We start from the raw sequence: 230686 nt of genomic DNA, 5'->3' as shown, positions 1-230686 counted from the left end.
TGACTATGGCCTGTGTGGCCTGATGGTTTTTCGTGCGATCGCAGATTGTCTTAAAATCGATGCCTTTCTATTGAGCTGTCGTGTGCTAGGCAGGGGCGTGGAATATGCCATGATGGCAGCCCTGGGTAGGGAGGCAGAAAAACGGGACCTTGGGACTGTGGAAGTGGCCTTTATCCGAACGCCCAAGAATCACCCTGCTGAACAGTTTTTGCAAGAACTGGGCAATCCCCTGCGGCACTCAGAGAACAATGTTGAAGTCTTCTCGTTTTCTGCCTCCGAATTGTCTCGTTTGCAGTTTGTCCCGCCCGAGCAGGTCCCGGACGATATGGAGGCATCCGTCACGGCGGTGATGCCTGCCACGGGGGCATCACCTGCGGCCTTTATGCAGCGTCTGGCGGAGCATGGCGGCTTCCTTGAACCTGATGAGAGTTTGCCCGTTACTCCCAACCCCATTATCCCCAACATTAAACCCGGCGGCGGCGATACCGATGCAGCTTTGCAGCGCATTGAGGACATGGTGACAGCGAGCGTGAGGAGTTGTTTAGACTCACCAGCCGTCGCCATTGACCGCGTCAAGCCATTTTCCGAATACGGTGTTGACTCCATGGCCAACATCAAGTTGGTGGTGACGCTCAATCAAACCTTTGAGATTGTGCTGCCTCCTACGACGCTGTTCGACTATGTCTGTGTCAGGGATTTGAGCGCCTACATTTATCACGATTACCCCGAGGTGGTTGAACGTTTGCGAGCGGCTGAGTCAGCCAAGGCTGAGCCCACTAAGCCCCTAACTGTTTCCCCATCGGGGGCATCGATGGATTCTGGAGGTCATCAAAGAGAGAGTTCAGCGGATACCGAACAGGACACCCAGTCAATTGCCGTCATTGGCATGGCCGGACGCTTCCCGGGGGGGCGAGACGTTCGTGCTTTCTGGCAGATGCTGCGTAACGGTGAAACTTGTATCACCGAGGTTCCCACCACTCGCTGGGATATTAATGACTACTACGATCCAGATCCGACCAAGCCTGATAAGACCTACGGCAGGTACGGTGGTTTTCTAGAAGAGATTGACTGCTTCGATGCCACATTTTTTGGCATTTCGGGCCGCGAAGCGCGGCAAATGGACCCCCAGCAGCGGGTGTTTCTAGAGGAAAGCTGGCATGCTCTAGAGGATGCCGGATATGCGGTTCGGAGTCTTGAGGGCAGCAGCAATTGGGGCGTCTTTGTCGGTGCCGATGCGGGTGATTATCAGGCCTACCTGAGAAAGGCAGGATTACCTCTGGATGCGTCTGCTTTTATGGGCAATGACGCCTCTATTCTGGCGGCGCGAATCGCCTATTTTATGAATCTCAAGGGGCCGGCTTTGACCGTGGACACGGCGTCATCCTCATCGCTCACCGCTGTTCACTTAGCCTGTGACAGTTTGCGTAAAGGCGACGTGTCGCTAGCGTTGGCAGGCGGTGTTTCTATCCATGTGATGCCTGACTTTCACATTCTGTGCAGCAAGGCCGGGATGCTTTCCGTGGATGGGAAATGTAAGGTTTTTGATGATGGGGCCGATGGTTTTGTCCCTGGCGAGTCGGCTGGGGTGGTGGTGTTGAAACGGCTGGCGGATGCCATTCGGGATGGCGACCATGTCTATGGTGTGGTTAAGGGTTCGGGCATGAACCAGGACGGTCGCACCAACGGCATTACAGCCCCCAGCAGTTTGTCTCAGACCCAATTGATCCAAACGGTGTATCGGAAGCTAGGGATTGACCCTGCGGACATTGGCTATGTGGAAGCCCACGGCACTGGTACCAAACTGGGGGATCCGGTGGAGATCAAAGCATTAACCGATGCCTTTCGGCAGTTCACCGATCAACAACAGTGCTGTGCCATTGGTTCAGTGAAAAGCAATATCGGTCACTGTGTCCATGCCTCTGGTGTCTGCGGGTTAATTAAGCTGCTGCTGTCCATTCACCATGGTCAGATTCCACCCAGTATCAACTTTTCGAAGCCGAACCAGCACATTGCTTTCGACCAAAGCCCCTTCTTTGTAAATACCCAATTACGGGACTGGGAACCCAATGCCCAAGGTCGTCGTATCGGTGTGCTGAGTTCGTTTGGGTTCAGCGGGACCAATGTGCATATGGTTGTGGAGGGGGCGGCGGCAGAACTGTCAGTGCCGCCTCAACCGTCGTCGGTTGAGGCGGCGGCGCTCTTTGTGTTCTCGGCAAAAAGTGCTGAACGGTTGCAAACTTTGATGGAGTCCTGGCGAGATTATTTATCTGATGGCCAGACTCTCAACCCCGATCAGTTTCAAGATTTGGCCTTTACCCTACAAACTGGCCGGGAATCGATGGCCCATCGACTGGCCATTGTGGCTGACGATCATGGGGAATTACGGCAGCGCATAGCAGACTTTTTGCGCAATCCGGCGACTCCGGGCTGTTTTGTTGGGGTGATGCAAGGGGGACAACATTCAGACCAAACACCAGGTGAGACAACGATTCGGGAATGGTTTGGCAGACAACAATTTGATGAAATTGCTGCAGCCTGGGTGGGTGGGTCCGTTATAGACTGGAGTGCTTTACATGTAGCAGGGCGGCGGCGGCGGCTCCATGGGCTGCCGGGGTATCCGTTTGAAAAGGATCGTTACTGGTTACCTGAAACGTCTCACCAGGGGCAAGAACAGACCTCTGAAAAGTCTTCTTTAAACCATGGCCAGGTGCCATCCCATGGGATTTCGCTGGAGCTACCGACCGCATCTCGTTTTCAACCCGCTGCGACCACCATGGGTCAGCATCGACTGACGCCGTTGGAGAGCTTTGCACAACCGCGAGAGGCGCAGCTCTCCTCATCTGCTGAGGTCCCTTCCCGTGGGTTCTTCCCATGGCACCAGGACGGCGATGGCGTCTATCACATCGTGGTGGGTGATGCGACGCCATCGTGGGCCAGCTTGGCCCAAAGTCTCGAAATGGTTGCTTCCCAGACCGATGCCAGGGTCGTAATTCTGTCGGCAGACTCGGGGTTCGCTGGGCCGAAGGACCGGAGGGGACCAGATTTGTTCCAGCTGCTTACGGAGTTCGAGCTGCCAATCATTGCCGCTGTTAAAGGTCGTTGTCGCGGAGCCAGTTGTTTATTGGTGAGCCTGTGCGATTTTATGGTGTGCGCAGAGGAGGCTGAATTCCAGTTTCAACCCCCTGGGGAGTGGCGACTGTCTCAGCGAGAGCAGGCTTTCTTGCAGGAGCGATTTGGCCCCAAAGGGGATGGGCTCTTGAGCGACCAGCGCTCGTTCACGGGCATCCAATTGAAAGCGATGGGCCTGTTGTTGCCAGTGGTTTCGGCAGATCGCGTCAATGCCCATGCTGCCAGCCTGGCATCGGAACTGGCCCAGGCACCTAAGGAAGCTTTGGTGCAATTGAGACGGCATCTGGCTCGGATGGTAATCTCCCGAGCGGCGGTGCCCCAGTCAGCCTCCGGCAGAATTGCTGGGGCTCATCCAATTCTGTCGGCGGATCTGGGCAGATCGGCACCACTGTTGTTGCAATCTGACGTTGTCCGTGCCGAGGCCTATGGAGGGGGCGTCCTGTTGGTGACTTTGTGCGATCGCAACAGCCGCAATACGTTTTCCAAAGCCTTTATCGCCGGTATCAATGAAGTCTTTGCCCTGGTACGCGACAATCCGCGTTACAAGGTGCTGGTGTTAACCGGATACGACAGCTACTTTGCCTGCGGTGGCACCCAAGAAACCCTGTTATCGATCCAGGGGGGACCGCCCGGTTCACCGACGACAAAATTTTTAGTCTTCCCCTGGAGTGCGAGATTCCAGTGATCGCGGCCATGCAGGGCCATGGCATCGGCCCTGGGTGGGCGCTGGGCATGTTTTGTGATCAGGCCATCTTCAGCGAAGAGAGCCTTTATTTCAGCCCCTACATGCAGTACGGATTCACGCCAGGAGCGGGGGCCACGTTGATTTTTCCGGACCGGTTTGGCTGGGATTTAGGTCGGGAGATTCTGTTCACAGCTAGGGAATATAAGGGCCACGAGCTGCGGTCTCGGGGAATTAACATGGATGTCCTGCCACGGGCTCAGGTGCTTGGGCAGGCCCTACAACGGGCCGGTGAACTGGCGCGACAACCCCGACATGAGCTAGTCAGGCGTAAGGCCGAACGGTCCCGTCTGCTGCGCACCCTGCTGGAGCCGAACTATGCCCAGGAACTGGCCATGCATGACAAAACCTTTGTCGGCAATCAAGAAGTGCAGGAGCGGATTCGCAAATACTACAACTCGGGCATGGCGGTGGCACCCAGCGAAGAGAAAATAGCGGTGTCATCAGCGGCATCTACCCACCCTCGCCGTGGCCAGGTCCTCGATTTTCTGCGCCGTACCCTCGCCGATGAATTGCAACTCAAGTTGGAACGGGTGGATAGCCATGGGGCATTTGTCGATCTGGGCCTGGATTCCATCACCGGGGTGACCTGGGTCCGCCGGGTCAATCAACATTACGGTCTTAGCCTGCTGGCAGCCGAGGTGTATAACCACTTTACGCTGAATAAATTTGCCGATCTGGTCCTGGCCAGGACGACGGTCCTTGACCAGGACGGTGAAGCACCCGCACCCGCCAAGGCACCGCCGCCAGCAGCTAGTCCACCGCTGCCGGTTGCTACGGCAGATGCAGACGCCGTGAAGGCCATCCTCAAAACGCTGCAGATCACCCTGGCTGAAGAGCTGTTGATCAAGCCCGAGCGCGTAAACCCTGAAACACCATTTGTGGATATGGGGCTGGATTCCATTAGCGGTGTTACCTGGGTGCGCAAGATCAACCAGCGCTATGGGGTCAAAATAACGGCGGTCGAGATCTATAGTCACCCCACCCTGCGCCAGTTTGCGGAATTTATGGCCCGGATCACCCAGGCCCCGTCGCCTGAGACGCCGCAGGCTCCATTGCTGCCGCAGGCCGAAACACCAGTCACGACTCAGGCCCCTGACCCCCTGCCCAAACCACCGCCCAAACCCCCTGTAGTCACCCCTCAGCCAAGGGCAGGCATCGCCATCATCGGCATGGCCGGGCAATTTCCCAAGGCCCCTGACCTCAATGCCTTTTGGCAGAACATCGCCCAGGGCCTAGACTGCGTTACCGAGATTCCTCAGGAGCGATGGTCCCCAGCAGACTTTTATAACAGTCGCGACCATGCTCCGAACCACCCCCCCCATAAGTGGATGGGGGTATTGGAGGATGTTGATAAGTTCGATCCGTTGTTTTTCAACATTTCTCCCCGTGAAGCGGAACTCATGGACCCGCAACAACGGCTATTTCTAGAAGCCAGTTGGGCCTGTATTGAGGATGCAGGGTACGACCCATCCTCCTTGTCCGGCAAAAAGTGTGGCGTGTTTGCGGGGTGTGGTGCCGGGGATTACGGCCTGTCCCTGGAGGCAGACGGGTTAAATGCCCAGGCCTTAATGGGGGGAGCCGCATCTATTTTGCCCGCCCGCATTGCCTACACGTTGAATCTGCATGGACCCTGCCTGGCTTTAGATACGGCTTGCTCCTCCTCCCTGGTGGCCATGGCCATGGCCTGCGATAGTTTGGTGGCTGGTAACAGTGACATGACCCTGGCGGGCGGGGTGACCGTGCTGGCGGGACCGGCCATGCATCTGATGACGGGCAATGCTGGCATGCTGTCCGCCAACGGGCGCTGCCACACCTTTGACCAGCGCGCCAATGGTTTTGTGCCTGGGGAAGGCGTAGGCGTTTTGTTAATGAAGCGGCTGGAGGACGCAGAACGGGACGGTGACCGGATCCTGGGGGTGATTCGCGGCTGGGGCGTGAATCAGGATGGTCGTACTAACGGCATTACTGCCCCCAATGGAGATTCCCAAACCCGGCTACAGCGACAGGTTTACGATCGGTTCAACATTGATCCGGCCACCATTCAATATGTGGAGGCCCACGGTACTGGCACCAAACTGGGTGATCCCATTGAGGTAGAGGGGTTAAAGCAGTCGTTTCGGCAGTACACAGACAGGCGTGGGTATTGTGCCCTGGGGGCGGTTAAGAGCAATATCGGCCATTCCCTGATGGCGGCGGGAGTGGCGGGAGTGATTAAAATTCTGCAGGCGATCCGGCATCGACATATTCCGCCCACCCTTCATTTTGAAACCCTCAATGACCAAATTGATCTGGAGGGTTCACCGTTTTATGTGAACAGTGCTGGGCAAGCATGGGTTGCGCCCCCAGGGCAAACGCGCTGTGCGGCGATCAATTCCTTTGGGTTTAGTGGCACCAATGCCCATCTGGTGATTGAGGAATATGGAGCCCTGACCGGAGACCTTGGTGTCAGTCAAGAGCGGCTGGAGTCGCCTGCCATGGTCGTTCTTTCCGCCCGCACTGAGGAACAGTTGCAGGTGTCTGGCCAAAATCTACTGACCTATTTGGAACAGCAACTGGACTGCCCGGACACCGTTGTCCCCGATCTGCTGAGTATTGCTTACACCCTGCAAACCGGTCGGCAGGCCATGGATGAGCGGGTTGGCTGGGTGGTGTCATCCCTTGACGAACTGATGCAAGCACTGCGCTCTTATCTGGCTGGTGAAACCAACGAACGGGCGCGTGGCCATGCCAAGCACGGCCAGGAGGTCCTCGGATGCCTCAATACTGACGGGGATGCCGCTGAGATGCTCAGGGCCTGGGCCAGAAAGCGCAAGTTCTCCCATATTCTGAGCCTTTGGGTGAGGGGGCTGGATGTTGACTGGCACCTGTTCTATGACCAGGGTCAGCCGCGCCGGGTGTCCTTGCCCACCTATCCATTCGCCCGACAACGATATTGGATGCATAAGGCCCGTCTGCTCTCGTCCGACGCCGGGTCAAAATCGGTAAATCTGCCGCCGCCGCTAGCTGCATCGCCACCCTCATCGTTGTCTTCACTTTTGATCTTCGAACCCGGTTGGACTGCGCATCCCGTTGCGGACCATGGATTATCAGAACCGCCATCGTTTCATGAACGTCATGTTTTGTTCTGTGGTCTTGACCAGAGCCTTGGCAGAGAGTGTGCGGCTCGTTTGGAGGGGGTGATGGTCCATCACATCCCTTCCCCAGTTCTTGCCTCAGATCAGGGGACCCTGGAAGCACAGCTAGGCCATGCCGCTCTCCAGGTCTTTAAACTCATCCAAAAACTTATCCAAGGCTTGAATTCGCCTGAGAAACTTCTTTTGCAAGTGGTGGTTCCCCATCATGGGGGAATCTGTCTGCATGGTGGCCTGATCGGCATGTTGAAGACGGCGCGGGCGGAATATAAATGGCTGGTACCGCAACTGATTGAACTGGATGGGCAGGCATTATTCTCGGAGACGGTCGCCAGGGTTAATGACTGCGCCTGCCATCCTGACGATCTACATATTCGTTATCACGGCCATGATCGCTACATCAGATCCTGGCAGGAAACCGTACCAGCCTCCACTGAAAAATCCTTTGATTGGAGGCAGAACGGCGTTTACTTGATTGTGGGCGGTGGCGGTGGTTTGGGGAGCATTTTTGCGGAGGAAATTGCCCGTAACACCCGCAGTGCCACTTTGATCCTGGTGGGGCGTTCGCCACTGGATGGTGACAAACTTGCGGTGATTGAACGAGTGCGATCGCTCGGTGTCCAGGTCGAATACAGGCAAGCCAATATCGCCGACCGAGCCGACACCGACACCCTGATTCAATCCGTTCAGCATGCCTATGGAGGCCTTGATGGCATCCTCCATTGTGCCGGTATAACCCGTGACCAGATCATTCGCGAAAAGAAAGTCGAGGACTTTGCAGCGGTGTTGGCCCCGAAGCTGACAGGCACCTTTTATCTGGATCAGGCCTCACGTCACCTTGACCTGGATATTTTTCTCCTGTGCTCTTCCAATGCGGCGGTGCTGGGTAATCCGGGGCAGGTGGACTACGCCACCGCCAATGCCTTTCAGGATGTCTTTGCCGAGTACCGCTCCCAACTTGTGATCAAGGGCCAGAGGACGGGCCGAACGGTGGCCATCGGTTGGCCCCTGTGGAAAGATGGCGGTATTCAAACCCATGGGGCGGTCCAGGCCGCATTTAAACAGCGTTATGGATTAACGCCGATGCCCACCCCTTGGGGACTACAGGCGCTATCCCAGGCATTGGCAGCGGAACAACCGCGTCTATTGGTGATGTGTGGTGATCCAGACGCGATGAGAACCAGCCTTCAGATGGCTGAACGGGGTGATGGGCAAGGTCTCGACCTGACCAGCGGTGCGCCCAACCCGGAGGCGAGTCAGATCCGCCCACAGGTGGAAACGATTTTGACCCAGATCGTTTCCGATTTGCTCAAAATCCCCACCGGAGATCTCGATCCATCGGCTCACCTAAATGTTTATGGGTTCGATTCCACCCTGTTGATCGAACTGGCAGTTCGTTTGAATACTCGACTGGGACTCGATCTGACGCCAGCAGTCTTTTTTGAGCGCCTGACCATTGCCCGCATTGCCGACTATATCGCCTCTGACTATCGGCATGCCCTGGCCAGCTTAATCCAAAGCCGTTCTAACGGCGATCAGGGCAATAATACTCAGGCCAATAATACTCAGGTCAACAATACTCAGGCCAACAGTACTCAGGCCAATGGGGTTCAGGCCAATGGGGCTCAGGCCAATGGGGCTCAGGCCAATGGGGCTCAGGCTCAACCGCAGTGCTCTGCTACGGTCAGGCAGGATTTTGTTGCTCCGGCTGAGCCCATCGCCATTATCGGTATATCGGGCAGCTTTCCCATGGCCCCTGATCTAGAGGCCTTCTGGCATAACTTAAACACAGGCCAGGACTGCATCACAGAAATTCCCAAATCAAGATGGGATTGGGCTGCCTGGTACGGCGATCCGGATCATGAGGACAACAAAACCAATATCAAATGGGGCGGCTTTATTGCTGGCGTAGACGAGTTTGACCCGCTCTTTTTTGGCATTTCTCGGGGAGAAGCGGAGTTGATGGACCCCCAACAGCGGCTGTTGATGACCCACGTTTGGAAAGTGTTCGAGGATGCTGGCTATGCCGCTGAATCTTTGTCGGGCAGTGCTACTGGTATCTTTGTCGGCACCGCCAGCAGTGGTTACCACACCCTGGTCGAAAAGACAGGAATGCCGATCGAAGGCCATACCGCCATTGGTAACCTGCCGTCGGTTGGACCCAACCGCATCAGCCATTACCTCAACTTACATGGTCCCAGCGAACCGATCGAAACCGCCTGTTCGTCTTCCCTGGTGGCAGTGCACCATGGCGTGACGGCGATTCAAAACGGTCACTGCGAGATGGCCGTGGTGGGCGGCGTGAATACGCTGGTGACACCGGACGTGCACATCAGCATGAACAAGGCCGGAGCCCTGGCTGTGGACGGTCGATGCAAACCCTTTTCAGAGCAAGCCAATGGCTATGTTCGCAGCGAAGGTGTCGGCATGCTGTTGCTCAAACCCCTGTCAGCTGCCGAGAACGATGGCGATCATATCTATGGGGTGATTCGCGGCTCCGCTGAAAATCACGGCGGTCGAGCCGGTTCGCTGACCTCGCCCAATCCCAGGTCCCAGGCTGACTTACTAAAAACCACCTACACCCGAGCAGGCATCGATCCAAGCACCGTCAGCTATATCGAAACCCATGGCACCGGCACAAAGCTGGGGGACCCCGTGGAGATCAACGGTCTGATCACGGCATTTAACGAATTACGTGAAACCTATCCGTTGCTTGCAGATGGGCTGGATGTGGGGCGTCAGGGCTGTGGTTTGGGCTCCGTCAAGTCCAATATTGGTCATACGGAATTGGCCGCCGGTGTCGCCAGCGTGCTCAAAGTGCTGCTGCAATTCAAACATCGCACCCTGGTAAAGAGTCTCCATGCTGAACGGCTAAATCCTTATATTCGACTGCAGGACAGTCCTTTCTATGTGGTCCAGGAAAATCAGCCATGGGTGGCTCTACGGGACCCCCAGGGCAAGGAGTTGCCTCGCAGAGCAGGGGTGAGTTCGTTTGGCATTGGCGGTGTGAATGCCCATGTGATTCTCGAAGCATACGATGGCACTGTTCGGCCATCGTCCCCGAGGGTCGCCTGGCCTACCCCGATGATTGTGCTGTCGGCTCGCAATGGCGATCGCCTGCGGGACCTGGTCCAAAACCTGCTGGCATGGGTTGATCGATCTGCTGTTGCGTCAGGGAGGGCCGCCCCTAGCCTGCATGGAGTGGCCTACTCGCTGCAGGTGGGGCGCACGGCGATGGCAAGCCGATTGGCGTTTGTGGCCGAATCCTTCCAGATGATGCGGCATAAACTGCGGCATTACCTCCAGGGTGCCGGTGATCCGGGGGGGCTGTTCTGCGGCGAAGTAAACGGCCAGACTTACCCTGATGTGCCTGGCCCAGATGCCAGCCAGCCACTGGTGGAACAATGCAGACAGTCCGGTGACTACAGCCGCTTGTTGGCGCATTGGGTGAATGGGGGGACCGTCGATTGGCAGCAATGTTACGGTGACATCCATCCGGTTCGGGTCAGCCTGCCCACCTATCCCTTTGCCCGCGACCGTTGTTGGGTTGGTGTCATGCCCCAGAACGGGCATCTGCCCCTTGCGATGGAGCCAACGCCGCCAGTAGCGCCCCATGATGGGAATTTACAGGCTTTTTATCCTGGTTGGGAGGCTCTCCCGGTGCCAAATGCGTCCGGATCGCGCCGCATTACGACCACCTCCCCCCTCATTGTCGGCGGCACACCGGAGCAGATCGCTGCCATCCGTAAGCAGGCGGCGGCAACCGTTTTGACCCTACCGGTGGCGGCCAGTCCTGCCGTGGTGGCGGATAGCATCCGGCAGCAGGGTGATGTGGAGCATCTGGTTTGGATTGCGCCGTCCTCTGACTTGGGGCGGGAGCTGGGGCAAGCCATGATTGAGGCCCAGGAAACAGGGCTTTTTCAACTGTTTAATTTGGTCAAAGGGTTGCTGCTGTTGGGCTATGGCGATCGGTCCCTACGGTTGACGGTGATCACCACCCAGACCCAGGCCGTCTACCGTAGCGATCGCATTCAACCCGCCCATGCCGGTGTCCATGGCTTGGCTGGTACCCTGGCCCAGGAATACCCCCAGTGGCAGATTCAGGCCCTGGACCTGCCAGCAGCCTGGCCGGTTCAGGACATTTTCCCACCGACCCCACCGACCTTGGACGCCCTGGGCACCCCGCTGGCCTATCGGGATGGGACGTGGTTTAAGTCGGTGCTGTTACCAATCAGGGGGCTGGATGCAGACGGCAATGGCTATCGGCGTGGGGGTGTCTATGTTGTGGTCGGTGGCGGCGGCGGATTGGGCCAGGTGTGGACTCGCTGGATGCAGGAGCATTATCAGGCCCAGGTGATCTGGCTTGGTCGACGACCCGCGGCGGCCCTGGAACAACAGCTGAACGCCCTCGCCAAAGATGGTTTAAAACCCGCTTACTTCCAGGCGGATGCGGCTGAGCCCGGTGTTCTGGAGGGGGTGCTCCAACGAATTCGCCAGCGCTACGGCAGGATTCACGGCATCGTCCATGCCGCCATGGATGTGTTTGATCTGGCCCTGGCCGATATGACCCCAGAGCGATTTCGCCAGGTGTTGGCGAGCCGGATCAATATCAGCGTGCGGATCGCCGAGGCCGTTCGCCATCAATCCTTAGATTTTATTTTGTTCTTTTCCTCCATGGCATCGTTTGCCAAGGCAGGCGGTTATGGGGGATATGCGTCGGGATGTGTGTTTATGGATGCCTACGCGCGAGCCTTAAACACTGAGCTACCCCATGCGGTGAAGGTGGTCAATTGGGGCTACTGGGGGGTGGGTTCGGGCGAGCGAGTGTCGGCTCAGGTCAAACGCCGCTATCAGCAGCTGGGTATCGAGCCAATTCAGCCCCCCATGGGCATGCAGGGCTTACAGACCCTGATGCAGGGGTCGTTGGAACAAATGGCATTGGTAAATACATCCAGGCCCGATGCCATCGACGGAGTTGCTAGTGCGGCATTGATCTCTCGCCAAACCGATGATCTCCCGCCATCGTTAATCCGAAACATTTTGTTACAGATGGAGACCCATGGAGCAGATGAGTTCGTTTCGCTTGGACATAACTCAAGAATTTGAGACCATCGAGCGCCGAATTGCCGAATTGCTGGCTGGCATATTCGATGCCTATGGGTTCTTCCGGGAACAGAGGTTCACCCTGGAGGAGTTGAAAGCACGGGTATTGTTTAAGCCAGCCTACGATCGCTGGCTGGCGGAGAGCCTGGCCGCGCTCCATCAGTGGGGGCTATTGGGCTGTCGAGATGGGGGGCACTATACCGTGCCCGATACGGAGTGCCCCCCGCTCCATCAGCTGTGGGACCAGTGGCGTCACGCCCGCGCCCAGGCTGGTAGGGACAATCAGGCCCGATGGCAACTGGCGGAAATCTGCCTGCGCGCCCTGCCCGATATGCTGGCAGGCAGGCAACGGGCAACCGACGTAATGTTTCCCGATGCCTCCATGGCCCTGGTTGAGCATCTATACCAGGGGAATGCCGTGGCCGATCTGTTCAACGGTCTGATGGCAGACGCCCTGGTGCAGATCTTAGGGGCGCGGTTGACGACAGATGAAACCCAGACGGTACGCATTCTCGAAATTGGTGCTGGCACGGGCGGAACCACCGTAGAGGTGTTGAAAAAGCTCCAGCCTTTCAAGCATGGGATTGCGGAATATTTGTATACCGATATTTCTCAGTTCTTTCTGCTCCATGCCAGGGAACGGTATGCCCCTGACCATCCATACCTGCGCACGGCTTTGTTCGATGTGGAGTCGCCCCCTGAGTCCCAGGGGATTGAACCTGGACGTTACGACTTTGTGATTGCGACCAACATCTTACATGCTACAAAAAATATTCGTCACACCCTACGCCACGTGAAAACGGCGATGCGGTGCAATGGCATCCTGCTGATCAATGAGGTCAAGGATAAAACCCTGTGGGGCCATGTCACCTTTGGTTTATTGGAGGGGTGGTGGCGTCCTGAGGACAAGGCTCTGCGCATCCCTGGGTCGCCCCTGCTGGCGTCAGAAACTTGGCGGCGGGTACTGGCAGACGAGGGGTTTGATCCGGTGGTGTTCCCCGGTCAGTGGGCCCATGGTCTAGGGCAACAGGTTATTTTAGCGGCCAGTGACGGCTGGGTGCGCCAGAGCATTCCGGAGACCGCTAACCATCAGCCGCCGGTGCCGATAAATAGCAATGGCAGGGGGGGCGGGGCTGAGGTGTCCTTGCGATCGCAAGCAGTCGCTTACTTCAAACAGCTGATGGCCGCCACCCTAAAGCTGCGGGTCGACGAAATCGCAGCTACAGAACCGTTAGAAAGCTATGGTATCGACTCGATTTTAATCAATCGTGTTAACGCCAAACTCAGGGCAAATTTTGGAGATGTGCGCAGTACCCTGTTGTTCGAGGCCCAGACCATTGACGCCCTGGCTGACCATTTTATTCACCATCAACGGCCAGCTCTGGAACGTGTGCTGAGGGCCAAGAGTTCCCCTAGTCAGGCGGTTATGCCAGTGGTGTCTGCCCCAGGTCTGGCAGGCACCGAAACCACGGTATCTGCTGAACGCCATCGCCCCCAGAGTGAGAGTCAGAGTGAGGGGCAGAGTGACGGGCAGAGTGGCGGTCCGGCTCTGGCCTCCGAAATCGCCATTATCGGTATTAGCGGTCACTATGCTCAGGCGGACAACCTGGATACATTCTGGAAAAATCTGGAAGCTGGCCACCATTGCGTCACAGAAATTCCGGCGGACCGATGGTCCCTGGATGGCTTCTTTGAAGCAGATATGGAAAAGGCGGTCAAGCAGACTAAAAGCTATAGCAAGTGGGGCAGTTTTCTCCCAGGCTTTGCCGATTTTGATCCGTTGTTTTTTGGTATACCCCCCAGCGAGGCCATGAAAATGGACCCCCAGGAACGGCTGTTTTTGCAGGCCACCTGGGAGGCCCTGGAAGACGCCGGTCACACACGCACCATGCTGGCAGACCAGTACGGTGGCAGAGTTGGGGTTTTTGTCGGCATCTCGCGCACGGGGTTCGAGCTGTTTGGTGCTGATTTTCAAGCCCGTGGCGGCCGCTTCCAACCCCGTACTTCCTTTGGTTCAGCGGCCAATCGAGTTTCCTATTTTTTAAATATCCACGGACCGAGCATGCCCATCGATACCATGTGCTCCTCCTCGTTGGTTGCCATCCATGAGGCCTGTGAGCATTTGCGTCGGGGCACCTGTGATCTGGTGATCGCCGGGGGCGTGAATCTCTTCTTGCATCCGTCGAGCTATGTCGAACTGTGTGCCAGTGGCATGTTGTCCCAGGATGGCAAGTGCAAATCCTTCGGGGCGGGCGGCGACGGCTTTGTGCCTGGGGAAGGGGTGGGGGCAGTGGTTCTGAAACCGCTACAGCGGGCGATCGCAGATGGGGACAACATCCACGCTGTCATTCGGGGCTCCAGCGTCAACCATGGCGGCAAGACCAATGGCTACACGGTGCCCAATCCCTTAGCCCAACGGGATCTGATCCAGGTGGCTTTAGCGCAGGCGGGGGTCCATGCGCGGTCGATGAGTTATATCGAAGCCCATGGCACGGGTACGGAATTGGGCGACCCGATTGAGATCACCGGCCTCTCCCTAGCCTTCGAATCGGACACGGATGACACGGGCTTTTGCGCCATTGGCTCCGTCAAATCCAATCTGGGTCATCTAGAGGCGGCGGCGGGTATCGCCGGTCTCACCAAAGTTGTCCTGCAGCTCAAACATGGACGGCTGACCCCCAGTTTGCATGCGACAGCGTTGAATCCAAATATCAGCTTTGAGAAAACACCATTTTACGTCCAGCGCCAGGCCGGTCCCTGGCCAAGACCTGAATTGGCACTGCAGGGCGAATCGCGTCAGTATCCAAGGTTGGCTGGTGTATCGTCCTTTGGGGCCGGTGGCACCAATGCCCATGTCGTGCTGGAGGAGTTTCAGCAGGTTCAACGTCCCCAGACTGCTGGGTTAGCTGATGCGGGGCAACCGGCAGTGATTGTGCTGTCGGCGAAAAATGAGGCGGGCTTGCAACGCTCAGCCCGTCAGCTCCTGGCTTATTTGGAAAAAATGCCGGAGATAGACGCTCAATGGTTGCACGATGCCGCCTTCTCGCTGCAAGTTGGGCGCGAAGCGATGGCGGAACGCCTGGGCTGCGTGGTCTCTTCCGGGGATGAGCTGATCGATCAGCTACGACGGTTTGTCCGTAATGGCAGCGATGAGCATAGGCTGCATCGGGGCCAGATGGGGGGGCACCGTGATGCCCTGGCCTTCAGTGGTGATGACGATCTGCGCGATGTTGTGGCGGCCTGGATACAGCACCGCAAGTACGACAAACTGCTAAGCCTTTGGGTTTGGGGTGGGGAATTTGATTGGCACCGTCTGCATGCCCCGGGTACCCGGCGTCGAGTCAGCCTGCCCACCTATCCTTTTGATTGCGATCGCTACTGGTTTGACAGAGATATAACCTCTCCTAGCCCGACGCCGTCAGCCTCTACCTTAATGATGGTGCCGCAATGGCAGCCCAGGCCCTTGATGGCCAGCCAGGGCCAATGGACACAGCATTACATCCTGCTGTGCGATCTGGGTGAATGTAGCCCTGACGCTTGGGCTGGGTTTCAGGCCAGGGGCATCACCTGCCACCTTATGGAGAGCCAGGCTGATCAAATCCATGGGCGATTCGCGGATTACGCGGCCCAGCTCCTTGATCTGCTCCGCACCCTACTCCGGGACCGGTCTGCGACCACATTAATTCAATTGGTGGTGCCAACCGGGGGTGAAGCGCAGCTGCATAGCGGTCTTAGCGGGATGCTAAAAACTGCATACCAGGAAAATCCCAACCTCCACGGTCAGGTGATTGAAGTGGATCCATCCGAGGGGATGGCGGCGATTGGGGAGCGTCTGATACAGGACAGTCATTCTCCGGGGGACACTCACATCCGCTATGGCCATGGGGAGCGTCTGGTGCAAACGTGGCAAGAATTGGCCATGACGGACGCCGTGACTCCCCCCTGGCGGGACAACGGCGTCTATTTGATATCCGGGGGGGCCGGGGGGCTGGGGTTGCTGTTTGCCCGAGAGATTGCCACCCAGGCCCAGGATGTCATCTTGATTCTCACGGGGCGTTCCGACCTCAGCGATGGCCAACGGGAAAGCCTGCGGCAGCTTGAGGCCGATGTGGCAGTGCGGGGGGCTCGCCTGGACTATTGCCAGACCGATGTTTGCGATCGCGCCTCCGTCGATCGCCTGGCCCACCATATTCAAACCCAGTTTGGCCGACTGGATGGCATCCTCCATGCCGCCGGTCTGGTGCGGGATAGCTTTATTCTCAAAAAGAATCCAGCCGATCTAAGAGACGTCCTGGCCCCCAAGGTATCCGGCACCGTTAATTTGGCAGCGGCCTTTGCCGCCCTGGCCCCCGAGGTATTTATTTTATTTTCATCGGTGTCTGGGGTGATGGGTAACCCAGGGCAAGCAGATTACGCCGCCGCCAATGGCTTTATGAACGCCTGGGCCGAGCATTGCCGTCAGGCGCTGTCAGCCGAGCTGGCTAGGCAATTGCCCCAGCTAGCTGGGAAATTGCCCCAGAGAACCGTCGCCCTATGCTGGCCCCTCTGGCAGCAAGGGGGAATGGGGCTGGATGTCGCCACAGCGGATGCTTTGGAACAAAACACAGGCATGATGGCCATGCCCGTAGCGGCAGGCATGGACGCCTGCTACCGAGCCTTGGCGGCCAATCAAGCCCAGGTGATGATCGCCTACGGTGATGCTGCCCAGCTGCGCAGGACATTCCTTAGGCAGGAACCGGTAGGTGAGAGTGAATCCCGACGGTCTCGCCTGCCCCATCTCGCCCGCCATGCTCGGGAAAGACTCTGGCAGCGGACCCTGGGGCGGCTGGTGCAGCTGTTTGGCGAGGTCATTCAATTACATCCAGACCGGATCGATGTCCAGGCGTCCATGGAGGACTTCGGCGTGGACTCGATCATCGTCACCCAGATGAACCAAAAGCTGGCACCAGTCTTTCAGAAGTTCCCTAAGACCTTATTTTTTGAATATCCCACCCTGGCCTCCCTATGCAGTTATTTTGTCGACACCTTTCCGGCGGAATGCGCCAGCTGGACGGGGCTGTCGTTGGCGTCCCCACTGTCGTCCCAGCCGATGGCCACGGGGCTGACTGGGCGACCGGATCCGAGCTCCGCTCAAGATAGTAATGATAGCCATAACAGCCGCCCCCCTGAGGCTCGAGGGCAGCAAGTCAGTAGGGGCTCAGGGAGGAAACCCAGCCCCACCGCCCAGGAGCCGATTGCCATTATCGGGCTGAGTGCTCGGTTTCCCCAGGCCGAAACCCTGGATGCGTTTTGGTCAATGTTGAGATCGGGGACCCATGTAGTGACAGAAATTCCATCCGAACGCTGGCCCTTAGCCGGTTTCTATGAGCCAGACCCAAAGCAGGCGGTGGCCCAGGGTAAAAGCTATGGCAAATGGGGGGCATTTCTGGAGGGATTTGCCGACTTCGATCCGCTCTTTTTCAATCTTTCTCCCCAGGAAGCATTGAGAATGGACCCCCAGGAACGGTTGTTTCTGCAAACGTCATGGTCGGCCCTGGAAGATGCGGGGTACACCCCCGCTCGCTTGGCGCAGTGCTGCGATCGCAACGTGGGAGTGTTCGCGGGCATCACCAAGACCGGTTATGACCTGTACGGACCGGAACTGTGGCAGACGGGGGATACCCTGCAACCCCGGACGTCTTTTGCGTCCGTGGCGAATCGGGTGTCTTTTCTGCTGAATCTCAAAGGCCCCAGCATGCCGGTGGACACCATGTGTTCCTCATCGCTGACTGCTATCCATGAAGCTTGCCAGCGGTTACGCTTGGGTGACTGCGCCATGGCCCTGGCGGGCGGGGTAAACCTGTACCTGCATCCTGCCAACTACGTTGAATTATCAACTCTCCAGATGCTCTCAAAGGATGGGCGCTGTCGTAGCTTTGGGAACGGGGGCGACGGTTTTGTACCCGGAGAGGGTGTCGCCGTTGTCTTACTGAAGCCCCTGGTCAACGCCGTGGCCGATGGCGATCAGATCCACGCCGTCATTCGGGGCAGTCGGGTCAACCATGGCGGCAGAACCAATGGGTATACGGTGCCCAATCCCAAGGCTCAAGCAGACCTGATTCGTCGGACTCTGGATCAAGCCGGGGTTGATGCCAGGACGGTCAGTTATGTGGAGGCCCATGGCACTGGCACCTCCCTGGGCGACCCGATTGAAGTGGAGGGACTGACCCAAGCATTTCGGGCGGATACAAGCGCCACGGGGTTCTGTGCTCTGGGCTCGGTCAAGTCCAACCTGGGCCATCTGGAGGCGGCAGCTGGCATTGCTGGTCTGGTCAAGATTTTGCTACAGATGCGCCATCGACAGCTGGTGCCCAGTCTGCATGCAGCGGAGTTAAATCCCCATATTGAGTTTGACGATACTCCGTTCCAGCTGCAACAGACATTGGCAGATTGGCCGCGACCCACCGTGGGCGTCAACGATGCCATCCAGGAAGCCCCTCGCATCGCTTGCCTTTCATCCTTTGGTGCGGGTGGGTCTAACGCCCATGTGGTGGTGGAAGAGTATCCCGGTGGACTGGCCGCTACAGATGCCCCCTCCCCAATCAGGGCCACTCCCCAGCCGGTGGGCCCTGTGGGCATCGTTCTATCGGCGAAAACCCAGGAGCGGTTGCAGGTGTATGCCAAACGCCTCAAGGATTTTCTGGTGGACCATCGATCAGTGCTGGACGGGCGACTGCAAGACATTGCCTATACGCTTCAACTGGGTCGCGTCGCTATGGATGAACGGTTGGCCATGGCGGTGTCGACCCTGGATGAACTCTTGGACAACCTGGATGGGTTTTTGCAGGGGCGGAACCGGGGGGCGAATTGTTTTCAGGGGCGTAGGGGGCGCGATCGCACCCCCCTAGCTTTAATTAGCAACGACGAGGACTTCGGCGAGACGGTTGACCGCTGGATACAACGGGGCAAGCTGAGCAAATTGCTGGAACTCTGGACCCAAGGTCTGAGCATCGACTGGACGCGGCTATACCAGGCCACCCAACCCGGTATCGTCAGTTTGCCCACCTATCCCTTTGCCAGGGAGCGCTATTGGCTGCCAGAACTAAAACGGTCGAAGCCAGCTGTCCATGACATCGCCGTGCATGACACCGCCATTCATAAAACCGTTGCTAAGGAGCTAGATACCCAGGCGGTGACCGAGTGGACGTTGCACCCGGTGTGGGATGGGGTTTGCCCCAAAGCAGTGGAGCGATTTCCCGATGGCAATGCCGCCATTGCAATCATTGGCGGCACTCCGGATCAGCTGAGGGCCGTACGCCAGGACTATCCGTCGGCACAGCCATTGGAACTGCCCAATACCGCCGGTTTGGACCCGTGGTCTGCCATCTTGGATCGCCTACCAGGGTTGGCTCATATCCTTTGGATTGCGCCTGAAACTGAGCCATTATCGCTAGTGGACGACCGGGTGATTGAGGCCCAGGACATCGGTGTCATTCAAATTTTTCGGTTAGTCAAAGCGTTGCTTTCCCTGGGCTATGGTCAAAAACCGTTGGGTTGGACCGTAATTACTGACCAGGCCCAGGCCGTGCTTCCGACGGAGCCCATTCATCCCATCCATGCCGGTATCCATGGATTTGTCGGCAGTATGGCGAAGGAATTTCCCCAATGGCAGGTGCGGCTGCTGGATCTAGACGCCCAGCCCTGGCCGGATGACCTGTGGACCATCCCCCCCAACCCTCAAGGGGAAGCCCTGGCCTACCGGGGAAACCAGTGGTTCCAGCAAGCGCTAATACCGGTGCAGGATCTGGCGGTCAACCCAGAACCGTTCCGGACCCAGGGTACGTACATCATCATTGGTGGCGCGGGAGGGCTGGGGGAGGTGCTGTCTCGACATCTGATCCAGCATTGGCAGGCCCAGGTGATTTGGGTGGGACGGCGGCCCTTGAATCCGGATATTCAAACCAAAATCGACGCCCTGGCAGCGCTGGGGGCGGCTCCCTGGTATCTTTCGGCGGATGCCGCCAACGTCAGTGACCTGGAGAGGGTTCGCAACGCCGTTCAACAAAAGTACGGCTCGATTCACGGGGTGGTCCATTCGGCCCTGGGCAGCTATGACCAGAGTTTAATGGCCATGGATGAGGCCCAATTCCGCTCCGTCCTTTCCGCCAAGGTTGATATCACAGTGCGGGTTGCCCAGGTGTTTGCAGACGCGCCGTTGGATGTCATCCTTTTCTTCTCGTCCCTGGCCTCCTTTGGCAAGGTGCGGGGCATGAGCAGCTATGCGGCTGGCTGTGTCTTCCAAGATGCCTTTGCCCTGGGGCTCTCCCAGATCTGCTCTATCCCTGTCAAGGTGATCAACTGGGGCTTTTGGAGCATCGGCGGCGGTGCCAGAATCTCGGATACCCTCAGGCGGCATCTCCAAGAGACCGAGGGAGTACAGCCGATCAATGCTGACGTGGGCATGGGGGTATTAGAACAGTGCATCAGTAGCAACCTCTCCCCATGGGCCTTTATCAAATCCGATGCCTCAAGGCCCCCTCGGGGTGTGGTGTTGGATCAGACCATAGCCCAGGCACCCAGAGTTGTGCCGTCATGCTTGCCGACCCTGGCGGAATTCTCACCCGCCATTGCAGTTCCAGCCGTGCATCCGCTTCTGGCTGAGCTGGATGTCTGGATGGTGAAATTATTGTTGGCCCAGTTTTTGCAAATGGGTGTATTGCAGAACGGCGTCATCGAAAACAGTGCCACCCTGCGACAGCGCATGGGGGTGCTGGCCAAGTATCAGATTTGGTGGGATGAGGTGATGTCGGCCTTTGGCCAACAGGGATGGGTCCACCTCAACAACGGCACCATCACCGTTGAGGATGCCGCATTGCTTGAAAACCCTGATCTGATCTGGCGGCAATGGCAGGCGTTTTGTCAACAAACCGATCAGGATGATGAGATGCGGCCACTGACCGCCATCATTGATGAATGCTTTCGGGCACTGCCTGCCATTGTGCGCGGCCACACATTAATTACGGACATTCTATTTCCGGCAGGTGCCGTGAACAAAATGGAAGTCCTCTATAAGGACAACTCCATCGCCCATTTCTTTAATACGGCCCTGGCGGAAGTTGCCGCTGCCTGGTTACAGCAGCGCCTGGACGTCGATCCTCAAGCCCAAATTCGCATCCTCGAAATTGGTGCGGGGACCGGTGGGACCACATCCACAGTGCTGCCCCACCTGGCCCCGTTCAAACAGGCGATCGCAACCTATTGCTACACGGACATTTCCAATTCGTTTTTGATGGATGCCGCCCAGCGGTATGGTGCGACCCATCCCTACCTGGAATACAAAATTTGTGACATCGAGCAGCCCTTGGCGGCACAGGGTTTGGAGGTGGGGACCTATGACCTGGTGATTGCCACCAATGTATTGCATGCCACTCACTCCATGGGTAATACGGTGCGCAATGCCAAGGCCGCCCTGGCGGAAAATGGGGTGCTACTGCTCAATGAGATGACCGCCAAAACGGTATTTGCCACCTTAATTTTTGGCTTAATCGACGGTTGGTCCCTGGCCCAAGATACTCACCTGCGGATTCCCGGTAGTCCCGGTCTGACCCCCGCTGCTTGGCGGCAGCTATTGGCGGAAACTGGCTTTAAGCACATCCAACTGCCGGTGCCCTCGGCCCAACCCCTGGCCCAGCAAATTATTGTGGCGGAGAGCGACGGCGTGATCAGACAGAAGCGATCTCAAGTTGCCCCTGAACCGATCGCCTTGCCCGTGGCGGAGCGTCACCAGCCACTAGAGAGCCACACGGAGCCAACCATAGACAAATCGGCCTATGTGCAACAGCAGATCGTCGCTTGCCTGTCTCGGACCCTGCGGCTGGATGACAGTCGGTTCGAACTGGATGTGTCATTTTCCGATTACGGTGTGGACTCCATCTTAGGGGCGCAGTTTATCACCTTAGTCAGTGCAGCGTTAGATATTGACCTGAATACGACGATTATTTTCAATTACCCCACCGTGGAGCGACTCAGTGCCCATGTTCTGGAAGCCTATGGCGATCGCATTACCCCGCCTGCGCCCGATCGAGCCCCCGAGTTAGAGACACCGGGTGCCCAGGAACCCCTGGGTGCCCAGGAACCCCTGGGGGGCCAGACTACCCCCGCCTCCAGCCCTGGGCAGGCACCCAGATCAAGGCCGCAGACAACACCGACCGTTTCCCAATCCCCTAGCACCTCCCCAGCTGCCACCGACATTGCCGTTATCGGACTTTCCCTACAGGTCCCTGGTGCCCAAACCCCCCCCGACTTTTGGCAACACCTGCTCAGCGGTCAGAACGCGGTGAGCGAATTGCCGGCCCATTATCTGGACCGTGAAACGTACTACAGCCCACAGCGGCAAAAGGGTAAAACCTACTGCCACCAGGGCGGTGTGCTAAAGGATCGAGATTGTTTTGATCCTTTGTTCTTCAATCTTTCCCCCCGCGATGCGGAATCCATGAATCCGCATCAGCGCTTGATTATGCAGGAGGGCTGGAAGGCCCTTGAGGACGCAGGATACAATCCAAAATCTTTGGCTGGTGTTCCGACTGGCATCTTTGTGGGCTCCGAACCAAACGGCTATTTCCATGAGACCTTTACGGGGGCATCGGAGGCCATTATTGCCTCCAGGCTATCCTACTTCCTGAATCTGCGGGGACCGGCCCTGGTGGTTAATACAGGGTGTTCTTCTGCGGCGACGGCCCTGCATCTGGCCTGTGAAAGCCTCAGAAATGGCGAGTGCTCCATGGCCCTGGCGGGGGGCGTCTATGCGTCGATGAACCAGGCCCATCTAATTTCACTATCGGAAATTGAAATGCTGTCGCCGTCGGGTTGCTGCCGCACCTTTGATGCCGAGGGTGATGGCATGGTGTTGTCGGAAGGCGTCGGTATGGTCACACTGAAACGCCTGGCAGACGCCGAAAGGGACGGCGATCCCATCTACGGTGTGATTGCGGCCTCCGGGCTGAATCAGGACGGAGCCAGCAACGGCATCACAGCCCCCAGCGGTGTGGCCCAGGAAGAATTGATCACCGATGTTTATCAGCGTTATGGCATCAACCCAGAGGATATCAGCTATGTCGAGGCCCATGGCACGGGCACCCGTCTGGGGGACCCGGTGGAAGCCAATGCCCTGACCCAGGCATTTCGCAGATTTACAAATCGGCAGCACTATTGCGCCCTGGGCAGTGCCAAAGCCCACATTGGTCACACGGCTGCCGGGGCCGGGATAATTGGCTTGATCAAGGTATTGCTATCGTTGCAACACCGCAAACTGCCGGGGTTACCCCATTTTGAAACCCTCAACCCCCGGATTGAATTTGACCATGCCCCCTTCTTTATTCCTGCTCAGACAACGGATTGGTCGAGGGATGATGGCAAGCCCCTAATGGCGGCTTTGAGTTCCTTTGGCCACAGTGGCACCAATGTCCATTTTGTGATTCGTGAATATCAGCCGCCGCTATGGGCACCCACGGATGAGTCGGTTCAAATGCCATCGAATCCTGCGATCGTGCCGCTTTCCGCCAAAGATGAGCGGCGGCTCAGACAGGTGGTGCAACAGTTGCGGGGGTATTTGCGTGACACTCCGCGGGCTGCCGGGCCAGGGACCCTCAGGAATCTTGCCTATACGCTGCAAACGGGCCGCGAAGCGATGAATTGCCGTATGGCATTGGTCGTCCATAACCTGGCTGAACTACAGCAAGCGCTGACTGACTGGTTAGCGGATGGGGCCTCGGGGAGAACTGATGGCAGCCTGGCAGCTAACTCTCCTGACCAACTGTCTCAATGGCTGGCAGAGGAGAGGTTTGAAGCCATTGCTGATTATTGGTCCCAGGGAGGGTCAGTGGATTGGCAGCGGCTGTATGGCGATCGCAAACCGGTCCGCATCCATTTGCCCACGTACCCCTTTGCCAAGGAACGCTATTGGGCAAACGGAGCCACCCAAACAGGCATGGGGGCTGCACCTGTCTTGGCGGCTACAGCGCCTACGCCCCTTGATGGTGCTGACACCAGCGACTACCTGCTCGCATCTCCCGCCTGGCAAACGGTCCCAGTTACCTCCAGTGTATCTATGCCTGAAGGGATGCAGCGACTGATTATCCTTTGTGCTGAAACCACTACTGCCATAGAACGGATCTGCGAACGGCTGGCGACAGCCAATGCCTCAGTCATCCGTTTAGACCGACACTCAACCCCGCTGGATACCGCCTATACCGACTTTTCCTTGCAGGTCTTTCAGCACGTCCGCAATAGACTGCAATCCCATGGCAGAACAAAAACCCTGGTGCAGGTGGTGATTCCTGACGATGCAGAGGCCTCGGTGTTGCTGGGCATTACCGGGTTATTGCACACTGCCCAGCAGGAGAATCCAAAACTACAGGGGCAGGTGATCGCCCTGGATGTCAGTGACACCGACCAGGGACTGCTGACTAAAATCGAAGCTAATGCCCGCTGCGCCCAGGACACTCTGATCCGCTACGAAAATGGGGTTCGACAGGTCATCCGATGGCATGAATTGAGTCCTGGTGACCTGTCTGCCTCTGGCCTGCCCTGGAAGGACCAAGGCATTTATTTGATTACCGGTGGGGCCGGTGGTATTGGTTTGATTTTTGCCAGTGAAATTGCCAGTCGGGTTAATCAGGCCACCCTTGTGCTCATTGGCCGATCACCCCTCACATCAGAAAAAGAAGCCCGCCTTAATGCGATCGCACAGAACGGCACCCGCATCGACTATCGCCAGGTCGATATCAGTCAACCGCAGCAGGTGCAGGCCCTGATCCTGGATATTCAGGCTAACCACGGTCCCTTGAACGGCGTAATCCATGCAGCAGGGATTCACCGGGATAATTACCTTATCCACAAGCCAGATGACGAGTTTAGAGCTGTTCTAGCCCCTAAGGTCCAGGGCACCGTTAACCTTGACCAAAGTCTGGCCGCTACTCCTTTAGACTTTTTTGCCCTGTTTTCCTCCGGGGCGGCGGTGACCGGCAATTTGGGCCAGGCCGACTATGCCGCTGCCAATGGGTTTATGGATCAGTTCGCCACCCAGCGACAAAGACTCGTGGCCGCAGGGCAACGATTTGGCCAAACCCTGTCCATCAATTGGCCCCTTTGGCAGCAGGGGGGCATGCAGGTGGATGCGGCCACGGTGGCGCTGATGCACCAGCGGACCGGCATGAAGGCGATGCAGACCACCATCGGCATCCAGGCCTTTTACCAGGCACTGATGGCCAAACACCCCCAGGTGGGTGTGGTTACTGGAGATCTTGCCACCATTCGGCAGCGGTTGTTTGGGACGCCGCATAAGGCTGAAACAGTCCGCCAGACTGGGCCGATTGATCAGCAGGACCTGAGGGCCGCAACGCTACAGCAACTCAAACAGTTGTTGGGCGCACGCCTTAAACTGTCACCGGAACGGATTGCCTCCCAGGAGCCCTTTGAGCGCTATGGCATTGATTCGATCCTGATCACAGATCTCAATCAGGATCTTGAAGCCGTCTTTGGGGAAATTTCCAAGACCCTATTTTTCGAATATCAAACCTTGAGTGCCCTGACGGATTATTTCGTGGCAGACCATCCAGAGGATTGCCAGCGCTGGTGTGGTTTGGGGGGTAAGTCTAGTGGTAATCCCACACCAGCTGTCAGTGCAGCGGTCCCGACCGCTTTGGCCGCCGGGGCTATCAAGGCAACCGGCGGACCCCGCCAGGAACCGATTGCCATCATTGGCATTAGCGGTCATTATCCCCAAGCAGATTCGCTAGCGGCCTTCTGGTCCAATCTGTCTGTGGGCCAGGATGGTGTAACGGAAATCCCGCCCGAGCGTTGGTCCCTGGAGGGATTTTATCTGGAGCAACCGGAGGAAGCGGTGGCCCAGGCCATGAGCTATGGCAAGTGGGGCAGCTTCCTTGACGGGTTCGCGGAGTTTGACCCCCAGTTCTTTAACATTTCGGGGCGCGAAGCCATGAGTATGGACCCCCAGGAACGGCTGTTCTTGCAATCGGCCTGGGCCGCGCTGGAGGATGCTGGCTACACTCGGGAAACCCTGCAATCTCGGTTTGATGGCAATGTCGGTGTGTTTGCTGGCATCACCAAGACCGGTTATGACCTGCACGGGGCGGAGTGGCGTCAGCATGGAAAACTGTTTTATCCCCACACGTCCTTTGGATCCGTGGCTAATCGGGTCTCCTATCTGCTGAACCTGCATGGCCCCAGCATGCCCATTGATACCATGTGCTCCTCCTCGTTGGTTGCCATCCATGAGGCCTGTGAGCGATTACGTCAGGGTGTTTGTCCAATGGCGATCGCAGGTGGGGTCAATCTTTACCTGCACCCCACCAACTATGTTGAGCTATCGGCCCTGAAAATGCTTTCTAAGGGCGGGAAATGCCGCAGTTTTGGGGAGGGGGGCGACGGTTTTGTCCCCGGCGAGGGCGTCGGCGTTGTGATCTTAAAACCCCTGACCCAGGCCTTGCAGGATCGGGACCATATCCACGGTGTGATTCGGGCGACGGCGGTCAACCATGGGGGTAAGACCAACGGCTATACCGTTCCTAACCCCAAGGCCCAGGCCGAGTTGATCCGCAAAACATTAGATCTAGCAGGCATCCACGCACGCACCGTCAGTTATGTGGAGGCCCACGGCACCGGGACGGCGCTGGGGGACCCGATTGAGGTCACTGGCCTCACCCAGGCCTTTCACCATGACACCACGGACGTGGGCTTCTGCGCATTGGGGTCGGTCAAGTCCAATATCGGTCACCTGGAGGCCGCTGCCGGGATGGCAGGGCTGACCAAAATTCTCTTGCAGATGAAGCACGGAAAACTGGCACCCAGCCTGCATGCCGATCGATTGAATCCGAACATTTCTTTCGAGAACACCCCCTTCCAGGTACAGCGCTCACTGGCGGACTGGCACCGTCCCCAGGTCAACGTTGATGGCACCCCCAGGGAATATCCCCGCATCGCCGGGTTGTCATCATTTGGGGCAGGAGGAGCCAACGCCCATGTGATTCTCGAAGAGTACATGGACGAAACTATCCATCCCCCGCAAGCCGATGCCGACAACCCGCCAGCGGTATTTGTGCTGTCCGCTAAAAATGAAGACCGTCTCAGGGATTACGCGAGGGCGATGCGGGACCACCTGCAAAACCATATATCAGCCAACCAGCTACCTGATTTCCTCTACACCTTACAAGTTGGCCGAGAGGCCATGGATCAGCGGCTGGCCATGGTGGTTCATTCCCAATCTGAGCTGGTGGCCAACCTTAGCCTTTTCATTGATGGCCAACCCCTGGGTAAAGACTGTTGTCGGGGACAAGTGGATCACGAACAGGAAATCTCGACCGGGGCAGCGACCACTATCAATCCCAGCAGTCTAGACCCGACCAGGCTGGCCCAGGCCTGGGTGCAGGGGCATCCGGTCAACTGGCATCAACGTTATCGGACCCGACCACCGCGCCGTCTGGCCGCCCCCACTTATCCGTTTGCCCGAGAACGGTATTGGATTGCACCGGGGGAACTGTCCGGTGATGGTGATCGGCCAATCCTGACCCATGCCGTTTCCAGGCCAACGCCCACAGAGTTCTCGACGCCGCCATTGCAGAAGATCCAGAGAGTGCTTGCTCAAGCCCCAGATAACCAGATGAATTTTGTCAGCCCTGCTGCCAAACCCAAGGATCTCTTACTGCGTAATCTGAGCGTTCCGGTGGCCCCGGATCTACAGGATATGGCCACATCGCCCTTGTCCAATAGCCCTGAGCCGCAACTCTCCGAAGGAACGCTAATCCGTAGCTTAAAGAGGAGTTTGGCCAAGGCCCTGTTTATTGATGAAGGGGCGATCGCAATCAATCAACCCTATATCGACATGGGCCTGGATTCCATCGTTGGCGTTGAATGGGTCCATGCCATCAACAAGGAGTTCGGACTGAGCCTATCGGCCACCCGAGTGTACGATTTTCCCACCATCCGTCAATTGGCCACATATTTACGGCAGGCCTTAGCCGACACAACCCAGGCAACAGAACCTGCCACCCCCAGGGTCGCCAACTCCGATGGGGCAACCGCCAACTCCGATGGACCCGTATCCGAGGCACCCATATCCAATGGGTCAGCACCCACACCGACACCCACACCGACACCCACATCGACCGTGCAAGAGCCCGCCTATGGATTCACAACGGCCCAATTAGAGACCTTCTTAGTCACCAGTTTAGCCAAGGCGCTGTTCATTGAACCCAAGGCCATCGGCACCAAGAAGCCTTTTGTCGATTTTGGCCTAGATTCCATTGTCGGTGTGGAATGGGTGCACGCTATCAATACGGAATTTGGCGTGAATTTATCGGCAACTCGGGTTTACGATTACCCGACTATCCAGGCGCTGGCGCAGCACCTCAAGAACATCCTGCCTGTCCCACCCACCGTGCCGCCACCGGCCCCCGCTTCCCTCTCTTCTCCGTCTCCCCCAGCACACCCATTAGAGACGTCCGTTGCTAGTCGCGATCGCCAGCCGTCATCCACCCCACCCCCCGAACCCATCGCCGTCGTCGGCATGTCAGGCCGATATCCGCAGGCTAAGGATCTGGAGCAGTTCTGGCAGAACCTGGCTGTCGGTCAGAATTCCATTCGTGAAGTTCCTCGCGATCGCTGGAATGTGGATGCCTATTTTGATCCTAATCCTTCCACACCGGGCAAGATCTACTGCAAATGGTTGGGTGCCCTGGATGAGGTCGACTGCTTCGACCCATTGTTTTTCGGCATTTCCCCTGCCGAAGCCGAAGGCATGGACCCGCAGCATCGGTTGTTTCTAGAAGAAGGCTACCGAGCCTTTGAGGATGCGGGCTACGGTTCCCGCCTGCTGAGCAATGTCAACTGTGGCGTCTACATGGGGGTGATGAGCTATGAGTACGCCTTTTTGCTCCAGCAGCGTCAGGCCGAGTTAACCAACACTGGCAATAGTTTTGCCATCGGCGCGGCCCGCATTCCCTATTTCCTCAATCTAAAGGGACCGGCAATCCCCGTTGATACCGCCTGTTCTTCCTCTTTGGTGGCCATTCATCTCGCCTGTCAGGCCCTCAGGCAGCGGGAGATTGACATGGCCCTGGCGGGAGGTGTCAGCCTGTATCTGATTCCAGAATCCTATGTGGGCATGTGCGCCGCTGGTATGGTGTCGCCTGATGGTCAATGCAAAGCCTTTGATGATGATGCCAATGGGTTTGTCCCTGGAGAAGGGGCTGGCAGTGTGGTTTTAAAACGTCTTGCCGATGCAGAAAGGGACGGTGATCATATTTATGGACTGATCATCGCTTCTGGCATCAACCAGGATGGCAAAACCAATGGCATCACCGCCCCCAGTGCCCAGCGCCAGATCGATCTATTGCAGAGCATCTACACTACCTATGGCATCGACCCCAGCACCATCAGTTATGTCGAAACCCATGGCACCGGCACCAGGCTGGGCGACCCAATCGAGCTAGAGGCCTTAACTACGGCCTTCCGTCAGTCAACCGATGGTCAGCAATTCTGCGCCCTGGGCTCGGTGAAGAGCAACATTGGTCACACCTCGGCGGCGGCTGGTGTGGCAGGCGTACAAAAGACACTGCTGGCCATGCAGCACCAACAACTGCCCGCCAGTTTGCACTTTAAAAAGCCAAATCGCCACTTCAAGTTTGCCGAGTCGCCGTTCTATGTAAATACCGAACTCAAGGCCTGGCCAACGGAGCCGTCTTCCCCTCGTCGGGCTGCCGTGAGCGCCTTCGGATTCAGTGGCACCAATGCCCATCTGGTGTTGGAAGACTATGTGGGACCACCCTCTGCGTCGCCAGCACCGAGTGGGCCATCCCCCGTGGTCATCGTGCTTTCCGCCAGACGAGTAGACCAATTACAAACAGTAGTCCGTCAGTTACATGATCATTTAATTGCCACCGAGACCCCAGATGCCATCGAGTTACCGTCATTGGCCTACACCCTCCAGGTAGGCAGGGCTGAACTGGAGGAACGGCTGGCTTTTATTGTGGATTCGATGGATGAACTGATTCAAGCGCTACAGGGATTTCTGGCGGATGCGCCCGGTCATGCCCGGTACTTTCGGGGGCAGGTCAACCCCCATGATGAAACGGTCCAGGCCCTCGTGGATGATGATGCCTTTATAGAAACTGTTGACCAGTGGATGCAACAGGGCAATCTCGATAGCGTTTTGCAATTGTGGGTAAAAGGCCTGGATGTGGATTGGCACCGTTTGTATGGCAGTGCCAGGCCAAGGCGCATCAGTTTGCCCACCTACCCGTTTGCCCGCCATCGCTGCTGGGTAGATGCAGTGGCAGAAAACCCAGGGGGCAGTAGTACCCTGCCTCAATCCTCAGCCACGCAACGTCCACTACTCTCCCCCCTGCAACTGCCAACGCTGACTCTAAAGGACCTTGATCCCCTCGGAGTTGCCAGGGACTTTGTGCCAGCTGCTTTAGAAGACTTGTTGGCCCAATTGCTATGGGGCATATTGCAAGCCATGGGGCTGTTTCAACGAGGCTCTTTTGACTTGTCTGCAGCCATGGCCGCTGGCAAGATTCGTCAGGGATACGAACGTTGGCTACAGGCAGCTCTCCAAGACTTTGTCCGGCGGGGGCAGCTGGATTATTCTGCTGGCAAGTTTGTCACCCCCGATGCTCATCCACCCAGCCTTACATCCCTCTGGACTCTGTGGGACTTGCAGCAGCAGATTGAAAGCCGTGATCCACTCAAGCAGGCCCAGTTTCCCTTGATTGAGGCTTGCCTGCGCTCCTTGCCAGAGATTCTACAAGGCGATCGCACCGCCGTGGAAGTGATGTTCCCAGATGCTTCACTAGAGCTGGTGGAACCGTTTTATCAAGGCAATCCGGTGTCAGACCTGTTCAACGAGATCCTCAGTCGCACACTGACGAGTTGCATCGAACAGCGTATTGCCGCCGATCCTGAGGCTCGCATTCGCATCCTTGAGATCGGTGCCGGTACCGGTGGCATGACCGCTGCTGTATTGCCATGCCTCAAAGCCTTTGGTCAGCATGTGGTCGAATATTGTCACACGGATATTTCCAAATCGTTTCAGTTCCATGCCGAAGAGCAATTTGTTCCAGACTATCCCTTTGTTCGTGCTCAACTGTTCGATGTGGAACGACCGCCTACAGAACAGGGTGTGGCCCAGGGACAATACGACTTTGTTATTGCTAGCAATGTGTTGCATGCCACGCGCAACATCCGGCGTACCGTGGGTCATGCCCGTTCGGTGCTACGGTCCAATGGGCTCTTGTTAATTAACGAAATCAGCCGCAAGTCTTTGCTCGGGCATCTCACCTTTGGGCTGCTAGATGGCTGGTGGCTGAATGAAGACAACGAATTACGCATCCCTGGTTCACCGGCTCTATATCCCGAGACTTGGGAAAAGGTGCTAAGAGAGGAGGGCTTCGCATCGGTGGTTTTCCCCTGTGGGGAATCCCATGAACTGGGGCAACAGATTCTGGCGGCTTCCCTGGGCACACCCCAAAATATTTCTGGGAAAAAAGAGTTTCTGGCTTGTCAGGAAGACTGGGGTGCGGCCCCGCTTGAGAAAGAGTTTTTGACTTGCCAGGAAGACTGGTATGCGGCCCCGATTGAGGTGGCTGATTGGACGCCAAGAATCGATGCGGTCAAGACGAACGAAGTGCTGGTTATCAGTGCAAAATTAGAAGATGCAGACGCCATCACGAAGGTTTGCGAGACCGTCGCCAGGCTGGCTGAATATCCAGCCAATACCTGGACGGTGAGGCATTTATCCCTTGACACCCATGGGTTGGATGAAACCCTGTTGGCTGCCATTGTTCGGGGGGATGTCACTCACCCCCTCACCATTTTTCTGTGTGTGCCACCGATAGTCGATGACGGCATCGATCAGCTTGCTCAGGTGTTTGCCACTGTTCAGTCTGTGATGCGGGTGATGCATGCCAGGTCGACACGTTTCTATTGTTGTTATACGGAACCCACCGCTGCACACTGGTTGTACGGTGAGGCCTTGACGGGATTATTTAAGTCCGCGATGGCAGAGTCGGTGAACCATCGCTATCGGGTGGTGTCCCATGACGCCGCATCAGCTACAGACGGACGCACAGCTTTGAGAATAGTCCAGGAATGGCTGTGCGATGAAACCCAGGAACTGCCAGTGGCGATGGTGCCCATGGTCCGTTACGAACAGGGACAACGTTACGAATTGCGGGCGGCTGAATCAATGCCGCCTGCGGATGAGCTTAATGTATTTCGTCAGGGGGCCACATACCTGATGGTGGGTGCCCTTGGCCCTGCTGGATTGCAGGTTTGCGAAGAATTGGGCCGTCGGTATCAAGCGCGGTTGGTGCTCTTTTCTCGGCGCGGGGAACATCAGGCGGAGGCCGCGTTGAATCGGATCAGGGCCGCTGGTGCCACGGTGCTCTATCGCTCCGTCGATATTGTGGACCAAACTGCCTTGGGGCAGGCGATGGCGTCCGTCAAGGCCGAGGGGGTGACACTCAACGGGGTGATCCACATGGCGCGACGGGTGGCCGATGCCCCGATTGTTCAGAAGAATTTCCATGATTTTGTCGAGGTGATGGCGGCCAAGGTCATGGGTGGGTTAAACCTTGATGCCGTGACCGCCGATGAACCGTTGGACTTTTTTCTGATGTATTCCTCAATGGCGGCATTTGGTATCCAGGGCTCGCCGGATTATGCCTTCTCCGCAGCGTATCAAAATACCCTGGCTCGGTTTCGCGACCAACAAGTCTCCCAGGGACGACGTTCAGGGCGGACCCGGTCCATCTGTTGGGGACAGTGGGATGTGGATGGTGTGGTCTCCTCAGAACAGTTGCCTAAACGACTGGAACGCCTGCGCGGCATGGGTATGGATGCCATTGATGCGGCCTCTGCCATGGCCCTGATGCAGGCCTCTGTCAGGTATGACACCAGTGTGGTGGGCTTTATGGCCGTTTTTGATCGCGAGCGGGTGCGGCGCACGCTGGGGCTGGGGGCGGATAGCCATGTCAGTGAAGAGGCGATCGCAAACGGAATCAAAGCTTATGAGCACCAGCAATGGACGGATTTGGATCTGGCTCGATTCTTGGATTCAGTTCCCGACCAGGATCTGACTGACTCCATCCAAGCTGAAATCATTCGGGTGATCCGTGCTGCTGATTCGTTTTCACGACCTGCTGAACGGCCTGCTGGAAAGAAACGCAACAGCAACGGTGCTCGTATTGATACTGGGCAACAGCCCTCTAACAGCCCAATCCAAGTCGCAATTAGCCCTAAGCCAGCGTCTAAAGACTCAGATCCATTACGAGCGGCCATTTTGGCCAGTATCAAGAAGACCCTGAAGATTCCGGAAAGCGAACTGGATTGGAACCATCCACTCCAGGATTACGGATTGGATTCGATTATTGCCATGCAACTGGCCACCACATTAGAAAAGCATTTAAATTGTCCAGTGCAACCCCGATGGCTGATTGAGTATCCGACGCTAAATTTACTGATGGAAAAACTAAATAAGGAAGTGAAAGACAATCCATCAAATTAATCCCGTGGCAGCGGCACAACCGGCTCCAAAAGAGAGGACGCGAATCGACTGGTTCGAAAGATGATGACAATCATGACAGAACCAAGCAGATACCAAGCATATGGGTGAATAGGGGGAATTGAATCGAGCCAATGGGTGAACCAGTTGCTCGTCAGGTGAAGATTTTCCACAATAGAGTAGTGGTATTGATAGAGATAGATTCCAAAGCAAAGGATCAGAACAAGCCACATGGCGAGGGTAATACTTTGCAATACCATGGCCGCCAAGCGAGATTCGAGCGAGACTTCTCCTTCAAACTCAAACGCTCGTCTGGTGAGTGCAGGTGTCAGTAGTTCATACAAGTCATTGATGCGTTGCATCATGTCCGGTGGCTGTTGTATTTGCTTACATTTCATCCGGCGAAATTTTCCTTCCAGATACATCTGTATTTCCGCTACAAAATCAAACCCTGGATTCAGAATGCTGATGTTTTGGTCTAATGTGTCAAAAGTACGTCTCATCCTCAGGTACTGCCAATTCACACCAATTTTGAACTCGGCCATGATTTGACCGAGTTCGGCTGAAGAGCTGCCAATGGACTTTTCGTAGTAAGGCAGATTCTTGATCATGCTGCGGGCTGCCTGTTTGTTGAGTACTCGGACAATTCGCCTTTTCACTTTCACGAGGTCTATCGGTGGCAGTTGGCCCATGGTGAGCAATAATAGCTCGGCTGCCTTGTCAAATGCCCCTTCGGCCATAGCTCGGAAATATTGATCGTACTGGGCAGCAAACTTCGGATCGAGTCTGCCAACACTGCCAAAATCAATCAACGCCAGCTTGCTGTTTCTCAGAAGAATAATATTGCCCGAATGTAAATCACCATGAAAAAGTAAATCTTCATACAGTTGTCTGAAAGCACTTTGTAAGAGTTCCTGGGCAACTTTACAGGGATCAATGTTATTTTCTGCAAGCCAGTGCTTGACTCTTTTAGGATCGTCCCTTAATACACTGTTGAAATCACTAACAAATACACCGTCAATGAATTCCATGACAAGAACACGGTCGGTGTTGAACTCCAGATAGACATCAGGCACATAGATTCCATGATCAGTAAGTGTTTGCTTGAGCCTGAGCATGTTGCTGGCCTCCAACCGATAGTCCAACTCCTCTTCCATGCTCGCCTGAATTTCCTGAAGCATTTCATCTAACCTTAAATACTGTAGGGCCTTGAATTGACCCAGAAGATTGAATGCCAGGTTCAACAAGTTAAAGTCATATCGAAAATATTCGGCTGCGTAGGGACGTTGAACTTTAATGACCACCCAGTTACCTGCCTGTTTGCGCCTCGCCTTGTGCACCTGAGAGAGAGAGGCGGCGGCAAACGGTTCCAGCTCGAAATCATCAAATACTTCATCGATAGAAGTTCCCAACTGCGCCTCAATGATCTCCATAGAAAGTTGGGGTGAAAATATCATGGCGCGATCCTGAAGTTTTGCAAGTTCCCTACAAAACTCTAGTGAAAACAAATCGGTTCGCATGGCGAATATCTGCCCCACTTTGATCCACATGCCGCCTAAGAGTTCTAGAAACTCACGCACCTTGGCTGCTCTGCCCTCTTCAGAACCTTGCAGAACGATGTCACGCAAAAAATTGAGCACCAACAGCAACAGTCGCCCTAAGATAAAGAAGATCCGCCAAAATTGCGGTTTACTGACCGGCACTTCTTGCAACGCCTTTTTCTCCGATGGTTGTAGTAATGGCGTTGTACATTGGCTTTTCTTTAGCATGGTGGCATTTTGGGGCTCGACGCAAGATAACATTTACCATTTGACGGAGCATCAGCGATGGTTGATCGGCTACAGCGATTCATTCCACTCTGAAATCTGTTGGTGCGATTCGGATGACCAAGCACATGCGGAGAGCGACTATTTCTTTTTAAGAAATAGTTTCTTTCTCTTGTCTAATTACATTGGATAAACCGTGATAAGAAAAATTTACACTCGATTGTGAAAGGCATTCTACTAGCTTCCCAGGAAATCGGTTGCAATCTCCCTGTATTATTTTGTATTATTTAGCACGTTCTGAATTTAGAATGTCTGATAGACGTAATAAATCAAATTTAGCGTCTCAAATCTCACGTCTCAAATACACCCATGGGTAGCTATGCTCAAATGTCGAGAGTCTGAGGGGTGAGGTCGTAACGTTTAAAGTTGTCATCGAAACGGTTCAGAAGTACGATAGAAATTGTGGCCATGATCTTTTTGATCTAACCTTCAGATATCTTCATAGTTGTAGTTGGCTCATATTTCGAACAATTCACGCTGCTTGGCTCACGCTCCTATTAGACAAGCGATCGCGAGTTGAGATTTGATACAGAACCTGCAGAATTGAAGGGTGATCGATGAGCACGGTTAATCAGCGATTAACAGATTTGTTCTCTAAGAACATTGTTGTGGAGCCATCCAGGTCTTCAACGTCAATGTTGTCCCAGGACGCTGGTGGTGGCTTAACCAACGTGACCTTCAGTTGCATATTTTTCTCTGATGTCCGTAAGACCATTTCCAATCGCAGCAAGTATGCATTTGTGAGAGAGCTGGTTGAATTTGCCGACCATGCAGGATTTGAAGCCGTCTGTTTTCCTGAGAGGCATTTTCATGAGTTTGGCGCGATCTATGCCAATAATGCGGTTGTGGCGGCATACTTCGCCCCATTGACGAACCATGTGCGGTTGCGGGCGGCTGCGGTTTCTGTCACGTTGCATCACCCTGCTGAAATTGTTGAGAATTGGGCCATGGTCGATATCTTGTCGAATGGTCGAGTGGATTTGGGATTCGGTAGCGGCTGGAATAAACCCGATTTTGTCCTTTCCCCTGAAACCTACGAGAATCGTTTCAAACTGCGTGATCAGCGGATTCCCATTATTCAAAAACTCTGGCGTGGAGAAACGGTTGACTTTCCGGGACCCGGTGGAGAGATGTTCCCCATATCAGTGTATCCGCGCCCCATTCAGCCGGAACTAAATGTTTGGTATTCCACATTCTCTGAACAGGGATTTGAGCGTGCTGGTAGTATGGGCTACAACATTTTTACGATGCTGCTGCCCGACAATGTGAATGCGTTAGCCAAAAAGATTGGCCGCTATCGCCAGGCGCGTGCTGCTGCAGGTTTTGATCCAGAAACCGGAATTGTCTCATTGCTGATGCACACCTTTGTGCACCCGGACATGGACTGGGTGCAACATGTCGTTTCCGGACCATTTAAGGAGTATATTGCTAGCAGTGTTTTGCCTCAGATGAAAGCGGTAGGCAAGCATTTTAACGATTCAGAAGTTGATCGGATTGTTGATTATTCTTATGCCCGGTATTTACAAACGGGCGGTATTTTTGGACCGTTGACAGATTGTCAGCGACAGATCGATCAGGTGATCGCTGCCGGGGTGAATGACATCGCATTGCTGCAGGACTTCGGTGTTGAATACAGTGCGGTGCAGCAATCACTCGAATATGTGGGGGAACTGGTTAACCGTAACCGAGAATCTAGACATCTAGCGGGCTAAGTCATGCAGGCTGAAACAGAAAGATTGGAATGGATTCGGACATGGATAAAGGCCAGGAAAGCGGCCACTCAGCCGCCAGCTTCTGTCACGGCTACTGATGACGCTGTTGTTGTAACGGGGGTCTCTGGCTATTTCCCTGGCTGTATGAATGTGGCTTCATTCTTCAATCATATTGATCATGATCAGCCTCTGATTACGGCTATTTCTGATCACCGCTTGGACCTGATGATTCATCAAGGGGGTGATCAGCTGGGGTTTATGCGGCGGCAACAGGGTGGATTTATCCCAGATATTGTTTCTTTCGATGCTGAATTATTTGGGATCCTGCCCATTGAAGCTGACGAGATGGATCCTCGGCAACGGTTGTTGTTGATGTCCACGTGGCGCACCTTGGAAGATGCCAGTATAAACACTGAATCTCTCAAGAAAAGTGCTACAGGTGTGTTTGTTGGCTGTGAATCCAACGAATACGCGCAGTTAATGGCCCAGCATGGTTTTGTTCCGACCATGGGGTTGAGCCAGGCCGACAGCATGATGGCCAACCGGATCTCCTATCATTTTGATTTTGCCGGTCCCAGTGAGATGGTCAACGCCACCTGTGCTGGGTTCGCGGTGGCACTGCATCGGGCGTTTACCGCCGTTAGGCTAGGGCTGATTGAGCGGGCCATTGTGGGAGCGGCGAATCTCATTCTGTTGCCTGATCCATTTAGGATCTTATCCGAGGCCGGTCAGTTGACTGCTGGTTCATCGGTCAAGTCTTTTGGCCATGGTGCAGACGGGTTTCTCCGGGCCGAAGGTGTGGGGACAATCTTGATTGAACGATTGTCAGATGCTGAAGCGGCGGGTCGCTCTGTGTATGCGGTGATCAAAAACGCTTCGGTCAATTTCAACGGCCAGGGTGGTTTTTCCATGGCTGCCCCCAACATTGAAGCCCATACGGAGTTAATTAAGGCGTGTTACCGAGAGGCGGACATCGATCCGAGGAGAGTTGCCTATGTGGAGGCCCAAGGTATGGGGCTGCCAGTGGCGGATATCGCGGAATGGAACGCCATTAATCGGGCATTGACGCAGCTGTGTGATGAAAAAGGGCTGGCGTACGAGCCTGGATTTTGCCGGGTGAGTACGCTCAAGCCTCTGGTGGGCCATATGCATGCCGCGTCCTCCCTGGGGGCGTTGTTAAAGATTATTCGGAGCTTTCAGACCAATAAGATTCATAAAATCCCAGGCTTCGAGCAAGCCAACGAGTTCTGCGACAAGGAGGCGATGCCATGTCGCTTTACTCGGGAAACCGAATTGTGGGAACAGTCCTCAGAGCCAAGGTTGGCAGCCTTACATTCCTACGGATCTGGTGGTAACAATGCCCATGTACTTTTAGAAGACTATCAAGGTGCATGGCAAACAACGGCGGATCGTCAACAAAATTTCAAGGGCAGACCCTTTGAACTTAAACGTCATTGGTTCCCTGCGATCGCGAAGCCATTGTTGACAGACATCGCCCCAGGCGACCTGAAAGAAAAGATATTGGCCGTAATGCTGGAGGCTTTGGGGCAGAAGAATAAAGCCTCCACTATTGATTTACCGTTTGCCGAACTTGGTGTCGATTCACTCTCCATCGGTTCATTGGTCTCTAAATTGGAAACCACGTTTGATGTTTCCATTCGCAAATCCGACCTGTTCAGCTACTCAACACCCGATCGCTTAGCCACCCATGTCGCCACATTGAGGCGTGCGTCCAACGGAGGGGTGAGCGTAAAATCTCGCCCTGCTAAGACGTTGCCTGGCCTCAAGGACAAGGCCGCCACGGACGGGCAGGCCGATGATGATATCGCAGTTATTGGCATGCATTTGCGCGTTGCCGGGGCTGAGGATCATGCAGACTTCTGGCAGCTGCTGAAGGAGGGCCAATGCGCCATTACACAGTTGCCCGTGGCCCGAGCTAACGGTGCGACGGATGGCCCAGATATCCGGGGGGGGTTCTTGCCGTCCATCGATACCTTTGACCCGCTCTTTTTCAACATTGCTCCTCGGGAATGCGAGGCCATGGACCCGCGACACCGCCTGCTGTTGGAGGCGGCCTGGTCCGCCATTGAGGATGCTGGCTACAACCCGGAGGACTGGAAAGGCAAGAATCATGGCATTTTCATCGGTATCGAAGAATCGGATTATCCAGTGTCGACGGCATCCCAGATCACGGCCATCCATGGCGGTACGGCACCGGCACGCATTGGCTATTTCCTCGATACTAAGGGGCCATTATTGGCCATCAGTACGGCCTGTTCCTCTTCCCTGGTGGCTGTTCATTATGCCTGTAAAAGCATTCTCGATGGAGAGAGTGACTGTGCGTTGGTGGGAGGATGCAATATTATCTGCCAGCCGGAGCGCACCCATGCTGCCCTGTCCCAAATGGGCAACATGCTGTCACCGGATGGAACCTGCTATGCCTTTGACCACCGGGCCAATGGCATGGTGATCGGCGAGGGCCTCGGGTTGGTGGTGCTCAAGCGCCTATCCCAGGCCAGGCGGGATGGCGACTCTATTTATGCGGTGATTAAAGGCAGTGGCATTAATTATGATGGCCGTACCAATGGCTTGACCGCCCCCAGTGGCGAACGTCAGCGCGAACTGTATGAACGGGTACAGCGTCAGAGTGGTGTCCGCCCGGAGCAGATTGCCTACGTCGTTACCCATGGCACTGGCACGACTCTGGGGGATCCCATTGAATACCATGCCCTATTGGATGCCTTTGGAGCCAATGGAGAGCATCCGCCTTACTGCGCCCTCACTTCCCCCAAGACGAATATTGGCCATACCCAGGCCGCCTCGGGCATTGTCAATTTGATCACGGCCACCCTCGCCTTGCATCATCGGGCGATTCCGCCGTCCTTGAATTTCGAAGCAGTCAATCCGGACATCGATCTTGACCATGGTCCGTTTTATGTAAACACGGCTTTGCAGGCTTGGGACGCTGAGCACCGTTTTGCTGCCGTTAGTTCCTTCGGCCATACCGGTACCAATGCCCATGTGGTGTTAGGCGACAGTGGTGAGCCGTTGGTTCAGTCCGCTGACGACGAGCAACAACCGTTGATGATCGTGTTGTCCGCCCAGGGGGAAGACCAGCTCAGGCAAGCGGCAGAAAGGTTGCTGCACTATCCGGTTGGACGCTTACAGGACCTGGCATACACACTGCAAGTGGGCCGCCAGGCGATGGCCGTGAGGCTGGGTTTTCTGGCGCGATCGCAAGCCGAACTAAGATCGCAACTAACCGCCTTTTTGAACGGCACCATGGACAAAACGCAGGTCTTTTACGGCGAAGCATCAGAGTCAGAAGCGGTGCTTGGTGCGTTAGTGGATGATGAAGACATCGGCCAATGGGTGCGCCATTGTCTGGAAGCGGGCCAGTATTCAAAACTGTTAAAAATGTGGGTCGGCGGGTTGGCGGTTGATTGGCACAGTCTTTACAGCCAGGAAAAACCCAGGCGTGTGCATTTGCCCACCTATCCGTTTGAGAAAGAGCATTTTTGGCTGGACGTAACTGCACCAGATTCGACCCCAGATTCGACCATGGCCGCTCAGGTTGTGTCTGCTCCAGCTCCCACCGCACCCAGTTCATCAGCTGTCGACGAGCAGGCACCCCATGAAATCCTGATCTTTGAGGAGACCTGGCAACCTGCGGCACTGATTCGAGAAACTGTTTCTAAACCTGCTAAACCCAAGCAACCAAAGACCGCAGTATGCGTGCTGGGCGATGCGCCCGAACAACGGGCCGTGGCGGATGCTTTGCAATCCCTAGCACCAGATAGCCACTGGCAGCTGGTTCAGGATAATGGCGCAGATGCCCTGGAAAAGGCCTTTAAACAAATCCGCGAGGAAGTTGGACCTTTCGATGCTCTGTTCGATCTGCGAACCATCGGTAACCCCGCCGGGCTTTATAATCCCGCCCACATCGTCCCGCTGATCCAGGCCCTGGCAAAAGCTGCGCTCAACCCCGCTCGCGTGCTGATTATGTGTCCGTTCCATAGCGACCTGCAGCGGTGCTATGCGGATGCTTGGGTGGGGTGCGAAAAGTCCCTGGGAATGATTTTGCCAAAAACCCTGGTCGTGGTTGTCGGCATGCGCATTGCCGAGCCATCCCTTGCGGTTGAGCAATGTGCCCAGGCGCTACATGATGAATGGCACGCCACCGTAGCTGAGAGTGTTCTATATGAAGGAGAGCAGCGCCTGGCGGCGCGCCTACAGCCTGTAAATTTGCCAGAGCACACGGTGCCTCCACAGGAGCCTACAGTGCCCCCACAGGAGCCTACAGTGCCCCCACAGGAGGCTGCGCTGTCCCTGAAACCAGGGGGTACCTATTTAATTACCGGCGGCGGCGGCGGCTTAGGTTTGCAGTTGGCCACACATCTGGCCCACAAACACCGGGCAAATCTCGTGTTGACCGGGCGTTCGGAGCTGACACCGGAGAAGCGATCGCAACTGTATGCCTTGATCAAACAGGGCGGCGGCGTCATGTATTTGCAAGCAGACGTGAGCGATGCTAACGCCATGACGTTAGCCGTGGCCCAAGCTAAAGAACGCTTCGGCACCATCAATGGCGTCATCCATGCGGCAGGGGTGGAATCGACCCACACCATTCTGGACATGGAGATGACTGATTTTCAGCGCGTGACCGCACCAAAAATCAATGGCACCCGGGTGCTCGATCAGGTGCTCCAGCATGAGCCCCTGGATTTCATGGTGTATTTCAGCTCCAGTGCCGCCATCCTGGGGGACTTTGGTGCTGGCAACTATGCCATGGGCAATCGATTTCAGATGGCCTTTGCCCGGCATCGCCATCAGCTGGTGGCCCAGGGGCAGCGCCAGGGCAAGACCGTAGCGATCAACTGGCCGGTTTGGGCCCAAGGAGGCATGGGGGCAGGCAACCGTGAACAGATGGACTTTTATCTGAAAACTAGCGGTCAGCGGGCGCTCGAAACCCAAGAGGGGTTTGACCTATTTGAACAGTTGCTGGCCCAGCCTGGCCCGCAGCATCTAGTGCTGGTGGGCAAGCGTCACCGGGTATGGCGGTTTTTAAACCTGGCGGGCACGGCATCTGATACAGCCTCGGAGCGTCCCGCAGAGCCCGCTCTTGGTCGGGGGCGTAAGCCTGAAATGAAGGGATTCAGCGTTGAGGATTGTGTGCTGTGGGATCTGCGCGAGCTGGTGGGAGCCCTATTGAAAATCAAGCGAGAGCGCCTCAAGGCAACTGCAAACTTTGCAGATCTCGGGTTTGATTCCATCAGTCTGGCCGAATTCGCCGAGGCTCTGACCAGGCATTTTGACATCGAAATCACACCTGCGTTGTTTTTTGGGCATTCCACCCTAAACAAGCTCTGTCAGTATTTTATGGACGAACATCATCAGGCGGTTCATGGGTTTTATGCCCAGGCACCCCAGACCGAGGTGAAACCCCATACCCCTGCTCACCGTCAGACCCCAGACCGCCAGACCCCAGCCGCCGTGCAGGCATCAGCGCCCCAGGCACCGGATCGATACCCTGGGGAACCGATTGCCATTATCGGCATGAGCGGTCGATTTCCCCAGGCCCGGAATATAGACACCCTGTGGGAAATCCTAGCCACCGGCAGGGATGCGATTGAGGAAGTGCCGACAGAGCGGTTTGACTGGCGTCAGTATTACGGTGACCCCCAGGCGGACAGCCGCAAGACCAATGGTAAATGGGGCGGCTTTATTCCTGGCGTTGCCGAATTTGATCCCTTGTTTTTTGAAATTTCGCCCCGCGAGGCGGCAGCCATGGACCCCCGCCAGCGTTTGCTACTGCAAGAGGCCTGGAATGCCCTGGAGGATGCTGGCTGTGGCCCACGACATCTGCAAAATCACAAGGTGGGGCTGTTTGTCGGGGCAGAGGAGGGTGACTATGTGTTTTTGGCTGGAGACGGGCAAATCACCGCCAACCATAACGGTATCCTGGCCTCGCGGTTAGCCTATTTTCTGGACCTACGGGGGCCAGCCATGGCCATCAACACCGCCTGTTCGTCAGGATTGGTCGCGGCCCATCAGGCCTGTGTGAGTCTGCGCGGTGGGGAGTGTGACATGGCGTTGGTGGCGGGGGTGAACCTGCTGCTTACTCCCGCCGGTCTGGTGGCCATGGGCCAGTCGGGCATGTTGTCAGACGATGGCAAGTGCTTTGTTTTCGACCGGCGGGCCAATGGCATGACCCCCGGTGAGGCGGTGGTGGCGATGGTGTTGAAACCGCTGGCCAAGGCTGAAGCTGACGGGGATCCGATCTATGGGACGATTCGGGCTAGCGGTGTAAATTATGACGGCAAAACCAATGGTATTACGGCCCCCAGTGGCGTTGCCCAGACCGAGCTGCTAAGGGACGTTTACTCAAAGGCCCACATCCGCCCTGGGGATGTGGACTACATCGTCACCCATGGCACTGGCACCAAGCTGGGTGATCCGGTGGAAATCAACGCGCTTTACGATGCGTTTAAGGGCACCAGCGAGAACCATGGTCATTGCGCCCTAACCTCAACGAAAAGTAATTTTGGCCATACCTTTGCTGCCTCCGGTTTGCTCAGTGCCGTCAGCCTGGTCAAGGCGTTTCAAAACGACCTGATTCCTGCCAGTCTGCATTGCCACACTGAAAATGACTATATCCATTGGGATCAAAGTCCTTTTTTCGTCAACAAGACTGCCCGACCCTGGCCGCGCCATAACACTAGAGAACGCCTGGGCGGGGTGAGTGCTTTTGGCATGAGCGGCACCAATGCCCATATGGTCTTTGCAGAGTACTGTGAGACAACCTATTCCCCATCACAGGTATCCCCTTACCATTTATTAGTTTTATCGGCCAAAACATCCGTCGCACTCAAAGCCAGGGTGCGTAGCCTGATCCAGGTGTTGCAGATGGAGGCGACTGCCGAGGCCGGTCTGGACAGGATCAGTTGCACCCTATGGGAGGGACGCCATCATTTTCGTTACCGATTGGCGGTGGTGGTGGCGGATTATGATGACGCCGTCGCTGCCTGGACCGCTGCCCTGAATGAGGAACCTCATCCCCAGGTGTTTCAGGGGTTGGTGCCGCCGGATTTCAAAGGGCAGACGGTGATCCGGAAGCATGCGGAAGACTTAATGGGCCAATGTCGCGATCGCACGATCGAAGACTATGGCGACGCCTTGCGGGCATTGGCTGATTATTACTGTCAGGGATACCAGCTGGACGGTGCTCTTTTGTGGGGGATGCCCCTGCCGCCACGCCTGCATCTGCCCACCTATCCGTTTGAGCGCAATCACTACTGGGTCAGTGACGGTAGTACGTCCTCGGTCAGGCTAGCTGACAGGCCAGTGGTCAGGCCAGCAATCAGGCCAGCGGTTCATCAACTGCATCCCCTGGTGCATCGCAACACCTCTAATTTTTCCCAGCAACAGTTCAGGTCTATGTTCACGGGGCAGGAGCCATTTCTGGCCGACCATGTGGTCCATGGCCAAACGGTCTTGCCAGGGGTTGGCATTTTAGAAATGGCCCGTTCCGCGTTCGAGCAGTCAGTCGCTCACCGAGACCCTCAATCTGGCTATCAATCCGGCTATCAACTGCAAAACGTTGTATGGCTAAGGCCTTTGGTGATACCGACAGGGGGGCTGGAGGTGGAGCTGGGTCTTACAGAACAAGATGACGGCATTAACTTTGAGTGCCGCACCGACGGGGCGATGCCCGTGATTCACGCCACGGGACGGGTATCTATGCTAGCCACATTGCCGCCGTCGCCCTTGGACATTCCAGCCATCAAACAACGCATGCAGAGGGGACAACTCTCAGCCCAGCAGTGTTACCAAACGTTTGCCTCCAGTGGTTTGAACTATGGTCCCTTCTACCAGGGCTTGCAGGAACTGCTGATCGGTGATGAAGAAACCTTTGGGCGCATTGACCTGCCCGAGGTGGCGACCGTCGGAGCTGATGCCTTTGTGCTGCATCCAAGTTTAATGGATACCGCCTTCCAGTCCATGCTCGGCTTGCAGTCTTTTGTCCATGGGCAAGGGAGCCATGGCTCGTCGCCGCCGTTGGTACCCTTTGCCATAGAGCGCCTCAGCGTTTTTGCGGTCTGTCCCGTCCCGTCCTGGGTTTGGACACGTCGCTCTCCGGAGAATATGACCAACAGCGGCGTGATCAAACTGGATATTGATGTGTGCGATGGGGATGGCCATGTGGCGGTACGCATTGAGGGGTTCTCTGTCCGGGCATTTGCCAGGGCAGTTGGAGATCGTTACGTGCGCAGATTAACGGGGAAAGAGTTTTTCCTGAAAGATCATGGTGGACTGTTGCCTGGGGTGGTTTCCTTAGAATGGGCCCAGGTGGCTGGCACGTTGATGGGTCCAGTGACCGGATTAAAGCAGATAGTCTGGAGCGATCTAATTCGTCTGGACGGTAGCCCTCGTGATGTTTGTACCTCGCTAGAACACCAGGATGGCACTGTTCTTTATCGGGTGAGCGCCGACGATCGGGTGCATGCCCAGGGCAAGATCGCCACCGAAGAATTTGCTGGCCCCATTCCCCACATTACCCTTGATGAAATTCGGGAACGGTGCGGTGAGAGGCTTGTGCCATCAGAGTGCGATCGCAGGCTAGCCACAGACCTGGGTCCGAGTTTTCGCAGTCTGGTAGATTTCCGCCACAATCAGGTAGAAGCGCTGGCAACCCTGGAACTGCCAGCCTGCGTGCGGGATGATTTTCAGGACTACCGTCTCCATCCCAGCATGATGAATGGGGCGGTACAAGCGGCCAATCTGTTGTCCCTGATTCGTCGTCCGGGTGGGCCGCCAGTGCCCTTCAGTGTGGATGCCTTATGGATCCATGGGGACCTGCCTGAGCAGGCATTCGCCCATGTGACCCAGGTTGTGGAAGATGATGCTAATGGGCACAGCGATCGGGCCATGAAGTATGACATTGCGATCGCCGATGGCCAGGGCCAGGTGGTGGTTTCGATGCAGGGGTACTGTGCCATCCCAGCGACTCAGCCAAGTAACGCAGCCCCAATAGATATTCCAGCAGATATCCCAGCAGACATTCTTTATGGGGTACTGGACTGGAGGCCCCAGGCGATGGCCGCCAGCGACGGCCCTGAGCCTCAGCGGCCATCGGCGGCCCCAGTGTTTCTGCTCAATGGGGATACCGCCCATTGGCAATCTTCTCTACAGGCCCAATGGCCTGGGGCGCGTTTCATCCAGCTCTCATCCATTAGCGACCCGGCAGAGGCAGCACAATCCAGTGTTCTGGAGGTCCTGCAGCTGATCCAGGCCGCCCTCGGACAGGCCTCGGACAGGATTCAGCCAGTTATGTTGGCGGTGCCAGACGGTGCTTTCTCCCCCATGCATGCTGCCCTCGCCGGGCTATTTAGGACAGTGCGGCTAGAGCAGGGGAGTGTGGACGCCAGGATTTGCCACTTGCCGGCTGCTGTGCAAGGCCCATTGGATGAACGTTGGATCCGCATCTTGGCCACCGAACTCAGTCATCCGTTTGGCGATGTTGAGACATTCTATGACGCTGAAGCAACTCGGTTTGTGGCCTCGCTGGCCGAAATTGTGCCTGCCACATTGGCACCAGCGTATGAAATTTCGCCCGGTGATGTGATTTGGATTACCGGGGGTCTTGGCGGTGTCGGCCTGCAACTGGCCCGACATCTGGCGGTGACTCGTCAGGCCCGTGTCGTCTTGAGCGGGCGGTCGCCCTTGTCTCAGCATAAGCGCCAGGTCTTGGATTCCCTAACCCAGGCAGGGGCTACTGTGCGCTATCTGCAATGCAATGTGGCGGATCGTGCCGACGTCGAAAAAAGCTTGGCTTCGATCCTGGAAACTGAGTCAGTCTTAAATGGCATTGTCCATTGTGCAGGGGTAATTGAGGACGCCCATTTACTTAAGAAATCCACCCAGGAAGCAGTGCGGGTAATGCAGCCCAAGATTGCTGGCACCCTGGCCTTGGATGAAGTCACCCGGGATATCCCCTTAGATTTCATGGTGCTGTTCTCGTCACTCACCGGCACCTTTGGCAACCCAGGGCAGGCCGATTACGCTGCGGCCAATGGGTTCATGGACCTGTTTGCCAGGGAACGTAATCTCAGCGTTCAGGAAGGGCACCGTTGCGGTCGCACTGTTTCCATTGGCTGGCCCCTCTGGCGTGACGGCGGTATGCAGCTCGATGCAGAACATACCACCCTGCTGCAACAAAACTCTGGTCTCACCCCCATGGATACGGCCAGGGGAATAACAGTATTTGAGCGTTGTTTGCAAAGCGATCGCGACCATCTGCTGGTCCTCCATGGTGAGGGGGCAGCCATCCGAGCAAAGTTGTTTACCTCAACGGACAACACTGTGAGTGAAGGGTCTGCGGCAGGCACCGACACTGTTTCCTTTGAACAAACGCTCCAGGCCCTAACTGCCATGGTGGCGGATCAGCAAAAGGTGCCCTTAGACAGAATTGAACCGGATGTGGAACTGCCCCAATATGGTTTCGATTCCCTGGCCTTCACTGAGTTTGCAAATCGGCTCAATCGCCGCTTTCAGCTCGACCTGATGCCCACATTATTTTTCGAAAAATCTTCCCTGAGATCCCTGGCCAAACACCTGCTGGAACGTTATCCGGAGACCCTATCGGCGCAGCTGGTTACACCACCAGTACCAGATATGCCAGCCAGGGTTTTGGCAAAGCCGCCTGAATCCACCAGTCGTTTTCGCAGTGCGCCAAAGGAGACCGTCGCTGCCCCCATTAATAGGGCAAATGGGAGAACCCATGGGGATATGGCAGACCTTCCTACGGCTCCCCCCAACCCTGGGGTTGATAGTTCGCAGGCGATCACCACCATGAATAGTCAACCGTCCCCTGAGCAACCGTCCCCTGAGCAACCGTCCCCTGAGCAACCGTCCCCTGAGCAGCCGTCGCCCATTGCCATCATTGGCATCAGTGGTCGTTTCCCTGGTGCCGCCGACGTGGACGAGTTGTGGCGTCATCTAGAGGCCAAGCACGACCTGATTTCAGACGTGCCAGTGGAGCGCTGGGACTGGCAGAAATACTACGGCGATCCACTGGAACAGCGAGGCAAAACCAAAGTCAAATGCGCCGGTTTTATGGAGGATGTGGACCAATTTGATCCGTCCTTTTTTGGTATTTCCCCCAGGGAGGCGATCGGCATGGACCCGCAGCTGCGCCTGCTGATGGAGACCGTTTGGTCCGCTGTCGAAGATGCTGGCTATCGGGCCAGTGAGTTTTCCGGTCGTCCGGTCGGTGTTTTTATGGGGGTATCCACCTCTGACTATAAGGACGCCTGGCTCCAACATGCGGCCTCTGATCAGGAACTGGACGGCCCTTTACTCGTTTCCCATTTTGTAGTTGCTAATCGCATCTCCTATGCGTTGGATTTACACGGTCCCAGTGAGCCCATCGATACCGCCTGTTCGTCCTCTTTAATTGCTATTCATCGCGCCATTGGGGCCATGCGGATGGGCCATTGTGAGTCCGCCTTAGTGGGCGGCGTCAATCTGATCTTGACCCCAAATATCACCATCGCCGCCAGTCGAGCCGGTGTGCTTAGTGAGGACGGTCGCTGCAAGACCTTTGATAAAAGCGCCGATGGCTATGGACGGGGTGAAGGGGTGGCCGCGCTATGGCTAAAGCCCCTCGATCAGGCCTTGGCAGACGGTGACCATATTTATTGTTTAATTCGCAGCAGTGCCGAAAACCATGGCGGCAAAGCGGCCTCTCCCACAGCCCCCAATCCGGTGGCTCAACAGGCGTTGCTCGTCGATGCCTACACCCGGGCGGGGATTGATCCAAGCACCGTGGGATACATCGAAGCCCATGGCACCGGGACGGCCATGGGCGATGCCGTTGAGATCGACGGATTAAAAGCGGCCTTTGCCGAGTTGTATCAACGACAGGGCATTAACGTCGGTGAACCCCATTGCGGATTAGGGTCGGTCAAGGCCAATATTGGCCATTTAGAGGCGGCGGCGGGGATGGCCGGGGTGATTAAGGTGATCCAAATGCTGCGACATCAAAAGATCCCGGGTAACCCCCACTTGAAAGAGCCCAATCCCTATCTGGGACTTCAGAAAACGCCCTTTTATCTGGCTGATGAAACCCAGAATTGGCCAGCACCGCGCGATGCCCATGGGCAGGAACTGCCCCGTCGGGCGGGTGTGAGCAGCTTCGGCATTGGGGGGGCCAATGCCCACGTAGTCTTAGAAGCCTATGGCCTAGAAGCCTATGGCCAAGGACAACCAGCGACCGCTGGCCCGGAACCACCTGCGGATCATCCCCAGGTGATGGTTTTATCTGCCAGGAATATGAGCTGTCTTAAGGGATACGCCGAGAAACTGCTGGCCTTTTTGACGCAGACCGCTGGCAGTAAGTCTTCCAGACTGAGAAATTTTGCCTGGACGCTACAAACTGGGCGGGAGGCGATGGCAGAGCGGTTGGGTTTCGTGGCCGCTGACCTGAACGAGACCGTTGAGAAGCTCACATCATTTTTGGCAGGTGAAAAGGCAGAGACCTATTACCATAGTCGGGTTCATCGGGGGGGCGCAAACCGGCAGCCTGGTCCCAAGGACACCCCTGAAAGCTGGCTGGCAGCCTGGATGGAGGGGGCTGACCCCGACTGGTCACAACTCCACGGAGACATTACGCCGGAACGCATCAGCTTACCCACCTATCCATTCGATCGGAAACGATTCTGGTTCGCTAAGAAAAATGAGGGCGGAAATAAATCAGCAGCTGACAACGGTGTGCAGCTACTAACGCAGCTGCAGGACATTACCCTCTCCCCACCATCATCTGAAACGGTCTTTAGTCAGAATCTGCCATCGATTGTCAAAACTGAGCTATCTGAAGTGGCCCAACCCAGTGTGAACCCTCAGCTCAAATTAGCCTCGCCGTCAGGCTTAATCGAGTCAATTGTTGATGTGCTGGTGGATATGTTAGCCGAGATTCTCTACATGGGTGTGAGCGATGTTTCGACCGATGAGTCGTTTACAAATATGGGCCTGGATTCGGTGATCGGTGTCGAGTGGATTCAGGCAGTCAATCGACGTTTTGACGTTAAGATTCCGGCTACTAAAGTCTACGACTATCCCAATATTCTTGCTTTCGCTAACTTTCTTGCCGACACCCTGGAGCAGCAGTCCCCTCCGCAAAATCAAGACAAGGAGTCTGCACCTGCAAAATCAACTTCTTTGGACGACGTTCTCCAGCACGTTCAGCGTGGTGAATTGGAGGTCTCAGAAGCTGAACGCCTGATTGAAAAACTTGACCTGGCCGCATTAGAACTTGTTAAACCATGAGCTTGAAACACATCCTACAGTCCCTGCAAGATGGTGATCTCAGCCTGGAAGAGGCTCGACGTGACATACGCGCCAACAGCAACACTGAGGAATCGAATGGCCACCTAAAGGGTAATCAATCAGAGACATTGGGTTCCCCGGATGTGTTACGGGAAAGCCTGCGAGAAAGTCTCGCTGCTGCCCTCTACATGGACAAGGAGGATGTGGACCTTGATGAGCCCTTTAGTGAAATGGGGCTTGACTCAATTATCAATGTGGAATGGATTCAAACGGTCAATCAACAATATGGGCTCAAGATTCCAGCAACTCGGACCTACGATTACCCAACCATTGTTCAATTCGCAGATTACCTGGGCACGGAACTTCAAGGAAAGCTCCCGACCCAGTTGCACACTTTCACCTCTGAGATCGCATCATCAGCTGATACTGTTGTTACTTCGCAGGCAATACAACCGGCGCAACACCCCGATGGGCAGACTCAACAGCCCCTCACTCAGGCCGAAAGCCACCCCCCTGCAGCTGAAGGTATTGCCATTGTTGGGATGTCCGGAAGGTATCCAGGTGCCGCCGATCTTCAACAGTTTTGGGACAATCTGAAACAGGGTCGAAATTCTGTGGGAGAGATCCCGAAGGATCGCTGGGACGTAAACGAGTATTACGATCCCGATCCCGCCAAACCTGGCAAGATTTATTGCAAATGGCTGGGTGTTTTAGAGGATATTGATTGCTTTGACACGTCGTTTTTCATGATTCCGCCCGCCGAGGCAGAACTGATGGACCCACAGCATCGGATTTTTCTTGAGGAGGCCTACAGGGCGTTCGAAGATGCTGGCTACAGTCCTCAGGTGCTGGATGGCAAAAAGTGCGGTGTCTATATGGGAATCATGAACAGCGAGTACGTCCACTTGCTGTCTCAGCAACAGGTTGGAGGGCTGAACACGGGCAACAGTTATTCCATTGCCGCTGCCCGGATACCGTATCATTTGAATCTAAAAGGACCGGCGATCCCTATTGACACCGCCTGTTCGTCATCTCTGGTGGCCGTCCATTTGGCTTGTCAGGCGTTGCGTAGCGGTGAGATTGACATGGCCCTGGTAGGTGGTGTCACCCTTTACCTGACACCGGCGTCCTACGTTGGCATGTGCGCGGCGGGAATGCTGTCTCCGGATGGTCAGTGCAAGTCGTTTGATACTTCGGCCAACGGTTTTGTTCCCGGTGAAGGGGCGGGGCTTGTGGTATTAAAGCGGCTTGAAGACGCAGAGCGCGATGGCGATGGTATCCATGGCGTGATCATTGGTTCAGGTATTAATCAGGATGGCCGCACCAACGGCATTACTGCCCCCAGTGTTCAGAGCCAGATCGAACTGGAACGCACTGTTTATGATAGGTTTCAAATCGATCCAGCCACAATTAGCTATGTAGAGACCCATGGCACCGGTACCCAATTGGGGGATCCGATCGAATTTGAAGCCCTAACCAAAGTGTTTCATGAAAAGACTGATCAACAACATTATTGCGCTCTAGGATCGGTCAAAAGCAACATAGGTCATACCTCGGCGGCGGCGGGCATGGCCGGTATTCACAAGGTGTTATTGTCGCTGAAACACCAGCAACTGGTGCCTAGTTTGCACTTCAAGCATGCCAATGCGCACTGTGATTTTGAGAATTCTCCCTTCTACGTAAACACAGAGTTGAAAGATTGGAGCGCGCTTGCAGATCATCCCAGACGGGTTGCGGTGAGTTCATTCGGCTTCAGCGGCACCAACGCCCACGTTGTGATCGAAGAATATGTTCAGGCTAATCCCTCTCCTAAATCATCAGATATTAGCTTGCCAACTCCCGTGGTCCTGTCGGCGAGGGATGAAGATCGTCTGCGTGATGTGGTGGAAAATCTCCGCGCTTTTTTGACGTCGGGCTCGCAAACGCTACCTTCTTTAAAAGATTTTGCCCATACCCTGCAAGTTGGGCGTGAAGCCATGCAAGAGCGTTTGGCATGGGTGGTGTCATCCCTTGACGAGTTGATTGAGAAGCTGACCCAGTTTCTTGAAAATGAGGCTGCAGGGTCGAGGACATTTCGCGGTCGAGTTCAGCGCCAGCGTGGTCGACTGGCATTGTTTCAACCTGACCAGGAGACGCTCCAGCGCATTGAGGCCCAATCAAACGTTGGTGATTATTCGTTGTTGCTGGAACTTTGGGTGACGGGGCTCGTATTTGATTGGGACCTCATTTGGCCGCAACCCAAACAGTGTCGACATGTCAGTTTACCGACCTATCCATTTGCCAAGGAAAGGTATTGGGTGCCAGCATCTCCAGCGCCAACTGCAAGCGTTCATGCTGGGAGCCGTCCATTGATAGGTGATGGGACACCCCCGCCTGCAACGATTTTGGCTAAGCCACCTCGCCTGGTGGCCTTGGGCGATCCAACCATCATGCCTAGTGCGTTTCCTGCCCCGGCTGTGGCCAAGGTACCAAGGCTGTTGCATCCACCCATGAACTGGTGGATGCAGCAGCAGTCGTTCAAGCAGCCGTCGCTATTCAGTGTGAATACAGAGGAGCACGGAGACGGTGTGGTGTCGGTTCTAATCGATAGCCACGACGGTTGTAATCAATTGACCCAGGCATTGCTCGATGAATTGTCACAAGCATTAGAGATCGCATGTGACCGGGCAGATGTAAATGTGGTATTGCTGCGGGGCAATGACGATGGCTTCTTGACCAGTGCCCCCTCGGCGGCAGTTTCGCCCTTTGACCAACAACTTGGCCGGTTGACGCTCGATCAGCAGGTACCGATCATCGCGGTCATGAAGGGCTCAGCCTCTGGGGCAGGATTAATGGTAGGAGCACTTTGCGACTTGATGATCTGCGGTGAAGAGAGCGGATTGCAATTGTTTGAGCCCGGTACCGAAGCATCCGTCTCCCAAGCAGCTATGGATTTTCTAACAGAGCGCTTCGGCCCTGCGATCGCTAAGGCCCTGATTCAACCCAGCAATCGTTCCACAGGTGGCGAACTGTACGACCTTGGTATTGGTTGCCTGGTATTGCCTCGTCATGACATTGATGAGTTTGCCTTGGATCTTGCCCATCGAATGGCAGGTGCCCCGCGCCAATCTCTAACCTTGTTGAAGCGGCATCTCTCCCGCCCCATTGCAGCTACATTTGATCGAACGGTCACTGCCATAACGAGGGTAGAAGATGCTGATTTACCCTTAGACTCTGAAGCGTCCGAAGCACTGTTGCAGTCGGCATTCAAGGCAACCGCAACACCCGAGATGGCAGCCCCTGAAATCGTGAATCTTCAGTCCAAGGTTGTCAAATTAGAGATTTTTTCTGACGGCGTGGCTGTCCTGACGATGGATGACAGAGACAGCAAGAATACATTTACTGAAGCCCTTGCCCAAGGTCTTACTGAGGCCTTTGCATGGGTTGAAAAGACTTTCTCAATCAAGGTGGTTGTGCTGACCGGGTATGGCCATTACTTTGCTTGTGGTGGCACGCGTGAGGCACTGCTGGCGATTCAGGCAGGACGGGCGCGTTTCACTGACTCACGGGTTACCAGTCTACCGCTGGAATGCAACATTCCGGTGATTGCTGCGATGCAAGGCCATGGTATCGGTGCTGGATGGGCGCTGGGGATGTTCTGCGATGGGGCCGTGTTTAGCGCTGAAAGTGTTTATCACAGTCCCTACATGCAATATGGATTTACGCCCGGTGCCGGTTCAACCCTGATTATCCCGCATCAGTTCGGGCATGATCTCGGGGGGAAATACTGTTTGGTGCTAGGGAATTTAAAGGCCATGAGTTGAAGCGTCGCGGTATTACCATGCCTGTGCTTCCACGTTCAGACGTGTTGGCGGGTGCTATGGCGGCGGCGCATCATCTAGCGTCTGCTTCCCGCCAAACATTGATGGACTGGAAGCAGACGCGCGTTCGTGTATTGAGGCAACGCCTGGAATCGATCTACGCCGCAGAACTTGCCATGCATGAGCAAACCTTTGTGGGGAGCCAGGAGGTGCGTGCAAGAATTGAGACCTTGTATGGTGGTCCATCCACCCCCATGGCAACCCAAATGGAGCAGACTGAGGCACAGTCCGACTACCAGGCTGCCGAAACCTCTGCAATGGGTGACGAGGTCTTACGCAGCGAAATCTTACGCACCATTGTTCATACCCTACGCGAAACCCTGGCCGCCGAATTGCACATGGCATTAGGCAAGATAAAAAATGACGTAGCGTTCATTGAAATGGGGCTTGACTCTATCAACAGTGTGACCTGGATGCGCGAAGTCAATCAGCGTTATGGACTGTCCATCCCCGCCACGGAGATTTACAACCACCCCACAATCAATGAACTGGCAAGATATGTGCGGCATGAGGGTAACAAGCTCGGGCTCTTCTTGCCGGATAACAGATTGCCGGATAACAGATTGCCGGATAACAGATTGCCGGATAACAGGCATCTGCCCCATCCCCAGCCCTCTGCGGTTAGCACTGCCACTGTTGAAACTCCTCGGGTATCTGCGGATACCGAACAAATGGGTGGGTTCGAAACAACGACGCGATCTCAAACAGTGTCCCGAGACCGTGAGCTAACGCGTCACGACATCGCGGTGATTGGCATGGCCGGTCAGTTTCCAATGGCCCGCGACATCACTACATTTTGGAATAACTTGCTCGAAGGTAAAGACTGTATCTCGGAGGTGCCGCCGCCTCGTTGGCCGCTTGAGTCGTATTACGACCTCAACCCAGAGGTACCCGGAAAAACCTATTCCAAATGGATGGGCATGTTGGAAGATGTGGACAAGTTTGATCCACTTTTCTTTAACATTTCTCCCATGGAAGCGGAGGCAATGGATCCACAGCAACGTCTCTTCCTGCAAAGCTGTTGGAGTTGCATCGAAGATGCCGGTTACGATCCGTTAAAGTTGGCGGGCAGCAAGTGTGGAGTCTTTGCGGGGTGTGGACCTGGCGACTATGGTCTGGGTTTCGAGGGCGCAGAAAGGGACGCGTCTACTCTGATGGGTGGATCCATGTCGATTCTGGCGGCCCGCATTTCCTATGTGTTGAATTTGCAGGGGCCTTGCGTGGCCATGGATACGGCCTGTTCATCATCGCTGGTTGCCATTGCATCAGCCTGCGATAGTCTGACCCTTGGAAACAGCGATCTTGCCTTTGCGGGCGGTGTTTCCATCATGGCTGGACCTATGATGCACATTATGACCAGCAAGGCTGGCATGCTCTCGCCGGACGGGCGCTGTTTCACCTTTGATCAGCGGGCCAACGGCTTTGTGCCGGGTGAAGGAGTCGGCGTTATTCTGTTGAAACGTCTGGAGGACGCCGAAAGGGACGGGGACCGCATCGACGGTGTGATCCGGGGTTGGGGTGTGAACCAGGACGGAAAAACTAATGGAATCACTGCGCCCAATGGCGATGCCCAAACCAGGTTGGAAAAGTACGTTTACGATCGCTTTGGACTCAATCCCGACAGTATTCAAATGGTCGAAGCCCATGGTACCGGGACGAAACTGGGCGACCCGATTGAAGTGGCGGGTTTGAAAAAGTCTTTCCAAGACTACACGAGTCGCAAGCGTTATTGTGCTCTCGGCTCGGTTAAAAGCAACGTTGGTCATCTACTTGCAGCCGCGGGTATTGCTGGTGCGATCAAATCGATACTGGCTTTGAAATACCGAAAACTCCCTCCGACCATACATTTCGAAGCACTTAATGAGCACATCGATCTGGAAAATTCTCCGTTTTACGTGAATACCTACTGTCGGAACTGGGAGATTAAGGACGGTGAAGTGCGTCGCGCTGCGGTGAGCGGGTTTGGATTCAGCGGCACGAATGCCCATGTAGTATTCGAAGAGTATGTGCCGTCTTTCCAAAAGGACACGACCAACGCACCCCTGGTACCTGCTGTCATTCTGCTATCAGCCAAGAATCGCGATCGGCTCAGGGCCATTTGCGAGAATTTACTTCACTACATAGACAGCCAATTCAAGGCGTCCGGGTGCAGTTTGCACGACCTGGCTTATACGCTCCAAATCGGTCGTGCCGCGATGACTGAACGTTTAGCCTTCGTTGCCAAATCAGAGGCGGCGCTGAAGACAATGCTTCAACGCTACCTTTCCGGAGACGATGTGGTTGGGCTTTTCCGAGGCCATTTGCAACGTGATCAGGATGCGTTGTCCCGGCTTGCTGCCGACGGTGCCATGCAAGAATTGGTCGCAAAATGGATGGCACAGGAGGATTATGCCAAACTGATGGAACTCTGGGTCGATGGCCTTGACATCGATTGGCAATGCCTCCATGCAGGGAAACAGCGACGCCGTGTTTCCCTGCCGACTTATCCCTTTGCACGGGAGCATTATTGGCGGCAGCCTACTGTTGCCATGCCAGGGGATGAAACCGTTAGCACCTCAAGGGTGCTCCCTATACTTGCAAGCTCAGGGCTGACTCCTTCTCTGGCCTCTTCGACGTTGTTGTGTCGGCCAGTGTGGAAAGCGGCGGCGGTTTCTGTCGATGAGCATACTACTGAAAACACTACTGAAAACTTTATCCGCCATGTGATTCTGCTGTGTGGCAGTTTTGAGTCCCAGGCGGCGGCTATTGAGTCTGGTTTACCGGGGGCGCGCTGTACTGTTTTACACTGTGATGCTACCGACATTGCGGTCCGCTTTGGGGATGTCAGTTGCCAGGTGTTTGAAACCATCAAGTCCCTACTGCTTGAAAAAGCTGAGGGTAAAACCTTGGTCCAGGTGCTGATTGACAGCCAGGGTGAGGGGCAGATTTTGGCCGGTCTTGCAGGACTGCTGCAAACGGCGACCCTTGAAAATCCTGCCATGTTTGGTCAGGTGATCGAATTACAGCCAGATGGCGATCCGGTGACCACCTTGTTGGAAAATCATGCGCAAGCAGAGGATGTACGGATCCGCTATGTCGATGGCAACCGCATGGTGCTCACCTTCGAAGAGCTGACTGATGCGTCTGAGGAGCCATCACGATGCTGGCAGGATAAGGGCGTTTACCTAATTACTGGCGGTGCTGGAGAACTGGCCGCGTTGTTTGCTGAGGAAATTGTTTCCAGGGTTGCGACTCCCAATATCATTCTGGTCGGTCGGTCGGTGCTCAATGATCCAATGCAAGCTCGGTTGGACCGGCTGGCAACTGCAGGTGCCCGTGTGGACTATCGGCAGGTTGATGTGGCAGACGAGACTGCCGTAACAGACTTAATGAAAAGCATTCGACGTGATTTTGGACGGTTGGATGGCGTGTTGCATGCCGCTGGCATGATTCGTGACAACTTTTTAACGAAAAAAACAACTGCCGAATTCAAAACTGTTTTGGCAGCCAAAGTGGAGGGGACCGTGCTGTTGGAGCGTGCTTCCCGAGAGTTAGCTCCCAAGCTGATTGTTCTTTTCTCGTCTTGCTCTGGGGTAACCGGTAACCTGGGTCAGGCAGACTATGCTGCTGCTAATGCCTTTATGGATGCGTTTGCCCATGGGCATGGGCTCCAGCATGGAGCGAATGCTCGCTCGACCCGGATCGTTTCTGTCAATTGGCCCCTCTGGAATTCCGGGGGGATGAGGGTGGATGATGCCACTTTGGCAGCCATGCATGAAAGGACGGGATCTATCCCTTTGGAGAGCGACGCGGGTCTGAAAGCCTTTTATCAAATAATTGCCAGTGGACTTACCCAGGTCATGATTCTGTCCGGAGAAACAAAGCGTCTCCGTCAGGTCATCTTGTCAGGGAGTTCAAAACAGTCCGCCAATGATGTCCTGGAATCAGCGGCGGCTGTGGACGAACAGGAACTTTGCGATCGCACGCTAGATCAGGTGAAATCACTGCTGGGCGACACTATCAATCTTGCTAAAGACCGGATTGATGAGTATGAACCGCTTGAAAGTTACGGCATCGATTCAATTCTGGTGACCCAACTCAACCTGAAACTGGGGCGTGTTTTCCCAGAGGTTTCCCAGACCCTACTCTTTGAGATCCGTAATCTGCGGGATCTTACCGATCATTTAGTTGATACGTTTCGCCTGGACTGTATCCGCTGGACAGGTTTGGACACGGTAATGGCACCTGTGACTCGACCAACCACAACCCGTAATGCCAAGGACGTCGGACCTTCGGCTGAGGATGTGAACCGAGTCGGCAACAACGCAGATTCCTCACTTGTAGGCAATGGCCCCCGTCAGTCGATTCAGGAGCCGATCGCCATCATTGGCATCAGCGGTCGTTATCCCCAAGCTGATTCCCTTGACACTTATTGGGAGAACTTGAAAACCGGCAAAGACTGTATCACTGAAATTCCCGAGGAACGCTGGTCCCTGGACGGGTTTTACCATCCGGATCCACAGCAGGCGGTGGCCCAGGGCCTGAGCTACAGCAAATGGGGGGACTTTTAAACGGGTTCGCCGACTTCGATCCGCTGTTCTTCAACATCTCGCCCCTCGAAGCAATGGGCATAGATCCCCAGGAACGTCTATTTTTGCAGGCTGCCTGGGAGGCGGTCGAATCGGCAGGGTACTCACGAGCAAGACTGGCCCAGACCGTGGATGGCAATGTTGGTGTGTTTGCTGGCATTACCAAGACAGGATTTGATCGATATGCACGGGATTGGGCAAACCAGGGGGAAACCGCAGTGCCCAATACATCGTTCGGTTCAGTTGCCAATCGCGTCTCGTATTTGCTGAATCTCCACGGCCCCAGTATGCCGATCGACACGATGTGTTCCTCCTCTCTGACTGCCATCCATGAGGCCTGTCAGCACTTGCGTCAGGGGGATTGTGCCATGGCTCTGGCAGGGGGCGTTAATCTGTATCTCCATCCGTCCTCCTACGTGGGTCTATGTGCCCAATATATGCTGTCTAAAACTGGGCAATGTCGAAGTTTTGGAGACGGCAGCAATGGTTTTGTTCCAGGAGAAGGCGTCGGCGTAGTATTGTTGAAACCCTTGTCTGATGCTCTAGCGGACGGCGATCCTATTCATGCCGTCATTCGGGCCACCCAGGTTAATCATGGCGGTAAGACCAATGGCTATACCGTCCCCAACCCCAAAGCCCAAAGCGAGCTGATCAGACAGGCGCTGGACAATGCTGGTATTGATGCTCGCAGCGTCAGTTATGTGGAGGCCCATGGCACGGGTACGGAGTTGGGCGATCCCATTGAGGTGAGCGGCCTGACCCAGGCGTTTCAAACGGATACTACAGACACCGGTTACTGTGCCTTGGGTTCGGTTAAGTCAAACATCGGTCACTTGGAGGCCGCTGCCGGGATTGCAGCGTTAACCAAGGTGGTTCTGCAGATGCGGCACGGCGAACTGACGCCCAGTTTGCATGCAGAAACCTTGAATCCTAAGATCCCATTTCCAAAGACCCCGTTTAAGGTGCAGGTGCAGCCGGAGCCATGGGAACGGCACCGGTTAAGGCTCGATGGTCCATTGAAAGAATATCCCTATGTGGCTGGCATCTCGTCGTTTGGAGCTGGTGGTTCTAATGCCCACGTGATCCTGGCTGAGCCCCCCAACAGAGTTGCGATCGCTAACGACGACAACAACAACGATCCTGTGATCATCGTCCTTTCTGCCAAAACGGAGGACAGTCTCTCCGCCTATGTCGAAAAGTTGTTGCACTTTTTGAGTCGGGCTGATGCTTCTGAGTTTCCGGCGTTACGCGATATCGCCTTCACGCTGCAAACGGGACGTGATCCGATGGAGGAGCGGGTTGGTTTTATTGCCCGCACCAGGCACGAGCTGATCGAAAAGCTCCAGGGCTTTCTTGCCGTCGGGCCAGATCAGGTAAAGGACTGCGTGCGTGACTGTGTCGCTCGCGGCCACGATAGTTTGACACGACTGGCCCATGACGAGGACGCCCAGGCGATGATCCGAGCTTGGCACAGCAAGCGAAAGCTGTCTAAACTTCTGGATTTGTGGGTCAAGGGGATGCCCATAGACTGGGAGCAGCTCTATGGGCATCCCCGTCCAAACCGGGTCGTATTGCCCACCTATCCATTTCAGCAGGAACCCTATTGGATTCGCGTGGGTGTCTCCAAAGCTAATGAACGACAGAGTGTGCAGCCCCTGCATCCCCTGCTTCATCAGAACACGTCGGACCTGGATGGATTACGCTTCAGTTCAGTGTTCTTAGCCGACGCGCCCTATGTCGCAGACCATGTTGTGGGCGGTCAAAAGCTTCTGCCGGGCGTAGCCTGTTTGGAAATGGCACGGGCGGCGGTGGAGCAGATCAGCGGCCCATGTGAAGGTTTGTCAGTTCGGTCGATCAACCATGTTGTTTGGGCTCGACCAATTGTTGTGGCGGAGCGTCCACAAACTTTTCATGTCGGCCTTTTGGACGAAGGGGAGGGCAAGGTACGGTTCGAAATCTATTCGTCATTGGCGGATGATTCTCCTGTGCTGCATGGCCAGGGGGTTGCCATGCTCCAGGCTGTGAAGATGGAATCTGAGACGCCTGTGCTGGACTTGGATAGGCTCAAGGCGGCAGTTGTTAACGCGCCGCGATTCGATGCCGCCCAGTGCTATGCCACATTCCAATCCATGGGGGTGAATTACGGACCATCCCATCAAAGCCTGGTGGAACTGTTTGCTGACAGCAAGCACGTGTTGGCACGGCTGCAACTGCCTGATGCGGCATTAGCAACCAGCGACGCCTACCTACTGCATCCCAGTCTCTTAGACGGCGCGCTCCAGGCGGCGATTGGCTTGGCACTACAGGGGGGGCAGACGGTTGTCGCTGACAACCTGGCGGCAACCGTACCGTTTGCCCTGGATGAATTGCAGATCTTCGCCCCATGGGTGAACGACATGTGGGTCTGGATTCAGGTGAGTGAAGCGACATCCCCGTCAGCAGGAGGGCAGAAACTTGATTTCGAGCTGTGCGATGCCCATGGGCAGGTGTGCATTCGCATGAAAGGATTCACATTTCGCCCATTACCATCCGGTTCTTCTCACCCAGACGCAGCGAGTAACCTGCTGCTTGCCTATCCTGAATGGCGCGAGCAATCCGTTATGGCTGCGGATCCCTCACCTAATTTTGAGCACCGTCATCTCCTGGTCTATGGCGTTGATGGGCTATCCGACGACGTTGTTCACGCTAAGTTACCAGGGGTTACATGGCAACAGTTGCCGTTTGACCAAGACGATGTCGCAGCTGCTTTTGCAGGGGTCTCTACGCAAGTCTTTCGTTTAACGCAGGAGTTGTTGGCTAAGAAACCCACCCGTAGGGTGCTAGTGCAAATCTTGATTCCGTCCAAAGGGACAGGCAATCTGTTCAGTGGACTCGCGGGCTTGCTGCACACGGCTCGGTTAGAGAATCCCCTGTTTGCGGGTCAAGTGATTGAGGTCGATGTTCGAACATCGGCAGACACGTTGGTGCAGATTTTGGCTGAGAATGCCACTGGTCTGGAGGATGTCAGGATCCAATATGAGAGGGGTGTCCGGCGGACGATACATTGGTGCGAATTTGCATCGCCGATGCCGACAAAACTATCGACTGTACCCTGGAAATCTGGAGGTGTTTATTGGATCACGGGGGGCATGGGCGGTCTGGGACGCCTCTTTGCCAAATATATTGCCACCGAAACGCAGGATGTCACGCTGATATTGACAGGCCGATCAGCCTTGGCTGCCGAGCAACGAGAATGGCTTGAAACCTTGAATGCCAATGGTGCCCGTGTGGACTATCGGCAGGCCGACATCAGCCTGGAAGCAGACGTTGAACGCTTGGCCCAGGAGATCGTCAGGGATTATGTGAAAATCGACGGTATTCTTCACGCGGCAGGGGTTTTACAGGACGCGTTCATACTTCAGAAACCGGTTGATGAGTTTCAGGAAGTCCTGTCCCCTAAGGTTGCCGGAGCCTGGAACCTGGATCGGGCAACGAGGCAACTGGATCTGGATTTCTTTGCTCTGTTTGCAGCGGGTGCGGGATTACTCGGCAATCCGGGCCAAAGTGATTACGCAACGGCCAACGCATTTTTAGACACCTTTGCCCATTTCCGCAACGGGCGTGTTGAGCGCGGTGAGCGGAGTGGACGTACCGTCAGCATCGATTGGCCACTTTGGCAGGACGGTGGCATGAAGATGGCCGCCGCTGCCCAAGCGACGATGACAGATAAGCTGGGATTAACTTCCATGGCATCTGTGGTCGGGCTAGAGGCGTTTGAATGCATATTGGCATCGGGCAAAGGCCAGATGATGCCATTAACAGGCGACCTGTCACGGTTGCGATCGCTGCTTAAAGTTTCTGTTGAACCCGACAGGACCTTGGTTGAGGTTGACCATGGGTCGACAGCCAGGGTCGATGAATATTCTGAGCCAGAAGCGGTAGCCATCGATTACTTAAGACAATTGATTACCTCCGCACTCCATATACCGCCCCATCGCTTACGTCCGGATGAGTCATTTTCACAATTTGGCATTGATTCGATTGTGGTGATGAACCTGACCAATCAACTGGAGGAAACCTTCGGATCATTACCAAAGACACTCTTTTTCGAATATGACAACATTGGTTCGCTGGCACGATATTTTGTTGAAACCCATAGGGCAAAACTGACATCGGTCATTCGCGGAGACCGAATGGCAAAGGGCAGGACACAGGCGGCAACTACCGAGCCGTTGACAGCACTGACAACAACCGTCCCCATAGCGAACAGTATGTTGCGAACTCGACGGCATCGCTCCGCTGTGCAGGACACTAAACCTCAGGAAGCTCTTTCAAGCCGTGCCCTTGACATCGCTATTATTGGGTTGTCCGGGCGTTATCCCATGGCAGCCGATTTGAAAGCGTTCTGGGCCAATCTGCGGGACGGTCGCGATTGCATCACAGAAGTACCGCCTGACCGTTGGAACTGGAGGGACTATTACTCTGACGAATCCGGTAATGGTGCTGGCCACAGCAGTAAATGGGGAGGGTTCATCGACGATGTGGACAAGTTTGATCCCCAGTTTTTCAACATCTCGCCCAGGGTTGCTCCATTCATCGATCCGCAGGAACGGCTGATTCTAGAGGAGACCTGGAAGGCACTAGAGGATGCTGGATATCGTCCCCAGGATCTTCAAGCGAAGCTTGGTGAGGATACGGTTTCACCGGTCGGTGTCTATATCGGTTCGATGTATGGCGAATATCAGTTGCTGGGTGCAGAGTCGACGATGGTCGGTAAACCCGCAGCTTTTGCGGGCAATTTGGCCAGTATTGCCAATCGAGTCTCCTACGTCCTTAATCTCAACGGCCCCAGCATGATGGTGGACACGATGTGTTCCAGTTCACTCACTTGTGTGCACCTGGCTTGTCAGGATCTAAAGTCAGGTCGGACTGACCTGGGCATTGCTGGCGGGGTCAATCTCACCGTCCATCCCAATAAGTATCTGATGCTCAGTGGCGGTCAGTTTATTTCCACCCAGGGTCGATGCGAAAGCTTTGGCGAGGGCGGTGACGGTTATATTCCCAGTGAGGGTGTTGGCGTCGTATTGTTGAAACGTTTGGCTGATGCCCAGCGCGACGGAGACCACATTTACGGCGTGATCAAGGGCAGCGCTTTGAATCATGGTGGTCGCACCAACGGCTATAGCGTGCCGAATCCTAACGCGCAAAAGCGAGTGATTGTTCAAGCCCTAAACGAAGCGGGCATTGACCCCAGAGCCGTTAGCTACATTGAGGCCCATGGCACCGGAACCAAGCTTGGAGATCCAATTGAAATTGCAGGGTTGACCAAGGCATTTGGTCTGGAGCCTAACCATAGGCAATGTTGGATCGGGTCGGCAAAATCTAACATTGGCCATTGCGAGGCGGCGGCGGGTATTGCTGGCCTGACCAAGGTGTTATTGCAAATGCAGCATCAACAAATTGTGCCGTCGATTCATTCCAGTGTCCTGAATCCCCATATCGATTTTGCATCCACGCCCTTTGTCGTTAATCAGGACTTGCGCGATTGGCAGCCTGCCAGTATTGACGGCAGGCCGATGAAGCGCATTGCTGGCATCTCATCTTTTGGTGCTGGCGGGTCTAATGCCCACCTGGTAATCGAAGAAGCCCCCAACGTATCCATTTCGCAACCGCTGGAAGATGCCCCGAACGCGAATTTCAAGGCCGGTCAGCCTCCACGCGCCCTCATCTTGCTCTCGGCCAGAAGCGAGGAACAACTGCGCCAAGCGGCTCGCAACCTACGCGATTTTGTGACTGATCCATCACGCGCCTCCGATACTCAATTACATGACATCGCCTACACGCTGCAGGTAGGACGGGAACCTATGACGGAGCGTTTAGGTTTCGTGGTGGATTCCATGGGGGAGTTACGGGACCAACTTGAGATGTTTCTCAATAGTGCTTCGCCCGTGGAGGGACAGCTTCGTGGCCGCGACGATCAGCAATTGTCGGATGGCTTCAAATCCTTGTCATCAAATTCGGCTAGTAACGCCATGGTTGATCGCTTCACTGGGGGGGGCGATGGGCAAGAAATCCTTCAACTTTGGGTTTGCGGACATGAATTTGACTGGACTAGACTCTACCGTGCCATCAGCCCAAGCCCCCGACGTATCAGCCTGCCGACAAGACCTTTTACCCACCGTCGATATTGGGTTGAAAGACCCGGCACTCCATCTGGTGGTCCATGGCCAATGGCCGCCCAAGTCGCTATTCCACCGCAGACGGCACCATCACCAATGGCCGAGTTGACTGGACTTTCCCAACCATTGGCCACCCTTGATGGTATGGAGTCCCGCTTCATGACGGCGATGCCGAACAAGCCTAATCAACTCGTCGAATTGACGCCGTTATCGACTAATCAACAATTCTCCAGGAACGTTGTGTCCAGCGAGCAGTTGGCGACCGATGATGCCGAACCTATTAGACCGGCTGAATCTACCAGTGAGCCGGTCGCGGCACCACGTTCAGTGGCACCTCCATCGGAGCGTTCAGTGACTGAGCTTGAATCCCTCCAGAAAAAGCTGCTGACCAGTCTGGCTGAAACACTCTTTATGGGAGTGGATGAAATCGGGCTAGACAAGCCATTCATGGACTTGGGGCTTGATTCGATTGTGGCGGCGGAATGGATTCGGTATATCAACCAAGAGTTTGGTTTGGACATAGCGGCGGCAATCGTCTATGAGCATGGAACCCTTCGAAAGTTTACGGCATTCCTTGATAATGAAATAAGCGACCTGAGCCCTTCGGTGTCCCCGTTACCCGTACCGTTGGCTGAACCATTGCCAGTTACCAGCCGCGAGACAGAGCCTATCGATGCAGCTGTTTTGGGGCAGCCCAGCGTGGTTCAGTCCCATGAATCGGAGACAGCGGCACCAGATTCTTTTACGGTCAACTCAGCGCATCATCGTTTGGAAACCTCCCATAAGCAGACGAGCGATATTGCCATTGTCGGCATGTCAGGGCGGTTTCCCGGTGGACCGGATCTGGATGCGTTCTGGCACCTGATTGAAAGGGGAGAAACTGCATTTTCTCCCCTTCCACGGGATCGAGATTGGGATTTGGAGGGGATTTATCACTCGACTCCGCACCCCAACAAAACCTATGTGCGCCGTGGAGGATTTCTGCAGGGTATCGACTGCTTCGATCCATTATTTTTTGAGATTTCGCCCAAAGAGGCGATGGCGATGGATCCATGTGAACGTTTGTTTCTGGAGGAATCATGGCGGGCGATTGAGGATGCCGGCATTGACCCCAAGAGTCTTTCTGGGTGTCGATGGGGGGTGTTTTGCGGCAACGGCGGTGATTACTCGCTGCGGCTAAAAGAGGTCTTGGGATTCTCGCCCCATGTTACCCTCTCCCAGGTTCCAGCCCGAGTTGCACACTGTCTGGACTTGAATGGACCTTGCCAATCGGTGGATGCTGGCTGCGCCTCTTCCCTCCTGGCGATTGCACAAGCTTGCGATCAACTGGTGATGCACCGATGTGAAGCCGCGATCGCAGGCGGGGCATTGCTCCACTCAACCCCCAATCTTCTGATCAGTGCTTGTCAGATCGAGCTGCTTTCAGCGGCTGAGACCGGTCACGCATTGGACGCGCAGGCTAACGGCATGATGCCCGCTGAAGCAGTCAGTGTCGTTGTTTTGAAGCGGTTGGCCGACGCGTTAGCTGATGGGGACCGCATTCACGGTGTAATTGAGGGTTGGGGCAGTAACCATAATGGCAAGACAAATGGCATGGTTACCCCAAACGCAGATGCTGAGGTGGCTTTATTGGAAGACGTCTATACTCGCTTCGGCATTGATCCTCAAACCGTTACGCTTATGGAGGCTAATGCGTCCGGTATGCCGTTGGCGGACACAGTTGAGGCTCACGCTCTGACTCGTATTTTTGGAGGCGCTACTACGAAACGCCAGCAGCCTTGTGTTCTGGGGACGGTAGAAAATAATGTCGGGCATGCGTTTCATGCTTCGGGCATGAGCCACCTCATGAAGACGTTACTCGCGATGCGGTATCAGCGAATTCCAGGCACGCCAAACGTGCGAAGACCATCAGACTCATTAGACCTGGAGAATAGCCCCTTCTCGATTATCCAGGAAACCCTCCCTTGGGAGGTTGAACCTGGGCAGTTACGCAGAGCAGCCATCAATTCGTTTGGAGCCACCGGAACCAACGTGCATTTGGTACTTTCTGAATCTCCTGCGGTGGCAGCGGCGGCAGAGCCAATTTCAGTTCGCAGTGGGCCTGTGCTGATTCCGTTGTCTGCTCGCACTGCTTCTGGCCTGCGGCAGCGATGTTGTGATCTTCAGCATTGGCTGGATTCATCCTCAGAGGGTCTGAACTGTGATTTGCAACGTCTCTCCGCAAACCTATTGATGTACCGGTCGCACTTTGAGGAACGCTGTGCCATTGTGGTCAGCGATGTTGCCACGTTGCGAACACAGTTATCTCGCATCGGCGATGGCCATCCGATCGAAAAGGGCTTTCTTGGCAGGGTGGACGCCTCCAGTCCTTTGAGTCCTGCCTTGTCCACACTTGCGGCTGCCACCATTAAAGGCCTCCAGGCACCGTTGCAACCAACGGAAGAAGACCTAATAGTCCTGGCGGATCTCTATACGAAAGGCGTTAACCTGGACATGTCAGCTTGTTTTACAGCGGCAGAGCAGGCTGTCTTGTCACTACCTGGATATCCATTTGAAAAACGTCGATGTTGGGTATCCGGCACCGGCTCAGGCGAAACATCCCAGGGTGTACAGAAGATTACAAAATCCAAGCCTACAGCTGAGATTGTTGAGCATCTAAAAGCTTTTGTGGGTGAGTTGACCGGCCTGTCACCGGATGAGATTGAGAGTGGAAAACCGCTTAGTGCTTACGGTGTGGACTCATTGATGGGCATGCGTTTACTAAATCGAATTAATGCCTTCTCTAGCGAGGACTTCGATGCATCACTTTTGCAGAATAGCAGCCTAGATGAAATGGCGGCGACAATTCAGACAGGATCTCAATGGCATGGTGACGAAGTACCCTCAAGCCTATCACCCTTGCGGACTTCGGGCATTGAGCGACCTTGCCCGGCATTTATTGAGCGGCTAGAGTTGGCGATTTCACCTGGAACGGAGGTGATAAACACCGGCAACGGTGAGGCCCAGTTAGAACATTTAATACAACATGGGGTCGGTGTCTGGTCAGTGAATGGACGGCTATGCTTCGAGTTCCTCAAGGGCACGCAAACGCGCGAGTCCGTTCAAAGTCTCTTGAGTTATCCTCGCTCACTGCTGTCGCTACTCACGGAAGGCGTTGGCTATTATCCGACCAGTCAAATGCAGCGATTTGCACTGGATGCCTCTGAAGTTCACGGGAAGACCGCTCTCAATATTGGCCAGGCATTTTGGATCGATAGTCCTGTCAATATGGAATTGCTCCACCGGGCTTTCAGCGAGATGACGCAACATCATGCCATTTTACGCACTGGCATTCGACGCGCAGGCGAGCAATGGGTTCAAGTTGTGTACGAGAGAAACGAAGTCGACTGTCAGGAAGAGCTTTGGCCTGATGTCGAAGATCAAGCAACCTTCCTTGACGCTCTAGAGACATTTCAGCTAGAGCAGATTGGTGCAGGGTTTGATGCTGCTCAGACAACCTTGCTAGACCTGTTTGTGGTACATAACGGGAAGGATTTGGGGGCAATCTATTTCCAAACGCATCATTTTCATGCCGATGGATTCACGTTATTCTTCCTTCAGCAGGAACTGTATCAGCGGTATCGAGCTCTGGTGGAAGGAGCAGATTGGACACCTCCCACACTGCGAGCTGAATATGCGCACTTTTCGCTCTCTCTATTTGAGTCGGCTAATGCCGAGAATACGCAATTTTGGCAGGACTACCTGAACAGACAAGCTCATGGGCCAATGTTGCGGGACCGGGCGGAGTATTTAGAAAGCGTATCCCCGAAAGCTGGTGTCTTAACCATCGATACTTCGATAGACCTCTTGGACGGTGCCCGACGATTCAGGGTCACCCTGACACAAATGGTCGCCTGTGCGGTTGGCGTGCTCATGTACCGCCTGACGGGGCAAAATATGGTAGTGCAAATGGTTTACAATTTGCGCGATCGCTACGAGTTTGAGAATGTTTTCGGAGACTTTTCATCATCGGCACCCTTAACGCTGGATATCCAATCAACCATGACGCTCCGTGATGTCTTTGCATGCTATAGCCAGGCATCCTTGGAACTCCAGATGCACAAGCGGTTTGATTTCATGGATGTGATTGGTCAGTTGGGTAGCTCAGGAAAGTGGAGTGGTATCTCCATCGACAGCAATGATCGAGACGCCCTCTGTCAGGTAACGGACTTTGCCGAGCGAATGATTGACATGCCGCTGGAGGAGCGTGACCCTGTTGGCCCCTTGGTCGTATGTCTAGTGAAAACGGCAGGACAATTAACTCTACAGCTTTTGTACGACAAAACCCTGTTGTCGTCTCACACCATCGAATTGTTTGGTGAAGCCATGCAAAACCTGCTGGTGAAGATGATAAACGAACCGGAGTTTCGGGTTCTAGATTTCCAACCCTCGCCCGAATTACTACAGAGATTAGACCTACAGCTTTAGGGTTATTGGTAGGTAAGCGTCCCCTGAGCGAAGTCGAAAGCTTTAGGGTTATTGGTAGGTAAGCGTCCCCTGAGCGAAGTCGAAGGGGATGCTGGCTAGGAGTGTTGGCCTAACTCCGAAGGAGACGCTTCGCTCAGCCAACGGTGTCGGTGGAACAGTTACTATTTGCAGTATTTACAGCGAGTGTCTAAAAAATAAAGGCTGCATCTCTCTTTTAATCTAAAAATGACATCTCGTAGTCTGGTGGCTCCACCATAGAGGCAAAAATTGAGGCGCGCGTTGGGTCAAATCTCAATTGGCCCAATTCTTGATTGTTATCGAGCCATGACTGAATCAGTTGAATTTCCCCTGCAATATCTTCATCCATCTGATGATTCAACGGGGACGAGATTTGTGACATCGCCTCGTCTCTGGTCTGGCAGGCATTAGCTACCAGGGCATTCCATTGTGGATCTTCAATCGGCTCAATATGTACCTGCTTGAACTGGCGATAAGCCTGAATATACTCCTCAAGAAAGGGTCGATAAGGTTCCTTATGTCGCATGTCATTAAAGAAGTGCCGTTTGACGGTGTGCAGCCATGCCGGACGTTTGTCAGGTTCTTTGATGCTACATTGCAACAGATAGGCAAAGCTGACGATGAAATTCTTGAACTGCCGATTTACTTTCCCAATTAATCTATCGACACCTGTCACCGCATACTCTCCCCTCAGGCGGTACTTGAACGCATTGTTTGGGAAGGCATAGTAGAACATCAAGTCCTGTATCGATTTGCAATCTTGAGGTTTGTAATCAATACCAAGCAATCTCGCCACATCATCGTTGTAAAAGCCGTAGTAAACCAGATGGTCATGCCGACGAGGCTCGCTATCACCAAAATAATGCTTGTTATAGCTTGTGATGCGAGCATCTAAATTGCGATGGATGTGATAGTGAAAACCCGGTTGAGTAACAAGCTTGTGAATAAACAATCCCTGCATTTCTATAATATTCGCTAACCCCCCACTGTATGGTCGCGTATAGCCAAGCATGTAGATATTGTTCAGCGTCTTTGGGATCACTCCCATAAAGTTATCGCGATATTGATATTGATAGGGGTCTGCTCCGTCAACCATAATGGTGGGCAGCCTTGGTGCTTCCGTATCGCCCTTGATGTAATGATCGAAAGCTCTTTCAATCCCAGCGTAGGTAATCGTTTTCTTTTCAAAATCGATTGGGGTATCTTTGGGGACAACAATGGCTCGGCCCGTATGCAACCACATGCAAATGTCATTCAAAAAATAGCCCTTTGAAAATGCATCGGGCAAATTGTCGCTAAAATTGCGGCAATATTCATCAATGGGCCAGTATTTTATGGCAACGGCACCACTGGCTGGACGTGACTCGCTGGTGTTCCAACTATCGTCCCGTAGGCTGACTGGAAATTGATCGCCGATCAAAATAGGAATTCCAGTACCAGCGGTTGCACCGTAAACGATGGCAGCGTAATGACGATTGGAGAAGTAGCGAAAATTTTGAAACTCCAGCTGATCTAAGGTGTGGGTCGTTTCAAACGCTGGCACGACCTTATCCCGTGGGTGAAACCCATTCGTGCGAATGATCACCTTCGCATCATGGGGAATTAAATGGGAAATCATCAGGTTGGCAGAATCTCCCATTGTGTCAAACACAAACGTCTTATTTGGCGCGTTGTAATCGGTGGTGGTGAGGTGTGAAAAGATGGCTCGACTAAACCCAGTTGCGAAGACCACATGCCGTGCGTTAATCGTAGTGCCACTCTGGGTATATACAACGCTGTGATCGGCAAAGTTATCGACCCTGGTCACAATGTCTCGGATAACTCTTTCTCCGTAGTGCTTCTGCCACTTCTGATGCATTTCATAATACTGAGTAGCACAAGGGTAATGATCCCTTTGGAATTCATCTACGAGGTCAAACGAGTAAAAGCTTGTTAAGTAACTGGAAACTAGATCAAAGTCTAATCTTCCACTCTTATTAAGACGGTCCCAGACGCTGTTGCCATCGGCCGAGATTATCCTAAAGTCTATACCTGTGGAGATCAGTTCGCGGATCAATGGAATCGCACTGAAGCCAAAGCCTACAACCACTACATCGGCCATAATTCATGCTCCTGATAATCCGGATTTTTGGTGAGATGTAACACGTTCAGGTGTTTAGATTCAAGATATATCCTTAGATTGTAATCTCGACAACCGTCAGGCCTGCCATTCCATGAACATCTTTGTTTACAGGGAATTATACAGTTTTTAGATTTGGTAGTAATAAGAAAATATGAGACTTACTCACCTGAAGAAAGATACTTTCAGTCAGCTGCAAGGTGTGCCTAAATGTCAGAGATTATTATGATTAAAAATTGTTATTCTTAGCCATTCACTGTATCGTGGTACCTGTTATAGGCCATAAAGTATTAAAGAAATAGAAGAAGACAACGCAGGATTCCTTCTCAAAAGTGTTATTTCTTACTTGATCTCAATGACTCGCCAGGTTATTGTGGCGAACTTGTTCGAATCGGTTATCAACTTAGTGCATCTGTCAGCTCGCTAGAGATATCGTGAACATTACCCAGTCAAAACCGGTCTCCGGGACTATATTGAAATACTTGGAATCTGTTAACACTGCCGTTAACAAGATTACGGATCCAGCAACTGGTGAAGCCGTTCAAATCCCAAACTATGAGGTCCTTCAAAGGGCTGCTCGTGGATTGGATGAATCTTCATATCCATCGCAAACAGCGCTGATTATTCAACGACTTCTCGGCAGAGGTGCCAGCTTTGATATGGAGACAGCTGGGCCTGAGCAGCCCCTCAGTTTTCCGAAGGATCACCATTTACATCCAAAAATGGGGCCCGAGTGGCATTATTTGAGCTGTGATCTGAATACCAAAGGCCCGAATGGTGAATCGCAGCGCATTGGTGTAATGATTTGGCTGCAAAAGAATCGCATTGTCGGTACTACGGCTCAAACGGAGGCGAAGTGGAGCGATGAGGAATCCCTTATTTGCGCCTCTAAGGTGACTGTGGTTATGAAAACAGACAATGGCAAGGGACGACTCATTCGGCGAAATCGAAACCTTCAGTGGCCTCTTAAAGGCGGGCATATAGCTTACAGCAAACCTGGTGAGAATTTTCGCTTTGTGTGTGGTCCAGATTCTTTCTCCGGCTCGAAGAATGTTCTGCCGCTGCGAGCGCAGGTGAACGATGGAGACCGTATGCGTTTGGACCTGGTGGCAGACTGTCAGGATGAGCTTACCCCTGAGACCGCTTTTTTCCTTCGCGGTGTTAATGGTTGCGGATTCACCGAATTACCCGCTCCTGGCTTTGAGTATGGTTGGCCCCAGATCAAGGTGTCTGGTACGGTCATGGTGGAGGGCAAAACGTATCAGGTAGAGTCTGGCTTAGGTTGGATTGATCATCAAAACCTGAATGGCAGTTTGGAAAATCCGCCTCAGCAAACTCCTGGTTATGACAGTATCCCCTTTGTTGACGATGGCCAGCCTTTTCTCGGTTGGTGTTGGATGTATTTGAACCTGGCCAACAAAGATACTCTAATGACCATCGGTTTAAATGTTGGACCAAATCCGATAGGCCTCTCGCCGCAACTACCTATAATCTCCACATCTAGCTACTATACATCGATCAAAGAGGGTAAGTTAGACGTAACCATTCTTAGTAACCCTGAGAAACCTCCACTCGTCGGAGAGATGAAAATCACGAATTTTCAAGTATTGCCAACGATTACGAATGCGTCCGGCCCCTATCCCCCAAATGCGCTCATCCCTAATGGTTGGACCCTAACTAATGTTAAGGATCATACCTGGGCTCATGCCCTGGCAGGTAATGTGACGGCATGGTCAGATGACGCTACATTTAATGCAGAGGATTGGAGCCTTGCCAGTGAGATGCCTGTAGATTTCACAGATACCAGTGGCCAATTTGCCAACGGCACGGGCTATGCTGAGGTTATTGGCTATGAAAACTCGTTTAGTTTCCAGCAGCGCGCCTTGGTTTTCCTTGAGACTGGAGTTTTACCTGGCGCGATTCCCGAAGTGAGTCTAGCCGCGACGAAGCCAATTTTGGTAAAGCTCGGGAAAAAGCCTCGCTCACATATTACCCAACTAAGGGAAAACTTTGATGGCCCCATCATGGATAAAATCTCAGATATATTGAAGGGGTTGGAAGCAGAGGGAAAAGTCGAAGACGATACTCAAATCGTCATCGCAATGGTGAAGTAGGGGGCAGATGCCCCATGGCACAATCAGTTTTCAACGATAGGTGATACCACCTTAGATAACGGTCAACTTAAACACACTAGTCAAATAGGAAGTAATTATCATGTCTGACCAGAAAAATAATGATGTTGAAGTCATTGATGCATCCGATAACGACGATGATAAGCCTGCCACCGATAAGCTTCTCGGTGGCCTGACGGACGAGATCAAAGTCTTTTCTAAAGCTGCTGCTGTTTATTTCGAGAAATTAAGCGAGCTGCATGAAGAATCGGAGAGTAATAAGAAGCACAGCTCTCTCGTGGATATTTTGACTAATAACCACAAAGCCCAAAAGGCTGCTTGGAAGCATGTAGTTGAGAATTCTGAGGCCCACAAAGAGAATGAAAGGCAGGCCAAGAGATTCATGCCGAAATCAGCTATTGATAGTCTTCATGACTGGCTTGACGATTAGATGAATCGAGAGTTGCCATATCGATTGAAATCGGCTCTGCAATGAGATCATTGACTAACAATCTTGCAAAGATTTGGGTAGTCGATGTCTCTCAGCTTAGTGGAGTCGATATTCTGCGCTGCGAAGCTGCACTCGTGCCAGCAGAAATTGAGCAAATGCGACGGTTCCAGTTCGATCTGGATCGGGATGCTTATCGTGCGGCCCATGGCCTTGCCCGACATGCCCTCTCATCATTTGAACTGGACGTGGCACCGCAGAATTGGGTTTTCGAATCCACCCCCTACGGTCGACCGGAAATTGCTACAGGGTATGGCTTTCCACCCTTGCGCTTCAATATTTCACATACACGTGGCATGGTGGCTGTTATCGTAGCGCGCGAGTTAGATTGTGGTGTGGATGTGGAGTCAGTCGAGCGCTTTAATTGTTTGGAACACTTGGCTGCAAATGTGCTTGCCCCTGCCGAGTTGGCTAGCTTGTTGACGGTGTCAGACTCTGAGCGACCTCTGCTTTTTAGTCGGTATTGGACACTCAAAGAGGCCTATTCAAAAGCTCTCGGACTTGGTCTGTCAATGCCATTTGAACGCATTGCATTTGAACTACGAGAAGGAGGTCCTCGACTGCTTAACCAAGCTGGTGACTGGTTTTTTGAGCAATGGTTACCCTCACCAAATTACATTGTGACGACAGCCCTTCGCAGTAGCCAACCGATACGTCTGGTTCGTCACTGGGGCTTTCCAGCCGTATCAACCCTATAGCAGTCTGATGGGGGCTCGCTGGTTTTAGTCATCAGTTGTCCAAGCTCATTAAGGCTTGCTTTGAGCCATGGTGTTGCTTCCCTGTGCCACGGCCAGTGCCGTTGTCTTAAATCGGTGCTTCAATAGGGCAGCATCCTCTCCACTGAATTGTTTCTCGTTGTAACTCAGGTGAATATTTAGTAAGTCTTTGAACAAGACAGCGCTGAAAAGAGCAGTGCCAAGGATCGACGGAGCTACGTAACCACGGGCATTGGTGACCGTAAAATTGCCAGTCTTAGTCGACATTCTTGTTAGATTTAGGAACGTCAAGCTGGTGGAACTGTACTTAGCCATGCTGACAATGAACCGAGCCGCTCGATCAACACCTTTGCTTCCTTTTGGGAAAAATAGTTTCCAGTCCATGATGGCCGCAACCGTTGGCATCACAAACAACCGGGGAGAATCTTTCTTCATGGCGGATTTGATTTCGCGTCTAATATCCTTGGCCATCTCGGGGATATTTTTTTTATCCGTTAGTTTGCGAACCACATCCACGGTAGAGGAGAACAAGCCAAAGTCATTTTTGGGAATGGACAGGAAAGGACGTAGATTGATGGGCATGGGCATGGTGATGACCCGCTCGGTTGTATCTTTTTGCTTTGGGCTCTCGGCCAGGAGCGGGTGAATGACATCCATGGTGATGGCGATGAGCAGCGCGTAAAGGGTGACCTGTTCTTGCTTGGCATATGCAATTAGGGATGCTGTTTCAGCAGCATTAAACGTGAAGGTCTCGACGATGGGCCGTCGCTCAGCAAACGGCACATCTGCGTCGTTGCGCAACGGTGCTGGCATGTCGCCCAGCTGATTGAGTTGCCCCATTACCTTGGATTGACAGCTTACCAGTTGCAACAGACCTTTAATTCCCTTGAAACGGGAGGCCATGCCATCTTCCAGCATCGGCGGGAAGGGAAGCGGTTCCGGTGATGGTAAGCTTTCACCGGAGGAGACTGTGCCAAGTAAATTGACAATGTCCACCAACAGGTTTGCATGGGAAAAGCCGTCGCCGATTAAATGCTGAAAGGTTACGAATACGGAGCAGTAATCCTCGGAAAATCTTACGAGTTTTACCCGGATCATTAACTCATGATAGCCGTCAAATGGTCGGCGCAATTCTTCGGTGGCAATCCGATCTCGATTCTCCTCGGTGCTTGAACACATTTCGATGGGGATTACCGGTGCTTCTGCTGGCTCATAACAGGCAAAGTATAGTTTCTGATGTTCCTGGCGTAGGATGCTGCGAAGCATCGGATACCGTATTTGGCACCAACGAAGCACCTGCGCTAAAGCATCCTCAGTCACATTGCCATGAATATCCACAGCCGCACCTATGTTAAATGGGCTCGCTTGGTCAAAGATCCAGGCGGAGTATTCCATTTTGCCGAGCGGTCGGGCAATGGTTGGTCTGTTATCAGGGGATGTAGGCGCTTGAGTATTCAGCTTGCGTTTAAATAAGGTGAGCAGATCATTCATGGGTCAGGTGATGTTATTTGCCGAATAAAGACCGAATGTTATCTCTTACTTCTTGCTGATGGAAGGTGATGCCATGCATGGTTACTTCTTGTTCAATGAACCGGGGTAAATCCTTCCGCAATTGCTGCACAAGATGATCCTTCAGGGTGATCAGGGAAACACGCGGTATCCGAGCTAGGTCCCGAGCTACGTCCAATGCCTGCTTCATGACCTCGGTTCTTGGATAAACAGGAAAAACAGCGCCTCGCTCTTTTAACTCTGCCCCCCGGTAGCGACGGGCTTGAAGCAACATTTCTGGCCCCAGGACTGGTCCTAACTTATGGGGAACGATCATAGTGGCCCCCATGCCTGGCGTGAATCCGTACTTCATAAAATTGGTTGTGTAAATACTCTCCCTGCTTAAGATCACAAAGTCGGCAAATAAACCCATCACAAATCCGCCGCCAATGCCATGCCCCTGCATAGCTGAAATTACCGGGATCTGGCAATCGAGGGCGAGGCCATAAATGTTGTTGTCTGAAAATTTTCCATTCCCTTCCTGGAGGGTCAGTAAATCCTCTTGTGTGCCACCGCTGGCAAAATAACTGTCAAAGCCAGTCAGGATAACGGCCTTAAATGTGTTGTTGGTTGCGATGCTTTGGAAAGCAAGAATCAGTTCACGGCTCATTTGATGGGTGAAGGTATTCTTGTGCACGCGATCGCACATGGTCACCTGGACAATATAGGGTTCCACCTCCTTAACATTGACCACTGATTCCGATACCGTGCTCATTCCTCCCATGGGAATACCCCTGTTGTAACATAGCGGGCAATTTTATCAAGATTGTCCATGTCGGTGAAAACCTCTAGATTGGCCGCCAAAGCCTGGGGTCGTGCCTGAGCGAGCGAGCCATCGAGATCGCCCATGTAACGCTTATAACGGGTGATGCCCTTTTTAGAAAGCCGTCTCAGGCGGAGCAGATGCTTACGCAGCAGGTTCTCGCTGTTGGCATCATAAGCGTCCACCAACCCCCAAGCCTCAGCTTTTTGAACGGAGATGGGTTGGGTCATCAGGGTCAGGTAATGAGCCTTTTGAAAGCCAATGCGACGGTTTAGAAACGGCAGCACACAGGCAGGCATGAGTCCGAACAACAGTTCGGACAAGCTGAATATGGCGGTTTCATTGGCCAGAACAATGTCGCAGGCCGCAACAAATCCCATACCGCCTGCGTTGGCTTTTCCCCGAACATGGGCCACGCTGACATAAGGCCCAGTGGCCAGATCTAACCAGACATTGTACAGAGGTTCAGGATCCTGCCCCTTTGCTTCACCACCCGCTAGACTACGCTCGATTGCCTGGAAATCTGCCCCAAAACAAAACACTTCAGGCAATCCCTCAATTACCAGAACGGTAATTGTGTCTCGATACCTCCGAAGCACGTCTTGGAATTCTGCTATCAGTAGATCGTTGATAGTATTATTGGCTTCTGGACGGTTAATCTGCAGCATGCAAATTGGACCGTCAAACCTGATGCGTATGGTATCGTATTGCTCCATTACGATACCCACTCATATTCACGATGATACTCTTGAATCGCTTTGAGAAACAACAGCGGTTTCCCATTCCTTGCTGATCTTGCTGCAGGCATAAAGTTGGGGTCTAATGTCGCGTTGCGGGTGCCAAAACGAACCGCGTGATTACCCAACAGCATCTTGTCGTATTCCTCCATGGATAGCTCGTAACGCCGATTCAATTGCGCCTCAATCCCCATGCGACGAAGACGTTGCTGTCCCTCACTGGTCACTACTCCACTAAAAAATTCAGAGCAACAGCCAGACCCATAGGAAAAACATCCGATCCGTTGCGGTGAATCAAAACTCGCGCAATCGATGGTGCTGGCCAGGGACAATGCCATTGTTCCCCCCATAATGTTGCCGACCCGCTGACAATAGGTGAGACCCGGTGCAACCCGACGGCTGAAATCTTCCTCAATCTGCGGTAGCTTAGCCTTGGCCATCTTGCGCATCATGTTGCGGTGAGCCCCTTTGACCATGCCACCAAACGGGGTGTGAAACGAGAGGTAGCCAAAGGAGCTGGTATAGTCGACATCTTTGACGCGTTTTTGGTATTCCAGATAGGCCTTCTCACAACACTCTAGATAGGACAATAGCGATAGGTCCGCATCACCCGCTTCGCTGTCGGGAACCGGACGACAGGTGTCCATGACCTCAAACCCGTAATAGCCATTGGCACCGATATCGACCTGGAAAATATAGGGCATTTCGCTGACTAGCATGGCAACTGAGCCAGCCCCGCTACTAGGCTCGGCAAATGACCAGTCGTGCGTCAGCTCTTGACCACCCTCCGCAACCAGAAAACGGGTGATATCTGTTGCCACTACCAAGGCTTTTGCCCCGGGCGATGTTTGAGAAAGAATTGTATTGACTGCCATTTGCAGGCCAGCAACCCCGGAATAACAGGCATTTTTGAGTTCAAACAGGCGACAGTTTCGATTGAGTTCAAGATAATGGTGTATGTAGGTACTGATCGATTTACCAAAATCGATCCCCGACTCCGTACACGTGATGAGCAGTTCGATGCGATCTTTTTCAGCCGGACTCAACGCGTCCACAATCGGTTTAGCTGCATTTACTCCGAAACTGATCGGATCCTCGTAAGGCAAGCTTACGGTCTTTTCCTTCATCAGAAGGTTCTCAAAACGATCAACATCCAGTTTGCGATGCACAGCCAATTTACTTACATCCAAGTAGGCCGTACCTCCGAAAACATTCATTGCTTCAATGCCAACGTGTTCCACAGTGTCTCCTTGGATAGCATCGTATGGAGCCATATTTCGAGTCGACATGGAATTCGACATCTATGGCTCGTTAAACAAGAATATCTATGTAGTATCAAGATATCTGTGTAGAGTATCACCTTAATTTGACTTTATCCATCAAGTCGCATGGTGTGAAGTAATTCTCAGTGGTTTTATTGTAGGCTTACAATTTTCTTCAGGTCTTAACCTGTATAAACAGGTTAACAAATTCCGCAGTGCATATCAGTGGCACATACTCGACATCCTCTTTTAGGAGAGTCTCATATTCCTCATTAATAAACTCCCTCCTGCCTAGACTCAATTTATCCGTTACAAAGACAGCGTCAAAGCATTACAGTTGATTCCCAAAACCTAAAGATTAATCAACTTTCTGCTTATTGTTCAAAGGGTTATGAGGGTGGGTAAATCAGTTACCTTGTACTAGTCGGTGAGATAACTGCTATATAAGAAATCCCACAAGTGCTAAGACCCATGGGGGCTTCGATTTAGATATAAAGGGTTAAGAAATATAGTGCTCTTTCTACTCAGATGTAGGGGTTGAAAGACGTTATGCACTCACTTGCGTTGTCTGTGAATTCACAGTAAGCTAACCATGGGTCATGTCATTCTCTTTATCCGATGTGCCTATGGTCTGCTTATACAACCATCAAGGTTGCTTGGTTTGTGTCGGCGATCACTGCGGTGTAAGCGGATTAGGGATTGAGTCAGGGATTAACGGTGTATTCCTGTGTTAGCCCCGGATGTTGTAGCTATGGATTGAGTGCAGGTTTAAAATACAACAACACCCAGAACACTCAGCTGAGGAACTCTTCTAAAATAAACAAGACTTTTTAGAGGTATTTAATGTCAGGCGAACTGACTATAAACAGGGCTCTCTAGTGCAAGTAAGAAGAAATATCAGTGATGTGCTTGGGTGTTGTCTTTGAGCCTTCTGATGATTCTATCGAAATATCTATCGTTAGACCTCCCTGTGTTGTGGCTATGAGCTTTTCAACTCATGTGTACAGCATATTCCTGTAGTGCTTCAAAATCTCTTCTCTGATACAAACGTTAACGTTGTTATTTTTCACTGTTATCCTTGCTAATCAGTGGCTTAAGTCTATGGATTGCTGTGGTTGAGGACGCAGCTAGTGGTAATGTCATCCGTACCAACTAGACTTCTGGCGTCTCACCAGTAAAGTGGCACATCTTCTAAGGATGGTATCCTCTTTGATCGCTATAACTTGAAAGGTGTTACTAATGAATGCGACATCGACAATGCTGCCCTCCATCACCAACGCCATTGACAAACAGGTCTTGTCCTCTGAGTTGACTTTAGACAAGCTGATTCGGACCCATAAAGGGTTAGAGATCTATCTGGTAACGGCGGATGATGCGCCTCGGGTGATGACCGAAATTGGCCGGATTCGAGAAGTCGAATTTCGCCGGGAGGGAGGTGGCAGTGGAAAACCGAAAGATATCGATTGCTTTGATTATGGACCGGTTCCCTATCGTCAGCTCGTGGTATGGGATCCCGTTGCTCAAGAAATTGTCTCCATGCATCGTTACATTCTCTGCCGTGATGCTCTGCATGTGGACGGTAGGCTGGATCTGGCCACAGCTAAACTGTTTGATTTTTCCCAACGGTTTCTAGAGCAATATTTGCCTAAGACCATTGAACTAGGGCGCTCAGTTGTTAATCGTAGTGCCCAACGACGCAGACTAGGACTATTTGCAGTCTGGTGTGGGTTGGGTGCTTTGATACGAGAGTATCCTGACATGGACTATTTTTTTGGCAAAGTGACTATTGCATCACCCCATTATTACTCTGTCCAAGCGCTATTATTGCCGTTTATGCAACGTTACGGGATGACTCAAGACAGGTTGGTTGTCCCTAAGATCCATTGTCGAATTCATGACCCGGCTACCCTTAATGGTTCATTTCCCCATTTTTCATGGGCAGAGGGCTCTGATAAAACTGCCCTCAATTCTCTTAGGGTTCAACTTAAGAAAACAGGACAGTCAATGCCATCATTGCTCAATAGTTATCTAAAGACGAGCGATCAGCTTCGTTACTTTGGCAGTGTTTGTAATCTTGAGTTTGGCAATGTGATCGAAGCCGCTATTCTAATTCCCATCAACTCAATTAAGGAAAAATCCCATCGGCGATTTATTGATTCATACGCCAGCATCAATTCTCAACGATTTCGGATTCTGGATCGACAAAGTAGGGAAAAAGGGCTTGCTAGAGATATTGCTGGCTTACAAGATTTTATTCACACAACTATGACTAAAAGCAATAAACCCCATCCTATGTACGTTTCCATAGGCTAGAGTTAAGCTCTCCGACATCAGCTCCATTGTTTCTTTCAGTCTTGTTATTACTAGCATTCTTCCTATCTCGGAAAGATTATGGTAATAGCATCCTAACCGTTACACAGTTGGCGAGCGTTCTCATCCATCTCCACATTGTTGTGCAAGTAAAACCTTGCCCAATCACAACCATGTTTCATCAGGTTCTCTAGCTCGAACTGTAATTTCCAGAGAATGACTTTTCCATCTGCACTGGCAGAAACAATTTGTGAGTGTTCGGGATGAAATGCAACATTAAATACCCAGTCATTGTGACCTGCCAAGGTTAATAGTAACTTGCCATCCAGATGCCACAGTTTAATTGTTTTGTCGCCACTGGCGGAGGCAAGTAACGTGCCATCGGAGTTAAAGCTGATGCCATACACCCAGGCACCGTGACCGGTTAATGTATGTGATAATTCTCCCTCTAAACTCCACAGGCGAATCGCTTTGTCGTAGCCTGCCACTGCCAGGGTTTGGCCATCGGGACTAAACTCTATCGCTCTATTCCAGGCCCGGTCTTCTTCATCTAAGGTAAGCACACGAGCAGGCTCATTAGCGAAGCTACCATCCATGTGTCGTTGCCGTAGGTGAACATGGGTATCTCGTCCTGTGGAAGCTAACCATTGGCCATCGGGGCTAAAGGTGACGTCATAAACCCGATCGCTATGACCAGAAAGAGTTTGTAGCAGATTACCAGTTTCCAGATCCCAAAGTTTAATGGTGGTGTCGCGACTAGCCGTGGCCAAGGTTTTACCATCGGGGCTAAAGCTAGAGGCATAGACGCGTCCCTGATGACCAGACAATGTGTGTGCCGGTTGATTAGCGCCCACCTGCCAAACTTTTGCTGTTTGATCGTAACTGCTGGAAACCAGGGTTTGGCCATCGGGACTAAAGGTCACCGAATGCACGATATTGTTATGACCTTTTAAAGTTTGCAGCAGGGTACCGTTAGAGTGCCAGATCTTAATATCGTTTTTCCCCTCAGCTACGGCCATTAAGGTCCCATCGGGGCTAAAGCTGACATCCCGCATCGGTTCTTTGTGTTCATCCAGGACGGTTACCAGGTCTTCCTGAGTGTGCCAAATGCGAATGGTGTTGTCTGCACTGGCTGAGGCTAGTTGATGATTTGGACTAAAGGTGACTGTCTGTACTTCATTTTCGTGGCCCTGTAATGTTTTTAATAACTGGCCAGTCAAACTCCATAGTTTGATAGTGCGATCGCGACTGCCCGATGCCAGCCGTTCACCATCATGGCTAAAGGCTACACTATCCACTGAGGCCGTATGCCCCTTGAGTTCTTGCCGGGCAGTCCCATCAGAATTCCAGAGTCGAATAGTGCGATCGCGACTGCTAGAGGCAATGGTTGCCCCATCGGGGCTAAAGACAATACTGGAGATTGCCTGGCGGTGACCGGACAACAGTTTTGCTGGTTGGTTATCCTCGACGGACCACAACTTAATCGTGCCATCTCCGCCGCCAGAAGCCAGGGTTTGACCATCAGGGCTAAAAACCAGTGTCAGCACTGGACTGCCCCCATGGTGCGCTGTGAGCGTCTGGCGCAGAGTACCATCCCGATTCCAAATGCGGATATCGCCATCATCACTAGCGGAACCAAGCAGCTGGCCGTTGGGACTAAACTCAACGGCCCGGACAGTCTTGCGGTGGCCGCTGAGAGTTTTGAGCAGGGTCCCCTCGATATCCCAGAGCTTCACAGTGCGATCACCACTGGCAGAGGCTAGGGTTTGACCGTCAGGGCTAAACGCAACGCTGTAGATTGCTTCATTATGGCCCTTAAACACCCGTAAAAGTTTGCCATCCCAGCGCCAAAGCCGTAGGGTATGATCCCAGGAGACTGAGGCCAAATGTTTACCATCGGGGCTGTAGCTAATATCGGAGACCAGGTTGGCATGGCCTGAAAACCGATTGGCTTCATGGATACCATAGAGCACCGAGCCCAATGCCCGAATGACGGGAATAGTCTGTTGGTCAGTGGGATTGATCATTGTTTCTAACTCTCTTCCAGCTTGCAGAGCTGCTTGCAGGGCCTCCAGCTGGTGATGGGAGACAAATAGTGCTTCTGAGGTATGGCTGATGGCCTCTACTTCATTGGCTTTAGCCTGTTGCTCACTGGTCTTAGCCTGTTGTTCACTCACGCGAGCCCAACCAAACAACATCAAGGCGACCACGCCTAACCCAGTGGCGACGATTAAGGCAACACTCAGCACTCCAACAAACCACCGTTGCCGTTTGGCATACTTTTTCTGTTCAGCGAGCCGGGTTTCTGCTTCTTGGGTACGCTCTTTTTGTAGCTGAAGTAGGTGGATCTGGCGCTGCTGTTCAGCAGCCTCTTCAGACATCTGGGCGGCACGGCTAGCATGGATAAATGCTTGTTGTAATGATGTGGCAGGAGGCTGTTTTTTGCCAATTTCGGCTTCCTGTAGCCAGGCTTCAGCAATCACTAATTCACTGCCTCGTAACAACAGATCGGCACTGCGATCTTTCTGTTCCCACTCAATGGCCAGTTGACACCACTTTGTATGGCTTTGCACGTGGTTGCGGTCGGTATCCAGGGTACGTACTAGTTGGCTAAAACTAGTTAAAAAGTCGTGGGTTTGGGGTGAAAAATCAATCCAATGTATTTTAGCTAACTCAGGAGGCAACTGTTGGGTATCGACAGACTGATACAATAGAGGAATAAAGCGCTTATTTAGGCTGGCTGCATAGGCGACCTCATCAGCACAGTAGGGAGAGTTTACGGCCTGTGGAGAAATCACAAACAAGAAATTATCCGTTGAGGCAATGCCTCGATAAATCTCCTGCTGAAAGTCTACCCCAAAGCTAATACTTTCTTGATCAAACCAGGTGGTTTTACCCTGAATTTGAAGGGTATCATTGAGACGACGAGCAAATTCTGAATCGCTACGGGAATAGGAGATAAAAACGTCTAGTGACTGGGCCGGAGGCTGGCGTAAGCTTTCTTTAATAAAGGTGGTCTGTAATTTTGTAGGCCCTTGTTGGGGACGGTCTTGAGCGACTTTTAGCCAGGTTTCAGCATGGCGTAAATTGTAGCCCCTTAACAAAATGCTGGGATTGCGATGCTGGCGTTTCCACTTTAGAGCTTTTGCTAGTAGTTGTTTATGCTCGCTGTGGTAGTCGGCCCCATGGCGCAAAATTCGTAATAGCTTGGCAATATCATCTTCATACTGTTCGAGGCTGGTGTTGTCTGAAAAGTTAATAAACTGAAGGGAGCGTTGGCGGGGAGGAAGCCGCTGCATATCCAACGGTTTAACCAGCAGGGGAATAATCCGTTTGTTTAATAACTGGGCATAGGCAATCTCTCGCTGACAATAGGTGGACTCTAAGGCTGCGGGGGAAAGAATATAAATTATATTGTCTGTTTCTTCAATGCCGACTTTGAGGGCTCGTTTAAAGTCTGTGCCAGTGAGAATATCGGTTTTGTTGGTCCAAACAGTAATGTTCTCCCGTATTAAACGCTGACGCAGTTGTTCCCGAAAAGAAATGTCTTCTTCGGCATGGGCTAAAAACACCTGAGTCATCAGATTATGGGCGTTTTTAGTGCTCTCAGTAATAAACTCACAATGTAAATTTGTTGGTAGGCAAGGAGGCTGCTCATCTTTAAATGGTTGAGTGAGCCAGGCTTCTGCGGTTTGCCGTTCTTTTCCAATTAGCAAATAGCCAGATTGCTTTTGATGATATTCCCAATAAAGCGCTTGCTTTAACAGGATGGTGTGGCGGCGTACATATTTTTTCTGTTTTTGTAAGATTGCTAACAGTCCTTGAAAGGACTGGTCAAGATCATCAATGCCTTCGCGATAGTAAATCCAGTTGATTTTTGCGATCGCAGCATGCATATTTAAAAAACTAGAATGTTTCCCAGCAGCCTTATAGCCTTCCCAATCTGCATCTGCACCTTGGGGGTTGCGCTGTTGCCAAATTTCTCGGCTAATTTCTTCGACGTGTAAGATCGGAATAATCCGTTTCCCTCGCGATATGGCCCGCTCAATTTCTAAGCTACAATAGGATGAATTAACAGAATGAGGCGAAATGATAAAGAGAAAATTGTCAGCCCGGTCAATACCGGTGTCAATCTGTTTTTGATAGTCTACGCCTAGAGGAATATCCTCAAAATCAAACCAAACATCTAATCCTTGATCGACCAGCTGGTCATTTAGCTTGGTAGCGAAGGCTTTGCTATCTGCCCGACCATAGGAAATAAAAGCATCTTGGTAATGAGTCATAATACAAGATGTATTGGTGTTAGACGTATTTAAACTATATCGTTTCAATAGAGTTGCAATCTATACTCCTTTAACGGCGTGCTCTAAAAGGCTGAAGGAAATACCACCAGAGTGCTAGATTGCCCACAAAACCGTCCCAGGCTAGGACTATGGGTGGGTAGATGGGTGCATGGGACGTGGTGGTTATTTAGCTGCAAGTGCCTGAGGGCCGTAACGCTTGGTTGTAAATGGGGAGGTACTAGGGGGGCTGTCGGCGTGTTCATTGCACCATATTATTTGTCCTCACAATATCCCCAAACTTTCTCTGTATCTTAAAAGGTGTTCGATATTAAACAATCAGGGAGGGGGGTAGCCAGTGTTCATCTAGAAAACTCGCTTGGAGCATGTAGGGATGCTTTTATGGCGTTATCTGAACCAATCGCTGTTTGATACAAGCAGCAGGATAATTCTTCTAGAGCCATAGCAGTTTTGCCTAACCATAGAGTTTAGTCTTTAGAAGACTGTTGGGAATTGTAATATTCCTACAAAGAAAAGCATTGCTAGATCAATTTATCTGCATTAAGGGAGCTTTATTATGAGCGCATTACAAAGAATGGTAAGCACGGTTGGTCAGTCTATTCAGCAATCTACAGTTTGGATATTTGATGCTGCTAAACGACTCTTCTCTCCCAGTGATGATAACTATCCTGAAACGGGGGTACAGCCCTTTGAAGGAGATATTTCAGAGACTAATCAGTAGGCCATAGCAGGTGGAACTGTGGTTACAGTAAAGGGTTGGCAGCCCATCTGGAAAATGCAGATGGGCTGCCAACTCTGCATACCTAAGTAACGATTGGTAAGGGATGTCCTGTGGCCGTAGTGAACTATTTCTTGACGGGAGAAATGACGTCGTCCCCAACGTTGTTATGACTAATATTTCGAGCATAAATCACGTCCAAGGTGTAACCGGCTGAGTTCTCTACGGGAACATCTGCCGGTTCTGGGTATGGATAAGGGAGGGCTCTCATACCCCCTCAAGCATGGGGAATAATGTGTGTGGGGACATCTAAGATGTCAGGGGTATGAGGGTGTGGCACAAGCCAGAGATTCTGGGGCGGCACCAGGGGGTGCGCCTCATCCGGGACAAAGATCGGGAGGTGGTTGCCCGGTTCAGCCGGTACCGTGCCTCCCCCAATACTGATGGGAGTGCCCACGACCGTCGCCTGGGCGAGGTTGAGGTTCTCCATAGAGGCCCCCGTCACATCCACATAGTAGAGCTGAGCCTGTGCAAAATTCCCATGGTCTAAGTTGGCGTTGACCAGACTGGCATTGGTCAAAAAGGCCCCCGTCAAATTGGCATGGGTCACGCTGGCCCTGGTGAGGTCCGCGCCTTCGAGGTTACTCCAGGAGAGGTCCGCGCCTCGGAGGTCTGCGCCTCGGAGGTCCGCGCCAATCAAATGCGTTTGACTGAGGTCCGCGCCCACCAAATAACAGCGTTGACAGTGGTTGGTGATGAGCAGTTGTTGTACATTGGCGGCCACCCGTGCCTCCAAGCCTGACTCAATCGGTGCCTCTGCCCGACTGGGGGGAGCGCCCATCAAAAGGGCCATGAGTGGGAGTGTGGCTAAATAGTGTCGTTTCATAGTCTCCTCCTAGGTCAACAGCCAGGCTGTTGCACCCTGTTGAACGAGAACTCCATCGAGCAGACGACGACTTTCATCTACCCTGCTTTAATTGTTGCATGGATGCCAAAAAAGGGACTGCCCCCTGGTCTGGAGTTAATGAAACGATACGTGGGTGGGCATCCTCATAGATTCCTCAAAGTCTTGACTTATACCCAGATTGGAAACGGTCACCCCCGTTTCTAGTGATTGTTATTTTGGATTCTGTTTTTATGGTGCAAACGACCCCTGCAAATTTGGCCCCGACGCCGACTCAATCCGCCTTTATCCTTGAATTTGAGCGGATTACGATTGATGATGTTCCCTGTGTGGGGGGAAAAAATGCATCCTTGGGCGAGATGATTCAACAGCTGACGCCCCAAGGGGTGCAGGTGCCCACTGGGTTTGCCACCACCGCCGATGCGTATCGCTATTTTATACAGCAGGCCGGTCTGGACGAGGCGTTGAGAGCGCACCTAAGCGATCTAGATATCGACGATGTCACGGCCCTGCGCCACTGTGGTCGAACCGTCCGTTCGTTAATCCTCGACACGCCCTTTCCGCCGGAGCTCGAAGCGGCCATTGCCAAGGCGTACTTGACCCTCTGTGCTGACAGTGGGAATCCAGCGCTGGATGTGGCGGTCCGCTCGAGTGCCACCGCTGAAGACCTGCCGGATGCGAGTTTTGCCGGCCAACAGGAAACCTACCTGAATGTGCATGGTGTCAAGGGCGTGCTGGAGGCGTGCCATAAATGTTTTGCCTCGCTCTTTACGGATCGGGCGATCTCCTATCGCACCATCAAGGGCTTTGACCACTTTACGGTGGCCCTGTCGGTGGGTGTGCAGCGGATGGTGCGCTCGGACTTGGCGACCTCGGGTGTGATGTTCTCCATCGACACCGAAACCGGCTTTAAGAACGCGGCACTCGTCACCGCCGCCTATGGGTTGGGCGAGAATGTGGTGCAGGGGGCGGTGAACCCCGATGAATATTTAGTGTTTAAGCCGACCCTTCGGGAGGGATATCGTCCCATATTGAAAAAGCGCCTGGGCAGTAAAGAGATCAAAATGGTGTACGACGTGGGCGGTAGCAAGCTGACGAAGAATGTCCCGGTGTCGGAGGTGGAGCGTCAGCGCTATGCGATTAGTGATGATGAGATTTTAACCCTAGTGCGGTGGGCGTGCATCATCGAAGACCACTATACCCAGGTGCGGGGCACCTACACGCCGATGGATATTGAGTGGGCGAAAGACGGTCTCACGGGAGAGTTGTTTATTGTGCAGGCGCGCCCGGAAACGGTTCAATCTCAAACGTCAGCCTCGATTCTGCGTAATTATGTTCTCCAGGCTGATACCACCGACCTGACGCCCTTAGTGACGGGTCAAGCGGTGGGTGAAATGATTGGTCAGGGGTCCGCGCGGGTGATCCAATCGGTGCAAAACATGGCTGAGTTTCAACCGGGGGATGTGCTGATTACCCAGCGAACAGACCCGGATTGGGAACCGATTATGAAACGGGCGAGTGCGATTGTCACCGACCAAGGGGGTCGCACCTGCCATGCGGCCATTATTGCCCGGGAGTTGGGCATTCCGGCGATAGTGGGGTGTGGCAACGCGACCGAGCGTCTAGCCACCGGAGTGAGCGTGACGGTGACGTGCGCCGCTGGCGAAGTGGGTAAAGTCTATGGGGGACACCTGCCCTTTACGGTCGAAGAAACGGCGATTGATGACATCCCCCGGACGCGGACCCAAATTCTCATGAATGTGGGGAATCCCGAAGAAGCGTTTCATTTTGCGAAAATTCCGTGTGATGGGGTGGGGTTGGCGCGCATGGAGTTTATCATTGCCAACCACATTAAAGTGCATCCCCTGGCCTTACTCAACTTTGACCAGTTAGCCGTCGGCCCCATCAAACATGAGATTGAGCAGCTGACCGCGCTCTATGCCCATAAGCCCGACTACTTTGTGGAACAGTTGGCCCATGGATTAGGGATGATTGCCGCGGCGTTTTATCCCAAGCCTGTGGTGATTCGGCTCTCCGATCTCAAGAGTAATGAATATGCGAATCTGTTGGGCGGCGCGTCGTTTGAACCGACCGAAGAGAACCCGATGATTGGTTGGCGGGGGGCCTCTCGTTACACCGACCCGCGCTATCGGGAAGCGTTTGGCTTGGAATGCCAGGCCTTACAGCGGGTGCGTCGAGACATGGGCTTGACCAATTTGATTCCCATGGTGCCCTTCTGTCGGACCCCCGAAGAAGGGCAGCAGGTGCTCACTGAAATGGCCCGCTATGGGTTAGTGCGAGGGGAACAGGGGTTACAGGTGTATGTGATGTGTGAGATTCCCAACAATGTGATTTTGGCGGATGAGTTTAGCCAGATCTTTGATGGCTTCTCCATTGGGTCGAACGACCTCACGCAGCTGACCCTGGGCCTCGACCGGGATTCTGCCCTGGTGGCCCATCTTTTTGACGAACGCAGTGCTGGGGTCAAGGCGATGGTGCGTCAGGTGATTGCGAAGGCGAAGGCGAATCAGCGCAAGATTGGCATCTGTGGCCAAGCGCCGAGTGACTATCCTGAATTTGCTCAGTTTTTGGTGCAGCAGGGGATTGATTCCATTAGTCTCAATCCAGACTCTGTCTTAAAGACCACCTTAGCGATTGCGGCCATGGAGGCGGAGACCATGACCTAGGGAGCTGTCTGTGTAGGGGGGCATAGGGAGGTGAGATGCTATCGGGGAGTGTGAGTCATGATGTCATGCATCATGCTCCCTGTTCAGTCCTGGTTGTCCATGGGTCGAATACAACCAAACGTCATGAACACAAGACTGAGGACGTCATCGTAGACCATCAATGACTGTTAACTCCACCATTCATGCTCCTTCAGCTTCTAACAAGCGATTACGCCTGTTAGAAGCCACCATGAAACGGCATCAGTATCGTCCAGATGCGCTGATTGAGGTGTTGCATCGCGCTCAGGAGCTATTTGGTTATTTAGATATCAATTTGTTGCTGCACATTGCTCAGCGACTGAAACTGCCTCCTAGTCAGGTGTATGGTGTAGCTACCTTTTATCACTTCTTCTCGTTAGCTCCAAAAGGCGTACACAGCTGTGTTGTCTGTATGGGGACAGCTTGTTATGTAAAACAGGCGGCACAGCTGCTCAGCTTTTTGGAAAAAACTACGGGTATTAAAGCTGGAGAGACAACGTCTGATGGGCAGCTGTCGTTGATGACGGCTCGCTGTTTGGGTACCTGTGGCATTGCCCCTGCCGTGGTTTTTGATGAGCGGCTTGAAGGGCATCAAACCGTAGAAAGCGTAACGGCACGTCTGAATACTTGTTTATCTGCATCTAAGTCATGACTTTAGAGCAATTACGGCAGTCTGCATCAGCTGCTCCAAAAAAATGTCGCATTTGTTGTTGCACGGTTGGTGGCTGTCTGTCTGCTAATGGTGCTGTCGTTAAAGAACATCTGAAAACGGCGGTGGCTGCTAGTAATTTAACCGCTCAGGTGCAGGTGTCGGGTGTGGGCTGCATGGGGTTGTGCAGTCAGGGGCCATTGGTACGGGTGGAATCTGAAGACGTAGCTGATGTGCTCTATCGGCAGGTGACGCCAGAACAGTCTGCGGCTATTGTGGCATTGCTCACTCAATCGCCTCACGCTGAAAGCAGCAATCTCAAAACTCAGCCGATGGATAGTCCATTTTTTACCAGACAGCATCGGATTGTTTTAGAAAATAGTGGTCGCATTAATCCAGAAAAGATTGAGGGGTATATTGCGGCATCTGGGTATGAAGCGCTTTATCATTGTTTGCGAGAGATGTCACCCGACGAGGTGGTAGATGAGATTACCCGCAGCGGTCTACGGGGTCGAGGTGGGGCAGGTTATCCGACCGGATTAAAGTGGGCCACAGTGGCAAAAATGCCGTCGGGGCAAAAGTATGTAGTGTGTAATGCGGATGAGGGTGATCCGGGGGCTTATATGGATCGCAGCGTGTTAGAGAGTGATCCTCATCGGGTGTTGGAAGGACTTGCGATCGCAGCCTACGCCGTCGGTGCTAACCAGGGCTATATCTATGTGCGGGGAGAGTATCCCCTGGCCATTAATCATCTACAAACTGCCATTCGTCAGGCCAAGCGCCATGGTCTTTTAGGCAGCCAGATTTTTGATTCTCCCTTTGATTTTCGCGTTGATTTGCGCATGGGTGCAGGTGCCTTTGTCTGTGGTGAAGAGACTGCCTTAATGGCATCCATTGAAGGAAAACGGGGAATTCCTCGACCGCGTCCCCCTTACCCCGCTGAGTCAGGATTATGGGGGTGTCCCACATTAATTAATAACGTGGAGACCTATGCTAACGTTGCTCCCATTATCCGTAATGGTGCGGCCTGGTTTGCCTCTATTGGGACTGAGCAGAGTAAAGGGACTAAAGTCTTTTCTCTCACGGGCAAGGTGAAAAATGCAGGACTGATTGAAGTACCCATGGGAATATCCCTCAAAGAGATTTTGGAAGAAATGGGACAGGGTGCCCCAGATGGGGCTCAGGTGAAGGCTGTGCAGACCGGCGGGCCTTCCGGTGGCTGTATTCCTGCGGATGCTTTTGACACATCTGTGGATTATGAATCGCTGAAAAAACTGGGTTCGATTATGGGCTCAGGCGGCATGATTGTGATGGATGAGCATACCCATATGGTGGATGTTGCTCAGTTTTTTATGCAGTTTTGCATGGATGAGTCCTGTGGGAAGTGCATTCCCTGTCGGGCTGGGACGGTACAACTTTACCAGTTGTTGACAAAGTTTAAAGAACACCGAGCAACACCCGCAGATTTAGAGCAGTTGGAGATGCTGTGTGATGTGGTGAAGCATACGAGTTTGTGTGGTTTAGGACAGGCGGCTCCAAATCCAGTGTTGAGTACGCTGCGATATTTCCGAGATGAATATTTGGCGGCGATGGCGGTGGGGGGTGTTGAAGTGTCTGCCTGAGATTTTACCATGGGCCATCCCTTATCAGACCTGGCGGAACAGGGGGGAGATCATTAGGCATTACAAACAATGGCTTCATAGGTGGGTTCAGTTGTTTAGGGCTCTATGGTTACGGGAAAAATTCATGTCCACAACACCTAGTACAGACAAACAGTTAGGGTGGCATATTTTGCAGCCCCCACGGCAGGCGTTTGGCATTTTCAGTCGCTTAAGACTGGAATGGGATTATTTTATGATCCATGACCATGGAGGAACCTTTACTGGATCCATTGGCTATGTGTTAGCTGATCCAACTGCGCAAAGAGTACGTTGGTTAAAACGATTTACACTGTTGCCGAGTGGTGTGAGTGTTGCGATCGCAGGCATGTTCACTCATGGTCACAAAATCGCAAATTTCCTACATTTCGATTTCGATCAGGCTCAACTTTCCACCGATACCAAATCCCTCACCGCCCAGGATGATGTCAGTAATCTCCAGGCTACTTTCCACGTGAAACCCAATAATAGTCTACAGATAGCAGGGCGCACCCATGATATTGAGTATCAGCTGGCCGTACAAGAAGATTGGCAAAATCACTCTTCCCATGGCAGCGAAGTATTTACGCCCATTACCGGTCGAGATATGGGGCTCCTGCCATGGGAACAATGGACAGTTGATGTCATTTGGCCTCGAACTCAAGTCTCTGGCTATATTCGAGACTTAAGGCAAAAAGTAACTTTTGAAATTGTTGGCCATGGCTATCGCGAAAATTCCTTTGGGCGATGGCTATTTTGGGCAGGCGGCTGGGATTTTGCTGCTATGTCAGACGAAAAAACTGGTGTTCAATGGGTTTGGCAAACCTATCATCATTCTCAAGACTTAAGTTATCTAGACCTTAGTTTTCCCATCGAGGGTGTTCAACAAGCGTTTCGCTTTTGGGCTAGGGAAGGCCAATTACAGTGGCAGCATCACCATTGGTGCTTGGACCCCAAGGCTCAACAGAAGTTTCCTTTGGATGCAACGATTTATGCCCATAATCAGGACTATATCGTTGAAACAACATTGAGCATTGGTGATAATGAGATTGCACTATTACATGAAAATTCTTGGTACACCAGGATCTATGTCATTTTCGCTCTCTTTCCCTTCTGTAAGGGCTCTATTTATAGGGTAGCTGATGGTGCTCGGGTATTGGAATTTAGCGGCCAGGGGGGAGGAGAATATTCCACTCTACGATTTCCTAAAATACGTTTAAGTTGAAACCGGTTGCGTTGACCAGACAGATTACTACCAACGATACAGAAAAGTCCACTGTTCTTAAGGACATTTGGCTTTTCTGCATTGTTGGTAGTAACCCCGTTATCAGTTGGTGAGTGGAGCCATATAAGAATATGGAGAGTGCTATCTCGGGAGTCCGCACTCACAGGTGACACACATGCCAGCAACCCAATCACAGTCGCAGCTAACAAACGACTAAAACGTATCAAGCTCATAGCATCCTCCTTCTCCCGGAGAAAGATAAGTTGAAACTGTTTTTATCAGGCTAAAAGGTTAAACCTGTCGTGTTGAATCCTTACCAGGCATATCATTTCAACCCTCAAGAAAAGTCCAACGCCCTTAAGGACATTGGACTCAGGAGCTTTACCACTTACCCTTAAGGGGGCCTGGCAGTTTAGCGATAGAAACGGTATGTCTCATGAGACTCATGGCTGAGCCAGACCTTTCAACTCATGGCCGATTTACTGCGGTCATAACCAGCAAAGTCATGGGGAATTTTCCCTTGAATATGGCTTTCATATTCGGCAGCATTTTCCATCGGTAGACCGACATCTTTAGCAGCTCGAACCAGCATAGAGTGTTCACGCCGACGAATGTTGCGCAGATGTTTCATAACAAGGCCACGCATCCAAGCCTTAATCGACAGAAATTCAACAGGAGCTGTGTCAGCAACAGTGGTTATGGGTGTTGATTCAGCAATTGTTTCACCAACTGTGTAAGGTACACCCCGATAAACCAACTTAGCCTCAAAGGGATACGCAGGCGGAGGATTTTCAACAGTTTTAAATTGAATATCCTGGCCACGATATTTCCCCACATCACCTGTAGGGCGAGTGCCCAACTCTGTAGGCTGGTAATTATAAGAAACACCACGATACTTTAACATAGTGCCGCCTCCTTAGACTGTGTAGAGAAGAGAGGCGCGTTCCTTCGGGATGACTCCCTACTTCCGTCTCTGTTGGTGTTTCCCTATCAGAAAAATCACCATCAAAGAGATGAACGATTTATCCTACATCCTTATTATCTTATGTAGTTTGATGTTTTATCTAAGATGTTTACACATTGACACTTAGATAAATAAGAGTGAGAAAATAGTCACTGAGGTCAAAAAACTTCATAAGTTTCTCAACGTTTTAAAATAACCTGGAATCAGAATTGTATCGTCCCTAGGGTCTACATCTTATCTCCTTAAGAGTAATATCGCTTCCATTTGACGTTTACTAGCACTTTATTTTCACACTAATCTCCAATGTCTGTTAAAACTCTAACCATTGATAATCAATTGATTAGTGCCCGTGGGGGAGAGACTATCTTAGATGCTGCTAGAAATGCAGCGATCGCAATTCCTACCCTTTGCTATTTAAAGGGATTATCTACCGTAGGAGCCTGTCGCCTGTGTTTAGTGGAAGTGAAAGGAGCGTCTAAGCTCTTACCTGCCTGTGCGACAGCAGTGCAGGAAGCTATGGTGGTGCAGACGCATACCGAGCGACTACACCATTATCGACGCACCATTGTGGAATTGCTGCTCGCTGAAGGTAATCATGTCTGTGCGGTCTGTGTCTCCAATGGTAATTGTGAATTGCAAGATTTAGCGGTGGAAATGGGGATCGATCATGTTGGTCTTACCTATCAGTTTCCAGACCGTAAGGTAGATATTTCCCATGCTCGTTTTGGGATTGATCACAATCGCTGTGTTCTCTGTACGCGCTGTATCCGAGTTTGTGATGAGGTGGAAGGGGCCCATACGTGGGATATGGCTGGGCGAGGCCATACATCCCATGTGATTAGCGATTTGAACCAACCTTGGGGAGAGTCGAGTAGCTGTACCTCCTGTGGTAAGTGTGTGAATGCTTGTCCGACAGGAGCCTTATTTCATCGGGGTTCAACGGTTGGGGAAATGCAGCATGATCGAGACCAGCTTAGCTTTATTACAACGGCTCGTCAGCAACAACAGTGGATTAGATAAACAGACTGCCTTCCCAAGTTCCTCAAAATTTCTACATATATTGCGAGTCTATAGACCATGGCAAAACTTAAACTGGCAACGGTTTGGCTAGGGGGATGTTCTGGCTGTCATATGTCGTTTCTCGACCTGGACGAGTGGCTATTTGAGCTGGCTAGTCAGGTGGAGTTAGTCTACAGCCCCCTAGCGGATGTTAAGACCTATCCTGACGGTGTGGATGTGGTATTGGTGGAGGGTGCGATCGCAAACCAAGACCATCTAGACATGATCCATCAGGTTCGCGATCGCACCAAATTTCTCGTCTCCTTTGGTGACTGTGCGATCACTGGCAATGTCACGGCCATCCGCAACATCCTAGGTGCATCGGAGTCAGCCGACTCTGTTCTCAACCGCGCTTATCTAGAGGCAGATGTTCAACCTCAATTGCCCTATGGAGATCTGGTTCCCACCTTGCTAAACCAGGTCATACCTGTTCACCAGGTGGTATCGGTGGACTGTTATTTACCTGGCTGTCCACCGGATGCTAAACGGATTCGAGCTGTGTTGGGGCATTTGCTACAGGGGAAACAACCGCATTTGATAGGTCCTGAACTGATTAAATTTGGCTAGGTGAAGTAAAGCGCTTGCCCTTCAATCATCACCCCATTACCCCATTACTTATCTACGAAATAAATGCCTGAATAGGGGATTTCCTCACAGGTTCCTCACACTTTCGACATAAAAATAAGGGGTAGGGCACCTGTTTGTATTGGAGTCACCGCTGAGGGAGGGCGATCATGTTATTTGTTAAAGATATTATGACCAAGCCGGTTGTTGTCATTCGCAGTTCGGCTACGGTAGAAAATGCTATTTGGCTGATGCGGACTAAGCGAGTGCGATCGCTAATCGTAGAAGAATTTTATGAGCAAGGTCCCTATGGCATTTTGACGGAACGAGATATTGTTTATAACGTAATTGCTAAGGGGCGATCACCTCATTTTGTGCGTGTTGACCAAATCATGCGACGCCCCTGTATTTGTATGCCGATGGAGGCAACATTGCAAGAAGCTGCCAAAATTTTCTCCGAGTCCGGGATTCATCGGGCTCCTGTGATTGAAAATGAACAGCTCTTAGGGATTGTTTCAATGACGGATATTTTAATGAAAGGTAATCCAGGAGCCTTATCCAAGGATGATCTATCCCGACGTGTCAATGAAGCTCTTCAGCATGCTCGTGTCATTGATGATCAAGATGCGCAGATCCAGCAAGAATGTGATATTGCCTGGCAGGTGCTGGAGGAAATTCAAGCAAATACTGGAGAGACTTTGCCTGGAACGCCTGTATATCCAAAAGGTTGAAGTGAGTGGACGGTCATTTCGTAGTTAGCCTGAGGAACTATCGGTGCGGTGAGCAAACGAATTGTCATTAACCCGGTTACTCGGATTGAAGGGCATGCCAAGATCTCGATTTATCTGGATGATCAGGGAGAGGTTGCAGATGCTCGATTTCATGTAACTGAGTTTCGTGGATTTGAGAAGTTTTGTGAGGGTCGCCCTTTTTGGGAAATGCCAGGAATTACGGCTCGTATTTGTGGCATTTGTCCTGTCAGTCATTTGTTAGCATCGGCTAAATCTGGTGATCGTCTACTGGCAGTGCAAATCCCCCCAGCGGCAGAGAAGTTACGGCGATTAATGAATTTGGGACAGATTATTCAGTCCCATGCTCTGAGTTTTTTTCACTTGAGCAGTCCGGATCTCTTGTTGGGCTGGGAGAGTGATCCGGCTCAACGTAATGTATTTGGGGTCATGGCAACTGAGCCTGCACTAGCTCGGGGGGGAGTGCGGCTACGTCAGTTTGGTCAAACCGTGATTGAACAACTGGGGGGACGCAAGATTCATCCAGCTTGGGCTGTCCCAGGAGGTGTTAGGAGCAGTCTGTCACGGGTTGGGCGGGAGCAAATTTGTCAGCAGTTATCTGAGGCTAAAAAAACGATCTTAGAAACGCTCACCCTATTTAAGAAACTACTGGAAGACTTTCAAGAAGAGGTTCATATCTTTGGTAATTTTCCCAGTTTGTTTATGGGCTTAGTTGGTGCTGATGGTACCTGGGAGCACTATGATGGCTGTTTGCGAGTGGTCGATAGCGGTGGCAACATTCTTGGGGATCAGCTAGATCCCAGTAATTACAGAGATTTCATCGGTGAGGCGGTGCAGCCAGATTCCTATTTAAAGTCACCTTACTATAAACCTTTGGGATATCCTGATCAGACGCAACATTGTCGCTTAGAAAATGGCCTGTATCGGGTAGGGCCGCTGGCCAGGTTGAATATTTGCGATCGCATCGGCACGCCCCTGGCCGAAATTGAGCTGCAACGTTTCCGGCAGTACGATATGGGTAACAGTTCTTTTTTCTATCACTATGCGCGACTGATTGAGATTCTCACCTGTCTTGAACGAATTGAGCTTGCCCTGGACGATCCAGACCTACAGAGCCATCATCTCAGAGCCAGAGCCGATGTCAATCAACATGAAGCTATCGGCGTCGGGGAAGCTCCACGGGGTACTTTGTTTCATCATTATAAAATTGATGACACGGGTTTATTAACTTACGTCAACCTAGTTATTGCTACGGGACAGAACAATTTGGCCATGAATCGTACGGTTGCCCAGATTGCCCGTCATTATATTCACGGTCCCCAGATTCCAGAACCCATGCTAAATCGTGTAGAGGCGGGTATTCGTGCGTTTGATCCGTGCCTGAGCTGTTCTACCCATGCCTTTGGCAAAATGCCGCTGCAGCTCCAGTTGATCAGTGCAGAGGGGCAGCTGCTGGCTGAATGTTACCGTTAAGACTTCATAAGATCCTCATATCTTTTTAATAGCTTTAAGAAAAAGCAGAGCACACACGAGGCTGGTCCTATGCTGCCATCGACTCAAAAATTAACAACGCTTGAATATGACTTTTTAATCATTGGTTACGGTAATGAACTATGCGGAGACGACGCCGTTGGTCCTTGGGTTGCGATGGTGGTGGCCGAATGGCACTTGCCGGCTGTTAAATCCTTGGCTGTGCCCCAACTGACACCAGAACTGACCGCTGAATTAGCGAAAACAAACTATGTGATGTTTGTGGATGCCTGTGGTAATCAGGGTATTCAAACGGTACAGATTGATCCCATTGTTGCCTACGACGAGCAACCTGAGTCCATGGCGTTTGCAGCCCACAGCTATGATCCGCTGGCGTTACTCAATCTCACCCAGCGGCTGTATAACCATCATCCCCAGGCTTGGCTATTGCAAATTCCCATTGAATCCTGTGGTTTAGGACGTCAGCTTTCATCCAAAGCCCATCAAGGTTGCGATCGCGCCTTGAGGTCAATTGAGCAATTCTTAGTCACCTATCGACAACCAGCCCCATGCATGAAATTGGCCTGATACAGGCTGCTTTATCTGTGGCCTTAGACCATGCGCAAGATCAGGGTGCTCGACAGATTCATCGTATCCAACTCCAGGTAGGAGAATTGTCAGGGGTGGATCCAGATGCTCTGGCATTTGCATTTGACGTGGTCAGTGGCGGTACCCTGGCAGAAAAGGCCGAGCTAGAGCTTATACCAATACCCGTGAAGTGCTATTGCTCATCATGCCAACAGCTATTTCAGCCCTCAGACTGGGTGTATACATGTCCACGCTGTCATCAATTGAGTACGGACATTCGTCAAGGTAAAACCTTAGCACTCACGTCCTTAGAAATTTCATAAGGAGGTGCATTTAGTATGTGTGGACATTGTGGTTGTCAGCATGACCGGCAGATTTTGTCGTTACATCAGAATGTATTAGAGAAGAACGATCATTATGCCGAGCATAATCGGGCATTTTGGCAGCATCTTCTGGTGATCAATATGTTGTCGTCTCCAGGGGCGGGTAAGACAACGCTGATTCAGCGTATCCTCAACGACCGTGACTTAATTGCGGGAGCTGATCCATTAGACCGCCTACATGGAAAGGTGAAACCAGGTGTGATTGTCGGTGACCTGGCTACTGATCGTGATGCCAAAAGGCTGCGTCAAACCAGTCAGAAAGTTATACAGATTAACACAGGAAATCTCTGCCATCTAGAAGCAGAAGGTGTTGGTCGGGCCGCACGACAACTGGGTTTGGATGACCTAAATTTACTCATCATTGAAAATGTAGGTAACCTGGTTTGCCCTGCTGCCTATGACTTAGGAGAAGACCTGAGCCTGGTGTTGATGTCTGTGACTGAGGGAGAAGATAAACCACTGAAATATCCCACCCTTTTTAAGTCCGCTCACGCTGTTATCATTAGCAAAATTGATCTAGCTAAAGTTGTAGGCTTTAATCGTGATGAAGCACTACACCATCTACATCTGATTACTCCCCAAGCTTTAGTATTTGAACTTTCTGCTACCACTGGTGAAGGGTTAGCCAGTTTTTATGCTTACATAGGACAGGCCATCTTTCAATGCCATGACAAGGTAAACCCTGTTGTGAATGCATGTTAAGTGAGATTTCTGCTATCACCTTTAGCCGGGACTGCATTTTCATACCGCCCCCTAAATACATCACTCTTTGGAATTATCAATGGAACTAACACTTGTTGATTTAACCTTGCCCAGCGATAGCAATTTAATTTTGGGGCAGAGCCATTTTATCAAAACCGTAGAGGATCTCTATGAAGTCATGGTCAATGCCTCTGCCCAGATCAAGTTTGGTCTAGCGTTTTGCGAAGCGTCCGGCCCCTGTTTGATTCGCGCAGCTGGGAATAGTGAGTCGCTACAGACAGTGGCAGTTGAAAATGCTAAAGTGATGGGCGCAGGTCACAGTTTTGTGATTGTTATGCAGCAAGGATTTCCGGTCAATGTGCTGAACGCTATTAAACAGTGTCCAGAGGTTTGTCGCATTTACTGTGCTACGGCCAATCCGGTCCAGGTGGTGATCGCCACCAGCGACCAGGGACGTGGCATTTTGGGCGTTATTGATGGTTTTGCGCCCAAGGGAGTAGAGGCGTCGCAGGATGTGGCTGAGCGCCAACAATTTCTACGACAAATTGGCTATAAGCTATAAAAAACATGAAGTTGGAACAGTCATGATGCCGGTAACGCCTTCCCTTTGTCGAAGTCACCTGACTGTGCGAGGGACTGTGCAGGGAGTGGGCTTTCGGCCATTTGTGTATCAGCTGGCAACAGCATTAGGTCTGGCGGGTGGTGTGAAAAATACTTCCCAGGGCGTCGTGATTGAAATAGAGGGGCCTGAAAAGACATTACAGATTTTCTTTCAAGAGCTACAACAGGACGTGCCACCCCATGTAGTGATTCGAGCACTAGAGCAACAGGACCTACCAGCGCAGGGGGTAATAGGGGGGTTTCACATCTGGCCTTCTGAGGCTGTGGGCAAGGCTACTAAGACCCAAATTTTGCCAGACCTGGCCACATGTGCTGAGTGTTTGCAAGATATTCTTTCCCCTGATAATCGTCGCCATCACTATGCGTTTACCAACTGTACCCACTGTGGTCCTCGGTTTAGCATTATCCGGATATTGCCCTATGACCGCTGCCACACAACGATGGCGAACTTTACCATGTGTGCAGATTGTCAGGCTGAATACACCCAGCCTGACAATCGCCGTTTTCACGCTCAGCCCAATGCCTGTGCTGTTTGTGGTCCGCATCTAGAGTTTTGGATAAAAGAACAACAAAAAGGACCACAGCAGTCTGGCAACCCGCTACACTTGGCTATCGCCATGCTACGTCGGGGTGACATTGTTGCGCTGAAAGGGTTGGGTGGATTTCAATTACTAGTGGATGCCCAAAACCATGGTGCTGTGGACCGTCTCAGACAGCGTAAAGAACGCCCTGATAAACCGCTAGCCCTAATGTACCCTACCTTAGAACAGGTTCACCAGGACTGTAAGGTCTCCGCAGACGCTGCTAAATTGTTGTCCTCAGCCCAGGCTCCAATTGTGCTTTTGCCAAAACGATTAGAGAGTTCTTCCCTAGCCAACAATATTGCACCCAAGATGGATCGTCTGGGGGTCATGCTGCCGACCACACCGCTGCATCATCTTCTCCTTCAGACGTTGACCTCTCCTGTTGTTGCCACTAGTGGAAATCTTTCCGGGGAGCCTATTTGTATTGCTAAACAAGATGCCTGTCAGCGACTAGCTCCCGTGGCAGATGGTTTCTTGGTCCACAATCGTCCCATCCAACGTCCGGTTGATGACTCTGTTGTTCAACTTATCCACGACAAATGCCAGGTGTTACGTCATGGTCGAGGCTATGCACCCCAGGTGATTTCGCTGTCTGGTCTAGTGGCTTCTGACACGCGTATTTTAGCCTTGGGTGCTCACCTCAAAAACGCAATTGCTCTGTTTTCAGGCGATCACATTGTGCTGAGTCAGTATATTGGTGATTTGGATGCCCCACGAACCCTGGAACGGTTGAAACACACCGTGACTGACATGCTTTCTCTCTATACCTGTCAGCCGACGGCCATTGCCTGTGATCTTCATCCGGACTATGGCTCTACGCGACTGGCCCATACTTTGGCTGAGCAATGGGCTGTGCCCGTGATCTCGGTACAGCATCACTATGCCCATGTTCTCGCGGGTATGGCTGAGCATTCCCTAGGTGCGCCGATCCTGGGCGTTGCCTGGGATGGTATGGGGTATGGTCCTGATCAAACTGTTTGGGGAGGAGAATTTCTCCAGATTACGATGTCTGGTTTTGAACGAGTTGCCCATTTGTTACCCTTTCCTCTACCTGGGGGGGAATTGTGTAGCCGAGAACCTCGAAGGTCTGCTTTGGGTCTGCTTTATGGCTGTTATGGCGACGTGGCATTTGAGCGCGATGACTTAGTTCCCGTACAAGAATTCTCAGCATCTCAACGGACTGTTCTACAGCAAATGCTGACTAACAAAATTAATACGCCTATGGCCTCCAGCATGGGGCGACTCTTTGATGGCGTGGCGGCACTGCTTAATTTACATCGAGTTGTTAGTTTTGAAGGCCAGGCGGCGTTGGCCCTGGAGTTTGCCGCCGCTGAAACAATGGTTCAGCGAGGCTATCCTTTTATAATTTCAAGTACTGTACCCTACATTATTGACTGGCGACCGATGGTGCGAAAAATCATTCATGATCAGGGTCAGGGGGTGGCGACAACGGTGGTGGCTGCCAAGTTTCACCGCACGTTGGTGGAAATTGTGACTGCGATCGCAAAACTCATCAACAACTCCAATATCATATTGACCGGCGGTTGCTTTCAAAACAAACTTCTCAGTGAGCAGACCATTCAACATTTACAAATTGCAGGATTCACCCCCCACTGGCATCAGCGTGTGCCGCCCAATGATGGTGGGATTGCCGTTGGGCAGATAATCGGTGCATTACGTCATCTGTCTATGTCTGTCTAACCCTTAGGAGAACAACGATGTGTCTGGCCGTACCCGGAAAAATCATCAGTATTAAAGGGGAGGATCTATCTCGCATGGGCCGAGTTAGTTTTGGAGGCGTAGTCAAAGAAGTTAGCTTGGCCTATGTACCTGAAGCCCAGGCCGGTGACTACGTAGTGGTCCATGTAGGATTTGCCATTAGCAAACTTGATTTAGAAGAAGCAGAACAAACCCTGACCTATCTTCAACAGATTGCAGCCAGTGCCAACTCGGATTAATCAAGTATGTACTGCTATATCAGGGATGGACATATGTTGACGATATGCCGAATCAAACCAACAAAGGGGTAAAGCCTCGCCCGAGGGAAAGATCAGGGAATCACTGTTTAGAACTTTCTTTAGCTGGGGCAGATAGGCATGGAGGTCACTTTAGTACGGGACAGAGTCATGCCCATAAAAAGTCTCCTTCACAACCGCAAAGATGGTGTGGGCATATGGTTGACTCTCCTAGTATAGAATTCTAAACATGGCCAAGACAACCATTTTGGACATGCATAAGGTTTATTAAATATCCTCATAAGTTCACCAAGATTTTTGTCTAGGATCAACCTAGAGAAATAGCTGGAGGCATCTCTATGGCTGGTAGATGTTGCCCAGTTAGGTTAATTAACTTTGGCTGGCTTCTAACATTGGGTGTTATCTTACTCACTCCTGTCACTGTTGAGTCGCAGTCCCCTACCATGGAAACTCCATTGGCCAATCTCACGGATGGGGCCTATCAGCTTTGTACTGAGCCTGCCCCTGAAGATTGGCGTGATGGTTCAGGAACCTGTCTAAATATTGATAAACAGGGCACAATTGTTGATGGCTACTATGGTTATCCCCACAGCAGTGCGTTTGTCTGTTTACGTGGCTCAGTTATTGATGACTGGTTCCAGGGTAAAGGTCTAGTGATTAGTTGGACAGGAAATCCCTGGCCAGAGATCTCTCAGGAAGAGTTCACTTGGGACTCTCCAGAGGGGCTTTTATCCTTAAGTCAGGCTGAGTTAGTCCATAGCGAGGGTGTGGGAGAAGAACAGGTGAAGTGGATTATCTTTCACACCGCAAAACTGAATATGCAATCCATGTACCTGTATGATAGTCCGCGGATGACATCGCCCGTACAGCTATGTGATTGGCCAGTAAATTAGTAGAGGTATCTATAATGATGCGAGTAGCCGATATTATGACCCGCGAAGTGGTTACTATTCGTAACTCTGCAACCATAGCAGAAGCCGCTAAGCTGATGAGTCAGCGTGGGGTTCAGGCGTTAATTGTGGAACGCAGCCATGCACTAGATGCCTATGGTGTAATCACGGTTGAAGATATTGTTGGCAGAGTGATCGCGTTTGGCCGAGATGCTAGGTGGATAAGAGTCTATGAACTGATGACAAAACCCTGTATCGTCTTAAATCCTGATTTAGGTGTGGAATATGCAGCCCGGTTATTGACCCAGACGAATCTACACAGTGCCCCCGTCATTCAATCGGAACTATTGGGAATTGTGTCTGTTACCGATATTTTGGAACGTAGTAACGCAATTGAACAACCTCAGGAAACCTTGCTTGCGGATCAAATTTGTGATCTCTCAGAGAAAGCACGTCATGTTTGCCGAGAGAATGGTCCAGCGTCAAAGGCCTGCCTCAATGCTTGGTTAGCGGTCGATGCATTACAAGCAGAAGCTGCACGTCAACGAGCTGAATCCATTGACAAGACGGCCTCTGAGCAATATTACGATGAAGAGTATCCAGAGGCATTTAAGGATAGAGAGTATGAGGCCTGGTGTAGTGGTTAGGGGTGAGTGGTTATATGACAATTACTCCCCTCGCTAATGCAGTGCGGTTACCCATGCATGGGGAGATAAAGAGGTTACCATGAATACATTGACACTTCGGCTCCTATGGGCAGTAGTTCTGACTCTATCGTCTGATGATATTGTTGGTCTTTCCCATGAGGTATAAACTTATGGACATAGGCGTTAACGCTAAAAACGCCTATGTCCCAACCTATATCACTTCGCTAACTATCAGACTGCTCGCGCGGTTGAATGACGCCATAGCCGCCATGGTTCCGCTCATAGATAACATTGATTTCATCAGTCTGGGCATTGCGAAACATATAGAAATCATGATCCACGAGTTGGAGGTTATCCAGAGCCTCTTCGACAGATATAGGAGGCATCATAAAAAACTTGTTGCGCACTACTTTAGGCGGTAGTTCTGGAGAGCGATCTGACGATTCCAAAGCAGTTGTTTCAAGTGACTGATTTAGATCATTGCTAAGGGATTCCCGAGGCTGGGCTCGACGTTGTTTTTTGGTTTTATATTTCTGTAGTTGACGAATCAGCTTATCGGTTACTAAGTCAATGCTGGCATAGAGGTTTTCATGTTTTTCAGCGGCTCTAATAACTGTGCCACTTGCATGTACCGTCACCTCAGCACGTTGTTGGGATGGCTTTTTGATTTGAAGAGGGGCGGATAGCTTAACGTCAACTTTGGTTGCAATATCTTCATGACGTGCTAGTGCTTTACCAATTTTTTGACGGACATAGTCATTTATGGCATCTGTGACTTTAAGATCTTTACCTTGAATAACCCATCGCATATAGGATTGGTCTCCTTACAGGCTACGGTCAGCTTTGATTTACAAGAAGCAGAAGAAGAGTAAAACCGTTTTGCTTAGAGATATCCTTTTCCAGTTATCCCTTTTTGGGGAGATACCCTCCTTTGTCTTTTTAGCCCTTTGAAGCTGATTTAACTACATCATAAGACTTTGAGGTGTTTGTTTTTCAATCTTTAAGAAAAATAAACACCTTTTGGATAAAAATTTCTGTTTGGGTGAATCCCTGTTTTATATGCATTATTCAGATTACTTGACCTCAGGTTGATTGACTTGAGGTTCTTCACAACTTCCTCATAAATCTTGTTTAGCTTATAAATGTAAGCTGTCAAAAGACTTTGTTATGAATACTCATCCTGGAAAAGTGACTCAAACGTTGGATGTTTCGGCATCTGATGTTTCCAATTCTGAAGGGGTCACTGTTACTGAGTCAGAAGGCAAGTCTGCCGAGAGGGTGGTTGTAGAAGAGCTTAAAATTTCTGGTGATGCCCTTGTTGCCAAGGTGAAAGAACTGATTCACCAAGGTAATATTCGCCGCATTATTATCAAAAATGAAGAAGGTTATACTCTGATTGAGATTCCCATGACTGTGGGAGTCCTTGGTGGTGTTATTAGTGCTGCCTTTTTTCCTGTGATTGCAGCTGTGGGAATCATTGGTGCTATGGTAGCCCACCTGACGATTGTTATTGAGCGACAAGAATCAGCAGATGTGAATGATCAAGCAAAAGAGGACTGAGCTTTGATGCAAGGTGAATCATCTTGTAGGGTTTGGATGGCGGTGACCCAACGGGGAGACTTGAAAGACTGCTCAGCTTAATGGCAGTGTGAAATAAGAGCAACTAAATGATTTTCTAGCCGATAGGGCGCTATAAACAATTACAGAAACCGCCAGACTGGTTGTGTAGCTCAAAGAGTTGGGTGCGATAACCAGTCATCTGGGCGTAGCAACTAGCTGCTAATCCGGCAATGCCAGCCCCAATGATGATCATATCAGTTGCGGGTTCTGTCATGGGAGTTGCCCTATTCTACAGGGACTCATAGGTTCCCCATAATTTCTTTGTACTTTAGATGTACCAGTGAGGTACCAATGAGGTAACTCAGACCTAGACATTGTTCTTTTGATTAAGATTCTCAGGAAAGATGACACTACTTTATCGGAAAAGATAATGCCCCCCACTTTAAGACGAAAGTCCTGGTAGGCCCTCACAGGTACTTGTGGGACCTGCGATTTGGCCATAGGCCTCACCACGAGCCTCACGTCAAGACGAGAGTGCTGGTGAGACCCCATGGGCAGCCACGAGAACCCCTGATAGATCTAGCATTGCTGCTGGGTTTGTTGATTGTAGTGATACCGAGACTGCTGTTTCCACCACAGCCATTGATGTTGCGTCCTATGGTGGCAGAGTTTGGCTTGGTTGCTCTCCGCATTAGCGTCGTGCATCATATTCTATCTCAGCAATATGATGTTGTTTCGTGGGCTGACCATGGGCAGTTGCCCCCTGGCATGCATATTACTTACTGTAGAACATATGCTTAGCTGTGGTGCGGAGAGCAGGACGCAAAACTTATCGAAACTTATCGAATGATGGGATTTCAATCTATCTAATTGTCTACGCGATATCTAGGTTGATTCAGATTCTCCATAGGCTAACCCATTGGCTTCTGCATAGCGATGCATAAATCGCATGAACCGTTCCCAATGATCGTCTCGATCGATCTCAAGTTTGCATTCAACGCCTGTGAGCTCTTCTCCATCTATGTCTCCATAGAACATCTTGACACCAGAGGGCATTATTAAGATTTCGCCCTCAGTGTCGATCAGGTGTAACGCATTTCTTGAACTTTTTCTAAAGCTCAAGAAATGTTCTATAGACGCTAAAGTTTTAAATCGTATCACTGCAATATGGGTTCCTGTTGATGGATCTCGTCTGAGGCTTACGCCGCTTATTTCTTCAGGAATATTTTTAAAAATTTGTACACTGGGTATTTGGGTCATTATGGTAATTCCTTCTCTTCTATTGCTGCTGGCTTGAGCAGGGCCACTGGGGTTATCTGATACGAATTGACTTTCTGTCACTAAGTACGTCTATAGGGTAGACATGAAACGTGAGAACTTTATGAGGTGGCGAATATGGGAAACCGGCAGGATATACTCATGAATTCCTGATTTTTATTGATTAGTAAGTACGGTTTAACTCACAAGATCGTCATCCCATTCGCTTTATACTAGAGATGGACCAAAGGCAATTACAATCTCCATTGGCAGAGCTGATAGAGATTGATTCTATAACACCTGATAACAAAAAACAGTTGCTCCCAAACGAAAAAAAGTTTCTATGTTGTCGAGCAATTATCCATCACAATAGGGGGAGATAATAACCATGCTGTGGCTACCCCATTCTGCTCAAAAATTGACTCACTTCGAATCTGGTTTTCTACTGCCAGTGCGGGATACTGTGCTATTGCCCAGTATTACTCTGCCAATAGTGGCAGGACGCCCCCATTCTATTGCCTCTGTAGAAACAGCGGTAGCTACAGAGAGCAAGCAGATGGTGATTGCAGCTATGCGTCCAGAGTGTCTAGAGAGATTAGCTAAGGCTCGTGATGCAGAGGCAGAAGCAAAAAAAATATCGGATCTATATTCTGTTGCTACCCTCGGTGTGGTGCGGCGAATGGCACGGCTGCCCATTGGTCCTATTCAGTTGCTGATTGAGGGATTAGAGCGTATACAGCTAGAGAAATTACACGTAACCAAGCAAGGATTTGAAGTAGAGTTTTGCAGGTTACCTGCGTTGACCGTAGAAGCTGCTGTAGCCGATGGGGGAGAGGTTACAAAGATCAATGCCTTAGTTGATGCCATCAAGTCTCTTTGGGAAGAGGCCGCATCTCTTAATCCTAATTTTCCTGACGAATTGTTAGCTGTTTTGAGCCGTAATGACGATGCGGCCCAAATTGCTTATCAATCAGTTATCCTAATGCAGCAAGATGTGGCTGAAACCCAGGCAGCATTGGCTGAAAATGACTTAGAGACGCTATTAAGGCAGGTGTTAGGTAACTTACAAAAACATGTCGAGGAACAACGGCTCCGTAGTCAAATTTTGGGGGAAACCAAAAAGGAAATTGATGAGCAGCAGCGAGAGTTTTTCCTGCGGCAGCAATTAAAGAAAATTCAAGAGGAGTTGGGACAGGGTAACCCCGATCAGGAAGAAATTGCTGAACTACGTAAAACTCTTGACGCGATAGCCTTACCAGCAGTGGCTGAAAAACAAATCAAGCGAGAGCTGGCGCGCCTCGAACGGATCGGTAGTAGTTCTGCGGAGGGTGGGGTTATTCGCACCTATCTGGATTGGTTGCTAGAAATGCCCTGGCAGAAGACCGTCGAAGATAATTTAGATTTGCAAAATGCTCATACTGTTCTAGATGCAGACCATTATGGTCTAGAGAAGGTAAAAGAACGAATTATTGAGCATTTAGCCACCTTCAAACTCAAACATCGGCAGCAGCCCTCTGATACTGATGGGTCGATGAGAGAGCAGGCGGAGCGTTACGCTGTTGGTACGGTTGTTTGTTTTGTTGGGCCGCCAGGTGTGGGTAAAACTAGCCTGGGACGATCAATTGCTCGGGCATTGGGGCGTCCTTTTGAACGTATTAGTCTAGGTGGTCTACGAGATGAGGCAGAATTGCGGGGGCACCGTCGTACCTATATCGGGGCGATGCCGGGACGGATTATTCAGGCAATCCATCGGGCTGGTGTGAAGAACCCGGTGATTATGCTAGATGAGCTGGATAAGGTGGGTATGGATTACCGGGGCGATCCGGCGTCGGTATTGTTGGAAATTTTGGATCCACAGCAAAACTATTGCTTCCATGACTTGTACTTGGATGTGGACTTTGATCTGTCCCAGGTGATTTTTATTGCCACGGCCAACGATCTCTCAAAGGTGTCTCCACCCTTGCTAGATCGGTTGGAGCTTGTAGAGCTCTCAGGTTATTCCGATCGCGATAAGCTGGCGATTGCACAAACCTACTTACTACCACGACAGCTAGAAAAAGCTGGGTTGCCCAAAGATGCGATTATTTTACCGGAGGTAGCCCTACGCCAGATCATCGACGACTACACCCGCGAAGCCGGTGTTCGTCGTCTGGAGCAGCAACTGGGCAGCCTTTGTCGCAAAATAGCAGTGAAGTATGCGACTGGAGCAGCTACGTCTGTCAATATCCACCCTGAACAGTTGGAGACCTTATTAGGTCCGCCGCGCTATCTACGGGATAATCGACGACAACGACCGCAGCCAGGGGTGGCAACAGGGTTGGCCTGGACCCTGGCGGGCGGTGATGTCCTTTTTGTCGAGGCGGTGTTATTGCCTGAGCTGAGGGAAGTCACCTTAACCGGACAGTTAGGCGATGTGATGGAAGAGTCTGTGCAGATCGCTCGCTCCTATATTTGGGCCCATGCGAAGGAGTTGGGCATTGAGCTATCTCAGCTAAAGAGTAATGGATTACATTTACATGTGCCGGCAGGGGCGATTCCCAAAGATGGTCCCTCTGCAGGGGTAACGATGCTGACGGCAATTGCCTCGCTACTGCTAAATCAACCGGTTCGTACGGATATGGCCATGACTGGGGAGATTGATCTAAGTGGTGATGTGCTACCCGTTGGCGGTATTCGAGAGAAGGTATTGGCGGCCCACCGGGTGGGTATTCGTCGAGTACTGTTGCCACGGCAAAATGAAAAAGATCTGATGGATGTGCCAGACCATGTTAAGCAGGAGATGGAGTTTGTTGGGTGCGATCGCATCCAACAAATCCTCCAACATGCCCTGATCTCCAACTCTCTAGACTCGGCAAATAATGGTCACCGTCACCAGCCCGTAACGGGAAATGGGGTAATTATGTCAGCGTAAGCGCCTAATGCAGATGACTATACAGTTTTGCCTGCCTTAGCAAACTCTCGCTTAACTGTCTCAATGTTTGCTTTCTCCATCTGTTGATGGCCCCAAAGTGTCTGGTTTGATTGACACTTACGATAACAATTGAGCCCAATGGGATGACGCTTGTGGCATAATTTTTACCGAAAAATAAAAATGATTGGTCTTCACAAGTTCCTCAAACTATTTTCTTAATCTAAATACTGTAGATACGGTATTCATGTCCTGGTGAGGCCGCCAACACAGCGTTGAGAAACCATGATGCAAACCTCTGTACCTGTTCAACCTCGGTTTGCCACCTTAGATGGCAACGAAGCCGTCGCACGGGTGGCCTATGCCCTCAATGAAGTGATTGCAATTTACCCAATCACCCCGGCATCACCTATGGGTGAATGGGCGGATGTCTGGGCAGCTAGCAACAAGCCTAATCTTTGGGGAACGGTGCCTGCCATTGTGGAAATGCAAAGTGAAGGCGGTGTAGCAGGGGCGGTGCATGGTTCATTGCAGACAGGGGCGTTAACAACTACGTTTACGGCTTCCCAGGGATTGCTGTTAATGCTGCCAAATCTCTACAAGATTGCGGGTGAACTGACGCCCTGTGTTATTCATGTCGCAGCGCGGTCGGTAGCGGCTCAGGCCCTGTCCATTTTTGGGGACCATAGTGATGTGATGGCGGCTCGCAGTACTGGGTTTGGCATGCTGTGTTCTGCGTCGGTGCAAGAGGCACAGGATATGGCTGCGATCGCAACAATGGCCTCCTTCGCCAGTCGTATTCCCTTTATCCACTTTTTTGATGGGTTTCGCACCTCCCACGAGATTCAAAAGATAGATCTTCTTTCCCAGGAGAGTTTACGTTCTCTGATCGATAATGAGTCAATTACTCAACACCGTCAACGGGCTCTGAGTCCTGACCATCCGGTGATGCGAGGTACGGCCCAGAATCCTGATGTGTTCTTCCAGGCACGGGAAGCCGTAAACCTTTACTATCCCCGTTGTGTGGATATTGTCGAACAGGCAATGGATAGATTTGCCCAACTCACGGGGCGACAGTATCAGCCATTCCAATATTATGGTGATCCTAATGCAGAGAGAGTGATGGTGTTAATGGGATCTGGCTGTGAAACAGCTCAGGCGACTGTAGATGCCCTTAATGAGATGGGAGAAAATGTCGGTGTGGTTAAAGTCCGACTCTATCGCCCCTTTGATGTCCAACGATTTGCGGCAGTTGTACCCAAAACCGTCAAGGCGATTGCTGTCTTAGATCGCACTAAGGAGCCAGGGGGAGCGGGTGAACCTCTCTATTTAGACGTCCTTTCAGCCCTGATAGAATCACATTTCACCACAGTAGACCATCAGTTGCCGGTGATTGTGGGGGGACGGTATGGACTCTCGTCAAAAGAATTTACCCCAGCAATGGTCAAAGCTGTTTTTGATCATCTTTTACTGGATGGGTTTCAACATAGTCAGAAAGAGCCTCAAAATCACTTTGCCATTGGTATTGATGATGATGTGACCCATACCAGTTGGGCCTATGATGCCACATTTTCCATCGAGCCAGAGCAGACTCTCCGTGCTGTTTTCTACGGTCTAGGTTCAGATGGTACGGTGGGTGCTAATAAAAATACCATCAAGATTATTGGTGAGACAACTGATAACCATGCCCAAGGCTACTTTGTCTACGATTCGAAAAAGTCGGGTTCGGTCACCATCTCTCACCTGCGCTTCGGTCCTGATGCTATCCATGCCCCTTATCTAATTGACCAGGCTAATTTTATTGCCTGTCACCAATGGATGCTCTTAGAGCATCTGGATATTTTAGGGCCTGCTATGTCAGGGGCTACGTTGTTGTTAAATTCGCCGTATGTCCTAGATCAGGTGTGGGATAAGCTACCCGAACGGATTCAGACCCAGATTCTTCAAAAACACCTTGAGGTATATGTCATTAATGCCTATGCAGTCGCTCGATCCGTTGGGTTGGGAGGCCGGATCAATACGGTGATGCAAACCTGCTTCTTTGCCCTATCTAAGATTTTGCCCACCCCAGAGGCACTGGATGCTATTCGGACCTCTATTGCGAAAACCTATGGCAAAAAAGGTGAAAAAGTCGTATTGATGAACCTGGAGGCCGTGGATCAAACGCTGCAATATTTGTATAAGATTCCTTTGCCAGCAGAAATACAAGTTGGCAAGATTCCTCCTTTAAAGTCTCCTGTGGCAGAGGCAGCACCTGCCTTTGTAAAAAACGTTCTCGGTAAAATGATGCAACGCCAGGGAGATACTCTTCCTGTCAGTGCCTTACCCTGTGATGGTACCTATCCAACGGGCACTGCTCAATGGGAGAAACGCAATATTGCCCAGACAATTCCTGTCTGGGATCCAGATATCTGTGTCCAGTGTGGCAAATGTGTGATGGCTTGTCCCCATGGCGTCATCCGTAGCAAGGTTTATAAACCAGAGGCATTGGATGGAGTCCCGAAAACCTTTAAGCATGCCACCGCTCGCGAGTGGTCGGGGCAAGAATTTACCCTCCAGGTGGCGGCGGAAGACTGTACGGGGTGCGGTATCTGTGTCGATGTGTGCCCGGCTAAAAATAAGTCAATTCCTCGACTTAAAGCGATCAATATGACCCCCGTCTACCAAGAAACATCAGTCAATGGAAATGGTCGAAATATTGTTGATCTACGGCGGCAGGAGAAACCTAACTGGGAGTTCTTTAAGAATCTACCGAACCCGGATCGGCAGCAGCTGAATCTGCACAAGATCAGTCAGCAGCAAATGCAGCAGCCCTTGTTTGAGTTTTCTGGAGCCTGTGCCGGTTGTGGTGAAACACCCTATCTGAAGTTGTTAACTCAGCTCTTTGGCGACCGCTTACTGGTGGCCAATGCCACTGGCTGTTCCTCTATTTATGGAGGCAATTTGCCCACTACTCCCTGGAGCCATAATGCAGATGGACGGGGGCCAGCTTGGTCAAATTCATTGTTTGAAGACAATGCTGAATTTGGCTTAGGATTCCGGGTGTCCATTGATAAACAGACTACCTACGCAGCTGAACTATTACAGCAGGTCGATGCAGAGATGGTTGTGGAAGTTGGCTTTTCTCATCTGGAACAATTGGCCAAACAGATTCTGCAAGCCCAGCAAACAGATGAGGCTGATATTGTCGAGCAACGAGAGCGTGTAGCTCAGCTTAAAGGCTTGTTGGAGAAATTGATAGTACAGGAGATTTCGATAGAGCTGAAGGATAAAATTCAACGGTTGTTGCCCCTGATAGACTATCTGGTGAAAAAGAGTGTCTGGATTGTAGGGGGTGATGGCTGGGCCTATGATATTGGCTATGGTGGGTTGGACCATGTGTTGAGTTGCGATCGCAACGTCAATATCCTTGTTCTCGACACAGAAGTCTATTCCAACACCGGTGGACAACAATCTAAAGCTACCCCTAGAGGCGCTGTTGCCAAGTTTGCAGCAGGTGGTAAAACAACACCTAAGAAAGACCTGGGTCTAATGGCTATGACCTACGGTAATGCTTATGTCGCTAGTGTAGCCATGGGCGCGCGTGATGAACATACCCTTAAAGCCTTCCTGGAGGCCGAATCCTATGATGGGCCGTCTATGATCATTGCCTATGCCCACTGCATTGCCCACGGAATTAATATGTCCGCTGCCATGAGCCATCAAAAAGCAGTTGTTGATTCCGGTCGCTGGCTGCTCTACCGCTACGATCCTCGCCGTCGCTCAGCTGGCAAAAATCCCCTAATCGTAGATAGTCGTGCGCCGAAGCTACCGTTAGAACAGTCCATGTACGCTGAAAATCGGTTCAAGATGTTGGTGCATAGCCAGCCTCAGGTAGCCAAAGACCTGTTGCAGCAGGCACAACAGGATGTACAAACTCGGTGGCAACTATATCAGTATTTAGCTGCGTTAGGAGAAGAAAAACCATGACTGACATTCACGTAAGTCGTAACTCCTTGGGATGGAAACCTTTGAAGTGGTGGCTGTTGGCTGTAATCGCTCTACTGTGGGCTCTATGGGTCAGTCAAGATCCCAGTGTAATTAAGCCTGTGTATTTGCTGTGGGGCCTCAACGTTTAGTATCACACACCGATGGTTTGTGCCGTACATGGCTGTTGCTACCTAAATTTTTCAGCGATTACGTCTGGCTTGAGCTATGTGCAAAAAATATCTTCTCAGTTACCTAGTCAATGATAAATACTATGGATATTTCTACCACTTATCTTGGTCTCTCCCTCCGTTCTCCTCTGGTCGTCGGTGCCTGTGGTCCCTTAACCGAAAATCTGGACAATCTTCGCCAGATGGAAGACGCGGGTGCCGGGGCAATTGTTCTTCATTCGTTGTTTGAAGAACAGTTACATAGAGATCGCCTCGAACTAGATTACTATTTGACCCAGGGAACTGAAAGCTATGGAGAGGCGCTTAGCTACTTTCCTCAGCGGCCTTTGTTTCATGTCAGTGCTGAAGCTTATCTAGAGCATATTCAGGCGGCTAAACAGCGAGTGGATATTCCCATTATTGCCAGCTTGAACGGTACGACAAATGATGGTTGGGCTAACTATGCTAAACAAATTGAGTCTGCTGGTGCCGATGCTTTAGAACTCAATCTCTATGCTGTGCCGACAGATATAAGCTTAACGTCTTCTCAGGTTGAACAAACCTATCTAGATATAGTGCATTCGGTGACCCACAGTGTTGATCTACCGGTTGCGGTCAAACTCAGTCCATATTTTACAAACCTGGCTAATTTTGCCCATCGTCTCTCCCATACAGGGGTAAATGGTTTAGTTCTATTCAATCGATTCTATCAACCTGACATCGATATCGACACCCTGGAAGTGTATCCCCATGTTCTGCTGAGTACCTCACAAGATTTACGTCTACCCTTGCGATGGATCGCTATTCTCTATGGTATTATGCCTATCGATTTTGCCGCAACAGGCGGCATTCACCATGCCCAGGATGCCATCAAACTGTTAATGGCAGGGGCCGATGTGACCATGATGGTAAGTGCGTTGTTAAGTTATGGCATTGATCACCTTAGTACCGTTGAACAGGCCTTACGTCAGTGGTTACAGGACCATGAGTATGCTTCTCTTAGCCAGCTAAAAGGTAGCATGAGCCAGATAAATTGCCCCGATCCCAGTGCGTTTGAGCGGGCTCAGTATATTAAATCGCTCCAGAGTTATCGACCTCAGCCACACTCCATTCATCTGGCTCCCTGATTCATATGGTTCTTTGATATTTGTGGGAACCGTGACTAAAAAGATTAATATTCTAGACCCGTGTCATCGGATAGTCTCTGGATGAAGTATGTTGACGAGTATCGAGATGGCTTGATAGTACAGGATTATGGGGATGCCATTGCATCTCTAATTACCCAACCCTGGACCCTGATGGAGATTTGCGGTGGTCAAACCCACACCATCGTCAAATACGGTCTCGATCAGCTGTTACCACCAGATATCACCTTAATCCATGGTCCTGGCTGTCCTGTCTGTGTGACCGACATGGCAATTATCGATCAGGCCTTGGTACTGGCTGCTCAGCCCGAGATTATCTTTTGCTCCTACGGTGATATGCTGCGGGTCCCCGGTACCTCTACAGATTTGTTAAGTGTCAAGGCCCAGGGTGGGGATGTGCGCATGGTATATTCCCCGATGGATGCGTTAGCACTAGCCCGTAAGCATCCAGACCGACAGGTGGTGTTTTTTGCCGTTGGCTTTGAGACTACGGCTCCAGCAACGGCCATGGCAGTCTACCAGGCGCATCAGCAACAGGTTGAGAATTTTTCAGTGTTGATAGCCCATGTGCTCGTTCCTCCGGCTATGGAGGCGATTTTGTCATCACCAGATTGTCAGGTACAGGGGTTTTTAGCAGCAGGTCATGTGTGTACGGTAACAGGCTATGGGGCATATCACGAGATTGCAGCAAAGTACCACGTCCCCATTGTGGTAACTGGCTTTGAACCCGTCGATATTTTGCAGGGGATTTATCTCTGCCTAAAGCAGCTAGAAGCTGGTAATGCGCAGGTTGAGAATCAATATACCCGGTCTGTTCAAATCCAGGGTAATCAACCTGCACAACAGCTCATGGACCAGGTGTTTCAAGTAGTTTATCGGGTTTGGCGCGGTCTGGGCAGTCTTGATCAAAGTGGCTTGGGATTACGTAAATCTTACGATTACCTGGATGCTCAATTGCGGTTTGCCGACCGATTGACCATCCCCCCTCTCCCCCTCTCCCCCTCTCCCTCTGAAAATACCTGCATCAGCGGTCTCATCCTACAAGGTTTCAAAAAGCCCCATGAGTGCTCTGCCTTTGGGACCAAGTGCTGCCCAGAGCATCCCCTCGGTGCTCCGATGGTCTCTTCCGAAGGGGCCTGTGCAGCTTACTATCGTTACCGTTCAGCCTCATAAGTTTCTCAACTTGGTATGACGCTGGTGTATACCATTCTGAATATTATCCATTTTGTCATGGATGTTCTAGTTGGTGTTCCAGGGTATCAGTTGATGCTACTTGATGGCTTGCCCCTAAGGCTCTTCACCCTGGATTAACTTCGCACACACAATCAGAATTGGAAGCCATCCCGCAGTCATAAAGTACTGATAGCTGCCCGCTTTACAGGTGCCCACAAATTAAGCCTTTGCATGTTCCTACATTTAACCATTCCTCCAATACATCAGCAGGAATCGAGAGCCTTACTGGACTCTCTGTTTTTGTAGGTAACTGTAGCTGTAGAGATTCTGCATCCTGAATAGATGCAAACAATGTAAGGATATCGTATTGACCGACATTTGGGGCAGGTAATGTACCCATAAAATGTTGCTGGGTAAGATTAGGGGCACTCAATTTTTGCCCTAAATTGGTCTCTACGACTAGTGGCTGGCCAGCATCAAGATAAACACTGTTTGCTTGAGTTGTTAACCATAAATAAACGCCTGCATTATCCTGTTCCATGGGTTTTAGTACTGTTGCATCCCACTGATTGCCGATTGTATCCGTGAGTGACTGTTGTGAATGATAAACCCATTGATCGGCTTCTTTCAAAAACTGCACCTTTGCTAAGGCGACAGGCGCAGACCATAGGAGCATCAGCAAGAGGGTGAGTCCTAGAATAACGAATAGCTTTGTGACAGTTTGGGTAAAGCTAGGATGGTGATGATCTGAGCTAATAGGGTGTTTCATATTGCCAATCTCCTCGTAAGTTATTTGCCTGTAGCCTCTGATGTCCTGGATTTAGCCAAGATTGCAGCGCTGTTGATGGCCGAAGCTCTGATAACAGTGTTTCTAATGTATCGCCCTCTAGAGTTTCTGTTTGCAGCAGTTTTTGGGCAATACTTTCTAAAACACCTTGATTTCTAACTAAAATTTCAAGGGCCATTTGATACGCTTGGTCAATGAGTTCTTTGATCTCTTGATCAATGGTTTCTGACAGGTGGGGGCTAATGGGACGGCGAGGTTGGGCAAAGCCATCTAAAAACTGAGCCTGGTTACGCTCTATCGCTACCGGTCCGAGAGTTTTACTCATGCCATAGAGGGTGATGCAGCGTTCTGCCAGGTCAGTTGCTTTTTGAATGTCATCACTTGCACCAGTGGATACTCTATCAAAGATCAACTCTTCAGCGGCACGCCCGCCCAACAACGTCATGAGTCGCCCCCGCAGCTCATCTTCCATCATCAAGAACCGATCATCTTCTGGTAACTGAAGCGTGTAGCCTAATGCAGCGACTCCTCTAGGTACAATGGAGATTTTTTCTACATGACCAGAGCCTGGCATTAAGGTTCCAATGATGGCATGACCTGCCTCATGATAGGCGACGGTCCGTTTTTCTAAATCATTTAGGATCCGTGATTTCTTTTCTAGCCCTGTTAACATCCGTTCAATGGCTTCATTAAAGTCAGCCATCATCACCGCTTCTTGATTTTTCCTGGCGGCCAGGAGTGCGGCTTCATTCACTAAGTTGGCCAGGTCAGCCCCAGCAAAGCCAGGAGTGCGGGCTGCTAGTTTGGCTAGTTTTACATCATCCGATAGGTGAACTGTTCTGGCATGGACCTGCAAAATAGCTTCTCGACCCTGACGATCAGGGCGATCGACCACCACACGTCGGTCAAATCGGCCAGATCTAAGCAGTGCCGGATCTAATACCTCTGGACGGTTAGTTGCCGCTAATAAAATCACACCTGTATTTGGCTCGAATCCATCCATTTCTGCCAAAAGCTGGTTCAGGGTTTGTTCCCGTTCATCGTTACTAGAAAAGGGATTATTCGCGGTACGTGATTTGCCTAGTGCATCTAGTTCGTCGATAAAAACAATGCAAGGAGCCTGTTTTTTGGCTTGTTCAAACAGGTCTCTTACTCGAGAGGCCCCCACACCGACAAACATTTCAATAAATTCCGAGGCTGAAATGCTAAAAAAGGGCACCTCTGCCTCGCCAGCAATGGCTCGGGCTAATAGGGTTTTACCAGTTCCTGGTGGGCCAACTAGCAAAACACCCTTAGGGATTTTGGCTCCCAACCGAGTATATTTTTGGGCATCTTTTAAAAACTCAACAATTTCTTGTAGTTCTTCTTTCGCTTCATCTACACCAGCTACATCATCAAATGTGACATGGGTACTACCTTGGGCATAAATACGAGCTTTACTCTTACCAACATTGAGAGCAGCAGGCCCTTCTTGCATTCTATTGGCAAAGACTCCCCATAATATCCATAACAATAATAGGGGAAATCCAAGGAGCCAAAGTCCGACCAACCAGTTGTTTTCATTGGCGGCTGTGGCTGTAATTTCAACACCATGCCTGCGTAGAATACGGGAGAGATCGGGATCATCGGGTAAGGGGGTGGTCACGGATGTTTTCGATACAGTCTCAGTGTCTGCTGGTTCTTGATCAGCCGATGTTTTGAGAGTGTATTGAATCTGGTGCTCACTAATGTGTACCTTAGCGACCTGGCCACTTTCAACCTGGTTGAGAAACTCACTGTAGGCTACTTCCTTAGATCGTTGTGGCATGCGGGTAACTGTGAACATCATGATCAACAGCCCAACCACCAGCCATCCTAGATTAATTAGGGGTGATTTGAATCCAGATGAATTCTTTTGTGGTGGAGTTGAGCGAGGTGGCGAGGAATGTTCTGGCATAGCATTGAGCAATCGTATCTACACAGCTGCTACAGCAGCTAAAAGTTTGGTGGCATCTGTCGTATGTCTTTAATATAAAGATTTTATTTGAGGAACTTGTGAGCATGGTATTGGGGGACTGCACAAAAAAAGACTCAGGTTGGGGCTGTCGATGGGTGGATGAGTGATGGGGTAATGGGGTTTAGTGATAGCTTTTGTTGTTTCAAGCACGTTGCTTGATTACAAAAAATAATTTGGATTAACAACTAAAGATATTTTTGTAGAGATAGATAAAAATAGTAATGTTCCCCTCTACATTATCCACTTAGATCGAGGCTCTATGTTTTCTAAGATACTTGCACCAATTCAGACAACTATGACCGATCAAGGTGTTTTTGATCAGGCTCTTGTTCTAGCGCAACAAAATCAGGCAGGTTTGATGTTGCTCCATGTGATCTCTCCTGAGATGAGGAGTACTCCAGCACTTCCTAATCCAACCTTGTATCGGTATCCAGTGATTACAGATGAGCTGATGCAGGGCTATCAACAACGGTGGGAAGATGTCGAAAATCAAGGGTTGGCAATGCTCAAAGCTTTAGCAGAAAAGGCTCAAACTGCTGGAGTAAAGGCTGAGTTTTCACAAAATGTCGGTAACACTGGTCATGTTATTTGTCATATGGCCGATAATTGGGAGGCTGATCTGATTGTTATTCGGCAACCTGATCGTTCTAAACTAGATGAATTGTTCTTGGGTAGTATTAGCAACTATGTTTTGCACCATGCGTCTTGTCCAGTAATGACAATTCCATCCTGAAAAAAAATACCCTGAGACTTTTGAGATATTCCCCAGTCTCAGGGTAGCTAGCTCAATGAGATGAATGCGATCGCATGCTCAACAAGTTCTGGAATCGATAATTTTCAATAGGTATTGTGAATATTCGTTAATCCTCACCTCGTCAACTCATGGGTAATGGATGGGCTTGTTACCGTATCCACAATGAAGTCAGTCGATAATTTCCTCGAAGAAACTAATGGGTATTGCGGTAGATAGTTAACTGGCTTTGGGTTGGTGATCCAAAACCCAGTTTTCAATCAGGAAAATAGCTACTAGCAAGGCGATCTGAAGTGCCGGAGGAGCAACTCCAATCAAAATCATCACACAGGCCGTGGCGGTAAGCCCAGCAGAGATGACTTCAAATTGTTTATCGGCTGTGAGAAAGACTCTTATAGCTATGAGCAAAATTGCAGCGGCACTAAAAAATATGGTCCACATACTGCTTCCTCCTATGGCTGGCTAGGGGATGAAGAGAACTTGGGCAGCTGAGCTAAGTCCTCAACTACACTGTAAAAGAATAGTTTGAGGAACTCATGAGGAAGAATGGAGTGGTATGTGGATTTTAGTAGAAAAGAGGGAAGATAAGAGAAGAATACAATTCTATATTATGGCCTGATGGGCGTCTGCTCACAACTTCTTCACATTTTTAAGCTAATGTTTATCATGTGGGAGTTTAATGAGCAAACCCTGGCATGGTTTCGCCGTCAGTCAGTGGGATTTGTGTTTCAGTGCAGTACTATGGCCGCTGAGATAACAGGCAGTTTACAGCCTGAAGAACACATTGTCCTGCACCTCAATGGGCAACTCCAGGCAGGGCGTCAAGTTAAACCCAGATAATGTTATGCATGCTGCCTGTCCCATTCCCATTCATCAATATCCTCAAGTCCTTCTGGCCCATGGCGGCGGCGGACGTCTCATGCACCAGCTCATTGAGACTATGTTGCTAGCTACATTCCAGCCGGACCCAGACTGGCAGCATGATGCCGCTAGTTTAACCATGGCCGGTAACCGGTTGGCATTTACTACCGATTCCTATGTGGTCACCCCGCTGTTTTTTCCAGGGGGTGATATTGGTTCCCTGGCTGTTTATGGCACGGTCAATGATCTGGCTATGGCCGGCGCAAGACCGCACTATCTCAGTCTTAGTTTTATTCTAGAAGAGGGGCTGCCGATGGAAACCCTGTGGCAAGTGGTGCAGTCAATCCAAGCAGCCATGCAACAGTCCCACGTACAGATTGTTACCGGCGATACCAAGGTCGTTGATCGGGGCAAGGGAGATGGGATATTTATCAACACATCTGGGATTGGTGTGCTTCAGCACGACGGTTTGATCGGTCCCTCTTCTGTTCAAGTAGGCGATGTGATCATTCTCAGTGGAGATGTTGGCCGTCATGGCATTGCTATTTTGTCTGCCCGAGAAGGGCTGACGTTTGAAACGACCATAAAGAGTGATTCCGCTCCCTTAGTGAAACCTGTTCTTGAATTGCTGCAACATTGGCCAATCCACTGTTTACGGGATCTAACTCGGGGTGGGTTAGCCAGTGCCCTGAATGAAATTGCATTGGCTGCCCATGTGAACATTGAACTAGAGAGTATAGCGATTCCGGTGGAAGAGCAGGTCCAAGGTGCATGTGAAATTCTGGGACTTGATCCACTGTATATCGCTAATGAAGGCCGTTTTGTTGCTTTTGTACCAGCAAGTGTGGCATCAGATGTATGGAAATGCCTGCAACAGTACCATTCACACGCTCAAATTATTGGACAAGTCGTAGATGATCAAAGGGCATTGGTCACAATAAAAAATGCTGTTGGATCCCAGCGGATTCTCGACTTTCTCAGTGGTGAGCAACTTCCCCGTATCTGTTGATGCTTTGATATGTGTGAAGATAGTCATAACTATCCCACTAAACACCTACTATATTGTTGTAGTGGAATCCATTCAAGTTCGCCATAGGTCTTCACTATCAGACGATATAGTATTTCTCGATCAGATTTAGCCGGAGGCAAAACTCTCGTGCCACTTAGTAAGCTAGGCTTAGCAAGCTATACAGCCTTATGTACTTTGTTTTCGACAAAAGCTCGTGGGCAGTTATCTTGCCAGTGGTAGTTCCTAGCATCAGGTGGTAGAACAGTTGAAAGTACCCCTAGTTGTGGGGGCAATTACTCAAGCCGTATCGAGAAACTGGGCATATCGCTCCCAACCAACGAACCCAGTGGATAACAGTTTAATTGATTATTTTGAACTTCAGCTATGTAGCGCAACAGGTTTTGACCAGGCAACTTAACAGTCAACTCAGCCAATACATAGGCTGTCGATTGTTTTAAAATCTGGCCAAATACCTGGCTCTGCATCCAAGACCAACCATGATGTCGCCAAAGCTCTGCTTCTAAACGCTGAAGCGGTTTAGGTAGAAGGCTCCAACCTCTATAGGTGGATAACAAGGGTGCCATATTGCCTGATTGTTTCAGCAGACACATCAGAGATTGTTGATTCAGATTGCCGTAATAACGTCCTTGGGGAAAATCAATGAGTGTAGGAGCAAATCGATGCCCACCAATGTGACTAACTTGCCACAGTTTAACGTCGTCACTCAGGCCAAGTTGCTGAACAGTTGCAATCGCATCTCGATAAAATGGATAACCATACATACCGCAGCACTCATTGTGGCTTGCATGGGTACACACCATCAAGTGTCGCTGTGATGAAAGCTTTAGGGGTCGGCATTTCTGCTGAAAGAAATCATCAATGGCTATGGCCATATCATCAGGTGATTCAACTTGAATGTCCCAACAGCCATAGTCTTTCACTAAAGTATTCACCTGTTCGGTTTGGAGGCCACTGTCAGTTGGCAAACAAGCACGCCGAAAAATTAAAATGCGCCGCCGCTGTTGCTGCCCAGACTCTTCATTAGCAATCAGGTGCACACGCACATCAGACTTGGCAACCAATAACGACCTAACCACCTTCCTTAAGGACTCAGGCACCCCTGACGACAACAAGGCTGGCTTATCCCACGGTGGCGGCACCTCAAGCAGGATAAAGGTATTAGCTGGAACAGCTGTACCAATTAAAGATTTAGATCGAGTTAATGTTGCTGTCTGCATGTTCACTATGACAGAGGGTACTGCCCCTTTTTATGAAACCTTCTATTTAATGATATTCATTTTCATTAAATACAGCCATGCCGAAAGTAGTTTTTTATACTGAAATCAAGCTAATATGTTGAAAATTTATATAAAAAGGCTGCAAATTCAAGATATAAAAGCTTTCATAGTGTATGCTCATTACGAAATCACTATTGATACTTAGTTTCATTTTTGAAAACAATATAGCCTCTGCCACGATGCAAGCCACGGCAGAGACTAGTAAAATGAAATTGTTTTAGCCTTCAGAGGATTCTGTTGTCATAGACGTATTAGGCCATCTATGGGCTCAGCCGGCTCAATTCATCCTTTTGATCCCTTGAGAACGGCGTGTGGCTTCCAGTTTTAGACGGTTTTGCTGGACGAGCGTTGTCTGTAGGCGCTGAGTCTGGGTTGTTAAAAAATCGTCCAACGTCTGATGGATCTCTTCCAGCGTTGCTTGCGGAGATTCCATCATCAGGTTTAATAGCCTGTCATAGGCCGCTATCCAACCGGCGATAGTTGTGTCTTCAAACAGAGCACTGCGGTAGACCGTTGTTAAATGAAGGCCGTTTTCAGCCTCGCTCAGGTGCCAAGTCAGGTTCCACCGTCCATACACTGGGGATGGGGGCACTGCTTCTACGGCCAATCCTTGAAAATCAGGAGTGGTTAACGATGGGTCTAGGTTAAAGAACGCGGGCACAATTGGCTGTAGCGGATCGGCGGATCTAGCCGATGTTTCTGCTCGGTTGTTTTTTGCCCAGCGCGCCCACTGGCTTAAAGAATAGTCGGTATGGTCGTAGCACTCTAACAATGTCGTCCGAATTGTATGCAGATAATCGGTCAGTGATTGCTCCGGGCGAAGCTGGCTATACACTGGCAACACATTCACACAGTGAGCCACTAGCCGCGACCAGCCGGGTTGTCCCTGGCCAGCCACAGAAATACCCACCGCTAATTCTGTTGTTTGACTCCAGCGATGTAGCAGTAAACAAAAGGCCGCCAACAATGTCATAAAGGGAGTGCAACCGTGTTTCTGGCTCCAAACTTGAAACTGTCGATAGCGCTCAGCAGATAGCTGCCATGATTGGGAGGTGCTGTGGTAATCGGGTGACCCCATCGACTCGCTGTCGGTCAATAGCTGCCATTGGGGCAGGGGTTGCTGTTGCCAGTAGGCCGCATCGGCGGCCTGGCTGACTTGTTGGACATAGTCTCGATAGGAACCTGGGGACGGCAGTGGTTGAATGTTATCCCCAACGGCCATGTTATATAGCTGACTCAGCTCTTCGAGTAAAATCTGAGTGGACCAGCCATCTACGACAATGTGATGGACGGTAAGTACCAAACCATGGTGTTGTTCCGCCAATTTCAGAGCCTGCATGCGCAGTAGGGGCGGCTGGGTGAGGTCAAAAACGTGGTGTTGTTCTCGCTGTAGCCAATGCTGAACTTCGAGAGTCTTTTTCTCGGAGCTGAGGGCACTCAAGTCAATGAACGGCAAGGTGAATGTCAGACTGGGGACTACTTGCTGGGTTGTGCCGGTGGAGACAATTCCAGTTCGTAGCGCGTCATGGCGGTCAATCAGCTGTTGCAGGCTCTGGCGTAGCGCCGACTCATGCAATGGCCCCCGCAACTCTAACCAGACACATTCTGTATAGGCAAGGGAGGCATCAGGATTGAGCTGCGTTAATAGCCAAATCTCTTGCTGGCTTTCGGTCAATGGCAGTACCTGAGCTGCCGTCAATGACTTTCCCGGCAGCAAGCCTCCCTTTTGCATTTGGGCCACCGCTGTTTGGACCGCCTGGATGATTTGTTCAATGTCGGCCTCTGTGTGGGCGGTGGAGAGAAAACAGTTACGTCCTTCCCAGACATAAATTCCCTGCTCAATCAGGTGATAAAACAACAAATCATAATTGCCAGTAAAGGCAAACCGAAAGAGTGAACCAAACTGCACGATCTCGATCGGCACTTCGGCCTGGCTAAAGAATGTATTTAGCCGCTGGGCAAATATCTCAGTGCGCTGGTTCAGCTGTTTTTGTAGGTCTGCTCCCTGCTGCTGAAGGTGTAGCAGAACAGCTTTAGCGGCGGCCATCGCCAGGGGGGGTTTGCAAAATGTTCCGGCAAAAAAAGTACGCTCCACACCTGGATAAGAGTCATCGCCATAGTGCCAGAGACCACCGTCAATGCCGTCCATGTATTGGGCCTTACCGGCAACAACGCCAATGGGTATGCCGCCGCCCAACACTTTGCCATAGGTGGCCAAGTCGGCCTCCACGCCAAACCAGGTTTGGGCTCCACCGGGATGAATGCGAAAGCCCGTAATAATCTCATCAAAGATGAGCGCCACCCCATGGTCCTGGGTGATGCGACGTAGATCTTGCAGAAAGTCTCGTGGTTGTAAATCGGGGCGACGGCTTTGCACGGGTTCTACTAAGACGGCGGCGAGTTCAGAGGCCCGGTTTTGAATCACCTGAAGTGCACTAGGATCACCGTAGGGTAGCACCAGCACATCCGCCACCATGCCGGGGGGCGTGCCGGGAGCGATGGGCACGCCAGCATGATCTTCTGCTGATCTAGCCAGGACTCCGTCAAAGTGACCGTGGTAAGCGTTCTCAAATCTGACAATGAGACGGCGTTGCGTGGCCGTGCGGGCTAACCGTAGAGCCGTCATCACGGCCTCTGAGCCGGACTGGGTAAAGGTGACCCGTTCCATGCCCGTTAGGTCATGGATGAGTTTGGCCACATCTCCCGCTAATTCTGCCTGGGGACCGATTTGAATGCCGCGCTGCAACTGGGTTGTGATCGCTTGCTGAACAAAGTCGGGGCGGTGACCAAATAGATAGACTCCAAACCCCATGGTGATGTCGATGTATTCGTTGCCATCCACGTCCCACAGTCGAGCCCCTTCAGCTCGGGTACCCACAATGGGATAGAGCATCTCTTTAATGGAGGGTCGAAATCCGGCACAGGCACGACTATCGGCTAAATAGGGGTGGCTAGTCTGCTTACGACGTTTTGACTCAGCCGTACGCTGGGTATAACGCTGAATAAATGTGTGGAGATAACGCTGCTGTGATTCAGTCAGGGACTGATGAGCTGCGGGGGCTATTGTGGGGGGTGGAGAGGAGATAGGCTGCGGGGCCAGTTGTTGCGGGGGCCGTGGCGGAGAGACCGTGGCTGGAGAGACCGTGGCTGGAGAGGCCGTGGCTGGAGAGACCGTGGCTGGCAGTTGGGTGCCTTGCTGGGCATGACGCAGCAGCTCAATCTGTTGTGTCATTAGCTGCATCTGTTGTGACACAATCTGCTCTAAGCCCGTGGTAGCAACCACAGGACTCGTCCCCACAGACATGTCTGAAAACGCTGTTGTTACAGTGAGTGGTTCTCTGTTGTTGAGTGGGGGAGAGTCGGTCGCTGCGGGCGTCCCAGTACTACGGTTGGGACTATGAGCGGAACTACGGTTGGTCCCATCTGCCGTTTGCTGAGCAATAAAGTTAGATAATGCCTCTAGAGTCTGTAGATCTTCAAAGAATTGCCGAATGGTGACCGTTACACCAAATCGGGCTTCAATCGCCTGAACAGCTTCAATCAGCACGATAGAATCAGCGCCCATTTCCAGGAATGGCGCTTGCGAATCAACAGCGTCTGGCGAGATCTTTAGCAGCTTGGCCACCAGCGTTTTTAATTCTGTCTGTACCTGGGCAACGGGGTTGGACGGTACTAGGACCTTGGCGGTGTCCGTGGGGGTAGGTGGTATGGGAGATGTCGGCATAAACCAATAGGACTGGCGTTGAAAAGGATAGGTGGGTAGGGCAATCCGCTGCCCCTGGGTTTGATTGATAGCGGCCCAATCGACGATAAACCCTCGAACAGCTAGTTGACTAAGGGTTTTTAGCATCACGCATTCGTCATCTTGCTTCGGCACCAGGGAGGGCAGCCAAGGTTTGGTAGCTCCAGAAAAACTGCGCTGTGCGATTCCTAGCAGCGTGGGCTGTGGCCCAATTTCAAGCCATAGATTAGGGCGTTGGGCCAGCAAGGTCTTTAAACCAGTGGCAAACTGAACCGGTCGGCGCAGCTGTTGACACCAGTAATCGGCATCTGGGGCCGCTGTTAACGGCTGGCCCGTCAAATTAGAAATTAGCGGGATTTTTGGGGATGCATAGGTCAGGTTTTGGGCAAATGTTGCGAATTCCGCGAGCATTGGCTCCATTAACGTCGAATGAAAGGCGTGAGAAACAGGTAGGGGGCGGGTACGAATTCCCTGATCAGCAAGAATTTTTAAGACGGAGTCCACAGCCGTTTTGTTACCAGAGATGACGGTGTTGTCGGGTCCGTTGATGACAGCAATTTCCACCCCATCTAAGGTCTCCATTAAGGGCTGTAGTTGTTCAGGTGCAGCAAATACAGCGGCCATGGTGCCATCTAGCGGCAACTGTTGCATCAGACGAGAACGCAGGGTCACAAGCCGCAGCCCATCTGTCCAGCTTAAGCACCCCGCCGCACAGGCAGCAGCATATTCTCCCAGGCTATGGCCTAGAACAACCGTGGGGACAATCCCCCAGCTCCGCCACAGTTCACTAAGGGCATATTCCAAAGCGAATAGGGCGGGCTGGGTATACGCTGTTTGGTGCAGTCTGTTTGCCTGCTCTTCTGTTTCCGCAAACAATACTGTCAGGAGCGACGGGTCTAGCTCAGATTGCAAGGCAGCATCGCACTCATCTAAGATGCGTCGAAACACGGGCTGTGTGTCATAGAGTTGTCGTCCCATGCCGACATACTGTGCCCCCTGCCCCGTAAACAAAAATGCAATGTCTCGCTGGGGACGACGGGGAGCTTTTGCCATAGCCACAGCGGTCGAATGCTTACCCTGGGCCATATCAGTGAGGTGCGATCTCATCCCCTCTAACGAATCCGCCACCACTATCGCCCGATGAGAAAAGATAGAACGCCCCATATGGGCTGTCCAACAGACATCTGCCAGATTCACCCCAGGATGGGCCTGCAAAAACTCCGCATAGCGGCCCGCCAGGGCGGTCAAAGCAGGCTCCGATTTAGCCGTTAGCATCAGGCTGTGCCAGGCGGGAGCAGCAACAGAAGTCGAGGCAGGCGTCGGGGAGCTGGATGCCGCAGACACAATTACATGGGCATTGGTCCCCCCAAAGCTAAAGGCACTCACCCCCGCTATCGGTCGATCCACACCAACCGATGACGGCCACTGGCAACCTTGCTGAGGAATAAACAACGGCGTGTCCGTCAGGTCGATGCGGGGATTGAGTTGATGTAAATGCCCATGGGCCGGAATGTAGCGATGCTGTAGTGCTAGTACCACCTTAATCAGACTCGCAATGCCAGCCGCCGCTTCCATGTGACCGACGTTGGCCTTTAGCGCCCCTAGGGCACAGGGCTGTTGGGAGGAACGACCCGCCATTAGCACCGTTTTTAGCGCATTCACTTCAATCGGATCCCCCAGGGGTGTCCCCGTACCATGGGTTTCAACGTAGCTAACATGGGCGGCAGGCACCTGGGCCTGGGTCAATGCCTGACGAATAACCGCCTGTTGGGCAGGGCCGTTGGGGGCGGTTAGACCGTTACTCAGCCCATCCTGATTAACGGCTGAACCCTGTACCACCGCTAAGATCCGATCTCCCGCCTGTTCAGCATCAGCCAGTCGCTTCAACACCACAACGCCACACCCTTCTGAGCGCACATAGCCATCGGCGGCAGCATCAAACGTCTTGCAGTGGCCATCAACGGCCATCATCCCGGCCTGTTGAAACACCTCCGTCACCTCGGGTCTGAGAATTAAATTCACACCCCCTACCAGCGCTAAGTCACAGCCGCCAGCCGCCAGGCTTTGCCCTGCCAGGTGTACGGCCACCAGCGACGATGAACAGGCAGTATCAACGGCTAGACTAGGCCCCTTTAAATTGAGGGCATAGGAGATTCTATTAGCGGCCACACAAAGCGCCGTCCCAGTGGCACTGTAGGGGCTCACGTCGCTCTCTGGGCTGTGGTGTTGACCCAAAAGATAACCATAGTCACTGTGACTAATGCCAACAAATACCCCTGTACGGCTGCCCGCTAAGGATTGAGGTGCAATAGCCGCCTGCTCTAAACTCTCCCAACAAACTTCCAATAACAGCCGCTGTTGGGGATCGAGATAGGCCGCTTCACGGGGGGAAATCCCAAAAAACGCTGCATCAAACTGATCGATATGGGACAGGAACCCCCCCCATCCGGTGGTGGCTAGCCCTGGCAGTTCTCTGGGTGCAGCTGACGTCATGGCATCACCTCCCTGGCACAGGAACTGCCAAAAGTTATCGGCATTGTCGCCCCCCGGAAACCGGCAGGCCAAACCGACAATCGCAATTGGGTTCATCGTTTAGAATGCCTCTCAGTGCAGATTAACAAATGGTCATTGGTTCACTGCTGCCTGGCCAGAGCCATCATCCATGGCATCGGCTTGGCCAAATGTCGCTCTTAAACAGACTGTTCTCGCCAGGAATGCCAAAGACCTAGTACCCGATGGCAAAAATTTGGCACCCTTGCATCCACCCATCCACCCATCGACTCATCCACATTGGATGGTGGACAAACTTACGCCATAAAGTACTAGCTCTCTTGCCCCTCAGTTTCTAAGGACAGGTCTCCTAAGTGTTCAGCCAGGGTGGCAATCGTGGGATAGTCGTAAAGCAATGTGGGTGAAACCTGTCGCTGCAACCACTCCTCAAGTTCTCCTGACAGCCCAATTACTTCGGTAGAATCGAGTCCATAGCTGTCAAAAGGCGCATCTGGATCAATGCCCTCAATTGTGGTGCCCAGAGACTCTGCCAGTCTCTCAGACAGCCAAGCCTCAATGTTTGCTATCGTTGGTTGGTCCATAACAGATGGTTGCGGGTTAACGGATGAATTCATAGGAGAAGCCTTGCTCACAGTTGCTCACAATTAACGAGTGTTTGCAGGTTGGGCCATGGGAATGGGATGCAGCTGCCCAGCCAAAAATTGTGAACGACAGCGAGAACGTTGAATCTTGCCGCTGGAGGTTTTAGGAATACTTCCAGGCTTAACGAGCACGATGGTTTCCACCCGCAGGCCATGAACCTGGCTCACGGTTTGCTTAATGGCTCGGATGATGGGCTTAGGCTCTAATCGCCGCAGCCACACCCGTCCGACTTCTTGTACAACAACCAACTGAGTTTGTTCATGTCGATCCACGGTAAACGCGGCTCCCCATGTGGTCCGAAAAGCCGGATGGCTAGCAGCCACGGTGGCTTCCACATCGCTGGCATAGTGATTGCGACCGTGGATAATCATGACTTCCTTTATCCTCCCGGTCACAAACAGCTCTCCATTTTGCAGACAGCCCAAATCCCCTGTGCGTAGGAACGGTCCAGCCCCAGGGTCAGCCAGGTGGGCATGAAAGGTTTCTTGGCTTAGCTGTGGCTGCTGCCAATAGCCCTGGGCGACGCTGGGGCTAGTCACCCAAATTTCTCCAACTTCGTTGGGTTGGCACCGCGTCAGGGTTTGGGGATTAACAATTATCAGCTGACCTGAGTCAATCACCTGTCCACAGCCCACTAGCAAGCGTCCCTGGTCGGCAGGCTGAATGCGATGGTCCGCTAGTTTTTTCTCATCTACGGTTAATTGTTTGGGGGCACTGGTGCGATCGCCACCGGTGATCATTAACGTCGCCTCGGCCATGCCATAGCAGGGATAGAATGCCTCAGGGCAAAACCCATAATCGGCAAATGTTGCAGCAAAGCGCTCAAGGGTGGCCATCCGGATTGGTTCCGCCCCCGTAAAGGCCACTGACCAATGACTTAAGTCCAGTCCCACGCATTGTTCTGGCTTGAACCGTTCTACACAACGGTCATAGGCAAAATTGGGACCGCCACTGATGGTTGCTTGGGTGCGGGAAATAGCCTGTAACCAGCGCAGGGGACGTTGTAAAAAGTCCACGGGCGACATCAGTGTGGTGGTCAATCCTTGGTATAGAGATGTGAGAATGCCGCCGATCAGTCCCATATCGTGATACGGCGGTAGCCAGCACACTCCCTCGCTACGGTTGTTTAACTCAAACTTATGGCTAATGGCAGCAACGTTATGGATGAGATTACGATGGCTAATTTTTACCCCCTTCGGTGCAGCGGTAGAGCCCGAAGTGTATTGCAAGAAGGCGATTGCTTCAGGATCAATGTTGGGGGACTGCCAGGCTGTTGCCGCTGTAGCAAGAACAGAATCTAGCTGAAGCGTGGGAATGTTCGACAGGGGTCTAGGTTGGAACTGCTGAGCAGACGTTGTCAAAATCAGCGCAGCTTGCGTATCAGCAGCAACACCTTGAAATCGCTCTAGGGACTGCTTGGGGCGAGGTGGCTGTATCGGCACAGCGATCGCACCCGCATACAAACAGGCACAAAATGCCAAAACATAGTCTAATCCAGGGGGACAGAGCAGGAGTACGCGCTCTCCCTGGAGATTTAATCGCTGCATCTGGGCGGCGATCGCTCGACTGCGGCAGTCTAAATCGCCATAGGTTAATTGTTCAGACGACACTACACCGTCATTCCACATTTGGAAGGCAATTCGAGAGGGCTGTTGTGCCGCTCTCTCCCTAAGGAGATCAACCCAGGTCAAACCTGGGCTAACACCCTGGAGACAGTTAAAGGTCAGATGGGGCATGGAGTAGGGCTAATAGATGAGGTAGACGGACCCAACAGGTTGAGGTAAACGGGAGCGAACCGGAGTGCCGGAGGCAATACATTTGCGAATTGCGGAGGCAATACATTTGCGAATGAGATTAAAACTCAAACTTATTAATTGATACCATTTCGCAATAGTGAGTATAGATGACTCAGCTCTCATTCGCAAGAAGTTAGATAGTCAATGCAGTTACTCTATGCAAATCAATGGTTTTAATTATTTTCTTGACGTCCATGATGAGCTTGACAAGGGAGTGTTTTGCCCTTTAGGTTTTTGATAATATTCTCATTAAAAATCCATTTTTTGGTCTCTTAATTGACAATATTTAGCTTTAGCGTGGCAACAGCGATGTCTGAGACCCGCGAGTTTAGGCCCCAGTTACTTGGCTTAGGGCCCCATTATTTGTGTGTGAGGAATGATGATGAAATTGTCTTTAGGAACCTGTACGCTTGGGATCGCAAGTGCGATTACGGTTGCGATCGCGCAACCTGTCTATGCACAGACGTCCATAATTACTGCTGTACAGCTGACCCAAACTGACACAGGGTTGTCACTCACCCTTGAATCTCCCACTGAGGCCCCCCTACAAACCTTTATCAATCGCAGTGGCGACAACACAATTGTTGTCGATGTTGTTGACGCCCAACTTCAAACCTCCGAGGGGGATACCTTTCAGCAAGACAATCCGGCTACGGGGATCGAATCAATTACGGTTAAATCCCTGGCCACCAACCGTATTCAGGTAACGATTGTCGGGCAAGATACTGCCCCAGCCGTTGAAATTGATCAGCAGCCTGGAGGTCTAATTTTCGCCGTCAGCACCGTCGTCACTGACCCAGCGTCCCCCGATGGCGAGCCCGTAACCACCGATCCCTCTGGCGATCCCCCTGGACCCACTGATGAATCGGCAGAGGGACTGGAAGACGCAGCTCCCCTGCGCTTAGTTGTTACGGCCACCCGTACCGAAGAGTCCATAGACGACATCGGACGTTCCATCACCGTCATTGAGCGAGAACAAATCGAACAACAGTCTATTCTCTCCAACGATCTTGCTGATACGTTAGGCAATTTAGTGCCAGGATTTGGCCCCCCGAACCAGTTACGCACCACCCGTGGGCAAACCCTTCGAGGTCGAGAAGCTGCCATCTTAATTGACGGTGTCCCGCTGTCCACTAACTTTCGGGTTAATCGCCAAGAACTGCGTAGTATTGACCCCTCTGCCATTGAGCGAGTCGAGGTGATTCGTGGCCCCAGCGCCATTTTTGGTGGCCAAAGTACCGGTGGCGTCATCAACATCATCACCCGTCGTCCCGAAGATGGTCAAGCGATTCTGGAAACTCGGGTTGGCGGTAGCGCATCATTAGGTGACCTAGAGGACGATGGCTTTGGCACTAATTTTGCTATCAATATTTCAGAAGGATTTGAACGCTCCGCCTATAGATTGATCCTATCCCGTGACGAAACCGGTAGCTTTTTCGATGCTGACGGTAATCGTAACGTTTCAGAGTCGAGTCTGAGCGATACCACCAGCTACAACCTGTTGGGCAAATTTAACTATGAGCCCAGCGACCAAGAGCAATTCGATTTCACAATTAACTACTTTAATTCCCAGCGAGATACGGAGTTTATTGCTAGTCCCGAAACCCTCCTTATTCCTGGTCGACAAACTGCTCGGGCCTTGAAGATCCCTGGTTTTGAACGAGAAAATAATCCAACAGATCGGAGCCTGGTCACAAACTTGAGCTATTCCCATGATGATCTATGGGGTAGCGAATTGCGAGGACAATTGTATTACCAAAATACGCTCGCCCGTGGTGAATTTGCTGATGGTCGTCTCGGCATCGATTTCTTTCCCTTTCTGTTTCAATCACGTCTTGAGGCCGAACGCTGGGGCGGGCGACTACAGGTTGAAACCCCTTTAACCAGGAATGAAACCCTTAACCTACTGTGGGGTGCAGACTATGAAAATCAGAAAAATCAACAGATTACGGCCCAGTTTGATGCAACAACATTTGACAATGAGCAGCGACTAACCCCGCTCCAAGAATTTGACTTTACCCCCCCTTATCGGGTGAATAGTCTGGGTCTTTTCACTCAGCTTGATTGGGAGCCCAGTGAATCGTGGCTGCTGCGGGGTGGGGTGCGTTATGAAAATATCAACCTTGACGTGGATGACTATTTTTCAGTCACTGGCAGTCGCAATATTGAAGGTGGCAATCGCAACTTTGATGACGTTGTTTTTAACGCTAGTACGGTTTATCAGCCTGTTGACGAGGTTTCACTCTTTGCCAGCTTTGCCCAGAGCTTCAGTGTGCCTGAGTTTAGTCGAGTCTTACGCTTGCCCCCCCCTGGCTTTACTAGTATTGAGGACGATTTGGATATTACTCAACCGATCAAAGTTACTGAATATGAAATTGGTGTGCGCGGTAATTGGCCATCGATTCAAACGAGCCTCAGCGGTTTTTACAACACATCAGACCTGGGTTCAAGTCTGGTGCCCAACGAAGATGGTTTGCTGACTATTCAGCGTGCCCCTCAGCGGATATATGGTGTAGAAGCCACAGTGGATTGGCAACCAGCAGACACCTGGGGCATTGGCGGTACGGTTGGTTGGTCTGAAGGTGAAAATGATGTGGATCGAGATGATGATTTTGACCCCTTGAATAGTGGCGAAATTTCTCCGATTAAATTTACCGCTTATGTGGAAAATGAAACCCTACCTGGCTGGACTAATCGTCTACAGGCCTTGATCGTAGGCGGTCGTAGTCGAGCCGCTGATGAAGGCATTGAGCCCTTATCGATTGAGAGCTATACCACGATTGACTTTATCAGTAGTGTGGATATTGGCTCAGGCAGGTTGCAACTGGGTGTTGAGAATATCTTTGACATCCAATACTATCCAGCTACAGCTCAATTTTTGTCGGGGTTTGACGATCGTAACTATGTCGGAGGTCGAGGCCGAACCATACGTCTTATGTATTTGATGGAATGGTAACAACAAGGGTTTAACAGCATTAGCTAAACTCCTAACGCTTACTGAAAATTGGTTTTGGCCTTGGCGTACGTTGGTGTTTCCAAACTACGCCAAGGTCAGAATCCTGATCAAAAGTCGCCGTCAGTACGCGTCAATGGTGACATGGCTAAATACAGGGTAGACGGGCATTACAGTTGTTCTAAGTTGCTAATTTTGTATTGCTTAACTGGACTGAAATCACCTTTGCCCGAATTGTGTAACGTCATCACGGTGCCATTGACTGTTACGGTGGCGCGGTAACAGCCTGTTTCTCCATCCGGGCTAGTAAAGTCAATTTGCACCTGAGAACGGGCCTCATCTATGGCAGATACCCAGCCTGACTGACGGTAGGTACACCAGTCCCAGCCTCTCTCCATAAAAATCTCTCGCTCTACGATCTGGGCCAGGGGTGGCAGCCCAGCCCAGCCTCGGTAGTAGGATCTTAAATCGGTCACAGATCTGTTGCGTTGTGCCAAATGGTGAGATGTATCGGGTTCTAAATGTCCCCAATAGCGGCCTTCGGGAAAGTCAATTAGGGTGGGGGCCAGTCTATGGCTGCTGATATGGCTGGTGCGCCAGATACGGACGGTATCTTTTTGAGCATAGGTATTAAGCCTTTCATAAATGGGTCGGCTAAAGCGACCACAGCAGATATCTAACTCGGCATGGGCGCAAACTAGAAAGTCTCGCGTTGTAGCTGGCTGGCGATAGGCCTCAAAAGCTTTAAGTTTGGCCGGTGTAGATAGGGCGTTGACCAGTGGCACCACAAGATGCTCAGGTAGCCAAAACTCTTGCTTATCGTAGACAGAAAACTGTTCTGCAGGGCGCTGAAAGTAAATAATGCGGCGGTAGCCTGGCCGATGGTAGCGTGGCTCTGGAGCAATTGCTAGACAACGCCCCTTGGTGCTGCGGGCCGCTGCTTGTAATAGCAGTGGTAGTAAGGCTGCTGGAAAATTTTTACTCTGTAGCACATTACGTCCCCAGGGCATGGGCACCTCAACAATGAGGTAGCGATCGCACTCCGGGGCTGATCCGATCGGATCTTCACCGCTGTGCTTAGAAAACACAGCACAGAGATCGATGTCGGGGCAAGTGGTAATGGATTGGGATGACATCACACTGGGGTATCAACTAAGTATTTGAACAAATCATCTAACAACGCGTTAGCTGCCAAAATCCCATTTCCCAAAAACCAAGTATCAAAGGATACTGGATATACTTTCTCTTGTTGTACTGCCCCAAGCTGTTGCCAGAGGGGATGGCGAGTGACCTTTTGAGCCATGGAGTTTTGAGGATTGTCTTGAAAGTAAAAAATAACATCCCCATCCATAGCGGGAATGGCTTCGAGGCTAACCGTTTCGTAAAATTTTGCCTTGGCCTGAGACGGTGGGCGAGGCAGCCCCACCTGCTCTAAAATGTAGCCACAAAATGAATTCCGCATATATAAGCGCACCTGATCGGGGCGAAATCGTAGCACGGAAACTTCAGTGGTTTCCAGGCGATCACCCATCTGTTGCCGAAAGTCTTGAACCCTAGCCTGAAAATCTTGAATCAGTGCTTGCCCCTGTTCTGGTTTACCCAAGGCCGTAGCATAGGTGGTAATGGCATCGGCGCGGGTCTCAACCAGTACCGTTGGGGCAATTTGGGAGAGCGTATTATAGAAGGTACGGTGGTCCTCTACATTACTCAAAATCAGGTCTGGCTTTAGCTCCAGGATAGCTTCAAAATTAGGTTGAGATGAATGGCCGATATTGACAATTCCGTCGCTTTTATCTGCCAAATAGCTGGCAAAATTGCCGTAGTTGGAGCGCTGGGGAAATCCTGAATAGGTAGAGGCAATGGGCTTAATCCCCAGGGCCAGACTGTTATCAAGCGCATTCTGAGACAGCACTACCACCCGCTGGGGTGATTGGGGAACAATCACCTCACCTAATGCGGTTTCGACAGCGTGTCCCTGCTCTGGGATGACCAGCTGAGTTGTGGGGGATGACCCACCACAGGCAACAACTAGCACCAACGCGATGATGGCTGGTAGCAGCCTTTTGATATAGCGCATCTCCTCCAACATTGGTTTTGCTTTAACTCCTAAGTCGGTCTAGACCCATAAAAAGTCAAGATAGTTTAAATGAGAAAGTATTGCAATAATTAAACTATCTTCCGTTCCTGGATGAATTTACCATAACCCTTTTATGAAAGGACTTTTGCCATTGAACTATCGGCTAACTGACCGCTCTCTAACTTGAGTATACGATCAGCTAGATGAAAATATTTATCATCGTGGGTAATGGCTAAGACTAGCTTTTGTTGGCGCTTGAGTTCAGGCAAAATTTGGGTATAGAACACGGTCTTAAAATGGGGGTCCTGATCGGCAGCCCATTCATCAAACAGGTACACGGGCCGATCTTCTAGATAGGTGGTCAGGAGTGCCAGGCGTTTGCGTTGCCCCTGGGAGAGATCGATGTCGGACAGCTTGCCATCCTGGATGTGAACTTTGTGAGCGAGCTGCAAGGCCTGCAAATAGGCGTTGGCTTGTTCAATCTGTTGGGGGTTGTCCAGGGCCAGGAGGCGGTCAAACAGATAAAAATCAGCGAAAATCGCGGAAAACTGTTGTCGGTAGGCTTCTCGATTGGCATCAGTAATCCGGTTGCCATCCAGGATAATCTGGCCTGAACTCGGAGGATATAGACCCGTAATCAGCTTTGCCAGTGTGGATTTACCACTGCCATTGCCACCAATGAGAAACACCACTTCTGGTCGTTTGAATGCCAGGTTGATGGGGCCTACGGTGAATGGAGTCGTATCGGCTCCCCGGTCATAGTGATGGACTACGTTTTTCAGTTCCAGATGCTGCCACGATGGAGATAGGGACTCTATACTAGGAAGTTCTGGAAACTGGTTAAGCATAAAACCAAAGGACTCTACTTTGTCTAGGGCCACACTGGCTCGGCTCAGAATTGGCAGGCGTCGCATTAAATTTTCGAGGGGACCGTTGAGATAAATAACGGTCAACACGTAGCTAGAGAACAGCGTCATATCCAGGGCGCTGAACTGGGGGATAACAAACAAAAAGACGCTAATAACGGCAAAGAAAATTAGCTGCCCCCAGCTAGCGGCTCCGGCAAAGATGCCCATGCCCCAGACGGTAAAACGGCGATATGTGGTGGCTGTCTGTTGCAATTCATCGGTTAGAAAAACCTGTCGTCGCTGCTGGTGCAGTTTGAGTTCTTTCATGCCGTGAATCAGGCCGCGCAGGTGTTTGAATAATCGGTCTTGTTCGTTACGGGCCTTGACCAAAAAGCGTCGAGCGCGTCGGGCAATCAGCTGATAAGTGACGGTTGCTAAGAGCAAAAATGCAACCATAATTAGTAGCAACGGTACCGATAGCCAGCCCAAATACAGCAGAGAACCGCCCACGATGGCTAAGTCGATACAGAGAAAAGGCACCACTGTGAATGCCGAGGCAATGGTTTCAACATCTGCTGTGAGCGAGGCAAATAGACGATGGCTGCCTAGATCTTCGAGCTGACGTAACGGGCAGTCTAGCAGCTGGCGGGCTAGCATCAGCCGCAGGTGCAGCAGAGCCCCCTGACCCAGGCGAATCAAGAGTAGCTGTGATAGATAGCCGGCCACCAAAACAATGGCCAGTAGCCCTAAAAAGCCCAAAAAAAAGGATGCCGTTGTTGCTTGACGACCCGCTATAACTTCGTTAACCAGGGCCACTAGACGAGCACTGCCACCACCACTTACCCCCCCAGCCACGATAGCTATGACCATTGCCATAGGAGATGTGCGCAACAACAGTGAAATAAGATTCATAGCAGATGGCGTGTAAGATAATTCTATTGACAAAGATTCTTGTTTAAGACTAGCCTGCTATTGCATGGTTTTCTATTTACTTGGTGGAAATATTCGAATCGGTTGAGGACTCACGTCACAAAGTTGTTTCGCTTCAGATCTTATAATTTATTGGTGTCTGTTTGCGAACATTCTTTTTAGAAAGTGCATTGAAAGTTTTTTGGTGAAATCAGGTTAGAGGGCTTTCGAGTTTATTGGCTCTGTCCACATATCTGATTTATGTTTTTTTGCCTCGATATTATCGAGAACTGTTCTTTTAAAAGTTATGGCTTCGTTATGGTTTCTACCCTTCGGCCAGCAATTGCCCAGCTATCCAATGGGGAAAAGCGATCGCAGTTGGCAGTCCTGTTGCGATCTCACCTTCAACATCCCAATACGTTCCCGCTATCTTTTGCCCAACAGCGGCTGTGGTTTCTGGACCAGCTGCAACCGGGTAATCCGGCCTACACAATGATGGCCACGGTGCGGCTGCGGGGTGACTTGGATGTAGCCGCATTACAGCACGCCTGGCAGGATTTGGTGCAGCGTCATGAATCCTTAAGGACGCGTTTTGTGCTGGTGGATGGTCAACCCTATCAGCGCATTCAGCCCACGGGGGCTGTCTCGTTGACCCAGTTAGACTGGCGAGATTTACCATCAGCGGACCAAGCAGCGGCCATTCAATCCCAGGCGCTTAAGCTGGTGCAACAGCCCTTTGATTTAGAGCAAGATGGATTGGTGCGCTCTCATCTGATCCAATTAGAGACCGAGACCCACGTACTACTGCTCACGCTGCACCACATTATTTCTGACGGCTGGTCCATGGAAGTGTTAATCCGGGAGTTAGCCATTCTGTACAATGCCCATCAACGGGGGCAACAGGCTCAGCTCTCCCCTATGCCCATTCAATATGCTGATTTTGCCGTCTGGCAGCGACAGTTTTTGCAGGGAGACATTTTAGAAAAACAGTTTCACTACTGGCGGACTCAACTCTCTCCGCCGGTGTTGCCCAGCCTACCCACCGACTTTCCCCGCCCTGCCGTGCGCAGCCACCGCGGCCACCGACATTCCCTAGGGATATCGCCAGAACTCACAGCCCAGCTGCAAACGCTGAGCCAGCAGACAAATGCCACTCTGTTTATGACCACCCTGGCCGCCTTTCAGGTATTGCTATATGACTATGCCCAGCAGGCCACAATTCGAGTGGGTACCCCCATTGCTAACCGAGATCGCCCGGAAGTGGCTAACCTGATTGGCTTTTTTACCAATACGCTGGTACTGGGTGCCGAAATCGACGACAAGCTGTCCTTTTGTCAATGGCTACAGCGAGTGCGCGACCAGGCAGTCAATGCCTATGCCCATCAGGATTTACCCTTTGAAAAACTGGTGGATGAACTTCAACCCGAACGGGATCTAAGTCAAACACCGCTATATCAGGTTTGGTTTTATCTCCAGGACGATCCAGTCACCACGGTGTCGTTTCCGGGGCTGACCCTAGAACCGATTGAGATTGACTTGGGCACCGCTAAGCATGACCTGAAGCTAGGTCTATGGAAAAGTCCCCAGGGATTACAGGGGGCATTGGAGTACAGCACCGATCTCTTTGAATCGGCTACAGTGGCTCGGCTAGCCCGTGGCTATGAAGATCTCCTGACCGACATTGCCCGCGATCCCGACCAGTCAATTGCAGACCTGGTCCAACATTTACAACAGCGACAGCAGCAAAAAATGCTGGAACAAAAACGAGCGCTGTTATCGACCCAGCGGCAAAAGCTTAGAGGCACCCGCCGTCAATCCTTTACTTCCTAGCCCTATGACTTTTTCTTCTCGTCAGCGGTTGACTGGCATTCGTCGCCGCTCGGTTCAGGTCTCTTCGGAATCTTTAATTACAGCTCAGACCTTGGCTGCCGACCGGCGGCTACCGCTGGTGGTGCGACCCACCCAGGGTTCCCTCAACTTGGCTGCCTGGGCTGAGACCCAGCGAGATTGGATTGAGACTAAACTCCATCACCATGGTGGACTGTTATTTCGTGGTTTTGACAGCGCAGATACCCTGGGGTTAGAACAGTTTTTGAACGTGCTCAGTGACAATCTGTTGGACTACGCCTACCGCTCTACGCCACGCACTCAGGTGAGTGGCAAGGTGTATACCTCAACAGAATATCCGGCCAGCCAGACCATTCCGTTGCACAACGAAATGGCCTATAGCCGTCAGTGGCCCCTCAAAATTGCGTTTCTCTGTGTCCAGCCTGCTGTCTCGGGGGGGATGACGCCCATTGCCGACAGCCGTCAGGTCTATCAGGCCCTGCCAACAGATTTGCGATCGCGCTGGCAAGAACAACAAATCCTCTATGTGCGTAACTATGGTGGCTCCCTCGATTTGCCCTGGCAAACCGTATTTCAAACGGACGATCCGGCGGCGGTGGAAGCGTTTTGTCAGGCCAACGGCATGACCTGGAGTTGGGGCAACGGCAACCGTCTCCGCACCCAGCAGATCTGTCATGCGGTGGCCCGTCATCCCCACACCGGAGACTGGGTTTGGTTTAATCAAGCCCATTTATTTCATATTTCTAACCTGGAGCCAGCGGTGCGTGAAGGGTTGTTAGCTGATATCGCCGAAGCAGATTTACCACGCAACGCATACTACGGCGATGGTTCGGCCCTGGATGAGGCCGATGTCGCCATTATTCGCGCGGCCTACCAGGCCCATACGGTGATGTTTCCCTGGCAACAAGGGGATGTGTTGCTGCTCGACAACATGTTGGCGGCCCACGGACGTACTCCCTATAGTGGCCCTCGCAAGGTGTTGGTGGGCATGGCCCAACCTCACCAAAACCTTGCAGGGGTCGCTGACTAACTGTTCGTTTTTTGTTTCCTAATATCTTTCTCTAACCATCAGCGTAGATCCTATGCAAATTACCCAAGCCCCCCCTCCGTCTGAAATTGCAGGTTATCGTCTTTCTCCCCAGCAGCAACGTTTATGGCGACTACAGCAACGCTATCCTGGACAGCCCTTTCGCGCTTCGCTACGGTTGCGATCGCCCCAGCCCTATGCTGCCGCAAAGCTTTCTACAGCCCTACAACAGCTGATTGATCGACATGAAATTCTGCGTACGACCTTTTCCACCCTGCCGGGGATGACAATGCCACTACAGGTAATTGCAGAAACCCTGTCGAGTCAGTCGGTACTGACGCAGCATAATGATGCAACCCTGTCGACTGAGGTCGTAGAAGCCCAGGTGCAAACCCTGTTGGCGCAGTCGTTTGACTGGGTGAAAGGCCCCCTGTTTCAAGTGCACTGGATTCAGCGAGGGGAGTACGATGAGTTGCTATTTAATTTGCCAGCGCTGTGTGCCGATGGTGCCACCCTGTCACTGTTAGCCAACGAATTCCAGCAGTTCTATGGAGAAACCCCTGGAGAAACCTCGCAGATCAATCAGGAGCCCCCACTGCAATACGCTGATCTAGCCGAGTGGCAGACCGATCTGTTGGCAGGGGAAGATACCGCCGCCGGACGTAGCTACTGGCGACGCTCAAGCAATTTGGAACAGGTAATACAACGACTACCTTTGGAGCGGTCAGCGGACTCTACTGTGGCTGACACCGTTCACCTCCAGGTCCATTCTGTTGTGTTGCCGGTGGAGCAAACCCAAACCCTGTATCTCTGGGCAGATCAGCAGGGAGTGACAGTAGATGAGGTGTGTCTGACACTCTGGCAGATTTTAATCGCGCGACTCACTGAACAATCGACATTCACCTTGGGTTATAGCTGTGATGCCCGTCAGCATTATGAAGAGCTGCAAACGGCCTGTGGCCCATTAACCCGCGATCTGCCGCTACAGGTAGACCTGCAGCCCAACCAAAGTTTTGCCACGCTTGTCGCTCACGTTCATCAGAAACTAGAAGAAATTAAACCCTGGCAGGATTGTTTTGCCTGGGAAAACGTGCAGGATGAAGCTGGCTGGTTTCCCATGAGCTTTGGTATGCAGTCAGCTTCCCCAGACGAGTTCTCTCTAGAAACTCTCTCTCCTGTGAAGGTTATGGCAGCCAACGCTCTGCTAGAACCCTCCATGTTAAAGCTAGTGTGTCGGTCCGCAGCAAACACCCTCACCCTAGACTGGCTCTACGACGCTAGCCGTTTAGAGTTATGGGCTATTCAACAGATTCAGAACCACTGGCAAACCCTGATGATAGCAGCAATAGCTGCACCGGAGATGACAATTTCGCAGCTGCCGTTACTCAGTGCACCGGAGCGACAAGCCTTACTGGTGGACTTTAATCAAGCCACCAGCCAGCCCTGCGGCTATACCAGCCTACATCAGTGGTTTGAGGCCCAGGCAGTGCAAACGCCTAATCATCCGGCTGTGCGGTTTGAAGCAGATTGTTTAACCTATGGCCAGCTTAATAGTCGGGCTAACCAGTTGGCCAAAATGTTACAGCAGCAAGGGGTAACGTCGGAGAGTGTGGTGGCGGTGGCCCTCCCCCGTTGTCTCGACTGGGTTGTTGCCATTCTGGGTATTCTCAAAGCTGGAGGCGCATACCTGCCCCTAGACCCCCATCTGCCCACCGAACGATTCCAAACTATTTGCCAAGATGCAGCTGTAGTACAGGTATTGACTTGGTCAGAATGGTGCGATCGCATGCCCGAGACTGTTCCCACCCATTGTCTAGATACCCCCTGGGATAAAACAGATACCGAGAACTTGCTTCACCAGACAGCTCCCGAACATCTGGCCTACGTGATTTACACCTCTGGTTCAACAGGACAACCTAAGGGGGTGGCCGTTGAACATCGCCACATCCTCAACTATGTGCAGGGTATATTACCCCAGTTGGGTCTAGAGGCCGATGCCCACTATGGTCTAGTGTCCAGTGTGGCCGCAGATTTAGGTAATACCGTGTTGTTTGCAGCCCTGTGTACCGGCGGCTGTTTACACCTGATTGATGATGATCGAGCCCTACAGCCTAGTGCCCTTGCCGACTACTGTCGTCAATATCCCCTCGATTGTTTAAAAATTGTGCCGTCCCATCTCGGGGCCTTGCTCAGTGATGAATCTGCCGCCGTCTGGCTGCCCCATCACTGTTTAGTACTGGGTGGAGAAGCCGCCCCAGGATCCCTGGTCGCAGAGATACGCCGTTATCGGCCCCAGCTTAAACTGTTAAATCACTACGGCCCCACTGAAACCACCGTTGGGGTGCTGACCTATACTGTGCCCGAGCACTTCGAGCCAGCCACCACCCTGCCCCTAGGTCAGCCGCTGCCCAACATCCAGGTTTATGTTTTGGACCCTCACCATCAGCCAGTGCCGGTGGGTATTCCCGGTGAGATTTATGTGGGTGGTGCGGCTGTTAGTCGAGGCTATCTCAATCGCCCCGACCTAACTACAGAGCGATATATCACCAATCCCTTTGCACCGGGACGGCTCTATCGCACCGGCGATCGGGCGCGTCACTTACCCAGTGGCCAGCTAGAATTTTTGGGTCGCATTGATGATCAAATTAAGCTGCGGGGCTTTCGCATTGAACTGGGAGAAATAGCCGCCGTACTGCAACAGCATCTGGCTGTGCAACAGGCGATCGTTCTGTTACGCAAAGAGACCGAGACGCCCCAACTGGTGGCCTATGCGATTGCCCCGACCACGTCTGTAGAAGACCTGCGAACATATCTAGCGACAAAACTGCCTGACTACATGGTGCCAGCAGCGGTGGTGCCATTACGGAGTTTTCCCCTCACCGCCAACGGTAAAATTGACCGCCAGGCATTGCCTGCCCCCAATCGTGGTTCGGCGGTTGAGCAGACGGCTCCCAGCAGCGATGCTGAAAAACAACTGGTGGCCATCTGGCAAGACCTGTTGCGGACGGAGACTATCGGCATCCACGACAACTTTTTTGAATTGGGTGGGGACTCCATTCTGAGCATTCAGGTGATTGCCAGGGCCAACCAGGCCGGTCTACAGCTCACCCCCCGCCAACTCTTTGATCATCAAACCATTGCGGGCCTAGCCGCCGTCGCGGGCACCGCCACAGCGGCCAAGGCGGAGCAAGGCCCCATGAGCGGTGTGGCCCCCCTCACCCCGATTCAACATCGCTTCTTTGAGCAGGCAGTTGATAATCGCAACCACTGGAACCAGGCCCTCTTGCTGGAGGCACGAGAGTCTCTCAACCCAGATTTACTGGAGCAAGCGCTCAATCATCTGAGCCAGCATCACGATGCCCTGCGGTTACGGTTCCAGCGTCAAGACAATCGCTGGCAGGCGGTGCATGGAGACCACAGGCAGCTTTCGCTGCAGCGGATCGATCAGACAGGCTGCGCTGATGCTGACGTGGAAACCCAGATTGTGACCCACGCCGACGCCTTGCAAACTTCATTAAATATTACCGATGGACCGCTGATGGGGGCCGCCTGGTTTGACTTCGGCCCTGCCCGCTCGGCCCGATTATTAGTGGTGGTGCACCATCTAGTGATCGACGGTGTATCTTGGCGGGTGCTGCTGGAGGATTTACAGACGGTTTATGGCCAGCTGCAAAGTGGAGTTGCGATCGCACTGCCCCCCAAAACCACCTCCTTCCAACAGTGGGGCGAACACCTGATCACCTACAGTCAATCAGCGGACCTGCAACAGACCCAGCTCGCTCCAAACACGGCCACTCTACCCCTGGACTTTACCGACGGCAACAACACAGTGGCCTCTGCACGCACACTGGCCCTCAGTCTGGATGTCACCGAAACCGAGGCGCTGCTACGGGAGGTGCCCAAGGCCTACCAGAGCCAGATCAATGACGTACTGCTAACGGCATTGCTGCAAGGGATGGCCCCATGGACCCAGCAATCGTCCCTAATGATTGAGCTAGAGAACCATGGCCGCGATGATTTTGACGGCCAGCTGGATCTCTCCCGCACCGTGGGCTGGTTTACCGCCATCTTCCCAGTGCAGCTGACGCTGCCTACGGACCCCAATCCTGGAGCGGCACTGATGGCCATCAAAGAACAGCTGCGTAGCCCCGGCAGGCCTCTGGATTACGGCGTTGGCCGATATCTCAGTACCGCAGGCCAAAATCACCCAGAGCCTGACTTAGTCTTCAACTACCTGGGCCAGTTTGACAGCAGCCTGCCCGAGGCCAGTTTGTTTGGTTTGGCTCCAGAATCCGAGGGTCACAGCCGAGACCCTAAGACACTGCGACGCCACGTGATTGAGATTAATGGCCGGGTGTTGTCCGGCCAACTGCAGCTGGCCTGGACCTACAGCGATCAGTGCCATCGGCGGGAAACCATTGCCCAGGTAGCCGAGCAAACCATGGCCGCCTTGAAAGCGCTGATTGCCCACTGCACCTCTAATGAGGCTGGCGGCTATACCCCCTCTGATTTTCCCCAAGCCAACCTGAGTCAGACGGCCCTCGATCAGGTGCTAGCTCAGTTGCAAACCAGTGGGGAGGGTTAAACCATGCAAAAAGTAGATAATCTCGAAGACCTGTACGAACTGACCCCCACCCAGCAGGGTATTTTATTCCACAGTTTAATGGCCCCCAATGAGGGCATGTACTGCACCCAGTTTGGCTTTACCCTCCAGGGCGATCTGGCCATCGATACCTTTTGTCAGGCCTGGGAACAAACCCTAAAGCAGCATTCCATTCTGCGCACGGCCTTTGTTTGGGAAGGCTTGGAAAAGCCAATCCAGCTTGTTCGTCAAAAAGTGGCGCTGCCATTGACTCAGCTGGATTGGCGAGACCGGTCCACCGCTGAGCAACAGCAAGAGCTAGAGACCTGGATCCAGCAGGATCGACAGCAGGGATTTACCCTTTCCCAGGCCCCCCTGATGCGGCTGACATTAATCCGCTGGGCCGACACCACCTATCACTGCATTTGGAGTAAGCATCACCTGCTGCTGGATGGCTGGTCTACCAGCTTAGTGCTGAAGGCTGTACTGACTCGATACGAGGCCCTACGGCAGCACCAGGCACCCGCCCTCACACCGGCACCGCCCTACCGGGATTATGTGGCCTGGCTCCAGCGGCAAGATTTAGCTCAGGCAGAAAACTTTTGGCGATCGCATCTCCAGGGATTCATCGCCCCCACACCCCTGGGCATTCCCCGCACCCTCAAGCAGTCGGCGGGCACCTCAGACATCGCCAATGCCACCCACCTGATTAGCCCTGAACTGACACAGACGCTCAAAACCTTTGTCCGCCAACATCAGCTCACCTTAAATACGTTGGTGCAGGGGGCCTGGGGCCTTTTACTCAGCCGCTATAGCGACGAAACCGATGTGGTGTTTGGGGTGACCTCCGCCGGACGTCCCCCAGATTTACCAGGGGCTGAGGCCATGGTGGGGCTATTTATCAACACGCTGCCCGCCCGCGTATCGGTGGATATTGATCAGCCCTTAGTGCCCTGGCTGCAGTCTATTCAGGCGCAGCAGGCCAGCCTGCGGCAGTACGAATATAGCCCGCTCACCCAGGTGCAGCGCTGGAGCGAGATGCCCCCTGGCACCGCTTTGTTTGACAGTATTGTGGTGTTTGAAAACTACCCGGTGGACCCAGAGCTACAGGCGGTTTCCCAGGCGGCGGCCACCAACCAGCAGGCTAAAATCAGCGATATCTACACCACCGAGCGTACCCACTACCCCTTAACCATCGTCGCCCTGACGGATCCGACGGCGGCTCCGGGGGGACTGGAACTGCAGGGGCTATACGACCCGCAGCAGTTTGAGGCCGATAGTATCGAGCGGCTACTGGGGCAGCTGGCCTGCCTGCTTAAGGCCATCCCTGACCATGGCACCGCAGCCCTCGGAGAGCTGCCTTGGATGACAGAGGCTGAGCGTTTACAGCTACTCAGCTGGGGCCAGGCCCAGGGGAGTTTTCCCAAGCAGCCAGGGCTGATTGAGCGTTTTATCACCCATGTGGAGCAGCGCCCCGATGCCGTGGCCCTCTTAGACGGCGATCGCACCCTCACCTATCAAGACCTGGATCGACGTTCCACCCAGCTGGCCCACTATCTTGCCCAGCAGGGGGTGACCGCCGAGACCCGAGTGGCGCTATGTCTGCCCCGGAGTTTAGATTTAATCGTCGCCGCCCTCGGTATTCTTAAAGCGGGAGGGGCCTATGTGCCGTTGGACCCCAGCTATCCCACCGAGCGGCTGCGCTGGGTTTTGGCCAACGCGGAGCCGACGGTGGTGGTGACCCTAGCAACGGAAACCGAACGGCTAGGGTTAACCCCTGAAACCAGCGTCTGCCTGGACCGCGATGCTGAGGTGATTAACCAGCAGTCCAGCCAGCTAACGCTGCCCACCCCTCAGCCAGGGCAGCTGGCCTACGTGATCTACACCTCCGGCTCCACCGGACAGCCCAAAGGGGTGATGGTGCGCCATGGCGAAGTGGTGCGCCTATTTACGGCCACGCAGCAGTGGTTTCAGTTTTCCCATGAGGATATTTGGCCGTTATTCCATTCCTTTGCCTTTGACTTCGCGGTTTGGGAAACGTGGGGAGCCTTACTCCATGGCGGCCAGCTGGTGATCGTGCCCTATGAGATCAGCCGGTCACCCCAGGCGTTTTACCAGTATTTGCAGCAAACCGGGGTGACGGTGCTGAACCAGACATCAACGGCGTTCCGTCAGCTCATGGCCATAGACGAAGTGGTCCAGGCCCCCTTAGCGCTCAAATGGGTGATTTTTGGTGGGGAAGCCCTGGATCTACCCAGCCTCCGGCCCTGGTTTGAACGCCATGGCGATCGCACCCCCCAGCTAGTGAACATGTACGGCATCACCGAAACAACGGTGCATGTCACCTACCGTCCCCTCAGCCAACAGGATACCTTTGCCTCCACCAGTATGATTGGCGGTCCCATTCCTGATTTAGCCCTCTATGTACTCGACCGGCACCGACAGCTGGTGCCGGTGGGGGTGCCAGGGGAGCTTTATGTGGCGGGAGCCGGAGTGTCCCTGGGTTATCTAAATCGCCCAGAGCTAACGGCAGAGCGCTTTTTAGAAAATCCGTTTGATCCGCATCTAGGCAATATGTATCGGACCGGCGATCAGGTGCGGTGGCGCTCCGACGGCGATCTCGATTATCTGGGCCGCTTGGACAATCAGGTGAAGCTGCGCGGTTTTCGCATTGAGCTAGGGGAAATTGAGGCAGCAATCAACCAGCATCCGGCAATCCGGGAAGCGACGGTCATACTGCGCCATGACCCACCAGCTCAGCCACGACTAGTGGCCTACACAGTCTATCGCGATCAGCCCCTCAGCGAAGGAGAACTGCGCCAGTGGCTCAAGGGCAAACTGCCGGACTACATGGTGCCAGCCGCCATGGTGACCCTGCCCGCATTTCCCCTCACCCCCAACGGCAAACTCGACCGGCGGCAGCTGCCCGCCCCCAGTGGCGAGCGCCCATCCCTGCCCGTGGCCTATGCCGGACCCCAATCGGAGCAGGAACAAACCATTGTGCGCATCTGGCAGGATTTGCTGCATCTGGACACCGTAGGCATCCATGACAGCTTCTTTGACCTGGGGGGAGATTCCCTGGGACTGATGCAGCTACATCACCGGCTGCAGACAGAGCTAAAGACATCGTTTGAGCTAATGGATCTGTTCCGGTATCCCACGGTGCATGACTTTGCTGAATTCCTTAGCACCCAGACTCCAGCTGAGCCGACGCCAGCAGCTGCCCCCCAGCGGCAGCAAGGAAAATCCCGTCTGCAGCAACAACGGCAGCGCCGCCAAACCACGAAATCTCGATAGTTCCAGTGCTTATTTCAGGTAACAACACAAAGCGAGACGGTTTCCTAAGGAATTCGGAGTTCGGAATTCGGAATGGTCTCCCTTTTACTTCTTACTTCTTACTTCCGCCTTCCGCCCTAGCCGAAATTTCTTGACTTAAGTTGATCCCCCTTATTTCAGACTCACCATGACGACTCACTACACGGGCTTAGAAACCGCCGTTATTGGCATGGCCGGTCGCTTTCCCGGTGCCCCCACCCTGGCTGATTTTTGGCACAACTTACAAAACGGCGTGGAATCGGTCTCCTTCTTTTCGGAGGAGGAACTGCTGGATGCCGGCATTGAGACGGCAACGGTAAAGCAGCCTAACTATGTCAAAGCCCGCGCCATTCTTGAAAATGCCGATGTGTTTGATGCCGGGTTCTTTGGCCTCAGTCCCCGCGATGCCGAAATCCTTGACCCTCAACAACGGGTATTTTTAGAAACCGCCTGGACCGCCCTAGAAACCGCTGGATACGACCCGCAACGGTTTGGGGGAGCCATCGGCATATACGGCGGAGCCACCCTCAGCAGCTATTTATTTAATCTCTACAGCAACCCCCATCTGATGCAGACCGTGGGCCAGTTTCCCCTGGTGCTGGGCAATGGTCGGGAGTTTCTGACGACGCGGACCTCCTATTTGATGAATTTGCAGGGGCCGAGTGTGAATGTGCAAACGGCTTGTTCTACAGCGCTGGTGGCGGTTCACCTGGCGAACCAGGCCCTGCTTAGCGGCGAATGCGATCTGGCCCTGGCGGGCGGTGTTTCGATTCGGATGCCCCTAAAGGGGGGATATGTCTATCAGGAGGGGGGAATTTCCTCCCCGGATGGTCACTGCCGCGCCTTTGATGCCAGTGCCAAGGGCACGGTGGGCGGCAGCGGGGTCGGGATGCTGGTGCTCAAGCGGCTGGAGGATGCCCTGGCGGATCGCGATACGATCCATGGCGTGATTAAGGGGTCCGCCATCAACAACGACGGCTCCGCCAAAATGAGCTACACAGCTCCCCGCATTGAAGGGCAGGCGACGGTAATTCGGACAGCCCAGCAGGTGGCGGAGGTGGAGCCGGAGAGCATTCAATATATCGAGGCCCACGGGACGGGAACGATTTTGGGTGACCCCATCGAAGTGGCGGCCCTAACCCAGGCATTTCAAACGGCGCAGCAGGGCTACTGCGCCCTGGGGTCGGTGAAAACAAATATTGGCCACCTGGATGCAGCGGCAGGGGCAGCGGGGTTGATTAAAACCTTGCTGTCGCTAAAGCAGCGGCAGATTCCCCCCAGTTTGCATTTTGAATCGGCTAACCCCCAGATTGACTTTGACCACAGTCCGTTTTACGTCAACGATCATCTACGGCCCTGGCCCGAGCAGTCCAATAGCCCCAGGCGAGCAGGGGTGAGTTCCTTTGGCATGGGGGGCACCAACGCCCATGTGATTGTGGAGGAAGCGCCTCCGGTGGCGGCCACTAGTGCCTCCCGTCCTTGGCAGCTGTTGCTGTGGTCGGCTAAAACCGAGACCGCTCTGGACGCAGCGACTCAGCAGTTGGGCCCGGCGTTAGAACAAGTGGATTTGGCCGATGCGGCCCATACTCTCCAGGTGGGGCGGCAGGCCTTTGCGCATCGGCGGATGATGGTGTGTTGCGATCGCACCGATGCCCTCACCGTTCTCAACGGAGCCACCTCCCAGCGATTAAAATCCAACACTGCCCCTGACACCGTCCCCCAGGTGGTATTTCTGCTACCAGGCCAGGGAGCCCAGCATGTGGGCATGGGGCAACAGCTCTACGAAACGGAGCCCCGTTTCCGCCAGGTAATTGATCGCGGAGCCGAACTGCTGCAGCCCCACCTGGGTCTAGATATTCGGCAGATCCTCTACCCAGACGATGGCCAGATGGCTGAGGCAACGGAGCTGATGCGCCGCACCGACATCGCCCAGCCCGCACTCTTTCTGATGGAATATGCCCTGGCCCAGCTGTGGCAAGAGTGGGGCGTTACCCCCAAGGCGTTTATCGGTCATAGTCTCGGGGAATATGTCGCCGCCTGTCTGGCGGGGGTGGCGGATTTAGACACCATGCTACCGTTAGTCGCCCTGCGCGGACGGTTAATGGCCCAGCAGCCAGAGGGAGCCATGCTGAGTGTGGCCCAGCCCGCCAGACAGATTGAGGCCCAGCTACCGACGGATCTGGTGTTGGCAGCGGACAATGCCCCCGAGCTATGTGTCGTGGCTGGGCCAATTGAGGCCATCGCCCTCTATCAGCAGCAGCTAGAGGCCCAGGAAATTCCTTGCCGGTTGCTCAAAACCTCCCATGCCTTCCATTCACCGCTGATGGCCGGTGTTTTAGAACCGTTTCGTCAACAGCTGAGCCAACTTGCCCTCAATCCCCCCAAAAAACTGTGGGTTTCCAACCTGACGGGCACCTGGATTACCCCCGAGCAAGCCACCGATCCAGACTACTGGGTGCAGCATCTGCGGCAGCCGGTGCAGTTTCGCCCTGGTTTGGAAACCCTCAACAATGATCGGTCGCTGCTGCTAGAAGTGGGACCAGGCCAGACGTTAACCACCCTGGCTCGCCAGCATGACCTGAAAACCCCATCGATCATTCCATCCCTGGGGCACCCCAGAGATTCTCAGCCGGATCTCGCCTGTTTGCTATCGGCGGTGGGGCAGCTGTGGCTCGCCAATGTGGCCATTAACTGGCAAGGCTTTTATGCCCATGAGCAGCGACGGCGGATCCCCTTGCCCACCTATCCCTTTGAGCGTCAGCGCTACTGGGTTGAGGCGCAGCCCTTAGCCGCAGCCCCCCAGCCCGTCCTACAGAAAAAGCCCGATGTGGCTGACTGGTTTTATCTACCGGAGTGGCAGCGTTCTCACCTAAGACCGGCGGTGGCCCACACCACGTCCGAGGCTGCCTGGCTGTTGTTTGTGGATGACACCGCCCGTAACCAGGCCATTGCCCAGGGGTTATCCTTGGCCCATGCCGCCGTCACGGTACACCCTGGCGACAGCTTTAGTCACTTAGATCAGCACACCTTTACGATCAACCCTCACCGCCCTGAAGACTATCGAGCCCTGCTCAATGCCTTGGGGGACCACCGCCCCACCGAAATTCTGCACGGTTGGAGTCTGACCTCAGGCACCGACTTTGACGAGATTCAGACCCAGGGCTGCCAGAGCCTGCTGTATTTGACCCAGGCCTTAGCCCAGTGCGGTTGGCACCATGATCTGCGGCTAACGGTGCTGGCCGCCAATATTTTGAACGTCAATGGCACCGAACCCCTGTCCCCGGCCCATGCCACTATCCTTGGCCCCTGCACCGTGATTCCCCAGGAATATCGGCAAATCACCAGCCGCTTGGTGGATTGGCCGGTGGATGGCGATAACCCCAAGGATCTAAAAGTACTGCTGGCAGAGCTGGTCGCTGGGGCTGTTGAAGAACCGACGGTGGCCTATCGCCACGGAATGCGGTGGGTACAGCGCTTTGTCCCCATGCCTCTACCGGAGGCAGAGCCAGCGCTGCTGCGCCAACGGGGTGTTTATTTCATTACCGGCGGTCTGGGGAATGTGGGTCTGACCCTGGCCGCATCCCTGGCCCCCTGGCAGGCCAAGGTGGCCCTGCTGAGTCGACGCAGCCTGCCGGATCGCGCTCAGTGGCCCGCTTATTTAGAGAATGTGCCCACCGATCCGATCTGCGACAAACTTCGCCAGATTCAGGCCATGGAGGCTGCGGGTGTGGAGGTGCTGATCCTTGCTGCTGATGTGGCTGATGCGGCACAGTTGGAGGGTGCGATCGCAAAAACCGAAGCCCACTTCGGCCCCCTCAACGGCGTCATTCACGCCGCCGGTGCCGTTGGTGAGCAGGCCTTTCGCATGATTGCAGAAACGGGTAGCGCTGAACTTGAGCAGCAATTTCAGGCCAAGGTTACCGGCTTACAAAACCTGGCGACGGCCCTGGAGGGTAAATCGTTAGACTTTGGACTGCTTTGCTCATCGCTGGCCTCAGTTTTAGGCGGGTTAGGCTTTGCCAGCTACAGCGCCGCCAATTACTTTATGGATGCCTTTGCCCAGCAGCAGTCCCAAGGCGACTCCTTGCCCTGGATGAGCATTAACTGGGATGGCTGGCGGTTTCAACCGGACGAGCATCCAGAGCTGGGGCAAACCATGGCCGATTTTGCCCTCACCCCGGCGGAGGGCAGCGCCGTTTGGCAGCGGCTGTTTGCCTATGCCACCGTGCCCCAAATGATTGTCTCCACGGGGGACCTCAAGGCACGCCAACAGCAGTGGCAGCCAGCGCCAGCGACGACCACCGACGATGCCAACCGTCCCCAGTATGATCGCCCGGATCTAGCTGGTGACTATCAGGCGGCCACCACCCCCTTAGAACAGCAGGTGGTGGAGATTTGGGAGTCATTTTTAGGCATTCGGCCCATCGGCATTGACGATAGCTTCTTTGAACTGGGGGGGCATTCCCTGCTGGCCACCCAGATTATGGTGCACCTGCGTCAGCAGTTTCAGGTGGATATTCCCCTGCGCTGCTTGTTTGATAACCCAACGGTGGCTGGTCTGGCCGAAGCGATTGTTCAACACCAAAGTGAGAATCAGCCGGTGGTGGATGAGATCGCACCCCTACCCAGGTTTGAAAGCTCAGACATCCAGCAGCTGCTAGACCAAATCGATCAGCTGCCCGAATCCAAGGTGGATGAACTGCTCCACCAATTTTCCCAATTGCAGGCCCTAACCTAGTTTCTACATATCCCCGCTATGATCACCACCCCTGATACCAACCGCTGGCTCCGACGCGGTACCCCCAATCCCAATGCGTCCCTACGCTGTTTTTGTCTGCCCTATGTTGGTGGCAGTGCCCGCATCTTCCAACCGTGGAGCCAGTCCTTGCCCGACAGTGTTGAGGTGTGTGCCCTAGAACTGCCGGGGCACGGCACCCGACTCACCGAACAGCCTTTTGACAATTGGGACGCGGTTTTGGAGGCCATCTCCCAGGTGATTTTGCCCCTTTGCGATCGCCCCTTTGTGTTCTTTGGCCACAGCATGGGAGCCTTGATCAGCTTTGAGCTAGCCCGCTATTGTCGTCGCCACAATCTGCCGATGCCTAGCCATCTTTATGTGTCAGGTCATCGTGCGCCCCAGCTACCCGACCCGGAAGAGCCGGTGCACAATCTGCCTGAACAGGCCTTTCGAGAGAAACTCACCCGACTGCAGGGCACTCCACCAGCGGTGCTCAATAACAAAGAGTTTATGGCGATGCTGTTGCCGGTGCTGCGGGCTGATTTCACCCTGTGTGAAACCTACAGTTATGTTCAAGAGCCGCCCCTGCCCTGTCCCATTACCGCCTTTGGCGGCACCCAAGATCCCACCACCCAACGGGGCCGCCTGCGGGCTTGGAGAGCACAGACCCAGGCTAAATTCACCCGCCATGTGTTACCAGGCAAACACTTTTTTATTCAAACGGAACAAGCCTCTCTCCTCAATCACTTGAAGATCAGCCTAATATAACTAGATATAGATAACTCCAAGTTGCTGTGCGCAGCAACTAATCCTCTGACGATAACCAGGCTCAGCAGATCGCACAGTCAATGCCATTTTGGCAACGTGCAACGCCTGTAGAACGCGCCGAGGATTTTCGTAGATGGGTAGCTCAACTGCCTAAAACAAGCATTACCTTATCTGATGAAGCTTTCGACCGTGGCAATATTTTTGGCTAGCTGCTGTCCGGCACAGCTCAATAAAGATAGGACTAGCATTAGCTAAAGTTATTGTTCGCGCCACGAGTTCACCGCACAGGTGTCGATGCAGCCTGAGCGAATACTTAATTCAGCAGTGATGGATAAAACCAGTGACACGCCTAAGCTACCGCACAGCCAGTAAGGGATAGTATGCCCAATCCTGCCAAATTGTATCGATCGGTCCAAAGTGTTAGGATCCCACCATCCTCTAACCGTGTCAGCTCATGCCGTGGGAAAAAACATTTGAAATCCAAGATGTCGTTGACAAAGCCATGCAGGTGTTTTGGACCAAAGGGTATGTAGACACCTCAATTGCAGACCTGCTTGAAGCGACAGGAATCAAGCGCAGCAGCCTTTATAACGCTTTTGGTGGCAAGCGTGATCTATTCGTTAAAGCACTGCGTAAATACGACCGTGAGAACAGCAGAGCCACCCTAAGCAAGCTTGAAGAAATCGAAGATCCCCGTCAAGTCATCCAAACCTTATTTGAAGGCGTGATCCAAGAAGCCCTGAACGACCCGGACCAAAAAGGGTGCTTACTGGTGAATACATCCCTAGAGTTACCAACCCATGACAAAGAGATTAAAACCATCGTAAAGACTGGCCTACAGGCCGTTGAAGCTTTTTTGCAACGCCAAATTGAACTGGGTCAGGCCCGATCTGAGCTGCCCGAATCCATCGATCCCCAGGCAACCGCTAGAACCTTAGTTGCTCTGATCACCGGCATTAGAGTCTTGGGTCGCGGAGTCTTTGAAGAAAGCGCCTTGAGATCAATTGCAGCCCAGGCACAGCGACTCATTACCTAGACTCCGAGTCGCCTCGATAAAAACTTTTTTCTGGAATGGGTGGTACAAACTATTTTTTTGTGATAGTTTGTACCAAGTGGTCTAAACACTGTTTCAAAACATCCTATTTATTCGGAGAATCAATCCATGGCAGTTCAGCCTATTCAAATTAAAAGTGCGATCGCTTTAGTAACCGGTGCCAACAGAGGCATTGGTCGAGCGTTTGTTGAAGCTCTACACACGGCTGGAGCACAAAAGATTTACGCAACAGCGCGTAATGTTGACTCCCTGGCTGACGTTGTTGCCATCGACCCAGCTCGGATTGTTCCCCTAACTCTAGATGTGACCAATGCTGAGCAGATAGCTGCCATTTCGCAGCAGGCTCAAGATGTCAATTTGCTCATCAATAATGCAGGCGTGCTGGGGGGCGGTGACCTGTTCATCGATAACAGCATTGAAACCGCCCAGTGGGAAATGAATGTGACTTACTTCGGCACATTGGCCATGACCCGCGCCTTTTCACCCATTTTGAAACGCAATGGCGGCGGTGCACTGGTCAATCTCTGCTCCCTCGCGTCCTATGTAAATGTTCCTTCTGTTGCCACCTATAGCGCCGCAAAAGCTGCCCTACATTCACTGACCCAGGGTACTCGGGCTCAGCTAGCGGCCCAAGGCACGCTTGTTGTCGGTCTCTACCCCGGTCCCATCGACACCAGAATGGCAGAAGAGCTACCTTTGGACAAAGCACCCACTAGCCAGGTCGCCGATGCTCTATTGCACGGACTAGAAAACGGCATCGAAGATATTTATCCCGATGACACAGCTGCACAAGTTCTCTCAGGAGTGACTGAAGGACTCAAGGCCATTGAAAAACAGTTTGCTGAAATGTTGCCTTAGAGCGGCTGGGTTAATGCAATGCCTAAAAGATAGGCGATGGCCCAACGAAGCCTAGCCTATCTGCACTAACCCCCATTCGACATAACGCTTCTATCAGAAAAAACACTCAACAATCTTTCAACAGAACATTACCCATGTTACTCAACACCCCGGCTTGTCAAGCAGGCCAGCAGGCCCCAGACTTTACCCTCTCAGATCCAGATGGAAAAACCTATTCTCTCGAAAGTCTGATGGGCGACAAAGGCTTGCTGGTTGCCTTTATTTGTAATCACTGTCCCTATGTGCAGGCGGTGATTGACCGATTTGTTGCTGATGCCAAATTACTCCAAGCCAATGGAGTGAACGTGGTGGCGGTGATGTCGAACGACTACCGCTATGTATCTGCCGACAGCCCTGCCAATATGAAAAAATTTGCCCAACAGCATGGGTTTACGTTTCCTTACTTAGTCGATGAAGACCAGTCTGTGGGTAAAGCCTACGGTGCGGTTTGTACACCTGATTTCTTTGGCTTTAATGCTGATGGCACCCTGCAATATCGTGGTCGGTTAGACGATGCTCGCATGGGCGATCCGACTAACCGCAAGCCTGAGCTGCTGGCAGCCATGACATTAGTGGCAGCAACTGGCGCTGGTCCAACGGTCCAGCATCCTAGCATGGGCTGTTCGATTAAGTGGAGCTAATTCTAAACTGAGATAACCTAGGAGACTTAATTATGACTTCAAAGTGGCCCATTCAATACCCCGATCGAATTCAACTTTATTCACTGGGAACCCCCAATGGCCAGAAAGTAGCCATTGCTCTCGAAGAAATGGCCCTGCCCTATGAGGCTCATCGGGTCGATATTATGGCAGGCGATCAGTTTACCGATGAATTTGTAGCAATTAACCCCAACTCAAAAATTCCCGCCATTGTTGATCCCAACGGGCCTGGGGGCGAGTCGATATCAGTATTCGAGTCAGGTGCAATACTGATCTATCTGGCAGAAAAGTCAGGCCAATATTTGCCCACTGATCCAGCCGCTCGTAGTGAGTGTTTGCAGTGGTTGTTTTTTCAAGTAGGCGGCGTGGGGCCGATGTTTGGTCAGTTTGGTCACTTTTATAAGTACGCTAAGGAAAAGATTCCCTATGGCATTAATCGCTATCAAACAGAAGTTAAGCGTTTGTTGGGCGTTTTAGAGACACAGCTGCAGGGACAAGATTATCTTCTAAAAGAGGGCTATACCATTGCTGATATAGCAACGTTCCCTTGGGTGGGTGCGCTCGATTGGGGGTATGGCGCAGTTGAGGTGTTCCAGCTACAGCAGGACTTTCCTAACGTGATGTCATGGTACGAACGCTGCCGCCAACGACCTGCAGCTGCCCGTGGATTAGAAGTGACAAAGTTGACTTAACTCCTGATGACCAAACTGGTGCGATCAGAAGAACCTCTCTCTTCGATAAAAAATAACGCCCAGGGAGAGGTACAGTCTGCTATCACTTTATAATCTCTTGAGAACGTGGCAGCGGCTGTTTGCGTATTCACCGTGCCCCAGATAATTGCCTCCAAAGGGGACCTGACGGCGCGCCAGCAACAGCTAGCGCCAGCAACGAGGCTAACCGAGCGTGCGGCCCTGGCTGGTGACTATCAGGCGGCTCTCCCTTAGAACAGCAGGTGGTAGAGATTTGGGAGTCATTTTTAGGGATTCGTCCCATCGGCATTGACGATGGCTGGTCTGGCTCGGGCGATTGTCTAGTATCAGAGCGAGAATCAGCTGGTGGTGGATGCGATCGCACCCCTACCCAGGTTTGAAAGCTCAGACATCCAGCAGTTGCTAGACCAGATCGATCAGCTGCCCGAATCCCAGGTGGATAAACTGCTCCACCAATTTCCCAAATTGCAAACCCTAAGGTAGTTTCTATAAATCCCCGCTATGATCACCACCCCTGATACTAACCGCTGGCTCCGTCGAGGCACCCCCAATCTCAATGCGTCCCTGCGCTGTTTTTGTCTGCCCTATGTCGGTGGCAGTGCCCGCATCTTCCAACCGTGGAGCCAGTCTCTACCAGAGAATGTTGAAGTGTGTGCCCTCGAACTGCCGGGGCACGGGATGCGCCTGACTGAACAGCCCTTTGACAATTGGGATCTAGTTCTGGAGGCGATCTCCCAGGTGATTTTGCCCCTTTGAGATCGCCCCTTTGTGTTTTTCGGCCACAGCATGGGGGCCTTGATCAGCTTTGAGCTGGTCCGCTATTGCCGCCGCCACAATCTGCCGATGCCCAGCCATCTCTATGTGTCAGGTCATCGTGCGCCGCAACTGCCCGACCCGGAAGAGCCGGTGCACAATCTGCCGGAACAGGCCTTTCGAGAGAAACTCACCCGGCTTCAGGGCACTCCACCAGCGGTGCTCAATAACATGGAAGTCACAGACCCAGGCCAAATTCACCCGCCATGTGTTACCAGGCAAACACTTTTTTATTCAAACGGAAAAAACCTCTCTGCTCAATCATTTAAAGATCAGCTTGGGCAGATACGCATAAATCAAGAAAGTCCCAGTTAGAGAAGATAATTATCAACGTCTTGCCCTGAACAAGAGAGACTTTAAATAAACAATCCTAGCGGGGCATTCCCAAGGGAGTATCCCGACGTCATCCTTTTGTTTAACCAGGGTTATTAAAACCAGATATTGGTTTTAGACCTACCGTGTACACATATCTCGGAAGATGGTTCAAAATCCTGCCTTACCCCCTTAATCCCCCCTTGGTAAGGGCAGGGTTGTTTCATGTTCACCAGAGAAAATCTGTAAGGCTTATTACTTCGTTCATACTGAATCGACATATGATCGGAGGGAACCAAAACCGGTTGCTTGGGGTCCCTCCGAGTTCCCCAAACCCCCATGGCTAGGGCCGGGAGGCCGCCCTAGGACCCAGCCTACTGAGTTGTCCTCAATTGCATTAAAGTAGGGGTTACGGCGGGGTCGATTAATCAGGTTATCGCATTGCTGTTTGGCCCACCTCCAAGTAGAGCATGCTTTTCCTCAAATGAGCTTTCAATGCCTTCAGATTTTCTGTCCAGACAATGAAACAGCCCTGCCTTGGTAAGGGGGAAACTCCAGTCCTCCCCCTTACCAAGGGGAAGTTAGAGGGGGTGATGCAACCGCGAACGCTAGTATCCAGGACTTATGTGTACACCGTAGGGTTTTAGACAAAAAGGGTTTTGTCCATTTTCATAATGTTCTAAATCTCTCCTGATGAATCTCTTTACCCAGCTATCCATGACGTCAGAGTCTGGTCTGAAATACGACTGTGGATTCCCATGGTGCGGATTTCCATAGGGCGCAAAGTATTGGTACAAGGCATAGCCTAAAAGAGAACAATATTTCAATAAATCCTGCCAGGCGTTAAGATGTGCATAGATTAGATTTATTAGGAATAAATCCTATAAAGGAGCTATGCACATTCTAGATAATCTGCCGGAAAGTCTTGCTGACTGTCGCTATTGCTCCCAGGTCTCTAAGGCCAATGGCGAAGATCCCATTGGTTCAGCCCCTCAGATAGATTACTGGCTAATTGTGGAAGTTCCTCAGCCCTGGCCCATCACAATGGCTACAGATAATCCAGCTATCAGTCAGATATTTCCGCTGATCAAAAAGCTGATTTTTAGACGGGGAGTAATAGTGAGACCGATTGCGATCGCACCCGATCCCGACTATTCTGCCCCCGGCTTTACCCGCGTTCTGTATTACTCGCGTCCCGCAAAACAGTTTGCCAAGTACCTGAAAGAAGAATACCTGGTCCCCGAAGATCTCACCATTGAGCTGGTTCTGGGCCTCTTAAATCGCCTATTGGGCAAAAAAAATCCGGTCAAGTCTTTTGCCACCTACCAACAAGAGACTCAACATATACGAGAGATGCTAGTGTGCACCCACACCCAGGTTGATCTGGCCTGTGGCCGATTTGGCACTCCCATATATCGCCAGTTACGCAAACACTTTGGTCAGTCCCATGTTCGGGTATGGCAAAGCACTCACTTTGGTGGTCATCAGTTTGCCCCCACATTAATTGACCTACCCACAGGACAGTTTTGGGGGCACTTAGAGTCGGGTCTCCTAACACATCTGATGCAGCGCAGCGGCGATCAACGCCAGCTTGCATTATGCTATCGGGGCTGGGCAGGCGTTAACAAGTTTGAGCAGATGGCTGAGCGAGCGGTCTGGCAACAAGAAGGATGGGACTGGTTTAACTGCCCGAGAACTGTTAAAACCACCAGTAAGGGACTGACGGGAATTAAAAAACTTGCCTATCCGATCTTGAAAATCATTCCTATTAAATTGTTGCAGCTCTGGTTAGACCGCTGGACCAAAGGTGCAACCTGGGTCAATATGAGCGTTAGCTATGAGACATCCTCTGGCACTGGCATATATAAGGTTACCGTTAAAGAGAAAGATGAAATTATCAGTGCTGGTAGTTCTGCAACCGAGGCCAATCAAACTATAAAGCTGAAACCCGTCAAACAATACCAGGTAGTACACTCCGTTAAAATCGTCTGAGCTTATGAATGCAACGATGGTGTAACCGTGATGCCCATGCCCAACGTTTGACCGTGTAATGAATTCAATACCTTTAGTCTGATGGCCCATTTTCTGTAATTTCGGGGTCATCGGCTATTTCCTGCCTACTAGTACTGTGTGGTGTGTGTGGCGTGTGTGGCGTAAGTTTGACCACTATCAAATGTGGATGGGGTGATCAAGCCAGGAGATGATATTTACTAACGGCTGTAAGCCTATTGGGTGGGTGTTTATTGGTAACAAGGTATGAAGGGTAAATTTATTTTCTATGCCCCGATCTAACCTAAGTACCTCAGAACTTGTTACATTAAACAGCTGGCATCAATGAACACAGTCTATGGAAAAAACTAATACTAAAACGTTTGCTATTTTGGCCCCTGTGCCAGAACATCATTTGGTCTCGGGGCTTGATGCGATTACTCGCCAGCTGGACGATGATGCGATTGAGACACAACCCATGGTAGCCTTAGGCAGCAATGCCTTTGAAGTTTTTGGGCAAGCAGATGCATTGCGTAAAGATCGCATGGCCGACGTTTATATTTATGCATCCCATGCAGATAATCCCACTTTAAATTCCCAGGCGACCTGGAGGGCAACTTACATTAAACAGGTTCATTCTCGTCGAGGTCGCTATCCTGGCAAAGCGATACATCGCCCAGAAACAACCGCCACTGACAAACCCACCTGGGCCGTTTTTTGGTTACTCAAAGATTTAGAAAAACTTCAACCCCCTTTGCCCATCGGTAAGATGAAGGCATTAGGCAAAAAATCTAATTATCCTTCCCGTTTTCTACCGGAAGAGCCAGTGTTGATAGAACATCCCATGCTTAGACGTCTCTTAGCCTAAGCATCTGACAATAGCAAAGTCTGATAGTCATGGCGGTTTTGCGGGCCGATGATATTATTTTGGTAATTCTCGGCTACGCACGGTAATTCTCGGCTAAACACGGTTTTTCTCAGCTAAACACGGTCTCAGGACTGGGTGGTGGATCTGTTTGGGAAGTGCGATCGCAAATTCTAAGCGGCCATAGCCGGAGACAGTAAGACATTTTTACCAATGTCAATCATGCATTTGACCATAAGAATTTTATTTAACCAGATATAACCCTGATCTACCAGCTAGTAGATGAAGAACTACTAGCCTATGCACTGGTATTGGTATATCCAAACAACTCTGAAATGGAGGCAGTTATTGCTTAACTTTTCAATCGTCAGGAAAGCCAGGACCATCTACGAGCAATGGGTATTATCCCTGTTGCTAATTTAAATTCCTAACTATCGAAAGTAGGTAGGGTCACAAATCTACCGATATAACGTTATTAGCTCAACTGGTAGTCCTATGACCGTGGACAATTGCCTCAAATGTGAATCCGTTCGTGAGGAACATGTTCTCCAACATTTAACCTTCCGAGGCTATGCTCTAATTGAGCAACTCAGCACGTTCCAAGATGTCGTCACCTACGTCGCCAGAGATAACCGCGAACCTGAAGGGTGTTATTGTCTTGTACGCGTGTTACCGATAAATAACAATGACGAACCGATTTTAGAATTGTTTCAGCCAACACCCAGCATCTCAGCGGCAGCTCAACTGCTAGGTGGGTTTCAAGTAGACAGTTACAGCTATCTCATTCGTCAATATATTCCTGGACAACCGCTGACTTGGGAAATTCCAAATCAGATAGGCTGGAATGGCAATCAGGTCATTAACCTGCTGCGGTCAATTTTGAAAACGCTGGTCCAATGTCATCAAGAAGGTGCTGTTCATGGCAATCTTCACCCCAATAATGTGATCCGTCGACCTGATGGACAGCTGATATTGACGGATTTTACCGGTACCCAAGGACGCTATCACCAAACCCTGAGACGGCATAAGGTGGGCCTCAGAAGTAACATTTTAGGACTATTAGAACATCCTGCCTACGCCGCTCCCGAACAATGGCAAGGCTGTCATCAACCCAGCAGCGATATCTATGCGCTAGGAATGTTAGGGTTGCAGTTTCTTCTTGGTCGCCAGTCTTGGACTTCTGAAACGCAGCTCCATCAACTGCTTAGTAGTCTACCTTATCAGCCGTTGGTAACTATCCTTAAGCGCATGGTTAATAGCATCCCAGACCAGCGCTATATGAATGCTCAGATCGCACTGTTTGCTCTAGATAACGTTCAATTAGACGACCAGCAACAACGACCAGCACCCATAGAACAACAACGAAGAGAGCAAGAAAACAAACTTCCACAAGCTCCCTTGACCTTAGGAGATTCCTGGCAGCGACAGCCAAACCATTATCAACTCAGTCAAATGGAGCGTAGGCTCCTAGACTATGATGGGATGCTAGATCAGCGATCACTCCCAGCCTCTCTGCCAAGTAAAGAACCATCAGCTAATGCTTTACTCCAGTTTAAATCAAGTCCCGACACGTTGCCAGTTGTCAAATCGCAGGTAGCCTTACTTTCTATCGAGTCAGAGTTAAACGTACTATCCCGTGACTCAACGTTTGTTCATCCAGAACTGGTGAACACAGAGACCTTAGTCCTAGCCTCTATGGCACTAGAGACAGTCTCCATAGAAGATTTATCCCAACCGACTATCGTTGAGGCAACCATAGCCCATGCCAACCCTACTGTTATTGAAGGCTCAAAAGAAACACTGCTGATGGCTCCTGAGCTGCCTAAAGAGTCACCTGGTTCAAAAATATCTCACTTTAAGTGGACACCAGCTGTCTTGGCAATGACCACATCAGTGGGTGGCGTTATTCTCTACCAAAATTGGAACTATCTCAATCAAGACGTCACCGCAGCACCAGATACTTCATCCAAGGTTATTACTGATGATATAGAGGTTGCTCAAACTAACCGTGACTCAGTCCCCATTCCTGTGCCAGAGACTCCCGGCGAATTTGATGTTCGTCCCAGCTTTAGCCAGTCTCAAGCTGAATACAGCGAGAAGCAAGAAATCATGGCCCAAACCCTGTTGCGCGCAGCCTATAAACAAGCTGCTATTGAAAACTTTGAGCAAGCCTTGAACTATTTACATCAGGTGCCCACCCACACCAAAGCCCATCACACTGCTTTAAAAAAGATTGAAGAATATTCGCAAAAAGCAGTAATTAAAGGCCTCTAGTATCCGATGGCAGAAACTTGGCAGCCATTGCCCCCTATCTCCCCGTCGCTAGTTTAATGTTCGCTATGGTTTATCGTCCTTCTCTTCGCCTAGCCAAAGCGACCACTCACATAGTCTCGGGTCAATGTCTCATGGGGTTGTTGAAAAATTGTCTCGGTAGTATTATATTCCACCAGATAACCATAGCGAAGACCTTTCGGATCAGTCTTCGTATTAAAAAATGCCGCCATGTCAGACACACGAGATGCCTGCTGCATGTTATGGGTGACAATCACAATGGTGTAATGTTCCCGCAACTCTTGCATTAGATCTTCAATCAGGTGAGTTGCCAGCGGATCTAGAGCAGAACAAGGCTCATCCATCAATAACACCTTAGGCTCAACCGCAATGGAGCGGGCTATACAAAGCCGCTGCTGTTGTCCTCCTGAAAGATCATAACCGCTACAATACAGCCTATCTTTTACCTCATCCCAAAGCCCCACCCGCATCAGAGAGAGCTCGACTAGCTCATTTAGATCACCGGTATAACCATTGATGCGTGCACCAAAGGCAATATTCTCATAGATAGAATGATCAAATGGATTGGGCTTTTGAAACACCATGCCAACATTTCGACGCAGGATATCTACCTCCATCGTCGAATTATAAATATTTTGACCATAAAATAAGATATCTCCCTGGGTACGTGCTCCTGGAATCAAATCATTGAGGCGATTCAAACAACGAATTAAGGTACTCTTCCCACACCCGGATGGACCAATCAAAGCCGTAATCTGATGTTCTGGAATATCGAAAGAAACGTCGTAAACACCCAAGGCAGAGCCATAACGTACGGTAGTATTACGTATACTAAGTACTGTCCTGGGTGGCGCTACCGTTTCTATTTGAGATAGCATTTGTAAGTACCTCGTAGAGTTCTTTTCCTTACCCCCGCAATATAGGTAAGAATTTTGAGGAACTTGGGAGGATTGGTAATCGGTAAGTTTTCGCCAGGGACGTGACATTTGGTAACACTGCGTTTATTAACTTTGACGTCTACAGACCAGGACGGTTTACCTACAATATCAATGTGCTGAACTGCCAAGCTGTTAATTGCGGGGTTTAAGCTGTTCTGCTGAGCATATGCGTGCAGGCTGTCTGCACAATGGACGGGATCAGGATGGTGATGGGAAGTGCTAAGATCCATAGCCGATACCCACCTATGACCGCATGCATCGCATTGCCGCAACACCGGGAGGATGGAGCCCAGATACAGACGGAGTCATCATTCTGGAACAAACCCCAGCCCCCATCGTAATCCTCACCGCTGCCGATACAGAAATCCAAACCCTGGCTGCTAGCCTGCCGAGACTTCCTAAAGACTTTCCTGAATTTCGAGTCGCTAGCCTGCTGCAGCTACAACAAGAACTGAGCATTGATACTTATGTAGATGATGTATTGAGTAAAGCCCAGGTCATTGTAGTGCGGCTGTTGGGGGGACGCAGCTACTGGAGCTATGGTCTAGAACGCCTGCGGGAAGTTGCAGAGTTCCAGGGCATTAGCCTGGTGGTATTACCCGGTGACGATCGCCCCGATCCGGCCCTGAGCAGTTTGGGTACGGTGCCCCTAATCGTAGCGGATACACTCTGGCACTACTTTGTGGAAGGGGGAGCGGAAAATCTGACTTACGGGCTACAGTATTTGGCTCGAACCTGTTTGGAATATCCCTATGAGCCACCTGCACCGAAGTCCGTGCCGCAGTGGGGGGAATATGCATGGAAGAGTAGGAGAATGGGAGAGTGGGAGAGGGAAGAAACAGACAAAAATGTCGTTATTTCTCCCAGAATTGGGGTGCTCGGGGGGACTTCAACCGATATAGTTTCTTCGAGAAAATATCTTAAGCCCCAGCCGACGGTGGCGATTTTTTTCTATCGGGCTCATTATCTGTCTGGCAATACCCGCGTCATTGATACTCTTTGCGAAGCCTTGCAATGCCGTGGGTTAAATCCGCTGCCGCTTTTTCTGCCCTCTCTCCGCAATCCAGATATTCAGGCTCAGCTGCTAACTGAACTCACTGAGAATCGTAGTATTGATTTGATTTTGAATACCACTGGATTCTCTCTTGCTAAGTTAAATGCTGAGTCTCCCCAGGTGGACTTTTGGCAAAAGTTAGATGTGCCGGTGCTTCAGGTGATGCTCAGCGGTGGCAGTGAAGACCAGTGGCAACAACAGTGGCGAGGATTGTCACCCCGAGATATTGCGATGAATGTGGCGCTACCGGAGGTGGATGGCCGCATCATTAGTCGGGCGGTGTCGTTTAAGGCGGTGCAGACGGATCATCCTCAGCTGGAGACGACGGTGATGGCCTATGAGCCGAAGGCTGATCGTATTGAGTTTGTTGCTGACCTGGCAGCTAATTGGGTAACGCTGCGGCGCACGGCACCCCAGCAGCGCAAGGTGGCACTAATTCTGGCCAACTACCCCAACAAAGATGGTCGTTTGGCCAATGGGGTGGGGCTGGATACTCCCGCTAGCTGTTTGGAGATTTTGCGATCGCTAACGTCAGCAGGCTATACCGTTACCCCCGGCACTATTCCCCCAGAAGAAATTTTATCGGCCACCGGTGCAGATTTGATCGACTGGCTTACCCAGGGCATTACCAATGATCCTGAAGGGCAAGGCATGCGCCCTGTGCATCAAACTCTCTCAGCAAAAGATTATCAAGAGTATTTTCAAATGCTGCCTGCGGCTGTGCAACAGGGTGTCATTGACCGCTGGGGAGCGGTGGACCCTGACGTGGATATTCCCATTGCCGGCATTCAACTGGGTAACATTTTTATCGGCATTCAACCCTCTCGGGGCTATGACGATGATCCGTCGCTGAACTACCATGCGCCAGATTTAGAACCCACCCATCGGTATCTTGCATTTTATGCTTGGCTGCGTTGCCAGTGGGGAGCCCAAGCTGTTGTCCATGTGGGCAAACATGGCAATTTGGAATGGCTGCCGGGCAAGAGTTTGGCCCTGTCTGAAACCTGTTATCCAGAAGTGGCCCTGGGGCCAATGCCCCATTTATATCCCTTTATTGTCAACGATCCGGGGGAAGGCACCCAGGCAAAACGTCGGGCGCAGGCGGTGATTTTGGATCACCTGACGCCACCTTTGACTCGGGCTGAACTCTATGGCTCGCTGCATCGCTTGGAGGCGCTGATTGATGAGTATTATGATGCGGAGTCGTTAGATCCAAAAAGACTTCCGGTAATTCGCGATCGCATCTGTTCCCTGGTCACCCAAGCAAATCTACAACAGGATCTCAGTTTGTTGCCAGGTCTGGCTCCCATCTTGCCACAGCTGCAACTCTCCCAAGAAAAGCAACCTGGATCGCGGCGCAATGATCAATCGTTAGATTCAAATGCCTTTAGCGAATTTATTACCCAAACAGACGGGTACCTGTGTGATCTCAAGGAAGCTCAAATCCGTGATGGGTTGCATATTTTAGGTCTGTGCCCCGATGGCAGGCAGCTGCGGGATTTGATGGTGGCCATTGCCCGGCAGCCCGGTCCCGGTCGTCAGGGGTTAACCCGTGCGATCGCAGACGACTGGGGCTGGGATCTGCATTTTGACCCCCTCACCGCAGATTTAGGCACTGTTATCAAAGATCTGGAGATACCAGATACTTTGTTGCAGCCTGAGCGGTTGGCAACTCTCTACACCGTTGGTGATGCCGTTGAAGTACTAGAACACCAGGCGGCTTGCTTAGTGGAACAATTGCTGGCTAAGGAAGAGAATTTCGTCTGCGGTCCTAAAACAACTGCAGAACTTACCTGGATCCGCCAGTGGCTCTGGCCCAAACTCACCCAAACCTCCGAGGAAATCACCCACCTGCTCCACGGCTTAAATGGAGGCTATGTGCCCAGCGGTTCCTCTGGTGCACCGACGCGGGGACGGGCGGATGTGCTGCCCACCGGGCGGAATTTTTACAGCGTTGATATTCGGGGACTGCCGACGGAAAGTGCCTGGGATGTGGGTCGTCGAGCCGCAGAGAACCTGGTGGAGCGCTACACCCAAGAGCAGGGAGACTATCCCAAAACCCTGGGTCTGTCCATGTGGGGCACGGCCACCATGCGCACGGGCGGAGATGACATGGCTGAGGCCCTGGCTCTCCTGGGAGTGCGCCCCGTTTGGGATGGGGTGGGTCGTCGGGTGGTGGATTTTGAAATTCTGCCCCTATCGGTGCTGCAACGCCCCCGCGTAGATGTTACCCTGCGCATTTCGGGATTCTTCCGCGATGCCTTTCCTAACCTGATTGATTTGTTTAACTCAGCGGTGGCAGCGGTGGCAGCGCTGGATGAACCGTCTGGCATGAATCCCCTGGCTACCCAGGTAAAGCAAGAAGCCGACCATTGGCAGTCCCTGGGGTTTAGTGCTGAGGATGCCGATATTCGTGCCCAGTACCGGGTGTTTGGGTCTAAGCCAGGGGCCTATGGTGCCGGACTTCAGGGACTGATTGAGGCACAAAACTGGAGTAGCGATCGCGACCTGGCTCAGGCCTATATTAACTGGAGTTGCTATGCCTATGGGCGACCCAGCACAGGAGAGTCTTCGGAGCAACAACAGCCGGGTAACGGCAAATTGCGCTCCACCTCCGTTCCCGATGTCTTTCAACAACGGCTAGGGCAGCTGCAAATTGTGTTGCACAATCAAGATAATCGAGAACATGATCTATTGGACTCTGACGATTATTATCAGTTTCAGGGGGGCCTAGTCGCTGCCGTGCGCGCCACCCAGGGCAAAAATCCCACAGCCTATTTTGGTGATCACTCCCGCCCCCAACAGCCGCGAATTCGCTCTTTGCCCGAGGAGATCAGCCGAGTTTACCGTTCCCGCGTTGTCAATCCTAAATGGATTGCCGGGGTGATGCGCCATGGCTATAAAGGCGCTTTTGAGATGGCTGCCACGGTGGATTATCTCTTTGCCTATGATGCAACAACCCACGCGGTGGCTGATTTTATGTATGCTGGCGTTGCCGAGACGTACATTCTAGACGACAACGTTCAACGCTTTATCCAGACCCATAATCCCTGGGCGTTACGGGATATGTCAGAACGGTTGTTAGAAGCCCACCAGCGAGGATTATGGCAACAGGTTTCACCCGAAATGCTAGAACAGCTGAGGGCCATTGTATTAGATGCCGAAGCTCACATTGAGGAAACACTATGACCAACCCACAGAACACCCCACAAAATACGTCAGAAGAGCAAGCCCGTCTACAGAAGATAAAAGCCGCTAAAGATCAGTCCCGTGCCAACCGCGCAGGGAATGAAAAAGGACTGTATCTTTTGTTTACAGGATTAGGTAAAGGTAAAACCAGTAGTGCCATGAACCTGGTTTATCGCCATTTAGCCCATGATATGAGGGTGGCTGTGGTGCAGTTTATTAAAAACGACAGTGCGTTTCCCGATGGCGATCGCATCATGTTGGAAAAGCTCAAGGAACAGGGTTTTCCCATCAGTATCGATACCCTGGGTGGGGGGTTCACCTGGGAAACCCAGGACCCGGATCAAGACCAGCGGATGGCGGAGCAGGCCTGGCAAACGGCAACCAAGCTCATTGCGGACCCCGATATTTCCCTGGTTGTTCTGGATGAATTACACATTGCGCTCAAAAAAGCTCGGCTAGATCTGACACCTGTAATGGCAGGCATTCAGGCTCGTCCTAACCATTGTCATGTGGCCAGTACCGGACGCTATGCGCCCCAGGAATTAATTGATGTTGCTGATTTGGTGACAGAAATGAATCGCATCAAGCACCCCATCAGTGCAGGTATTCCAGCCCAGATAGGGATTGAGTATTAGATGGCTTTCCATAGTGGATGGACACTATAATCACGTTGCTACTTGTTTAATGATTAAAAGATGCAAAAGCTTACCATAACTCGACCCGACGACTGGCATCTGCATGTGCGGGACGGTGTGATGCTGAAAGCGGTTTTGCCCCATACGGTGCGTCAGTTTTCCCGCGCCATCATTATGCCGAATTTGAAGCCCCCCGTGCGCTCGGTAGCGGATGCGGCAGCCTATCGAGATCGCATTATCGCAGCCATTCCAGCTGGCAAACAATTTGAGCCGCTGATGACCCTCTACCTGACTGACAATACAGACCCCAAAGAGATCATTGCGGCCAAAGCCTCCCAGTTTGTTAAAGCGGTTAAATACTATCCAGCCGGTGCAACAACCAATTCAGACTTTGGTGTGACGGATATTCGTAAGTGCGATCGCGTCTTTGCTGCCATGCAGCAGGTGGACATGCCCCTATTGTTACACGGGGAAGTGACCGATAAAGGGGTCGATGTTTTTGATCGTGAGAAGATATTTATCGAGCAACAGTTGCTCCCACTTAAGCAGCGATTTCCCAACCTGCGTATCGTGCTTGAGCACATTACCACCTCAGATGCTGTGCAATTTGTTCTGGCCCATAACCATGTGGCTGCAACCATCACACCGCAGCATTTATTGTTTAACCGTAATGCGCTCTTCCAAGGGGGAATTCGCCCCCACTTTTATTGCCTGCCAATTTTGAAACATGAGCAGCATCGTCGGGCAATTTTGCAAGCGGCCACTTCGGGTAATCCTAAGTTTTTTCTGGGTACCGATAGTGCCCCCCATGATCGCAACAATAAGGAAACATCCTGTGGCTGTGCCGGTTGCTATTCGGCCTTGCATGCTATGGAGTTGTATGCAGAAGCGTTTGAGAGCGTTGACGCCCTCGATAAACTAGAAGCGTTCGCCAGCTTCCATGGACCAGACTTTTACCAACTACCCCGCAATACGCAGCAAATTACCTTGGTCAAAACAACGTGGCGCATCCCTGATCAAGTGCCTCTGACTGAGTCTGAACTTGTGCCGTTACGGGCAGGGGAAGAGATGACGTGGCAAATGGCATAGGACCTACAACAGGGTATGGGTATAGTTCTAACAGAAAGGCCAAGAAACAACGTTCTATGCCAATCCTAAATAGTTAATCCTATGCAATTTTGATATCCAAAGCGAAGGCGAAGGTGGTAGATTTAATCTGCTTAGCATCGGTTCTAGTGGGGAACAGCCGCTAGAGGAAAGGGGGAAAGCGCAGTGAAAATCTGCCACTGTCCCGCAGCTGTGAAGGAAGTTTTATACCTCCCAGTCAGAATGCCCGCCGATGGTCAACCTGCCGTTTTATTGATCTGCGAGGTACAGATGGGTTTATATGCTTTAGTCGCCTTGAAGGGTTTCAAGGTTAAGGATCTTTGTCGTTCAGGCAAGATTGCGCTTGTTGCGATCACAGCACTTCTCCTCAATGGGTTGCCTGCCCTAGCTCACCATCCGTTAGGTGGAAAGACACCCGGTAATTTCATTGAAGGATTTTTATCCGGTATTGGTCATCCGGTCATTGGATTAGACCATCTAGTGTTTGTCATTGCCTCAGGGTTGTTAGCAGCAGCCATTGGTCGCAACTTAATTATTCCTGTTGCCTTTGTTTTAGCCTCTCTTTTGGGTACAGGAATTCATTTGGTGAGCATTGATTTGCCGCTTCCTGAGCTGGTAATTTCTGCCTCAGTGCTTGTCTTTGGTGTACTACTAGCCCTAAAAAAGCGGCCAAATAGCACAATTATCACTGGTTTAGCTGCCATTTCTGGGTTGTTCCATGGATTTGCTTACGGAGAATCCATTTTTGGTGCTGAAATGGGTCCTTTGATGGCTTATTTGCTAGGATTTGCATTGATTCAGCTTGCGATCGCAACAGCTGCCTATGGGATGGGTAGTCGCCTATTCCAACAGTCACCCGAAAGTTCAGCGCTGCGATTTGCTGGTTTTATTATTTGCGGTGTGGGCGGTACGTTTCTGTCCACACTGATGATGGATTATGTTTTGCTCGCTTAACCTACGCTGATCTACTGTGAACCCTCTTAAAGGGTACTGTGTATGTATCTGGAAGATAATGTCCCAAAAGGTAGACATGGTCTTGAATTTGCCCACTCTGCAACTTATGCGTACATGGTAGCTCCAAAAGGAAAGGTAAAAGATCGACTAGACATCTCAAACTATCCTGTTTGTTATTTTTAGCTTTCTTTCATACTTGACTTCAATTTGCTTGGAGAGAATTTAGGAAAGAGCTTTTTTAGAAATAAATAGTTCCTCTGTAGGAACCCACTGCTGTACGTCCAATGCAGGATCAGAATCAGTTGTCTGCATCCTGACGGGTGCACCAATGTGCACCTCTACCAAACCAAATTTGCACAAAATCTTGAATCTTTAGTCGTTAGGAAAAACCAATGCATAAAATTCCTGTTACCGTAGTCACCGGCTTTCTAGGTTCCGGTAAAACTACGCTGGTGCGTCATCTATTGCAAAACAACCAGGGACGACGCATCGCTGTATTGGTCAACGAGTTTGGAGAAGTTGGCATTGATGGAGAAATTCTAAAATCCTGCCAGGTCTGTGATGAAGATGAGACCCCTGATACTAAAATTCTAGAGCTTGCTAATGGGTGTCTATGCTGCACTGTGCAAGAAGAGTTTTTGCCTACCATGCAAACTCTTCTAAAGCGACGAGAAGACATTGACTGTATTGTCATTGAAACCTCAGGGTTAGCGCTGCCGAAGCCTTTAGTGCAGGCATTTCGTTGGCCTGAAATTCGGACTGGCGCAACCGTGGATGGTGTGGTGACGGTGGTGGATGGCAATGCCCTTGCCAAGGGTCAAATTGTTGGCGATCTAGAGGCCCTAGAATCCCAACGACAGGCAGATGACTCATTAGACCATGAGACACCCATTGAGGAACTGTTTGAGGATCAGCTAGCCTGTGCTGATATGGTGCTACTGACTAAGACCGATGTGATGTCGGAGGATAACCGTCTTAAGGTACAACGATGGCTCCAACAGAAGGCACCCACGGGTGTTAAGGTTGTTCCTTGTCAGCAGGGTGAGATTAGCCCAGATATTTTGCTGGGCTTTAATGCCGCTGTTGAAGATGACTTGGATAGTCGTCACAGCCATCATGATCATGAAGAAGAGCATGAGCATGACGATCATCTGGAGTCCGTTTATGTTGAGCTAGATAAGGCGTTTGAACCTGCTGTTTTGGTGCAACGTTTGCAATCATTGGTGAAGCAGCAAGAGATTTATCGCATTAAAGGCTTTGTCTCTGTCCCAAACAAAGCGATGCGACTAGTTTTGCAAGGTGTAGGCCAGCGTTTTGATCACTTTTATGATCGCCCCTGGCAAGCGGATGAATCTCGTCAGACTCGGCTAGTGGTCATTGGCTCTGAGCTGGATAAAGAGACCGTTACTCAAGCTATGGCAGGAACTGCATAGGCCTGATGGTGAGCCATGGCCCATCGACTTAGTTCAAAAGTCCATGGACCATGGCTCAAACCCGCATTGGTTGCAAAAGCACAAAGCAGGCAGAATACGCCTTGGCGTAAATGGGGTGGTTAAGCGCGCATAAATATTTAGGGCGTTCCCGAATGAGGGGAGTGATAATGGGCTCAACATTGAGGGAGTCCCAAGCATGCGAGAGCGATTCAAGCAGTGGCCGCCAAAGATAAGCATCAACAAGGGGTGGGTGATGGGAGCGATCGCCACTCCAGTCTTTCTCTGGTTAGTGTGGTGGCTTTGGTTACTCCCCGTTCGTCAACCTCAGCCAGATGACGGTCGCCTATCCCACAACGAAAGAGTCACCCTTGCTCACCCACATCGTCAAACCCTCATCAGGGGGATTGGGACGCTCGCAATGGTTGCCGGTGGGGTTTTCCTGTTTCTTCGTTTCCGCATTGCTAACAGAAATGCAGAGGCAATCGACCTGAGCGGGACCGACCTGAGCGGGGCCGACCTCATCAGCGCCGACCTTATCAGTGCCAACCTCAGCGGGGCCAACCTCAGATATGCCGACCTCAGATATGCCGACCTCAGCGGGGCCAACCTCAACGGCGCTAACCTCAGCGGGGCCGACCTCAGCGGCGCTAACCTCAGTGGGGCTGACCTTATCAGTGCTGACCTCAGTGGGGCTAACCTCAGCGGGGCCAACCTTAGGTATGCCAATCTCAGCGGGGCTGACCTGAGATATTCCGACCTCAGCGGGGCTGACCTGAGATATGCCAACCTCAGCGGGGCCAACCTCAACTGTACCCTACTCAGCGATGCCAACCTCAGCGATGCTAACCTCAGCGGGGCCTTGCTATTTTTTATAAATTTACGAGAAGTTCTAAATCTTGAACCGCTTCAACTCGAGGTGAAACCTTCACCTTTTTTATGTAATGTTGCATTGCCTGCTTATTCCAAGCAACCAGATGTGAATCCCAATCGTGCCTGCGATCGCATGCCCCAACTCTTGAGCACTCGCTATGATATTCCCCTCGAAGAGGCCCAAGGGATCGTCGATGAAGCTCGACAACACCAATGGGACTAACCCAAAGATATCTCCTTACATTAAAAACGATAGTTAGTGCTATTTACCCATAGTCCTACTAACACCGCATTGCCATGGCTATCGATTTTAATGTCCACCACAAAAGCTTCTTGATCTCGCCATTGAGTATCATTAATATGTGCATTGATATCTACTCTTTGATCCTCTGGCATGTAGTAACGCTCCAGACCGTAGGTGATTCGATTGTTAGCGTATTGACCTTTTAGAACAATCTGATTAGTGTCTAGATCGTCAGGTCGTGTTTCACTGACGCGAATGGGTTGCCAGGGAGTTGGAGGCGAAGTCTCTGTTTTGGGAGCTTCCAAGACAACAAAAAAGGCCTGAGGCTGATAGTCATAGTCCTCAAAAAACTTCTCGCCACCCGGAAGTGTGTGCAACGTCTCACGTTGGGAAATGTCATAACGCAGGGTTTGGTAATACCCTCTCAAAAAATCGTAGGGATCGACAGGGGCAGTTTGTAGCGTAACAGATGTGCCTGTGGCAGAGGTATAGACATCCTGAGCAGGCACTGCGACAATTATCGCGGCCTGCATCAGTAGGGGAGCCCACAATCGCCAACCGGGTAGTCTACGTCTTGGCAACGATTGGATGGGCACTGGCTTACCATCAGGCTTAACCAGAGTTTTAATGTCGGGATGTTGAGATGACGAAGATGGCATAGGACAGTACCTAAAAAACTGATAGACGTGTCGTTTGCAAAAATCAGGTTTAAGCTTGACTGAGGCGTGCTGATGAATGCTTAAGTCGATGCTCAAACCATAACCCTGCAACAATTATGCCGATGCCGCAGAGTACTAATACAACGGCCTTCAACATTAAGTCAGTGTTGTACTCAAATAAGCGACTGAGTAGTCCTAACACTAACAACACCATTCCACCCCAAAAGGTGCGGCGTACGCCTAAGGCTAAACTATCCCGCAACAGGGCCAGCGCCAGTAAGAACAACATAATGTTAACGACAATAGTTGCAACGATGTTGATATCCCCCAGGGAGATGTGGGTAATTACGATTCCGGTAGATAGGATGAGTATCAGGGCGATTGTAACGGTATTGATCGACTGTTCTTGCCAGAGATTCCCATGTCTCAGCTGGTGTCGCAGTCGCAGCCATCCTAGCCCCGCAAAAACGCTAAATACTACGATGTTCACAAACCACCAGGACAGCTCGGTCAACGTATCATCTTGAAATAGGTGTGGGCTGGCCCAGGTAGCCTTAAATGAGAAGATATAGAGTGTGAGACTCAGCACCGTAATAGCCAGGCTGCGCGACACCGCTTGAAACGGATCTGGTCGGGTATTGATGGAGCGGGGAGTAAATCTCCACACGTCTCGGTCATAGCTCCATAGGCAGGCGACTGGCAGCAGCAGGGCTTTGGTGCGTGAATATTTTGGTAGACAGATCGGTCCTCTAGGATATCGATCTTAGGCTTCAATAGGATAGCTATCGGGCATTCCTAAGTGGGTGAACTGATTGAGAATAGAACATTCCAACAGTAATTCTGTCGTTTGATTTTCAATCCCTCGTGCAGACACCTCACCTGTGAACATAGTTTTGAGTCGATACATCATGGTTTCACTCAAAGACCGTCGATGATAGTTTATCTCTTCTTTCCAGGTAGACCGTCCCTGTTTGCGAATCGCTCGTAAGTTTTCATCTCGTGGATGCGGGGCCTGTTTGCGATTGCCATGAAACCAAATTTTGGCATCTTTGCGAGGGGGAATCGCTGCCGTTGCATCACGCTCATCAATGGCGTCATAGCAGTAGGTGCGGTCATACGCCCCATCGGCACTCACTTGGTCAATCTCATCGGGAATTTGGTCGAGGATGTCCGGGAGTATCTCGCCATCAGTGATGGCGTTCGAAGTCACTACGGCAGCCAGAATCTCTCCGGTTTGCTCATCGACACCCAAATGGAGTTTGAGCCAAGTGCGACGTTTGCTCACCCCATGCTGCCGGGTTTTCCATTCCCCGTCTCCGTACACTTTAATGCCCGTACTATCAACCACCACATGACGACTGCCAGAGGTCGGCTGAATCGGTAAATCAATCGGTAATGTCTGTTGACGACGTGACAATGTTGTATGCACCGGTAAGTCTACCGATACATCCATCAGTTCAAAGATAGACCCTGCAAAGCCAATGGTTTGACGTAAGGCCAGTCCATAGAGCACTTTGAAGGTCAAGAGTGTTTGGATGGCTAAATCGCTATAGTCTTTCGATGCCCCTGGTTTACCAGTCTTTTGAGTGTTTTTCCACTCGGCAATCACCTCATCACTGAGCCATAACGTCAGACTTCCTCGCTTTACCAGAGCAGCGTTATACTCAGACCAGTTGCGGAGTTTGTAGGTGCGTTTCATCGGTACCGTGTTTGTGTGGTAACTACACTTTACCGGCACCTACGGCTCCGCAACTTCTTTATTCACGCACCAAAGCCAGCAGCAGTGAAATGGCCAACAGTCCATTGGTGACATCATCGGGAAATAGGGCTAGGGGAAATGCGCTCGCAAAACCCAATCCAGCCAGAACAAACACCACCCGTGACCGACACCAATAGGCCAATGGCACGAACAATCCACAGACTATCAGCGGCATCATTCTCATGGGGAACTCTAGCCAGCTAGAGTTTGTTAGCCAGAAAGTCGAAACAGCCCATGAACCATAGCTAATCGCCATAAGTCCCCAAGCCATTACACCTAAGGATGTGAGCCTGAGGCTGTAGGCCATCAAGGTCACCCCTATTCCCCAGAAAAAGTAAAGCTCATAGGCCTGTCCACTTTGGTGAAACATTTGCGACATCAGGGCCATATTTGCACCCAGCGATAGTGCCCCTGTTAATAAAAGACCGTGACCCAACCGCTGTAACCCTTTTTGGCGAGAGGGGCGTCGCCATAAATAAAACCCTGCTGCATTGATTCCAACAAACAGCACCATCAACAAGCACACTCGAAATGCTCGGGACCAAACTTGCCAGTTGGCAGCCACAAAGGTGATTAGCCCCAACCCCAACAAGATGCCACCAAGGCCTAACAAAATAGCTACAAACTGATTTTGGGCGTCTGGTTCAATCTCACCAAATTTATAACGCTCCGACAGTTGCTCGTAGATATCTACGGTGATGACACCTTCTTGCCACCACTGTTCTGCTTCCCTGCGAAGTTGTCGACGAAACTTGGACATAGCCACTACCTGCATAAACCCTCATCTGTCTATGGAGCCAGTTTGGCAATAGTTTCAATGAATTTCCCATGAGTGTGGTGTAGCTGACTGAAGCAAATCCAATGGGCCAGATGTCAGGCGAAGTTCATCGAAGTAAAGCGAAGTTAAACTGCGTGATATCTCTTTGAGCCGTCGAATGGTTTGAATATCCCCCTTAAGCAATCAGGGTATTGGAACATTCAGGTTAACCTAAATGTTCCAATACCCTTACCGATTGCTATACCCAGACTATGACTACTATTCTTGAGGACGTTGCCGAGCATTTGAGTCAAGCCGAGCAGATTCTGTTTATTACGGGGGCAGGCCTCTCTGCTGATTCGGGTTTGCCCACCTACCGGGGTGTGGGTGGGCTATACGAAGGACAAACGACAGCAGAAGGCTTTTCGATCGAAGAAGCCCTGAGTGGCTCCATGTTTCAGGTGCAGCCCGACATTACCTGGAAATATCTCTGGCAACTTGGTGCGGCATTGCACAATACTTGCCACAACCGTGGACATGAGGTGATTGCAGAAATTGAGCACCATAAGCCTAACACTTGGGTCTTAACCCAGAATATTGATGGGTTTCACCGCTCGGCAGGCAGTCAAAACCTGGTGGAAATTCACGGTCGTGCTTCAGAGCTTTATTGCATCAAGTGTGATTATGTCACCACAGCCCAGGACTTCCTGGCGGACTATGGCCAAGAGGTGCCTCTGCCCCCCATCTGTCCAGCCTGCCAGGGGATTATTCGTCCTGCCGTTGTCCTGTTCGGTGAAACTTTGCCCGAACGGGGCATCCAAGCGCTTTACCAGTTTCAGGACATGGCCTGGGATCTTGTCTTTGCGGTAGGAACGTCGGGGCTTTTTCCGTATATTGCTGAACCTCTGGTTAGAGCACAGTTGAAGGGTATTCCCACGGTAGAAATTAATCCGGGTGAAACGATGTTGTCGTCTGTGGTGGAATATCGGATTGCCCTAGGAGCAGCGGTGGCGTTAGAGCAGATTTGGCATTTGGCTCAGCATTAGAGACAAAGCCATAATGTTCTAGGGTTGCGACGATCACGGGTGTCCTTTTAATCGAGAGCTCTTGCCGCATCGCTAGGCTCAAGGACGTTAGCTGATACTAATGTTGTCGGGGTAGTTCTAAAGACTATGGCCGACAACATTTAACAAACTGTTGGGCAAAGGTGGGATTGCTGCCAAAGTGTAAATGAACGTAACTGGCGAGGACATTATAGACCTGATAGCCCTCCCAAGGTTGATGGTTTTTCCATCCTTGCAGTTTGTAATTAAACTCCAATTGTCCCCTGAGTGAAAATTGTCCCCTGAGCGAAGTCGAAGGGGACGTCGGGGTGATTTCCAGCAGATTACCTTGAGCATCCACAATGTCTGAATAGTGAAACCGATGACCGCGAATGGTGCCCTGTTTAGGGAAGCCACCGTAGGGTCCCACCATGTCTACCTGGCGATAGCCCAGCTTCACCCGTTGTCCCATTGTTGTCCAAAACGGAAGAATACCGACAAAGGGATAGCGCTGTTTTTTAGCGCCCAACAATCCCTGGGAAAGATACATCAAGCCACCGCATTCTGCATAGACCAGACGTCCTGACCGGCAAAAGTTTGCGATCGCATCCCGCATACTCTTATTCCCAGACAGTTGCTCAGCATATAGCTCAGGGTATCCCCCACCGATATAAAGACCATCCAAATTCTCAGGCAAAGAATCCTTTAGGGGAGAAAAAGGAATCAGTTCTGCCCCTGCCTGTTCCAGCAGACTCAGATTGACCCCATAGTAAAAACAAAATGCCTGATCCTGGGCAATCCCAATACGGACCTTAGGAGAGTGGGACAAGCATTGTTGAGCATCAGTTTTCATCTCCAGGTGACTGGATGCTACGAGTTGGTTTGAGCGAGAGTTGGCAATATTGACTAACTCTGCCAAATCCAGATTGTCGGTTACCAGCTTTGCCAGACTGGCCAGATAGTCAGTTTCAGCTAATTCTTCCTCTGTCGCCCGCCATAGTCCTAAATGGCGTTCAGGAATCCTCACTGGTTCAGTGCGAGGAATCCCCCCCAGAATAGGTACCTGGACAGTTTGATTTACCGCAGAACAAATACGCTCAAGGTGTGACGCACTGCCGATTTGGTTGCAGATCACCCCCGCCACCGCCAGGTCTGGATCAAAGTTGCTATAGCCTGAAATCAGGGCTGCGGCACTGCGGGCCAAGGAGCGAGCGTTAATCACCAGAAGTATCGATGCCCCTAACCATTTGGCCATTTCAGCCGTACTTCCTGCTTCAGACTCTGCACCGTAGCCGTCAAACAGCCCCATCACCCCTTCCACGATGGCCAGATCAGCTCCCCCACAAGCCTGATCAAAAATCTGACGATTCTGAGCCTGACTCAGCATCCAGCCATCCAGATTATGGGACACCCGCCCCGTCGCCCGCTGATGGTGGCTGGGATCAATAAAATCGGGTCCTACCTTAAAAGGCTGTACCTGCAGACCCTGATTGGTAAACGCCCGCATGAGACCAATGGCAATAGACGTCTTACCCACACCACTGTGGGTTCCAGCAATGACAAGGGTGGGAATCGGCATTCTATAAAAACTATTTGGAAACGCTAAAGGACCTTTAGTTACATAACATTTCTCGTAACATGCCACTTCCCCATGGAGCATTTAATCCTGGAAGACGGTGAGAGTTTATGGTTTTCCAAAAAATAAAGATGTGCATCAGGCAAATCGGCATGGGGGGATTCCATGTTTCTTCGGCTGCCGACAAATGTTAACGTTAATCCCTGACCTCTATCTCTCTGGATTGCCCAGAGGCCATGATAACCACATGAGTCAATCTAACCCTCTTTTACTTTTGGGCCATGGCACTCGTGATGCTAATGGGCGTCAGGCATTTCTTGATTTTGCCCATAAGTTTCAAACCTATGACCCTAGCCGTCCCGTGGTTCCCTGTTTTCTGGAGCTGACGGATCCCCTGATCCAGGCAGGCATTGATAGCTGTGTTGAGCAGGGCTATCACGAGCTAACCGTACTGCCGGTACTGCTGTTTGCCGCACGCCACAGCAAGTTTGATGTAACCAATGAACTGGATCGGGCTATCCAGCGTCACCCTCAACTGAAGCTCAACTATGGTCGCCATTTTGGTGTATCCCTACGCTGGTTAGACCTGTGGCAAAAACGGCTGGAACAGGCAGATAAAGAAAGCACCGTACCCCGTGAACAAACCGTACTGCTGTTTGTCGGTCGCGGCGCGTCGGACCCTGACGCCAATGGAGATGTGTATAAGCTGGCCCGGATGCTGTGGGAGGGCAGCGGCTACCACGACCTGGAAGTTTGTTTTACCGGCATTACCCATCCTCGAATGGAACGAGGCTTTGAGCGCGCCCGAGCCTGGAATCCTAAGCGAATTATTATAATTCCCCACCTATTGTTTGATGGGGTACTGGCAAAGCGGATTCAGACCATTGTTGCCCAAGAGCAGGCGACTCACCCTGACATAGAAGTGCAGAGCCTATCAGTGATTGGTGCCGATCCGATTTTGTTTGAGCTAATTCGCGATCGCGAACAAGAAGCCCAAGCCGGTCAGGTCTCCATGAACTGCTACACCTGCAAGTTTCGCCAGGCAATCAGCGCCCAGGGACATGGGCATCACCATAATGATCACGGGCACAGCCACGACCATGGCCACAGTCATAACCACGGCCACAGTCATAACCACGGGCACAGCCATAGCCACGACCACCCCGAAGGACAGGCCCTATACCACGGCATTCCTGATCTCTATCCTGAAGTGGAGGATTACCATGAGCGGGCCTGGCAGGTACCCTAAAAGAGCATTAACACTAAGTCCATGATTCTGTTTTTCTGCGCTACGTTTTTGGCAGGCAGCAGCTCAGGATATATACAATCGACCCCGCCGTAACCCAACCCACACCTGCATGATTGCTGTTAGCGATTACCCTGTCGGGGGGTGTGGGGGAGTTTAGGCCCCCACGAATAGGAGGGTTTCAGGGAGGAAAGCCCTGAGCAGCACTTCTTGCAATTAGTCAACTTTATCAACCGAGATATCTTGAGTGGTTGGCTAACGGCAAAACCAACTGCGTGGGGTCCCTCCGAGTTCCCCACACCCCCTGGGCATGGCGGGATGCCGCCCTACAACCCTCATACTAGGATATTCCTAATCGCACTAAGTTTGAGGTTACGGCGAGGTCGATTGTTCAGGTTATCCCAAGCCATGCGATTCTCTTTTGTTTAAAAGCTCTTCAGCGTGAAACAATCTTGTCCTCAAAACTTACTGCATGTTATCGGTTTAGGGTTAGACGGTCTGCAAAGTCTGAGCCCTGAATCCCTAGCCTGTCTGGAAAAAGCTGAGATTATTGCAGGCAGCAAAGCCCATCTGCAAACTGTAGCCGAGCATCCAGCTCGCAAGCTGCCCCTCAGCAACAATATTGTCGCCTGGATCGACCAAATAGCCGACATCCTCCCACAACAATCCGTTGTAGTTCTAGCCAGCGGCGATCCACTTTTCTATGGTCTAGGCCGCCTCCTAACACAACGATTCGACCGGCAATATCTCCGATTTTATCCCCAGGTAAGTTCCATCCAATTAGCCTTTAACCGTCTGGGGATTCCCTGGCAGTCGGCCACCATCGTCAGTGTCCACGGTCGCCAGCCCGATCACCTGGAGCAGGCCCTCAAACAAGGCAAATCTCCCCTCGCAGTTCTGACCGATTTTGTCCATACGCCAGGAGAAATTGCCCGGCTTATTCAAGATATACGCCCCCCTGCGCAGTATCACATGACCGTATGTAGCCAGCTCGGAGCTACTGAGGAGACTATCCAATCAATTTCTATAGAAGCAGCAATAGACAGTTCGTTCCCGAGCCCTAATGTTGTTGTCCTAGAAGCACAGCCTCTGACACAAGCCCTGCCTCAGCCCCTCTTCGGCATTGCCGATAAAGACTTTCACACCTTTCCCGATCAGCCTGGTTTGATTACAAAGCAGGAAGTCCGTGCTTTGTCCCTCTCCCTGCTGCGATTACAGCCAGATATCACGGTATGGGATGTAGGAGCCGGTACTGGGTCCATCTCCATTGAGATTGCGCGGCTAATACCCGATGCCCACATCTATGCTATTGAGAAAACGGCTGCTGGGCTGACCTTAATCGAAAAAAACTGTCGTCGCTTTGGTACGCCTCACATTTCTCCTATCCGAGGTGTTGCGCCAGCGGCGCTAAACTCTTTGCCAGACCCGGATCGAATCATGATTGGTGGGGGAGGAAAAGCAATGTCGGAAATTTTGGCGGTGTGTTGCGATCGCATCCGCCCGAACGGTTTCATTGTCGCCAACTTTGCCACCCTCGAAACCTGTATGCTAGCCAAGCAACAGCTACAAGATAAGGGCTGGATTGTACAGCTATTGCAAGTCAACATTGCCCGCTCAGCCACCCTGGCCACCGCCACCCGTTTTGTTCCTTTAAACCCTGTGATTTTGTTGCAAGCCTCTCGACCATTCCCTCAACCCGATGCAGGCTCGGATCAAGGAGAAGGCAATGATATCTAGTGATTTACTGACAAAATCTTCTGCCTGGGGCAAGTTGTGGGGCGTGAGCGTTGGTCCAGGGAATGACGAATGGCTCACCCTGAAAGGATTGCGGATTTTACAGACCGTGGATGTGGTGGCCTGTCCCCAGAACCGGTCTGGAGAGCCCGGCATGGCCTACAACATTGTCAAATCTCACCTGCGGCCCGAGCAAACGATTTTGCCCTTGGACCTGCCCTTTGTGCGCGATCCGGTGCAGCTACAGCAAGCCTGGACTACAGCAGGAGAGAAACTAGTACCCTTGTTAACCCAGGGCCAGGATGTGGTATTTATCACCGAGGGAGATGCCAGCCTATATAGTACCTTTAGCTATGTAGCCCAGTCGGTGCAACGCTTAGCCCCTGACGTAGAAATTACCACTGTACCGGGGGTGTGTTCTCCCCTAGCCGCCATGGCCGCCCTCAACATGCCCCTCTCTTTGGGCGCGGAGAAAATTGCCATTCTTCCTGCCCTGTATGACGTGTCCGAACTGACCCATGCCCTGGAATGGGCTGAAGTTGTGGTGTTGATGAAAGTGGCATCGGTGTTTGGTCAGGTATGGCAAATCCTGAAAGAAGCAGACCTTCTAGACCACGCCAGTCTGGTGGAACGGGTGGGTTCACCGGAGGAGAAACGGTATCCTAGCCTGGTGGACCTGGCTGACCATAAACCACCCTACTTTTCCATTTTGATTGTGCGCCGCCATGACTATCGCTTCTAAGTCTTTTCTCATGCCTGAATCCAAGGTTGTGATCATTGCTCCCACACTGGCAGGCTGTCATCAAGCTCTTCAGCTTTGGGATGGTCTACAGCCCCTGGAACTTTGGACCAGGGAAGATACCCTAACTTCGATGGATACTGCTGATCGTGTTATACAACATCCTGATTGTCAGCCCCCAATATCGCAGGGCCACCACAAGGGATTGCCCCTACAGGAGCATCCATTTTTAGCTGGGTTTACTGACTTAGAATTTGGTGTCGTTCATTGTTATAGTGGCTCCCTAATCCCTGTGGTGGCAGCTTGTTGGGACCGAGCCACACAGCTAGTCTTTTTCTTGCCCGTGGGGGCAGTGGTGCGACTGATTGCCCCACTACTCCAAAACAAACACCAGGATCCGGGGGTGGTGGCCATTGATGACAGTGGTACGTTTGTGGTTAGCGTTAGCGGGGGACACCAGGGGGGAGCTGATGCGCTCACACGACAATGTGCGGCCCTACTGAGAGCTGCACCGGTAATTACGTCAGCCTCTGAAGGACAACAGCTACCGGCTGTAGATCTGTTGGGTAAGCCCTATGGTTGGCAGCGTGGAGGGGGAGATTGGACAAAGGTGGCGTCAGCGCTGGCGCAACGAGAGGCGATCGCAGTGCATCAAACCTGTGGTGAGACTCTATGGCGACAGATGTTACCTGACGATTCTTCTTTTTATTTTGCAGATCAGCAGACTGCGGCTTCAAATACTCAATTACCAGCCTCTCCGCAACTGTGGATTTCGGATCAGCTACCCCCTAGTCAGGATTCAGAAGGGCACAACCCAGCAAAATCTCTTCAAGTGTGCTGGCATCCTCGTACATTATGGCTAGGGCTGGGCTGTGAGCGAGGGACATCGACAGAGTTAATTGAGGCGAGTATTAGGCAGGTGTTGCGCGATCGCAACCTGGCCTGGCAATCCATCGCCGGCATCGCCTCCATTGACCTCAAGCAAGACGAAGTCGCCTTTCAAACCCTGACAGAACGGCATCAGTGGCCCCTGCACTTATTCAGCGCTGCTCAACTACAAGAACCAGCGGTTCCCAATCCCTCAGATGTCGTTACCCAGGCGGTGGGGACACCGTCTGTCGCTGAAGCCGCTGCCCTGCTGGCCGCCCATAGTCAGGAACTGGTGATAACAAAACAAGTCTTTAAAGGTGAGCAGCAGGGGGCCTGCACCATTGCCGTAGCCCGCGCTGACCAGCCATACAATCCCCGGCCGGGTCACCTGTATCTGATTGGCTCAGGTCCTGGCTCTTTAGCCCAGCTCACCGCAGCGGCCCGGGCCGCTCTGTTGGACTGTGATGTGGTAATTGGCTATGGCCTTTATTTAGACCTGTTGCGGCCCCTATTCCATCCTAATCAGGTGATTGAGACTAGCAAAATCACCCAGGAAGTACAGCGGGCAGAGCGAGCCGTTGCCCTGGCCCACCAAGGCTTAACCGTAGGCATGGTGTCCTCCGGCGACTGCGGCATTTATGGCATGGGGGGCCTGGTGATGGAATGCCTGGTGCAGCGAGGCTGGGATGGCAACACACCCGGTGTTTCAGCCTTCCCAGGAATTACGGCACTCCAGGCAGTGGCAGCCCGGGTGGGGGCTCCCCTGATGCATGACTTTTGTGCCATTTCCCTGTCTGATTTGCTAGTGCCGTGGGAGGTGATTGAAAAGAGATTAGCGGCGGCAGCCCAAGGGGATTTTGTGGTGGCGCTCTATAATCCGCGCTCGAAGACTCGCACGCGGGGCATTGAAATTGCGTTAGAGATTTTGCGACGGCATCGTTCGGATGATACTCCGGTTGCGATCGCACGTTCTCTCTACCGTTCAGGAGAATCCGTCCGCTGTCTTACCCTGAAAGAGGTGGATGTGACCACCATCGATATGCTCACCGTGGTGTTAATCGGCAATACCCGCACGTTTTTGCATCAGGGTCGCATGGTTACCCCCAGGGGTTACAAAGTCTAGAAATCGGTAAAAAACGACTATAGCGACCATGAAATAGGTGCAATGCCATTTTTTTGCAAATATTCATTGGCTTTTGAAAAGTGCCGATTGCCAAAGAAACCCCGGTGTGCCGAGAGCGGCGAAGGGTGAGGTGAGGTTAGCACTAAATGCCGTTCACGATCAATAAATTTTCCTTTCTGTTGTGCATAGCTACCCCACAGCAGAAACACGAGATTTTTTCGTTGCTGATTTAGGTTAGTGATAATGGCATCTGTAAATTGCTCCCAGCCTTTTCCCCGATGGGAGGCGGCTTTATGTTGTTCCACTGTGAGGACGCTGTTAAGCAGTAACACGCCTTGATCTGCCCAGCTTTGTAGGCAGCCGTGATTAGGAGGTTTAATGCCCAGATCTTGCTCAATTTCTTTAAAGATATTAACCAGAGAAGGCGGCGGCGCAATGCCCTCCGGGACAGAAAAGCTCAATCCGTGGGCCTGACCGGGGCCATGATATGGGTCCTGTCCAAGAATCACAACTTTGACTTGGTCAAATGGTGTGCTATCCATTGCATTGAACATCAGTGCGCCACGGGGGTAAATAACCTTGCCAGCGGCTTTTTCTGCCTTTAAGAATTTTTTTAGATCCTGCATGTAGGGAGTGGCAAACACATCTTCTAATACCGCTTTCCAGCTGGCTTCAAGCTTAATCGTGCTATTAGAAGAGGACGAGGCTTCCATGGTCATAACGGGCCTGTATGGGTAGATGGTTTAGACAACTAGTAATTCGCACTATCATAAACTTTGTCATACCATTTCCCATTGTGACCGCTTACTGCAAGGAATGTATAGGCATGTTGCGTTCCCAAGAATCTATTGATAGGGTATGTAGGAGTACAGTGAAGAGAGCACTCTACAAGATCGGAAATCGTTCTAAAATATGGTGGGTATTAATCGCCCAGTAAGTGTTTGTTTTTAGCTCGAATTAGCATCAGCGAAGCGTCACCCTGAAAATCACAGGAAAACCCCAAATGTTTCAGAAATTTTAGTAAGGTCATACCATCTCCTCGGGGAGAACCGCCAGCTTCAACAATTAAATATTTAACCGATGATTTTAGTAAGTCGCCAAAGGGCATTAAAATGCTATGTTCCGAGCCCTCAACGTCTACCTTGAGCACATCAACAGAACCTATCTTTTCCAATATTAACTGCAGTGTTGTTACTTCAACGTCTACACTGCTGCGAGCTGAGGGATCGGGTAAATTCAAGTAACAGATGTCTTATTTCCTCATAATATCCCCAAACTTTCTTCATACATTAAAGATGGTGATCCTAAGACAGGGGTATAACCCTTTGATGGGGATATCTCAGAGACTCATCAGCAATGAGGTCTATCGTGACTGGAGCAGTGTCGGGAAGAGTGATTGCTGTGCGAGGCAGTGTAGTCGATCTGTATTTTCCAGGTACCTTACCGGCCTTACATACCCAGGTGATTATCGGTGGGAGTGGCACTGTTGAAGTGGTGAATTATTTAGATGCCCATACCGTTCGGGGGATTGCGCTTATGCCCACCGATGGGTTCGCTCAACGACCCATCGATAAGGAGCCGGGATAAACCCCTCTCCTAGTTTTTTTGTCACCTCTAGAATGCAGTGATGAACGTGTTTTATAATCTCTCCTAAAGCTCCCTTATATGCTTGGTCAGCCAACACTTTCTCAAGCCTCACATAGGTCTCTAATACAGGACCTAACACTGCAACGGCTGCTTTAATATCCGCCATATTGGCGGCACTCACAAAACAATTTAACACCATGCCTAAGATGTCAACAACGATATGACGCTTACGTCCCTTGACACACTTATGACCATCAATTCCTTGTTCAGGTCCTTTTTTCTCTGAGGTCCTCACAGATTGACTGTCAATGCTGATCAAGCTCGGTTGCTCAGCTCGTCCCTCTGCGAGTCTTACTAGCTTTACCAAGCGTTCATTAATCTGGTCCCATAAGCCTATCTTGACCCAACGACGATAATAATCATAGACAGTTGACCAGTTCGGCAGATCATAGGGCATCGCACGCCATTTGATACCGTTATCGACCCAATACAAAATGGCATTCACGATCTCTCGTAAGTTCACTTCTCGAGGATGACCGACACCCTGATGGACGGGAATTAATGGCTCAACCAAGTCCCACTCATCATCGCTTAAATCTGAGGGATACGGAAGACAATTCATCCCTTCCTCCAGTGCTAACAACACTGCTGGTTATACAGGGACGAAAGGAAGAACATTCACTCCTTTACAATAATTTACGAACCCATTCTGAGGGGGAGTGTGGCTAAATAGTGTCGTTTCATAGTCTCCTCCTAGGTCAACAGCCAGGCTGTTGCACCCTGTTGAACGAGAACTCCATCGAGCAGACGACGACTCTCATCTACCCTGCTTTAATTGTTGCATGGATGCCAAAAAAGGGACTGCCCCCTGGTCTGGAGTTAATGAAACGATACGTGGGTGGGCATCCTCATAGATTCCTCAAAGTCTTGACTTATACCCAGATTGGAAACGGTCACCCCCGTTTCTAGTGATTGTTATTTTGGATTCTGTTTTTATGGTGCAAACGACCCCTGCAAATTTGGCCCCGACGCCGACTCAATCCGCCTTTATCCTTGAATTTGAGCGGATTACGATTGATGATGTTCCCTGTGTGGGGGGAAAAAATGCATCCTTGGGCGAGATGATTCAACAGCTGACGCCCCAAGGGGTGCAGGTGCCCACTGGGTTTGCCACCACCGCCGATGCGTATCGCTATTTTATACAGCAGGCCGGTCTGGACGAGGCGTTGAGAGCGCACCTAAGCGATCTAGATATCGACGATGTCACGGCCCTGCGCCACTGTGGTCGAACCGTCCGTTCGTTAATCCTCGACACGCCCTTTCCGCCGGAGCTCGAAGCGGCCATTGCCAAGGCGTACTTGACCCTCTGTGCTGACAGTGGGAATCCAGCGCTGGATGTGGCGGTCCGCTCGAGTGCCACCGCTGAAGACCTGCCGGATGCGAGTTTTGCCGGCCAACAGGAAACCTACCTGAATGTGCATGGTGTCAAGGGCGTGCTGGAGGCGTGCCATAAATGTTTTGCCTCGCTCTTTACGGATCGGGCGATCTCCTATCGCACCATCAAGGGCTTTGACCACTTTACGGTGGCCCTGTCGGTGGGTGTGCAGCGGATGGTGCGCTCGGACTTGGCGACCTCGGGTGTGATGTTCTCCATCGACACCGAAACCGGCTTTAAGAACGCGGCACTCGTCACCGCCGCCTATGGGTTGGGCGAGAATGTGGTGCAGGGGGCGGTGAACCCCGATGAATATTTAGTGTTTAAGCCGACCCTTCGGGAGGGATATCGTCCCATATTGAAAAAGCGCCTGGGCAGTAAAGAGATCAAAATGGTGTACGACGTGGGCGGTAGCAAGCTGACGAAGAATGTCCCGGTGTCGGAGGTGGAGCGTCAGCGCTATGCGATTAGTGATGATGAGATTTTAACCCTAGTGCGGTGGGCGTGCATCATCGAAGACCACTATACCCAGGTGCGGGGCACCTACACGCCGATGGATATTGAGTGGGCGAAAGACGGTCTCACGGGAGAGTTGTTTATTGTGCAGGCGCGCCCGGAAACGGTTCAATCTCAAACGTCAGCCTCGATTCTGCGTAATTATGTTCTCCAGGCTGATACCACCGACCTGACGCCCTTAGTGACGGGTCAAGCGGTGGGTGAAATGATTGGTCAGGGGTCCGCGCGGGTGATCCAATCGGTGCAAAACATGGCTGAGTTTCAACCGGGGGATGTGCTGATTACCCAGCGAACAGACCCGGATTGGGAACCGATTATGAAACGGGCGAGTGCGATTGTCACCGACCAAGGGGGTCGCACCTGCCATGCGGCCATTATTGCCCGGGAGTTGGGCATTCCGGCGATAGTGGGGTGTGGCAACGCGACCGAGCGTCTAGCCACCGGAGTGAGCGTGACGGTGACGTGCGCCGCTGGCGAAGTGGGTAAAGTCTATGGGGGACACCTGCCCTTTACGGTCGAAGAAACGGCGATTGATGACATCCCCCGGACGCGGACCCAAATTCTCATGAATGTGGGGAATCCCGAAGAAGCGTTTCATTTTGCGAAAATTCCGTGTGATGGGGTGGGGTTGGCGCGCATGGAGTTTATCATTGCCAACCACATTAAAGTGCATCCCCTGGCCTTACTCAACTTTGACCAGTTAGCCGTCGGCCCCATCAAACATGAGATTGAGCAGCTGACCGCGCTCTATGCCCATAAGCCCGACTACTTTGTGGAACAGTTGGCCCATGGATTAGGGATGATTGCCGCGGCGTTTTATCCCAAGCCTGTGGTGATTCGGCTCTCCGATCTCAAGAGTAATGAATATGCGAATCTGTTGGGCGGCGCGTCGTTTGAACCGACCGAAGAGAACCCGATGATTGGTTGGCGGGGGGCCTCTCGTTACACCGACCCGCGCTATCGGGAAGCGTTTGGCTTGGAATGCCAGGCCTTACAGCGGGTGCGTCGAGACATGGGCTTGACCAATTTGATTCCCATGGTGCCCTTCTGTCGGACCCCCGAAGAAGGGCAGCAGGTGCTCACTGAAATGGCCCGCTATGGGTTAGTGCGAGGGGAACAGGGGTTACAGGTGTATGTGATGTGTGAGATTCCCAACAATGTGATTTTGGCGGATGAGTTTAGCCAGATCTTTGATGGCTTCTCCATTGGGTCGAACGACCTCACGCAGCTGACCCTGGGCCTCGACCGGGATTCTGCCCTGGTGGCCCATCTTTTTGACGAACGCAGTGCTGGGGTCAAGGCGATGGTGCGTCAGGTGATTGCGAAGGCGAAGGCGAATCAGCGCAAGATTGGCATCTGTGGCCAAGCGCCGAGTGACTATCCTGAATTTGCTCAGTTTTTGGTGCAGCAGGGGATTGATTCCATTAGTCTCAATCCAGACTCTGTCTTAAAGACCACCTTAGCGATTGCGGCCATGGAGGCGGAGACCATGACCTAGGGAGCTGTCTGTGTAGGGGGGGCATGACGACGATGGATAATTGTTGGTCTATTCGATCTATTTTGATGGGGAGGTTGTGGGATGTTCACTAAAATTCTGGTTGCTCTCGATCATGGCGATACCTGCCATGAGCTCGGCCAACAATCGCTGACCCTTGCCCAGGCGACTGGGGCTGAACTTCTGTTTTTCAGTGTCTTAACCCCTGATGGGGGTGGGCATTTACCCCTCCCCGAACAGACTGGGCTGACAGCTTTCTCGTTAGGGGGGCACGAGAGTCTTTGGGAGGTGTATCTCAAAAGCTATCGTGACTATGAAGCGGCGGCAACCGAGCGGTTGCGTCACTTTGTTGACCAAGCAACACAGGCCGGTGTTCGGAGTGATTTTAAGCTGGTCAATAGCGATGTTGGTCGTGCCATTTGTGACCATGCAAAAGAGTGGTCAGCTGAGTTGGTGATGGTCGGCAGCCATGGCCGTAAAGGCTTGGGTGAGATGCTATTGGGCAGTGTGAGTAATTATGTCATGCATCATGCTCCCTGTTCGGTCTTGGTCGTCCATGAGCCGAATGCAACCAAACGTCATGAACACAAGACTGAGGACGTCATCGTAGACCATCAATAACGCCTCATCACACTATAGTTCTGCTCCCTTGTCCTCTACCAGGCAATTACGCCTGGTAGAGGACATAATAAAACGACATCAGTATCGTCTAGCAGGTAGATCAATTTGCTACTAGAATGTAGGTAGGTAAGACATCGGTAAATGAGTAGAGGAAGGTACCATGGCCAATGTTATTGACGGTTTTTCCTCTGAGGTTAGTCCTGTTTTTGTTGTGATTGGCTATGGTAATCCTGACAAAGGCGATGATGCCATTGGTCAGAAAGTCGTTGCTCAACTTCAAGGGTTAAAAACACCTAATCTCGAAGCTTATTCAGTTAAACAACTCACGCCAGAACTCTCTAGTAAGCTTGCCAGGGCAAGTGTTGCTATTTTTGTTGATGCTTGTAAATTAACAAATACTGACACGGTTCAAGTTAAACCATTGGATGCCCGTGGCACCGAAACTACGGGTTCTGCACTGCCTGGTTTTGGTCATTCCTGTAGTCCCTGCTCCTTGTTGGCATTGACCCAATCTGTCTATGGCCATTTCCCAAAAGCTTGGTGGGTTGAAGTGCCTGCCTGCGACTTTACCATGGGTCATCCCTTATCGGACCTGGCAGAACAAGGGGTGGATCAGGCATTACGAACAATTGCGTCATTAATAAGTTCAGCCTCGTAGGTCTCTATGGTTACGAGAGAGAATCATGGGCACACTGAACGTATGACAAGGCTGATTATTTCAAAGCTATAGAAAAGCTCAATATCCTTAAGGACATTGAGCTAAAGAGCTTAACCCTCCCAGTCTTGAACAACGCTATTATTTGCTGAGTTTTGACGGTGGGGTAGAACGCTTTAACCAAAGCTGGCACGAAGGGCAAACGTCTCAAAGCTGGATAGGATAACGATTATTCTATTAGGAATCCTCGCTCATTGAATATGCGTTTGCCCTGTGGTCTAAAGGGTGTTGTCCAGAAAGTTTCTAGATACATGTATAGTTATAGCTAGATATATGTATAGTTATAGGAGGGTGCTCGTATCTTCAGAATCTTGTTCTCAATCAAGAAGCTGGGGCCGTGCAGCTGCCTCTCATCAAGTTAAAAAGACAATCATAATTGTATGCGTTTCGCTTGATCCTGGCCTCATGCTAGCTTGAACTTCTCTCAGGCTGAAAAGCTGGAAGAGGTTAAAGGAAAACTGGAAGAAATGCTCACTGTTCAAGCATTTGAGTCGATAATAGGGTGAATGCACATGCCGTTTCGTGCTCCAAAAGTGATAAGTGCGCTCAAGCGCTTCTTCTCCGAGAAGAACGCCGTCGCGGGAGTTTCTGACGCGTTTTTGATCGTCACTGTTATCAACAGCGTTATGATGGTAACCGGCCTCGACACACCGAAGGAAGGACGGTTTGCTTACGTTCATCTCCTGCTTCGACTGGGAATTCTCACAGGGATTTGGTTTGTTTTCTATTTCTCGTACACCATCGCATCAACCAAAGAGTTCTTTCGGGACCTTCAAGCCGGGATCGGTCGGTATATTCGCCACAACGTGTATGACGCGATCGCAATAACCTATACATCGTTGGTCGTTCTCCTCTGTGTCGCCGGCTCGACAGGCCTGTTCCCTCTGCATGGCGGGCGGGTGCTCTATCAGGGATTATTGTTGCTGTTTCCTGCCGTCTGCATGGGAATCTTGGTGACCAAGGTGCTGGGAAAGAAGGACGAACCAAAAACATGAGCTGCATGATGCACAGGTTATCTACAGCGGATGATGAGCAACGTTATATTCAAATGCATAGGGCCATGAAAAGTATCCTAACTGTTCAATTAACCATGGTTAGATAGACCTACCGTTAAGTTATGGAAAACCATGCCTGAACAATTAACATTACGTGCTCTAGAGAAAACAGACCTAGAATTTATTCATAAATTAAACAATAATCGAAATATAATGGCCTACTGGTTTGAGGAGCCGTATGAATCATTTGATGAATTGGAAGACTTATACAAAAAGCATATTCACGACAATACAGAAAGACGTTTCATTGCTGAAGATAGCGACGGCAATTCCATAGGGCTTGTAGAACTCCTGGAAATTGACTACATCCATAGAACATCAGAGTTCGCAATCATTATTTCACCGGGTTATCAAGGCAAAGGATTTGCGAGATCTCTGATTGCCCAAGCCTTAGATTATGCTTTCTCGATTCTCAACCTCAATAAAGTATATCTTCTTGTTGCAGTGGAAAATGAAAAAGCAATTTATCTCTATAATCAGTCAGGATTTACTGAAGAAGGTCGCTTGATCCAAGAAGTGTTTACAGGTGGAAAATATCGAGATGTTATCCGGATGTATATCTTGCAAGGCACATTTTTTAGTGCCCAGTAGTGCAAAATAAACGTTCTTTCTAGACGGGTAAACTAGGATCGAGAAAGCCAAAATGGGTAGCGGTCAAATCACCAGTGGTGACATTTTCCAACACGACTGAGGTGTTTGCATCAATCACAATGGCGGCATTACTCCCCCACTGTTGCAGCAAAGGTTGAACCTCACTGAAGGTAGAAACTCCCAAATCTAGTAATATCAGCCGATCAGCAGCGAGTTCAAAGTCTTTAACGAAGTCATTGCCAGCCGTAATAACAAACTGATCGTCACCAGCATTACCGACATAGAAATCATTATCTTCCTGCCCCCAAAGAATGTCATCACCGGCACCGCCAAAGAGGGCATCCTGGCCTAACGCGCCCAACAGCAAATCATTATCTGGTGTGCCGTAAACTTGTAAATCAGGATCATCAAAGTGGAAAGAGCTGGCACTGAGATGATTGATATCGATATTTTCCAGTACGATTGAGGTGTTTGCATCAATCACAATGGCGGCATTATTTCCCCATTGTTGTAGTAAGGGCTGAACTTCACTGAAAGAAGAAATTCCCAAAGACTCTGAGAGCACTACAGTATCAGCACCTACCTCAAAATCTTTGACAAAGTCGTTGCCAGCCGTGAAGACAAATTGATCGTTGCCAGCACCACCAACATAAAAATCATCGCCACCAAACCCCCAGAGAATATCATCGCCTGCATGACCAAAAAGCTCATCCTGGCCTTGGGCACCAAACAATTGTTCATCATTACTGGGAGTCCCATGAATAGTTAACCCTGCATACTCCTGCAACACTCTGCCAGTTGGACGAATTAAACCATCGTCATTCAACAAACCATATCGATTTGTATTCCCAGAACTGGCTGGATCGTCAAACGGACGGTATGCGATCGCAACTTCCACATCATTCCATCCCTGAATTAACTCAAGGGCTGTTTCCATATAGTCGACCCGCAGCTCAGACGACACATCTCCCCAGCCATTACCAATCCGCCAGCCAAATTCCGTAATCCAGAGGGGCTGAGCAACCAAATTCCGCAATTGTTCCATGCCATATTGAAACGACCATAGCTGATCCAGGGTGGGCTGAGCAGTGGGTGCAAAGGTTGTATCCGGTGCCCAGGGAATCCCAGTGGAATCATTAGGACGGGTGTAGGGATGCACCGCCAGACCATCAAACATGGCCCCGGCATCGAGTAACGCCTGGACATACTGAAAATCGGTGCCCGCTACCGAACCACCCAATACGGTGACATTTGTATTGGCAGCGTTAGCAGCATTGTGAAGAGCAGTGTAGGCGGCATTCAATAATGGGGCATAATCACTGGCAAACCCTGTATCGATCAGAGCATAGGCCGTTTGGCCGTTGACGTCCCGGAGATCTGTGGCGGGATCAGCGCTACCCCAAAACTCAAACACATTGGGTTCATTCCAAATTTCCCAAGCCGTAATATTGTCGCGGACACTAGCCAATTGATTGTAGAAGTAAGCAACCGCATTCGCAAAATCATTCACATCTGCTGGCGGATGCCAAATGTCATCGTTAGGGTTGGGGCGCGCCCATTCAGGGGTTTGGGCAAATAACATAACAACCTGGACCCCATTGTCCTCAGCATACTGAATAGCATCACGGACATCATTGATGTAGTTGTTATTCCATTGACCTTCTACAGGTTCTAGCTCATGCCAATCCCCTGGAAATCGAACCACATCCGAGCCTAGTCGAATGGCTTCATCAATGTAGTTCTTAAAGGTTTCAGCCCGAGATGAATTGTCATTAAGGTGGGAAGGGCCATCTGTAAATAATAAGTGGACCCCATATAAAGTATCGCTTGCCATGGCAATTTTATACTCCAAAAACCACTGGGTAGAACAATCTCAGCAATTTCATCTGTAATTCAACTGATGATTAGCGCCCAGCCTATGGTGACTAAGCCTACGATAGGCTACCCGGAAGATTTATGGATGGAACGTATCTGTATCCGAAGTTAGGTATAAAAACGGAGATTCTGTGATAAACAATGTTCAGATAAAATAAATATGATCTGGTGTCAGGGAACCTTACCTGGCTGGCGCAGGTGCACCACGCAACATTCCTGATGTACTTAGATCTTCATCAATCTCTTCCCAATGTAGACCATAGCCACCTCCACAAAGCTCCCATTTCTCTCGTTGTTCTGAAGTTGCCTTTAATAATCTTGGATACCACACCAGTGGGACGACAATTGTTCGTCCATCCATGAGATCAACGCTAATTGTCTCTTCTGTAAATTGAACTGCTTTTACCCGCTCATCCACCTGAATTGCCGAAGTACCCATGCCAAGCCTCCAATAATTTTTCTTGATTTGCCTCAACAATGGCCTGTATTTTGCGTAACTCCTTTGGACTAAATCCAATGTTAGATGCTAGCTTGACAGACTCGATCCAGAACTTGGCTGATGAACTATCACGATCAATATGAATATGAGGTGGTTCATTAGGTTCATGGCTATAAAAGTAGAGCCGATAAGGCCCTACTCTCAAGATGGTCGGCATATTTCAGGGATATCACGCTTATTAAGCTTAGCAAATCAGGAGTGGTCTGTATATCTCAACGGTTTTGCCCATAGTGCCGCTCATCACTATCGGACATATTCGGACATATATCTTGTATTAGCTTCATCAGACCAGATCAACCCAATCGCGAATGAGGGCCATATCGCAGTATTCCTCCAGAGTGTCGGCCATCTGATCGTAGAGCTTAAATTGTTGTTGTTGCCAAGATATGGTGCCAGGTCGATAGTCTTGCACATGTGCCAGTTGGGCTAAAGCCTGGCGCATAGAGGTGGATTCAAACAATCCGTGGAGGTAGGTGCCCCATACGTGACTTTGGGTTGTCTCCCAGGTGTGGACGCAGTGATTGCCCTCGGGTCGCTGTGTCCCTTGCACTTCAATCTTTAGCAAGGGTGAAGCTGGAATATGGGAGGTCACTATCTGGGTTTGGCCCATGTGGATTTCGTAGGCTTGCCAGGTGTCTGTTGTGTTGTTATGGGTTGAGATCGCACTCACCTGCCGCACCTCTTTTTCAGCAATAAACTCAGTCGCAATGGGCAACAGCCCCAACCCTGGCACCTCCCCTGCTAGCCCCGCATAGCCATGGGGGTCCGAGAGAGACTGCCCCAGCATCTGATAACCGCCACAGATACCCACAATGGGAATACCCCGTTGAGCTGCCTGTTGAATCGCGATCGCTAATCCCGTCTTTCGTAGCCACTCCAGATCCTGCAGCGTGTTTTTGCTACCGGGGAGAATAATGGCCTGGGCATCCTTCAGGTCTTCTGGTGTGGTTACCCAACAGGTGCGAATCCCCGTATCCAACTGCCAGGGTTGACTATCCTGGGAATTCGACACCCGAGGAAACCGAATCCAGGCGAATTTTGCACCACTGCCAAATTCTTCTGCTTCTTTACATAGACTGTCTTCACTTTCTGGCTGCAGATGACCCCGGTAGGGCAACGTGCCCAGGTAAGGAAAATCCGGTAGGTGCTTAGCAAAATGTTCTCCTGCTGTATCAAATAAGCTGAGGTCGCCGCGAAACTTGTTAACGATAAACCCTAACCCCAGGGATTTTGCCGGTTCCGGTATCAAGGTGTGGGTGCCAATAATTTGGGAGAAAATGCCCCCCCGCTCAATGTCTCCCACCAATAGCCAGCGCCCCTGCAGGTATTGAATGGGCCGCAGGTTGACAATGTCTCGATGCATCAGGTTCAGCTCCACCGGGCTGCCCGCTCCTTCTAACAGCAAAACATCGCAGCGATCGCGCCAAGAGTCCAGGGTTTGCGCCACCACCTGCCAGATATCCTCAATGTGCTGGTAATAGTCCCCCGCCCGAATATGCTGCTTCGGCTGCCCCAGCAGTACCAGCTGAGAGGTGCCATTGCCGGAGGGTTTGAGCAACACCGGATTGTGCTCCGCCACCGGACGCACTCCACAGGCCGCCGCCTGGGCCGCTTGGGCCCGCCCAATTTCCCCCCCTCCAGGGTGACGTAGGAATTATTGGACATATTCTGTGCCTTAAAGGGCACCACATTGACCCCCTGCCGCCGCAGCCAGGCTCCGAGGGCGGTGACGATCCAGCTTTTGCCAGCATTGGAGGAGGTGCCGAGGACGGAGAGTGATTTCATGGAGTGGATGGGGTGAAGGGGTGAATGACTACTATGACTGAATTTGTGGATGGTTATGCGGCCATTGTGCTGATGGGGGCGGCAGGGCTGGATTTTCTAGTGGGGGACCCGTGGCACTGGCCTCACCCGGTGCAGGCGATGGGTTGGGTAATTCAGCGGTATACCAACCTGGCGTTTAAGGCGACGCAGTCGGCAACGGTGCTGAAGGGGCTGGGGGTGTTGCTGAGCGTTCTTTTGGTTGGGGGGAGTGCGATGGTGGGCTGGGGACTGGTTGCGATCGCACGGTGGTTCAATCCCTGGCTTGGCCTAAGTTTAGAAATAATCTTAGTCGCTTCCTGTTTTGCCGGACGCAGCCTGCGAGATGCAGCAGAAGATGTGCTCGCGCCGTTGCTACAGAACGATTTAGCCGAGGCTCGTCAGCGTCTGAGCCGCTATGTCGGTCGCGATACCCACGATCTGGAGAGACCTGAAATCCTTAGAGCGGTGTTTGAAACTGTTGCCGAGAATAGCGTTGATGGTATTATGGGGCCTTTGTTCTATGCCCTAGTCGGAGCTGCCACCCCCCTGGGTGGTGCTTCCCTGGCCCTAGCCTATAAGGCCGCCAGCACCCTGGACTCCATGGTGGGCTATCGGGCCGCCCCATACACCGACATCGGTTGGTGCAGCGCTAAGTTCGAAGATGCCTTAACTTGGCTTCCCTGTCGGCTAACGGTGGTTACCCTGGCTTTACTGTCGAGAAAACCTCGAACCGTGATGGGTCTTTGCCAGAGAGATGCCGCCGCTGACCCCAGCCCTAACTCCGGCTGGAGTGAATGTGCCTATGCCGCCAGCTTGGGGGTGCAGGTGGGGGGTAAAAACGTCTATAAAGGCGTGGTTAAGGTCAAACCCTTGATGGGCGACCCAGACCGTGAGATTACGCCCGATGTGGTTCGAGTGTGTTTACGATTAAATCGATTTTGTTTTTTGCTCTGGTTAGGGTTAGGAGCTTTAGGGATTCTCTTGATTTTCTAACAGCTGTTGAAAGGACACTAAGGCTTGCTACAAATGCTCACCACTAATGTATAAATAAGTAGAATTGAGCGCACTAATCGTTTCCAAGTGAATTCGCCAATGAGCAGTTTTCTAAGTGAGGATTTATCCATGAATATTTTTTACTGCTTGTAAGTAGACATTTAACTTGCCCCTAATAAGCCGATATTTAGAGTAGGCTGTGTTGCAAACGGATCGACAATTGAGCATATGTCATTCTGCGATCATGCTACTCGCTATAGTGAATTTATTGTTGCCTTAAAGGCGCGAAAAATTTGGGATGTGGGTACGCTGATCCAGCAAATGCTGGGGGACTTAGACAGTATGACGCTGGCTGAAAAATATGCCCAGGTGGATAAGCTCAAGGGCTGGCTCGATGGCTTTCGCCCCTTACCGTCTGCGATAGTGACTGAACTCAAACAACTGTTTGACGTCAGGTTTACTTACAATTCCAACGCCATTGAAGGCAATACCCTCACCCAAAGTGAAACGCAACTCGTTTTAGAAACAGGAATTACGGTGGGTGGGAAAACCTTACGCGAGCATTTGGAAGTGGTGGGTCATCAGGATGCCATTGACTATGTAGAGTCGTTAGCACAAAAAGATACAACTATTGGAGAATGGGAAATTCGGCAGATTCATAGTTTGTTGTTTAGCGTTATTGACCGTGCGGAAGCAGGCCGCTATCGGCAGTTAGATGTCAAGGCCGCTGGTACTGACTATGCCTATCCACCACACTATCTGTTGCCAGAGCTGATGACAGAGTTTGTTGAGTGGCTAAACTCAGAGCCAGCGAAGCAATTGCACCCGATCCAGTATGCGTCAGCAGCGCACTGTCGCTTTGTGGGAATTCATCCGTTTCGAGATGGCAATGGTCGCACGGGACGGCTATTAATGAATTTGTTGTTACTACGGCTGGGATATCCGGTAATCGTGATTCGTAACGATCAACGGCTGGTATACATCGAGGCATTGGTGCAGGCACAGCAGCAGGATAACTTAGCGGCATTTCAGGAGTTAATGCTGACATCGGCCCAGGAGTCTTTAATTGAGGTGTTAAGAATCGTTGTGACCGCACCAGAAAACCAGAATAAGGGTGAGGACTGTTACGATGAAATGCTTGCTTTTTTAGAGCAGGTCAAACCTGATTAACTATTCAGTGATTATCATTTTTTTATTGGCACCTCACAATAAGGGGTACTTCAATTAATGATTGTACGTCCTACCCATGGTGGTAATCGTAATTGGGCAGCTCAGCTTGCCAATTGCACACCGGAAGAGATTTTAGATTTTTCTGCCAGCATTAACCCTTTGGGACCGCCCCCATCCGTCTTGACAATACTGGCGGAGCAGTTGCAGCACCTAACGGCCTACCCTGACCCCAGATACCCTCAACTGCGGTCAGCCCTCAGTAACTTTCACCATTTGCCCATGGACTGGATCTTGCCCGGTAATGGAGCCGCAGAACTATTAACCTGGATGGGGCGAGAACTGGCCCAGTTAGATGCCACTTATCTGGTCACACCCGCATTTGCCGATTATCAACGGAGTCTCAAGGCTTTTAACGCCAGGATTGTTCCTGTGCCCATGGATCTAGCAGCAGTGCCCCCCCAGGCAAGCATAACAGCATCGACTAACTGCGGCTTATTGTTGAACAATCCCCATAATCCTACGGGTACCCTCACACTGCGAAAAGATTTAATCCCTTATCTTGATCAATTTGCCCTGGTGGTGGTGGATGAAGCCTTTATGGACTTTTTGCCGCCGGAGCAGCAGCAAAGTGTATTGGATCTGGTGCCGGACTTTCCTAACTTGATTGTGTTGCGATCGCTAACCAAATTCTACAGTCTGCCGGGTCTACGGCTGGGCTATGCTTTGGGCCAGCCTGACTATCTAAACCGCTGGCAGCAGTGGCGGGATCCATGGCCTGTGAATACATTGGCGGAAGTGGCTGCGATCGCAGCCCTCCAAGACCATTCATTCCAGCAACAAACCTGGGACTGGTTGCCCCCTGCCCGCGATGCCCTTATTGCAGGGCTCCAAAAATTCCCTGGACTTACCCCCTTAGTCGGTGCCGCTAATTTTCTCCTGGTCAAAACAGAGGTTCCTTGCACTCAATTACAAAAGGATTTACTTAAATCTCACAAAATTCTGATTCGCGACTGCCTTAGCTTTCCAGAACTCGGGGAGAATTATTTTCGCATTGCTGTTCGTCTTCCTGGAGAGAACGATCAATTATTAACCGCCCTTGCCCAGGCCTTACAACCTTAACCACGCGGGGACGTTGCATGCAACGGTCCCTACAACGAACCCAAATTCCTCATCCTTCCGCCTTCGTCCTTTACCTATGCACCCGATCACCGCCGAAAGCTTTGCCATCATCGACCGAGAAATTGACCATCACAATTGGCCCCCTGAGGAATATGCCATTATCCGCCGGGCCATCCATTCCACCGCTGATTTTGAACTTCTAAACTTGTTTGAGTTCAGCGATGGTGCAGTGGCAGCAGGGATAGCGGTACTTCAGCAACGGCAACCCGTAATTGTCGATGTACGCATGGTGCAAATGGGCATCACAGGTGTTCTCAAGGGCATAGGGCATTCTTCTATTGCCTGTGCTCTGGATTATGTTCCAGAGGATTTTATGCCTAGTGCCGCCGTCACCACCCGCACGGCAGCGGGCATGTTGACCCTGACACAAGAATACTCCACTGGCATTTTTGTTGTCGGTAATGCCCCTACAGCCCTACTTGCCCTAGTGGAACAAATTCGTAAAGGACGAGTAAAACCAGCCCTAGTAATAGGGGTACCTGTAGGCTTTGTTGCCGTTGAAGAAGCCAAACAGGCTCTAGCAGAGGTGCATGTGCCCCAGATTCAGGTGCGAGGACGAAAGGGAGGGTCTCCAGTGGCTGCTGCCATCGTTAATGCCCTGGCCTATTTATCCCAGGAGTGAACAATTTTTAATCAAACAATAGATGACAACCCTTGTAGGGGCAGGTCTTGTGCCTGCCCTGGGATAACCTATGCCATGCAGCAAGATTTCGTCAAACATTGAAAAGCAGACGACAACCCTTGTAGGGGCAGGTCTTGTGCCTGCCCTGGGACAACGTATGCCATTTAGCAACATTTCGTTAAATATAAATCCTGGTTGATTGCGCCAGATTGTCCAGGGTGGGCACTAGGCACCACCCCTACAAGGTTATCCATTCTTTTTCACAGATCATCTGAGAGATAGGCAAATTCCAAAAAACATTGAAAAATAGGCGACAATCCCGGTAGGGGCAGGTCTTGTACCTGCCCTGGGAAAACCTATATCATCCAGCGGAATTTGTTGTATATGATTCTGGTTGATTGCGCCAGATTGTCCAGGGTGGGCACTAGGCACCACCCCTACAGGGTTGTCCATTATTTTCAAAGATCATCCGAGAGATAGGAATTTAATTGTGTATCCTGGGCAATGATGTGGCCTTTGCGATCGCACAACACCGTCCCCACCTCCACCTGCACATTGGCATACTTCTGAATATACGCTTGAGCGCGATCGCTAATTTGCCTTGCCAACAACCCAAATACCGAATCAGCTAAACCCACTTCTATCAAAAGTTCATGGGCTGCTGCCGCCGTAGGAGATGCCAACACTGAACGAATTACCGCCAAACGATCCGTCGTTTCCGGAGTCTCCTCCACTTGTGCAATTGCCGCTGCCAGTATCGGTAGTTTGCCATCCGCCACATGACTCGACGTGTTGAAAATCCCCCCTGCCAACTTAACCAACTTGCCGTGATAACCCAGCAGCAGCACAGATTTTGCACCCCGTAACCCTGCTTCCGCCAGCATTGGTCCCATCCAGTTACCCGTCTGCACAATATGTTGTGCACCAATCCCCAACTGGTGGGCCGTATGCTGACCATTGTGACCAATACAAAACACCAAATGCGGTGTCGTCTGAACGGCCTTTTGCAAGCTAGCTCGATACTCTGCTAACTGGTCAGTGGACGAGTGAGGTTGAGAGATACCGCTGGTGCCCGCAAGGGCGAGTCCTTCCAAAATGCCAAAAGCTTCATTGGAGGTCCGTTGGGCCAACCGACGCCCTTCTGGCAAAATAATCCGCACCCTGGCCTGATACTGAGTTGGAATGAGAGGGCGAACATTCACATCAAACAGTTTACGAGCATAGGTATAGAAAGCAGGTTCTCCGGCGGCAGTGTGACCGATGCCTTCACCCGCTTCCAAGATCAGATTGTCTTCAGCATCTGCACCAATTTCTTCTAGATTTACCCAGGCCCAGATGGGGGTATCACGGGTCAGGTCAAGATTATCGCCGGGGTCGCTAAGACAAATGCCAAGGGCCGTGGTGGAGTCGATGTTGGCCACTTGCTGGATGGTAACTTCAGCCTCACCTGGAGCCAAATCAAGGGTTACTTGTATCTCGTGTTCCTTGTCAGATAGTAGGGCCTTAGAAACCTGTTCTTCCTTTCCAAACTCTCCAGACTGAACAAGCAGATGGATGAGAGCAGCTTTAGCGGCAGCAACAGCAAAAACTGGCAGTGTATACCCGGCTCGGGCCATAGAATCTCCTTATAGATATCTCGTAGGGGCAGGTCTCGTGCCTGCCCTGGGATAACCTATGCCACCAACCAGAATTCGTATGTATGAGATCTTGGCTGATCGCGTATGGTGTTGCGGGGTAAGCACAAGGCATTACGGGGTAAGCACAAGGCATTACGGGGTAAGCACAAGGCATTACGGGGTAAGCACAAGGCATTACCCCTACAGAATTATTTAATTATCCTGGCTAATCGTGTGGGGGATCGCGAGGTAGGCACAAGGCACTACCCCTACGGGATCATGCATAGCAACAAAATTCAATGATCTCATCTAAATTATAGGTTTGTTGGGGATAAACTAATGCTGGCCGAGCAATCACTAACAGCCTCACTCCCAGGGCTTTGGCTGCGGCTAGTTTTACAGGGACTCCTCCTGGACCACCGCTGGCTTTGGTGACCACTGTATCCACTCCCAGACGCTGCCATAGGGTTTGTTCTGCTAGGGCATCGGTGGGGGAGCGATCGCAAATCAGCTGTTTTGGTTCAAACCCAATCTGGATGGCCTGAGCTTGAGCCGTTGGCAGAATTCTGGCCCAGAGGTAAGACCGCTGTTGCCAGGGCTGAAACCGATGTAGTGCTTTGATACCCAGGGTAAGGAGCACACGACGATTGTCCAGATATTGAGGTTGCAAAAGGGTCTCTAAATCAGGCACGGACTCCGCAGGTGGCTCTAGAGAACAGGCCTGGCGTTCAAACCGCAGGTAGGGCAAGCCGAGGGCCATGGCCTGTTTAGAAATTTCGGTGGCAAAGGGATGGGAGGCATCGACAATGGCACGAATGCGGTGCTGCCGAACCAAGGTTTGTATACTGGCCCAATCCAATGCCCCTGGCTGTATCTGACCAGGCAGCCCCTGATACAGCTGCCCTGCCGTAGGGGAAACGACGGTCACCAACCACGAAATCCCTTGCTGAGTGAGTCGCTGGGCAATGGCTCGACTTTCACTGGTGCCGCCGATTAGCCAAATGGTCACACCCTGGATAAATGGGGACGGAAGAGGTGGCTGTGGCCTGGATTATAGAGTTGCGATCGCGCTTCTTGGGCAGCCAAGGCCGGGCTAATCAGGTACATCACGGTGCGATCGTGGCCTGATTCCTGAGTCATGGTTGCCATGGTATCCAAACGCCCTACAAAAATCTCTTCATCGGGCCAGCCCAGGCGATAGCAAAGGGCAACAGGGGTTTCTGGTAGATAATGGGTCATTAGCTTATCCTGGGCGGCAGCGGCATGGCGAGCGCTGAGGTAAAGACACAGAGAAGCCCGGTGCGCGGCCAGGGAGGCCAGGTCCTCATCGCCTGGCACATTGGTACGGCCCTGCACTCGGGTAAGGATAATGCTCTGCACTAATTGAGGTACCGTTAGCTCCACCGCCAAACGTGCTGCTGCTAGCTGAAATGCACTGACCCCCGGCACAATTTCAAACGTTATCTGGTGCTTAAGCAAAAACGCCATCAGCTCATGGAGTGCCCCATAGAGACACGGATCGCCATCTTGCAATCGCACCACACGCTGGCCTTTGATCACCCGTTCTTGGAGCATTGGCAACCAGGTTTCTAAGGTATGGGATCGGGTATCGATGGTTTCCACCGTTGACTGACACCATTGCAGCATCTGTTCAGGTACCAGCGACCCAGTGTAGAAGACCGTATCTGCTGTCGCTAGGAGATTCTGACCGCGAACGGTAATTAGGTCTAGAGCACCGGGACCAGCCCCGATAATTTGGACTGGCGATTGTTGAGATGAAGGGATGGTCTGGGTCATAGGTTAAAAAACAAGGGTGGGTATGGGTTTTAGCGGTGAATTTGTTATGCAGTGGTAAGAGTGTTATTGTCCTGGGCAATCAGCTTACATCCAGTGCGGATAGCTGTTTTACTAGCAACCTGAGAAAGGTTAGTCGTGGGTTGATCCTCAGCATCGACAATGTCTTTATTCTATTGCCCAATGGAAAATAAAGGGCTAATGATTTGGGTTATGAGTATTTTTTGTTAGAAGACTGTTGTGCATCGTTGGTGCTGGAGTTTCATCGGGTCTCAGTGGAGATGGTTCACAGGCGCAAGAAAAGTACCCCTGTGGGTACTAAGATCAACAATCAGGTGGCAAATAAAATTCCGTTGCATGTTTTTCGCGCTGGCATCCGTATCTCATCCCGCCGCAGTTGCAACACGACCCACTCACGATCAACAGTAGTTGCAACTATAGCTGCTGGCGATTACCGATAATGATCAACATACGTTCTTATGAAGTTACAGATTGGTCCAGGCTGTGCGAAATCCATGATGCATCACGTGTCGATGAACTGACATTAACTGTTGGTATGGATGCGTTCCTGACCCTTGGGCAAACAGCCAAGGAGGAGGGCCTTTTTGATGGTCAACTCTTTGTTGCAGAGGTCGATAATGTTATCCAAGGGTTTGTTGCCTATACGAATGAAGAACTTACCTGGCTTTACGTTGATCCTAAATTTTATAGAAAAGGTGTGGGTCGTGCGTTAGTCCAACATGCTGTTGCAAACTCAGCACCAACTATGGCAATTGAATTGCTTGAAGGCAATACACCTGCACTGGAACTGTATCTTGCTGAAGGCTTTAAGGTCATAAAACGCATAGAAGGCCAGCTTGTAGGTAATGAAGAGTTTGCCGCAGTAGGTCTTGTTTTGAGACGTGAAGAGACTTGAGGGGCATCAGTCCGTAGAATAATCTTCTTGTTTATAGCCAGAAAAAACAATTACATAATATGAGGCACTTTCTGTCTATTTCTTAAAATATTTGAGTGAATAAGCGCAAAGGCACCAGAAATAGCGACGATGTATAAGACGTTAGAGCCCCTGTCATGCCTCAGTTTAAGCGCCGTCATTTTCTACAGCTTGCCGGATCTACCCTGGCATCCATTGGTCTTAGTCAAACACACTTTTTGCGACAGTGCGATCGCTACGGCAAAGCACTGGCTCAGGACACATCTCGCAAGCTGGCTCTGCTGGTAGGGATCAATAATTATCCCAGATCGGTAGGTCGTCTACGTGGATGCCTCACAGATGTCGAAATGCAGTACGAGTTACTGGTCCATCGCTTTGGCTTTCAACCCGACGACATAAAAATCATTAGCGACCCGATTGACGGCATCCTGAGCACTCGTGTCGCCGCACCACCCACGCGGGAAAATATACTAACTGCATTTGAAGAGCATCTGATCAACCAGGCCAACGAAGGCGATGTTGTTGTCTTTCATTACTCTGGCCATGGAGCGCTGGTCAAAGAAGAAAATGGAATTCCAGGCTTTAACAATCGCAATGGCACTATTGTTCCAATTGATGCACGCGCTGGTGTTTCTCACGATAATAAACAGGTCAATGACATTATGGGCAAAACTCTATTCTTGCTCACCTATGCCCTCAAGACCAACAATGTTAGCCTGATTTTAGATAGCTGTCATGCTGGGGGTGGCACCAGGGGCAATCTAGTCATTCGTTCAGTCACCGACCGATTGTTGAGTGGTGACATAGAACCCTCGGATACTGAACTGGCTTACCAAGAGAGGTGGCAAGGGCTCAATAATCTATCGTCACAAAAACTTCAAGAATTACGCCAGTCAGGCATTGCCAAAGGCATGGCCCTAGGATCAGCCCGCATTAACCAGCTAGCCGCCGATGCGCCCTTTGGAGATTTTAATGCAGGTGCGTTTAGCTATCTACTAACGCGCTATTTATGGCAGCAGGTGGGCGATCAATCGGTCGACAATGTATTTGTTAACCTATCCCGTAGTACCCAAGATGTGGCTAAAAGTGCAGGGCTAGAGCAAGAACCCATCTTTGAGGTTGCCCCCAACAGCAATTTTGAACAGCAGCCACCTTTATTTCTTAAGGCTCCTCACCCCGCGGCGGAGGCCGTTGTGCGACAAATCGACGGCAACAACATCACGTTTTGGCTAGGGGGTGTCTCTCCGCAGAGCATCGAAGCCTTTACCACAGGGGCCGTTTTTAATCTGATCGATACCGAGGGGAATCCGATCGGTGCGGTAACCCAAACAGGCCGGGCTGGCCTGGAAGGCTATGGGACTCTGGAAACAATGGGTCGCAGCGGACGCGATCGCGGCATCTTGATGAGAGAACAGGTGCGGGGGATTCCGGCAGATCTTTCCCTACGAGTGGGTATAGATACTAGCCTGGCGGAGGACGCTGCTGTTGCTAGAGAAACGCTGGCTGCCGTTAACCGCATCACGGTGGTTGATGTGGACCAAACTCAACCCATTGACTATCTACTGGGTAGATTGACAGATAGTATCAAAACTAGAGCCACCACTGAGGGCATCACCATGGTCTCGCCTGTCGGTAGTATCGGCTTATTTACAGAAGGTTTAACGCCCGTTCCTGAATCCTTTGGCCGGGTCGATGAGTCGGTTGTCAACGCTGTTGCTCGTTTACGACCTCGTATGAAGATGCTGCTGGCAGGGCGGATTCTCAAGTCGATTGCTAATGGAGAGACCTCGGATGTCAATGTAGAAGTGGACGTTACCCCAGTCGCGACTGGGGGTACTTTGCTCAGTCGGGGCAGCCGCGCCGCTCAAGAAGCAGGCTTGATTGCCCAGACCGTCGACACAGGCATCCAAAAAGTTGAGGTGGGAACTCGCATAGAGATTGCTGTCACCAATAATGAGTCTAGAAATCTCTATATTAGTATTCTCATTATCGATAGCAAAGGTCAGCTCGTTGTGCTACATCCTGTGGATTGGAATACAGCGGAAACCGCGACGCTGGTGCAACCCGGTCAGCGACTCATTGCCCCCAGTCCAGGCAGCAATTTCGAGTTTGAAGTGGGTGGACCGGCTGGCCATTTTGAGCTGTTGGTCCTGGCCAGTACCGACCAGTTGCGGGATGCGCTGAGGGGCCTTAGAGAAATTGCCCGTGGACGAGGTATCCGCTCCGGTAATCCACTTGTTTTTGGCGAAGGTCAAACCCGTGGTTCTAACGAAGGGGATGATGCTCCCGTAGAGATTTTGGATAGTTTATTGGGTGACTTAAACCGTAATGCACGCAGCACCGTACTTGTACGCGGTCGCCAGAGTTCTGATACCCAGCGACTAGCAGCATTTTCTGCGGTTTTTGAAGTGGTGGAATAGCGTTGATAGGATACTGTTGCCACAAGATGTAAGAAAACGTTGATCCGTGATATCCAGCAATCGTAAAAGTTATCTAGTACATTGCCTTTAAGTAAGCTTTACTGTTTATCCAACCAGGATAAATTTTTAACACATGAAGTGCTATTTCTCAGTGTAAATATACAAGCAGCAGATACGTTTGATGATACAAACATCATTCAGGATGTCCCTACTAGCTCGCCATGTCTCATATGACCTCAAAAGCAAAAGCCACTGTATTATTTTCCTTGTCGTTGACAGGGCTGTTAATGTCGAGCCTACCGGTTCTAGGGCAATCTAGACCTGACCCCCGAGGTCGAGAGGATTCTAATGTGGACATGCCCCTATTGGACGGAGCACAGTGTACCCATACTAGTTCACGCTCACAGTATGATCGGCTACGGACGGGCTCGTCTATTGTGTCAGTCAACCGACGCCCCTATGAGTCACAGTTTTACATGTCGATTCGTGCTACCTACAGGGCTGCGATTACTTGTTTGACTGACTCACGCATATTTCCCTTACTATCGTTACAGATGGGGGTGCCTGACGATGATGTCGCTAAGGAGACATTAGCTACAGTCAATGTTTATCAAAGTGGTAATGTTGTCTATTCCTATGACAATATTATTCCAGGTAGTTTGATTAATACTCCGTTGTCCCTAGGCAATGGTGAAGACTTTGCTATCGAAATTGTGTGTCATCGGGCAGGCTCTAGCGGCCAGAACAGCAGCTGTAATCTTCACTTTCTAGAAGCCAAGCTGTATGGTGCTACAAATAATACCATCCATAGTAGTCCCTCCACAGGCAGCCCAGCCCCAGGAGGATACGTCATCAACACGGGCGAGCCTCAAACAAATCCCACAGCCTCAGACAGCAATCGTCCTGAAGGACATACTCCCCCCAATAACCCCAGCAGCGTGATTGATCAAACCAATGATGTGCTCAATGGAGTTGAAGATGCTGTAGATACGGTAAACGATATTTTTGATCTCTTCTAAACGTCGTTGTCTCCCTTGGCGTCAACCTATTGTCCTAAGTGCCAGCCATCTCTATGAGCTTCAACCGACGCAAATTTATTGTAACCAGTACCCTGGGAAGTCTTTCCTTTGCCAAGACTTCCAGTTTCTTTTTTCCTAAACCGGCCAATGCTTATTCTCTTAACTATCGGCTAAGTCAAGATGGTCGGGCTGATGCTGTGTTTAGAACCTTTCGTGAGGTTAATATTGCCCAAGGAGAAACGGCCAACCTCCCCCCAGAGACCAATTCGGTTGTTGCAGAGGTTGTACAATCTGTTCAGCAAGAGTTTACGAATCGCAGCTATACAGATAGCGCAACTCCTTTCTCTAAACGTTTAGGTAACGTGGATAACCCGCTTTGGGGTAGACAGCGCAATGAACGTCTAGGGCCTAATCCTGGCTTTGGCACAATCCAAGTTGTGAATAATTTTGTGAGCCCCATTGCCTTTACGGGATCCACGACGGCTGGAGTTGATCGCGGTATGCAGGTGCTGGGCGGCGACGAACATTTAGATGCGCTGGAGTTAGATGGTGCCCTAGTACCCACTCGTAATCGGTTTGAAGACTGGGGCACCTGGGACGGTGATGTAGATCCGAATACTGGTGAATATTTAGGACCTAGTAGTATTACCAGCTATGAAACTCGGTTTGGCTCAGTTACGCGTTTATATACAGTCAAAGAGCCAGGCCCTGGTGGGTTTGCTGAAATTCTCTTTATTATCGATGGTGGCCGTCGGGTAAAAGCGAATTTAAATATACGAGTGGATTTTTCCTAGAGGAGAAGTGCGCATAGACACTTGCCATTAACTAATCATCCACTCATCGACCCATCACTCATCTGCCCTAGATACTGCTTAAAGACCGTTACCAATCAAAATAAAGGGAGCCCAGTAGTAGGGATGGTCTGGGCTAGCCTGTAACCTGATAGGGTTACCAGTAACGGTATCCAGTATATTAATAGCGGCTCTCGGTTCTCCTGTGATGCTAGACAGATCGTTGTTAATAAGTGCTAGCTGAGCCTTTTGTAGGGCTTCGGTTTTTGAGTAGCCTGCATTAATGGCAAGATAAAAGGCATTCATCAATGTCTGGGTGCCGCCATCGTCTACTTGCCAAAGAGAGGCAACTACAGCACGTGCTCCCTGTCGTTGAAACTGATAGCCTAATCCCAGCACCTGCTCACCGTTATTGTCAAACCCACCCAGACCCGTCTCACAGGCACTCAGCACCACTAAATCAACCCTGGTCAGTCGCCAGGTTTCAATATCTCGAATAGTGGGACGATCGCCGTTGCCAAACAAAATAAATGACTCCCCTGCATCTTTGGGGACAAGTGAGGCGTGAGTAGCAAAATGCAGAATATTGAAGGTATTTAGCCTGGACCGCAGTGACGCCAGACTAAAGTCATTGTCAATGTAGGTTTGAATATTGGATAGGGTACGAGCAAGAATGGACACTTCTATGCCAGCAAAGGGTAAGCCCGAAAACTTAAGGGTCTGGTTTCCGACATTGACGGTGTGGGTCACTGTTTCATCTGCAAAGGCCGCTGCCAGGATACGAGGCGCGGTTAATGGCTGTGTATTGAGGTTTTGTAGGGATGTGGCTGTAATGTTGTTGATTTGAAAGCGCTCTGCTAACCATTGGCCGTCGCTGGCATTCGCTGAATCGTAGAGTGCCGCCAGGGGAACATAGCGTAAGGGGCCGTCTGGTGCGTAAAGAATCGTTTTTGCATTTGCCCTGGATAAGTCTTCTTCCAAAGGTTCAATCAGCCAACGATATAGTTGATATGCAGACCCTTTGGCATCTTGTGTGGGTTGTTGTAGAACAGATCGAAATGTTGCGATCGCACTATTGAGCTCAGCCCGGCTGACATGCTTCACTGTTCGCCGTAATGGTGGAGCATTTGCAGTGGTAATAATCAACTCAATGCGGTCCTCTAGGACCAGTGGATAGATCAAAACAGCATTAAGCTGTTCTAGATTATCTCCAAGGCTGCTAATTTCTTGAATCGAGAAGCTGCTTTCGTCTGTAGCCATTTGCTGTAGACTTCCTTGTATATCATCACTGCGCGTGAATTCATTGAACTGAAGGAATAGCTGATCCTGGACCTCAAGCAGTTGATCAAGTCGCGGTTGCTCCGCTGGGGTTAATGTCCCTTGAATGGTTGCTTCCTCTAATTGGCTAATCTCCTGACCAATTTCAATGGCGGATGTTTGCAACCGCTCATATTGATCTAAAATCTCTTGCTCAGCTTGATAAAATTCAATGCCACTGGCCGTACGGGCATTGCCTCGCACATTGTTAAAATAGTCTTGCACCTCTTGCACCTTCAGCAAATCCAAGATGCGTTGAGCTTCAAGCACTCGATTTTGCTGTAAAAGTAGGTCCGCTAACTGCCGGTAGGTATCGGCAATCGTATCGACATAGGAGGTTTGCAGGTCCACTGCCAGCGACTGATTATCGGCGCGGATCGCTTCGTATTGATTAATGGCTTGTTTCAGAAAGAGAATTGCGACACTGGGTTGTTGATTAGCCCGGTAGAGTAAACCAAGATTACTGAGGATCGTCCCCTGGGCTGGACGGAGATTGAGTTGGGTTGCGATCGCAAGACTACGCTGATAATAAAGTAATGCTGTGTCGTAATCTCCCATCAACTGATAAAGTTCGCCCAAATTATTGAGGACCCTGAGTTTGCCAACAGCAAACCTAGATGTTTGAGATAATTCAAGGCTTTGCTGATAATATTCCAGGGCTTGCGAATAGTTTTCCTGTAAAGCGTAAACAATCCCTATGTTGCCCAGGGTCGTGGCTTCACCCTGTGGGTCGCCAAGCTGGCGTTTTAAGCTCAAGCTTTGTGCAAAGGCCTGCAAGGCACTGTCGTAATTCTTCAGATAGCGATGCACCTGACCAATATTGTTTAACACTCGCGCTTCATTTACCGGGTCATCCGCATCACGTACCAGCAACAGACTCTGTTCATAGGCATCAAGGGCAGCCCCATAGTCACCGAGTTTTTTATAAACTATCCCTAAATTTCCCAACGCCCTAAACTCTCGGATGGGGCTATCAATACGTCGGGCAAGCTCCAAACTTTGTCGGTGAAACTGTAACGCCAGACTATACTGACTCAGCAGATCATAAACCACACCCATGTGGGTCAATGCCGCTGTCTCTCCATCCTGATTATTCAGTTCTCGGTTGACACTGAGGCCTTGTTCAAAGTAGCGCAGAGCTTCAGAGTAATTATTTTGTTTACGATAGGCGAGCCCAATATTAATCAATAACTTAGATGCACTCCCCTGGTTATCCATGGCTTGATACAGCCCTAAAGCCTGCTTCCAGTCATCGATAGCCGCTTGCCATTGCTCTGCTTGAAACGACGCAACACCACGATCCCGTAAACGGTTAGCCTCAGCTGTCACCTCAACCGAGGCTGGTGACTGATGGCTATCGGCAAAGATTACTTGCGACGGCAAACGGTTCAGCGATGTCAAGAACGTTAAGGCAATCAATGCCAATGCATGGGTGACCATAACTACAGCAATTATATTTTCTTAAACTATACGCTCAGAAGAAGGTCCAAAAAGGTTAACCAGGCTGCTGTCATACTACCTGGAGTGAAGAACTGGGCTGCATTGATGCCGACGGGAGAAGCTCAATAGGTTCTCTACAAAATTTCAGCTTTCCGTTTCTCCATGTGCCACATAAACCATGAATAAGTGCACACCGCCAAGAAACACCCAGTTTAGCAAGCATTAATGGCGAATCAGCCTCAAAAACACTCACGTTTCAAGAGTTGAGCCCCATTGAGGATCAACAATACTAATCATTTATTCGGAGTCATCACCATGAAACTTTTATCTGCCATTGGTTTAGGTACTGTTCTTCCCATCTTGTTGTCTACTACAGCACTGGCAGCCATTGAACCTCACATTGACATCTATCCCCAAGAGACAATCCAGCTATCTCAGGGACAGTCCTACAGTGATTTAATCGACACAGGGCTAGAACAACTAAAATCGCGTAGCTACGAAGCCGCACTGACCTCATTTGAGACAGCAATTGCGATGGAACCTAATCAATTTCAAGGTTGGTTGGGTAAGGGAGAAGCCCTCTACGGTCTGCGACGTTATGCAGAGGCAGGAACAGCCTATCGGCAGGTAACGGCACTCAACCCTAATTTAACCTACGCATGGGTCTGGTTAGGCAATGCGCTGGATGAAACAGATCGCCTGCAAGAGGCGCTAGCCGCTTATCAGCAGGCGCTTACGATAGATCCAAACTATGCGTGGGCGTATTACCATCGGGGCATTGCGTTGAATAACGCTGAGCAATATGGGGATGCGCTGGCGGACTTTCAGCAGGCCACTGAACTCAAACCAGACCTGACCGGGGCATGGTTATGGGTAGGTCGTTTATTGCTCAAGCTAGAGCGACCAGGTGAGGCATTGACAGCCCTGGATCGGGCAGTGGCATTGGCAGCAAATAATGCCCGCATCTGGTTCTATCGGGGAAATAGCTTGGCCGGGCTCAAGCGGTATGAAGAGGCGATTGCTTCTTATGATCAGGCAATTGCCCTCAATCCACAGGCGGAGGGTCCCTGGTATAACAAGGCGCTGGCCCTGGCAGATTTAGGACGTTACGGACAGGCCGTTGAGGCGATGGATCAGGTACTGGTGATTAATCCGCAAAATACCCGGGCGCAGGAGTTACGAAATCAGTGGAGAGAATTAGCACAGCAATAGTTGGGGATTAAAACATTGAAGCAAGTCTTTTGGGACGTGTTGTTGAACAGTGCTTCTCTTTATCCAGAATCTCACTGACACCTGATGCCCTGCCTCGCCGAGTTCTGGCTTAAAGTTCCAGCTGCAGTTAATATTCCAGCTGAGTGAATAAGTCTGCTTAACCCAGCGATACCCAACGGCGACAGGTTAACGAACCCCCACCTATGAGAACGATGCTCTATCTCTATAATGCCTCGAAATCGAAATTTTGCAGGTAATCCTTAGATTTCTCTGACCATGGCCAAAATCAATCTAGACTAACCCCAGGGCACTGTCCGTATCCAAGCACTATGGAACCTCCCTTTCGCTATTGGCAAATAACAACCCTCACCGCCGCAGGGCAGCTGGAACACCGAGACTGTCCCCAAGCTCAGCAATGGTTCAAAGCTCGCTTTGAAGATGAAATCGCGGCTGAGGAGCTATCAGATCGCATTTGTCAGGATACGCTATGGCGCATTTGCCAGGCGCATCCTAATGAAGCGTCCATGGCGCAGCTATGTCTGCGCTGCTGGTTATCTCACCAAATTGTTTACATCTGCATCCAGCTAGCCCGTAGTTTTGGTGCAACCTATGGCTTTCAAGCAACTGACCTGTGGCCGTTGGTGTTAGATGACGATGGTAAAGTGCCCGCCACATACCAATCGTTTACGATGAAGATCTTGGCTAGCTATGATCCAAACCGGGGGGCCCTTAGTACCTGGGCCAGTCGCCTCACCAAAAATCACCGTGAATTAAATAACTTTTTGCTTAGTCAGGGACTGTACCGAGCCACCCCCTGGGCGATTCTGAATGATACAAAGGCGACCCAATTGCCTCGGTTTTTACCGCATCTGAGTCCATCAGAGTTAGACATCGCTGCCCAGTTGCTAGGAGCTTACCATCGGGTGTATCGGAGGGACCGCATTACCCAGAGAACTAGCCGTGGGCAACGATGTAGCGCTCCTACCGATGAACAGTTGCAGCGGATAGATCTTAGCCAACCGCCAAATGTCGTTCTATCACAGCTTCATGACCTGGCAGAACAGCTACGCCAGTCCCGTGTTGCTGCACGGGGAGGCAGCCTACCTAGCCAATCTCTTGATGCCAATGAATACACCGAACCAGCGGTCCCAGTCTCTGATGATTTTCAGGAGATCCAAGATGAATTTGCCAAGAACTATCGTCAAGATTTTCTCAATACTCTAGGCGAGGCCATTAAAGTAACGGTGACGGCCTACACGGTCCATTACCAAAAGCGTAGACCCCCCCAGGGCAGAGTATATCGTCAAGCATTGGAGCTGTTTCACTGCGAGGGACGGCCCATGGGAGAGATTGCCAAAACACTGGGGTTAAACAGTCAGGTTAAGGTCACACGGCTACTGAATCTTAAAAAATTTCGCACTGAAGTCTGTATTTATTGGCTTAACCAACTTAAGGAACGTGTACAAAAAAACGCCCTAAAACATCTTTCGCCTGATCAGTTAGATAACATTGCTGACAAGCTAGAGCAAATCCTAAACGAAGAGGCGGATGCGGTGATGGCAGAAGCGGCCTCGGAAGCACAGATACCGAAAAATCGCACAGCCAATAGTGTATTTGCCCGACAACTCTGCGCAGTTGTTGACACACTACCACTGCCCCCTGATTTGCCTTCCTAAGATTTACACATTCCTACCATTGCAGCCCGATGATAAGCCATGAGTATTCAACCTTCAAACCCAGATCCTTTCAAAGGTTTTCACCCTGTAGCAACAGAAACGATTATGCTAACTAATACGTCTACTCAATGGGCTCAGCGTGTTTGTCGTGATATTGCAGATGCAGATGAACAATGGCATAGCTTTTTAAGGGCCCTGGCCATTACAGGCTTTGAACAATGGCTAAATCAAGGGAATAGTGGGCTACCAATTAGCTATTCACAGACTGTCGCGCCGGGTACAGATGCGACTATTCAGGTGGGAGATTTTCGGCTATATATTTTACCCATGGGCACGCTTAAGGATGATCAGGTGGTGATTCCAGCCAGTGCCTTGAGTGAGAAGCACACAGCCCATTTGTATGTGTTAGTAGAGGTGCACGAAGAAGTGGCGCAGGTGCGCGTGAGGACAGCGTTACTGTCTCATCAGCTAGAGGCTTATGTTGAGCGACAGTGCGAGGCTGAGGAGTATGGGGTGCCGGTAAGCGAGTTTACAGTGCCTCCTGAAAAACTGTTGTGGTATCTCAGCTGTTTAAAGCCAGAGGCTATTATCAAACCTGACACGGTCACATCTAGCGTAAAAGAGAAAATTACTACTCAGCTGCATGAGACTGTGACTACGGTTATCAATACGGGGAAATGGCTACAGGGGCAGTTAGATACTGTGGCCGAACAGCTAGCGTGGCAGTTTATCCCGTCTTTAGAATGTGGCTATGAGCTCAGGGACTTTAGAGATGCTGAAGATCCTCTAGGTAAAATATCAGACATTCTTAGGGAGTTGCAGGACCGAAGTGTGGGTGTGCCCACTGACGCAGTTGGAGCTTGTCAGTCTGTCAGAGTGGGTAATGTCATTTGTTACTTTTATACGTTCATCTGGGAACTGGCAGAAACAAATGAATGGAGTAGTCTATTTGTGTTATTTGGTGCAGATGCCAATGAGCCATTACCCATTGGCACAGAGCTTCAGGTAAGCGATCAAACATCGGTCATGTCTACTAGTAAGGTGCAGCCGGGGGCGATGACTACGTTTTTATATATCCAGGCAATTGGTAATTTAGATGAGCTGTTTACTGTGGATATTAGTTCATCGGATGGTGAAACATTAACGCTACCTCCGTTTGGTTTTGTTTGAAGGCCTAGAAGCAGGCTCAGCTAACGGAGAGGTAATTTCACTTAAGTGCGATCGCACTCCCAATACCCACAATTTACCGTTTAAGTAAGCACTTTAGTATCATGGGGCTAGAACCATCGGCTCCCTAGCCTAGTGCCTGCCATGACTCAATCTATTAATCGAGTTCGTTGGACTACCGAAGACTTAAAGCGATTACCAGATAGTAGCAACCGCTATGAAATAATTGATGGACGCTTGCTTATGACCCGCGCGCCTCACTGGAAACATCAAAAGGTCATTAGCAATGTAGTCAGGGTCCTCAACACTTGGTCGGATACTAGTAATCTTGGTGAAGCTGTACCCACACCCGGTGTCATTTTTGAGGATGCAGATAATGTAATTCCAGATGTCGTATGGATTAGCTATGAGCGTCTATCGGTAGGGTTAGATGATGAAGGCCATTTGACCATTGCACCAGAACTTATGGTTGAAGTGTTATCAGCTGGCAAACAAAATCAAGAGCGAGATCGAGAAACCAAGGTGAAGCTCTACAGTGAACGCGGTGTTCAAGAATATTGGATTTTAGATTGGCGCGCTCAGCAGTTGGAAGTGTATCGGAGAGAAGATGGTTTGTTGAAACTCATGAATACACTATTTTCGCAAGATAGTTTGAAATCGCCTATTTTGCCAGGCTTTACCTGTCAGGTTGAAGTCTTTTTTGGATAGCAGATTGTCAATGTTTGAAGTCGTCTGTTTAGGTGGAGCCAAACTGGTGCAGCTCCAAATCCATGCACTATCTACAAACCATTGCCGATCAAAATAAACGGTGCCCAATAATAGGGATGGTCTGAACTTGCATTCAGACTAATCGGTTCCCCTGTGTCGAAATCGACAATATTAATTGCCGCTCTGGATTCTCCTGAAATTACCGAGAGATCATCTTTTATCAGGGCTAACTGTGCCCGTCGCAGCGCTTCGGCTTTAGGTAATCCTTCACTGAGGGCCAGGTAAAAGGCATTCATCAGGGCCTGGGTGCCGCCATCGTCTACGCGCCATAGCGATGCCATTGCTGCTTTTGCCCCGGCTCGCTGAATCTGGTAGCCCAGCCCCAATACCTCAATCCCACTGTCTAAATCCTGTCCGCCCAGTCCTGTCTCACAGGCACTCAGTACCACCAGATCCGCGTTGCGTAGGGGCCAACTGCGCATCTCTCGTAGCGTGGCCACATTGCCATCGCCAAAGAGAATAAACGACTCATCGGGACTGCTGGAGACAAAGGCACCGTGGGTGGCCAGGTGAATAATATTGTAGCCAACTAATTCAATGCGGCGTTTGGTGTCGGTTTTGCTAAAGTCAGCATCGAGGAGAACATCGGTGTTGGGTATTTGGGCTGCCAGGTTGTTGACCTCGGTGCGGGTAAACGAAAGGTCGCTAAAGGTGTATTGCTCACCGCCAACAGTGGGGCTAAAACTACAGTCGGCACAGGCAGCAGCCAGAATAGTGTGCTCAGTCTGGGGTGGGGTGTCAAAGTCACTAATGGAATCGGTGGTAATGTGGGTGACTGAGAATCGCTCGGCAAGCCATTGGTTGCCATCGTGCAGGGCGACGAGGGGAATATAGCGCAGGGCTCCATCTGGAGAATAGACAATGGTTTGGGTGCTGGTGCCATTATCGAGTAGGGCCAGGTCTTCTTCGATATCTTTAATTAGCCAGTTGTAGAGTTTTTGCGCAGCTGCTTTTGCCTGTTGGGTGGAACCATGGGGGCTACGGAGCAGGGTACGGTAATTGAGGATGGCATCATTGATATCCTTAGCGTTGACTTCCACCGGACGATGGATGGGTGGGGCATCTGGGGGAACCAGGATGAGTTCTAGGCGGTCTTCTAGGATGAGTGGATACAGTAGGACGGCATTGGGCAGGTTGGCAATGTTGTTTTGGAGGGAGAGTAGGCTAGCCAGTTCAATGTTTTGGCCTTCTATTGAGGTGCGTAGCAGGGCGATGGCGTCTTTAACGGCTGGATATTCTAGAAACTCAGTGAAGTTCTCCAACAGCTCGCCTTCACGGGCGCTAAGTTGATCAAACAGTTCCAATTCGTTGGGAGTTAATGAGTCATAGCCCTCAGTATCTGCTTTGGCTTTGAGTCGAGCTAAGTCCTCTTTGGCCAGAAGAACCTCTTTATAAAGGGTAAGGATCTCTTCTTCTGGTTGCCAATAGTCAACATCTCTAGGGGCATCATCATGACTACGCACATCCTGAAAATAGTCTTCTAGCTCTTGTGTTCGCAGAAGATCAAGCACAGCTTGGGCTTCTAGAACGCGATTTTCTTGAAGAAGGAGATCCGCAAGTCTTCGGTAGGTATGGGCAATCGTATCTGTATAAGACTGCTGTTGTTCCTGGGTTAATGTTTGGTGATCATCACGAATATTTTCATAGATATTGACTGACTGTTTAAGAAAAATAATTGCTAACTCAGCTTCCTTAGTCGCCTCCAGCAGTCTGCCAATATTGTTGAGTGTTATGCCTTCGCCTGCGCGGTCCCCAATCTCACGTTGGATTACCAGGGCCTGCTCAAGGTAGTCTAACGCTTGGGGATACTGATCTAAGTTGTAGTAAATACCACCAATATTGTTGAGTGTTGTGCCTTCGCCTGCCCGGTCCCCAATCTCACGCCGGATTACCAGGGCCTGCTCAAGGTAGTCTAACGCTTGGGGATACTGACCTAGGTTGATGTAAACACCACCAATATTGTTGAGTGTTGTGCCTTCGCCTGCCCGGTCCCCAATCTCGTGTAGTCTCATCAGAGACTGCTCAAAGTAGTCTAACGCCTGGGAGTACTGGTCTAGGTTGTTGTAAACACCACCAATATTGTTCAGCGTCAAGCTTTCCCCTGCGCGGTCCCCAATCTCGCGTAGAATTACCAGGGCTTGCTCAAAGTAGTCTAACGCTTGGGAATACTGACCTAAGTTGTCGTAAATACCACCAATATTGTTGAGTGTTGTGCCTTCGCCTGCTTGATCCCCAATCTCGCGTTTAACCACCAGGGCCTGCTCAAAGTAGTCTAACGCCTGGGGATACTGACCTAGGTTGATGTAAACGCCACCAATACTGTTGAGTGTCGCGCCTTCACCTGCTTGGTCTCCAATCTCGCGTTGGATTACCAGGGCCTGTTTATGGTAGTCCAGCGCTTGGGGATACTGGCCTAGGCTACGGTAAACACCACCAATATTGTTGAGCGTTCTGCCTTCGCCTGCTTGGTCTCCAATCTCTCGTAAGATTACCAGGGCCTGTTCATGGTAGTCCAGCGCTTGGGGATACTGGCCTAGGCTACGGTAAACACCACCAATATTGCTGAGCGTTCTGCCTTCGCCTGCCTGGTCCCCAATCTCTCGTAAGATTACCAGGGCCTGTTTATGGTAGTCCAGCGCTTGGGGATACTGGCCTAGGCTACGGTAAACACCACCAATATTGTTGAGCGTCGCGCCTTCGCCTGCTCGGTCCCCAATCTCGTAACTGATCACCAGAGCCTGCTCATAGTAGTCCAGTGCTTGGGGATACTGGCCTAGACTCTGGTAAACAACACCAATACTTCTGAGCGTCGCGCCTTCGCCTGCCCGGTTCCCAATCTCGCGTTGGATTACCAGAGCTTGTTCGTGGTAGTCCAGTGCTTGGGGATACTGGCCTAGGTTGTTGTAAACGCCACCAATATTGCTGAGCGTCCCCCCTTCGCCTGCTCGATCCCTAATCTCGTGTAGAATCACCAGGGCCTGTTCATAGTAGTCCAATGCTTGAGGATACTGGCCTAGCTTGTTATAAGTGAGGCCGATATTGTTGAGTGTTATACCTTCGCCTGCCCGGCTTCCAATCTCGCGTACGATTGCCAGGGCCTGTTCATAATAGTCCAACGCTTGGGAATACTGGCCTAGGTTGTCGTAAGTGAGACCGATATTGTTGAGCGTCGTACCTTTGCCTGCTCGGTCTCCGATCTCGCGTTGGATGACGAGGGCTTGTTCATAGTAAGTCAATGCTTGGGGATACTGGCCTAGGTTATGATAAATACTACCAATATTTCTGAGCGCCCCCCCTTCGCCCGCACGGTCGTCGATCTCGCGTAAGATGACGAGGGCCTGTTCATAATAGTCCAATGCTTGGGGATACTGGCCTAGGCTACGGTAAACACCACCAATATTGTTGAGCGTCCCCCCTTCGCCCGCACGGTCGTCGATCTCGCGTAAGATGACGAGGGCCTGTTCATAATAGTCCAATGCTTGGGGATACTGGCCTAAGTTATCGTAAGTGAAGCCAATATTGTTGAGCGTTCCCCCTTCGCTCGCACGGTCGCTGGTCTCACGGATGATGACAAGGGCCTGCTCCAAGTAGTCCAATGCTTGGGGATACTGGCCTAAGTTATTAGCAATTGCACCAATTCCTGTCAGTGCTCTCCCTTCTCCTTGGCGATCGCCAATTTCTTGGTACACTATCAGGGCTTGTTTTAATTTCTCAAGCGCCTCTTGCCAGCGACTGATTTTCCATAGTCTTAATGACTCATTGAATAGCTGGTCTGCTTCTGTTTTTCTAGCCTCTTGCTTGGTGCCAACAGTTGCGTTTAACCAATAAGTCTCCTGGAGATGCTCCCTATAGACGGTGCCTAGATTGCCACCAGTGTTCCAAAAAGATGACCTTTTTACTGGCAGTTGTCTTTTGTCTATCCTATCCATTGACAGAATCGCGGGCTCACTCGTTGTTTGGGCAGCCTTCCCTATCTCTGTCATCAATGCCGACAACACTAGAGTCAATGAAAGGCCAAACAGTTTGATCATCGCTTTAGGAGCTAACTTTAAAGTGCTTGTTGAACAACACCGGTGGCAGTGCCTATCTATTCTCACTATGACCCCCACCCACCCAAAAACTCAACCAACTATTAACTTTTCTTCTCAACCACCTCCATCACGGTCTCAACTGCTTCCACAGCATCCACCAGCCCCTGCCCAAAGAAATACACTTCCGGTGCAATGGCCTCCACCGGGCCACTAATGCCCGAAGGTCGCACAAATGGAAAATCGACTGCTGTACCAAATCCAGCTGCCGCCTGTAGCCGATACCGATTCTGATCCGCCTGACTCAGTGCCAACGGCCCATAATTCGCCGTCTGCCCCAAAATTGCCCCCAGCTCATCTCGACTCAACTGCTGCGCCCCATCCACCGAGCGCATCAACGCCAGTACCCCACTCACCACCGGGGCCGAAAACGACGTCCCCTGTACCTGCACATATTGTCCCAACGGATCTAACGTCAAGCCCCAACTCGTCTGTGGTGGCTCCATACCCTGCCAAAAACCAGGCACCCAGGTACCCCCAACCGTCAAAATACCGCCCGCCTGCTCACGGTTTGTCTCACCACCGGGGGCTACCACATCCAGTCCCGCTCCATAGCTGCTGTAATAGCTGCGGTTCCCCCGCACATTTGTTGCCCCCACCGAAATTACGCCTGGCAACGCTGCCGGAAAAGATACTCCATCCAGCTGGCTATTTCCCGCCGAAGCGACAATCACCATGGCTGGATGTGCATCCAGTATCTGAAATATTTGATCGCTAAGCTCCTGGTCCGGTAACAACCCCCCCAGGCTCAGGTTAATCACATCCACATCTCTTGCTGCTGCATAACCCATGGCCTCAATCAGTGCCGCTACAGTAATCTCTCCCCCCAGGCCAAATACGCGCACTGGCAAAAACTGTGCCTCAGGGGCAACACCGACTACTCCCTGACGGTCCGCAGGATTTGCCGCAATTATCCCAGCTGACCAGGTACCATGAAACTCATTGCCAATCTCTAACTGAATAATCCGCCGCAGAACGTCTGCCTGTTGTTTTTCTGAGGCGGTGGGCATGACCCTAGCAATCTGTTGCGCCAGGTTTGGATAGGCTGCCAACAGATCCGCAGCCCCTAATGTAAATGTGCGCTGAAAATGGGGTCTCAGATAGGCCAACTCCTCTTCATTAATGCGGGTATCGGCATCTCCTAGAGCACAGTTTTCACTCCCTGCACAGGTTATTTCTTTATTTGAGAAATCCCAACCATATTCTTCGTCTGGCAGCCGGTCTGCTATAGTCTCTGGTACCGTATACACTCGGTCCACCAGATCAGGATGGTCCCACTGGATCAGGCTATCGATAACGGCTACCACCACATTTTCTCCCTGGGTGGTCTCCCAAGCCTCAACTGCCCGCACGTCTACCCGTGGGTAGGGGCGAGGCCGCACAGCCCGACTGTTTAAATGCCACTGCAATGGCAACAATGAGTTAGGAAATGGGGACGTCTCATGGGCCGCAGATACATTAGATACATTTTCTGGACCATTGGTGCGTTGGGGGTCGCCCATAGAGAGAATATCCAATGTGGATACATCAAACGGGATGGACTGAACAAAATTTGGCGTGGCCGATTGAACGTTGGGTAAAGTCCTTAGCTGGTTGGCTGCTGCCAGCACTGCTGTGCCTGACACATTATTGGCCCGCACCAGGTAGCGTCCTTCACTAAATCGTAGCGATCGCAATACGTCTACACCATATTGGGCCAACAAACGGCGGACCGTTTCATCAGCAATGCCCGGTTCAAAACTCACCACTATTTCCTGGGTGACCACAATGGATTCAGTCATATTCTCCCGACTCAGCACCGGTAGGGTGGCCTGCACATAGGCTTGATTCAGCCGCTGTGCCCATTGTTCATCCAGCCCATGGGGCAGTTCCACCAGGGCATAGCGTTCCCCCAGGGGTTTCACGGTGACATCCGCTTTATGTGCCTCTCGACTAAAGCTAGTGGCCGCTGTCAGGTCTCGCTGTAGCCGTAAATAGGCCGGTTCATTAAGGTCACGGGTAAAGGAGGGAACAGGCTTCAACTCCACCGCAATTTGATCTGAACGTTCCACCAGGGGAACTTGTTGGCCATAGAAGGTGTAGGATAGCTGTTCTTCTTGATCCGCTTGATCCGCAGTGAGCGTTGGATTTTGGGCAAGTATGGGCTGATTATTTGCCATTGCCGCTGGTTGGGTTACCCCTGTAAACGCACCCGTTGCCATCAGAATCCAGGGAAGTAATTGCTTTAGCATTCAGTCAATCCTCAATCCACTCTCCGTCGTTACTTCTGAGCTGAAGGGACTTATTCACTGATCCACTTCACTGATCCACAATGTTCTCAAGTGTGAATAAGCTTTAACAACGAAGAAGTAACCCTTGCTGAGTGGCTCGTAGCAGCTATTCAGTCCCTGATTCTTCAATGAGGAGACTCCCATGCCCAAAGCTCAAATCGTGCTGCGGCAGCTACTCCAATATGGGTTACCTGCGATCGCACTATCCGCCGCTGGCAGTTTAAGTTTCATTTTGCTGTCCGGCAATACCTATGTCTTTGACATGTTTAACAATTGGTTCAATACCAATATCTTTCACCTACCCGATGAGTCTCAGCCTCTGGATAAACCTGTTCCTGATTTTCGTCCCGATAGCCAGATTCCTAACATTAATATTGAACTGCCTACGGTATCTGTAGATCCTGACATCACGGTAACAACTCCGGTCATGGTTGATCCTAGGATGATTTTTTCTCCTGAACTGAACTTCAATCCTGAACTTAACCCAGAGATTACCGTCTCGCCTACAATTGAGTTTCATCCTGAACTCAATACGAACTTTGACGTTGCCCCCAGTCTGGAGGTTACCCCCCAGGTGACAGTGTCACCTTATTTTCGCAACAGTCCTGAACGCCCGATCATTCTGACTAATCCAGATCGGCCCTCCATTAAAGGACCCGGTCCACTACCAGAAGGACCTGAGCCAATACCCATAGATGCCACTGTACCTGATGCTCCGAGACAGCCCCCGGAGCCAATTGTACCAACAGTTCCAGATAACCCAATACAGCTTCCCACACCTAAGATGTTGCCAAAGACTCCAGTCTTACGGCAACAGCCTTATCCAGCAGTAGTAGAGTCAGAAAAGAAACCTGACGAGCCTGAGTTTAATTTTCAGTTTCCTGAGGATGAGGTGGAAACAACGCCTGAAACACCCGTTATCAGTTTTGACCCAGAGGAGCTACCGCCAGACCTGTCTCCCCAACCACGTTTAGGCAAAGAGTTCTTGCCTGAAGGTAGGGATATACCTCCGACATCTGCTCGTAGTCGCCCTCCGCATCATCCAACAGACCCATCTGACAAGGTAGTCAGTGTGCCTGAACCAGGGATGGTGATGATAATTTTGTTCTTTGGGTTGGGATTACTTGGGTTTAAGAAAAAGCGTTAGAAAAATCAGGTGCGCACTAATCAGATAATACTGGTTAGTGCGCACCGCTCTGTTGAATATAAGCGTGCCCTAATCTTGAGAAGAGGTGCACACCTTCTCAATCATCTTTTCTTGGATTCCCAACAGCTCAGCAGAGGGCTCACTTACACTAAAGAGAGCTTGAATTGCATCGTAGGGAAAATTATGCTCCACAAAATACTCAGTCTGCTGAATCGCAGTCCACTCAGCATTAGACACCGTTGACTCATTCGGGCTAGAAAAACTCTCCAAGTCATTGCTAATTAATGTCCGTGTCTCATCTGAGACCATTTGAAAGTTAGGAATTAAGGTAGGATCTGCGTTCTCAATGGCATATATTCCTAACGTATAGGTTTCTCCGGGTTCTAAGGGGTCACCATCATAAATGACATGGGTTTCATCAGCAGATGGTGTGTATTCCCAAAAAGGACTCTTTGAGTCAACCGCTAGAGAGACTTTAGCCACTGCCCCAGGTTGCCAAACAATCACAGGCTGATCATGCCAGATCTCAGGAGTATTTGCACCCAGATGGGTGGGTGAGAGCACACATAGCGGTCCCCGTGACACCAAACTTCTTTCCCTGTCCTCATCATCCCTAACAATACGGCTCCAAATATTAGTTAAGCGGCTGCGTAAATCGCTAGAGGAGTTTTGGGCGCTAGCATTTGATCCCAACCCCAGGCATAGGGTAACAACACTAACCAACCCCATGCGCTCCATGGTCTTGAAGTGAATCGTCATAGATTTTTCTCCTGATTACAACGTTGCAAACCGGGTATGTGATATACCCACACAGTGGCCGTAGGCAGTAGCCAGGGCAAAACAATCGAGGCTGCACCATACACGACAATCCCGAATAGCCCATATCCGACACTGAAACCTATGAGCCCTAGCCAGCGATAGCGTCGTAACTGCTGATCCCGTTGCATAGCTAGAGCAGACATCGCACCTACAATGGTGCCAATTCCTACCATCCACAAAACAGGAATCGGTATCATCCAGTGCTGATTTAAAAAATGATGAATCATATACGAATGAGCTTCTACCCCTGTGAATCGACTGCTCAAGTCCTGGGTTTGGTCTCGCCAAAATTGAATGGCTGGTGGATTCGGCACATAGTCACTTTCAGAGCCTATACCCGCCTCGTTGTAGCCACCAGAACCGATTAATACAATTTGGTTTTGCCAGTCATATTGAGCAGATAAATCTTGTATATCCTCTTCTAATAACGCATGGGCTGGTATGCGATCATAAATATGACTGAGCGGCATTGAAAAATCTAAAATAGGATGGAACCAGCGTTGTTCTATCCACCGAGACAGACTTAAAATCGGTGACAGGCGATAGTTCAATAGCTGATATAAGACTTGAGAATTATTGTCTTTTACAAGCGTCTCAAATAATTCTTTACGCAGATTGTTGGTTCTGTCTAAGGAGGGGGTCAGGCTTTTGCCAGCTGGGGTCTCCCTTGCTGCATGGGTAATTGCCAGAAGGTAACTGAAAGGACAACGGCTGTGGCAATCTTGACCGATTTGTAGTGCTTTTAGGTGCCAGGAAGCCGGAGCCTTAGTCAACCCCTGCATGCTCCATGCCGGATGAGCCAACCCTTCTGAAGGGCCAATCTCTTGCTTATCTAGCAAATCACTGGCCAGCACTAGCCAGTTACCCTCATTGACTGCTTTCTCCAGGGTTTTTGTCAAGCGGGCATTATTCTCATCCTGACGCCGATCTAACAGATAATCAATACCAATAATCTGACTATCTAACTCAACAATCCGGTCTAGTAGCTTAGCTAAGTAGGCTCGATTGATGGGGTTGGCATCACCGTCAGGAATCCCTTTGGCAATGGATGTTTCATCCACATGGACCAACAGCACGGGGGGAGAAACATCTGCCTGGAGAGGTTGAGTTGTTATCTGACGAGCAACTGCCTGGGTCCATAGGCGACCCGCCATCAGCCTATCTCGCACCGGCGGCAGCAATGAGAGAATTGCGATCGCACCCAGCGCCATCCCCTGTTTTCGACTGGGCCATAGTTCTGTTAGCTTAGCTTGCCAACCCACTGGCTGGAGTCGAAATAGCTGCGCACCCCGGTGGCTAAATAAAGAGGGCACTAAATAGGCCGATGGATAGGCCATTGTCTTTTCAGCTTTCAGTGCCTTTGTTGCTTCCTGTAGAGCTGTATGCACATCGGCATATTGGGATAACTGTTGTAAAAACTGTAATAGAAAGTATTGAGCGACTTCATTGTGGATCGGCTCTCGCATGATGGCTACCTGGTTTAGCCCCAGCGCCACTAGCCGATCAGCGATGTCTAAGCCTTTGCAGGAGTTAAACAGGGCAAACTGGAGGCCGTTGCGTTTAGCTTCCGTGAGATCAGATTCCAGGTCGCGCATGGAGATTGTGGTTTTGGGTGCGATCGCAATCTCTCCCCCGAGTTCAGCCATTTCATTGCTATGGCCAAAGAAGAACAGCATATCCCACCCCTCTGGGTCACGAATTACATCTCGCACCTGATCAATCAGAGTATTTGTTTTCTGCCCCAGCTGCCAGCCAATTTTTTGAATAGTTACCAGTGTTTTCAACCGATCAATAGCATCTAAATCCTGCTTAAAATCCAGTCCCGAATCATCACCAATGATCACCAGAGCACGTGCTTTACGCCGTTGCTTCTTCGGTGGGTTTGCCGCCACAGAAATATTGGCAGGCAGCCGTGTAATCCGCATGGGTGGCCCTTGACCAAAACCTCGGGCTAGCTCCCAGGTCTCCCATGGCAATCGTCGCAGCTCCTTAGCAGCACAGGTAATGTACAACGTAACCCCACGTTGGAGTCCCTCTCCACGCCGATTCAACTGTTCACGAATGCCAATTAACTCACGCCGTTCCAGCCAACTTTGAAACACCGTCAATAGGCGTACTTCAGCCTGACCCAGCTGACTTCGCAAGTCGGTTTGGGCGACAGGCACTTGCCCCACAGCCCCCGTTCGTCCCCGCATTGCCGATGACTCACCCACTGCATCGGCCTTCTGCAAGGCACGATAGAAATTGTAGTAAGCCCGCTGCCAGCGTTGGTGTAATAGGGTGAGTTCTTCAGGATAGGGCACCTGGGCGGTAAGCTGCATGCCATCGCCCCAGGTCAGATCAAAGAGACAGATCTGCTGCACATGGGTAACAACAAGGCGATAGGTTTGATCCATATAGATTAAATTGCACCGAGTGAGTGGCACCGAGTGAGTGGCACCGAGTAAATGGCTGGCTATTTTTATCGACTTGTTAGCTGAGGAAAGCGATCAAGAATACGAGAGATTTTGACACCATAGTTAACGACTCCACGCTCCTCACGATCTAGCTGAGCGGCGGCATTCAAACCGACAATGCTATAGTCTTCACCATCCTTAGCTAAAAGCGGGCCACCTGAAGAACCACCATAGGTATCACAAATGTGATAAATCACTTCCTCCGCCTCAGCGGTGATACTACAGCCAATATGGGCGGCGGCAGTGAGACCGGGAAGTACTGCAGGGTAGTCACCGGAGTAACCCACCATGATCAGGTTATTACGGTAGGTCCCTTGCACAAGGGTTTGGGTATCGATCGCCTTTAAAGGAATAGTCCCAAACTGTTCCCCAAGGGATTTATTGAGTTTTAGAATGGCCCAATCATCCTCATGGGGGGGATCACTA

General features: G+C 51.4%; 130 protein-coding genes, 5 pseudogenes and 2 riboswitches (2 of these 137 cut by a window edge). Of the genes and pseudogenes, 89 read left to right on the top strand and 46 right to left on the bottom strand.

What is annotated here, in order from left to right:
• The 3 genes in view from U2F10_RS34610 to U2F10_RS34600 are tightly spaced (each overlapping or abutting the next) and all read left to right on the top strand, a layout consistent with a single transcriptional unit that may run on beyond the window.
• Positions 1 to 3814 carry the 3' portion of an FkbM family methyltransferase gene (locus U2F10_RS34610; protein ID WP_499874697.1) on the top strand. 3059 nt of this gene lie to the left of the window's left edge, so only the last 3814 of its 6873 coding nucleotides appear in the window; the start codon falls outside the window, past its left edge; it ends in the stop codon at positions 3812 to 3814.
• Entirely contained in the window at positions 3811 to 12111 is an 8301-nt protein-coding gene (locus tag U2F10_RS34605) for an SDR family NAD(P)-dependent oxidoreductase (protein ID WP_499874696.1), read from the top strand. Before U2F10_RS34610 ends, U2F10_RS34605 begins: the two co-directional genes overlap by 4 nt.
• Positions 12074 to 33670 (top strand): SDR family NAD(P)-dependent oxidoreductase, encoded by a 21597-nt coding sequence (locus tag U2F10_RS34600; RefSeq protein ID WP_499874694.1) that lies wholly within the window; start codon positions 12074 to 12076, stop codon positions 33668 to 33670. Before U2F10_RS34605 ends, U2F10_RS34600 begins: the two co-directional genes overlap by 38 nt.
• Here the strand turns inward: U2F10_RS34600 and U2F10_RS34595 are convergent.
• Positions 33667 to 35436, bottom strand: a complete 1770-nt coding sequence (locus U2F10_RS34595; RefSeq protein WP_499874693.1) for an ABC1 kinase family protein — start codon at positions 35434 to 35436, stop codon at positions 33667 to 33669. The genes U2F10_RS34600 and U2F10_RS34595 overlap by 4 nt on opposite strands.
• A 614-nt stretch (positions 35437 to 36050) precedes the next feature.
• Between U2F10_RS34595 and U2F10_RS34590 the strand changes: the two genes are divergently transcribed.
• The 6 genes and pseudogenes from U2F10_RS34590 to U2F10_RS34565 all read left to right on the top strand — a co-directional run bounded on the left by U2F10_RS34590 (position 36051) and on the right by U2F10_RS34565 (position 69584).
• Positions 36051 to 37205, top strand: a complete 1155-nt coding sequence (locus tag U2F10_RS34590) for a MupA/Atu3671 family FMN-dependent luciferase-like monooxygenase (protein ID WP_499874692.1) — start codon at positions 36051 to 36053, stop codon at positions 37203 to 37205.
• Positions 37206 to 37208: 3 nt separating this feature from the next.
• On the top strand, positions 37209 to 50531 hold the full coding sequence (locus tag U2F10_RS34585; protein ID WP_499874690.1) for an SDR family NAD(P)-dependent oxidoreductase: 13323 nt from the start codon (positions 37209 to 37211) through the stop codon (positions 50529 to 50531).
• A 140-nt stretch (positions 50532 to 50671) separates the two neighbouring features.
• A pseudogene (locus U2F10_RS34580) lies at positions 50672 to 52576 on the top strand (type I polyketide synthase); the annotation flags it as partial.
• Between the two features lie 384 nt (positions 52577 to 52960).
• The gene (locus U2F10_RS34575; protein WP_499874745.1) at positions 52961 to 54334 is read left to right on the top strand and encodes an enoyl-CoA hydratase-related protein; all 1374 of its coding nucleotides are present in this window, start codon (positions 52961 to 52963) and stop codon (positions 54332 to 54334) included.
• Between the two features lie 17 nt (positions 54335 to 54351).
• Positions 54352 to 59820: pseudogene (locus tag U2F10_RS34570) on the top strand (beta-ketoacyl synthase N-terminal-like domain-containing protein); the annotation flags it as partial.
• Between the two features lie 20 nt (positions 59821 to 59840).
• Complete coding sequence (locus U2F10_RS34565; protein WP_499874744.1) at positions 59841 to 69584, top strand: SDR family NAD(P)-dependent oxidoreductase; 9744 nt, start codon at positions 59841 to 59843, stop codon at positions 69582 to 69584.
• Positions 69585 to 69798: 214 nt separating this feature from the next.
• On the opposite strand, the gene U2F10_RS34560 is transcribed toward U2F10_RS34565, so the two are convergent.
• Positions 69799 to 71703: a thioredoxin reductase gene (locus U2F10_RS34560; RefSeq protein WP_499874689.1), complete on the bottom strand. Its 1905-nt coding sequence runs from the start codon at positions 71701 to 71703 to the stop codon at positions 69799 to 69801.
• 491 nt (positions 71704 to 72194) lie between these two features.
• Here U2F10_RS34560 and U2F10_RS34555 point away from each other — a divergent pair, with 491 nt between their 5' ends.
• The 3 genes from U2F10_RS34555 to U2F10_RS34545 all read left to right on the top strand — a co-directional run bounded on the left by U2F10_RS34555 (position 72195) and on the right by U2F10_RS34545 (position 75038).
• Entirely contained in the window at positions 72195 to 73835 is a 1641-nt protein-coding gene (locus U2F10_RS34555) for a lipocalin-like domain-containing protein (RefSeq protein WP_499874687.1), read from the top strand.
• Positions 73836 to 73935: 100 nt separating this feature from the next.
• The gene (locus U2F10_RS34550) at positions 73936 to 74283 is read left to right on the top strand and encodes a hypothetical protein (protein WP_163670421.1); all 348 of its coding nucleotides are present in this window, start codon (positions 73936 to 73938) and stop codon (positions 74281 to 74283) included.
• Positions 74284 to 74324: 41 nt separating this feature from the next.
• Complete coding sequence (locus U2F10_RS34545) at positions 74325 to 75038, top strand: 4'-phosphopantetheinyl transferase family protein (protein WP_499874685.1); 714 nt, start codon at positions 74325 to 74327, stop codon at positions 75036 to 75038.
• A 48-nt stretch (positions 75039 to 75086) separates the two neighbouring features.
• Here the strand turns inward: U2F10_RS34545 and U2F10_RS34540 are convergent, their stop codons facing one another.
• The 4 genes from U2F10_RS34540 to U2F10_RS34525 are packed head-to-tail and all read right to left on the bottom strand — an operon-like array spanning position 75087 to position 79345.
• On the bottom strand, positions 75087 to 76547 hold the full coding sequence (locus U2F10_RS34540) for a condensation domain-containing protein (RefSeq protein WP_163699970.1): 1461 nt from the start codon (positions 76545 to 76547) through the stop codon (positions 75087 to 75089).
• A 13-nt stretch (positions 76548 to 76560) separates the two neighbouring features.
• Positions 76561 to 77328, bottom strand: a complete 768-nt coding sequence (locus U2F10_RS34535) for a polyketide synthase (RefSeq protein ID WP_163670428.1) — start codon at positions 77326 to 77328, stop codon at positions 76561 to 76563.
• The gene (locus tag U2F10_RS34530) at positions 77316 to 78083 is read right to left on the bottom strand and encodes an enoyl-CoA hydratase/isomerase (RefSeq protein ID WP_163699966.1); all 768 of its coding nucleotides are present in this window, start codon (positions 78081 to 78083) and stop codon (positions 77316 to 77318) included. The genes U2F10_RS34535 and U2F10_RS34530 overlap by 13 nt, the downstream gene beginning before the upstream one ends.
• Positions 78083 to 79345: a hydroxymethylglutaryl-CoA synthase gene (locus tag U2F10_RS34525; RefSeq protein WP_163671846.1), complete on the bottom strand. Its 1263-nt coding sequence runs from the start codon at positions 79343 to 79345 to the stop codon at positions 78083 to 78085. The genes U2F10_RS34530 and U2F10_RS34525 overlap by 1 nt, the downstream gene beginning before the upstream one ends.
• Before the next feature lie 1260 nt (positions 79346 to 80605).
• On the opposite strand from U2F10_RS34525, the gene U2F10_RS34520 reads away from it, so the two are divergent.
• Positions 80606 to 81679 (top strand): GNAT family N-acetyltransferase, encoded by a 1074-nt coding sequence (locus U2F10_RS34520; protein ID WP_499874684.1) that lies wholly within the window; start codon positions 80606 to 80608, stop codon positions 81677 to 81679.
• A 92-nt stretch (positions 81680 to 81771) separates the two neighbouring features.
• Here U2F10_RS34520 and U2F10_RS34515 read toward each other — a convergent pair whose 3' ends face one another.
• The gene (locus U2F10_RS34515; RefSeq protein ID WP_499874683.1) at positions 81772 to 85959 is read right to left on the bottom strand and encodes a TIR domain-containing protein; all 4188 of its coding nucleotides are present in this window, start codon (positions 85957 to 85959) and stop codon (positions 81772 to 81774) included.
• Positions 85960 to 86533: 574 nt separating this feature from the next.
• On the opposite strand from U2F10_RS34515, the gene U2F10_RS34510 reads away from it, so the two are divergent.
• The gene (locus tag U2F10_RS34510; protein WP_163670432.1) at positions 86534 to 86698 is read left to right on the top strand and encodes a hypothetical protein; all 165 of its coding nucleotides are present in this window, start codon (positions 86534 to 86536) and stop codon (positions 86696 to 86698) included.
• A gap of 124 nt (positions 86699 to 86822) precedes the next feature.
• On the opposite strand, the gene U2F10_RS34505 is transcribed toward U2F10_RS34510, so the two are convergent.
• Together U2F10_RS34505 and U2F10_RS34500 are read right to left on the bottom strand one after the other, a co-directional pair.
• Complete coding sequence (locus U2F10_RS34505; protein ID WP_499874681.1) at positions 86823 to 86966, bottom strand: hypothetical protein; 144 nt, start codon at positions 86964 to 86966, stop codon at positions 86823 to 86825.
• Between the two features lie 156 nt (positions 86967 to 87122).
• Positions 87123 to 87581, bottom strand: a pseudogene (locus tag U2F10_RS34500) (pentapeptide repeat-containing protein); the annotation flags it as partial.
• Positions 87582 to 87832: 251 nt separating this feature from the next.
• Here U2F10_RS34500 and ppsA (U2F10_RS34495) point away from each other — a divergent pair.
• From ppsA (U2F10_RS34495) to U2F10_RS34475, 5 genes are all read left to right on the top strand, one after another.
• Positions 87833 to 90286 (top strand): phosphoenolpyruvate synthase, encoded by a 2454-nt coding sequence (gene ppsA / locus U2F10_RS34495; RefSeq protein ID WP_163659054.1) that lies wholly within the window; start codon positions 87833 to 87835, stop codon positions 90284 to 90286.
• A 35-nt stretch (positions 90287 to 90321) separates the two neighbouring features.
• Positions 90322 to 90450, top strand: coding sequence for a universal stress protein (locus tag U2F10_RS34490; RefSeq protein WP_250565185.1), 129 nt, complete (start codon positions 90322 to 90324; stop codon positions 90448 to 90450).
• Positions 90447 to 90956 (top strand): bidirectional hydrogenase complex protein HoxE, encoded by a 510-nt coding sequence (gene hoxE / locus U2F10_RS34485; RefSeq protein WP_163670435.1) that lies wholly within the window; start codon positions 90447 to 90449, stop codon positions 90954 to 90956. Before U2F10_RS34490 ends, hoxE begins: the two co-directional genes overlap by 4 nt.
• The gene (nuoF, locus tag U2F10_RS34480) at positions 90953 to 92575 is read left to right on the top strand and encodes an NADH-quinone oxidoreductase subunit NuoF (RefSeq protein WP_499874680.1); all 1623 of its coding nucleotides are present in this window, start codon (positions 90953 to 90955) and stop codon (positions 92573 to 92575) included. Before hoxE ends, nuoF begins: the two co-directional genes overlap by 4 nt.
• 124 nt (positions 92576 to 92699) lie before the next feature.
• Positions 92700 to 93815, top strand: a complete 1116-nt coding sequence (locus U2F10_RS34475) for a hypothetical protein (RefSeq protein ID WP_499874678.1) — start codon at positions 92700 to 92702, stop codon at positions 93813 to 93815.
• A 463-nt stretch (positions 93816 to 94278) separates the two neighbouring features.
• On the opposite strand, the gene U2F10_RS34470 is transcribed toward U2F10_RS34475, so the two are convergent.
• Positions 94279 to 94719, bottom strand: coding sequence for a DUF4278 domain-containing protein (locus tag U2F10_RS34470; RefSeq protein ID WP_499874676.1), 441 nt, complete (start codon positions 94717 to 94719; stop codon positions 94279 to 94281).
• A 33-nt stretch (positions 94720 to 94752) separates the two neighbouring features.
• Positions 94753 to 94837, bottom strand: a riboswitch (Glutamine riboswitch).
• A 245-nt stretch (positions 94838 to 95082) separates the two neighbouring features.
• Here U2F10_RS34470 and hoxU point away from each other — a divergent pair.
• From hoxU to U2F10_RS34410, 12 genes are all read left to right on the top strand, one after another.
• Positions 95083 to 95799 (top strand): bidirectional hydrogenase complex protein HoxU, encoded by a 717-nt coding sequence (gene hoxU, locus U2F10_RS34465; RefSeq protein ID WP_499869281.1) that lies wholly within the window; start codon positions 95083 to 95085, stop codon positions 95797 to 95799.
• A gap of 57 nt (positions 95800 to 95856) precedes the next feature.
• Entirely contained in the window at positions 95857 to 96405 is a 549-nt protein-coding gene (locus tag U2F10_RS34460) for an NADH-quinone oxidoreductase subunit B family protein (RefSeq protein ID WP_499869283.1), read from the top strand.
• 167 nt (positions 96406 to 96572) lie between these two features.
• On the top strand, positions 96573 to 97133 hold the full coding sequence (locus U2F10_RS34455; RefSeq protein ID WP_163670458.1) for a CBS domain-containing protein: 561 nt from the start codon (positions 96573 to 96575) through the stop codon (positions 97131 to 97133).
• A gap of 48 nt (positions 97134 to 97181) precedes the next feature.
• Positions 97182 to 98624, top strand: a complete 1443-nt coding sequence (locus U2F10_RS34450) for a Ni/Fe hydrogenase subunit alpha (protein ID WP_499874675.1) — start codon at positions 97182 to 97184, stop codon at positions 98622 to 98624.
• Between the two features lie 69 nt (positions 98625 to 98693).
• On the top strand, positions 98694 to 99209 hold the full coding sequence (locus tag U2F10_RS34445; RefSeq protein WP_163670462.1) for a hydrogenase maturation protease: 516 nt from the start codon (positions 98694 to 98696) through the stop codon (positions 99207 to 99209).
• Positions 99191 to 99532 carry a hydrogenase maturation nickel metallochaperone HypA gene (gene hypA, locus U2F10_RS34440; RefSeq protein WP_163697973.1) on the top strand — a complete coding sequence of 114 codons (342 nt, stop codon included), beginning with the start codon at positions 99191 to 99193 and terminating at the stop codon, positions 99530 to 99532. Before U2F10_RS34445 ends, hypA begins: the two co-directional genes overlap by 19 nt.
• A gap of 15 nt (positions 99533 to 99547) precedes the next feature.
• Positions 99548 to 100294, top strand: a complete 747-nt coding sequence (gene hypB / locus U2F10_RS34435) for a hydrogenase nickel incorporation protein HypB (RefSeq protein ID WP_499874674.1) — start codon at positions 99548 to 99550, stop codon at positions 100292 to 100294.
• 79 nt (positions 100295 to 100373) lie between these two features.
• Positions 100374 to 100856 carry an adenosine-specific kinase gene (locus U2F10_RS34430; RefSeq protein ID WP_499874673.1) on the top strand — a complete coding sequence of 161 codons (483 nt, stop codon included), beginning with the start codon at positions 100374 to 100376 and terminating at the stop codon, positions 100854 to 100856.
• Between the two features lie 22 nt (positions 100857 to 100878).
• Positions 100879 to 103200: a carbamoyltransferase HypF gene (hypF, locus tag U2F10_RS34425; RefSeq protein WP_499874672.1), complete on the top strand. Its 2322-nt coding sequence runs from the start codon at positions 100879 to 100881 to the stop codon at positions 103198 to 103200.
• Positions 103201 to 103217: 17 nt separating this feature from the next.
• Positions 103218 to 103457 (top strand): HypC/HybG/HupF family hydrogenase formation chaperone, encoded by a 240-nt coding sequence (locus U2F10_RS34420; RefSeq protein ID WP_163697965.1) that lies wholly within the window; start codon positions 103218 to 103220, stop codon positions 103455 to 103457.
• A 461-nt stretch (positions 103458 to 103918) separates the two neighbouring features.
• Entirely contained in the window at positions 103919 to 104368 is a 450-nt protein-coding gene (locus tag U2F10_RS34415) for a hypothetical protein (RefSeq protein WP_163670479.1), read from the top strand.
• A gap of 14 nt (positions 104369 to 104382) precedes the next feature.
• Positions 104383 to 105012, top strand: coding sequence for a CBS domain-containing protein (locus tag U2F10_RS34410; RefSeq protein ID WP_163670487.1), 630 nt, complete (start codon positions 104383 to 104385; stop codon positions 105010 to 105012).
• A gap of 224 nt (positions 105013 to 105236) precedes the next feature.
• On the opposite strand, the gene hpf is transcribed toward U2F10_RS34410, so the two are convergent.
• On the bottom strand, positions 105237 to 105821 hold the full coding sequence (gene hpf / locus U2F10_RS34405; RefSeq protein WP_163670489.1) for a ribosome hibernation-promoting factor, HPF/YfiA family: 585 nt from the start codon (positions 105819 to 105821) through the stop codon (positions 105237 to 105239).
• A gap of 358 nt (positions 105822 to 106179) precedes the next feature.
• Between hpf and U2F10_RS34400 the strand changes: the two genes are divergently transcribed.
• Positions 106180 to 106572, top strand: a complete 393-nt coding sequence (locus U2F10_RS34400) for a DUF4342 domain-containing protein (protein ID WP_499874671.1) — start codon at positions 106180 to 106182, stop codon at positions 106570 to 106572.
• Between the two features lie 130 nt (positions 106573 to 106702).
• On the opposite strand, the gene U2F10_RS34395 is transcribed toward U2F10_RS34400, so the two are convergent.
• Positions 106703 to 106846 (bottom strand): NAD(P)-binding protein, encoded by a 144-nt coding sequence (locus U2F10_RS34395; protein WP_431732039.1) that lies wholly within the window; start codon positions 106844 to 106846, stop codon positions 106703 to 106705.
• 611 nt (positions 106847 to 107457) lie between these two features.
• Entirely contained in the window at positions 107458 to 107832 is a 375-nt protein-coding gene (gene psb28, locus U2F10_RS34390; RefSeq protein WP_163670493.1) for a photosystem II reaction center protein Psb28, read from the bottom strand.
• 385 nt (positions 107833 to 108217) lie between these two features.
• Here psb28 and lon point away from each other — a divergent pair, with 385 nt between their 5' ends.
• The 6 genes from lon (at position 108218) to U2F10_RS34360 (ending at position 117329) form a co-directional block, all read left to right on the top strand.
• Entirely contained in the window at positions 108218 to 110740 is a 2523-nt protein-coding gene (gene lon, locus U2F10_RS34385; protein ID WP_499874670.1) for an endopeptidase La, read from the top strand.
• A 285-nt stretch (positions 110741 to 111025) separates the two neighbouring features.
• On the top strand, positions 111026 to 114706 hold the full coding sequence (gene nifJ / locus U2F10_RS34380; protein WP_499874742.1) for a pyruvate:ferredoxin (flavodoxin) oxidoreductase: 3681 nt from the start codon (positions 111026 to 111028) through the stop codon (positions 114704 to 114706).
• Positions 114703 to 114855: a hypothetical protein gene (locus U2F10_RS34375; RefSeq protein ID WP_163670497.1), complete on the top strand. Its 153-nt coding sequence runs from the start codon at positions 114703 to 114705 to the stop codon at positions 114853 to 114855. The genes nifJ and U2F10_RS34375 overlap by 4 nt, the downstream gene beginning before the upstream one ends.
• Positions 114856 to 114977: 122 nt before the next feature.
• Positions 114978 to 116000 carry a dihydroorotate dehydrogenase-like protein gene (locus tag U2F10_RS34370; protein WP_163670499.1) on the top strand — a complete coding sequence of 341 codons (1023 nt, stop codon included), beginning with the start codon at positions 114978 to 114980 and terminating at the stop codon, positions 115998 to 116000.
• A gap of 81 nt (positions 116001 to 116081) precedes the next feature.
• Positions 116082 to 117191: a hydrogenase formation protein HypD gene (hypD, locus tag U2F10_RS34365; protein ID WP_163703458.1), complete on the top strand. Its 1110-nt coding sequence runs from the start codon at positions 116082 to 116084 to the stop codon at positions 117189 to 117191.
• 15 nt (positions 117192 to 117206) lie between these two features.
• Positions 117207 to 117329 (top strand): hypothetical protein, encoded by a 123-nt coding sequence (locus tag U2F10_RS34360; protein ID WP_499874668.1) that lies wholly within the window; start codon positions 117207 to 117209, stop codon positions 117327 to 117329.
• 64 nt (positions 117330 to 117393) lie between these two features.
• Here U2F10_RS34360 and U2F10_RS34355 read toward each other — a convergent pair whose 3' ends face one another.
• Both U2F10_RS34355 and ftsH read right to left on the bottom strand, forming a co-directional pair.
• Complete coding sequence (locus tag U2F10_RS34355; RefSeq protein ID WP_163697955.1) at positions 117394 to 117960, bottom strand: DUF3122 domain-containing protein; 567 nt, start codon at positions 117958 to 117960, stop codon at positions 117394 to 117396.
• Positions 117944 to 119914, bottom strand: coding sequence for an ATP-dependent zinc metalloprotease FtsH (ftsH, locus tag U2F10_RS34350; protein ID WP_163697953.1), 1971 nt, complete (start codon positions 119912 to 119914; stop codon positions 117944 to 117946). Before ftsH ends, U2F10_RS34355 begins: the two co-directional genes overlap by 17 nt.
• A 319-nt stretch (positions 119915 to 120233) precedes the next feature.
• On the opposite strand from ftsH, the gene U2F10_RS34345 reads away from it, so the two are divergent.
• Positions 120234 to 120707 (top strand): universal stress protein, encoded by a 474-nt coding sequence (locus U2F10_RS34345; RefSeq protein ID WP_284681669.1) that lies wholly within the window; start codon positions 120234 to 120236, stop codon positions 120705 to 120707.
• A 237-nt stretch (positions 120708 to 120944) separates the two neighbouring features.
• Here U2F10_RS34345 and U2F10_RS34340 read toward each other — a convergent pair whose 3' ends face one another.
• Positions 120945 to 121166, bottom strand: coding sequence for a hypothetical protein (locus tag U2F10_RS34340; protein WP_163670507.1), 222 nt, complete (start codon positions 121164 to 121166; stop codon positions 120945 to 120947).
• Between the two features lie 216 nt (positions 121167 to 121382).
• Between U2F10_RS34340 and U2F10_RS34335 the strand changes: the two genes are divergently transcribed.
• Both U2F10_RS34335 and hypE read left to right on the top strand, forming a co-directional pair.
• Positions 121383 to 121565: a hypothetical protein gene (locus tag U2F10_RS34335; RefSeq protein ID WP_499058013.1), complete on the top strand. Its 183-nt coding sequence runs from the start codon at positions 121383 to 121385 to the stop codon at positions 121563 to 121565.
• 4 nt (positions 121566 to 121569) lie between these two features.
• A complete protein-coding gene (hypE, locus tag U2F10_RS34330) occupies positions 121570 to 122595 on the top strand; it encodes a hydrogenase expression/formation protein HypE (RefSeq protein ID WP_163697951.1) in 1026 nt (341 codons plus the stop codon).
• A gap of 293 nt (positions 122596 to 122888) precedes the next feature.
• Here hypE and U2F10_RS34325 read toward each other — a convergent pair whose 3' ends face one another.
• From U2F10_RS34325 to U2F10_RS34310, 4 genes are all read right to left on the bottom strand, one after another.
• The gene (locus U2F10_RS34325) at positions 122889 to 123833 is read right to left on the bottom strand and encodes a ferredoxin family protein (protein ID WP_163697949.1); all 945 of its coding nucleotides are present in this window, start codon (positions 123831 to 123833) and stop codon (positions 122889 to 122891) included.
• Between the two features lie 337 nt (positions 123834 to 124170).
• Positions 124171 to 130224 (bottom strand): aminotransferase class III-fold pyridoxal phosphate-dependent enzyme, encoded by a 6054-nt coding sequence (locus U2F10_RS34320; RefSeq protein ID WP_499874667.1) that lies wholly within the window; start codon positions 130222 to 130224, stop codon positions 124171 to 124173.
• A 233-nt stretch (positions 130225 to 130457) separates the two neighbouring features.
• Positions 130458 to 130760 (bottom strand): acyl carrier protein, encoded by a 303-nt coding sequence (locus U2F10_RS34315; protein ID WP_163670517.1) that lies wholly within the window; start codon positions 130758 to 130760, stop codon positions 130458 to 130460.
• A 30-nt stretch (positions 130761 to 130790) separates the two neighbouring features.
• A complete protein-coding gene (locus U2F10_RS34310) occupies positions 130791 to 132524 on the bottom strand; it encodes a fatty acyl-AMP ligase (protein ID WP_163670518.1) in 1734 nt (577 codons plus the stop codon).
• A 436-nt stretch (positions 132525 to 132960) separates the two neighbouring features.
• Here U2F10_RS34310 and U2F10_RS34305 point away from each other — a divergent pair, with 436 nt between their 5' ends.
• The gene (locus tag U2F10_RS34305) at positions 132961 to 135540 is read left to right on the top strand and encodes a TonB-dependent receptor domain-containing protein (RefSeq protein WP_163670520.1); all 2580 of its coding nucleotides are present in this window, start codon (positions 132961 to 132963) and stop codon (positions 135538 to 135540) included.
• A gap of 167 nt (positions 135541 to 135707) precedes the next feature.
• Here U2F10_RS34305 and U2F10_RS34300 read toward each other — a convergent pair whose 3' ends face one another.
• From U2F10_RS34300 to U2F10_RS34290, 3 genes are all read right to left on the bottom strand, one after another.
• Entirely contained in the window at positions 135708 to 136673 is a 966-nt protein-coding gene (locus tag U2F10_RS34300) for a ferredoxin family protein (RefSeq protein WP_163670522.1), read from the bottom strand.
• Positions 136673 to 137614 (bottom strand): ABC transporter substrate-binding protein, encoded by a 942-nt coding sequence (locus U2F10_RS34295; RefSeq protein WP_163670524.1) that lies wholly within the window; start codon positions 137612 to 137614, stop codon positions 136673 to 136675. Before U2F10_RS34295 ends, U2F10_RS34300 begins: the two co-directional genes overlap by 1 nt.
• Positions 137615 to 137745: 131 nt before the next feature.
• Complete coding sequence (locus U2F10_RS34290) at positions 137746 to 139374, bottom strand: cyclic peptide export ABC transporter (RefSeq protein ID WP_163670526.1); 1629 nt, start codon at positions 139372 to 139374, stop codon at positions 137746 to 137748.
• Positions 139375 to 139689: 315 nt separating this feature from the next.
• Between U2F10_RS34290 and U2F10_RS34285 the strand changes: the two genes are divergently transcribed.
• The 17 genes and pseudogenes from U2F10_RS34285 to U2F10_RS34205 all read left to right on the top strand — a co-directional run bounded on the left by U2F10_RS34285 (position 139690) and on the right by U2F10_RS34205 (position 165222).
• On the top strand, positions 139690 to 141201 hold the full coding sequence (locus U2F10_RS34285) for a condensation domain-containing protein (RefSeq protein WP_499874665.1): 1512 nt from the start codon (positions 139690 to 139692) through the stop codon (positions 141199 to 141201).
• Between the two features lie 4 nt (positions 141202 to 141205).
• Positions 141206 to 142249, top strand: a complete 1044-nt coding sequence (locus tag U2F10_RS34280; protein ID WP_499874664.1) for a TauD/TfdA family dioxygenase — start codon at positions 141206 to 141208, stop codon at positions 142247 to 142249.
• Between the two features lie 52 nt (positions 142250 to 142301).
• Positions 142302 to 146831, top strand: a complete 4530-nt coding sequence (locus U2F10_RS34275) for an amino acid adenylation domain-containing protein (protein ID WP_499874662.1) — start codon at positions 142302 to 142304, stop codon at positions 146829 to 146831.
• A gap of 3 nt (positions 146832 to 146834) precedes the next feature.
• A complete protein-coding gene (locus U2F10_RS34270; RefSeq protein ID WP_499874661.1) occupies positions 146835 to 150125 on the top strand; it encodes an amino acid adenylation domain-containing protein in 3291 nt (1096 codons plus the stop codon).
• 166 nt (positions 150126 to 150291) lie between these two features.
• Positions 150292 to 154881, top strand: coding sequence for a type I polyketide synthase (locus U2F10_RS34265; RefSeq protein ID WP_499874659.1), 4590 nt, complete (start codon positions 150292 to 150294; stop codon positions 154879 to 154881).
• Positions 154882 to 154899: 18 nt separating this feature from the next.
• Entirely contained in the window at positions 154900 to 155649 is a 750-nt protein-coding gene (locus U2F10_RS34260; RefSeq protein WP_163670538.1) for a thioesterase II family protein, read from the top strand.
• Between the two features lie 80 nt (positions 155650 to 155729).
• Entirely contained in the window at positions 155730 to 155858 is a 129-nt protein-coding gene (locus U2F10_RS34255) for a hypothetical protein (protein WP_284682003.1), read from the top strand.
• 245 nt (positions 155859 to 156103) lie between these two features.
• Positions 156104 to 156685, top strand: coding sequence for a TetR/AcrR family transcriptional regulator (locus U2F10_RS34250; protein WP_163670540.1), 582 nt, complete (start codon positions 156104 to 156106; stop codon positions 156683 to 156685).
• A 126-nt stretch (positions 156686 to 156811) separates the two neighbouring features.
• Positions 156812 to 157561, top strand: a complete 750-nt coding sequence (locus U2F10_RS34245; protein ID WP_499869317.1) for an SDR family oxidoreductase — start codon at positions 156812 to 156814, stop codon at positions 157559 to 157561.
• A gap of 134 nt (positions 157562 to 157695) precedes the next feature.
• Positions 157696 to 158241, top strand: coding sequence for a thioredoxin family protein (locus tag U2F10_RS34240; protein ID WP_499869318.1), 546 nt, complete (start codon positions 157696 to 157698; stop codon positions 158239 to 158241).
• A 32-nt stretch (positions 158242 to 158273) separates the two neighbouring features.
• The gene (locus U2F10_RS34235; RefSeq protein WP_499874657.1) at positions 158274 to 158951 is read left to right on the top strand and encodes a glutathione binding-like protein; all 678 of its coding nucleotides are present in this window, start codon (positions 158274 to 158276) and stop codon (positions 158949 to 158951) included.
• Positions 158952 to 159056: 105 nt separating this feature from the next.
• Positions 159057 to 159203, top strand: coding sequence for a hypothetical protein (locus U2F10_RS34230; RefSeq protein WP_499874655.1), 147 nt, complete (start codon positions 159057 to 159059; stop codon positions 159201 to 159203).
• Between the two features lie 8 nt (positions 159204 to 159211).
• On the top strand, positions 159212 to 159349 hold the full coding sequence (locus U2F10_RS34225) for a hypothetical protein (RefSeq protein WP_163670545.1): 138 nt from the start codon (positions 159212 to 159214) through the stop codon (positions 159347 to 159349).
• A 121-nt stretch (positions 159350 to 159470) separates the two neighbouring features.
• A pseudogene (locus tag U2F10_RS34220) lies at positions 159471 to 160097 on the top strand (thioesterase II family protein).
• A gap of 891 nt (positions 160098 to 160988) precedes the next feature.
• On the top strand, positions 160989 to 162086 hold the full coding sequence (locus tag U2F10_RS34215; RefSeq protein WP_499869326.1) for a ferredoxin family protein: 1098 nt from the start codon (positions 160989 to 160991) through the stop codon (positions 162084 to 162086).
• Between the two features lie 355 nt (positions 162087 to 162441).
• Positions 162442 to 162951: a hypothetical protein gene (locus U2F10_RS34210; RefSeq protein WP_499869328.1), complete on the top strand. Its 510-nt coding sequence runs from the start codon at positions 162442 to 162444 to the stop codon at positions 162949 to 162951.
• Positions 162952 to 163443: 492 nt separating this feature from the next.
• Positions 163444 to 165222, top strand: a complete 1779-nt coding sequence (locus tag U2F10_RS34205) for a serine/threonine protein kinase (protein ID WP_499869330.1) — start codon at positions 163444 to 163446, stop codon at positions 165220 to 165222.
• 89 nt (positions 165223 to 165311) lie between these two features.
• Here U2F10_RS34205 and pstB read toward each other — a convergent pair whose 3' ends face one another.
• On the bottom strand, positions 165312 to 166118 hold the full coding sequence (gene pstB / locus U2F10_RS34200; protein WP_499869332.1) for a phosphate ABC transporter ATP-binding protein PstB: 807 nt from the start codon (positions 166116 to 166118) through the stop codon (positions 165312 to 165314).
• A 313-nt stretch (positions 166119 to 166431) separates the two neighbouring features.
• Between pstB and cobN the strand changes: the two genes are divergently transcribed.
• The 6 genes from cobN to U2F10_RS34170 all read left to right on the top strand — a co-directional run bounded on the left by cobN (position 166432) and on the right by U2F10_RS34170 (position 175643).
• Entirely contained in the window at positions 166432 to 170421 is a 3990-nt protein-coding gene (cobN, locus tag U2F10_RS34195) for a cobaltochelatase subunit CobN (protein ID WP_499869334.1), read from the top strand.
• Positions 170418 to 171056, top strand: coding sequence for a cob(I)yrinic acid a,c-diamide adenosyltransferase (locus tag U2F10_RS34190; protein ID WP_163665247.1), 639 nt, complete (start codon positions 170418 to 170420; stop codon positions 171054 to 171056). The genes cobN and U2F10_RS34190 overlap by 4 nt, the downstream gene beginning before the upstream one ends.
• Positions 171057 to 171116: 60 nt before the next feature.
• The gene (gene pyrC, locus U2F10_RS34185) at positions 171117 to 172145 is read left to right on the top strand and encodes a dihydroorotase (RefSeq protein WP_499869336.1); all 1029 of its coding nucleotides are present in this window, start codon (positions 171117 to 171119) and stop codon (positions 172143 to 172145) included.
• Positions 172146 to 172266: 121 nt separating this feature from the next.
• Positions 172267 to 172411: riboswitch (cobalamin riboswitch) on the top strand.
• Positions 172412 to 172433: 22 nt separating this feature from the next.
• Entirely contained in the window at positions 172434 to 173117 is a 684-nt protein-coding gene (locus tag U2F10_RS34180; RefSeq protein ID WP_499874653.1) for a HupE/UreJ family protein, read from the top strand.
• A 392-nt stretch (positions 173118 to 173509) separates the two neighbouring features.
• Positions 173510 to 174550, top strand: a complete 1041-nt coding sequence (cobW, locus tag U2F10_RS34175) for a cobalamin biosynthesis protein CobW (protein WP_499869340.1) — start codon at positions 173510 to 173512, stop codon at positions 174548 to 174550.
• 196 nt (positions 174551 to 174746) lie between these two features.
• Positions 174747 to 175643, top strand: coding sequence for a pentapeptide repeat-containing protein (locus tag U2F10_RS34170; protein ID WP_499874652.1), 897 nt, complete (start codon positions 174747 to 174749; stop codon positions 175641 to 175643).
• A 20-nt stretch (positions 175644 to 175663) separates the two neighbouring features.
• On the opposite strand, the gene U2F10_RS34165 is transcribed toward U2F10_RS34170, so the two are convergent.
• The 4 genes from U2F10_RS34165 to U2F10_RS34150 all read right to left on the bottom strand — a co-directional run bounded on the left by U2F10_RS34165 (position 175664) and on the right by U2F10_RS34150 (position 178842).
• The gene (locus U2F10_RS34165) at positions 175664 to 176323 is read right to left on the bottom strand and encodes a GDYXXLXY domain-containing protein (RefSeq protein WP_499874651.1); all 660 of its coding nucleotides are present in this window, start codon (positions 176321 to 176323) and stop codon (positions 175664 to 175666) included.
• Between the two features lie 49 nt (positions 176324 to 176372).
• Positions 176373 to 176990: a hypothetical protein gene (locus U2F10_RS34160; RefSeq protein ID WP_499874650.1), complete on the bottom strand. Its 618-nt coding sequence runs from the start codon at positions 176988 to 176990 to the stop codon at positions 176373 to 176375.
• Positions 176991 to 177086: 96 nt separating this feature from the next.
• Positions 177087 to 178022: an IS5 family transposase gene (locus U2F10_RS34155; protein ID WP_499870216.1), complete on the bottom strand. Its 936-nt coding sequence runs from the start codon at positions 178020 to 178022 to the stop codon at positions 177087 to 177089.
• Positions 178023 to 178080: 58 nt separating this feature from the next.
• Positions 178081 to 178842: a DUF2157 domain-containing protein gene (locus tag U2F10_RS34150; protein ID WP_499874649.1), complete on the bottom strand. Its 762-nt coding sequence runs from the start codon at positions 178840 to 178842 to the stop codon at positions 178081 to 178083.
• A gap of 269 nt (positions 178843 to 179111) precedes the next feature.
• On the opposite strand from U2F10_RS34150, the gene U2F10_RS34145 reads away from it, so the two are divergent.
• A complete protein-coding gene (locus U2F10_RS34145; protein WP_163665262.1) occupies positions 179112 to 179885 on the top strand; it encodes an SIR2 family NAD-dependent protein deacylase in 774 nt (257 codons plus the stop codon).
• 124 nt (positions 179886 to 180009) lie between these two features.
• On the opposite strand, the gene U2F10_RS34140 is transcribed toward U2F10_RS34145, so the two are convergent.
• On the bottom strand, positions 180010 to 181461 hold the full coding sequence (locus tag U2F10_RS34140; RefSeq protein WP_499874648.1) for a cobyrinic acid a,c-diamide synthase CobB: 1452 nt from the start codon (positions 181459 to 181461) through the stop codon (positions 180010 to 180012).
• A gap of 184 nt (positions 181462 to 181645) precedes the next feature.
• On the opposite strand from U2F10_RS34140, the gene U2F10_RS34135 reads away from it, so the two are divergent.
• The 4 genes from U2F10_RS34135 (at position 181646) to cobJ (ending at position 187170) form a co-directional block, all read left to right on the top strand.
• On the top strand, positions 181646 to 182707 hold the full coding sequence (locus tag U2F10_RS34135; RefSeq protein WP_499874647.1) for a sirohydrochlorin chelatase: 1062 nt from the start codon (positions 181646 to 181648) through the stop codon (positions 182705 to 182707).
• 438 nt (positions 182708 to 183145) lie between these two features.
• Positions 183146 to 184441 (top strand): precorrin-6y C5,15-methyltransferase (decarboxylating) subunit CbiE, encoded by a 1296-nt coding sequence (gene cbiE, locus U2F10_RS34130; protein ID WP_499874646.1) that lies wholly within the window; start codon positions 183146 to 183148, stop codon positions 184439 to 184441.
• The gene (locus U2F10_RS34125; protein ID WP_499874645.1) at positions 184431 to 185180 is read left to right on the top strand and encodes a precorrin-2 C(20)-methyltransferase; all 750 of its coding nucleotides are present in this window, start codon (positions 184431 to 184433) and stop codon (positions 185178 to 185180) included. Before cbiE ends, U2F10_RS34125 begins: the two co-directional genes overlap by 11 nt.
• Complete coding sequence (gene cobJ, locus U2F10_RS34120; protein WP_499874643.1) at positions 185164 to 187170, top strand: precorrin-3B C(17)-methyltransferase; 2007 nt, start codon at positions 185164 to 185166, stop codon at positions 187168 to 187170. Before U2F10_RS34125 ends, cobJ begins: the two co-directional genes overlap by 17 nt.
• Before the next feature lie 17 nt (positions 187171 to 187187).
• On the opposite strand, the gene ung is transcribed toward cobJ, so the two are convergent.
• Both ung and U2F10_RS34110 read right to left on the bottom strand, forming a co-directional pair.
• On the bottom strand, positions 187188 to 187889 hold the full coding sequence (gene ung / locus U2F10_RS34115) for a uracil-DNA glycosylase (protein ID WP_499057970.1): 702 nt from the start codon (positions 187887 to 187889) through the stop codon (positions 187188 to 187190).
• A 203-nt stretch (positions 187890 to 188092) separates the two neighbouring features.
• Positions 188093 to 188410 carry an FkbM family methyltransferase gene (locus tag U2F10_RS34110; protein WP_499869360.1) on the bottom strand — a complete coding sequence of 106 codons (318 nt, stop codon included), beginning with the start codon at positions 188408 to 188410 and terminating at the stop codon, positions 188093 to 188095.
• A gap of 128 nt (positions 188411 to 188538) precedes the next feature.
• Between U2F10_RS34110 and U2F10_RS34105 the strand changes: the two genes are divergently transcribed.
• Positions 188539 to 188757: a hypothetical protein gene (locus U2F10_RS34105; RefSeq protein ID WP_348917850.1), complete on the top strand. Its 219-nt coding sequence runs from the start codon at positions 188539 to 188541 to the stop codon at positions 188755 to 188757.
• On the opposite strand, the gene U2F10_RS34100 is transcribed toward U2F10_RS34105, so the two are convergent.
• The gene (locus U2F10_RS34100; protein ID WP_163659055.1) at positions 188705 to 189379 is read right to left on the bottom strand and encodes an IS5 family transposase; all 675 of its coding nucleotides are present in this window, start codon (positions 189377 to 189379) and stop codon (positions 188705 to 188707) included. The genes U2F10_RS34105 and U2F10_RS34100 overlap by 53 nt on opposite strands.
• A gap of 373 nt (positions 189380 to 189752) precedes the next feature.
• Between U2F10_RS34100 and ppsA (U2F10_RS34095) the strand changes: the two genes are divergently transcribed.
• The 5 genes from ppsA (U2F10_RS34095) to speG all read left to right on the top strand — a co-directional run bounded on the left by ppsA (U2F10_RS34095) (position 189753) and on the right by speG (position 195185).
• Positions 189753 to 192206 carry a phosphoenolpyruvate synthase gene (gene ppsA / locus U2F10_RS34095; RefSeq protein WP_163659054.1) on the top strand — a complete coding sequence of 818 codons (2454 nt, stop codon included), beginning with the start codon at positions 189753 to 189755 and terminating at the stop codon, positions 192204 to 192206.
• Between the two features lie 81 nt (positions 192207 to 192287).
• A complete protein-coding gene (locus tag U2F10_RS34090; protein WP_499057961.1) occupies positions 192288 to 192824 on the top strand; it encodes a universal stress protein in 537 nt (178 codons plus the stop codon).
• A 160-nt stretch (positions 192825 to 192984) separates the two neighbouring features.
• On the top strand, positions 192985 to 193482 hold the full coding sequence (locus tag U2F10_RS34085; RefSeq protein WP_163665274.1) for a hydrogenase maturation protease: 498 nt from the start codon (positions 192985 to 192987) through the stop codon (positions 193480 to 193482).
• Positions 193483 to 194051: 569 nt separating this feature from the next.
• Positions 194052 to 194534 (top strand): hypothetical protein, encoded by a 483-nt coding sequence (locus U2F10_RS34080; RefSeq protein ID WP_163701635.1) that lies wholly within the window; start codon positions 194052 to 194054, stop codon positions 194532 to 194534.
• 132 nt (positions 194535 to 194666) lie between these two features.
• The gene (speG, locus tag U2F10_RS34075) at positions 194667 to 195185 is read left to right on the top strand and encodes a spermidine N1-acetyltransferase (protein ID WP_163665278.1); all 519 of its coding nucleotides are present in this window, start codon (positions 194667 to 194669) and stop codon (positions 195183 to 195185) included.
• 19 nt (positions 195186 to 195204) lie between these two features.
• Here the strand turns inward: speG and U2F10_RS34070 are convergent, their stop codons facing one another.
• The 5 genes and pseudogenes from U2F10_RS34070 to U2F10_RS34050 all read right to left on the bottom strand — a co-directional run.
• Positions 195205 to 197019: a cellulase family glycosylhydrolase gene (locus U2F10_RS34070; RefSeq protein ID WP_499874641.1), complete on the bottom strand. Its 1815-nt coding sequence runs from the start codon at positions 197017 to 197019 to the stop codon at positions 195205 to 195207.
• Positions 197020 to 197241: 222 nt separating this feature from the next.
• Positions 197242 to 197499 (bottom strand): DUF2442 domain-containing protein, encoded by a 258-nt coding sequence (locus U2F10_RS34065; protein WP_163701642.1) that lies wholly within the window; start codon positions 197497 to 197499, stop codon positions 197242 to 197244.
• Positions 197471 to 197716 (bottom strand): DUF4160 domain-containing protein, encoded by a 246-nt coding sequence (locus U2F10_RS34060; protein WP_163701645.1) that lies wholly within the window; start codon positions 197714 to 197716, stop codon positions 197471 to 197473. The genes U2F10_RS34065 and U2F10_RS34060 overlap by 29 nt, the downstream gene beginning before the upstream one ends.
• A gap of 126 nt (positions 197717 to 197842) precedes the next feature.
• Complete coding sequence (locus U2F10_RS34055) at positions 197843 to 199138, bottom strand: cobyric acid synthase (RefSeq protein ID WP_499874640.1); 1296 nt, start codon at positions 199136 to 199138, stop codon at positions 197843 to 197845.
• A gap of 116 nt (positions 199139 to 199254) precedes the next feature.
• Positions 199255 to 199344 (bottom strand): annotated as a pseudogene (locus tag U2F10_RS34050) (hypothetical protein); the annotation flags it as partial.
• A 33-nt stretch (positions 199345 to 199377) separates the two neighbouring features.
• Between U2F10_RS34050 and cbiB the strand changes: the two are divergent.
• From cbiB to U2F10_RS34030, 4 genes are all read left to right on the top strand, one after another.
• Positions 199378 to 200355: an adenosylcobinamide-phosphate synthase CbiB gene (gene cbiB / locus U2F10_RS34045; protein ID WP_499874741.1), complete on the top strand. Its 978-nt coding sequence runs from the start codon at positions 199378 to 199380 to the stop codon at positions 200353 to 200355.
• Positions 200356 to 200583: 228 nt separating this feature from the next.
• Positions 200584 to 201525: a Fic family protein gene (locus U2F10_RS34040; protein WP_499874639.1), complete on the top strand. Its 942-nt coding sequence runs from the start codon at positions 200584 to 200586 to the stop codon at positions 201523 to 201525.
• Between the two features lie 60 nt (positions 201526 to 201585).
• The gene (cobD, locus tag U2F10_RS34035) at positions 201586 to 202644 is read left to right on the top strand and encodes a threonine-phosphate decarboxylase CobD (RefSeq protein ID WP_499874739.1); all 1059 of its coding nucleotides are present in this window, start codon (positions 201586 to 201588) and stop codon (positions 202642 to 202644) included.
• A 76-nt stretch (positions 202645 to 202720) separates the two neighbouring features.
• Complete coding sequence (locus U2F10_RS34030; protein ID WP_499874638.1) at positions 202721 to 203326, top strand: precorrin-8X methylmutase; 606 nt, start codon at positions 202721 to 202723, stop codon at positions 203324 to 203326.
• Positions 203327 to 203784: 458 nt separating this feature from the next.
• Here U2F10_RS34030 and cbiD read toward each other — a convergent pair whose 3' ends face one another.
• The 3 genes from cbiD to cobM form a co-directional block, all read right to left on the bottom strand.
• Complete coding sequence (gene cbiD / locus U2F10_RS34025; protein ID WP_499874637.1) at positions 203785 to 204942, bottom strand: cobalt-precorrin-5B (C(1))-methyltransferase CbiD; 1158 nt, start codon at positions 204940 to 204942, stop codon at positions 203785 to 203787.
• Between the two features lie 277 nt (positions 204943 to 205219).
• A complete protein-coding gene (locus U2F10_RS34020) occupies positions 205220 to 205951 on the bottom strand; it encodes a cobalt-precorrin-6A reductase (RefSeq protein WP_499874635.1) in 732 nt (243 codons plus the stop codon).
• On the bottom strand, positions 205948 to 206739 hold the full coding sequence (cobM, locus tag U2F10_RS34015) for a precorrin-4 C(11)-methyltransferase (protein WP_499874634.1): 792 nt from the start codon (positions 206737 to 206739) through the stop codon (positions 205948 to 205950). The genes U2F10_RS34020 and cobM overlap by 4 nt, the downstream gene beginning before the upstream one ends.
• A gap of 457 nt (positions 206740 to 207196) precedes the next feature.
• On the opposite strand from cobM, the gene U2F10_RS34010 reads away from it, so the two are divergent.
• The 4 genes from U2F10_RS34010 (at position 207197) to U2F10_RS33995 (ending at position 211903) form a co-directional block, all read left to right on the top strand.
• Positions 207197 to 207652, top strand: coding sequence for a GNAT family N-acetyltransferase (locus U2F10_RS34010; RefSeq protein WP_163669167.1), 456 nt, complete (start codon positions 207197 to 207199; stop codon positions 207650 to 207652).
• Positions 207653 to 207807: 155 nt separating this feature from the next.
• A complete protein-coding gene (locus tag U2F10_RS34005) occupies positions 207808 to 210090 on the top strand; it encodes a caspase family protein (RefSeq protein WP_499874633.1) in 2283 nt (760 codons plus the stop codon).
• A gap of 221 nt (positions 210091 to 210311) precedes the next feature.
• On the top strand, positions 210312 to 211109 hold the full coding sequence (locus U2F10_RS34000; protein ID WP_499057937.1) for a hypothetical protein: 798 nt from the start codon (positions 210312 to 210314) through the stop codon (positions 211107 to 211109).
• Positions 211110 to 211162: 53 nt separating this feature from the next.
• On the top strand, positions 211163 to 211903 hold the full coding sequence (locus U2F10_RS33995) for a hypothetical protein (RefSeq protein WP_250565130.1): 741 nt from the start codon (positions 211163 to 211165) through the stop codon (positions 211901 to 211903).
• A gap of 78 nt (positions 211904 to 211981) precedes the next feature.
• On the opposite strand, the gene U2F10_RS33990 is transcribed toward U2F10_RS33995, so the two are convergent.
• Positions 211982 to 214657: a CHAT domain-containing protein gene (locus tag U2F10_RS33990; protein ID WP_499874632.1), complete on the bottom strand. Its 2676-nt coding sequence runs from the start codon at positions 214655 to 214657 to the stop codon at positions 211982 to 211984.
• Between the two features lie 315 nt (positions 214658 to 214972).
• Here U2F10_RS33990 and U2F10_RS33985 point away from each other — a divergent pair, with 315 nt between their 5' ends.
• The 4 genes from U2F10_RS33985 to U2F10_RS33970 all read left to right on the top strand — a co-directional run bounded on the left by U2F10_RS33985 (position 214973) and on the right by U2F10_RS33970 (position 219420).
• Entirely contained in the window at positions 214973 to 215869 is an 897-nt protein-coding gene (locus tag U2F10_RS33985) for a tetratricopeptide repeat protein (protein WP_499874630.1), read from the top strand.
• 329 nt (positions 215870 to 216198) lie between these two features.
• On the top strand, positions 216199 to 217545 hold the full coding sequence (locus U2F10_RS33980; protein WP_499874629.1) for a hypothetical protein: 1347 nt from the start codon (positions 216199 to 216201) through the stop codon (positions 217543 to 217545).
• 39 nt (positions 217546 to 217584) lie between these two features.
• Positions 217585 to 218715: a DUF1822 family protein gene (locus U2F10_RS33975; protein ID WP_499874628.1), complete on the top strand. Its 1131-nt coding sequence runs from the start codon at positions 217585 to 217587 to the stop codon at positions 218713 to 218715.
• A gap of 141 nt (positions 218716 to 218856) precedes the next feature.
• Positions 218857 to 219420 (top strand): Uma2 family endonuclease, encoded by a 564-nt coding sequence (locus U2F10_RS33970; RefSeq protein WP_499874627.1) that lies wholly within the window; start codon positions 218857 to 218859, stop codon positions 219418 to 219420.
• 71 nt (positions 219421 to 219491) lie between these two features.
• On the opposite strand, the gene U2F10_RS33965 is transcribed toward U2F10_RS33970, so the two are convergent.
• Positions 219492 to 223511 carry a CHAT domain-containing protein gene (locus U2F10_RS33965; protein ID WP_499874625.1) on the bottom strand — a complete coding sequence of 1340 codons (4020 nt, stop codon included), beginning with the start codon at positions 223509 to 223511 and terminating at the stop codon, positions 219492 to 219494.
• A 101-nt stretch (positions 223512 to 223612) separates the two neighbouring features.
• Positions 223613 to 225799: a S8 family peptidase gene (locus tag U2F10_RS33960; RefSeq protein WP_499874624.1), complete on the bottom strand. Its 2187-nt coding sequence runs from the start codon at positions 225797 to 225799 to the stop codon at positions 223613 to 223615.
• Between the two features lie 181 nt (positions 225800 to 225980).
• Here U2F10_RS33960 and U2F10_RS33955 point away from each other — a divergent pair, with 181 nt between their 5' ends.
• Positions 225981 to 226985, top strand: a complete 1005-nt coding sequence (locus tag U2F10_RS33955) for a hypothetical protein (RefSeq protein ID WP_499874622.1) — start codon at positions 225981 to 225983, stop codon at positions 226983 to 226985.
• Between the two features lie 69 nt (positions 226986 to 227054).
• Here the strand turns inward: U2F10_RS33955 and U2F10_RS33950 are convergent, their stop codons facing one another.
• The 3 genes from U2F10_RS33950 to U2F10_RS33940 all read right to left on the bottom strand — a co-directional run.
• Positions 227055 to 227744 (bottom strand): hypothetical protein, encoded by a 690-nt coding sequence (locus tag U2F10_RS33950; RefSeq protein ID WP_499874621.1) that lies wholly within the window; start codon positions 227742 to 227744, stop codon positions 227055 to 227057.
• The gene (locus U2F10_RS33945; protein ID WP_499874620.1) at positions 227741 to 230200 is read right to left on the bottom strand and encodes a CHASE2 domain-containing protein; all 2460 of its coding nucleotides are present in this window, start codon (positions 230198 to 230200) and stop codon (positions 227741 to 227743) included. The genes U2F10_RS33950 and U2F10_RS33945 overlap by 4 nt, the downstream gene beginning before the upstream one ends.
• A 65-nt stretch (positions 230201 to 230265) precedes the next feature.
• Positions 230266 to 230686, bottom strand: partial view of a trypsin-like serine peptidase gene (locus U2F10_RS33940; RefSeq protein WP_499874618.1) — the 3' portion only. The gene runs 500 nt beyond the window's last position; the window shows 421 of its 921 coding nt (coding positions 501–921); the start codon falls outside the window, past its right edge; its stop codon occupies positions 230266 to 230268.

The organism is Leptothoe sp. EHU-05/26/07-4, from assembly GCF_043421015.1.
In the GTDB taxonomy this organism is placed as follows: Bacteria; Cyanobacteriota; Cyanobacteriia; order Phormidesmidales; family Phormidesmidaceae; genus Leptothoe; species Leptothoe turfae.
The sequence above is the reverse complement of the archived record's forward strand: the minus strand, read 5'-3'. Positions and strand labels throughout refer to the sequence as shown.

Excerpts from the sequence above, each read along its gene's own strand:
- U2F10_RS34600 (WP_499874694.1), top strand. The coding sequence starts at position 12,074 with ATGAGTTCGTTTCGCTTGGACATAACTCAAGAATTTGAGACCATCGAG.
- U2F10_RS34595 (WP_499874693.1), bottom strand. The coding sequence starts at position 35,436 with ATGCTAAAGAAAAGCCAATGTACAACGCCATTACTACAACCATCGGAG.
- U2F10_RS34590 (WP_499874692.1), top strand. The coding sequence starts at position 36,051 with ATGAGCACGGTTAATCAGCGATTAACAGATTTGTTCTCTAAGAACATT.
- U2F10_RS34585 (WP_499874690.1), top strand. The coding sequence starts at position 37,209 with ATGCAGGCTGAAACAGAAAGATTGGAATGGATTCGGACATGGATAAAG.
- U2F10_RS34575 (WP_499874745.1), top strand. The coding sequence starts at position 52,961 with ATGCCTAGTGCGTTTCCTGCCCCGGCTGTGGCCAAGGTACCAAGGCTG.
- U2F10_RS34565 (WP_499874744.1), top strand. The coding sequence starts at position 59,841 with ATGCGGCACGGCGAACTGACGCCCAGTTTGCATGCAGAAACCTTGAAT.
- U2F10_RS34560 (WP_499874689.1), bottom strand. The coding sequence starts at position 71,703 with ATGGCCGATGTAGTGGTTGTAGGCTTTGGCTTCAGTGCGATTCCATTG.
- U2F10_RS34550 (WP_163670421.1), top strand. The coding sequence starts at position 73,936 with ATGTCTGACCAGAAAAATAATGATGTTGAAGTCATTGATGCATCCGAT.
- U2F10_RS34545 (WP_499874685.1), top strand. The coding sequence starts at position 74,325 with ATGAGATCATTGACTAACAATCTTGCAAAGATTTGGGTAGTCGATGTC.
- U2F10_RS34540 (WP_163699970.1), bottom strand. The coding sequence starts at position 76,547 with ATGAATGATCTGCTCACCTTATTTAAACGCAAGCTGAATACTCAAGCG.
- U2F10_RS34535 (WP_163670428.1), bottom strand. The coding sequence starts at position 77,328 with ATGGGAGGAATGAGCACGGTATCGGAATCAGTGGTCAATGTTAAGGAG.
- U2F10_RS34530 (WP_163699966.1), bottom strand. The coding sequence starts at position 78,083 with ATGGAGCAATACGATACCATACGCATCAGGTTTGACGGTCCAATTTGC.
- U2F10_RS34520 (WP_499874684.1), top strand. The coding sequence starts at position 80,606 with ATGAATGCGACATCGACAATGCTGCCCTCCATCACCAACGCCATTGAC.
- U2F10_RS34515 (WP_499874683.1), bottom strand. The coding sequence starts at position 85,959 with ATGACTCATTACCAAGATGCTTTTATTTCCTATGGTCGGGCAGATAGC.
- U2F10_RS34510 (WP_163670432.1), top strand. The coding sequence starts at position 86,534 with ATGAGCGCATTACAAAGAATGGTAAGCACGGTTGGTCAGTCTATTCAG.
- U2F10_RS34505 (WP_499874681.1), bottom strand. The coding sequence starts at position 86,966 with ATGAGAGCCCTCCCTTATCCATACCCAGAACCGGCAGATGTTCCCGTA.
- ppsA (WP_163659054.1), top strand. The coding sequence starts at position 87,833 with ATGGTGCAAACGACCCCTGCAAATTTGGCCCCGACGCCGACTCAATCC.
- U2F10_RS34490 (WP_250565185.1), top strand. The coding sequence starts at position 90,322 with ATGCTATCGGGGAGTGTGAGTCATGATGTCATGCATCATGCTCCCTGT.
- hoxE (WP_163670435.1), top strand. The coding sequence starts at position 90,447 with ATGACTGTTAACTCCACCATTCATGCTCCTTCAGCTTCTAACAAGCGA.
- nuoF (WP_499874680.1), top strand. The coding sequence starts at position 90,953 with ATGACTTTAGAGCAATTACGGCAGTCTGCATCAGCTGCTCCAAAAAAA.
- U2F10_RS34475 (WP_499874678.1), top strand. The coding sequence starts at position 92,700 with ATGTCCACAACACCTAGTACAGACAAACAGTTAGGGTGGCATATTTTG.
- U2F10_RS34470 (WP_499874676.1), bottom strand. The coding sequence starts at position 94,719 with ATGTTAAAGTATCGTGGTGTTTCTTATAATTACCAGCCTACAGAGTTG.
- hoxU (WP_499869281.1), top strand. The coding sequence starts at position 95,083 with ATGTCTGTTAAAACTCTAACCATTGATAATCAATTGATTAGTGCCCGT.
- U2F10_RS34460 (WP_499869283.1), top strand. The coding sequence starts at position 95,857 with ATGGCAAAACTTAAACTGGCAACGGTTTGGCTAGGGGGATGTTCTGGC.
- U2F10_RS34455 (WP_163670458.1), top strand. The coding sequence starts at position 96,573 with ATGTTATTTGTTAAAGATATTATGACCAAGCCGGTTGTTGTCATTCGC.
- U2F10_RS34445 (WP_163670462.1), top strand. The coding sequence starts at position 98,694 with ATGCTGCCATCGACTCAAAAATTAACAACGCTTGAATATGACTTTTTA.
- hypA (WP_163697973.1), top strand. The coding sequence starts at position 99,191 with ATGCATGAAATTGGCCTGATACAGGCTGCTTTATCTGTGGCCTTAGAC.
- hypB (WP_499874674.1), top strand. The coding sequence starts at position 99,548 with ATGTGTGGACATTGTGGTTGTCAGCATGACCGGCAGATTTTGTCGTTA.
- U2F10_RS34430 (WP_499874673.1), top strand. The coding sequence starts at position 100,374 with ATGGAACTAACACTTGTTGATTTAACCTTGCCCAGCGATAGCAATTTA.
- hypF (WP_499874672.1), top strand. The coding sequence starts at position 100,879 with ATGATGCCGGTAACGCCTTCCCTTTGTCGAAGTCACCTGACTGTGCGA.
- U2F10_RS34420 (WP_163697965.1), top strand. The coding sequence starts at position 103,218 with ATGTGTCTGGCCGTACCCGGAAAAATCATCAGTATTAAAGGGGAGGAT.
- U2F10_RS34415 (WP_163670479.1), top strand. The coding sequence starts at position 103,919 with ATGGAAACTCCATTGGCCAATCTCACGGATGGGGCCTATCAGCTTTGT.
- U2F10_RS34410 (WP_163670487.1), top strand. The coding sequence starts at position 104,383 with ATGATGCGAGTAGCCGATATTATGACCCGCGAAGTGGTTACTATTCGT.
- hpf (WP_163670489.1), bottom strand. The coding sequence starts at position 105,821 with ATGCGATGGGTTATTCAAGGTAAAGATCTTAAAGTCACAGATGCCATA.
- U2F10_RS34400 (WP_499874671.1), top strand. The coding sequence starts at position 106,180 with ATGAATACTCATCCTGGAAAAGTGACTCAAACGTTGGATGTTTCGGCA.
- U2F10_RS34395 (WP_431732039.1), bottom strand. The coding sequence starts at position 106,846 with ATGACAGAACCCGCAACTGATATGATCATCATTGGGGCTGGCATTGCC.
- psb28 (WP_163670493.1), bottom strand. The coding sequence starts at position 107,832 with ATGACCCAAATACCCAGTGTACAAATTTTTAAAAATATTCCTGAAGAA.
- lon (WP_499874670.1), top strand. The coding sequence starts at position 108,218 with ATGCTGTGGCTACCCCATTCTGCTCAAAAATTGACTCACTTCGAATCT.
- nifJ (WP_499874742.1), top strand. The coding sequence starts at position 111,026 with ATGCAAACCTCTGTACCTGTTCAACCTCGGTTTGCCACCTTAGATGGC.
- U2F10_RS34375 (WP_163670497.1), top strand. The coding sequence starts at position 114,703 with ATGACTGACATTCACGTAAGTCGTAACTCCTTGGGATGGAAACCTTTG.
- U2F10_RS34370 (WP_163670499.1), top strand. The coding sequence starts at position 114,978 with ATGGATATTTCTACCACTTATCTTGGTCTCTCCCTCCGTTCTCCTCTG.
- hypD (WP_163703458.1), top strand. The coding sequence starts at position 116,082 with ATGAAGTATGTTGACGAGTATCGAGATGGCTTGATAGTACAGGATTAT.
- U2F10_RS34360 (WP_499874668.1), top strand. The coding sequence starts at position 117,207 with ATGACGCTGGTGTATACCATTCTGAATATTATCCATTTTGTCATGGAT.
- U2F10_RS34355 (WP_163697955.1), bottom strand. The coding sequence starts at position 117,960 with ATGAAACACCCTATTAGCTCAGATCATCACCATCCTAGCTTTACCCAA.
- ftsH (WP_163697953.1), bottom strand. The coding sequence starts at position 119,914 with ATGCCAGAACATTCCTCGCCACCTCGCTCAACTCCACCACAAAAGAAT.
- U2F10_RS34345 (WP_284681669.1), top strand. The coding sequence starts at position 120,234 with ATGTTTTCTAAGATACTTGCACCAATTCAGACAACTATGACCGATCAA.
- U2F10_RS34340 (WP_163670507.1), bottom strand. The coding sequence starts at position 121,166 with ATGTGGACCATATTTTTTAGTGCCGCTGCAATTTTGCTCATAGCTATA.
- U2F10_RS34335 (WP_499058013.1), top strand. The coding sequence starts at position 121,383 with ATGTTTATCATGTGGGAGTTTAATGAGCAAACCCTGGCATGGTTTCGC.
- hypE (WP_163697951.1), top strand. The coding sequence starts at position 121,570 with ATGCATGCTGCCTGTCCCATTCCCATTCATCAATATCCTCAAGTCCTT.
- U2F10_RS34325 (WP_163697949.1), bottom strand. The coding sequence starts at position 123,833 with ATGCAGACAGCAACATTAACTCGATCTAAATCTTTAATTGGTACAGCT.
- U2F10_RS34320 (WP_499874667.1), bottom strand. The coding sequence starts at position 130,224 with ATGAACCCAATTGCGATTGTCGGTTTGGCCTGCCGGTTTCCGGGGGGC.
- U2F10_RS34315 (WP_163670517.1), bottom strand. The coding sequence starts at position 130,760 with ATGAATTCATCCGTTAACCCGCAACCATCTGTTATGGACCAACCAACG.
- U2F10_RS34310 (WP_163670518.1), bottom strand. The coding sequence starts at position 132,524 with ATGCCCCATCTGACCTTTAACTGTCTCCAGGGTGTTAGCCCAGGTTTG.
- U2F10_RS34305 (WP_163670520.1), top strand. The coding sequence starts at position 132,961 with ATGATGATGAAATTGTCTTTAGGAACCTGTACGCTTGGGATCGCAAGT.
- U2F10_RS34300 (WP_163670522.1), bottom strand. The coding sequence starts at position 136,673 with ATGTCATCCCAATCCATTACCACTTGCCCCGACATCGATCTCTGTGCT.
- U2F10_RS34295 (WP_163670524.1), bottom strand. The coding sequence starts at position 137,614 with ATGCGCTATATCAAAAGGCTGCTACCAGCCATCATCGCGTTGGTGCTA.
- U2F10_RS34290 (WP_163670526.1), bottom strand. The coding sequence starts at position 139,374 with ATGAATCTTATTTCACTGTTGTTGCGCACATCTCCTATGGCAATGGTC.
- U2F10_RS34285 (WP_499874665.1), top strand. The coding sequence starts at position 139,690 with ATGGTTTCTACCCTTCGGCCAGCAATTGCCCAGCTATCCAATGGGGAA.
- U2F10_RS34280 (WP_499874664.1), top strand. The coding sequence starts at position 141,206 with ATGACTTTTTCTTCTCGTCAGCGGTTGACTGGCATTCGTCGCCGCTCG.
- U2F10_RS34275 (WP_499874662.1), top strand. The coding sequence starts at position 142,302 with ATGCAAATTACCCAAGCCCCCCCTCCGTCTGAAATTGCAGGTTATCGT.
- U2F10_RS34270 (WP_499874661.1), top strand. The coding sequence starts at position 146,835 with ATGCAAAAAGTAGATAATCTCGAAGACCTGTACGAACTGACCCCCACC.
- U2F10_RS34265 (WP_499874659.1), top strand. The coding sequence starts at position 150,292 with ATGACGACTCACTACACGGGCTTAGAAACCGCCGTTATTGGCATGGCC.
- U2F10_RS34260 (WP_163670538.1), top strand. The coding sequence starts at position 154,900 with ATGATCACCACCCCTGATACCAACCGCTGGCTCCGACGCGGTACCCCC.
- U2F10_RS34255 (WP_284682003.1), top strand. The coding sequence starts at position 155,730 with ATGCCATTTTGGCAACGTGCAACGCCTGTAGAACGCGCCGAGGATTTT.
- U2F10_RS34250 (WP_163670540.1), top strand. The coding sequence starts at position 156,104 with ATGCCGTGGGAAAAAACATTTGAAATCCAAGATGTCGTTGACAAAGCC.
- U2F10_RS34245 (WP_499869317.1), top strand. The coding sequence starts at position 156,812 with ATGGCAGTTCAGCCTATTCAAATTAAAAGTGCGATCGCTTTAGTAACC.
- U2F10_RS34240 (WP_499869318.1), top strand. The coding sequence starts at position 157,696 with ATGTTACTCAACACCCCGGCTTGTCAAGCAGGCCAGCAGGCCCCAGAC.
- U2F10_RS34235 (WP_499874657.1), top strand. The coding sequence starts at position 158,274 with ATGACTTCAAAGTGGCCCATTCAATACCCCGATCGAATTCAACTTTAT.
- U2F10_RS34215 (WP_499869326.1), top strand. The coding sequence starts at position 160,989 with ATGCACATTCTAGATAATCTGCCGGAAAGTCTTGCTGACTGTCGCTAT.
- U2F10_RS34210 (WP_499869328.1), top strand. The coding sequence starts at position 162,442 with ATGGAAAAAACTAATACTAAAACGTTTGCTATTTTGGCCCCTGTGCCA.
- U2F10_RS34205 (WP_499869330.1), top strand. The coding sequence starts at position 163,444 with ATGACCGTGGACAATTGCCTCAAATGTGAATCCGTTCGTGAGGAACAT.
- pstB (WP_499869332.1), bottom strand. The coding sequence starts at position 166,118 with ATGCTATCTCAAATAGAAACGGTAGCGCCACCCAGGACAGTACTTAGT.
- cobN (WP_499869334.1), top strand. The coding sequence starts at position 166,432 with ATGCATCGCATTGCCGCAACACCGGGAGGATGGAGCCCAGATACAGAC.
- U2F10_RS34190 (WP_163665247.1), top strand. The coding sequence starts at position 170,418 with ATGACCAACCCACAGAACACCCCACAAAATACGTCAGAAGAGCAAGCC.
- pyrC (WP_499869336.1), top strand. The coding sequence starts at position 171,117 with ATGCAAAAGCTTACCATAACTCGACCCGACGACTGGCATCTGCATGTG.
- U2F10_RS34180 (WP_499874653.1), top strand. The coding sequence starts at position 172,434 with ATGGGTTTATATGCTTTAGTCGCCTTGAAGGGTTTCAAGGTTAAGGAT.
- cobW (WP_499869340.1), top strand. The coding sequence starts at position 173,510 with ATGCATAAAATTCCTGTTACCGTAGTCACCGGCTTTCTAGGTTCCGGT.
- U2F10_RS34170 (WP_499874652.1), top strand. The coding sequence starts at position 174,747 with ATGCGAGAGCGATTCAAGCAGTGGCCGCCAAAGATAAGCATCAACAAG.
- U2F10_RS34165 (WP_499874651.1), bottom strand. The coding sequence starts at position 176,323 with ATGCCATCTTCGTCATCTCAACATCCCGACATTAAAACTCTGGTTAAG.
- U2F10_RS34155 (WP_499870216.1), bottom strand. The coding sequence starts at position 178,022 with ATGAAACGCACCTACAAACTCCGCAACTGGTCTGAGTATAACGCTGCT.
- U2F10_RS34150 (WP_499874649.1), bottom strand. The coding sequence starts at position 178,842 with ATGTCCAAGTTTCGTCGACAACTTCGCAGGGAAGCAGAACAGTGGTGG.
- U2F10_RS34145 (WP_163665262.1), top strand. The coding sequence starts at position 179,112 with ATGACTACTATTCTTGAGGACGTTGCCGAGCATTTGAGTCAAGCCGAG.
- U2F10_RS34140 (WP_499874648.1), bottom strand. The coding sequence starts at position 181,461 with ATGCCGATTCCCACCCTTGTCATTGCTGGAACCCACAGTGGTGTGGGT.
- U2F10_RS34135 (WP_499874647.1), top strand. The coding sequence starts at position 181,646 with ATGTTAACGTTAATCCCTGACCTCTATCTCTCTGGATTGCCCAGAGGC.
- U2F10_RS34125 (WP_499874645.1), top strand. The coding sequence starts at position 184,431 with ATGATATCTAGTGATTTACTGACAAAATCTTCTGCCTGGGGCAAGTTG.
- cobJ (WP_499874643.1), top strand. The coding sequence starts at position 185,164 with ATGACTATCGCTTCTAAGTCTTTTCTCATGCCTGAATCCAAGGTTGTG.
- ung (WP_499057970.1), bottom strand. The coding sequence starts at position 187,889 with ATGACCATGGAAGCCTCGTCCTCTTCTAATAGCACGATTAAGCTTGAA.
- U2F10_RS34100 (WP_163659055.1), bottom strand. The coding sequence starts at position 189,379 with ATGAATTGTCTTCCGTATCCCTCAGATTTAAGCGATGATGAGTGGGAC.
- ppsA (WP_163659054.1), top strand. The coding sequence starts at position 189,753 with ATGGTGCAAACGACCCCTGCAAATTTGGCCCCGACGCCGACTCAATCC.
- U2F10_RS34090 (WP_499057961.1), top strand. The coding sequence starts at position 192,288 with ATGTTCACTAAAATTCTGGTTGCTCTCGATCATGGCGATACCTGCCAT.
- U2F10_RS34085 (WP_163665274.1), top strand. The coding sequence starts at position 192,985 with ATGGCCAATGTTATTGACGGTTTTTCCTCTGAGGTTAGTCCTGTTTTT.
- U2F10_RS34080 (WP_163701635.1), top strand. The coding sequence starts at position 194,052 with ATGCCGTTTCGTGCTCCAAAAGTGATAAGTGCGCTCAAGCGCTTCTTC.
- speG (WP_163665278.1), top strand. The coding sequence starts at position 194,667 with ATGCCTGAACAATTAACATTACGTGCTCTAGAGAAAACAGACCTAGAA.
- U2F10_RS34070 (WP_499874641.1), bottom strand. The coding sequence starts at position 197,019 with ATGGCAAGCGATACTTTATATGGGGTCCACTTATTATTTACAGATGGC.
- U2F10_RS34065 (WP_163701642.1), bottom strand. The coding sequence starts at position 197,499 with ATGGGTACTTCGGCAATTCAGGTGGATGAGCGGGTAAAAGCAGTTCAA.
- U2F10_RS34060 (WP_163701645.1), bottom strand. The coding sequence starts at position 197,716 with ATGCCGACCATCTTGAGAGTAGGGCCTTATCGGCTCTACTTTTATAGC.
- cbiB (WP_499874741.1), top strand. The coding sequence starts at position 199,378 with ATGACTGAATTTGTGGATGGTTATGCGGCCATTGTGCTGATGGGGGCG.
- U2F10_RS34040 (WP_499874639.1), top strand. The coding sequence starts at position 200,584 with ATGTCATTCTGCGATCATGCTACTCGCTATAGTGAATTTATTGTTGCC.
- U2F10_RS34030 (WP_499874638.1), top strand. The coding sequence starts at position 202,721 with ATGCACCCGATCACCGCCGAAAGCTTTGCCATCATCGACCGAGAAATT.
- cbiD (WP_499874637.1), bottom strand. The coding sequence starts at position 204,942 with ATGGCCCGAGCCGGGTATACACTGCCAGTTTTTGCTGTTGCTGCCGCT.
- cobM (WP_499874634.1), bottom strand. The coding sequence starts at position 206,739 with ATGACCCAGACCATCCCTTCATCTCAACAATCGCCAGTCCAAATTATC.
- U2F10_RS34010 (WP_163669167.1), top strand. The coding sequence starts at position 207,197 with ATGATCAACATACGTTCTTATGAAGTTACAGATTGGTCCAGGCTGTGC.
- U2F10_RS34005 (WP_499874633.1), top strand. The coding sequence starts at position 207,808 with ATGCCTCAGTTTAAGCGCCGTCATTTTCTACAGCTTGCCGGATCTACC.
- U2F10_RS34000 (WP_499057937.1), top strand. The coding sequence starts at position 210,312 with ATGTCTCATATGACCTCAAAAGCAAAAGCCACTGTATTATTTTCCTTG.
- U2F10_RS33995 (WP_250565130.1), top strand. The coding sequence starts at position 211,163 with ATGAGCTTCAACCGACGCAAATTTATTGTAACCAGTACCCTGGGAAGT.
- U2F10_RS33990 (WP_499874632.1), bottom strand. The coding sequence starts at position 214,657 with ATGGTCACCCATGCATTGGCATTGATTGCCTTAACGTTCTTGACATCG.
- U2F10_RS33985 (WP_499874630.1), top strand. The coding sequence starts at position 214,973 with ATGAAACTTTTATCTGCCATTGGTTTAGGTACTGTTCTTCCCATCTTG.
- U2F10_RS33980 (WP_499874629.1), top strand. The coding sequence starts at position 216,199 with ATGGAACCTCCCTTTCGCTATTGGCAAATAACAACCCTCACCGCCGCA.
- U2F10_RS33975 (WP_499874628.1), top strand. The coding sequence starts at position 217,585 with ATGAGTATTCAACCTTCAAACCCAGATCCTTTCAAAGGTTTTCACCCT.
- U2F10_RS33970 (WP_499874627.1), top strand. The coding sequence starts at position 218,857 with ATGACTCAATCTATTAATCGAGTTCGTTGGACTACCGAAGACTTAAAG.
- U2F10_RS33965 (WP_499874625.1), bottom strand. The coding sequence starts at position 223,511 with ATGATCAAACTGTTTGGCCTTTCATTGACTCTAGTGTTGTCGGCATTG.
- U2F10_RS33960 (WP_499874624.1), bottom strand. The coding sequence starts at position 225,799 with ATGCTAAAGCAATTACTTCCCTGGATTCTGATGGCAACGGGTGCGTTT.
- U2F10_RS33955 (WP_499874622.1), top strand. The coding sequence starts at position 225,981 with ATGCCCAAAGCTCAAATCGTGCTGCGGCAGCTACTCCAATATGGGTTA.
- U2F10_RS33950 (WP_499874621.1), bottom strand. The coding sequence starts at position 227,744 with ATGACGATTCACTTCAAGACCATGGAGCGCATGGGGTTGGTTAGTGTT.
- U2F10_RS33945 (WP_499874620.1), bottom strand. The coding sequence starts at position 230,200 with ATGGATCAAACCTATCGCCTTGTTGTTACCCATGTGCAGCAGATCTGT.